This window comes from Rhizobium sp. SSA_523, from assembly GCF_030435705.1.
Taxonomy (GTDB): domain Bacteria; phylum Pseudomonadota; class Alphaproteobacteria; order Rhizobiales; family Rhizobiaceae; genus Neorhizobium.
The window spans coordinates 112,754-338,984 of sequence record NZ_CP129382.1 but is presented as its reverse complement, the minus strand read 5'-3'; the positions used below and the strand labels follow the sequence as shown (position 1 = coordinate 338,984).

General features: G+C 63.8%; 208 protein-coding genes, 2 tRNA genes and 1 pseudogene (2 of these 211 cut by a window edge). 95 read left to right on the top strand and 116 right to left on the bottom strand.

What is annotated here, in order from left to right:
- Positions 1-71, bottom strand: the start of a protein-coding gene (locus tag QTJ18_RS09865; RefSeq protein ID WP_252751587.1) for a DMT family transporter. Its footprint begins 823 nt before the window's first position; 71 of the gene's 894 nt are visible here — the first part of the coding sequence; its start codon is at positions 69-71; its stop codon lies beyond the left edge, outside the window.
- A gap of 161 nt (positions 72-232) precedes the next feature.
- Between QTJ18_RS09865 and QTJ18_RS09860 the strand changes: the two genes are divergently transcribed.
- Positions 233-1,114, top strand: coding sequence for a mechanosensitive ion channel family protein (locus tag QTJ18_RS09860; protein WP_252751588.1), 882 nt, complete (start codon positions 233-235; stop codon positions 1,112-1,114).
- Between the two features lie 43 nt (positions 1,115-1,157).
- On the opposite strand, the gene QTJ18_RS09855 is transcribed toward QTJ18_RS09860, so the two are convergent.
- The 3 genes from QTJ18_RS09855 to QTJ18_RS09845 all read right to left on the bottom strand — a co-directional run bounded on the left by QTJ18_RS09855 (position 1,158) and on the right by QTJ18_RS09845 (position 3,899).
- Positions 1,158-1,949 (bottom strand): ABC transporter permease, encoded by a 792-nt coding sequence (locus tag QTJ18_RS09855; protein WP_489667180.1) that lies wholly within the window; start codon positions 1,947-1,949, stop codon positions 1,158-1,160.
- A 26-nt stretch (positions 1,950-1,975) separates the two neighbouring features.
- Positions 1,976-2,764: an ABC transporter ATP-binding protein gene (locus QTJ18_RS09850; RefSeq protein WP_252751590.1), complete on the bottom strand. Its 789-nt coding sequence runs from the start codon at positions 2,762-2,764 to the stop codon at positions 1,976-1,978.
- Positions 2,765-2,867: 103 nt separating this feature from the next.
- Entirely contained in the window at positions 2,868-3,899 is a 1,032-nt protein-coding gene (locus QTJ18_RS09845) for an ABC transporter substrate-binding protein (RefSeq protein WP_252751591.1), read from the bottom strand.
- 243 nt (positions 3,900-4,142) lie between these two features.
- Here QTJ18_RS09845 and QTJ18_RS09840 point away from each other — a divergent pair, with 243 nt between their 5' ends.
- From QTJ18_RS09840 to QTJ18_RS09815, 6 genes are all read left to right on the top strand, one after another.
- A complete protein-coding gene (locus QTJ18_RS09840) occupies positions 4,143-7,007 on the top strand; it encodes a DUF2339 domain-containing protein (RefSeq protein WP_252751592.1) in 2,865 nt (954 codons plus the stop codon).
- Positions 7,004-7,657: an HD domain-containing protein gene (locus QTJ18_RS09835; RefSeq protein ID WP_252751593.1), complete on the top strand. Its 654-nt coding sequence runs from the start codon at positions 7,004-7,006 to the stop codon at positions 7,655-7,657. Before QTJ18_RS09840 ends, QTJ18_RS09835 begins: the two co-directional genes overlap by 4 nt.
- A gap of 7 nt (positions 7,658-7,664) precedes the next feature.
- Positions 7,665-8,507 carry an MOSC domain-containing protein gene (locus QTJ18_RS09830; RefSeq protein WP_252751594.1) on the top strand — a complete coding sequence of 281 codons (843 nt, stop codon included), beginning with the start codon at positions 7,665-7,667 and terminating at the stop codon, positions 8,505-8,507.
- A 62-nt stretch (positions 8,508-8,569) separates the two neighbouring features.
- Complete coding sequence (locus QTJ18_RS09825) at positions 8,570-9,445, top strand: DMT family transporter (RefSeq protein ID WP_252751595.1); 876 nt, start codon at positions 8,570-8,572, stop codon at positions 9,443-9,445.
- Between the two features lie 159 nt (positions 9,446-9,604).
- On the top strand, positions 9,605-10,576 hold the full coding sequence (locus QTJ18_RS09820) for a flagellin N-terminal helical domain-containing protein (protein WP_252751596.1): 972 nt from the start codon (positions 9,605-9,607) through the stop codon (positions 10,574-10,576).
- Between the two features lie 185 nt (positions 10,577-10,761).
- Positions 10,762-11,985: an MFS transporter gene (locus tag QTJ18_RS09815; protein WP_252751597.1), complete on the top strand. Its 1,224-nt coding sequence runs from the start codon at positions 10,762-10,764 to the stop codon at positions 11,983-11,985.
- Here the strand turns inward: QTJ18_RS09815 and recO are convergent.
- Positions 11,966-12,787, bottom strand: a complete 822-nt coding sequence (gene recO, locus QTJ18_RS09810; protein ID WP_252751598.1) for a DNA repair protein RecO — start codon at positions 12,785-12,787, stop codon at positions 11,966-11,968. The genes QTJ18_RS09815 and recO overlap by 20 nt on opposite strands.
- A gap of 276 nt (positions 12,788-13,063) precedes the next feature.
- Between recO and QTJ18_RS09805 the strand changes: the two genes are divergently transcribed.
- Positions 13,064-13,453 (top strand): hypothetical protein, encoded by a 390-nt coding sequence (locus QTJ18_RS09805; RefSeq protein ID WP_252751599.1) that lies wholly within the window; start codon positions 13,064-13,066, stop codon positions 13,451-13,453.
- Between the two features lie 77 nt (positions 13,454-13,530).
- Here the strand turns inward: QTJ18_RS09805 and era are convergent, their stop codons facing one another.
- From era to rpoZ, 7 genes are all read right to left on the bottom strand, one after another.
- The gene (gene era, locus QTJ18_RS09800) at positions 13,531-14,469 is read right to left on the bottom strand and encodes a GTPase Era (protein WP_252751600.1); all 939 of its coding nucleotides are present in this window, start codon (positions 14,467-14,469) and stop codon (positions 13,531-13,533) included.
- Between the two features lies 1 nt (position 14,470).
- Entirely contained in the window at positions 14,471-15,193 is a 723-nt protein-coding gene (gene rnc, locus QTJ18_RS09795; protein WP_252751601.1) for a ribonuclease III, read from the bottom strand.
- Complete coding sequence (lepB, locus tag QTJ18_RS09790; protein WP_252751899.1) at positions 15,193-15,939, bottom strand: signal peptidase I; 747 nt, start codon at positions 15,937-15,939, stop codon at positions 15,193-15,195. Before lepB ends, rnc begins: the two co-directional genes overlap by 1 nt.
- Before the next feature lie 227 nt (positions 15,940-16,166).
- Positions 16,167-16,571: a holo-ACP synthase gene (gene acpS, locus QTJ18_RS09785; protein ID WP_252751602.1), complete on the bottom strand. Its 405-nt coding sequence runs from the start codon at positions 16,569-16,571 to the stop codon at positions 16,167-16,169.
- Between the two features lie 435 nt (positions 16,572-17,006).
- Entirely contained in the window at positions 17,007-17,159 is a 153-nt protein-coding gene (locus QTJ18_RS09780) for a DUF3563 family protein (RefSeq protein ID WP_252751603.1), read from the bottom strand.
- Between the two features lie 139 nt (positions 17,160-17,298).
- Positions 17,299-19,536 (bottom strand): RelA/SpoT family protein, encoded by a 2,238-nt coding sequence (locus QTJ18_RS09775; protein ID WP_252751604.1) that lies wholly within the window; start codon positions 19,534-19,536, stop codon positions 17,299-17,301.
- A gap of 119 nt (positions 19,537-19,655) precedes the next feature.
- Complete coding sequence (rpoZ, locus tag QTJ18_RS09770; RefSeq protein ID WP_252751605.1) at positions 19,656-20,069, bottom strand: DNA-directed RNA polymerase subunit omega; 414 nt, start codon at positions 20,067-20,069, stop codon at positions 19,656-19,658.
- Between the two features lie 408 nt (positions 20,070-20,477).
- Here rpoZ and QTJ18_RS09765 point away from each other — a divergent pair, with 408 nt between their 5' ends.
- The 3 genes from QTJ18_RS09765 (at position 20,478) to QTJ18_RS09755 (ending at position 22,714) form a co-directional block, all read left to right on the top strand.
- A complete protein-coding gene (locus tag QTJ18_RS09765) occupies positions 20,478-21,056 on the top strand; it encodes a LabA-like NYN domain-containing protein (RefSeq protein ID WP_252751606.1) in 579 nt (192 codons plus the stop codon).
- 111 nt (positions 21,057-21,167) lie between these two features.
- On the top strand, positions 21,168-22,247 hold the full coding sequence (locus QTJ18_RS09760; protein ID WP_252751607.1) for a bifunctional transcriptional activator/DNA repair enzyme AdaA: 1,080 nt from the start codon (positions 21,168-21,170) through the stop codon (positions 22,245-22,247).
- A 179-nt stretch (positions 22,248-22,426) separates the two neighbouring features.
- Entirely contained in the window at positions 22,427-22,714 is a 288-nt protein-coding gene (locus tag QTJ18_RS09755) for a hypothetical protein (RefSeq protein ID WP_252751608.1), read from the top strand.
- Positions 22,715-22,912: 198 nt separating this feature from the next.
- On the opposite strand, the gene smpB is transcribed toward QTJ18_RS09755, so the two are convergent.
- Positions 22,913-23,389, bottom strand: a complete 477-nt coding sequence (gene smpB, locus QTJ18_RS09750; protein ID WP_252751609.1) for an SsrA-binding protein SmpB — start codon at positions 23,387-23,389, stop codon at positions 22,913-22,915.
- A 405-nt stretch (positions 23,390-23,794) separates the two neighbouring features.
- Positions 23,795-24,679 carry a 4-hydroxy-tetrahydrodipicolinate synthase gene (gene dapA, locus QTJ18_RS09745; RefSeq protein ID WP_252751610.1) on the bottom strand — a complete coding sequence of 295 codons (885 nt, stop codon included), beginning with the start codon at positions 24,677-24,679 and terminating at the stop codon, positions 23,795-23,797.
- 230 nt (positions 24,680-24,909) lie between these two features.
- Here dapA and QTJ18_RS09740 point away from each other — a divergent pair, with 230 nt between their 5' ends.
- Together QTJ18_RS09740 and QTJ18_RS09735 are read left to right on the top strand one after the other, a co-directional pair.
- A complete protein-coding gene (locus QTJ18_RS09740; RefSeq protein WP_252751611.1) occupies positions 24,910-26,985 on the top strand; it encodes a lytic transglycosylase domain-containing protein in 2,076 nt (691 codons plus the stop codon).
- Between the two features lie 509 nt (positions 26,986-27,494).
- On the top strand, positions 27,495-28,523 hold the full coding sequence (locus QTJ18_RS09735) for an alpha/beta fold hydrolase (protein ID WP_252751612.1): 1,029 nt from the start codon (positions 27,495-27,497) through the stop codon (positions 28,521-28,523).
- A gap of 301 nt (positions 28,524-28,824) precedes the next feature.
- Here the strand turns inward: QTJ18_RS09735 and QTJ18_RS09730 are convergent, their stop codons facing one another.
- The 5 genes from QTJ18_RS09730 to QTJ18_RS09710 form a co-directional block, all read right to left on the bottom strand.
- Positions 28,825-29,838 (bottom strand): porin, encoded by a 1,014-nt coding sequence (locus QTJ18_RS09730; protein WP_252751613.1) that lies wholly within the window; start codon positions 29,836-29,838, stop codon positions 28,825-28,827.
- A 432-nt stretch (positions 29,839-30,270) separates the two neighbouring features.
- Positions 30,271-31,287 (bottom strand): porin, encoded by a 1,017-nt coding sequence (locus QTJ18_RS09725; protein ID WP_252751614.1) that lies wholly within the window; start codon positions 31,285-31,287, stop codon positions 30,271-30,273.
- Between the two features lie 717 nt (positions 31,288-32,004).
- A complete protein-coding gene (locus QTJ18_RS09720; protein ID WP_252751615.1) occupies positions 32,005-33,021 on the bottom strand; it encodes a porin in 1,017 nt (338 codons plus the stop codon).
- Between the two features lie 737 nt (positions 33,022-33,758).
- Complete coding sequence (locus QTJ18_RS09715; RefSeq protein ID WP_252751616.1) at positions 33,759-34,757, bottom strand: porin; 999 nt, start codon at positions 34,755-34,757, stop codon at positions 33,759-33,761.
- Between the two features lie 527 nt (positions 34,758-35,284).
- Entirely contained in the window at positions 35,285-36,226 is a 942-nt protein-coding gene (locus tag QTJ18_RS09710; protein WP_354669052.1) for a LysR family transcriptional regulator, read from the bottom strand.
- Between the two features lie 187 nt (positions 36,227-36,413).
- Between QTJ18_RS09710 and QTJ18_RS09705 the strand changes: the two genes are divergently transcribed.
- From QTJ18_RS09705 to QTJ18_RS09695, 3 genes are all read left to right on the top strand, one after another.
- Positions 36,414-37,541, top strand: coding sequence for an MFS transporter (locus QTJ18_RS09705; RefSeq protein ID WP_252751901.1), 1,128 nt, complete (start codon positions 36,414-36,416; stop codon positions 37,539-37,541).
- Positions 37,542-37,839: 298 nt separating this feature from the next.
- A complete protein-coding gene (locus QTJ18_RS09700) occupies positions 37,840-38,127 on the top strand; it encodes a XapX domain-containing protein (protein ID WP_252751617.1) in 288 nt (95 codons plus the stop codon).
- Positions 38,127-40,109: an amidohydrolase gene (locus QTJ18_RS09695; protein ID WP_252751618.1), complete on the top strand. Its 1,983-nt coding sequence runs from the start codon at positions 38,127-38,129 to the stop codon at positions 40,107-40,109. The genes QTJ18_RS09700 and QTJ18_RS09695 overlap by 1 nt, the downstream gene beginning before the upstream one ends.
- Before the next feature lie 51 nt (positions 40,110-40,160).
- On the opposite strand, the gene QTJ18_RS09690 is transcribed toward QTJ18_RS09695, so the two are convergent.
- On the bottom strand, positions 40,161-40,862 hold the full coding sequence (locus QTJ18_RS09690) for a pirin family protein (protein ID WP_252751619.1): 702 nt from the start codon (positions 40,860-40,862) through the stop codon (positions 40,161-40,163).
- Between the two features lie 331 nt (positions 40,863-41,193).
- Between QTJ18_RS09690 and QTJ18_RS09685 the strand changes: the two genes are divergently transcribed.
- Together QTJ18_RS09685 and QTJ18_RS09680 are read left to right on the top strand one after the other, a co-directional pair.
- Entirely contained in the window at positions 41,194-41,484 is a 291-nt protein-coding gene (locus QTJ18_RS09685; protein WP_252751620.1) for a type II toxin-antitoxin system TacA family antitoxin, read from the top strand.
- 23 nt (positions 41,485-41,507) lie between these two features.
- A complete protein-coding gene (locus QTJ18_RS09680) occupies positions 41,508-41,996 on the top strand; it encodes a GNAT family N-acetyltransferase (RefSeq protein WP_252751621.1) in 489 nt (162 codons plus the stop codon).
- Positions 41,997-42,170: 174 nt separating this feature from the next.
- Here QTJ18_RS09680 and QTJ18_RS09675 read toward each other — a convergent pair.
- Together QTJ18_RS09675 and QTJ18_RS09670 are read right to left on the bottom strand one after the other, a co-directional pair.
- Positions 42,171-42,261 (bottom strand) — tRNA-Ser (locus tag QTJ18_RS09675).
- Positions 42,262-42,435: 174 nt separating this feature from the next.
- Entirely contained in the window at positions 42,436-43,668 is a 1,233-nt protein-coding gene (locus QTJ18_RS09670; RefSeq protein ID WP_252751622.1) for an NAD(P)/FAD-dependent oxidoreductase, read from the bottom strand.
- A gap of 241 nt (positions 43,669-43,909) precedes the next feature.
- Here QTJ18_RS09670 and QTJ18_RS09665 point away from each other — a divergent pair, with 241 nt between their 5' ends.
- On the top strand, positions 43,910-44,233 hold the full coding sequence (locus tag QTJ18_RS09665) for a hypothetical protein (protein ID WP_252751623.1): 324 nt from the start codon (positions 43,910-43,912) through the stop codon (positions 44,231-44,233).
- A gap of 132 nt (positions 44,234-44,365) precedes the next feature.
- Positions 44,366-45,484: a pyridoxal phosphate-dependent aminotransferase gene (locus tag QTJ18_RS09660; RefSeq protein WP_252751624.1), complete on the top strand. Its 1,119-nt coding sequence runs from the start codon at positions 44,366-44,368 to the stop codon at positions 45,482-45,484.
- 104 nt (positions 45,485-45,588) lie between these two features.
- Here QTJ18_RS09660 and QTJ18_RS09655 read toward each other — a convergent pair whose 3' ends face one another.
- Positions 45,589-45,855, bottom strand: a complete 267-nt coding sequence (locus tag QTJ18_RS09655) for a sel1 repeat family protein (protein WP_252751625.1) — start codon at positions 45,853-45,855, stop codon at positions 45,589-45,591.
- 505 nt (positions 45,856-46,360) lie between these two features.
- Here QTJ18_RS09655 and QTJ18_RS09650 point away from each other — a divergent pair.
- From QTJ18_RS09650 to amn, 3 genes are all read left to right on the top strand, one after another.
- Positions 46,361-46,702: a DUF2147 domain-containing protein gene (locus QTJ18_RS09650; protein ID WP_252751626.1), complete on the top strand. Its 342-nt coding sequence runs from the start codon at positions 46,361-46,363 to the stop codon at positions 46,700-46,702.
- 198 nt (positions 46,703-46,900) lie between these two features.
- On the top strand, positions 46,901-47,068 hold the full coding sequence (locus tag QTJ18_RS09645) for a hypothetical protein (protein ID WP_252751627.1): 168 nt from the start codon (positions 46,901-46,903) through the stop codon (positions 47,066-47,068).
- 92 nt (positions 47,069-47,160) lie between these two features.
- On the top strand, positions 47,161-48,660 hold the full coding sequence (amn, locus tag QTJ18_RS09640) for an AMP nucleosidase (protein ID WP_252751628.1): 1,500 nt from the start codon (positions 47,161-47,163) through the stop codon (positions 48,658-48,660).
- A 139-nt stretch (positions 48,661-48,799) separates the two neighbouring features.
- Here the strand turns inward: amn and QTJ18_RS09635 are convergent, their stop codons facing one another.
- Positions 48,800-49,762: a lysylphosphatidylglycerol synthase domain-containing protein gene (locus tag QTJ18_RS09635; protein ID WP_252751629.1), complete on the bottom strand. Its 963-nt coding sequence runs from the start codon at positions 49,760-49,762 to the stop codon at positions 48,800-48,802.
- 89 nt (positions 49,763-49,851) lie between these two features.
- Between QTJ18_RS09635 and QTJ18_RS09630 the strand changes: the two genes are divergently transcribed.
- On the top strand, positions 49,852-50,871 hold the full coding sequence (locus tag QTJ18_RS09630) for a glycosyltransferase family 2 protein (RefSeq protein WP_252751630.1): 1,020 nt from the start codon (positions 49,852-49,854) through the stop codon (positions 50,869-50,871).
- Positions 50,852-52,366: an ArnT family glycosyltransferase gene (locus QTJ18_RS09625; RefSeq protein ID WP_252751631.1), complete on the top strand. Its 1,515-nt coding sequence runs from the start codon at positions 50,852-50,854 to the stop codon at positions 52,364-52,366. The genes QTJ18_RS09630 and QTJ18_RS09625 overlap by 20 nt, the downstream gene beginning before the upstream one ends.
- Here QTJ18_RS09625 and QTJ18_RS09620 read toward each other — a convergent pair whose 3' ends face one another.
- A complete protein-coding gene (locus QTJ18_RS09620) occupies positions 52,367-53,734 on the bottom strand; it encodes an aspartate aminotransferase family protein (RefSeq protein WP_252751632.1) in 1,368 nt (455 codons plus the stop codon).
- A 267-nt stretch (positions 53,735-54,001) separates the two neighbouring features.
- On the opposite strand from QTJ18_RS09620, the gene QTJ18_RS09615 reads away from it, so the two are divergent.
- On the top strand, positions 54,002-55,285 hold the full coding sequence (locus tag QTJ18_RS09615; protein WP_252751902.1) for a glutamine synthetase family protein: 1,284 nt from the start codon (positions 54,002-54,004) through the stop codon (positions 55,283-55,285).
- Between the two features lie 118 nt (positions 55,286-55,403).
- On the opposite strand, the gene QTJ18_RS09610 is transcribed toward QTJ18_RS09615, so the two are convergent.
- A complete protein-coding gene (locus tag QTJ18_RS09610; RefSeq protein ID WP_252751633.1) occupies positions 55,404-56,363 on the bottom strand; it encodes a diacylglycerol/lipid kinase family protein in 960 nt (319 codons plus the stop codon).
- Between the two features lie 290 nt (positions 56,364-56,653).
- On the opposite strand from QTJ18_RS09610, the gene QTJ18_RS09605 reads away from it, so the two are divergent.
- Entirely contained in the window at positions 56,654-57,892 is a 1,239-nt protein-coding gene (locus QTJ18_RS09605) for an MFS transporter (RefSeq protein ID WP_252751634.1), read from the top strand.
- Between the two features lie 119 nt (positions 57,893-58,011).
- Positions 58,012-58,425, top strand: a complete 414-nt coding sequence (locus QTJ18_RS09600) for a DoxX family protein (RefSeq protein WP_489667175.1) — start codon at positions 58,012-58,014, stop codon at positions 58,423-58,425.
- Between the two features lie 66 nt (positions 58,426-58,491).
- Here QTJ18_RS09600 and QTJ18_RS09595 read toward each other — a convergent pair whose 3' ends face one another.
- The 4 genes from QTJ18_RS09595 to QTJ18_RS09580 form a co-directional block, all read right to left on the bottom strand.
- Complete coding sequence (locus tag QTJ18_RS09595) at positions 58,492-59,121, bottom strand: L,D-transpeptidase (RefSeq protein WP_252751635.1); 630 nt, start codon at positions 59,119-59,121, stop codon at positions 58,492-58,494.
- A 180-nt stretch (positions 59,122-59,301) separates the two neighbouring features.
- Positions 59,302-60,072 (bottom strand): pentapeptide repeat-containing protein, encoded by a 771-nt coding sequence (locus QTJ18_RS09590; protein WP_489667181.1) that lies wholly within the window; start codon positions 60,070-60,072, stop codon positions 59,302-59,304.
- Positions 60,073-60,176: 104 nt separating this feature from the next.
- Positions 60,177-61,838, bottom strand: coding sequence for an electron transfer flavoprotein-ubiquinone oxidoreductase (locus QTJ18_RS09585; RefSeq protein WP_252751637.1), 1,662 nt, complete (start codon positions 61,836-61,838; stop codon positions 60,177-60,179).
- A 188-nt stretch (positions 61,839-62,026) separates the two neighbouring features.
- Positions 62,027-62,548 (bottom strand): DUF4334 domain-containing protein, encoded by a 522-nt coding sequence (locus QTJ18_RS09580; RefSeq protein ID WP_252751638.1) that lies wholly within the window; start codon positions 62,546-62,548, stop codon positions 62,027-62,029.
- A 188-nt stretch (positions 62,549-62,736) separates the two neighbouring features.
- On the opposite strand from QTJ18_RS09580, the gene QTJ18_RS09575 reads away from it, so the two are divergent.
- The 8 genes from QTJ18_RS09575 to QTJ18_RS09540 all read left to right on the top strand — a co-directional run bounded on the left by QTJ18_RS09575 (position 62,737) and on the right by QTJ18_RS09540 (position 71,399).
- Positions 62,737-63,525: an SDR family oxidoreductase gene (locus tag QTJ18_RS09575; protein ID WP_252751639.1), complete on the top strand. Its 789-nt coding sequence runs from the start codon at positions 62,737-62,739 to the stop codon at positions 63,523-63,525.
- Between the two features lie 400 nt (positions 63,526-63,925).
- Positions 63,926-64,501 (top strand): efflux RND transporter periplasmic adaptor subunit, encoded by a 576-nt coding sequence (locus QTJ18_RS09570; protein ID WP_252751640.1) that lies wholly within the window; start codon positions 63,926-63,928, stop codon positions 64,499-64,501.
- Positions 64,477-65,262, top strand: coding sequence for an efflux RND transporter periplasmic adaptor subunit (locus QTJ18_RS09565; protein ID WP_367318037.1), 786 nt, complete (start codon positions 64,477-64,479; stop codon positions 65,260-65,262). Before QTJ18_RS09570 ends, QTJ18_RS09565 begins: the two co-directional genes overlap by 25 nt.
- A complete protein-coding gene (locus QTJ18_RS09560; protein ID WP_252751641.1) occupies positions 65,259-68,432 on the top strand; it encodes an efflux RND transporter permease subunit in 3,174 nt (1,057 codons plus the stop codon). Before QTJ18_RS09565 ends, QTJ18_RS09560 begins: the two co-directional genes overlap by 4 nt.
- 172 nt (positions 68,433-68,604) lie before the next feature.
- Entirely contained in the window at positions 68,605-69,900 is a 1,296-nt protein-coding gene (locus tag QTJ18_RS09555; protein ID WP_252751642.1) for an Hsp70 family protein, read from the top strand.
- 43 nt (positions 69,901-69,943) lie between these two features.
- Positions 69,944-70,912, top strand: a complete 969-nt coding sequence (locus QTJ18_RS09550) for a uracil-DNA glycosylase (RefSeq protein WP_252751643.1) — start codon at positions 69,944-69,946, stop codon at positions 70,910-70,912.
- Positions 70,913-71,047: 135 nt separating this feature from the next.
- Positions 71,048-71,239 carry a hypothetical protein gene (locus QTJ18_RS09545; protein WP_252751644.1) on the top strand — a complete coding sequence of 64 codons (192 nt, stop codon included), beginning with the start codon at positions 71,048-71,050 and terminating at the stop codon, positions 71,237-71,239.
- A gap of 10 nt (positions 71,240-71,249) precedes the next feature.
- Positions 71,250-71,399: a hypothetical protein gene (locus tag QTJ18_RS09540; protein ID WP_252751645.1), complete on the top strand. Its 150-nt coding sequence runs from the start codon at positions 71,250-71,252 to the stop codon at positions 71,397-71,399.
- A 164-nt stretch (positions 71,400-71,563) separates the two neighbouring features.
- Here the strand turns inward: QTJ18_RS09540 and QTJ18_RS09535 are convergent, their stop codons facing one another.
- Positions 71,564-72,502, bottom strand: a complete 939-nt coding sequence (locus tag QTJ18_RS09535; protein ID WP_252751646.1) for a DMT family transporter — start codon at positions 72,500-72,502, stop codon at positions 71,564-71,566.
- Positions 72,503-72,895: 393 nt separating this feature from the next.
- Between QTJ18_RS09535 and pepN the strand changes: the two genes are divergently transcribed.
- Positions 72,896-75,544 carry an aminopeptidase N gene (pepN, locus tag QTJ18_RS09530; protein WP_252751647.1) on the top strand — a complete coding sequence of 883 codons (2,649 nt, stop codon included), beginning with the start codon at positions 72,896-72,898 and terminating at the stop codon, positions 75,542-75,544.
- Positions 75,545-75,723: 179 nt separating this feature from the next.
- On the top strand, positions 75,724-78,090 hold the full coding sequence (locus QTJ18_RS09525; protein ID WP_252751648.1) for a PAS domain-containing sensor histidine kinase: 2,367 nt from the start codon (positions 75,724-75,726) through the stop codon (positions 78,088-78,090).
- On the opposite strand, the gene QTJ18_RS09520 is transcribed toward QTJ18_RS09525, so the two are convergent.
- The 29 genes from QTJ18_RS09520 to QTJ18_RS09380 form a co-directional block, all read right to left on the bottom strand.
- A complete protein-coding gene (locus QTJ18_RS09520) occupies positions 78,014-80,989 on the bottom strand; it encodes a bifunctional [glutamine synthetase] adenylyltransferase/[glutamine synthetase]-adenylyl-L-tyrosine phosphorylase (protein ID WP_252751649.1) in 2,976 nt (991 codons plus the stop codon). The two genes, QTJ18_RS09525 and QTJ18_RS09520, sit on opposite strands and share 77 nt — an antisense overlap.
- Positions 80,990-81,078: 89 nt before the next feature.
- On the bottom strand, positions 81,079-82,488 hold the full coding sequence (locus tag QTJ18_RS09515) for a sensor histidine kinase (protein ID WP_252751650.1): 1,410 nt from the start codon (positions 82,486-82,488) through the stop codon (positions 81,079-81,081).
- A gap of 280 nt (positions 82,489-82,768) precedes the next feature.
- A complete protein-coding gene (locus QTJ18_RS09510; RefSeq protein WP_252751651.1) occupies positions 82,769-83,527 on the bottom strand; it encodes a response regulator transcription factor in 759 nt (252 codons plus the stop codon).
- 95 nt (positions 83,528-83,622) lie between these two features.
- Complete coding sequence (locus QTJ18_RS09505) at positions 83,623-85,185, bottom strand: Do family serine endopeptidase (RefSeq protein WP_252751652.1); 1,563 nt, start codon at positions 85,183-85,185, stop codon at positions 83,623-83,625.
- A 161-nt stretch (positions 85,186-85,346) separates the two neighbouring features.
- The gene (locus QTJ18_RS09500) at positions 85,347-85,910 is read right to left on the bottom strand and encodes a cytochrome c-type biogenesis protein (RefSeq protein WP_252751653.1); all 564 of its coding nucleotides are present in this window, start codon (positions 85,908-85,910) and stop codon (positions 85,347-85,349) included.
- Positions 85,907-87,898, bottom strand: coding sequence for a heme lyase CcmF/NrfE family subunit (locus tag QTJ18_RS09495; protein ID WP_252751654.1), 1,992 nt, complete (start codon positions 87,896-87,898; stop codon positions 85,907-85,909). The genes QTJ18_RS09500 and QTJ18_RS09495 overlap by 4 nt, the downstream gene beginning before the upstream one ends.
- On the bottom strand, positions 87,895-88,344 hold the full coding sequence (ccmE, locus tag QTJ18_RS09490; protein WP_252751655.1) for a cytochrome c maturation protein CcmE: 450 nt from the start codon (positions 88,342-88,344) through the stop codon (positions 87,895-87,897). The genes QTJ18_RS09495 and ccmE overlap by 4 nt, the downstream gene beginning before the upstream one ends.
- Positions 88,341-89,612, bottom strand: a complete 1,272-nt coding sequence (ccmI, locus tag QTJ18_RS09485) for a c-type cytochrome biogenesis protein CcmI (protein WP_289851977.1) — start codon at positions 89,610-89,612, stop codon at positions 88,341-88,343. The genes ccmE and ccmI overlap by 4 nt, the downstream gene beginning before the upstream one ends.
- A gap of 156 nt (positions 89,613-89,768) precedes the next feature.
- Complete coding sequence (locus tag QTJ18_RS09480; RefSeq protein ID WP_252751657.1) at positions 89,769-90,194, bottom strand: RT0821/Lpp0805 family surface protein; 426 nt, start codon at positions 90,192-90,194, stop codon at positions 89,769-89,771.
- Between the two features lie 297 nt (positions 90,195-90,491).
- Positions 90,492-91,889: a sensor histidine kinase gene (locus QTJ18_RS09475; protein ID WP_252751658.1), complete on the bottom strand. Its 1,398-nt coding sequence runs from the start codon at positions 91,887-91,889 to the stop codon at positions 90,492-90,494.
- On the bottom strand, positions 91,879-92,550 hold the full coding sequence (locus tag QTJ18_RS09470) for a response regulator transcription factor (protein ID WP_252751905.1): 672 nt from the start codon (positions 92,548-92,550) through the stop codon (positions 91,879-91,881). The genes QTJ18_RS09475 and QTJ18_RS09470 overlap by 11 nt, the downstream gene beginning before the upstream one ends.
- Before the next feature lie 298 nt (positions 92,551-92,848).
- Positions 92,849-93,103: a hypothetical protein gene (locus QTJ18_RS09465; protein ID WP_252751659.1), complete on the bottom strand. Its 255-nt coding sequence runs from the start codon at positions 93,101-93,103 to the stop codon at positions 92,849-92,851.
- A 129-nt stretch (positions 93,104-93,232) separates the two neighbouring features.
- Positions 93,233-93,448, bottom strand: coding sequence for a hypothetical protein (locus QTJ18_RS09460; protein ID WP_252751660.1), 216 nt, complete (start codon positions 93,446-93,448; stop codon positions 93,233-93,235).
- Positions 93,445-97,263, bottom strand: a complete 3,819-nt coding sequence (locus QTJ18_RS09455; RefSeq protein ID WP_252751661.1) for a baseplate multidomain protein megatron — start codon at positions 97,261-97,263, stop codon at positions 93,445-93,447. Before QTJ18_RS09455 ends, QTJ18_RS09460 begins: the two co-directional genes overlap by 4 nt.
- Positions 97,264-97,320: 57 nt before the next feature.
- Positions 97,321-97,800, bottom strand: a complete 480-nt coding sequence (locus tag QTJ18_RS09450) for an NlpC/P60 family protein (protein ID WP_252751906.1) — start codon at positions 97,798-97,800, stop codon at positions 97,321-97,323.
- A gap of 41 nt (positions 97,801-97,841) precedes the next feature.
- Complete coding sequence (locus QTJ18_RS09445; RefSeq protein WP_252751662.1) at positions 97,842-98,714, bottom strand: DUF2163 domain-containing protein; 873 nt, start codon at positions 98,712-98,714, stop codon at positions 97,842-97,844.
- Entirely contained in the window at positions 98,711-99,349 is a 639-nt protein-coding gene (locus QTJ18_RS09440; RefSeq protein ID WP_252751663.1) for a DUF2460 domain-containing protein, read from the bottom strand. The genes QTJ18_RS09445 and QTJ18_RS09440 overlap by 4 nt, the downstream gene beginning before the upstream one ends.
- 150 nt (positions 99,350-99,499) lie before the next feature.
- Positions 99,500-100,066 (bottom strand): phage tail tape measure protein, encoded by a 567-nt coding sequence (locus QTJ18_RS09435; RefSeq protein ID WP_252751664.1) that lies wholly within the window; start codon positions 100,064-100,066, stop codon positions 99,500-99,502.
- A 14-nt stretch (positions 100,067-100,080) separates the two neighbouring features.
- The gene (locus QTJ18_RS09430; protein ID WP_252751907.1) at positions 100,081-100,299 is read right to left on the bottom strand and encodes a rcc01693 family protein; all 219 of its coding nucleotides are present in this window, start codon (positions 100,297-100,299) and stop codon (positions 100,081-100,083) included.
- Positions 100,299-100,733 carry a gene transfer agent family protein gene (locus tag QTJ18_RS09425; RefSeq protein ID WP_252751665.1) on the bottom strand — a complete coding sequence of 145 codons (435 nt, stop codon included), beginning with the start codon at positions 100,731-100,733 and terminating at the stop codon, positions 100,299-100,301. Before QTJ18_RS09425 ends, QTJ18_RS09430 begins: the two co-directional genes overlap by 1 nt.
- Entirely contained in the window at positions 100,733-101,140 is a 408-nt protein-coding gene (locus QTJ18_RS09420; protein WP_252751666.1) for a phage major tail protein, TP901-1 family, read from the bottom strand. Before QTJ18_RS09420 ends, QTJ18_RS09425 begins: the two co-directional genes overlap by 1 nt.
- A 103-nt stretch (positions 101,141-101,243) precedes the next feature.
- Entirely contained in the window at positions 101,244-101,642 is a 399-nt protein-coding gene (locus QTJ18_RS09415) for a DUF3168 domain-containing protein (RefSeq protein WP_252751667.1), read from the bottom strand.
- Positions 101,642-101,977 carry a phage head closure protein gene (locus tag QTJ18_RS09410; RefSeq protein ID WP_252751668.1) on the bottom strand — a complete coding sequence of 112 codons (336 nt, stop codon included), beginning with the start codon at positions 101,975-101,977 and terminating at the stop codon, positions 101,642-101,644. Before QTJ18_RS09410 ends, QTJ18_RS09415 begins: the two co-directional genes overlap by 1 nt.
- A gap of 1 nt (position 101,978) precedes the next feature.
- Positions 101,979-102,548, bottom strand: a complete 570-nt coding sequence (locus tag QTJ18_RS09405) for a head-tail connector protein (protein WP_252751669.1) — start codon at positions 102,546-102,548, stop codon at positions 101,979-101,981.
- Positions 102,549-102,920: 372 nt separating this feature from the next.
- Positions 102,921-104,216 (bottom strand): phage major capsid protein, encoded by a 1,296-nt coding sequence (locus QTJ18_RS09400; RefSeq protein WP_252751670.1) that lies wholly within the window; start codon positions 104,214-104,216, stop codon positions 102,921-102,923.
- Between the two features lie 4 nt (positions 104,217-104,220).
- Positions 104,221-104,793 (bottom strand): HK97 family phage prohead protease, encoded by a 573-nt coding sequence (locus tag QTJ18_RS09395; protein WP_252751671.1) that lies wholly within the window; start codon positions 104,791-104,793, stop codon positions 104,221-104,223.
- Between the two features lie 79 nt (positions 104,794-104,872).
- Positions 104,873-105,199, bottom strand: coding sequence for a DUF6107 family protein (locus QTJ18_RS09390; protein WP_252751672.1), 327 nt, complete (start codon positions 105,197-105,199; stop codon positions 104,873-104,875).
- 286 nt (positions 105,200-105,485) lie between these two features.
- A complete protein-coding gene (locus tag QTJ18_RS09385) occupies positions 105,486-106,673 on the bottom strand; it encodes a phage portal protein (protein ID WP_252751673.1) in 1,188 nt (395 codons plus the stop codon).
- A gap of 53 nt (positions 106,674-106,726) precedes the next feature.
- A complete protein-coding gene (locus tag QTJ18_RS09380) occupies positions 106,727-107,467 on the bottom strand; it encodes a hypothetical protein (protein WP_252751674.1) in 741 nt (246 codons plus the stop codon).
- A 290-nt stretch (positions 107,468-107,757) separates the two neighbouring features.
- On the opposite strand from QTJ18_RS09380, the gene QTJ18_RS09375 reads away from it, so the two are divergent.
- Entirely contained in the window at positions 107,758-107,898 is a 141-nt protein-coding gene (locus tag QTJ18_RS09375) for a hypothetical protein (protein WP_252751675.1), read from the top strand.
- A gap of 168 nt (positions 107,899-108,066) precedes the next feature.
- On the opposite strand, the gene QTJ18_RS09370 is transcribed toward QTJ18_RS09375, so the two are convergent.
- A complete protein-coding gene (locus tag QTJ18_RS09370; protein ID WP_489667182.1) occupies positions 108,067-109,524 on the bottom strand; it encodes a DNA-packaging protein in 1,458 nt (485 codons plus the stop codon).
- A 323-nt stretch (positions 109,525-109,847) separates the two neighbouring features.
- Positions 109,848-110,423: a hypothetical protein gene (locus tag QTJ18_RS09365; RefSeq protein WP_252751676.1), complete on the bottom strand. Its 576-nt coding sequence runs from the start codon at positions 110,421-110,423 to the stop codon at positions 109,848-109,850.
- 827 nt (positions 110,424-111,250) lie between these two features.
- Here QTJ18_RS09365 and QTJ18_RS09360 point away from each other — a divergent pair.
- From QTJ18_RS09360 to QTJ18_RS09335, 6 genes and pseudogenes are all read left to right on the top strand, one after another.
- Entirely contained in the window at positions 111,251-112,021 is a 771-nt protein-coding gene (locus tag QTJ18_RS09360) for a DUF1828 domain-containing protein (RefSeq protein ID WP_252751677.1), read from the top strand.
- A 142-nt stretch (positions 112,022-112,163) separates the two neighbouring features.
- Positions 112,164-112,616 carry a GFA family protein gene (locus QTJ18_RS09355; RefSeq protein WP_252751678.1) on the top strand — a complete coding sequence of 151 codons (453 nt, stop codon included), beginning with the start codon at positions 112,164-112,166 and terminating at the stop codon, positions 112,614-112,616.
- A gap of 199 nt (positions 112,617-112,815) precedes the next feature.
- A pseudogene (locus QTJ18_RS09350) lies at positions 112,816-113,322 on the top strand ((2Fe-2S)-binding protein); the annotation flags it as partial.
- A gap of 131 nt (positions 113,323-113,453) precedes the next feature.
- Complete coding sequence (locus QTJ18_RS09345) at positions 113,454-114,470, top strand: FAD binding domain-containing protein (protein ID WP_252751679.1); 1,017 nt, start codon at positions 113,454-113,456, stop codon at positions 114,468-114,470.
- 11 nt (positions 114,471-114,481) lie between these two features.
- Entirely contained in the window at positions 114,482-116,749 is a 2,268-nt protein-coding gene (locus QTJ18_RS09340) for a xanthine dehydrogenase family protein molybdopterin-binding subunit (protein ID WP_252751680.1), read from the top strand.
- Positions 116,746-117,894: a catalase family protein gene (locus QTJ18_RS09335; RefSeq protein ID WP_252751681.1), complete on the top strand. Its 1,149-nt coding sequence runs from the start codon at positions 116,746-116,748 to the stop codon at positions 117,892-117,894. The genes QTJ18_RS09340 and QTJ18_RS09335 overlap by 4 nt, the downstream gene beginning before the upstream one ends.
- 592 nt (positions 117,895-118,486) lie before the next feature.
- Here QTJ18_RS09335 and QTJ18_RS09330 read toward each other — a convergent pair.
- The 4 genes from QTJ18_RS09330 to QTJ18_RS09315 all read right to left on the bottom strand — a co-directional run bounded on the left by QTJ18_RS09330 (position 118,487) and on the right by QTJ18_RS09315 (position 121,648).
- Positions 118,487-119,401 carry a c-type cytochrome gene (locus QTJ18_RS09330; RefSeq protein ID WP_252751682.1) on the bottom strand — a complete coding sequence of 305 codons (915 nt, stop codon included), beginning with the start codon at positions 119,399-119,401 and terminating at the stop codon, positions 118,487-118,489.
- A 121-nt stretch (positions 119,402-119,522) separates the two neighbouring features.
- Positions 119,523-119,966, bottom strand: coding sequence for a c-type cytochrome (locus QTJ18_RS09325; RefSeq protein ID WP_252751683.1), 444 nt, complete (start codon positions 119,964-119,966; stop codon positions 119,523-119,525).
- A 147-nt stretch (positions 119,967-120,113) separates the two neighbouring features.
- On the bottom strand, positions 120,114-120,956 hold the full coding sequence (locus QTJ18_RS09320) for a metallophosphoesterase (protein ID WP_252751684.1): 843 nt from the start codon (positions 120,954-120,956) through the stop codon (positions 120,114-120,116).
- Between the two features lie 56 nt (positions 120,957-121,012).
- Positions 121,013-121,648: a LysE family translocator gene (locus tag QTJ18_RS09315; RefSeq protein ID WP_252751685.1), complete on the bottom strand. Its 636-nt coding sequence runs from the start codon at positions 121,646-121,648 to the stop codon at positions 121,013-121,015.
- A gap of 120 nt (positions 121,649-121,768) precedes the next feature.
- On the opposite strand from QTJ18_RS09315, the gene QTJ18_RS09310 reads away from it, so the two are divergent.
- Positions 121,769-122,467 (top strand): helix-turn-helix transcriptional regulator, encoded by a 699-nt coding sequence (locus tag QTJ18_RS09310; protein ID WP_252751686.1) that lies wholly within the window; start codon positions 121,769-121,771, stop codon positions 122,465-122,467.
- Positions 122,468-122,522: 55 nt separating this feature from the next.
- Here QTJ18_RS09310 and QTJ18_RS09305 read toward each other — a convergent pair whose 3' ends face one another.
- The 3 genes from QTJ18_RS09305 to QTJ18_RS09295 all read right to left on the bottom strand — a co-directional run bounded on the left by QTJ18_RS09305 (position 122,523) and on the right by QTJ18_RS09295 (position 124,412).
- Positions 122,523-123,125, bottom strand: coding sequence for a superoxide dismutase (locus QTJ18_RS09305; protein ID WP_252751687.1), 603 nt, complete (start codon positions 123,123-123,125; stop codon positions 122,523-122,525).
- A gap of 322 nt (positions 123,126-123,447) precedes the next feature.
- Positions 123,448-124,035: a PIN domain-containing protein gene (locus QTJ18_RS09300; protein WP_252751688.1), complete on the bottom strand. Its 588-nt coding sequence runs from the start codon at positions 124,033-124,035 to the stop codon at positions 123,448-123,450.
- A gap of 20 nt (positions 124,036-124,055) precedes the next feature.
- Positions 124,056-124,412 (bottom strand): hypothetical protein, encoded by a 357-nt coding sequence (locus tag QTJ18_RS09295; RefSeq protein WP_252751689.1) that lies wholly within the window; start codon positions 124,410-124,412, stop codon positions 124,056-124,058.
- Between the two features lie 396 nt (positions 124,413-124,808).
- On the opposite strand from QTJ18_RS09295, the gene QTJ18_RS09290 reads away from it, so the two are divergent.
- Positions 124,809-125,099: a hypothetical protein gene (locus QTJ18_RS09290; RefSeq protein WP_252751690.1), complete on the top strand. Its 291-nt coding sequence runs from the start codon at positions 124,809-124,811 to the stop codon at positions 125,097-125,099.
- 66 nt (positions 125,100-125,165) lie between these two features.
- The gene (locus QTJ18_RS09285) at positions 125,166-125,723 is read left to right on the top strand and encodes a hypothetical protein (RefSeq protein ID WP_252751691.1); all 558 of its coding nucleotides are present in this window, start codon (positions 125,166-125,168) and stop codon (positions 125,721-125,723) included.
- A 186-nt stretch (positions 125,724-125,909) separates the two neighbouring features.
- Here the strand turns inward: QTJ18_RS09285 and QTJ18_RS09280 are convergent, their stop codons facing one another.
- Positions 125,910-126,797 carry a branched-chain amino acid aminotransferase gene (locus tag QTJ18_RS09280; protein WP_252751692.1) on the bottom strand — a complete coding sequence of 296 codons (888 nt, stop codon included), beginning with the start codon at positions 126,795-126,797 and terminating at the stop codon, positions 125,910-125,912.
- A 334-nt stretch (positions 126,798-127,131) separates the two neighbouring features.
- Here QTJ18_RS09280 and QTJ18_RS09275 point away from each other — a divergent pair, with 334 nt between their 5' ends.
- Positions 127,132-128,607, top strand: coding sequence for a phospholipase D-like domain-containing protein (locus QTJ18_RS09275; protein WP_252751693.1), 1,476 nt, complete (start codon positions 127,132-127,134; stop codon positions 128,605-128,607).
- A gap of 140 nt (positions 128,608-128,747) precedes the next feature.
- Positions 128,748-129,392, top strand: coding sequence for an exopolysaccharide biosynthesis protein (locus QTJ18_RS09270; protein WP_252751694.1), 645 nt, complete (start codon positions 128,748-128,750; stop codon positions 129,390-129,392).
- Positions 129,393-129,482: 90 nt separating this feature from the next.
- Here QTJ18_RS09270 and QTJ18_RS09265 read toward each other — a convergent pair whose 3' ends face one another.
- Complete coding sequence (locus QTJ18_RS09265) at positions 129,483-130,388, bottom strand: LysR family transcriptional regulator (RefSeq protein WP_252751695.1); 906 nt, start codon at positions 130,386-130,388, stop codon at positions 129,483-129,485.
- Positions 130,389-130,494: 106 nt separating this feature from the next.
- On the opposite strand from QTJ18_RS09265, the gene QTJ18_RS09260 reads away from it, so the two are divergent.
- The 3 genes from QTJ18_RS09260 to QTJ18_RS09250 all read left to right on the top strand — a co-directional run bounded on the left by QTJ18_RS09260 (position 130,495) and on the right by QTJ18_RS09250 (position 133,867).
- Positions 130,495-131,691: an MFS transporter gene (locus tag QTJ18_RS09260; RefSeq protein ID WP_252751696.1), complete on the top strand. Its 1,197-nt coding sequence runs from the start codon at positions 130,495-130,497 to the stop codon at positions 131,689-131,691.
- A gap of 75 nt (positions 131,692-131,766) precedes the next feature.
- Positions 131,767-132,804, top strand: coding sequence for an aldo/keto reductase (locus QTJ18_RS09255; protein WP_252751697.1), 1,038 nt, complete (start codon positions 131,767-131,769; stop codon positions 132,802-132,804).
- Positions 132,805-133,039: 235 nt separating this feature from the next.
- Entirely contained in the window at positions 133,040-133,867 is an 828-nt protein-coding gene (locus QTJ18_RS09250) for an aldo/keto reductase (protein WP_252751698.1), read from the top strand.
- Positions 133,868-133,909: 42 nt separating this feature from the next.
- Here QTJ18_RS09250 and QTJ18_RS09245 read toward each other — a convergent pair whose 3' ends face one another.
- The gene (locus QTJ18_RS09245; protein WP_252751699.1) at positions 133,910-135,490 is read right to left on the bottom strand and encodes a protein adenylyltransferase SelO; all 1,581 of its coding nucleotides are present in this window, start codon (positions 135,488-135,490) and stop codon (positions 133,910-133,912) included.
- 256 nt (positions 135,491-135,746) lie between these two features.
- On the opposite strand from QTJ18_RS09245, the gene QTJ18_RS09240 reads away from it, so the two are divergent.
- Complete coding sequence (locus QTJ18_RS09240; RefSeq protein WP_252751700.1) at positions 135,747-136,391, top strand: outer membrane protein; 645 nt, start codon at positions 135,747-135,749, stop codon at positions 136,389-136,391.
- Between the two features lie 121 nt (positions 136,392-136,512).
- Here the strand turns inward: QTJ18_RS09240 and QTJ18_RS09235 are convergent, their stop codons facing one another.
- The 7 genes from QTJ18_RS09235 to QTJ18_RS09205 form a co-directional block, all read right to left on the bottom strand.
- Positions 136,513-136,719, bottom strand: coding sequence for a heavy-metal-associated domain-containing protein (locus QTJ18_RS09235; protein WP_252751701.1), 207 nt, complete (start codon positions 136,717-136,719; stop codon positions 136,513-136,515).
- A gap of 23 nt (positions 136,720-136,742) precedes the next feature.
- Positions 136,743-137,177 (bottom strand): Cu(I)-responsive transcriptional regulator, encoded by a 435-nt coding sequence (gene cueR, locus QTJ18_RS09230; protein WP_252751909.1) that lies wholly within the window; start codon positions 137,175-137,177, stop codon positions 136,743-136,745.
- Positions 137,178-137,235: 58 nt separating this feature from the next.
- A complete protein-coding gene (locus QTJ18_RS09225; protein ID WP_252751702.1) occupies positions 137,236-139,740 on the bottom strand; it encodes a heavy metal translocating P-type ATPase in 2,505 nt (834 codons plus the stop codon).
- Between the two features lie 276 nt (positions 139,741-140,016).
- Positions 140,017-140,319 (bottom strand): helix-turn-helix domain-containing protein, encoded by a 303-nt coding sequence (locus tag QTJ18_RS09220; RefSeq protein ID WP_252751703.1) that lies wholly within the window; start codon positions 140,317-140,319, stop codon positions 140,017-140,019.
- Positions 140,282-140,692: a type II toxin-antitoxin system RelE/ParE family toxin gene (locus QTJ18_RS09215; protein WP_252751704.1), complete on the bottom strand. Its 411-nt coding sequence runs from the start codon at positions 140,690-140,692 to the stop codon at positions 140,282-140,284. The genes QTJ18_RS09220 and QTJ18_RS09215 overlap by 38 nt, the downstream gene beginning before the upstream one ends.
- Before the next feature lie 255 nt (positions 140,693-140,947).
- Positions 140,948-141,850 carry an NAD-dependent epimerase/dehydratase family protein gene (locus QTJ18_RS09210; protein WP_252751705.1) on the bottom strand — a complete coding sequence of 301 codons (903 nt, stop codon included), beginning with the start codon at positions 141,848-141,850 and terminating at the stop codon, positions 140,948-140,950.
- Between the two features lie 184 nt (positions 141,851-142,034).
- Positions 142,035-142,493, bottom strand: a complete 459-nt coding sequence (locus QTJ18_RS09205; RefSeq protein WP_252751706.1) for a YcgN family cysteine cluster protein — start codon at positions 142,491-142,493, stop codon at positions 142,035-142,037.
- 252 nt (positions 142,494-142,745) lie between these two features.
- On the opposite strand from QTJ18_RS09205, the gene QTJ18_RS09200 reads away from it, so the two are divergent.
- From QTJ18_RS09200 to QTJ18_RS09190, 3 genes are all read left to right on the top strand, one after another.
- Entirely contained in the window at positions 142,746-144,971 is a 2,226-nt protein-coding gene (locus QTJ18_RS09200; protein WP_252751910.1) for a transglycosylase domain-containing protein, read from the top strand.
- Positions 144,972-145,293: 322 nt separating this feature from the next.
- The gene (locus QTJ18_RS09195; RefSeq protein WP_252751707.1) at positions 145,294-145,878 is read left to right on the top strand and encodes a DUF1214 domain-containing protein; all 585 of its coding nucleotides are present in this window, start codon (positions 145,294-145,296) and stop codon (positions 145,876-145,878) included.
- Positions 145,871-146,419: a DUF1254 domain-containing protein gene (locus tag QTJ18_RS09190; RefSeq protein ID WP_252751911.1), complete on the top strand. Its 549-nt coding sequence runs from the start codon at positions 145,871-145,873 to the stop codon at positions 146,417-146,419. The genes QTJ18_RS09195 and QTJ18_RS09190 overlap by 8 nt, the downstream gene beginning before the upstream one ends.
- Positions 146,420-146,472: 53 nt before the next feature.
- Here the strand turns inward: QTJ18_RS09190 and QTJ18_RS09185 are convergent, their stop codons facing one another.
- A complete protein-coding gene (locus QTJ18_RS09185) occupies positions 146,473-146,661 on the bottom strand; it encodes a hypothetical protein (protein ID WP_252751708.1) in 189 nt (62 codons plus the stop codon).
- A 939-nt stretch (positions 146,662-147,600) separates the two neighbouring features.
- Here QTJ18_RS09185 and QTJ18_RS09180 point away from each other — a divergent pair.
- Positions 147,601-148,551, top strand: a complete 951-nt coding sequence (locus QTJ18_RS09180; RefSeq protein ID WP_252751709.1) for a DUF2336 domain-containing protein — start codon at positions 147,601-147,603, stop codon at positions 148,549-148,551.
- 486 nt (positions 148,552-149,037) lie between these two features.
- On the opposite strand, the gene QTJ18_RS09175 is transcribed toward QTJ18_RS09180, so the two are convergent.
- A complete protein-coding gene (locus QTJ18_RS09175; RefSeq protein ID WP_252751710.1) occupies positions 149,038-149,379 on the bottom strand; it encodes a DUF1491 family protein in 342 nt (113 codons plus the stop codon).
- A gap of 187 nt (positions 149,380-149,566) precedes the next feature.
- On the opposite strand from QTJ18_RS09175, the gene QTJ18_RS09170 reads away from it, so the two are divergent.
- Positions 149,567-149,800, top strand: a complete 234-nt coding sequence (locus QTJ18_RS09170) for a TraR/DksA C4-type zinc finger protein (RefSeq protein ID WP_252751711.1) — start codon at positions 149,567-149,569, stop codon at positions 149,798-149,800.
- Between the two features lie 84 nt (positions 149,801-149,884).
- Here the strand turns inward: QTJ18_RS09170 and QTJ18_RS09165 are convergent, their stop codons facing one another.
- Both QTJ18_RS09165 and QTJ18_RS09160 read right to left on the bottom strand, forming a co-directional pair.
- Positions 149,885-150,919 carry a peptidoglycan-binding domain-containing protein gene (locus QTJ18_RS09165; protein ID WP_252751712.1) on the bottom strand — a complete coding sequence of 345 codons (1,035 nt, stop codon included), beginning with the start codon at positions 150,917-150,919 and terminating at the stop codon, positions 149,885-149,887.
- Entirely contained in the window at positions 150,891-152,429 is a 1,539-nt protein-coding gene (locus tag QTJ18_RS09160; protein WP_252751713.1) for a sensor histidine kinase, read from the bottom strand. The genes QTJ18_RS09165 and QTJ18_RS09160 overlap by 29 nt, the downstream gene beginning before the upstream one ends.
- A 502-nt stretch (positions 152,430-152,931) precedes the next feature.
- On the opposite strand from QTJ18_RS09160, the gene QTJ18_RS09155 reads away from it, so the two are divergent.
- Entirely contained in the window at positions 152,932-153,462 is a 531-nt protein-coding gene (locus QTJ18_RS09155; RefSeq protein WP_252751714.1) for a DUF5330 domain-containing protein, read from the top strand.
- 214 nt (positions 153,463-153,676) lie between these two features.
- A complete protein-coding gene (locus QTJ18_RS09150) occupies positions 153,677-154,108 on the top strand; it encodes a SufE family protein (RefSeq protein WP_252751715.1) in 432 nt (143 codons plus the stop codon).
- A gap of 48 nt (positions 154,109-154,156) precedes the next feature.
- Here QTJ18_RS09150 and QTJ18_RS09145 read toward each other — a convergent pair whose 3' ends face one another.
- Positions 154,157-155,827, bottom strand: a complete 1,671-nt coding sequence (locus QTJ18_RS09145) for a helicase HerA-like C-terminal domain-containing protein (RefSeq protein WP_252751716.1) — start codon at positions 155,825-155,827, stop codon at positions 154,157-154,159.
- A gap of 122 nt (positions 155,828-155,949) precedes the next feature.
- Here QTJ18_RS09145 and QTJ18_RS09140 point away from each other — a divergent pair, with 122 nt between their 5' ends.
- On the top strand, positions 155,950-156,918 hold the full coding sequence (locus QTJ18_RS09140) for a YihY/virulence factor BrkB family protein (RefSeq protein ID WP_252751717.1): 969 nt from the start codon (positions 155,950-155,952) through the stop codon (positions 156,916-156,918).
- A 211-nt stretch (positions 156,919-157,129) separates the two neighbouring features.
- The gene (locus QTJ18_RS09135) at positions 157,130-157,519 is read left to right on the top strand and encodes a hypothetical protein (RefSeq protein WP_252751718.1); all 390 of its coding nucleotides are present in this window, start codon (positions 157,130-157,132) and stop codon (positions 157,517-157,519) included.
- A gap of 209 nt (positions 157,520-157,728) precedes the next feature.
- Here the strand turns inward: QTJ18_RS09135 and QTJ18_RS09130 are convergent, their stop codons facing one another.
- Both QTJ18_RS09130 and QTJ18_RS09125 read right to left on the bottom strand, forming a co-directional pair.
- On the bottom strand, positions 157,729-158,295 hold the full coding sequence (locus QTJ18_RS09130; RefSeq protein ID WP_252751719.1) for an RES family NAD+ phosphorylase: 567 nt from the start codon (positions 158,293-158,295) through the stop codon (positions 157,729-157,731).
- 3 nt (positions 158,296-158,298) lie between these two features.
- Positions 158,299-158,640, bottom strand: coding sequence for an antitoxin Xre/MbcA/ParS toxin-binding domain-containing protein (locus QTJ18_RS09125; protein ID WP_252751720.1), 342 nt, complete (start codon positions 158,638-158,640; stop codon positions 158,299-158,301).
- 303 nt (positions 158,641-158,943) lie between these two features.
- Between QTJ18_RS09125 and QTJ18_RS09120 the strand changes: the two genes are divergently transcribed.
- Positions 158,944-160,362, top strand: a complete 1,419-nt coding sequence (locus tag QTJ18_RS09120) for a serine hydrolase (RefSeq protein ID WP_252751912.1) — start codon at positions 158,944-158,946, stop codon at positions 160,360-160,362.
- 412 nt (positions 160,363-160,774) lie between these two features.
- Here QTJ18_RS09120 and QTJ18_RS09115 read toward each other — a convergent pair whose 3' ends face one another.
- The 6 genes from QTJ18_RS09115 to QTJ18_RS09090 form a co-directional block, all read right to left on the bottom strand.
- Positions 160,775-161,494, bottom strand: a complete 720-nt coding sequence (locus QTJ18_RS09115) for a L,D-transpeptidase (protein WP_252751721.1) — start codon at positions 161,492-161,494, stop codon at positions 160,775-160,777.
- Between the two features lie 211 nt (positions 161,495-161,705).
- Positions 161,706-162,542, bottom strand: a complete 837-nt coding sequence (locus QTJ18_RS09110; protein WP_252751722.1) for a L,D-transpeptidase — start codon at positions 162,540-162,542, stop codon at positions 161,706-161,708.
- Between the two features lie 73 nt (positions 162,543-162,615).
- Positions 162,616-163,542, bottom strand: a complete 927-nt coding sequence (locus QTJ18_RS09105; RefSeq protein ID WP_252751723.1) for an alpha/beta hydrolase family protein — start codon at positions 163,540-163,542, stop codon at positions 162,616-162,618.
- Between the two features lie 322 nt (positions 163,543-163,864).
- Positions 163,865-165,487, bottom strand: coding sequence for a cisplatin damage response ATP-dependent DNA ligase (locus QTJ18_RS09100; RefSeq protein WP_252751724.1), 1,623 nt, complete (start codon positions 165,485-165,487; stop codon positions 163,865-163,867).
- Between the two features lie 31 nt (positions 165,488-165,518).
- On the bottom strand, positions 165,519-166,529 hold the full coding sequence (locus QTJ18_RS09095) for a ligase-associated DNA damage response exonuclease (protein ID WP_252751725.1): 1,011 nt from the start codon (positions 166,527-166,529) through the stop codon (positions 165,519-165,521).
- A 42-nt stretch (positions 166,530-166,571) separates the two neighbouring features.
- On the bottom strand, positions 166,572-168,077 hold the full coding sequence (locus QTJ18_RS09090) for an MDR family MFS transporter (protein ID WP_252751726.1): 1,506 nt from the start codon (positions 168,075-168,077) through the stop codon (positions 166,572-166,574).
- A gap of 133 nt (positions 168,078-168,210) precedes the next feature.
- Here QTJ18_RS09090 and QTJ18_RS09085 point away from each other — a divergent pair, with 133 nt between their 5' ends.
- Positions 168,211-168,870, top strand: coding sequence for a MarR family winged helix-turn-helix transcriptional regulator (locus tag QTJ18_RS09085; protein ID WP_252751727.1), 660 nt, complete (start codon positions 168,211-168,213; stop codon positions 168,868-168,870).
- A 125-nt stretch (positions 168,871-168,995) separates the two neighbouring features.
- On the opposite strand, the gene QTJ18_RS09080 is transcribed toward QTJ18_RS09085, so the two are convergent.
- On the bottom strand, positions 168,996-170,591 hold the full coding sequence (locus QTJ18_RS09080) for a diguanylate cyclase (RefSeq protein ID WP_252751728.1): 1,596 nt from the start codon (positions 170,589-170,591) through the stop codon (positions 168,996-168,998).
- 253 nt (positions 170,592-170,844) lie between these two features.
- Here QTJ18_RS09080 and QTJ18_RS09075 point away from each other — a divergent pair, with 253 nt between their 5' ends.
- Together QTJ18_RS09075 and QTJ18_RS09070 are read left to right on the top strand one after the other, a co-directional pair.
- Positions 170,845-172,224: a TIGR03808 family TAT-translocated repetitive protein gene (locus QTJ18_RS09075; RefSeq protein WP_252751729.1), complete on the top strand. Its 1,380-nt coding sequence runs from the start codon at positions 170,845-170,847 to the stop codon at positions 172,222-172,224.
- 258 nt (positions 172,225-172,482) lie between these two features.
- The gene (locus tag QTJ18_RS09070) at positions 172,483-173,148 is read left to right on the top strand and encodes a glutathione S-transferase family protein (protein ID WP_252751730.1); all 666 of its coding nucleotides are present in this window, start codon (positions 172,483-172,485) and stop codon (positions 173,146-173,148) included.
- Between the two features lie 145 nt (positions 173,149-173,293).
- Here the strand turns inward: QTJ18_RS09070 and QTJ18_RS09065 are convergent, their stop codons facing one another.
- Positions 173,294-173,938 (bottom strand): DUF2087 domain-containing protein, encoded by a 645-nt coding sequence (locus QTJ18_RS09065; protein ID WP_252751731.1) that lies wholly within the window; start codon positions 173,936-173,938, stop codon positions 173,294-173,296.
- A gap of 169 nt (positions 173,939-174,107) precedes the next feature.
- The gene (locus tag QTJ18_RS09060; protein ID WP_252751732.1) at positions 174,108-175,031 is read right to left on the bottom strand and encodes a LysR substrate-binding domain-containing protein; all 924 of its coding nucleotides are present in this window, start codon (positions 175,029-175,031) and stop codon (positions 174,108-174,110) included.
- Between the two features lie 99 nt (positions 175,032-175,130).
- On the opposite strand from QTJ18_RS09060, the gene QTJ18_RS09055 reads away from it, so the two are divergent.
- A complete protein-coding gene (locus QTJ18_RS09055; protein WP_252751733.1) occupies positions 175,131-175,349 on the top strand; it encodes a hypothetical protein in 219 nt (72 codons plus the stop codon).
- 21 nt (positions 175,350-175,370) lie between these two features.
- On the opposite strand, the gene QTJ18_RS09050 is transcribed toward QTJ18_RS09055, so the two are convergent.
- Together QTJ18_RS09050 and QTJ18_RS09045 are read right to left on the bottom strand one after the other, a co-directional pair.
- Positions 175,371-175,994, bottom strand: coding sequence for a glutathione S-transferase family protein (locus tag QTJ18_RS09050; protein WP_252751734.1), 624 nt, complete (start codon positions 175,992-175,994; stop codon positions 175,371-175,373).
- 201 nt (positions 175,995-176,195) lie between these two features.
- Entirely contained in the window at positions 176,196-177,203 is a 1,008-nt protein-coding gene (locus QTJ18_RS09045) for an asparaginase (protein ID WP_252751735.1), read from the bottom strand.
- 136 nt (positions 177,204-177,339) lie between these two features.
- Here QTJ18_RS09045 and QTJ18_RS09040 point away from each other — a divergent pair, with 136 nt between their 5' ends.
- The gene (locus tag QTJ18_RS09040) at positions 177,340-178,080 is read left to right on the top strand and encodes a DUF3750 domain-containing protein (RefSeq protein WP_252751736.1); all 741 of its coding nucleotides are present in this window, start codon (positions 177,340-177,342) and stop codon (positions 178,078-178,080) included.
- Between the two features lie 469 nt (positions 178,081-178,549).
- Here the strand turns inward: QTJ18_RS09040 and QTJ18_RS09035 are convergent, their stop codons facing one another.
- The 3 genes from QTJ18_RS09035 to QTJ18_RS09025 form a co-directional block, all read right to left on the bottom strand.
- Positions 178,550-179,536, bottom strand: coding sequence for an NAD(P)H-quinone oxidoreductase (locus QTJ18_RS09035; RefSeq protein ID WP_252751913.1), 987 nt, complete (start codon positions 179,534-179,536; stop codon positions 178,550-178,552).
- Positions 179,537-179,818: 282 nt separating this feature from the next.
- Positions 179,819-181,624, bottom strand: a complete 1,806-nt coding sequence (locus QTJ18_RS09030) for a bifunctional diguanylate cyclase/phosphodiesterase (RefSeq protein WP_252751737.1) — start codon at positions 181,622-181,624, stop codon at positions 179,819-179,821.
- A gap of 118 nt (positions 181,625-181,742) precedes the next feature.
- Positions 181,743-182,297: an HdeD family acid-resistance protein gene (locus tag QTJ18_RS09025; protein ID WP_252751738.1), complete on the bottom strand. Its 555-nt coding sequence runs from the start codon at positions 182,295-182,297 to the stop codon at positions 181,743-181,745.
- Between the two features lie 222 nt (positions 182,298-182,519).
- Between QTJ18_RS09025 and betI the strand changes: the two genes are divergently transcribed.
- Together betI and betB are read left to right on the top strand one after the other, a co-directional pair.
- Entirely contained in the window at positions 182,520-183,155 is a 636-nt protein-coding gene (gene betI, locus QTJ18_RS09020; protein WP_252751914.1) for a transcriptional regulator BetI, read from the top strand.
- The gene (gene betB / locus QTJ18_RS09015) at positions 183,152-184,615 is read left to right on the top strand and encodes a betaine-aldehyde dehydrogenase (RefSeq protein ID WP_252751739.1); all 1,464 of its coding nucleotides are present in this window, start codon (positions 183,152-183,154) and stop codon (positions 184,613-184,615) included. The genes betI and betB overlap by 4 nt, the downstream gene beginning before the upstream one ends.
- A 275-nt stretch (positions 184,616-184,890) precedes the next feature.
- On the opposite strand, the gene QTJ18_RS09010 is transcribed toward betB, so the two are convergent.
- Together QTJ18_RS09010 and QTJ18_RS09005 are read right to left on the bottom strand one after the other, a co-directional pair.
- A complete protein-coding gene (locus QTJ18_RS09010) occupies positions 184,891-185,241 on the bottom strand; it encodes a helix-turn-helix domain-containing protein (protein WP_252751740.1) in 351 nt (116 codons plus the stop codon).
- A 6-nt stretch (positions 185,242-185,247) separates the two neighbouring features.
- Complete coding sequence (locus QTJ18_RS09005; RefSeq protein WP_252751741.1) at positions 185,248-185,532, bottom strand: type II toxin-antitoxin system RelE family toxin; 285 nt, start codon at positions 185,530-185,532, stop codon at positions 185,248-185,250.
- Between the two features lie 57 nt (positions 185,533-185,589).
- Here QTJ18_RS09005 and betA point away from each other — a divergent pair, with 57 nt between their 5' ends.
- The 12 genes from betA to QTJ18_RS08945 all read left to right on the top strand — a co-directional run bounded on the left by betA (position 185,590) and on the right by QTJ18_RS08945 (position 197,840).
- Positions 185,590-187,245 (top strand): choline dehydrogenase, encoded by a 1,656-nt coding sequence (betA, locus tag QTJ18_RS09000; protein WP_252751742.1) that lies wholly within the window; start codon positions 185,590-185,592, stop codon positions 187,243-187,245.
- Between the two features lie 104 nt (positions 187,246-187,349).
- A complete protein-coding gene (locus tag QTJ18_RS08995; protein ID WP_252751743.1) occupies positions 187,350-187,805 on the top strand; it encodes a helix-turn-helix domain-containing protein in 456 nt (151 codons plus the stop codon).
- A complete protein-coding gene (locus QTJ18_RS08990) occupies positions 187,802-188,380 on the top strand; it encodes a PIN domain-containing protein (protein WP_252751744.1) in 579 nt (192 codons plus the stop codon). Before QTJ18_RS08995 ends, QTJ18_RS08990 begins: the two co-directional genes overlap by 4 nt.
- An 85-nt stretch (positions 188,381-188,465) precedes the next feature.
- Entirely contained in the window at positions 188,466-189,035 is a 570-nt protein-coding gene (locus tag QTJ18_RS08985) for an RNA polymerase sigma factor (protein WP_252751915.1), read from the top strand.
- Positions 189,028-189,501, top strand: coding sequence for a hypothetical protein (locus tag QTJ18_RS08980; RefSeq protein ID WP_252751745.1), 474 nt, complete (start codon positions 189,028-189,030; stop codon positions 189,499-189,501). Before QTJ18_RS08985 ends, QTJ18_RS08980 begins: the two co-directional genes overlap by 8 nt.
- Entirely contained in the window at positions 189,498-189,950 is a 453-nt protein-coding gene (locus QTJ18_RS08975) for a periplasmic heavy metal sensor (RefSeq protein WP_252751746.1), read from the top strand. The genes QTJ18_RS08980 and QTJ18_RS08975 overlap by 4 nt, the downstream gene beginning before the upstream one ends.
- Before the next feature lie 78 nt (positions 189,951-190,028).
- Entirely contained in the window at positions 190,029-191,612 is a 1,584-nt protein-coding gene (locus tag QTJ18_RS08970) for a DUF1800 domain-containing protein (protein WP_252751747.1), read from the top strand.
- 3 nt (positions 191,613-191,615) lie between these two features.
- The gene (locus QTJ18_RS08965) at positions 191,616-192,842 is read left to right on the top strand and encodes a DUF1501 domain-containing protein (RefSeq protein ID WP_252751748.1); all 1,227 of its coding nucleotides are present in this window, start codon (positions 191,616-191,618) and stop codon (positions 192,840-192,842) included.
- Between the two features lie 160 nt (positions 192,843-193,002).
- Positions 193,003-194,364: a chloride channel protein gene (locus QTJ18_RS08960; RefSeq protein WP_252751749.1), complete on the top strand. Its 1,362-nt coding sequence runs from the start codon at positions 193,003-193,005 to the stop codon at positions 194,362-194,364.
- 512 nt (positions 194,365-194,876) lie between these two features.
- Positions 194,877-195,911: a TRAP transporter substrate-binding protein gene (locus tag QTJ18_RS08955; RefSeq protein ID WP_252751750.1), complete on the top strand. Its 1,035-nt coding sequence runs from the start codon at positions 194,877-194,879 to the stop codon at positions 195,909-195,911.
- Positions 195,912-195,990: 79 nt separating this feature from the next.
- Positions 195,991-196,530, top strand: coding sequence for a TRAP transporter small permease (locus QTJ18_RS08950; RefSeq protein ID WP_252751751.1), 540 nt, complete (start codon positions 195,991-195,993; stop codon positions 196,528-196,530).
- Positions 196,530-197,840: a TRAP transporter large permease gene (locus QTJ18_RS08945; protein WP_252751752.1), complete on the top strand. Its 1,311-nt coding sequence runs from the start codon at positions 196,530-196,532 to the stop codon at positions 197,838-197,840. Before QTJ18_RS08950 ends, QTJ18_RS08945 begins: the two co-directional genes overlap by 1 nt.
- A 36-nt stretch (positions 197,841-197,876) precedes the next feature.
- Here QTJ18_RS08945 and QTJ18_RS08940 read toward each other — a convergent pair whose 3' ends face one another.
- Entirely contained in the window at positions 197,877-199,211 is a 1,335-nt protein-coding gene (locus QTJ18_RS08940; RefSeq protein ID WP_252751753.1) for a phosphatidylglycerol lysyltransferase domain-containing protein, read from the bottom strand.
- A 353-nt stretch (positions 199,212-199,564) separates the two neighbouring features.
- Between QTJ18_RS08940 and QTJ18_RS08935 the strand changes: the two genes are divergently transcribed.
- From QTJ18_RS08935 to cysN, 3 genes are all read left to right on the top strand, one after another.
- Entirely contained in the window at positions 199,565-200,311 is a 747-nt protein-coding gene (locus QTJ18_RS08935; RefSeq protein WP_252751754.1) for a phosphoadenylyl-sulfate reductase, read from the top strand.
- Between the two features lie 155 nt (positions 200,312-200,466).
- Positions 200,467-201,417 (top strand): sulfate adenylyltransferase subunit CysD, encoded by a 951-nt coding sequence (cysD, locus tag QTJ18_RS08930; protein WP_252751755.1) that lies wholly within the window; start codon positions 200,467-200,469, stop codon positions 201,415-201,417.
- Positions 201,418-201,473: 56 nt separating this feature from the next.
- Positions 201,474-202,946: a sulfate adenylyltransferase subunit CysN gene (cysN, locus tag QTJ18_RS08925; protein ID WP_252751756.1), complete on the top strand. Its 1,473-nt coding sequence runs from the start codon at positions 201,474-201,476 to the stop codon at positions 202,944-202,946.
- 42 nt (positions 202,947-202,988) lie between these two features.
- Here the strand turns inward: cysN and QTJ18_RS08920 are convergent, their stop codons facing one another.
- Positions 202,989-204,020: a LacI family DNA-binding transcriptional regulator gene (locus QTJ18_RS08920; protein ID WP_252751757.1), complete on the bottom strand. Its 1,032-nt coding sequence runs from the start codon at positions 204,018-204,020 to the stop codon at positions 202,989-202,991.
- A gap of 408 nt (positions 204,021-204,428) precedes the next feature.
- Here QTJ18_RS08920 and QTJ18_RS08915 point away from each other — a divergent pair, with 408 nt between their 5' ends.
- A complete protein-coding gene (locus tag QTJ18_RS08915) occupies positions 204,429-204,782 on the top strand; it encodes a hypothetical protein (RefSeq protein WP_252751758.1) in 354 nt (117 codons plus the stop codon).
- A 320-nt stretch (positions 204,783-205,102) separates the two neighbouring features.
- Here the strand turns inward: QTJ18_RS08915 and QTJ18_RS08910 are convergent.
- A tRNA-Gln gene (locus QTJ18_RS08910) sits at positions 205,103-205,177 on the bottom strand.
- Between the two features lie 376 nt (positions 205,178-205,553).
- Between QTJ18_RS08910 and QTJ18_RS08905 the strand changes: the two genes are divergently transcribed.
- Positions 205,554-205,853, top strand: coding sequence for a cupin domain-containing protein (locus QTJ18_RS08905; RefSeq protein WP_252751759.1), 300 nt, complete (start codon positions 205,554-205,556; stop codon positions 205,851-205,853).
- A gap of 13 nt (positions 205,854-205,866) precedes the next feature.
- The gene (locus QTJ18_RS08900; RefSeq protein ID WP_252751760.1) at positions 205,867-206,787 is read left to right on the top strand and encodes an MBL fold metallo-hydrolase; all 921 of its coding nucleotides are present in this window, start codon (positions 205,867-205,869) and stop codon (positions 206,785-206,787) included.
- A gap of 48 nt (positions 206,788-206,835) precedes the next feature.
- Here the strand turns inward: QTJ18_RS08900 and QTJ18_RS08895 are convergent, their stop codons facing one another.
- Positions 206,836-207,801, bottom strand: a complete 966-nt coding sequence (locus QTJ18_RS08895; protein ID WP_252751761.1) for a DUF1499 domain-containing protein — start codon at positions 207,799-207,801, stop codon at positions 206,836-206,838.
- Positions 207,802-208,221: 420 nt separating this feature from the next.
- On the opposite strand from QTJ18_RS08895, the gene QTJ18_RS25590 reads away from it, so the two are divergent.
- Both QTJ18_RS25590 and QTJ18_RS08885 read left to right on the top strand, forming a co-directional pair.
- A complete protein-coding gene (locus QTJ18_RS25590) occupies positions 208,222-208,425 on the top strand; it encodes a hypothetical protein (protein ID WP_252751916.1) in 204 nt (67 codons plus the stop codon).
- 31 nt (positions 208,426-208,456) lie between these two features.
- Positions 208,457-209,548 carry a glycosyltransferase family 4 protein gene (locus QTJ18_RS08885; protein WP_252751762.1) on the top strand — a complete coding sequence of 364 codons (1,092 nt, stop codon included), beginning with the start codon at positions 208,457-208,459 and terminating at the stop codon, positions 209,546-209,548.
- 448 nt (positions 209,549-209,996) lie between these two features.
- Here the strand turns inward: QTJ18_RS08885 and ppdK are convergent, their stop codons facing one another.
- The 7 genes from ppdK to QTJ18_RS08850 all read right to left on the bottom strand — a co-directional run bounded on the left by ppdK (position 209,997) and on the right by QTJ18_RS08850 (position 221,520).
- Positions 209,997-212,678, bottom strand: a complete 2,682-nt coding sequence (gene ppdK, locus QTJ18_RS08880) for a pyruvate, phosphate dikinase (RefSeq protein ID WP_252751763.1) — start codon at positions 212,676-212,678, stop codon at positions 209,997-209,999.
- A 503-nt stretch (positions 212,679-213,181) separates the two neighbouring features.
- The gene (locus tag QTJ18_RS08875; RefSeq protein WP_252751764.1) at positions 213,182-213,730 is read right to left on the bottom strand and encodes an Ivy family c-type lysozyme inhibitor; all 549 of its coding nucleotides are present in this window, start codon (positions 213,728-213,730) and stop codon (positions 213,182-213,184) included.
- A 246-nt stretch (positions 213,731-213,976) separates the two neighbouring features.
- Positions 213,977-217,438, bottom strand: coding sequence for a chromosome segregation protein SMC (smc, locus tag QTJ18_RS08870; RefSeq protein ID WP_252751765.1), 3,462 nt, complete (start codon positions 217,436-217,438; stop codon positions 213,977-213,979).
- A gap of 81 nt (positions 217,439-217,519) precedes the next feature.
- On the bottom strand, positions 217,520-218,224 hold the full coding sequence (locus QTJ18_RS08865) for a DsbA family protein (protein ID WP_252751766.1): 705 nt from the start codon (positions 218,222-218,224) through the stop codon (positions 217,520-217,522).
- Positions 218,225-218,553: 329 nt separating this feature from the next.
- Positions 218,554-219,063 carry a DUF721 domain-containing protein gene (locus QTJ18_RS08860; protein WP_252751767.1) on the bottom strand — a complete coding sequence of 170 codons (510 nt, stop codon included), beginning with the start codon at positions 219,061-219,063 and terminating at the stop codon, positions 218,554-218,556.
- A 72-nt stretch (positions 219,064-219,135) separates the two neighbouring features.
- A complete protein-coding gene (locus QTJ18_RS08855; RefSeq protein WP_252751768.1) occupies positions 219,136-220,344 on the bottom strand; it encodes an O-antigen ligase family protein in 1,209 nt (402 codons plus the stop codon).
- A gap of 405 nt (positions 220,345-220,749) precedes the next feature.
- On the bottom strand, positions 220,750-221,520 hold the full coding sequence (locus tag QTJ18_RS08850; RefSeq protein ID WP_301557801.1) for a glycosyltransferase family 25 protein: 771 nt from the start codon (positions 221,518-221,520) through the stop codon (positions 220,750-220,752).
- Between the two features lie 45 nt (positions 221,521-221,565).
- On the opposite strand from QTJ18_RS08850, the gene mutY reads away from it, so the two are divergent.
- Positions 221,566-222,657, top strand: coding sequence for an A/G-specific adenine glycosylase (mutY, locus tag QTJ18_RS08845; protein ID WP_252751770.1), 1,092 nt, complete (start codon positions 221,566-221,568; stop codon positions 222,655-222,657).
- 43 nt (positions 222,658-222,700) lie between these two features.
- Positions 222,701-223,315, top strand: a complete 615-nt coding sequence (locus QTJ18_RS08840; RefSeq protein ID WP_252751771.1) for an HAD family hydrolase — start codon at positions 222,701-222,703, stop codon at positions 223,313-223,315.
- 546 nt (positions 223,316-223,861) lie between these two features.
- On the opposite strand, the gene QTJ18_RS08835 is transcribed toward QTJ18_RS08840, so the two are convergent.
- Positions 223,862-225,004 carry a site-specific DNA-methyltransferase gene (locus QTJ18_RS08835; protein WP_252751772.1) on the bottom strand — a complete coding sequence of 381 codons (1,143 nt, stop codon included), beginning with the start codon at positions 225,002-225,004 and terminating at the stop codon, positions 223,862-223,864.
- A 143-nt stretch (positions 225,005-225,147) separates the two neighbouring features.
- Between QTJ18_RS08835 and QTJ18_RS08830 the strand changes: the two genes are divergently transcribed.
- Both QTJ18_RS08830 and QTJ18_RS08825 read left to right on the top strand, forming a co-directional pair.
- Entirely contained in the window at positions 225,148-225,444 is a 297-nt protein-coding gene (locus tag QTJ18_RS08830; protein WP_252751773.1) for a nucleotidyltransferase family protein, read from the top strand.
- Positions 225,444-225,791, top strand: a complete 348-nt coding sequence (locus QTJ18_RS08825; protein ID WP_252751774.1) for a HepT-like ribonuclease domain-containing protein — start codon at positions 225,444-225,446, stop codon at positions 225,789-225,791. The genes QTJ18_RS08830 and QTJ18_RS08825 overlap by 1 nt, the downstream gene beginning before the upstream one ends.
- Here QTJ18_RS08825 and QTJ18_RS08820 read toward each other — a convergent pair.
- Together QTJ18_RS08820 and QTJ18_RS08815 are read right to left on the bottom strand one after the other, a co-directional pair.
- Positions 225,788-226,138, bottom strand: a complete 351-nt coding sequence (locus QTJ18_RS08820; RefSeq protein WP_252751775.1) for an antibiotic biosynthesis monooxygenase family protein — start codon at positions 226,136-226,138, stop codon at positions 225,788-225,790. The two genes, QTJ18_RS08825 and QTJ18_RS08820, sit on opposite strands and share 4 nt — an antisense overlap.
- On the bottom strand, positions 226,135-226,231 hold the 3' portion of the coding sequence (locus tag QTJ18_RS08815) for an NIPSNAP family protein (RefSeq protein WP_252751776.1). The gene runs 233 nt beyond the window's last position; only the last 97 of its 330 coding nucleotides appear in the window; its start codon lies off the right edge, out of view — the gene reads right to left on this strand; its stop codon occupies positions 226,135-226,137. Before QTJ18_RS08815 ends, QTJ18_RS08820 begins: the two co-directional genes overlap by 4 nt.

Below are 226,231 nucleotides of genomic sequence, written 5' to 3'. Positions count from 1 at the left end.
GCAACGCCTGCGATCATCAGCACGATGCCGGCGGTGGCGTGCTGCGGCTTGGTCTTTTGCAGCTCGTGCATCCGCGTTTCCTAAGATTTCTCCTCCTCACCTACAGCCCTTCTGCGCAAGATCAAGGAAAAAGCGTGAGGACCGCCGCGGGTTGCAGAAGACGATCAGGCTTGACCGCATGGCCTGCCGCACCAGTTAGACCGATCAAAAGACGAACAGGAGTTTCTCCGGCATGGAAGATCAGGCATCCGAATTTGTGGTTGCGACGCAGGCAGCCCTCGCCCAGTTGACGGCCCTGGCCGTGCAATATTCCTTTTCCGTTCTCGGCGCAGTGATCCTGCTGGCCGTCGGCTGGTTCGCCTCCGGTCTGTTCGGCCGCTGGGCCAAGCAGGGCCTCGGGCGCATTCACGGCATCGATGCGACGCTGGCGCAGTTCTTTTCCAACATCATCCGCTATGCGGTGCTGGTCATCGTCATCGTGATGGTCCTCGGCCAGTTCGGCGTGCAGACGGCCTCGATCCTCGCCGCCCTGGGCGCCATCGGCCTGGCCATTGGCCTGGCGCTGCAGGGCACGCTGCAGAATATCGCCGCCGGCATCATGCTGCTGGTGCTGCGGCCGTTCCGGGTCGGGGAATATATCGATACCGGCAGCGTCAACGGGATCGTCCAGGAGATCGGCCTGTTCGCCACCGAATTGAAGACCTATGACGGTCTGTACCGGCTGGCCCCCAATTCGCTGCTGTGGAACGTGCCGGTGACCAATTACAGCCGCCTGTCCACCCGCATGCATGATTTCAAGGTCGGCATCGCCTATGAGGACGATATCGAGAAGGCGATCGCCATCCTGCTCGAGCTTGCCAACAAGGACGAGCGGGTGCTGCAGGATCCGCCCCCCGCCGCTTTCGTCATGGATCTGGGAGACAGCGCCGTCATCCTGGCGCTGCGCTACTGGGCAAACAGCAATGTCTGGTGGATGACCTCCCGCGATATGACCAAGCGCACCAAGGAGGCTTTCGATGCGGCGGGCATTTCCATCCCCTTCCCGCAGGTGACCTACCACAACAGCGAGAAGGTCGCACCGCCAGAGGACAAGCCGACGCTCGAACTGGTCTAGACCATTCGCGTGGCCCCGATCCGACGACCGGGGCCGCTGCCCGCTATTGGGCCATGGTGGAGCGGTGCGCCCAGCCGGTCATCCGTCTTTCCAGCCAAGCCATCAGCGCATACATGGCAATTCCCTCCACGGCGAGCATCAGGAGCCCGGCGAAGACGAGCGGCACGTTGAACTGACTCTGCGCCGAGCTCATCATATTGCCCAAACCGTAATTGGAGGCCACCGTCTCGGACACCACAGAGCCGACAAAGGCGAGCGTGATGGCGATCTTCAGCGAGCCGAAAAAATACGGCATGGAGCGGGGAATGCCGACCTTCAGCATGATATCCATCTTGCGCGCGCCGAGCGCCCGCAGGACATCCTCCGTTTCCGGCTCGATCGTTGCAAGCCCTGTCGCGACATTGACGACGATCGGGAAAAAGGAAATCAGAAAGGCCGTCAGCACCGCCGGCACGGTTCCGATGCCGAACCAGATGACGAGGATCGGCACCAGCGCGACCTTGGGGATGGCGTTGAACCCGATCATCAGCGGATAGAGCCCGGCATAGATCGTCTTGGACCAGCCGATGAACAGGCCGAGGCCGAGCCCCGCCATGACCGCGATCGCAAAGCCGAGCGTCGTCGTATAGAGGGTCTGGATGGAATTCTTCCAGATCGGCGACCAGTATTTGACGATCGCTGCGAAGACGTCGCTGGGCGCCGGCAGGATTGTCGGCGGCATGTCCAGCGCGATGACCAGAAGTTCCCAGAACAGGAACAGCGCGATGGTATAGAGCCAGGGTGCTGCGGCAATCCAGTTCATCCGGGCCAGCATCGGCCTCCTGGCGGGTGTCATGCCGGCGGGATTGTCGGAAACGATGCTCATGCCGTCACCCTTGCGCTGGCGATTTCCCCGTGCAGTTCATGCACCATGTCGTTGAACTGCTTCTCATACATGACATCCAGCGCGCGCGGCCGCGCAAAAGGTACGGGGTGCTCCTTCAGAATGCGTCCGGGCCTTGCGCTCATGACGAAGATCTTGTCGGCCAGGAACACCGCCTCCCGCAGATCGTGGGTCACGAGGATGATCGTCACGCCCTGGGCAGCGTGCAGGTCGCGGATCACGCACCACAATTCCTCGCGGGTGAAAGCGTCGAGCGCGCCGAAGGGCTCGTCCAGCATCAGGAGATCCGGTTCGTGAATGAGCGCGCGGCAAAGATTGGCGCGCTGCTGCATGCCACCTGACAATTGCCAGGGGAATTTCGACCCGAAACCCTTCAGCCCGACCGTCTCCAGAAGAAATTCGGCCTTTTCGACATATTCCCGCTTGTTGGCGCGCAGGCGATGACGATGCCGTTCGACGATTTCGAGCGGCAGGAGGATGTTGTCGAGCGTGGTTCGCCAGGGCAGCATGGTCGGGTTCTGGAAGGCCATGCCGACAATGGAGACCGGCTTGGTCACCTGCTGACCGCCGACGATCACGACGCCCGTCTGAGGAATATGCAGGCCGGTGACGAGCTTCATCAGGGTTGACTTGCCGCAGCCGGACGGGCCGACGACCGCCGCGAAATCGCCCTTGTCGACCCGCATGGTCAGGCCGGCCACGGCCAGCGTGCCGGCGGCGCCGCCATAGCGCATATCGACATTATCGATGGACACGAGGTGGGCCATCCGTTCTCCTTCCGTGATCATGCAAGGGCAGACGCCCCTCACCCGGCTGCCGCCACCCCCTTTCCGCAGGCGGAGAGAGGCTTGGGGTAAGGGGCAGAGCCAATTACGGCAGCATGCGCTCCGCCTTGGCCGGCAGATAGCTCGGATCGAAGACCTGCTCCGCCTTGACATTGCCCTTCAGCCCCATCGAAATCTTCAACGTGTCGATGGAAGCGCCAAGGCGCCCCATGTCGACGCCGCCGAAGCCGTTTTCGATCACATAAGGCGTCTTGATGTTCATGGCATTGGCCATGTTGAGGCGCTCAAGCTCGATATCGCTGTCCAGCGTCTCATTGCGCTTCAGAACGGCTTCGACACCCTCTTGCGGCTTGGCCACCGCATCGGCAAAGCCCTTCGACAGGGCCTTGAGAGCGCCCTTGACGGCGTCCGGGTTCTTTTCCGCGAAGTCGGTATTTACCAGAACGGCATTGCCGTAGAGGTTCAATCCGTGTTCCGCCATCAGGATGGTGGCGATGTCCTCATCCTTGATCCCCTGTTTCTTGAGGTTCAGGATCACCGAAAAGGCAAAGCCGAAGACGCCGTCGACATCGCCCTTGGCCAGCATGGGCTCGCGAACCGGGAAGCCGATGCTCTCGATCGTGATCTTGCTGTCGTCGATCTTGGCCGCCTGCTTGAAGGCCTTCCACTGCGCAAAGGCACCATCCGGCGGCGGGGCGCCCAGCTTCTTGCCTTCCAGGGATTTCGGATCATCCGTCACGCCGAGCGACTTGCGGCCGACAACCGCAAACGTGGGGCGCTCATACACCATCATCACGGCCTTGATCTTCTGGCTGGAATCTTCATCCAGGAACTTGATCAGCGAATTGATGTCGCCGAACCCCATCTGGTAGGCGCCGGTGGCGACCCGCGGAATGGCCTCGACCGAGCCATTGCCCGTATCGATCGTGACATCAAGGCCTTCCGCCTTGAAGTAGCCCTTGTCGAGCGCCAGCAGGAAGCCGGCGGCGGGGCCTTCGAATTTCCAGTCGAGCGTGAATTTGACGGGCGTTTCGGCAAGCGCCGGCGCGGCCAGTCCGGCGGTCAGAGCGAGAGCGGCAAAAGCCGGAAGCTTGGCAAAAAGGCGACGGGTCAGCATGTCCTGTGTTTCCCCCTGGATTTCATGAGACTGGGTCGCATCAAAGCCAATCTGCGGAGGTGACGCAAGCGGAATTTGCACATATTATAATCATTTGTTTGTAACGGCTATGATTTCATCAATTGCTTTTTTCGGCGCCGGACAATGCCTGCCATTTAACCAGAATCGGCATTCGTCAGCAGCTCTTTCCATTCCGGCTCCGGAGCCGATATAACGGGCGGGACTGTCAATGCGGGACATGCAATGCTCGAACTTCTTCTGCTGGTCTTTGTGTTCGCCTTGCTCGTCTGGCACCGGAAGCTGTCGACACGCCTCCAGGCTCTGGAACTCACGGTTGCGGAACTGCGAGGCCGACTCGAGGACGTGCCTGTTGCGGCGGCCGCAGCGGCCGAGCCGCGCGATGCGACGGAGGCTCTTGACGGGACCCTTGCCCAGACCCCGGCCGGAGGAACAGAGGCAGGCGCGCTGGGTCCCGGAGACGGGCCATCCGCAGAACCCGCCCTGGACGATCCGGCCAAGCCGCAGGCCGCGGACGAGCCCCCTCTCCCTGAGCAAAGAGCGGCCCGCGAGAGCTTCGAAAGCCGGTTCGGCGCCCGCTGGAGTGTCTGGGTAGGTGGACTTGCGCTGGCGCTGGGCGGCATATTCCTCGTGCGCTATTCGATCGATGCCGGACTTCTGGGGCCGGCCGCACGGCTTACTCTTGCCGCCCTCTTCGGGATTGTGCTCGCTTCGTGCGGCGAAATCCTGCGGCGCGGCGCCATGCCCCGCCTGCCAAAGGCCTATTCCGGCGCGATGATCCCCGGCATCCTCACCGCCGCCGCCAGCGTCACGCTGATGGCCACGATCTTCACGGCCTATGGCGTTTACGGCTTCATCGGCCCGACCACCGCTTTTCTGGGGCTGGCCGGTATCGCGCTTGCCACGCTGCTGCTCTCCCTGCTGCACGGCCAGGGCCTTGCAGGGCTGGGACTTGCCGCTTCGCTTCTGACGCCGGCACTTGTCGCCACGGACGCGCCCGATATTGCTTTCCTGTTCGGCTATCTTTCCCTGGTCTGGCTTGCCGCGGCGGCGGCGGCACGCATCCGCCGCTGGCATGTGCTGCCGGTGCTGGCCAATATCGGCCTGACCCTCTGGGTCATCGCCTATGCCGTCAATACGCCATTTCTCGATCCGGTACCGCCGGGCGTCGCGTTGATGGTGCTGGTGGCCGGCACCGCCTTTCTCTGGCCTGGACGCGCCTTCGAGACGGCGGAGGGCACGCGTCTCGAGACCGTGCCGCTTGACCCCACAAAGGCACCGTCTGCCGAAGATCTGGTGCAGGCGGCCGGAACGTCTGCCGATCTCCCTTCCGAGCCCCCTTCCGAACCCCCTGCCGAACCCTCTGCGGCCGCGCCGAGCGGCTGGCGACGCCTGCGGTCTCTCTTGACCCGCCGGCCGCGCGCCATCGTCTGGTCGGCCTCGGCCTGCGTCTTCTTCGGCCTGCTTTGCCTGGTCGTGCTCGCAACACCCGGCCCGACGCATCCGGTCATGATGCTCACGGCGGTCACGGGAACGCTGGCCGCGCTCGGCGCCGGACGCCGCGCCGGAGCCATTCCCGCCGTCACCTCTGCCGTCACCGCCATTCTCGGGATCGGCATCATCCTTCTCATCCAGCCGATCGCCCTTTCGACACCGCCGGTCTCGGAGGCTGGGTCCGGCTCCTTCCTGGCTGTCTCGCCAAGCGTGCTCGGCGCCCTCACCCTCGGGGCCATCTTTACGGTCTGCGGCCTGATCTTCCTGCGCCGCAAAGGGCCGGAGGATCCCGATCTTGCGGCGCTCTGGGCGCTTCTGGCCGCCCTTGTTCCGGTCACCCTGGCGGCCCTCACCTTCCTGACCGAAGGCAAGCTCGGCCGCGACTGGCTGCACGGGCTCTACGGGCTGGCGATCGGCTCAGCGCTGATCCTCTCGGTCGAACTGGCAAGCCGCAAAGGGCGGTTGCCGGCCCTTGCCGGCGACCTCCTGATTGCCGGCTCCTTTGCGGCCTTCACCTTCAGCCTCCATGCCCTCACCCATGGGCTGACAACGACGCTCGCCGTGGCAGCGCTCGGCTTTGCCTATGTTCTGGCCGCCTCGATCCGGTCCTGGCGCGGCCTCCCCTTCGCCATGGTCCTTGCCGCCGTGGTGGTCGGCGCCCGCATTGCCTGGGAACCGACGATCGTCGGGCCGGAGGCGCTCGCCAAGACGCCGGTGTTCAATGCGCTTCTCGCCGGTTACGGCATTCCGGCTGCGCTTCTCATCCTGTCCTGCTGGCTGCTGCGCCACTGGCCGGGCCGGCGCGCCCTCAATGCGCTGCAGGGGCTGGCGGCTCTGTCCGGCCTGCTCACCCTCTCGATCCTCGTCCGCCACGCCATGAATGGCGGCGTCCTGACGGAGCATGTTCCGACGCTCGGGGAGCAATCGATCCATACCTTGCTGCTGGTCGGTGCCTCCGGCCTGCTGATGACGCTGGATCTGAAGAGCCCGAGCATGACGTTCCGCTATGGATCGATGCTGGCCGGCGTGATTGCGACCATCAATATCCTCTTCGTGCATCTGTTCATGCTCAACCCCTTCTTTACCAATGAGCCGATCGGCACCTGGCCGCTGGTCAATCTTCTTTTGCCCGGCTATCTGCTGCCGGCGCTCGGCTTTGCTGGGCTTGCCCTCTATGCCCGCGACAAGCGGCCCCAGCTTTATGTCGTGATGCTTGCCCTTTCCGGCGCTGTCCTGGCCTTTGCCTGGGCGACGCTATCGGTACGCTGGTTCTGGCATGGCTCGATGATCGGGGATTGGAAAGGCTTCCTGCAGGGCGAGACCTATACCTATTCGGTCGTCTGGCTGCTGATCGGCGTCGGCCTGCTTGCGCTCGGCTCGCGACTCGATGCAAGAACCTTGCGTCTTGCCTCGGCGGGACTCGTGCTGATCTCCGTCTGCAAGGTCTTTCTGATCGACATGTCGAACCTGGAAGGCATATTGCGCGCCTTGTCCTTCATCGGACTGGGCGGCGTGCTGATCGGCATCGGCATGTTCTACCAGCGCATTCTGGCGCGCTCCAACCGGGTGTCTCCGCCCGCCGGTGATACAGCATGAACGACGAGGTTTCCCGCTTCGGCTTCACGCCCTTCGACGGGCTGGCCGAAACGCTTCTGCCACAGGCCGTGGAGGCCGGCGACGGCGCGCATGACGTGGCGCATCTGCTGCGCGTCTTTCACAATGCCATGCGCATTCAGGCGGAGGAAGGTGGCGACGCAGAGGTGATCGCCGCTGCCGTCCTGCTGCATGATTGCGTCTCGCTGCCGAAAAATCATCCCGACCGCGCCATATCCTCACGGCTTGCCGCGGAGAAGGCCGCCGGCATCCTGTCCGGCCTAGGCTGGGAGAAAGACCGGGTCGAGGCGGTCGCGCATGCCATTCTCACGCATAGTTTTTCGGCTGGCCTCACGCCCGAGACGCGGGAGGCGAAAATCCTGCAGGATGCCGACCGGCTGGACTCGCTGGGCGCCATGGGGATCGCGCGGACTTTCTACACCGCCGCGCGGATGGGATCGAAACTTTATCATCCCGGCGATCCGCAAGCCGCCTCGCGTGACCTTGACGACCGGGCCTATGCCATCGATCACTTCGAGACGAAACTGCTGAAGCTCGCCGAGGGCTTCCAGACCGGGGCCGGCCGCCGGCTCGCCGGAGAGAGACACCGGCGGCTTGTGGCATTCCGCGACATGTTTTTTGACGAGTTATGAGGATCTCATGCGCATTTCGGCCCTGAACATCTTTCCCATGAAGAGCGCGCGCGGCATCGCGCTTGAGGAAAGCCCGATCGATGCCATGGGGCTGGCCGGCGACCGCCGCTGGATGCTGACCGATGAGACCGGTTATTTCATCACCCAGCGCGACATGCCGAAGCTGGCACGCCTCATCGCCCTGCCGACGCAGAGCGGGCTGACGCTCGGGCTTGACGAGGAACGGCTCGACATCGCCATTCCGTCTCCCGACCGGCGCATGGAGGTGGTGATCTGGAAGTCCTCGGTCTCCGCCGCGCTTGCAGATGACAGGGTCAATGCGAGGCTGTCGCACTGGCTGGAACGGGAGGTGCGGCTTGTCTTCTTCGACGACAGGGCAAGGCGCGTGGCCAGCCCGGAATGGGCGGGAAGCGAGGCTCCGGTCGCCTTCGGCGACGGCTACCAGGTTCTCGTCACCACCACCGGCTCCCTGGCGGCGCTCAATGCCGACATGGCGGCCCATGGCGAGGAAACGGTCGGCATGGATCGCTTCCGCGCCAATATCGTTCTGGAGCATGACGAGGCCTGGGCGGAAGACGGCTGGTCCGCCATCGCCATCGGCGATGTGGTGCTCGATCTCGTAAAGCCCTGTGCGCGTTGCATCATGACGACGCAGGACCAGCAAACCGGTTCGCGCGAGGGCGCATCGCCCATGCCGGCCATGGGCCGTATCCGAATGTCCGGCGACCGGCGTGTTCCGGGGCCGCTCTTCGGCTGGAATGCCGTGCCGCGATCGAGCGGCCATCTGAAACTGGGCGATCGCGCGCGGGTCATCGACACCCGCGAGGCCTGGTCCATCAAGCGCCGCTGATCGGCGGACGAAGGAGTGCGGTGTCCGCGTCCCCAAGGACAAAGGCCCTGCGAGATCATGCCATGACCGGAAAAACCCGCGGGCTCGTCTTTGCCCTTGCAGCCGTAACCATATTTGCCGGACAGGATGCCATTTCCAAGCATCTCGCCACCCATTATCCGCCCATCTTCATCACCATGATCCGCTACTGGGTCTTCGGCATCTTCGTCATCCTGCTCAGCGCCCGCTCCAAGGGCGGCATTGCCGGGGCGGCCAGGAGCGCAAGGCCGCTGCTGCAGATCCTGCGCGGCCTTATCCTGGTGACGCAGATCGTCATGGCCATCACCTCCTTCGCGCTGGTCGGCCTGTCGCATACGCAATCAATCTTTGCCGCCACGCCGCTGTTTGTCGCCGCCCTCTCGGTTCCCCTGCTCGGCGAACGGGTGGGATGGCGGCGATGGACGGCGATCGCGCTCGGTCTGTTCGGCGTCCTGCTGATCATCAATCCGACCACAGCGAGCCTCGACATCAAACTGCTGCTTCCGGTTGCAGGCTCGGCCGTATTCGCCCTCTATGCCATTACCACCCGGCTGGCCGGACGCACCGACAGTTCAGAAACCAGCTTCTTCTATACGGGCGTTGCCGGCGCCATCGCGATCAGTTTTGTCGGGCCCTTCTTCTGGACGAGCCTTGCGGCCCAGGACTGGATCTGGATGGCGGCGCTCTGCTGCACCGGCATCAGCGGCCATTATCTCTTGATCCGGGCCTATGATCTCGTCGATGCCGTCACCGTCCAGCAGATCGGCTATGTGCAGGTCGTGCTGGTCTGCATCCTCGGCGTTGCGATCTATGGGGAACTAATCACCGCAAACATGGTGGTGGGCGCGCTGCTTGTCATTGGAGCGGGCCTCTTCACCATCTGGCGGGAGAGCCGATCATCGCGTAGGCAACAGCTTTAAGTAGAAAACGCACCAGGACCCGGCGTGAATTAAGCCGACATTAAGGTTAGCGGTGCTTAAATTTGACCCGGGACATGACGGTTGGCGCTAACCATGTTTGTTCGGTTGGCGCGTCGGTCCTGCGTGTGTGTGTAGCGTATTTTCGGGTCATTGCGTATCATGACGAGTATCAGGACGAATGTGGGCGCCATGGTGGCGCTTTCCACCTTGCGGAGCATTTCCGAAGACCGCGAAATCGCCGAGGGGCGAATGTCGACCGGCCAGCGGGTGGGGAAATCGTCGCAGAACGCCGCCTACTGGTCCATCGCTGCGACGATGCGCTCCGACGACAAGGCTCTTGCCGCCGTGCAGGATGCGCTCAATCTCGGCGCCGCCACCATGGATGTGGCCTATCGGGGCCTGTCCTTCGCCATCGGCGTGGTCGACGAGATCAAGGCCAAGCTGGTGGCCGCCAGCGAGCCGGGCATGGACCGGCTGAAGGTGAACACCGAAATCGACCAGTTGAAGGGGCAATTGCAGGCCATTGCCGATTCGGCCAGCTTCAACGGCGTCAACTGGCTGCAGATCCGCGACGGCTCCGACACGACCGCCAAGGTGGCCGCATCCTTCTACCGCGACCTGAACGGCGGCGTCTTCATGGAGACGATCGAGACGAAGCTCTGGGATGCCAATGGATCGATCACCTCCCTGATCGACGGCCGCTCCACGGGAACGCAAGGCGAAGCCGGGATTTTGACCAGTACGCGCTTTGCCGGCATGGCGGGATCGACGACTGGCTATGTTCTCGTGGTCAACGACAGCAACCGGGGCAGCGCAAGCGAGATCGAGCTGACGGCCGCAACCACCACCGACCAGCTGAACGACATGATCAAGACGGTGGACGGCATGCTGCAGATGATGGCCGATTCCGGCGCGACCTTCGGCGCCATGCAATCACGCGTGGCAATCCAGACCGAATTCATGAGCAAACTGCGTGACTGGATGGCCGATGGCATCGGCACGCTGGTGGATGCCGACATGAACGAGGAGGCGACCCGGATCAAGGCGCTGGATGCCCAGGAGCAGCTGGCGCTGCAGGCCCTGTCGATCGCCAACAACCAGCCGCAGTCGATCCTGTCGCTCTTCCGCTAAAGCAGATTGCGGTTTTGTCAGATCGGCGCTCCAGCAAAGGGTTTGCTGGTTGTGCGGCGTTCGGGCGGGGAGCTGAGCGGTCCCAGCCGCGCGATCTATCAAACTCAGTGATGGAATGGTCCAATAAAATATGATTGGCTTCCTGGCAGGCAGGGGTATTCTCCGGCGACATCGGGAATCGCGCCATGACTGAGACACCATCCCCCCGCCTGCCCTGGACCATCATCGTCTGCGGCTCGCTCATCGTTCTTCTGGTCTTCGGGCCGCGTTCCGCCATGGGCTTCTTCCAGCTGCCAATGCTGACGGAAACCGGCTGGGACCGCTCCACCTTCGGGCTGGCAATGGCGCTGCAGAACCTCTTCTGGGGCATGAGCCAGCCCTTTTTCGGCGCGGCGGCGGATAAATACGGCACCGGCCGCGTGCTGGTCATGTCCGGCCTGCTCTATGCGGCGGGGCTTTGCGTCATGGCCTTTGCGGCAGCGCCTCTATGGCTGCATATCGGCGGCGGCATCCTTGTCGGCATGGGGATCGGCGCCGGTTCCTTCAGTGTCGTCCTGTCGGCCTTTGCCCGCCATGTGACGCCGCAGCAGCGCTCCATGGCTTTCGGCATCGGCACCGCAGCCGGATCGGCGGGCATGTTCCTGTTTGCGCCGGTCAGCCAGGCTCTGATCAACCTCTATGGCTGGTCCGACAGCCTGGTGATCATGGGCGTGATGATGCTGGCCGTGCCGCTTCTCGCCCTGCCCTTGCGCGGCAATTCCACCTCCGGCACGCAGCCGGGCGTCGCCTTCCAGCAGACGGCGGCAGAGGCCCTGCGCGAAGCCTTCAGCCATCGCAGCTACGTGCTTCTGGTGACCGGCTTCTTCGTCTGCGGCTATCAAGTGGCTTTCATCACCGCGCATTTTCCCGCCTATCTCGGAGATATCGGCATTGATGCCCGCTATGCGGTGATCGCCATGGCCTGTATCGGCTTCTTCAACATCATCGGCTCGCTGGCCGCCGGTGTCATCGGCCAACGCTATTCGAAGCCCTATTTCCTGGCGCTGATCTATATTGCCCGTTCGGTCGTCGTCACCGCTTTCCTGCTTCTGCCGCAGACGCCTGCATCGGTGGTGATCTTCGCCGTGGTCATGGGACTGCTCTGGCTGTCCACCGTTCCGCCGACCAACGGTCTGGTGGCCATCATGTTCGGCACGCGCCATCTCGGCCTTTTGGGCGGCATGGTCTTCCTCACCCACCAGATCGGCTCCTTCCTCGGTGTCTGGATGGGCGGCTATCTCTACGACCGGTTCGGCTCTTACGATCCCGTCTGGTGGCTGGGCGTGGTGCTCGGTCTCTTTGCGGCTGCCGTGCATTGGCCGATCGTCGAAAAGCCCGTCGAACGGCCGCTCATTCCCGCGGCGGCATAAGATCCTCGGCCGGAGGCGCAAGCACCGGCTCACCGGCCCGGCCTGTCTCGGCCGGTGAGCCTGGCGCTTCGAGACGCGCCATCACCTTCAACGCCGCCTGGACGAAACCCTCGCGGGCGGCGTTCTGCTGGATCCCGCGCGGCTCGTAGACATGGCGATGCAGAAAGAAGCCGCTCAGCCTGAAGGCCTCCACCAGGCTCTTGCTCGTCGCGCCGACCGAGGCATCAGGCGCTAGAAATGGCGGCAGGGCCAGCAGACGATCCGCATAAGGTGCTCCCGCCTCCCGCGATACGGCGCGGCCGCTTTTCGGCGAGACATAGATCAGATCCTCGCGCCGGCCCGTCGCAGCGCATTCCGTCAGATCGAGACCGAAGCCGAGATCGTTGAGCACGGCGAGTTCGAAGCGCACGAAAAGCTCCCCCGCGCCGGCCGGATCATCCATATGATCCAGGATGATATTCAGCGCCTCGTAAAGGTGCGGATGCGGATCGCGCTCCGGCAGGAGGCGCAGGAGCGCGCCCATGGCCTGAACGCCATAGACGGCCGTGGCCTGCTCCATCAGCCGCGCGGCACGCAATTGCACCGGCTCCAGCCGATAATCGCCAAGATGTTCGTCCAGCCTGGCCCGCCACACGGCATCAACCCGGTTGCCCGGCTGCAGCACCGGCTGCATGCTCCGGGAGCGGCCGCCGCGCACGAGGCCGAGATGGCGACCGCGCGCGCGGGTCATCAGCTCCGCCACGACGCTGGTCTCGCCATGCCGGCGAACCCCGATCACGATGCCCTCATCCTGCCATTGCATAAAGCCTGCCGATCTCCTGCCTCGCCATCATCTTACATCAAATGCACGGCGCGGACATCCGTTGCGCGGGAAACAGCAGGTCCCGAGCAGCCCGGGAGCCGCCATGGGCGGCCCGGGAGCAGCGACAGGGGCAGCGCTGCGGAGCCTTTGCGCACGCCGGGCAGGTCCTGATCCCAGATGTCGCATGCTCACGGCCTCCGCTTTCCCCCCGAAACGCCCGCATGGAACCAAAACCGGTTTTGCGTGTTCCCCGCGCACAGAAACCGGGAAAACACCATGCGCCATCTTCTCATCGCCGCCAGCGTCACCTTCAGCCTCGCCCCTGCCCTCTTCACCGGATCGGCCCTGGCGCAGTCTCCCGGGCTTGAACAGGCTTGCGTCGCGGTTGCGAAGACCTTCCTTTTGACGCCGGTGCTGAAGACGGGCGTGGTCCAGTCCTTCCCGGAACTGACGCCGCCCGGTGCAAGGCTCACCTATTCGACTCGCGAAAACCCCGAGGCGACCGATTTCCAGGATACGATCGAATGCGAATTCAAGCAGAGCCAGGCACCCTTCGGCCTGACCCGCTTCTGCATTTCCAATACATGCTACGCGCCGAACGAGGATGATCCGGAGCGCCAGCGCCGCTTTGCCGAGGTGAAGGCGCTGATGGACCGGCAGAAATAGGCGAATCGGCCGCTTCGTCCATCGTCTTCACCGAGATTCCGGTCGGAAAACCGTGGGACGGGCTTCGCGGAGCCTGCTTAGCCTCTCGGGAATTCCAGGCCCATTTCGCGGAAACGTTCGGGATCGTCACCCCAGTTTTCCCTCACCTTGACGAAGAGGAAAAGGTGCACGGGCTGGTCGAGGATTTCGGCCAGTTCCTTGCGGGACGCGGTGGAAATCGCCTTGATGGCTTCGCCGCCCTTGCCGAGGGCGATCTTCTTCTGGCTCTCGCGCTCGACATAGATCACCTGCTCGATCCTGACAGAACCGTCCTTGCGCTCTTCCCACTTCTCGGTTTCGACATGGGAGGAATAGGGCAATTCCTGATGCAGGCGCAAAAACAGCTTCTCGCGCGTGATTTCCGCGGCCAGCTGCCGCATGGGAAGGTCCGAAATCTGATCTTCCGGATAATACCAGGGGCCTTCCGGCAGCCGCTTGGCCAGATGGTCCATCAGGTCGTCGCAGCCGGAACCGGTGGTGGCGGAAATCATGAACGTGTCGTCGAAGGCGACGGCGGCATTGGCCTCGGAGGCGAGCTTCAGCAGATCCTCGCGCTTGACCTGGTCGATCTTGTTGAGGACCAGGATCTTCGGCTGGCGAACCTCCTTCAGTCCCTCCAGAATGGCTTCGGCATCGCCGCGCAGACCGCGCTCGCTGTCGATCAGCAACATGATCACGTCGGCATCCTTGGCACCGCCCCAGGCCGAGGTCACCATGGCGCGATCCAGCCGACGGCGCGGCTTGAAGATGCCGGGCGTATCCATGAAGACGATCTGCGCAGTGTCGTGAATGGCAATGCCGCGCACGATCGCCCGCGTCGTCTGCACCTTGTGGCTGACGATCGACACCTTGGCGCCGACAAGGCGGTTCACCAGCGTCGACTTGCCGGCATTGGTGGCGCCGATCAGCGCGACGAAGCCGGATCGGGTGGCAGGCGCCGCCTCTTCAGGGCCATCCATGGTGTTGTCTTCGGTCATCTTATCCTTCAGTCTGCGATGGCGGGGTTTGCCATACGCCTTCCCGTTCCAGCATTTTCGTAGCGGCGACCTGTTCTGCCGCGCGCTTGGAGCGTTCAACGCCCGTCTCCGGCTCCACGCCCTTGACCTCCACCGTCACGGTGAAGCGCGGATCATGGTCCGGACCGGACCGGTCGTCGACGCGGTAGACAGGCGTCAGGCCGAACTTGGCATGCGCCCATTCCTGCAATTCCGTCTTGGCGTCGCGGCGGGCGGCCAATTCGCTGGTCGCGCGCTTTTGCCAATGGCGCAGAATGAAGCGGCGCGCCGGCTCCATCCCTCCATCGAGATAGAGCGCGGCGATCAGGCTTTCCACCACATCCGCCCGCACATTCATCATGCGCTTGCCGGTCAGCTTCTTCACATCCGAACCGGTCTTGATGAACTGGTGCAGTCCGAGCTCATCGGCGATCTCCGCGCAGCTTTCGGCACTTACCAGCTGGTTCAGACGCACGGACAGCTCACCTTCGGTCGCCGCGTGGAAGGTGTTGAACAGCAGTTCGGCGACGCAAAGTCCAAGAACGCGGTCGCCCAGAAATTCGAGCCGCTCGTAATTGCCGCTCTTGGCCGTCCCGGTGCTGGCATGGGTCAGCGCCCGGTCCAGCCATTGCTTGTCCGTGAAAGCGTGCCCGATCACCGCTTCGAGCTTCGCACGCTGATCCGCGGACAATTGCGCCGCCCTCATCAATCCACCACCTTGAACAACCGATCCCAGCGCATATTGGCAGGCCATTTCCAGATTTCGCGGAACGAGGTGTCGTTGCCGAGCGAGAAGAAGATCACGCTTGCCCGGCCGACAAGGTTTTCCGCCGGCACGTAACCGACGTCGAAGCGGCTATCGAGCGAATTGTCGCGATTGTCGCCCATGAAGAAATAGTGGCCCTCGGGCACGACGAATTCGCGGGTATTGTCGCCGCGCGAATTCGGGCTCTGATCCAGAGTGTCGAAGCTCTTGCCATTGTCGAGGGTCTCGCGGAACACCGGAACGTCGGAACCGGGATCCAGGCGGTAATCGGAGGTGAAGGTACCGTCCGGCTGCTTGGGAACCGGCTCGCCATTGACCTGCAGAACGCCGTCGATCATCTGCACCCGATCACCCGGCAGGCCGATCAGACGCTTGATGTAATCGACATCGGGATCCGTCGGCAGGCGGAAAACGATCACGTCGCCGCGCTTCGGCTCAGAGAATTGCAGGATCCGGCCGGAAAAGAGATCGGGCGAGAACGGCAGCGAATAGCGCGAAAAGCCGTAGGCAAACTTGTTGACGAAAATATAGTCACCCACCAGCAGTGTCGGCATCATCGAGCCGGAGGGTATAGTGAAGGGCTGAAACAGGACGGTTCGGATCACCATGGCAAGCAGGAGCGCCTGGATGATGACCTTGATGTTTTCCCAGAGGGCGTTCTGCTTCGTTTCGACTTTTTGAGACACGGTGACGTCTTTCGTTTTCAGCAATGTGCGCTTCTCTAACCCCTTCGCAAAACCGGGGCAATGGCACCCGCGGGCTCTAGGGTCAAAACTCAATCAGGTTCCGGGTTATGCCACGTCGCGAAGCCTTGAAAGGGGCTGGCCCTTCCTGCGGCTTCGCGCCTCGAACTGAACGATTTTCTCTCATACCAAGCGCCAAATCCTGACTAAGTTTTGACCCCTAGACCTCTTCAGCCCGCCCGAGGCCTCGCCTCGATGACGACAAAGGCCTGGGCATAGGGGAATTCATCGGTGATAGTGAGATGAATGACGGCATCATGGCCATCCGGCAGCAGCGCCTCCAGGCGTTCCGCCGCGCCGCCGGTCAACTGCATCGTGGGCTTGCCGCCCGGCAGGTTGACGACGCCCATATCCTTCCAGAAGACGCCCTGCGCCAGACCGGTGCCAAGCGCCTTGGAACAGGCCTCCTTGGCGGCAAAACGCTTGGCATAGGATGCCGCGCGCATGCGCCGGCCATCGGACTTGCGTCTTTCGATTTCGGTGAAACAGCGATGGGTGAAGCGCTCGCCGAAGCGCTCGATGGATTTCTCGACCCGTCTGATGTCGATCAGGTCGCTGCCCATGCCAATGATCATGCGGGATCCTTTTCGCCTTCCCCTCGCCAATCCTTGTCAGATAAGACTTCGCCTGTCGACGGCCAAGGGTTCAGCGTCCTTTGATGGAGGCCGAAATGCCCGACATCATGCGATACCGGATGTCATGGCGATATCGCAGCGGCGGGGCAGATACAACAGGCGCGCATTCCACATTCTTGCCAGGGACGGCGCGTGTTCGCTGAAGAATAGGATCTGTTGCCGGCAAGAACTGACCTGGACGAGAGAAAGTCAGCGTCGCTATGGGAAGCGCCTTTCCGCCCCTTGATCGACCGGTGCGCGATAAAAAAGGGCCGCCTTCGCATGGCCATGCGCGAAAAGCATGGCGGCAAAGGGCAAATCTCAAGTGCGTCGCCGGACCGGCGCCGCCGCGTCGGCGACCAGGATCGCCGAGACAAATGGTGCGGTGCAGCGAACTCAGTAGTTCTTGCGGAACATGCCACGATCGATCTGGCGGATGCGGTATTCCAGTTCGATAGCGTCGCTCGACTCGTTCAGATAGGCCATTTCGCGGTCATGAGCGGTGGGAGCGCGAAGGGCGCGGGCGATTTTCTTGAGAGGCTTGAACATGATCGTCTTCCTTATGTTGCTGTGCACAATATAAGGATTACCGGCTCTTATCACCAACGCCGGCTTGCCGCGGCAGCCATGCGCTAAACGCATGCCCCCGCGGCCTTAGTGAAGCGGACATGCCCTCGCAGAGGGCAGATCAGTCATAGACGCGCTTGACCGTCGATACGCAGTCCAGATCCTTCAACTGACTGATCAGCTGGTTCAGTTGGCGCAGATCCCAGACCTCCAGTTCGAGCGACAATTCGGAGAAGTCGATTGCCACGCGGCCCATCGTCATCAGGCGGATATTGATATCCAGCCGGGCGATGACCTGCGCCACCGTTGCAAGCGTTCCGGGTTCGTTCAGTGCATTGATGGTGATGCGGGCGGGGAAACGCGACTTGTTGGCTTCATCGAGGTCCCAGCGCACATCGATCCAGCGCTCCGGCTGGTCGTCGAATTTCTGAAGCGCCGAGGCCTGGATGGGGTAGATGGTGATTCCCTCGCCCTCTTCCATGATCCCGACGATCCGGTCTCCCGGCACGGCACCTGCCGGCGAGAAGCGGACCTCAACATTGCCGGCAAGCCCGCGGATCGGCAGCGGATCCATGCCCTCGACCGGTTTGGCGGCTTCCGTCGCCTCCTTGGCCGTGCGTTCCTGACCCGGCAAGCGGAACATCATGCCGCTGGCGCTCTGCATGTTGAACCAACCCTGATCGACCGCCGGCTTGATCGTCGTGCGCTCGTCCTTGTAATCCGGGAAGACCGCCTTGAAAACGTCGAGCGACGACAATTCGCCGCGGCCGACGGCGGCGATGGCATCCTCGACATCCTTCTGGCCGAGGCGGAAGAGCGCCGGCTTCAGCACCTCGCGCGAGAACTGCTTGCCCGCGCGTTCGAAGGTGCGCTCGAGAATGCGATGCCCCAGTCCCGCATATTGCTTGCGGATGGCCATGCGCGTTGCCCGGCGAATGGCGGCGCGCGCCTTGCCGGTTACGACGATCTCTTCCCAGGCCGCAGGCGGAACCTGCACGCCGGAGCGGATGATCTCGACCTCGTCGCCATTGCTCAACCTCGTCACCAGCGGCATGATCCGGCCATTGATCTTGGCGCCCACGGTCGTGTCGCCGATATTGGTATGCACCGCATAGGCAAAATCGATCGGCGTCGCGCCACGCGGCAGAGCGATCAGCTTGCCCTTCGGGGTGAAGCAGAAGACCTGGTCCTGGAACAGTTCAAGCTTGGTATGCTCGAGGAATTCTTCCGGGCTATCGCCTTCCGCCAGAGCTTCGATCGTGTGGCGCAGCCAGGAATAGGCATTGCTTTCCTTTGACAGCAGGTCACCGCCCTCACCGATCTCGCCATCCTTGTAGAGGCTATGCGCGGCAATGCCGTATTCGGCGATTTCATGCATGCGCTTGGTGCGGATCTGCAGTTCGATCCGCTGCCGCGACGGTCCGACGATGGTCGTGTGAATGGAGCGGTAATCATTCTGCTTGGGCGTCGAAATATAGTCCTTGAACCGCCCGGGCACCACGCGCCAGCGGGTGTGGACAATGCCCAGCGCGCGGTAGCATGCCGGCACGTCATCGACGATGAGCCGGAAACCATAGACATCCGAGAGCTGTTCGAAGGAAAGCGATTTCGACTGCATCTTGCGGAAGACGGAATAGGGTTTCTTCTGGCGGCCCTTCACCGTGGCATTCTGCAGCCCATTGGCAACCAGAAGCTCGCGCAGCTCGTCTTCGATCTTGGTGATCAGATTTTCATTGCGCGCGGAAAGCTCGGCCAGCCGCTTGGTAACGGTCTCATAGGCTTCCGGATTGAGGTGGCGGAAGGAAAGATCCTCCAGCTCCTCGCGCATGTCCTGCATGCCCATGCGGCCGGCGAGCGGCGCATAGATTTCCATCGTCTCTTCGGAAATGCGGGCGCGCTTTTCCTGCGACATATGCTCCAGCGTGCGCATATTGTGCAGGCGGTCGGCCAGCTTGACGAGCAGGACCCGCACGTCATCGGAAATCGCCAAGAGCAGCTTGCGCAGATTTTCCGCCTGCTTGGCCTTTTTCGTCACGAGGTCGAGGCGCTTCAGCTTTGTCAGCCCCTCGACGAGCCGGCCGATCCCTTCGCCGAACAATTCGTCGATCTCGGCCCTTGTCGCCGTGGTATCCTCGATCGTGTCGTGCAGCAGCGCGACGGCAATGGTCGACTCATCCAGATGCATGTCGGTCAGGATGGCGGCGACTTCGAGCGGATGCGAAATATAGGGATCGCCGCTGGCGCGCTTTTGCTGCCCATGCTTTTGCATGGCGTAGACATAGGCCTTGTTGAGCAGAGCTTCGTTAGCGTCGGGCTTGTATTTCTGAACCCTCTCGACGAGCTCGTATTGCCGCATCATGCTTGCGAAAACCTTCAACCGTCACAAAAAGAAAAGGCGCGCCAGTCACAGACTGGCGCAGCCGATTGATATTAGTCAAGCTTCAGACGATTATGCCAATGAGAAATGCAGAGGCGGCGTCAGTAGTCGTCGCTCTTTTCCGGCGGCACGAGACCTTCGATGCCGGCCAGGAGCTCCTCTTCCGACATCTGGTCGAAGGTGACCGTTTCCGGCAGATCGTCCTCGTCCAGGCCCTTGTCGGCCGTGGTCACGGCGCCGGCATTGGCAGACAGGAGGCTGGACGGATCGGGCTCGGGCTCGTCCACTTCCACATGCTTCTGCAGCGAATGGATCAGATCTTCCTTCAGATCGTCGGGCGACAGAGTCTCATCGGCAATTTCGCGCAGCGCGACGACCGGGTTCTTGTCGTTGTCGCGATCGATCGTGATCGCAGCGCCCTGCGAGATCTGACGGGCGCGGTGGCTGGCGAGCAGCACCAGCTCAAAGCGGTTGTCGACTTTGTCGATGCAATCTTCTACTGTGACACGGGCCATTGCCTGTCCTTTGCGATCGGTATTTCAGGGATTGGCATGGCGATACAGGGATTGGCGACAGAATTCAAGTTTTTCCTGTCACACCCTATACTGGCCAAAGACCGCTGCCGAGAGACGCCGTCATTGATCCGATCACGAGCCGATGAGGCACACGATCATTATCCCGGGCATGAACCCGGGAACGGATGCCGATTTCCGACGCCTGCCAGGCGGCCGCGCGGCGCGGCCAGGGACGCGGCTGCGATCTCCTTCAATTAGAAATTGCTTGGATGAATTTGAATCATAGCTTAACATTCAATGGGATGAAAACATCATAATAGACACTCGTTTTCACGAGCGCGATGGGCCGGTCTTCTGCTCCGGAAACATGATGATGCTACAAAAATAATTTGAGGAGGACCACGCTTAATGTTCGACCCCAGGGAAAAGATCGCACTCTTTATCGATGGCGCGAATTTGTACGCTGCCTCGAAAAGTCTCGGCTTTGACATCGACTACCGCAAACTCCTGAAGGCGTTCCAGAAGCGTGGCTATCTGCTGCGGGCCTATTACTACACGGCGCTCATTGAAGACCAGGAATATTCCTCCATCCGGCCGCTGATCGACTGGCTGGATTACAATGGCTACAAGGTCGTCACCAAGCCGGCAAAGGAATTCACTGATTCCATGGGTCGCCGGAAGGTGAAGGGCAATATGGACATCGAGTTGGCGATCGACGCGATGGAGCAATCCGAAACGGTCGATCATCTCGTGCTCTTCTCCGGCGATGGCGATTTCACCACGCTGGTGGAGGCGCTGCAGCGCAAGGGACGCAAGGTTTCCGTCGTCTCGACGCTCGCCACCCAGCCGCCGATGATCGCCGACGATCTGCGCCGGCAGTCCGACCATTTCATCGATCTGATCTCGCTGAAGGCGGAGATTGGCCGCGATCCGTCGGAGCGTGTCCAGCGCCATGTCGAGCCGGTGGCCGAGCCGGCCGACGAATAAGGGCGACCTCCCCCCAAGGCTTCGCATGTCTCCGCTGCCCCCGACCGCTTCGGCGAAATAGCTGCCCGTTTTTCGGCGTCGTCCGGAAGCCGGGCTGGTATAGTCGACGGCATGTTGACCTTACGCCCCACTGACGATCTGCTTTATCAGGCCCTGCTCAAGCGGGACGCAGCCTATGAAGGCTTTGCCTATGTCTGCGTCACCTCAACCCGGATCTTCTGCCGCCTGACCTGCCCGGCGCGAAAGCCGCTTCGGGAGAATTGCCGATTCGAGGCCAGGATCGCCGATTGCCTCGAGGCCGGCTATCGACCCTGCAAGCGCTGCACACCGCTGCAGCATTACGGCATGATGGAACCCTCGGTCAGCGCGCTGCTGCACATGCTGGAGGAGAGGCCGGATCGCCGCTGGAGCGAGCAGGACGTGGTGCGGCTGGGCCATGATCCCTCCACCATCCGCCGCCTGTTCAAGCGACGGTTCGGCATGAGCTTTCTGGAGCTTGCCCGGAGGCGGCGGCTGAGCGAAGCGGCGGCGACGCTCGGCAAGGGCGGCTCGGTGATCGAAGCGCAGCTCGATGCAGGCTTCGAATCCGGCAGCGGCTTTCGAAGCGCGATCAACCAGTTGCTTGGAGAGGCGCCACAAAAGCTGAAAACCCGCGAGGGCTTTCTCAGGGCCTGCTGGATCGAGACGCCGATCGGTCCCATGCTGTGCGTCACCTGCGACCATGCCCTGCATCTGCTGGAATTTGCCGACCGCCCGGCGCTCCCCGCGGAGCTGCGCCACCTGCAGGAAAGGTCGAGATCCGCCGTGATCTTCGGCCGGACCGCCACCACCGATCAGGTAGAGGCGGAGCTGGAGCGCTATTTCGCCGGCGGATCTCTTGGCTTTTCGGTGCGGATAGGCGGCCATGGCACGCCCTTCGAGCGTCAGGTCTGGGAGGCGCTGCGCGAGATCCAGCCCGGGGCGACCCGCAGCTATTCCGCCATTGCCGGTCAGATCGGCCGGCCGACAGCGATACGCGCCGTGGCACGGGCAAACGGCGCGAACCGGATCGCCATCATCATTCCCTGTCACCGGGTAATCGGCGCCGATGGAAGCCTCACCGGCTATGGCGGCGGGCTCTGGCGCAAGCAATGGCTGCTGCGGCACGAGGCGAAGATGCGCGCAAGCCGTGCGTATCATCAATCCGCCTGATTGAAATCATTCGAAACATTCACTGGACGAATGGGCTGATCTGCGACAGTTTGCCGCCCGCAGCCCTAGGGCCCAGCGCCGCACTCACCCTTCACCGAAGCTCCAAACCTCCACCGTTTCTTCGCGTCCATGCGGCCGCGGAGCGACCCTTCTTCGTGCCTCTTCGAAAGGACAGGACCATGCGCACGATCGATCGAGTTCAAGACCCCGTCTCCGCCTATTCCGCGCCCCGCCCGCTGTCGCGCGCGGCAACGGTGCTGCGACGCCTCGTATCGATCCTGCAGAACCGGATCACCCGACGCCGCAACCGGACCTGCGACCTTGATCGCCACCAGTTGCGCGATATCGGGCTTGAGGCCGGGCTAGAGGGAGGCCTTGCGGTCGATCGCGCCGCCCGGCAGGACGCGCTTCTCCGGGAGGCGCAGGCCAAGGCCATTCTGCTGTCGCGCAATATCGGCGGCCGCTAGCGGTTCCATTGCGACATTTGCACCCGTTCGCAGCATCCAGCAGCAACTACATGTTCCTGATGGATTTTCAGAGTTTTGCATCTGCTCTGTGAGCGAGCGGCAGCCAGGATCAACCGTGAAATCATCCCACGGAGATCGACGAAAAAAGGGACCGGCGGCTTGAGCGGCCGGTCCCTTTGCTGATCTGCATTGAACGGGTCAGCCGGCTTTCAACAGCCGGCTCTTCTGGCGGTTCCAGTCGCGTTCCTTCTCCGTCTCGCGCTTGTCGTGCAGCTTCTTGCCCTTGGCCAGCGCCAGCTCCAGCTTGGCGCGACCCTTTTCGTTGAAATAGATCTTCAACGGGACAAGCGTCATGCCTTCGCGATTGATACCGGCGCGCAGGCGATTGATCTCCCGCTTGTTCAGGAGAAGCTTGCGCCGCCGCCGCGGCTCGTGATTGAAGCGGTTCGCCTGCAGATATTCCGGCAGATGCGAATTGATCAGCCAGATCTCGTCGCCCTCGTCGGAGGCATAGGATTCGGCGATATTGGCCTTGCCGTCGCGCAGCGATTTCACCTCCGTCCCGGTCAGGACGATGCCGGCCTCGTAGGTATCGAGGATCTCGTAGTTGAATCGCGCCTTGCGGTTTTCCGCGACGATCTTGTTGACGATGCGCTGGCTGCCTTTGGGTGCCATGGGAACTACATACTCCGCCCGTGAAGAGGGTCTTCTTGGTCATTGCGCCGCAGAGCGCGGCCTTGCGGAAGGAATGTAGTGCATCCCGATGCGCATGAGAAGGGTGGCCCCGGCGCCACCCTTGCGCCGGCGCCGGATTAGGGTCTGTTGACATTCAGGGTTTGGAACGTGGTTTGCGAGAAGACGGCCCAGTTTCAGAAGCGAAGCCGCAGGAAGGGCCAACCCCTTTCAAGGCTTCGCGACGTCAAAATGGGCCGTTCTTCTCCAAATCCTGCGGACGCGTCGGATTTGCCCGCTGAATGCGTTGAAAATGCTCGTGATACATTGGGTATCCCTTGCGCTTTTCGCCTGTTCAGCAACCAAATCCGACACGCGCCACGTCCGAAACCTGATTGTCAACAGACCCTAGTTCAGCAGGCCGGCGTGGCGCAGCGCCGCATCGATGGCGGCTTCGGTTGCCGGTTCCAGGCTGGACATGAGCGGCGAGCGGGCAAACCGGCTGGTGCCGCGCACGCGCGACAGGCCATACTTCGCGCCACAGACCCCCGGCTCCAGAAAGATTGCCTTGTGCAGCGGCATCAGCCGATCCTGATAGTCCAGCGCCTTGGCGTAATCGCCCGACAGCGTCGCCTGCTGGAATTCGGCGCATAGGCGCGGCGCCACATTGGCAGTGACGGAGATACAGCCGACGCCGCCATGGGCGTTGAAACCAAGGGCCGTGGCATCCTCGCCCGAAAGCTGGATGAAATCCTTGCCGCAGCTCATGCGCTGTTCGGACACGCGCTCCAGCTTGCCGGTCGCATCCTTGACGCCGACAATGTTCTTGTGGGCCTTGGCAAGCGCGCCCATGGTGTCCGGCAGCATGTCGATCACCGAGCGGGGCGGAATATTGTAGATGATGATCGGCAGGCTGACGGCCTCGGCAATGGCCCCGAAATGCGCGATCAGCCCCTTCTGGGTCGGCTTGTTGTAATAGGGCGTCACCACCAATATGCCGTCGGCGCCGGCCTTTTCGGCATGCTGCGCCAGTTCGATCGCCTCGCGGGTATTGTTGGAGCCGGCGCCGGCAATGACCGGAACACGCTTATTGGCCACCTCGATGCACAATTCGATGACCCGCTTGTGTTCCGCATGGGAGAGGGTCGGCGATTCTCCGGTGGTCCCGACCGGGACGAGGCCGGTTGATCCTTCCGTGATCTGCCACTCCACGTGGGCAGCGAAGGCCGCCTCATCCACCGCGCCCGCATCTGTGAAGGGTGTGACAAGTGCGGGCATGGAACCCTTGAACATGCGAATACTCCCGATCGACCGATTTCATCCTTCGGCCGCAAACTCTCGATATAGGGTGCGCACCATAGATCGGCGTGGATGCCCCGACAAGCGTGCTTATGACGGATTTGCAACGGAACGTGATGGCAAAAAACAGGTCAATCGGACAAAATGGTAAGGAAGCGTTAAGCCAAATGGACGCTCACTATGCCTATCGACACGCGTCTCGATGTGCGAGGCTGGGCACTGCCATGACGAAAACGCTTCTGACTGCTGTCCTTGCCTCGGCCTTTTGTTTGTCCGGGGCTCTTGCATCCTCGCTTCCCGAACGCGCCATCCCCCTGCCGTTCGCGCGGCCCGACAATCCCGCAGCGCGGGCATTTCCTCCTTCCATGATCACCGGCGCCATTCCGCGCCCCGCTCTTCCCGATGCACCGCAATCGCTTCTGAAAACCGGACTGGACGCGCTCTCCGAACGCAATGCGGCGGCCGCCCTTGCGGCACGCGATGGCCTGGCGCCCGGAAGTCTCGACCGGCACCTCTTGACCTGGGCGATCGTGACCTCCGGCCTTGGCGCCGTCCCCTCCTATGAGATCGCAGCGGCGCAAGGCGAATTGAAGGGCTGGCCCGGCCTGTCGCAGCTGCGCGCCACTTCGGAACGGGCGCTGTGGCGCGAAAACCCGACGCCGCAACAGGTGCTGACGGCCTTTGGCGCAACCCGGCCGGAGACGGTTCAGGGAGCGATGATCCTGGCGCGTGCGCTGCTTGCCTCCAATCAGGAGGGCAAGGCGGCGTCCAAGGCGGCTGACGCCCTGCGTCCCTTCTGGATCGGCTATCCGCTCGACAAGGGCACGGAAGACCGCATCCTGTCGGAATTCGGGCCGCTCTTGCGCGCCGCCGATCACAAAGCGCGTATGGACTATCTGATGTATCGCGGCCGGGTGAGCCAGGCCAAGCGCTTTGCAACCCTCGGCAATGCCCAATCGCTCTATGCGGCCTGGTCTGCCGTGGCCTCCAAGGCCAAAAATGCCGGCGCTTTGCTGGACGCCGTGGATCGCTCGCTGACGCAGGATCCCGCCTATCTCTTTGTCCGCATCGAATATCTGCGCCATCAGGATCAGTATGAGGCGGCGGCGCGGCTTCTGGAGCGGTCGCCGCGTGACGCCGCCGACAAGATCAACACGACCGAATGGTGGAACGAGCGGCGGATCGTGGCGCGCGGCCTTGCCGATCAGGGTGATTTCAGACAGGCCTACAAGATCGCCGCCGCGCATTCGGCGCGCCAGGCCACCGATATCGTCGATGCGGAATTCCATGCCGGCTGGTATGCCCTGCGCGGGCTGAACGACGCAAACAGCGCTGCCGCCCATTTCGAGCGCATTCTGAAAACCTCCTCGCGCCCCCTCTCCGCCTCCCGCGCGCTTTACTGGCTGGGCCGTGCGGCGGAGGCAGGCGGCCCCGGGACGGCGCAGGATTATTATGAGAAGGCGTCCCGCTATACGGCGACCTTTTACGGCCAGCTGGCCGCTGCGAAGCTGAAGAAGCGCCAGATCAACCTGGCTTACCCCGCGCCCGCCGAGGCGGACCGGCACAGTTTCGAAGCGCGCGAGCCGGTGCGCGCCATCAAGCGGCTGGAAGAGGTTGGCCATGGCGATCGCGCCGAGGCGCTCTACCGGGCGCTGGGCGAGGAGCTCGCCAATCCGGCGGAGCTGGCGATCCTTGCCGCCCGCGCCGAGACCTATCACAGCCACGCTCTGTCGCTGTCGATCGGCAAATCCGCCTTCAACCGCGGCATCGATGTAGCGGCATTGGCCTTCCCGATCGGCGTCATTCCGGCCAATGCCGATATTGCAGGCTCCGGCAAGGCGCTGGCCTATGCCATTGCCCGGCAGGAAAGCGCCTTCAACCCGGCGGCGGTGTCGCCCGCCAATGCGCGCGGCCTTTTGCAGCTGCTTCCGGGAACCGCCAAGGGCGTGGCCGGCCGCCACGGCATGACCTTCACGCCGGCACGGCTGACCAGCGATGCGGGCTATAATGCCACGCTCGGCGCCCATTACCTCGGCGAGCAGATCGATGCCTTTGGCGGATCCTATATCCTCACTTTCATCGCCTATAATGCCGGCCCGCGCCGCGTGCCCGAATGGATCGAGCGATATGGCGATCCCCGCGGACAGTCGATCGATGCCGTGATCGACTGGATCGAACGCATCCCCTTTCCCGAAACCCGCAACTACGTGCAGCGGGTGATGGAGAATTATCAGGTCTACAAGATGCGGCTCGGCCAGGAAGCCGATATCGAGGACGATCTGCGCTTCGGCCGGCGCTGACACTCTGTGGTCAATACGGGACGAAGTGAACAGCCCTCTCCGCTATCACCTGCCGCAAGCCGGCTGCGGTCTCGCCCGTCAATGTTCGGCGAGGATGCGGGAGACCCGGTTCGGCGAGAGGTTTGGCAAGCCCGATCTTCGCCAGACATCTTCGCAAGCCATCTTCGCCTTTCGGCCGGCGCCTGCAGCCTGCGATCAAGGACGGAGAGTGTCGCCGTTGTTGCGTTCGTTGTCACTTTTGCCGTTGTCTCGATCGTCGGAAGGTTCAGCGCCTCATATGCGAGCGCCCGGTCTGCGGCGCATGCCTTCCTCTCGCCAGCCCCTCACTCTCGCGAGCCCCTCCCGTGTTGACCGATCCGCTGCGGCCTGAAATGCTGCTCAGGCTGACGGCCCATGGCCATTGCAAGGCGAGCGTTGCAGCGCGGGACCAGTGCTGCGGGACACTCGCAAAGGGACGATCGCAGCGGGCCAATTGCGGCCGGACGAGTGCAGCAAAAGGGAGGGATGCGGTGACGATTTTTACGCAGCATAGGCTGATGGCCCAGGATGGCGTGCCGCTTGGCTACAGGCTCTATGGCAGCCAGCGGCACGGCCTGCCGGTGGTCTGCCTGCCGGGTCTGACCCGCAATGCCCGGGATTTCGACGCGCTCGCCACATTCCTCGCCTCTCCGGATGGCGGTTCTCACTGGGTCATCTGCCCGGATTATCGCGGCCGCGGCACGTCCGGACGTGCCCATGATGCCGGGACGTACACGATTGCGATGGAGTGCCAGGACCTGATCCTCCTGCTGGACCAACTCGGCATCCAGCAGGCGGGCTTTATCGGAACGTCGCGCGGCGGCCTGATCCTGCATATCCTCACGAGCCTGCAGCCGCAGCGCGTGGCGGCACTGGTTCTGAACGATGTGGGCCCCGTGCTGGAGCTGCAGGGTCTGCGCGACATACAGGCCTATCTGAAGGACCCGCCCCTGCTGAACAGCTGGGACGCGGCGGCGGCGCATCTGAAAAAGGCTCACGGGCCGGCCTTTCCGCGGCTCGGCGACCAGGACTGGCAGGATTGGGCCCAGGCCGTCTATGTCCAGATCGCCAGTGACCAGGATGCCGATGCTCAGGCCGTCAATATCCGGGCTGGCAATCCCGAGGCTGTCAATGTCCGGGCCGTCAATGCCGAGGCCGTCAATGCTGAGGCCGTCGATGCAGAGGCCGTCGATGCAGAGGCCGTCGATATTCGGGCTGGCGGCGCCATCATTGCCGACTGCGACCCGGCGATCGCGACGGCATTTGCCGCGGCGCCGCTCGATACGCCGCTGCCCGACCTCTGGGCGCAATTCGACCTTTTCGCCGATATCCCGATTCTCGTGGTCCGGGGCGAGAACTCCAGCCTGCTCAGTCCGGCAACCATTGCCGCCATGCAGGCCAGGCGGCCGGGCCTGCAGAGCCTCACTGCGCAGGGTCAGGGCCATGCGCCGCTCCTGCATCTCGACGGACTGGACAAGGCGATCGCTGCAACACTGGCGCAGGCCACACCCGCGGCATAAGTCAGGCGCTGCGCTCTGGCCCGGTTGCAGCCCGCACGCATCCACGCACATACGAGCACAGCCCGCACACATCCAAGCGCCCCGAGCGCAGCCCGCATGTATCCGAGCCTACCAAGCGCCGCCCGCTCGCCTTCGACCGTACCGAGCGCCGCCCGCACAGGTGTGAACACATCGCCCGCCTGCCGGCGCGGTTTCCCGCCATCCCGGCATCCGACAGACAAACAAGCAGGCGGAGAACCCGCGGGGCGGGTTCTCCTTGATCACTCGCCGTCAGCCCGACGGCGCGAGCCCAGTGACGCGCTCAGAACGAGCGCTGCAGGCGGAAGAAGCCGCTCCAATACTCGCTGCGGCGCTCTTCGTCGGTGTATTGCGCAGAGACCTTGGCAGCCAGATCCTTAGTGATGGCGTAATCCAGCGTGACGCCGCCGCTCCATTTGTTGCGGCTGCCGGAGAAATCGCCGTTCGCCAGGTCGATCTTGTCCCAATACTGGAAGCCGGGCGTCACCTTGACCTTGTCGGTCACCTTCAGCTCATATGAGCCGGCAATGGTCCATTCCGCCTGGTTGAAATAGGCATTGTCGCCGGAGGCATAGATCGCCGCGAGGCTGAGGGTGCCGGGACCGATCGGGGCCGTTGCAATGAGGCGGACCGCGCCGTTTTCCTTATCGACATCGTAGCCGCCGAGCAGGGCAAAGGTGAAGGCGCTGAGTTCTGCGGAAATCTGACCTTCGATGCCGAAGGTGTCGTTATTGGTGCTGGTCGTATTGTTGAGCTCATCCAGGAAAAGGCCGGCCTTGAAATTGCCGAAGGAGCCCTGGTAACCGATCTGGTTGATGTGGTTGGAGCCGAGATCATCGGTTTCACCGACAATGTCTTCATCCCAGTAATTATAGCCATAGCCGGCGCGGAAGCCGCCGAGCGTGAGATAGGCGTCGTCGAGTTCGATCGTCCCGGTCGCGGAGCTGTCTCCCCAGGAGCGGAGCGTAATGGTGCCGCCTAGCGGGCCATATTCAGTGTCGGACCGCGACTCGAAGGTCACCAGGCCGCGGGTCCTGGCATTCCAGTTGCCGCCGGAATTGACTGTGGTATCCGTGCCCAGACGCTCATCGGCATTGACCTGGAAACGAACATAACCGGTGATCTTCAAGCAGGTCTCGGTGCCCGGAATGTAGAAATAGCCGGTGCCGAATGCGTCGCAAACGCGGACATATTCCATCGGCTCCGGTTCGGCGGCAATGATGGCATCGGCAGAATGGGCAACCGAGCCAAAGGACAAAGCGGCAACCGAACTGAGAATAAGAGCTTTCATAGTCATAGGCTTCCCTCGGGAATGAGATAAATCGTCAGATCAACGACTCCGTGATGACCTGAACCAGAACTAAACCACCGAAAGAAGCACGGGTAAAACATAGACCTCATAAGATTGCGAGATGTGATACTCTATTTATGACTTTTGTGACTTGCTTGCCACTTATTATTACTTGATTTTATTCACACATTGCCCGAACTTGGCCGGGTCGTTTTGGTCATCATGGTTCGTCCAGCCTCGACGACGGCGCGGTCCGTCCGCTTGGGCAGAGGCCGCGATCGAAGCGGCCTGCCCTCACCTCGTGCCGGAGCGGGTTGCCGACGCGCTGCGCCGGCCAAAACCTCCCGAACCTCCCAATGCGCCGGCTCTCCCTCACCGGCTTGATGTCAGACGCATGAAAGCCCGGCCAATACCGGACTTTCGCGCTGCGGGAACCGTCTAGAACGAGCGCTGCAGACGGAAGTACCCGTTCCAGTAGCCATCGCCCTTCAGCTGCTGATCGTCGCGGTCCGTATATTGAACCGAGACCTTGGCGGCGAGACCCTGGGTGATGGCATAGTCGAAGGCGACACCGGCTTTCCAGCCGTCCTTCTTGTTGTTCCAGCCGATATTGTCCCAGTACTGGAAGCCGGGGGTGATCTTGAACTTGTCGGTGATCTTGGCTTCGTAAGCGACGGCATAGGTCCATTCGGAGGCATCGAAGTAAGCGTTCTTGCCTGATGAATAGACCACGCCACCTTCCAGCTTTCCCGTGCCAATGGCGGCACTGACGATGCCGCGCACGGCACCTTCTTCGGCATCGACGTCATAGCCGCCGATCAGCGTGGCTGTGACGCTGCCGAACTTGTAACCGAGCTTGCCTTCGACGCCCCAGCTATCGTTGTTGCTGGCAGAGGTGTTCGTCAATTCATCCAGAAAGGCGCCCGCCGTTAAGGCGCCAGCGGTGAAGTCGTAACCGATCTGGTTGATCTGGTTGGAGCCGAGATCGGTCGTCGTTCCAACGAGGCCATCATCCCAGTAGTTATAGCCGTAACCGGCACGGAAGCCGCCGAGCGTGAAGAAGGCCGTATCGAGGGCCAGGCTATCGCCACCACCGGACTGATTGCCCCAGGCCAGAACAGTAATTTCGCTGCCGAGCGCACCCAGTTCCGTCTCCGATTTGGCCTCAAACATCAGCAGCCCGCGCGTACGGGCGTTCCAGCTGCCATTGGTGCCGGACCGGCCGGCTTCACCACCCATGCGCTCATCGATATCGAACTGAAAGCGAACGCTACCGCTGATCTTGAGGCAGGTTTCCGTGCCCGGAATATAGAAATAGCCGGCACCGAAAGCATCGCAGACGCGAACATATTCCATGGGCTCCGGCTCGGCGGCAACGATGGCATCAGCCGAATGCGCAACGGTACCGAACACCAGCGCTGCCGCAGAGCCGAAAATGATAGCTCTCATAGTCATTGTTTCCCTCATCTCGCCATTATTGATTCCAGGTCGCCCCAAAGATCCAACCTGATGAATGAGATGAATATAAATTTATTTGCAGCGTCTATTCGTAGATTTACAGGGTATAAATCCGGATAGTTTACAAGCCTATGTTCACCGATAGATAATAAAGATATTTTTCTACTATATAAATCGCCGATATATTTATATCCGAAAACACAAATGCCACATTCGCCTTGTCACGAGCGGATGCGCTGAAAGGACTGAGGCCAGATAACAACAGAGGATCGGATGGCGCAGGATTGATGGGCTTCACCAGAGCACCGAAGACAGGACGCGATAAGTCAGGCGCGAAACCCGCAGGACGCAAATCTGACTGGGCGCGAGCCTGACTGGACGCGAGCCTGACTGGACGCGAACCTGGCTGGGCGCGAACCCGGCTGGGCGCGATAAGCCAGGCGCGAAACCGGCATGGCGAGAAACCGGCATGGCGAGAAACCGGCATGGCGAGAAACCCGCAGGGCGCGAACCTGGCAGGACGCAGAACACACATGAGGCAAAACCGCCAGGAGGGCTTTGCTTCTGCATCGGCCCAAACTTTGCGAGAAAGACGGCGATGGTCAGGCCGACGGGACATCCGGCTTACGACTTATCCGCAAGCTCGCTTTGCGAGACTTCTCGTATAAGAAAGCCCGGCCGATGCCGGGCTTTCGAACTGCGGGAAATGTCTGCTTAGAACGAGCGCTGCAGACGGAAGAAGCCCGACCAGTAGCCGTCACCCTTCAGCTGCTGATCGTCGCGGTCCGTATACTGAGCCGAGACCTTGGCGGCGAGACCCTGGGTAATGGTGTAATCCAGGGCTACACCGGCTTTCCAGCCATCCTTCTTGTTGTTCCAGGCCAGGTTATCCCAGTACTGGAAGCCGGGCGTGATCTTGAGCTTGTCAGAGATCTTGGCTTCGTATGCCACGGCATAGGCCCATTCGGACGTGCCGTAATAGGCGTTCTTGCCCGATGAATAGACCACGCCACCTTCCAAGGTGCCCGGGCCGATGGCGGCGCTGACGATGCCACGTACGGCACCTTCCTCGGCATCGACGTCGTAGCCGCCGATCAGCGTGGCCGTGACGCTGCCGATCTTGTAAGACAGCTTGCCTTCAACGCCAAAGGTGTCGTTGTTGGTGGCCGTCGTGTTCTTCAGTTCGTCCAGGAAGATACCGGCCTTCAGGGCGCCGGCGGTGAAGTCGTAACCGATCTGGTTGATCTGGTTGCCGCCGAGCGAATCCGTCTCGCCGACAATGCCAGTATCCCAGTAGTTGAAGCCGTAACCGGCGCGGAAGCCGCCAAGCGTGAAGAAGGCCGTATCGATGGCGAGGCTGTCGCCGCCGCCGGACTGATCGCCCCAGGCCAGCACGTTAATTTCGCTGCCGAGCGGACCGAACTCGGTGTCCGACTTGGCTTCGAACTTCAGCTGACCGCGCGTACGGGCGTTCCAGCTGCCATTGGTACCAGACCGGCCGGCCTCGCCGCCCAGACGCTCGTCGATATCGATCTGGAAGCGGACGCTGCCGCTGATCTTGAGGCAGGTTTCCGTGCCCGGGATGTAGAAATAGCCGGCGCCGAAGGAATCGCAGACGCGAACATATTCCATGGGCTCCGGCTCGGCGGCAACGATGGCATCAGCCGAATGAGCAACGGTGCCGAACGACACCGCCGCTACCGAGCTGAAGATGAAATCTCTGATTTTCATGTGTTTCCCCGATGAAAAGAAATGACACTCTAAGTCAACGAGTCGCCGTCGTCTTGAGTAAGCATAAAGAAGCATCACCGATGGATATCGTAAATTACAAACCGTCTAGATTCGTCAAAACCAACACTTCTATGCGGAACTATGTTGCCAAACAGAAACATTTAAGACGTTTATACATTAGTACAATCTCTTATGCACCACTTTAAATGATCTCTTTCGCTCTACATAATGTCCTTATATTATAAAATACATTTTATACTTAAGGCGCGTTAACAGCGGATATGCTGCGAGCCAGCATCCCCTCACGCGGATTGGGCACGGCAAAACGGCCGCCCGGGGGGAGTCAGCGCGCAGGAGCGCAAGCAGCGAGAGGAGGTCGCGGCGGTCGGAAAACGAGCAGAGGTGGGGAGGAGAAAGACCGGCGCGAGGCAGCCGCAACCACAGAGGCGCCACACGAGGCCCGGAACTGGTCCGGCGCCGGCAAACGCGTCTGCGCAAGGCAGTCCGGGCGCTGCCAAAAGCCTTGCCGATGTGATGTGCGGCGGATGGGCGACGCGAGAGCCCGCGGCTATCCGTCCGGCTAAAGATGCGCCTTCACCCCGTCCAGCGCAGCGCTAACGACCGGATCCGGCAAACGGGAGCGGCAAAGGGGAAGAGAGACGGGGGACGAAAGAGAGGGCGACAAACGAAAAAAGCCCGGCAATGCCGGGCTTTCTCCAACCAATCCTAAGATACGATTAGAACGAACGCTGCAGACGGAAGAAGCCCGACCAGTAATCGTCAACCTGATCGTCGCGGTCCGTGTACTGAGCCGAGATCTTCGCAGCCAGGCCAGAGGTGATTGCGTAATCGAGCGTCAGACCAGCCTTCCAGCCGTCACGATCGTCGTTCCAGCCGAGGTTGTCCCAGTACTGGAAGCCCGGGGTCACCTTGAACTTGTCGGTGATCTTGGCTTCGTATGCTACAGCATATGCCCACTCGGAGGTGTTGAAGTAGGCGTTGCTGCCGGACGAGTAGACGACTGCGCCTTCGAGCTTGCCCGGGCCGATAGCGGCGCTCAGGATACCACGAACGGCACCTTCTTCACGATCGATGTCGTAACCGCCAAGCAGGGCAGCCTGAACCGGACCGAATGCGCCAGAGATCTGGCCTTCGACGCCGAGCGTGTCGTTGTTGGTGAAGGTCGGGCTGTTCAGCTCGTCGAGGAAGATGCCGGCCTTGAAGGCGCCAGCAGTGAACTCGTAACCGATCTGGTTGATGCGGTTGGAGCCGAGTTCGTCGGTTTCGCCAACGAGGCCCGTATCCCAGTAGTTGTAGCCGTAACCAGCGCGGAAGCCACCGAGCGTCAGGAAGGCTTCGTCGATTTCGACCTGGCCGTCGTTAGCGTTCAGGTTGTTGCTGGAGTCGTCAGCCCATGCACGGATGGTGATGGTGCCGCCGAGCGGGCCGTATTCGGTGTCGGACTTCGAAGCAAAGCTTACCAGACCACGCGTACGAGCGTTCCAGTTAGCAGAGGAGTCACGCTCATCGGCATCAACCTGGAAGCGGATGTAACCGCTGATCTTGAGGCAGGTTTCGGTGCCGGGGATGTAGAAGTAGCCCGTGCCGAAAGCATCGCACACGCGAACGTATTCCATCGGCTCCGGCTCAGCGGCAACGATAGCGTCGGCAGCCTGAGCGCCGGATACTGCTGCAAGTGCAGCAGCGGAGCCGAGAAGAAGGCTCTTGATGTTCATAATGACCTCCAGTCAAGTTTCGTATGGGTCTGGGTTCTTTGGCTGAAGGACAGCGTTCCCTGCCCCATCCCCGTCGATTTAGAAGACGGACGATCCACCGCCTCGCTTCTGAATGTGAACATACAAGGAGATTATCACGGTGCAATCGTGAAGTGCCGCGGGCGCATCCGCTTCCATTAGCTTCGCTTCATGCTGTTGCTCAGAAGACACAAAAGCGCCTCCCGAGGTGTTTCAATTTTTACCTTTCGTTAAGAAAATCCTTGTGGGACAGATATTTAGGCGCCTGGCAGCGATGCGCGACACGCTGGGGATAAGCCGGGTTCCCTGCGAATCTCGTCGATTTCGGCGGCTTTCGCCGCAAGCGCGCCTGCCGCGACCTGTTCTTGCGGGCGGTGGTGGACCTTGTCCCGTCGCGGCACACTCACCAAGGCGGGGCGAATCCTTGCGGTGGCGGATGAGAATCGCGAGCCAGGGCAGAGAGTGATTCTGTCGCCCGCCCAAGCAGGCTCGTCGCTGACCCGCTCGCGTCACGGCTTGCGCCGGTCGCCATTCGCCTCTGACGCCCCCGGCCCGGCCGTGACCAGGATCCCGGCCTGCAGCATTGCGCGGCGCAGGGCGGCGATGAACACATGCACCTTGGGTAGCACGAGCTGGTTGGTCGGATAGACAGCCCAGATGCTGATCTGCTCCGGCCGGGCATCGGCCAGATTGATCTCGACAAGGCGGCCAGCGGCCAGATCCTCATCCACATACCAGCTGGAGAGCAGGGCAATGCCGCCACCGCAGAGGGCGGCGCTCCGGCATCCGGCAATGCTGCTGCAGGAAAGCCGCGTATTGATGCGGATGGAGCGCTCCCCTTGCGCGGCGGCAAAGCTCCAATGCGTGGCGCTGCCCAGCACGATACAGGCATGCGCCGCGAGGTCCTCCACGGAGGCCGGCATGCCGTGGCGGTCAATATAGTCTTTGCTGGCCGCCAGGATGCGCGGATTATCCGCCAGCTTCTGCGCAATCAGGCTGCTGTCGCGCAGGCGCGCAATGCGAATGGCAAGATCCGTTCCTGTCGAAACAAGATCCGGCAGGCTGTCGCTCAGGTCCACGGCAATGCGCAGGTCCGGATTGGCATCGAGCAGAGCCGGGACGAAAGGCATGATGAATTTCAAGCCGAAGGAGATCGGCACGGAAACGCGCAGCAGACCCGAGGCACCGATGCTGTCGGCGCGCAATCTCGCCAGGGCTTCCGCTTCATTCTCCACCAGCGCCCGGGCAAAGGGCAGAAAGGTCTCGCCTTCCGGCGTCAGAGCCAGGGATCGGGTCGTGCGATGCAGCAGGCGGACGCCGAGCTGCGCCTCGAGGCTGGCAAGGCTGCGGCTGGCATTCATCGCCGACACCCCCAGGTGCCGGGCGGCCCCGGCCAGGCTGCCGGCCGCGACGGCTGCCGTGAAGACCTGAACGTCCTTCGTCTCCATCATAACCTCTTTCGTTATACAGGCACATCATTATTACCGACTAAATCGAATTTCGAAAGAGAGCTAGATAAGGTCATCCAAATTCAGCTGAAAGGCGATCCTCATGACCTCCACCCTTCTTCGCAAGCCGGCTTTGCAGCCGCGACATGCGCAGGCGCAAAAGGAGCTCGGCACCGGCTCCCTTCTCGCAATGGCCGCAGCCAGCGGCATTGCCGTTGCCAATATCTATTACAACCAGCCCATGCTGGGGCTGATCGAAGCCGAATTCCCGCACCAGCCGGCCATCGGCCTGATCCCAACGGCGACGCAGCTCGGCTATGCGCTGGGTCTGTTCTTTCTTCTGCCGCTCGGCGACATGGTCCATCGACGCAAGCTGATCATCGGCCAGTTCATCGTGCTGGCCTTGGCCCTGGCTCTGACAGCGCTGGCGCCGACCGCCTGGACGCTTGTGATCGCCTCCCTGCTGGTCGGAGCGAGTTCGACGGTGGCGCAGCAGATCGTACCCTTCGCCGCCTCGCTGACCAGTCCCGCCCGGCGCGGCGCCACCATCGGCACCGTCATGGCCGGCGTGCTGTCCGGCATTCTGCTGAGCCGTACGCTGTCGGGTTTCGTCGGCGCCAATGCGGGCTTTCGCGACATGTTCTGGCTGGGCGTGCCGCTGGCGCTGGCGGCGGCAGGCCTGATGGCGGCCACTTTGCCGCATCATCGGCCGGTCTCGCCTCTGTCCTACAGCTCCGCGCTCGGCTCGCTCGTCCATCTCTGGAAGCGTGAACCGCGGCTGCGCACGGCGGCCCTGATGCAGGCGGCGCTGTTTGCCTCCTTCACCGCCTTCTGGACCGTTCTGGCCCTCTACCTCGCCTCGCCACAATTCGGCCTCGGCGCCGATATTGCGGGCCTGTTCGGCATTATCGGCGCCGCCGGCATCTTTGCCGCTCCGCTGGCCGGCCGCGTCGCCGATCGTCACGGACCGCATCTGGTCGTCTGGCTCGGCGCGCTCCTGGTCATGGCCGCCTGGATGATCTTCGGCCTGTGGACCTCGCTGGCGGCGCTCGTCATCGGCGTCATCGTTCTGGATTTCGGCGTGCAGAGCGCGCTCATTTCCAACCAGCACATTGTCTATGCGCTGGATCCCGCAGCCCGCAGCCGCATCAATACCGTCTTCATGACCTCCATGTTCCTTGGCGGCGCCGCGGGCGCGGCGCTCTCCACCTTCCTCTGGTCGCATGGCGGATGGGGCGGTGTGGCGCTCATGGGCGCGGCGCTTGCCATAGTGGCGCTGGGCATTCGCGCGGTCTCGCCGGACAGGACGAAAGGGTGAGCCTGAGGCGGAGCGCCACGAGACGCTGTCTCTGGTCTTTCTCCTTCTCTTACTCTCTCTTCTCTCCCTTACTCTCTCTTCTCTCCCTTCTCTCTCTTCTCTCCCTTCTCTCTCTTACTCTCTCCGTGCCTTTGTCGCAGCCGTGTCAGCGTGCCGCGGCAAAGGCCGGTCGGAGCCTTGCAATCCCTTCACAAGCGAAACGTCCAAAATTCTGCAGCATGGACAAGCGGCCGCCCCTGACGTGGATTAGATTTGACTATTCGCATGCCCAGGGCTTTCGAAGGACGGGAACTGAACCATGAAAATCTACCTGATGTCGCTCGGCGCCGGCCTTCTCGTCGGCATTGTCTATAGCCTGCTGAATGTCCGCTCGCCGGCCCCGCCGGTCATCGCGCTGGTGGGCCTCTTCGGAATCCTTCTCGGCGAGCAGGTCATTCCGCTTGCCAGGACATTGCTGAAGAGCGAGCCCGCGGCCCTTTCCTGGCTGCAGCAGATCAAGCCGCATATGTTCGGCCACCTTCCGAAAGGGGGCGAACACGGCCAGATTGCACATCATCATGGGACGTCTATAGAGGAGCAGAGCTGATGACGACGCGTCGCACTTTCCTGGGAGGAGCGTCGAGCCTGGCCTTCTCGAACCTCATTGCACCGGCAAACGCCGCCGATCGCAAGCAGACCGGAGTAGATGACATGCATCCCGACCTGATCCTTCACAATGGCCGCTTCACGACGCTCGACCGCACCAGGCCGGCGGCGTCTGCCGTCGCCATCAAGGATGGCCTGTTCCTGGCCGTGGGAGAGGATCGCGACATCATGGCCCTTGCCGCATCCGGCACGCGGATCGTCGATCTGAAGGGCCGGCGCGTCCTGCCCGGCCTGATCGACAACCACACCCATGTCGTGCGCGGCGGCCTCAATTATAATATGGAGCTGCGCTGGGACGGCGTCCGCTCGCTGGCCGATGCCATGGACATGTTGAAGCGGCAGGTGGCGATCACGCCGGCGCCGCAATGGGTGCGGGTCGTCGGCGGCTTCACCGAGCATCAGTTCGTCGAAAAGCGCCTGCCGACGATCGAGGAAATCAATGCCGTCGCTCCGGACACGCCGGTCTTCCTGCTGCACCTTTACGACCGGGCACTGCTCAACGCGGCCGCCCTGCGCGCCGTCGGCTATACCAGCGACACGCCCGACCCGCCGGGCGGCGAGATCACCCGCGATGCCAAGGGCAATCCGACGGGCCTGCTGCTTGCCAAGCCGAATGCCGGCATTCTTTATTCGACGCTTGCCAAGGGGCCGAAGCTCCCGCTCGACTACCAGGTGAATTCGACGCGGCATTTCATGCGCGAACTGAACCGGCTTGGCGTGACGGGCGTCATCGATGCCGGCGGCGGCTTCCAGAACTATCCGGACGATTACCAGGTGATCCAGAAGCTCTCGGACGAGAACCAGATGACGGTGCGGCTGGCCTACAATCTCTTCACCCAGAAGCCCAAGCAGGAAAAGGAGGATTTCCTGAACTGGACGGCCAATGTCAAATACAAGCAGGGCAATGACTACTTCCGCCACAATGGCGCGGGCGAAATGCTGGTCTTCTCTGCGGCCGATTTCGAGGATTTCCGCCAGCCGCGCCCGGAAATGGCACCGGAAATGGAAGGCGAGCTGGAAGAGGTTGTGCGGGTGCTTGCCGAGAACCGCTGGCCCTGGCGCCTGCACGCCACCTATGACGAGACGATCTCGCGCGCCCTCGATGTGTTCGAGAAGGTCGACAAGGATATTCCGCTCGACGGCTTGAACTGGTTCTTCGACCATGCGGAGACGATTTCCGAACGGTCCATCGACCGGATCGCAGCGCTTGGCGGCGGCATCGCCACCCAGCATCGCATGGCCTATCAGGGCGAGTATTTCGTCGAACGCTACGGCCATGGCGTGGCCGAAGCCACGCCGCCGATCAAGCGCATGCTCGACAAGGGCGTGAATGTCTCCGCCGGCACCGATGCCACCCGCGTTGCCTCCTATAATCCCTGGGTCTCGCTGTCCTGGATGGTGACCGGCAAGACGGTGGGCGGCATGCAGCTCTATCCGCGCGCCAATTGCCTGGATCGCGAGACGGCGCTTCGCATGTGGACGGAGAAGGTTACCTGGTTCTCCAATGAAGAAGGCAAGAAGGGCCGCATTGAAAAAGGGCAGTTCGCCGACCTCATCGTGCCCGACAAGGATTTCTTCGCCTGCGCCGAGGACGAGATCTCCTTCTTGACCTCGGACCTGACCATGGTCGGTGGCAAGATCGTCTATGGCGCGGGCGCGTTCAAGGCACTCGACGAAAGCGATGTCCCGCCTGCCATGCCGGACTGGTCGCCGGTGCGCACATTCGGCGGTTACGCGGCCTGGGGCGAACCGGACGGTGCCGGCGCCCGCTCCTTGCGCCGCACCGCAATCTCCACCTGCGGCTGCGCCAGCACCTGCGGCGTGCACGGCCATGACCATGCCGGCGCCTGGACATCGAAGCTTCCAATCGCGGATCTCAAGGGCTTCTTCGGCGCGCTCGGCTGCTCGTGCTGGGCCGTGTGAGGCTTGTCGATCGCATTGAGACGCCGGGCCTGAACGCCCGGCGTTCTTGTGTCAGCGGCGCATATCGAAGAGCAGCGCCCGGCCATCCGTGATCCAATGCAGGTCCGGAATACCATCGGGCCCGATCTGGATCCCGTCGCCGCCGGCCAGCCTTTCATCATCCATCATGGCCAGGCCTTCCACGATGTGGAGATAGGTCAGACGGCCCTGCGGCGCCGGCACGCTCAGCCGGTCGCCGTCGCGCGGATGGGCGAGGAAGAGCTGCGTATCGCCATGCAATTCCAGCGGCGCCCCCTCGCCCCGCCCGGCGGCGATGCGCGTGAAGCCACGGCTTGCCTCTGGATCCGGCAGAGCCACCTGCTGGTAGCGCGGCGCTTCACCCGTCGCATCCGGGATCAGCCAGATCTGCAGAAAATGCGCCGATTCGTCTGGGGAAGCATTCATTTCCGAATGGCGAACCCCGCTTCCGGCATACATCATCTGTGCCTCGCCGGTCCTGATGGTGACGCTATTGCCGAGCGTATCCTTGTGGCGAAGGGCGCCTGACAGAACGATGGTCAGAATGTCCATATCCGAATGACCATGTTCGGAGAAACCGGAGCCCGGCGCAATGCGATCCTCGTTGATGACGCGCAGGGCGCCAAAGCCCATGCGGGTCGGGTCCTGAAAGCCGCCGAAGGAAAAGGTGTGGTAGCTGTTCAGCCAGCCGGTATCGGTATGGCCGCGCGACATGTTTTCGTGAATGAGGGTCATCTTGAACACTCCTGGCGCTTCTGACGCTCCAACGCGTTTGACGGTGCCCTTGCGGCGCCGTGTCTGAGGCGAATGTAAGCGATCCATCGTTCAACGATAGACGGGTTATCGTCGCCAGATTGTTCGTAAAATGTTGACAGTGAACGTGCCGGATTGTAGCGGATCGCTGCGCGCCTGGCTCTTCGTCAGCCGCGAAGGCAGATCACGGCCGCGCGTCCATACTGGCCGGGAAAGGCAAACTCGCGCCAGCCGTAGACCACGCTTGCAGGTGCCTCTCGACCTTGATGCTACCGGCATTTTGCCGTATATTACAGTCCAAAGGAGCTATCCGATGCCAAGACCCGCTGGTGAAATCGAAACCGCTCGTCTCGAAGCGCGCGTTCCCGTCGCTGTTTACGAGCAGATGCAGCGTGCCGCCCGTCTTCGCGGCATGACGCTTACGGGATTTTTGCTTGCAACTGCGGGCGAGGATGCCCGCCGTACGGTTGAGGAAGCCGATGTGTTGCGTCTCGCTGCCGAAGATCAGCTTCGCTTTGCCAAGGCATTGATCGATCCGCCGGCACCCAATGCCAAGCTCGAACGTGCCGCCAAACGTCACGCCGAGCTCATTGCGCCCCGGTGAATGCGCGTTTTGCAATAGAGGCTTTGGCCAAAAGCCATCGACGCAAGACGTTTTCCTGCGGAAACGGCAGGATCGATCAATACTTTCGCGAGACCGTCACGCAAGACATCAAACGTCGATATGCGACGTGCTTTGTTGCCCGCGACCTTGGAAGCGATCGGATTGCGGGTTTTTATACCCTCTCCTCCAGCAACGTCCCGTTGACCGCAGTTCCCGAGCCCTTAAAGAGCCGCCTGCCGCGCTATCCGACTGTGCCGGCTGTGCTGATTGGTCGGCTCGGTCGCGATCAGTCCTATGCCGGTTTGGGGCTTGGCGAAGCTCTGCTGTTCGACGCGATCAAAACGGTCTCCGAGGCTCCGATTGGCGCGCACGCAATTTTCGCCGATGCCATCGACGACAGGGCCGCCGCCTTTTATGCAGGCTTCGGATTTACGCCGCTGGCTGATCGACGAAACACCCTCTATCTGCCTGTTGCGACAGCGCGGAGCCTTTTGACGAGAGGCACGCCATAACCCCGCACCCCCGCGCGATGGAAATGAAGCCACCTCTGCGTCGCCCTGGCGCAGGGCGTCGACGTGAGTGACAGCCATATCGCGTCGCAGGGCCGAAGACAAAACTCGTACGGATGCTGGTTGATGCAACAGGGGGGAATTGGGGGGATCAACGTGCCCGCTCAGGCACTGGAATGGCGGAGAGGAAGGGATTCGAACCCTCGATACGCTTTTGACGTATACTCCCTTAGCAGGGGAGCGCCTTCGACCACTCGGCCACCTCTCCGGTGCGGACGTGCTTATTGCGGTCGGCATGCGATTGCAAGGCATTTTGCGAATGGCCGCCGATTTTCCCTTCAAAAATTCGGCGGTCATGCCTGTTGCGATTGCCGGGCCCCGGCCCGACGGCCTCGCCGGATGACGAAGCGGAAGACCGATTTCCGCTTCTTTGCCCAATGCTCTACGCAAGAAGCAGTTTCAGGTCCATTTGCGGGTCTAACAGCACGGCGCGGTCCAGATCCCGCCCCATCTCCACCCGTCCCATGTCCAGAAGCTTCTTGCCGGTCACATAGGCCTTGCCGTCATTGATGGCATCGACGGCGACGAAGCGATCCTGCCGGAAATACCAGATGGAAACCGCGCCTTCCCGCGCGCCCGCGCGCACGATCGTTTCGTCATAGCCGAGATTGAGGCCGGCGATCTGCAGCTTCACATCATACTGGTCCGACCAGAACCAGGGTTTGGCATCATAGGCTGTCGGCGTTCCGGCCAGCGTGGCGGCAACGGCCTCGGCCTGGTCCACCGCATTCTGCACTGATTCGAGGCGCACCCTTTCCCCTTGCCACGGCAGTTCGGCGCAATCGCCCACCGCGAAGATCGCCGGATCGCTCGTCCTGGCATGATCATCCACGACAATGCCATTGCCCACCTCCAGGCCCGCCAGTTCGGCAAGCTCGGTATTGGCCGTGACGCCGATGCCGACGATCACCAGATCCGCAGGGATGACCGAGCCATCCGAGAGCTCGGCCGAAACGACATGGTCGTTTTCGCCAGTCAACCGGGTCAGGCCCGTCCCTTCGCGGATGGTGACCCCATGGCCCTGGTGGACGGCCCGCATGATATCGGCCGTTTCGCTGGACGCCACCCGTTTCAGGATCCGGTCCGCCATTTCGATGACGGTCACCCGCATGCCCTTGTGGCAGGCAACCGCCGCAGCCTCGAGGCCGATATAGCCGCCGCCGATGATCAGCGCGTGCCGCCCCGCCTGCATGGCGCCGGCAAGGCGATCGGCATCGCGCTTGTCGCGCATGACGCAGACGCCCTGAAGCTCCCCGCCCACGGCCGGCGGCAAGCGACGCGGCGCGGCACCGGTGGCCAGAACCAGCTGCCCATAGTCGACGAAACTGCCATCCTGCAGGCGCACGCGGCGCTTGTCGCGATCGATCTCTTCGACGAAAACCGCAAGCCACAGGTCGACATCGTTTTCCGCGTACCAGGCCTGCGGCCGGAACAGGAGGCGCGAGAATTCCATGTCGCCCAGAAGGTATTTCTTCGACAGCGGCGGCCGCTGATAGGGAGGCACGTCTTCGGCGCTGAGAATGGTGATGGGACGCGTGTCCTTCAGCAATCGAAGCCTGGAGGCCAGCGCGAATGCCGCCTGGCCGCCCCCGATAATGACCAGCCTGTCTGTCATCTGCGCTTCAGCTCCTGCTGTTAAAAACATACGTGATGGCCAAGGGGTAGCGCCGCCGAAGGCGTGGCGTCAACGCGAAAAGAAGACAAGAGCGCCCGACCGACATGGCACAAAACAGGCAGATCGATCGGATTTGACGCGGCGTTTTCAGCAGACATCAAGAAAGATGGCCTAGATTGAACCAGTGAGGACCAATATGGGAGGGTTTGCGATGCCCTTGGACATTCGCAGAGATACGCGCATGACAGCAAAGCAGGACGACGGTTTCGAGAAATTCCAGATCGACCGCCCAGGCAAGATCATTTTCGTCGAGCGGCATCTGAGCACGAAGACGCAGGTGCGCTGCCTGATCCGCCGCGTCTCGCGCTCCGGCGCGGAGCTGGATATTGCGCCAAGCCTCACCGTGCCGAAGAACTTCTTTCTCGAAATCCTCGGCATTCGCGGCGAAATTGGCGCGACCCTGACGACGCGCGAAGAGGAAAAGGTCAAGATTTCCTTCAACATGCTGCTGGATCCGGATTTCCTGCATCATGTGCTGCGCGTCTGTTTCCAGACGCTGCACTGATCTCCGGGCGCGCCTTGGCACAGCTGAGGCAGAACCGGCCGAGATCCTGTTATTGCCGCGAGGAACGGCTTTTCGTCGCGCCGAAACATGCCTATGGTGCGGCGGCTTTTGCTAAAACCGGATCTCCTTCGCATGACAGGCTTCGCGCGTTTCACCCCTCTTCTGTCCAGCCTTCCCGCCACCGTGCCCTTTGTTGGGCCGGAGGCGATCGAGCGCAACCGCCATTTGAAGGTGCAAGCCCGGATCGGCGCCAATGAAAGCGGCTTCGGCCCTGCCCCCTCGGTGCTCGAGGCGATCGCGCAGGCGGCCCGGGAGACCTGGAAATATGCCGATCCGGAAAATTTCGAGCTGAAGCAGGCCCTGGCGGCCCATCTCGGGTGCCGGCCGGAGAACCTGGCGATCGGCGAGGGAATTGATTCGCTGCTGGGCCACATCGTGCGCATGGTGATCGAGCCCGGAATGACCGTCGCCACCTCGCTCGGCGCCTATCCCACCTTCAACTTTCATGTGGCGGGCTATGGCGGGCGCCTGGTGACGACGCCTTACCGCAATGATCGGGAGGATCTCGACGGTCTTCTGGATCTCGTCCGGCGCGAAAATGCCGCCCTCGTCTACCTTGCCAATCCGGATAACCCGATGGGCAGCTGGTGGGATGCGGAGCGGGTCGTGGAATTTGCGAAGGCGGTGCCGGAAACTTGCCTGCTGATACTCGACGAGGCTTATTGCGAAACGGCGCCGGACGGAACGACGCCCCCTATTGCCGCGCTGATCGACCGGCCCAATGTGATGCGCACGCGCACCTTTTCCAAGGCCTATGGCCTGGCGGGCGCCCGCATCGGCTATGTGATCAGCACTTTCGAGAATGCGCAGGCTTTCGACAAGATCCGCCACCATTTCGGCATGCCGCGGATCAGCATTGCGGCCGCACTTGCCGCCTTGCAGGATCAGGCCTATCTCGGCGAAGCGATCGCCGCCATCAAAGGCTCACGGGAACGGATCGCCGCTATTGCCCGGCAGAACGGCCTCACCCCCCTTGCCTCCGCAACGAATTTCGTGGCGATCGACTGCGGCCGCGATGGCGCCTATGCTCGTGCCATCGTCGATGGCCTGATGGAGCACGGTGTCTTCATCCGCATGCCGGGGGTCGCGCCGCTCAACCGCTGCATCCGCGTGAGTGCCGGGATCGATGCGGACATGGCGCTTCTGGAAGAGGCCTTGCCGCAGGTGCTGCGCGCGCTCGATCGGCCATGATGCGCCGGCCGCCTGATTCCCGCCTGTCTGATCCCCGCCTGTCTGATCCCCGCCTGCCCGATCTGGCCTGAACTGGCCTGATCTGGCCTGATCTGGCCTGCAGATCAGTGCATGGTCATCCATTCGCGGGCGGCGCGCAAGGCGGCGGCCAGCTGCATCTTCGTCATGGTCTGGGCCAGATCGCAGCGCAATTCGGCGGCGCGGTCGGAGCCCTTGATGGCGGCGATGTTCAGCCACTTGTGAGCGGCGATGAGATCGACGTCGCAACCCCGACCCGTTGCATACATGAGACCCATGTCGCAGAAGGTTTCGGCGCGGGCTTCGCCGGCCATCGGAGCCATTTCGGAAGCATTCATGTCAAAGCGTGCCATTGGTCAGATCCCTGTTTAACCTGTTCTCGTCGAAGTCCCTGTCTTGCCTTTGCCACTCTGGGCAGAACCGTCCGGATCACCCTCTTGCAGGGGCTTTTGCGATCCGTCCGGCCGGCAGGTTTTCCCTGCTCGTTTGATGGCTCCACTATGCCCGCCGGCTTTCAAAATTCGCCTAAAATGCATGATTAATTTGATGAAAACAAAGTCCAAAGACTTGGTAAACTTGAGTTTTCGTTAAACATCAGAGGCCTTGCAGGACAGGCGATTGCGGCATCTGGAAAGCTTTGATTCAGCATCGCCGCCTTAACCCGGCCTTCACCATGAACCGCCAATCTGATGTCAGTCCGCAGCGCAGCGACAAAGAATCGACCTCCAAAATACGCCGCGCAGAAGACAGTTTACCTTTACGTGCGCGTAAGTTATTTTGATCTTGATCGATGCCCGTCGATTGCGAGGAGGCACGCGGGCAGTCGAGAACGGGATTTTCGCCAGGAGGAATGACTCGATGATCCGACGCACTGCATGGGTGGCCGCTATTTTATTCTCCAGCATCGCATCGGCCTCGGCAGCCGAACCGATCGTCGGCAGCTGGAAGACCGCCAGCGGCGAGACAGCCACCATCGCCGCCTGCGGCTCTGCCTATTGCGTCACGCTGAAGACCGGCAAATATGCCGGCAAGCAGATCGGCAAGATGAGCGGCACCGGCGGCAGCTACAAGGGCGAGATCACCGACCCGGCGGCCGACAAGACCTATAGCGGGTCGGGCTCCGTCACCGGCAATGCGCTGAAGATGAAGGGCTGCGTGATGTCCGTCTTCTGCAAGACGCAGACCTGGACCCGTCTTTGATCGCCGCTTGACACAGGCTTGCCGGCGCCGGCATGGCACGGGAGATTCAGCCGCGCTCTCCCGCGCTCCCCCACGTTCTGGCCGGCGCGGGAGCCGCAAGGATCTTCATATATTTGAACATGAGGTGAATGGCGGTCTCAGCCAATGTTCAGTCGCCGCCCTGCACAGTGTTTTTCATTGCAGAGCGGGAGAAGAGCAATGTTCAAGATTGCGCGGCGGTTCACCATCATCACCCTGGCCATGGCGGTTTTCGCGGTCTCTCTCTCGGCCTTTGTCGAGGCGCAACGCCGCGAGCCGCGCCTGCAGGCCGGGCAGATCGCTCTGTGCGACCCGTTGAGCGGCAATGCCTGCAGCGGCACGCTTTAAGGATCGCCTCGCAATACATGGGCTCATGTAGATTCTGTCGGAAGCCGACGCAACGTAATTGGCTTGTCAAGAAGAGCGCCCTATAATGCGCCATGAGCAAACGAATCTTCCCACTCTCTTCTCCCAACATCATCAGTCCGGATGCCTATGAGCCTCAGGTCTTCAGTGACGCCGACAAAGCGGTCGACGCGCTGATTGCCCTTTATGAGCGCAATACTGGTTTTCTGATCGAGGCCTTCGGCCATCTGGCCAAGGGCGCGCCGGCTGCCGGCCGTTTCCGCGCCTGCTATCCGCAGGTGACGATCGAGACGATGAGCTTCGGCCATATCGATTCCCGCCTGTCCTATGGCCATGTCACGTCGCCGGGCGTCTATACGACCACCGTGACGCGACCGCGGCTCTTTCGCGACTATCTGCGCGAGCAGCTCGAACTGTTGATGCGCAATCATCATGTTCCGGTGACGATTTCCGAATCGGAGACGCCCATCCCGCTGCATTTCGCCTTTGGCGAGGGCGCCCATGTGGAGGCTTCCGCCTCCAGCGTGATTTCCGACATGTCCCTGCGCGACCTCTTCGACACGCCGGATCTCAACATCACCGACGACCTGATCGCCAATGGCGAGTATGACCAGGTCCAGGGCGAGCCGGCACCGCTGGCACCCTTCACGGCCCAGCGCATCGACTATTCGCTGGCGCGCCTCAGCCATTACACGGCAACCGGCGCGGAGCATTTCCAGAATTTCGTGCTCTTCACCAATTACCAGTTCTATATCGATGAATTCGCCGCCTGGGCGCGCGAGCTGATGGCCAGTGGCGGAGAGGGCTACAGCGAATTCGTCGAACCCGGCAATATCGTCACCCGCGCCGGCTCTACAAAGCCGGTCGATGGAGTGGTGCGCCTGCCGCAAATGCCGGCCTATCACCTGAAGAAGGACGGGCATGCGGGGATTACGCTGGTCAATATCGGCGTCGGCCCTTCGAATGCCAAGACCATCACCGATCACATCGCCGTCCTGCGGCCGCATGCCTGGCTGATGGTCGGGCACTGCGCCGGTCTGCGCAACAGCCAGCGGCTGGGCGATTATGTTCTCGCACATGCCTATATGCGGGAAGACCACGTGCTGGACGACGATCTGCCGGTATGGGTGCCGATCCCGGCGCTGGCCGAGGTGCAGAAGGCGCTGGAGGATGCCGTCGAGGAAATCACCGGGCTCGAAGGCTTCGAACTGAAGCGGATCATGCGCACCGGCACGGTCGCCACCATCGACAACCGCAATTGGGAACTGCGCGACCAGCGCGGGCCGGTCAAGCGGCTCTCCCAGGCGCGCGCCATCGCGCTCGATATGGAATCGGCGACGATCGCGGCCAATGGTTTCCGCTTCCGCGTCCCCTATGGCACGCTGCTCTGCGTGTCGGACAAGCCGCTGCATGGTGAATTGAAGCTGCCGGGCATGGCGACGGAATTCTACCGCACGCAGGTGCGCCAGCATCTGAAGATCGGCATTCGCGCCGTCCAGAAACTTGCCGAAATGCCGACGGAAACGCTCCACTCGCGCAAGCTGCGCAGCTTCTACGAGACGGCTTTCCAGTGACATCGCATGCCGGACGATCGCTGGCGTAAGGCGACCCTTATAGCGTCGGGCGAACCATCGGAGACGGCCCGACGCTACAGAGCTTTCTTCGGCGCAGCGGCTCTATGAAAAACCGGATTCCCCGTTTTGTCCTGATGCTCTAATGCTCCGCCCTGCGTCCGGCGACCAGCATGGCGAGCAGGGTGCCGACCACGGAACTGACGATTACCAGAAGATGGGCATTGACCGCCGCCTTGGCGAGACGGGCAATGGCGGCTTCGGTGTGATCGGCACCGAGGCCGAGCGCACCGGCTGTGATGCCGGCGGGATAGGTGCCGACACCGCCCGGCGCATGCACCGGCAGGACAGAGGAGAGTTCGCCGCCCAGCGCGCCGCCAAAGGCCGGCCCGAGCTTCAGATCGGCGAGCAGGACCAGCACCCAGGCAAGAACCGCCACCTTGACCGCCCAGTTGAGAAGAGTCGCGCCCCAGGCCCTGAGAAAGGCCGGAAGGCTTGCCGGCAGCCCCGCCTCGACCTCGTCCAGGATGGTCTGCAACCTGCCCCCAAGCCCGGCGCGCAGCAAACGAAGGAGCGGACGCCGCAGCAGGAAGCCCGGCCCGGGCGCCAGCGCGAAAAGCAGCCAGAGCAGCCAGGCCGTCGCGGATCGTTCTGCAAGAGCGAGGCCGAAGCCGGCAGCGGCCAGAAGCGCGTGAAGATCGAGCAGGCGCATGACGACCAGCGCCGAACTGGCCCTTGTGAAGGAAACGCCGAACTCCTTCTTCATCAGGAGCGGGAAACTGACTTCGCCGCTGCGAAACGGCATCATGATGTTGAGGAGATTGTGGACCTGGACGAGCCGCAGCAGCAGGCGGAAGCGGCCGCCCGTTTCCAGGGGGAAATAGTCGTGGATTCGCCAGGTTCGCAGCACGTAGGTTGACAGCAGGAGCAGCATTGCCAGGGCCAGGACCGTCCATCCCGCCTCCTGCCAGCGGGAGAGGATTTCACCCCAGCCGAAGAACCACTGGATGAAGGCGAGATAGGCCGCAACCGAGATCAGGGTCACAAGCGCGGTGGCGTTGCGAATCAGCCACGGTTTTCGACTGGCAAGCCTGTCAATCTTCATATAGAGGACGCTTTCGATAGTACGGGCCGTGCGGGAGAGAAGACCTCCACCCCATCTGCGGACGCTGTGAGCTTTAGGAGAAAGATCAGGTGGCGACAACAGCAGAAACGATCGGGACCGCTCCCATATCGACCGACGCTCTGGAGCTGTCGCTTGTCGTTCCCGTCTATAATGAAGAGGAAAGCGTCGGGCCGCTGATCGCCCGCATTCAGGATGCCATGGCCGGTTATCCGGCGCGCTGGGAGCTGATCCTCGTCGATGACGGCAGCACCGATGCGACGCTCGTCAATGCCCGCTCGGCCATTGGACGCGTTGGCCTCGACCTGCATGTGATCGCCCTGCAGCGCAATTTCGGACAGACCGCTGCCATGCAGGCGGGGATCACCCAGGCCCGCGGCCGGCTGATCGCCACGCTGGACGGCGACCTGCAGAACGATCCGCGCGACATTCCCACAATGGTCCAGGAACTGGAGCGGCGCGAACTGGATCTTCTGGTCGGTTGGCGCAAGAACCGGCAGGACGGGCTCTTCCTGCGCAAGGTGCCGTCCTGGATCGCCAATCGCCTGATCGGCCGCATCACCGGCGTGCGCCTGCATGATTACGGCTGCAGCCTGAAGATCTATCGCGCCTCGGTCATCAAGCAGGTGAAGCTGATGGGCGAAATGCACCGCTTCATTCCGGCCTGGGTCGCCGGCGTGGTGCCCAGTTCCCGGATCGGCGAAATGCCGGTCACCCATCACGCGCGCCAGCACGGCGTCTCGAAATACGGGATCTCGCGCACCTTCCGCGTCATCCTCGATCTTCTTTCGGTCATGTTCTTCATGCGCTTCAAGGCGCGGCCGGGGCATTTCTTCGGCTCGCTGGGCCTTGGTCTCGGCGCGCTTTCGGGTCTGATCCTGGCCTATCTGTTCATCGACAAATTCGTTCTCGGCAACGATATCGGCACGCGGCCGCTGTTCATGATCGGCGTCATGCTGTTCCTGTCGGCCGTGCAGCTGATCACCACCGGCATCCTGGCCGAAATGCTGGCCCGCACCTATTACCGGGACGATAGTTCCGTCAGCTACATTGTGAGAGACGTCTACAGCGGTGAGCACCCGAATCCATAACCTCCTCGTTCGCCGCCCGGACATCGTCTTCTGGCTTGTCCTCGGCTATTTCGCGCTATCCGTCATCCTGCGGATCCTGCGCTCCGACAGCCTGCAGAATGACGAGGCGGAACAGCTGTTCCAGTCGCAATTCCTGCTTCTGGGCTATGGCGGCCAGCCGCCTTTCTACAATTGGCTGCAGATCGGCACCTTCAAGCTCTTCGGCCTGTCGGTCGCCAGCGTTTCGCTTCTGAAGAACATCCTGCTGTTCCTCTGCTGCATCTTCTACTGGCGGGCGGCCTCCATGCTCATCGACGACCGGCGGCTGCCGCTGGTGGCCATGCTCGGCGTTCTGGCCATTCCCTCGGTGACCGTGCTGGCGCAGCGCGACCTGACCCATGCCGTGGCCAATCTGTGCCTCGTTTCGATCTTCCTGTGCGTTTTCATCCGGACGATCAAAAGCCCCAGCCTGACGCATTATGTCCTGCTTGGCATCTGCGTGGGGATCGGCGCCATCACCAAGTATAACTTCGTGATCATTCCCCTGGCCGCCGCTCTTGCGGTTCTGCCGGAGGATGCCTTCCGCAAGCGCCTGTTCGACTGGCGCATCCTGGTTGCCGGTGCGGTGGCGGCGGCGATCACGCTGCCGCATTTCATCTGGGTGCTGATGCATCTGGACGCCGCAACGACCGGTACGGTGGAGGCCATGCGCGCCGGCTCGTCCGGCGATCCGGTCCGCGATACGATCCGCGGGCAGATCTCCATCCTGCTGTCGGCACTGAAGGCCGGGGCGCCCGTGATCCTCCTCTTCGCCCTGGTCTTCCGGCGCAGCCTTGGCACCGCCTGGCGCACGCAGACGCCGTGGACCCGCGTCATCGGCCGGATGATCATCGCCTGCCTGGTGCTGGTGGCCCTGATCGGCATCGGCTTCGGTGCGTCCAGCATACGCGAGAAATGGCTGTCGCCCTTCATGCTGCTCTTGCCGCTCTACCTGACCCTGAAACTGGCCGCCGCCGAGATAGACAGCCGCGACAGCATTGCCCGCATGGCGCCGCCGCTGCTCGGCATCATCACAGGCTTCGTCGTCTATCTGGCGATCAGCAATATCGTTGCACCCTATTTCGGCAAATACGGCAAGGAACATGTTCCCTACCGGACCATGCTGGAAGAGGTGATCTCCAAGCGCAGCGAGCGCCCCGCCTATATCATCAGCAGCGATCTGATGACCGCCGGCAATATTCGTCTGCAGCGCCCGGACATCCCGGTCCTCATGCCGGATTTCGTCGAGCCCATACCGCTGTCATCGGCCCAGAAGCGGGGGCCCGGCCTTCTGATCTGGCCCGCCGACGGGGATACGATGCCGGGATCGCTCTCGACGCTTCTGGAAAGCCACGGCATATCGCCGCAATCCCTGCCGGTTGAAACGATCAACGTGCCCTTCAACTTCGCCCAGGACGGGGATGTCATGCGCTTCGGCTATCTCTGGCTGGAACAGGCGCCGCAGGCACAGCGATAATCAGGCAAGTCCCGCATCGCGCAGATGATCGAGCCCCTTGCGCAGGATGCCGATCATCTCGTCCACTTCGCTGCGGGAGATTACGAGCGCCGGCGAGGCCAGCATCCTGTCGCTTGTCGCGCGCATGACCAGGCCGTTTTGCAGGCAGTGATTGCGAACCGCGACGCCCGCATCGTCGGGTTTCTGGAAGCGGCGGCGGGTCGCTTTGTCGGCGGCAAGCTGGATACCGGCGATCAGGCCGACGGCATCCACCTGTCCGACGACCTCGTGATCCTCCAGCGTCTTCAGTGCTGCCGCGAAATAGGGGCCGATATCGTCGCGGACGCGCTCGACCAGCCCCTCCTCCTCGATGATGCGCAGATTTTCCAGAGCCGCCGCCGCGCAGACCGGGTGACCGGAATAGGTGTAGCCGTGATTGAAATCGCCGACCTCCTCGATCATCACCCGCGCCACCCGGTCGCCGACCAGCACGGCGCCGATCGGAAGATAGCCGGAGGACAAGCCTTTGGCGACAGGAGCAAGATCCGGCACGAAGCCGAAATGCTGATGGCCGAACCAGGTGCCGAGACGGCCGAAACCGCAGATCACCTCGTCAGCGACGAGAAGGATGTTGCGCTTTTTGCAGATACGCGCGATTTCAGGCCAGTAGCTGTCCGGCGGCACGATCACGCCGCCCGCGCCCTGCACCGGTTCGGCGACGAAGGCCGCGACATTCTCCTCGCCCAGTTCGTCGATCTTCGCCTCAAGTTCGCGCGCCATTTTCAGGCCGAATTCGGAGGGCGTCAGATCGCCGCCCTCGGCATACCAATAGGGCTGGCCGATATGCGATATTCCCTCGATCGGCAGATTGCCCTGCTCGTGCATATGGCGCATGCCGCCAAGCGAGGCACCGGCAACCGTCGAGCCGTGATAGCCGTTGCGCCGGGCGATCACCTGCGTCTTCGTCGGATGGCCCAGCGCCTTCCAGTAGACGCGCGCCATGCGAAACCAGGTATCCGTCGCCTCGGAGCCGGAATTGGTGAAGAAGACATGGTTCAAGACACCGCCGCCATGCGCGGTGATCTTCTGCGCCAGCAGCGCGGTCGGCGGCGTCGTGGTGCCGAAAAACGTATTGTAGTACGGCAGTTCATTCATCTGCCTTTGCACCGCCTCGGCGATTTCGCGCCGGCCGTAGCCGATATTCACGCACCAGAGGCCGGCAAAGCCGTCGAGATATTTCTTGCCGGCGGCATCGAAAATATAGACCCCTTCGCCCCGCGTGATGATGCGGGTGCCGGTGGCATTCAACTGCTTCATATCGGAGAATGGATGCAGGTGATGGGCGGCATCGATGGCGCCGAGATTGGAATGAGACGTCGATGAAGTCACGCAAGTTTCCCCGCAGGATTTGAACCGCCGGTGGCGGCTTGCCCTGGCTGATTGTAAGGCGGTTTCCGATCGGCTACGAACATGGACCATGGGGAACGGGTTTGGCAAGCAGTCGCAGGTTTTCGCGGTTCCAACGCGACAGGACGGGCATTCATGACGGACGACATCAGCGGGCAAAGAGAGCGCAGACTGGAGAGCCGGACGGGCAGCGGCTCGGGCGAAAAAGCGCCGCCGACAGCGCCGCGCATCGAGGTCCTGCTGGTCGGCATGAATGGCGACCTGCGCGGCAAGATGATCCCGCTCAGCGCCGAGGACAAGCTGTGGAAAGGCCAGGTGCGCCTGCCCTCCTCCACCCAGTCCCTCGATATCTGGGGCGACGACAATGACGATATTACCGGGATTTCGCTGACGCTTGGCGATCCGGACGGCGTTTGCGTGGCCGACAGGCGGTCTCTGACCGCCCTGCCCTGGGGGCCGGACGGATCGAAGCAGGTCCTGGCCAGCATGCACCGGCTGACCGGCGAGCCGCATTTCATCTGCCCGCGGGGGATCCTTGCGGCTGTTCTCCAGCGCTACGCGGCGCGGGGACTGACGCCGGTCGTCGCCACCGAACTGGAATTCTACGTGATGGAGCCGGATTTCCGCGCCACCGGCAGGCCCATGCCGCCAAAGGCGCTGGTGATGAACGGCGAAGTGGAAGGCTTCCAGCTCTACGATATGCGCGCAACCGCGGCCATGGAGGACTATCTCGAGACGATACGTCGCTATTGCGATGCCATGGCGCTGCCGGCCGATGCGACCACGGCCGAATTCGGCCCCGGCCAGTTCGAGGTCAACCTGCTGCACCGGCCCGATGCCATGGCGGCGGCCGATGACTGCATCTATCTGAAGCGGGTCGCCGATTTCGCCGCGCGGCGGCATGGATTGAAGGCCACATGCATGGCCAAGCCCTATACCGAGCATGCCGGCTCCGGGCTGCATGTGCATGCGAGCATCATCGACAGCGATGGCAGGAATATTCTCGATTCGCGCGGCGGCGATCCCACCCGGCTGAAATCGGTGACCGCCGGCCTGTTGAAGACCATGCAGGAGGCGCAGCTGATCTTCGCGCCCTTCGCCAATTCCTATCGCCGCTTCCAGCCCGGTTCCTTCGCCCCCGACAAGGTCGACTGGGGCTTTGGTCATCGCGGCACGGCGGTGCGCATTCCCGAGAGCGAGGGTCCCGGCGCCCGGGTGGAACACCGCGTGGCCGGCGCCGACGCCAATCCGCACCTGCTGCTTGCCGCCATTCTCGGCGGAATGCTGCTCGGTCTCGACGAGGATCTCGATCCCGGCCCGGTGACAGCGCCGGAGAGCGCGCCGATGGCGCCGGATCTGTTGACGCATGATTTCCTGACCGCCGTGGACCGCTTCCGCTCCTCGCCCTTCATTTCCGAAACCTTCGGCGCCGATTATCAGCGCATCTATGGCGATACGAAACGCAAGGAGGCGATCACCGCTTTGCGCAGCGTCTCCAGTTTCGACTACCAGACCTATCTGCCGCGGATTTGAGCGGGTTCCGGAAGACTGTCCCACAGTTTTCCGACCGGAACCTGCGTCGAAACAATCAACGAAGCGTTGGCAGGCCAACGCAAGTCTGCTTAGGCGGTCGGCCTTTCAAGGCCTGCAATCAGAGCGCCGCCGGCTTGTCCGGCATGCCTTCCTGCGCCTGCACCTGGGCTATCGGCTGTTGCGGATTGCGCACCAGAACCTTCAGCTCGCCGGCATGGATCTTCAGGCTGACATCGCGATCCATGGGCAGCAATTCGCCATCGATGACGCAGCGAATATCCCTGCGCTTGTGAGGGAAATGCAGATCCACCTCGGTCGCCGTCATGGCGCTGACCGCCTCGTTCTCCTTCAATCGCCCGCGCAGGATATCGACGGCGAGCGAGGCGACGCCCGGCGGCTTCAGCGCATCGGCAATGTAAAAACCCAGATGCCCGCCGGTGGCGGTATCGGCGTAAAGCAGGCCGTCATTGCCGAACTCGTTGTTGGAGACCGATATGGCGGAGACCCGGCGCAATTCCTTGCGCCCGTCGACGCTGAACTCCACCTCGAAGGCCGGCGGGTTCAGCATGACGCCGAAAGCGGCACGGGTGCTGGCCCTGATCTTGCCAAGCCGCGAGGCGAAACTCATCTGGTTCCGGTAGCGCACCATGCGGGCATGCAGGCCGGCCGAGAACTGGTGCACGAAGCTGCGGCCATTGGCGCTGGCAATGTCGGCGTGCTGAACCTCTGCCTTGGCCAGCACATCCAGCACCTGCCAGATATCGAGGGGAAGCTTCAGCGTGCGGGCGAAGAGGTTCATCGTGCCCGCCGGTACGATGCCAAGCGCAAGGCCGCTCTTCCAGGCGATCGCGCCTGCGGCGGAAATGGTGCCGTCGCCGCCGCCGGCGATCAGGCCCTCGACGCCGCTTGTGGCGGCAACCTTTTCCATGGCATCGACGACATCCTCGCCGGCCACCACGCGGCACTCGATCTCATGGCCCTCGGCCCGGAAGACCTGCTCGGCCCTGCGGCAATATTCATCCATATCCGTCGTCTTGAAGGTGCCGCCGTCGCGGTTGAAAATGGCGATGAGGTTCATGGGGTCTGTTCCAGACAAGGGGGTGCGGCAGGAAACGATTGAACCCCATAAATGGTTGCTCCGGCTGCTGCCGGCAAGGAAGAAGCCGATGAAAGGCGTGCAGCAGGCTCCAGGCGCGACGTGACGGGATTGCGGGGCTCGCCTGCTTTTGGCTCTCCCGCAGCGCAATATAATATGATAGCCTTACTAATATCACACTCCTGACAGAGACGATCACGCTCCTCACAGAGACAGTCCAAAGCCTCGGCCCATGCCATTCCGGCACTGCGCCGCATTCATCCTGAAGTGCCATGACCGATATGACCGCCCCCATTGATGTGGCCCGCCGCGACAGCGAGGCCTTGACCCTGTCTCCCCTGTCTGTGGGCCTGATCGAACTGGCGCTTGCCGTTGGCGGCTTCGGCATCGGCACCGGCGAATTCGCGATAATGGGCCTTCTGCCGGAGGTCGCGGCGACCTATGGCGTCAGCATTCCCCAGGCGGGTCACGTGATCAGCGCCTATGCCATCGGCGTGGTGATCGGCGCGCCGATCATCGCGGCGCTGGCCGCGAAACTGCCGCGCAAGACCCTGCTTCTCATGTTGATGTCGCTCTTTGCGATCGGCAATGCGCTGAGTGCGCTGGCGCCGGAGTTCCAGAGCTTTACCGTCCTGCGATTCGTGACCGGCCTGCCGCATGGCGCCTATTTCGGCGTTGCTGCCCTGGTGGCGGCTTCCATGGCGCCGCCGCACCGGCGTGCGCGTGCCGTCGGGCGCGTCATGCTTGGCCTGACGCTGGCGACGCTTCTCGGCACGCCGCTGGCGACCTTTCTCGGCCAGATCATGAGCTGGCGGGTGGCTTTCCTGCTGGTGGCAGGCGTTGCGGCGGTGAGCGTGCTCCTCATCGCCATCTATCTGCCGAAGGACAAGGTGGCCGAGGGCGCCAGCATCCGCCGCGAGCTCAGCGCCTTCACACGCCTGCAGGTCTGGCTGTCCTTTGCCGTGGCGGCCATCGGGTTTGGCGGCATGTTCGCGATCTTCAGCTATATTGCCAAGACCACCACCGACACGGCCGGCCTTCCGGTGAGCGCCGTGGCGCTGGTGCTGACGCTGTTCGGCATCGGCATGAATGTCGGCAATGTACTCGGATCGCGAATGGCGGATTATTCGCTGAAGGGCACAATCGGCGGCATGCTGGCATTCAATGTAGTGATGATGACCGTCTTTTCGCTGACCGCCGAAAACCCTGTCATGCTGTGCGTCTGTGTGTTCCTCACCGGATGCGGCTTTGCCGCCTGCCCCGCCGTGCAGACGCGGCTGATGGATGTCGCGGCCGATGCCCAGACGCTGGCCGCCGCGACCAATCACTCCGCCTTCAACATTGCCAATGCGCTGGGCGCCTGGCTGGGCGGGCTCGTCATTGCCGCCGGCTACGGCTATGGCGCGACCGGCTATGTCGGGGCCGTTACCTCGGCGCTCGGCCTTCTGGTCTTCCTCGTTTCGCTGGCCATCGAAAAGCGGGATGCTGCGGCGCGTGCCGGCAGCCGCTAGCCTGCGACGCGCCCGCTGTGGCGGGCCGCTCACTCAGCCTTGGGGGGCTTACCGAGACCTCGAGAATTAGCTAATAAAGCTTAGGGTCAAACCTCAGTCAAAGCGCGCGGGGGAACATCATGGCAATGACCGATCAGGGACGCGCGGCGTCCCTTACCGATATATTCGCAACACGGTGGTTCGGCTATCTGGCCCGCACCGTCCTGACCTTCATGTTCTGGGGAAGCGGGCTTTCCAAACTCCTCGATTTCCAGGCGGGCATGGCGGAGATGAGCCATTTCGGGCTTGAGCCGGCGGCGCTGTTCAATACCGCTGTGATCATCACCCAGCTCGGCGGCTCGATCCTGATCATCCTCAACCGCTATGCCTGGCTCGGCGCCGGCGCCTTGGCGGTCTTTACCCTGCTGACAATTCCCATCGCCCATAGTTTCTGGGCCATGCAGGAGCCAATGAAGACCCTGGAATTCTACGTGGTGGTCGAGCATATCAGCATTGTCGGCGCGCTGATGCTGGTGGCCTGGAAAAGCCGCTGACCGCAAGACCGCTTAAGGTTCCGGTGTCGAGGCCAATCCGGTTTCGGTCGCGGCATGCGTCTGCGTTCAGACGCGCGCCGTCTCCTGGATGACCACCACCCGATCGCCGACCTTGACGCGACTATAGAGGTCGATCACGTCATGGTTCATCATGCGGACGCAACCGCTCGACATGGCATGGCCGATCGATTGCGGCTGGTTGGTGCCATGAATGCGGAAATGCGTGTCATTGCCGCCGCGATAGAGATACATGGCGCGCGCGCCGAGCGGATTGTTCGGACCGCCGGGCATGCCACCGGCATATTTGAGGTTCTTGTGCGGCTCGCGGCGGATCATGTTCGCCGTCGGCGTCCAGCTCGGCCACTCGGCCTTGCGGCCGACATAGGCGCTGCCGGCAAAGGCCAGCCCTGCCCGGCCGACGCCGACGCCATAGCGCATGGCCCTGCCGTTTTCCATGACGTAATAGAGGCGCCGCGCCGGCGTGTCGACAACCACCGTGCCCGGTTTGTGGCTCGTCTCATAGGCCACTTCCGTGCGGCGCAGCTCCGGCTTGATCCTGTCGATCGGCACCTGTTTCAGCGGGAATTTCTCATCCGGAACGGCGGCGTAATCGGCCTGCGGATTCATGCCGGTGGCAGAACAACCGGCGAGGAACAGCGGAAGGCCAAAGATCAGCCCGCGGCGCGAGATCGACATGATTGTGTCCTTATTGCGGTCAATGTGTGATGACCGCAACTTAAGGAACTTATGGTTAATGAAGCGCTAAGGTACTGCCCGCATTTTCAGTTTCGTGCAAACAGGCAGGCAGGGAGCGGATCTGCGCGGCGCGCGCGCCTCAGCCAAGTGAGGGATTGGACGGGGGCCGAAGCTGACGCGTCAATCGCTGGGGCAAGGCCAGTTTAGAGGCCGCGTCAGGCCCTGCGGCAGAACCGTTCTATCGTCGCCGCAGGAGAGATCGAGCTGTTCCTGGCTGAGGCCGATGGCCTGCGACAGATCGGCGCCTTCGATGCGCGTCAGAAACAGGAAGGCATTGGTGAAGTCGAGCGGGCCTTCGATCTTGGCTCCGCCGAAATTGGCGCGCGACAGATTGGCCGTGACGAAGGCCGTGGGCCCCAAAGCCGCCTCGTTGAAATTGGCGCGGCCCAGCTCGGCCTTGGTGAAATTGGCGTTCTGCAACTGGGCGCCGGCGAAATTGGAGCGCTGAAGCTCGGCATTGACGAAGCTCGCGCCCTGGCCGTTCAGGCCCTGCATCTCGCCGCGATAGCCTTCCACCTTGTCGAAATTGGCGCCCTGGGCATTGGCCTTGGCCAGTGAGGTGCGCAACAGCACGGCCTTGCGCAGATCGGCGCGGGTGAGGTTGCTGCGGCTCAGATCCGTCCGGCTGAGATCGGTGCCGGCGAGGTTTCCGGCTTCCAGATTGCTGCCTTCGAGCATCAGCATGCGCTTGTGGCATTCGCTCCAGTCGATTCCGGGACCCGCATCGGCGCGGCAGCGGCCGACGACCGTTGTCTGCGTCTGGCTGACGATGAACAGCAGGGCTCCGGCCACGGCGATGACGAGGATCAGCAGGCGGCTTCGGCTCGTGAGGATGCGCCGCCAGGCGGACGGCTGGATGTCGCGTTCTTTCCGGTGTCCGGCATATTTCATCGACGTCCTGTCCTGCAGATGCCTTGCCATCCCTCTCTACTCCCTTTCCGGCGCCGCGGGAAGGCCTGCGGGATATCCGCCGGCCCTCCTCCCAACCGCGGCCGCTACATGCTTGGATAGACCGGTCCCTCGCCGCCCTGGGGCGGAACCCAGTTGATGTTCTGGTTCGGATCCTTGATGTCGCACGTCTTGCAGTGCACGCAGTTCTGCGCGTTGATCACATAGACGTCTTCGCCCTCTTTCTCGACCCATTCATACACTCCGGCGGGACAGTAGCGGGCCGAAGGTCCGCCATAGACTCCAAGCTCCGAACGGCGCTGGAGTTCCATATCTTTTACCTGGAGATGGACCGGCTGGTCCTCTTCATGATTGGTATTGGACAGAAAGACCGAGGAGAGCCGGTCGAATGTGAGCACGCCATCCGGCTTCGGATAGTCGATCTTGCGGTGCTTGGCGGCGGGCTCCAGCGCGGCCGCATCCGTCTTGCCGTGCTTCAAGGTGAAGGGCGAAGAGCCGAAGATCTGATTGGTCCACATGTCGAGCGCGCCGAGCGCCACGCCGAATGCGGTGCCGAATTTCGACCAGAGCGGTTTGACGTTGCGGACCCGCTTCAGATCCTTGCCGATGGCGGTGGAGCGCCATTCGTTCTCGATCTCGACCGGCTCGTCATTGGCACGGCCAGCCCCGATCACCGCGGCGATCTTTTCCGCCGCCAGCATGCCGGACAAGACGGCGTTGTGACTGCCCTTGATGCGCGGCACGTTGACGAAGCCGGCCGAACAGCCGATCAGCGCGCCGCCGGGGAAGGAGAGCTTGGGCACCGACTGGTAGCCGCCTTCGGTAATGGCGCGCGCGCCGTAGGAAATGCGCTTGGCACCCTCGAATGTGTCGCGGATCGCCGGATGGGTCTTGAAGAGCTGGAATTCCTCGAAAGGATAGAGCCACGGGTTCTTGTAGTTGAGGTGGATGACGAAGCCCACCGCGACAAGATTGTCATGCAGGTGATAGAGGAAGGAGCCCCCGCCGGTCTTCATGTCCAGCGGCCAGCCGAAGGAATGCTGAACCAGGCCGGGCTTGTGGTTCTGCGGCTTGATTTCCCACAATTCCTTGAAGCCGATGCCGTATTTCTGCGGCTCGCGGCCCTCGTCCAGTTTGAAGCGGGCAATCAGCTGCTTGGCCAGCGAGCCGCGGACGCCTTCGCCGATCAGCACATATTTGCCGAGCAGCGCCATGCCGCGGGTGAAATTGGGACCCGGCTCGCCGTTCTTCTCGATGCCCATATCGCCGGTCGCAATGCCGATGACATTACCGCTCTCGTCATAGAGAACTTCCGTTCCGGCAAAACCCGGATAGATGTCGACACCCAGCGCCTCCGCCTTTTCCGCCAGCCAGCGGCAGACAAGGCCGAGCGAGACGACGTAATTGCCGTGATTGTTCATCAGAGGCGGCATGAAAACGTTCGGCAGGCGTACAGAGCCGGCAGGCCCGAGAAACAGGAACTGGTCGTCGGTGACCGGCGTGGTGAAGGGATGGCCCTCCTCCTCGCGCCAGCCGGGCAGGAGGCGATCAATGCCGATCGGATCGACAACGGCGCCGGAGAGAATATGCGCGCCGACTTCCGCGCCCTTTTCGAGCACCACGACCGACAGGTCCGGATTGACCTGTTTCAGCCGGATTGCGGCCGAAAGGCCTGCTGGGCCGGCACCGACGATCACCACGTCGAATTCCATGCTTTCGCGTTCCGGCAGTTCCATCTGTTCGCTCATCCACTCTCTCCCGCTCGGACTGTCCCGTTATCACCCTCCTCCTTGACAAAAGCCTCTCGCCTTGTCGAGCCACGGAGAAGGGCATCATGCTGTGAAATTTCAGGAACGCCCGTTGACCTGCAAGAATATATTACGTGCACGTAAACGTCAACGACAGGCAGTCTCCGGCCCCGGCCCGCCGGTCATGGTCAGCCTGTCCGCTCCAGTTCGAAAAAGAAGGTTCGCGCCTCGCCTTCCACCGCCATGGCGCCCATGATCCGGTCCTCATCAAGCCGCCGGAAATGGTCGGTGATCGGCTTGCGATCATAGACCATTGCAAGGCTTTGCACGCCGCGATAGCGCTCCAGCCGAAGCGAGGCGACGGGACCGTAAGCCCTCAATCGCCGCACGAGATGGGAGAAGAGGTTCTGCGCGGCGCGGCTGCGGCCGAAGCGTGGCGCATGGAGGGCCAGCACAAGCGGGATCCTGGCGGGATCGACCGGCACCAGCCGGTCCTCTCCCCAGCGAAACAGCAGGGCATCGGCGCGACGGTCAGCGTGAAAGCGCTTGCCGTACCATCCGAGATTTTCCAGCACGCCATCCAGCGGGTGATGGCTCGGAAGGCTCCGCCCCTGCCAGAGGCCGGTCACTTGCGAAGGCAGGAGCGGCGGCAGGCTGTCGAACACGGCAAAGGCGGCGGTTTCGTCGTCAAAGGAGGTCAGATCGCTCATGTCCTCAAGATAGGGCCCGGCCCCGGCTTTCGACAGAGGCGCAGGCGGCCTTTCGCCCTGCCGACGGGGCTTGGTTCTGGGTCAAAACGCCTGTCAAGCCATTTGCAGCAGGCCGCAGCCTTTTCCCGACCGGCCAGCCGCGTTAAGTTCACCTCTCAAACCCATGATTGCATCAGGAAGGAAGACCCATGGATTTCGGCATTTCCGGCAAGCGCGCCCTCGTGCTCGCCTCCTCTCGCGGACTTGGCCTCGGCATTGCCAGGGCGCTTGCTGCAGAAGGCGCGCATGTTCTCTTGTGCGGGCGCAGCGGTGATACGCTGGCGCAGAATTGCGAGGCCATCAATGCGGCGGGCAAGGGCAAGGCGGAATGGGTCTGGGCGGATCTCGGCGAGGACGATGCCGTCGTCAATCTGCAGAAGGCGGTACAGGAAAAGCTCGGCGGCCTCGATATTCTGGTCAACAATACCGGCGGCCCGACGCCCGGCACGTCCGAGGACATGAGCGTGGAAAAACTGGAAAGCTTCTTCCAGACCATGGTGCTGCGGGTCATCGCCCTGACCAATGCCTTCCTGCCGGCCATGAAGGAACAGGGTTTTGGCCGCATTCTCACCGTTGCCTCTTCCGGCGTGGTGGAGCCCATCCCCAACCTTGCTTTGTCCAATACGCTGCGCGGCGCGCTTGTCGGCTGGAACAAGACCCTGGCAACCGAAGTCGCCTCCTTCGGCATCACGGCCAATATGATCCTGCCCGGCCGCATCCACACCGACCGGATCGACGAACTGGACGGCGCCAATGCCAAGCGGCAGGGCAAGAGCCTCGACGAGGTGCGGGCCGCCTCGATCAAGAGCATCCCGGCCGGCCGTCTGGGCACCACCGAGGAATTCGGCGCCGTGGGTGCCTTCCTCTGCTCCGTGCCGGCCGCCTATGTGACCGGCAGCATGATCCGCGTCGACGGCGGGGCTGCCAAATCGCTCTGACCTCCTGCCGATGATCCTGGCGCCCATCCTTCAGGGTCGAAACTCAATCAGGATTTGGCGCATGGCAGGATTTGGCGCATGGCAGGATTTGGCGCATGGTATGAGAGAAACTCGTTCAGTTCGAGGAGCGAAGCCGCCGGTGGATCCGACAGGCATCGAGGCTTCGCGACGCGGAATAGAACGATTTTCGCCATATCCCTACGGGACGCGAGAATGCCCCGGCCGGGCCTCAGCACGGCCGGGCCGGATGCCCGAACTGGATAATCGGAGCCGGACGACCGGAGCTGCCGATCGACATTACCGAAGTTTAAGATGATTTTTCGCCCGTTCAGGCGTTCCCTGACCCTGCGGATTGCCGCAGTGCAGCAGATACCACTCCCTGACGCTTTCGGGCTCCTCCATGAAAAAAACCTGGATCTTCCTCGGCATTTTAGCCTTCGGCGCCGGTGGCGCCTGGTGTCTTCGCGATCGCCTTCCCGCCCTTCTGGAGAGCCCGTTTCACCTTCTGGCCGCGCAATCGCCCTCTTCCTCCGCCTCTTCCTCCACTTTGCCTTCCGCAATGCCAGCGGATGGCGCCAGCCATGTCTCTGGCGATGGCAGGAGCGGCACAAATGGAGAGGCAGGCGGCCGGTCGGGGCAGTCCGGCCATGCGGGCGATCCGGCACAGGGGCGCCGCAGCGGCGGGCCGCTGACGGTGCGCACCGAGGCGGTGACCCTTGGCCGGCTGGCGCTCGACGTGCCGGCCAACGGCTTTGCCCAGGCGGCCGATACGACGGTGATCTCGGCCGTGCAGCCGGGCCTGCTCGTTGAAGTCGTCGCGCGCGACGGCGAGGAGGTGGCGGCGGGCGCGCTGATTGCGCGGCTGGAGGACCGCACCGCCCAGGCCAGCATAGCCAAGGATCAGGCCAATCTTGCAGCGACGGCGCAAGCCTTGCCGGGGCCGAGGCGGCGCTGCAGAGGGCCAATACGCTGCTGAAGCAGAATGTTCAGTCAGAGCAGGGATATGAACAGGCAAAGGCGGCGCGCGATATCGCCGCGGCGAAGCTTGCGGCAGACCAGGCAATGCTGTCCGCCGACCAGGTGGCGCTGGAGCATACCGAAATCCGCGCGCCCTATGCCGGCCGTCTCGGCGATATCACCGTCAGTCCCGGCGCCTATCTCAGCGCCGGCGCCAGCCTTGTCACCATCACGCGCTACAACCCGATCTCGATCGCCTTCCGGCTGCCGCAGCGCTACCTGCCGGACCTGCGTCGCGGCCTCGACGACAGGGCTAAGGTGGATGCCGATCCGGCCGCGACGGGCGGCAGCGCCGATCGCGGTGTGCTCTCCTTCTTCGACAACAGCATTGATGAAACGTCCGGCACCGTGCTTGCCAAGGCCGAGTTCGAAAACGCCAAGGGCACGCTCTGGCCCGGCCAGAACGTCAACGTGACCGTTCATTTCCGGCCGGACGAACAGGAGATCCTGGTGCCGAGCGTTTCGGTGCGTCAGGGTGCGGAAGGCTCCTTCGTCTATACGGTCGATGAGAGCGGTCGCATCCGCGCCAAAAGCGTCACGGTCGGGCGTTCCAATGACGGTCGGACCTCCATCCTCTCCGGCCTTGCGCAGGGCTGGCATGTGGTGGTCGAGGGACAGGTGCAGCTTGCCGATGGGCAGCATGTGATCGAGCAATTTGCCGGCGATCCGCCGCTGCCGGTCGCCAATGCCGCGGCACTGAGCGGGGTGGCGCAGCCATGATCCCGCAATTTTGCATCAACCGGCCGGTCGCAACCATCCTCCTGGCCCTCGGACTGGTGCTGGCGGGCCTTGCCGGCTATCGGCAATTGCCCGTCGCCGCTTTGCCCAAGGTGGATTTTCCGACCATCAATGTCTCGGCCTCGCTGTCCGGCGCATCGCCGGAAACCATGGCGACCTCGGTCGCGACGCCGCTGATCAAGAAATTCGAGACCATCCCCGGCATAACCGAGATCAGCGCGACGAACGCCCTGGGCAGCACCTCGATCGTTCTGCAATTTGACCTGGACCGCAATATCGATTCCGCCGCAGCCGATGTACAGGCGGCCATTTCCCAGGCGACCCGGCAACTGCCGAGCAATATGACGACGGCACCAAGTTACCGCAAGACCAATCCGGCCGATGCGCCGATCCTGCTGCTGACGATCGATTCGGGGGAAATGCCGCGATCCAAGGTGGACGAGATCGCGCAGAACGTGGTGTCGCCGCTGCTCTCCACCTTGCCGGGCGTGGCCGAGGTGGGGATTTACGGCTCCCAGACCTATGCCGTGCGGATCGGGCTGGATCCGGGCGCCCTGCAGGCCCGCGGGCTGGGGGTCGACAGCGTCACGAGCGCGATCGCCGGCGCCAACAACCAGGCGCCGGTCGGCACGCTGCAGACGGCGGATCAGCGGCTGACCATCGACGCGCGGACGCAGCGTATCGATGCGGACGAGTTCCGCTCGCTGGTAATCGCCACCAGGAACGGCGCGCCGATCCATCTCGGCGATGTGGCCCGTGTCGAGGATAGCGTCGCCAATCTCGATGCCGGCAGCTGGTTCGACGGCAAGCGATCGATCATCCTGGCCGTGCAGCGCCAGCCCGATGCCAATACGGTCGAGGTCGTCAAGGCGATCAAGGCGAAGTTGCCGGCGCTTGCGGAGCAACTTCCGCCTTCGGTGCATCTCACTGTGATGAACGATGCCTCGCTGGCCATCGACGAGGCGATCAAGGATGTGCAATTCACCCTGTTCCTGACGATCGGTCTCGTCATCCTGGTGATCTACCTGTTCACAGGCCATCTGGCCGCCACGATCATTCCGGGACTTGCCGTGCCGCTTTCGCTGATCGCCACCTTCGGCGCCATGCATGTGCTCGGCTACAGCATCGACAATATCTCCCTGCTCGGGCTGACGCTGTCGGTCGGGCTTGTGGTGGACGATGCGATCGTGATGCTGGAAAACATCCTGCGCCTGCATGAGGAAGGGCTGCCGATGCGCGCGGCGGCCCTGCAGGGTGCGGCAGAGGTCAGCTCCACCATCCTGTCCATGTCCGTTTCACTGGTGGCCGTCTTCATTCCCATCCTGCTGATGGGCGGCGTCGTGGGCCGGCTGTTCAACGAATTCGGCATGGTTGTGACGCTCGCCATCATGGCCTCGGCGCTGGTTTCGCTGACCGTGACGCCGATGCTCGCTGCCAGGCTGTCATCGCACCGCTCCCGCCCGCCCATGCTCATCCGCTGGTTCGATCGCGGGTTTGACTGGACGCTCAAGGGCTATGAACGCTCGGTCTTCTGGTGTCTCAGGCACCGCTCGCTGGTGATGCTGTGCTTTCTCGCCACGGTCGCGGCCTCGGCCTGGCTGTTCGTCGCCCTGCCCTCCAGCTTCTTTCCGCAGGAGGACACGGGACGCCTGTCGATCTCCACCCGGGCGCGCGAAGACATATCCTATACGGCCATGCAGGACCTGCAGGCACAGGTTGCCGCGATCGTCCGGGCCAATCCCGCCGTCGCGCATGTCACCTCGATTGTCGGCGGCAATGCCCGCAGCCCGCTCAACAACGGCACCATGTTCGTCGAGCTGAAGCCCAAGGCGGAGCGGCCGCCTCTGGTGCAGACGATTGACGCCCTGCGCAAGGCGACCTCTGCGGTGGCGGGCATGCGAACCTACATCAACCCGCAACAAAGCCTTCGCTTCGGCGGCCGCAGCACCGCCAGCCAATATCAGCTGGTAATTCAGGCGCTGAATGCCACCACCACCAGCCAGTGGGCCGACACGATGCAGGCGGCAATGCGCCGCGATCCGCTGTTTGCCGACGTGACCTCCGATGCACAGAACAGCGCGATCTCCGCCGATATCAGACTGGACATGGACAAGGCCGCGGCCTTCGGCATCACCAATGACCAGCTGCGAAAGACGCTGGAGATGGCCTTTGGCGGCTACACGGCGGCGCAGATCCAGTCGACCGGCGACAGTTACGACGTCATCGTCGAATTCGACCGGTCGCGGCCCGTCGACGATCAGCTGCTGCGCGATATCAATATCCTGTCGTCACGGACGGGTGCGCTGGTGCCGCTGTCCAGCTTCGCCACGGTGACGCGCAGGCCGGCCCCGGTCACCATCAACCAGACGGGCCAGCTGGTATCGACCACCGTATCCTTCAACCTGCCGGACGGCGTATCGCTCAGCGATGCCACGGCACGAATCGATGCCATCAGGCAGCAGGTGAACATGCCGAGCGACGTGTTCATCTCCTATGGCGGCAATGCCGCCGTCTTCAAGCAGAGCCAGGGCAATACGCCGCTGCTGATCCTGGCAGCGGTGATCACCATCTATGTCGTGCTCGGCGTCCTGTACGAGAGCTTCATCCATCCGCTGACCATCCTGTCCGGCCTGCCGGCAGCAGCCTTCGGAGCCCTGGTCGCCCTCAAGGTGATGGATTTCGATCTCTCGGTCATCGCCCTGATCGGTCTCCTGATGCTGATCGGCATCGTCAAGAAGAATGCGATCATGATGATCGATGTGGCGGTGGAGCTGATGCGGGACAAGGCCATGCCGCCCGCCGAAGCCATTGCCGAGGCCTCGGTGCGACGCTTCCGGCCGATCATGATGACGACCTTCTGCGCCCTGCTCGGGGCGCTGCCCATCGCTCTCGGCTCCGGCGCAAGCTCGGAGCTGCGCCAGCCGCTGGGCGTCGCCGTGGTGGGCGGGCTGGTCGTCTCGCAAATGCTCACCCTGTTCATCACGCCGGTGATCTTCCTGCAGATGGACCGCCTCGGCACCTTTCTGCAGCGCCTTGTCTCGAAGATCGTCCGGCGGGCTGAGCCGCAGTCTAATGGCTCTGGCGCCTCGCCGCCGCCCGCTCAAGCTCGCGGTTCCGGTGTGGCGGTCTCGCCTGCCGCGGCCGCCGAATAGGATCGCGGCGGCCGGCGCGCGGGGCACGCGCTTTGTCTTGAAATCTTCATCCTGACATGCGATCAGCGCCCCTCACCTGTGTCGGAAGGGCGCTGACCGCTCTTCTATCATAATCCGGGTCGCGGCAATGCCGGGCCCGTCTCACACCATTTTCGTCAGGAAGGATCTCGCCATGGCACGCGCGCTCGGGCTCGATTTCGGCACGACCAATACCGTCTTGGCGCTCGCCGATGCCGGCGGATCCACCACGCATTCCGTGCCCTTCCACAGCAGCGCCGGCGATAGCGACAGCATGCGCACGGCGCTGTCCTTCATGAAGGACAGAGGGCTCGGGGCGGAAGCCCTGAAAGTGGAGGCCGGACAGGCGGCGATCCGCATGTTCATCGACAATCCCGGCGATTGCCGCTTCCTGCAGTCGATCAAGACCTTTGCGGCCAGCGCCGCTTTTCAGGCCACACTGGTCTTTGCACGGCGGCAGGCCTTCGAGGATCTCATGGAGATCTTCCTGCGTCGCCTGAAAGCCTATGCCGGAGAGGACTGGCCCACCGAGATTTCGAGGCTGGTGGTGGGACGTCCGGTGCGCTTTGCCGGCGCCAATCCGGATGAGGCGCTTGCCATGCAGCGCTACCAGGCAGCGCTCGAGCGGTTCGGCCTGCCCCAGATCCATTACGTCTACGAACCGGTGGCGGCGGCCTATTATTTCGCCCAGTCGCTGACGCAGGATGCCAATGTGCTGGTGGCGGATTTCGGCGGCGGCACCACCGACTATTCACTGATCCGCTTCGAACGCCAGGCCGGCATCTTGCGCGCCATCCCCATCGGCCATTCGGGCGTCGGCATTGCCGGCGATCACTTCGATTTCCGGCTGATCGACAACCTGGTCTCGCCCGAAATTGGAAAGGGCAGCCATTTCAAGAGCTTCGGCAAGGTTCTGGATGTTCCGGCCGGCTATTACGCGAATTTCGGCCGCTGGAACCAGCTGTCGATCTTCAAGACGACGCGCGAATTCGCCGATCTGCAATCGCTCGTCCGCTCGGCCACCGAACCGGAAAAGCTGGAGCTCTTCATCGACCTGATCGAACATGATGAGGGATACCCGCTCTATCAGGCGATCTCCGCCATCAAAATGGCGCTGTCGGAGCAGGAGGAGGCGGAGTTTCACTTCGCGCCGCTCGGCAGGGCCGGCCGCAAGACCGTCAGGCGGCGCGATTTCGAGAGCTGGATCGCCGACGATCTGACACGAATCGAGGATGCGCTGGACGAGGTGCTGACGAAGACCCGCACGCCGGCGGACGAGATCGACAAGGTCTTCCTCACCGGCGGTTCGTCTTTCGTGCCGGCCGTGCGCGACATCTTCAGGCGCCGCTTCGACGACCGGCGGATCGAAAGCGGCGGCGAATTGTTGTCGATCGCCCATGGTCTGGCGCTGATCGGCGAAAGCGGTGATGTTGGACAGTGGGTGGCGTGATCGGCGCTTTATCCTTGCGCCTCCTTCCGGTAAGCTCAGCCCCATGACCCCTGCCAGCGAACTCTCTTTGCCGCAATTGAAGGCGCTTTTGCAGTATTACGCCGATAGCGGCGTCGACTGGCTGCTGGAAGAGACGCCGGTCGACCGCATTGCCGAATTCGATGCGCAAAAGGCGGCGCGGGCGGCGGACATCCGGACGCGACCGGCGGTGAAGCCCGAAGCGGCCCCTGCAAGCCAGCCCTATGCGGCCGAAGCCTATGCAAACGACACCCGCTCGAACGAAACTTATGCGAGCGAGGCAGGCGCCGCAGCATCTGCCGCCTCCGAGCGGAGCCGGCCGGGCAAGGAGCGGATACAGGCCGCGGGGCGCGCCACCACAGCGGCAATGCCGACGGTTGCCGTTCCCGATGCAGAAGCCGTGGCTGCCGCAAAGGCGGCTGCGACGGCCGCCCGGACGCTTGGCGAGCTGAAGGACGCAATCGAGGGCTTTTCCGGCTGCAACCTGAAGGCCGGTGCCCGCTCCACCGTCTTTGCCAGCGGCAGTCCCACATCCGGTATCATGGTGATCGGCCCCATGCCCTCGGCAGATGACGATCGCGACGGCATGCCCTTTGCCGGGCGTCTCGGGCAGATGCTCGACCGGATGCTGTCGGCCATCGGCCTGTCTCGGGAGACGGTGCTTCTCACCAATGTGCTGCCCTGGCGACCGCCCGGCAACCGGCAGCCCTCGCCGGCGGAAATCGACATCTGCCGCCCCTTCATCGAAAGGCAGGTGGCGCTGGCGGAGCCGACCCATCTGCTGCTGCTAGGCAATTTTCCCGCCCGCTTCTTCCTCGACGCCGACAGCACGATCTTCTCGCTGCGTGGCGCCTGGCATGAGGTGCGCCTTGCGGGGCTCACCATGCAGGCCATGGCCAGCCTGCATCCGCAGGATCTGATCACCGCGCCCGCCAACAAGGCGCTGGCCTGGCAGGATCTGCTGCTTTTTCGCCAGGGCCTGCCCAAGCTTTGATCAACCTTAACGTTTTATGAAACGTGCCATGCAAAATGCGCATGGCAGCGCCGCTTCCGGCGAGCTTGTCGAATCTATGTTGCGCTGCAATATTACCGGAGTGTCTTGGGAGGAACAGATTTAGGAACCAAGGCCATGACCACGCGCATCCGCCCTATCCATTCCGGTTTCGAGACCCTGCGTCTTGCCGGCCTGTCGCCCCGCTCCACGCCGGGCTACCACAATTTCGGCTCCATCACCAACGAGCAGATCTCTGCCCGCGCCTATGTGCGCAGGACAGGTGCCGTCCGCCCGGCGGCGATCTTCACCGATTTCCGTGAACGGTGAGGTGATGCCCATGCTAAGCGCCCTGCACGCCTTGAGCCATGCGGTCGGGTCCATTGGAACGGCCGTGCGCGCCAGTTCGGAATATAGCGCCGCTGCCTCGCACTCCACCGCCAAGCAGCGTGATCCTCGCTCGGGTGATCTGCGCGCCATTCCGCTCTAAGGCTTTTCCGGAGCCGGTACGGAGCCGATGTGGACCCGATGTGGAGCCTGTCCGGCCCTGATCCGGACCTGACCCCAGCCTCGTCCGGATCTTGTCCGGTCTTGCAAGCGGTTCTGCCGGCCTGTTGCGCCAGCCTCTCCGAGGCCGCTCTTGACCCCTTTCGGTCACGCCGGCGGTGACGAGGCCTTTCGGGCCGCCTTGCGTTCCAGTCCCAGCTGATGCTCGCGATAGATGATGAAAATCCCGGCCGAGACGGTGATGCTCGTTCCCAGAAGCATCTGCCATGTCGGGACGTCGCCGAACAGGAAATAGGCGATGACAATGCCGAGGATGATTGACGAATAGTCGAAGGGCGCGACCGTCGACACATCGGCATGGCGATAGCTCTCGGTCAGGAAAATCTGCCCCAGCCCGCCGCAAAACCCCGCTCCCACAAGAAACAGCTTGTCGTCGAGCCCCAGTTCGGCCCAACCGAAGGGATAGCTGATCAATGACAGGACCGAGGCCGTCAGCGAGAAGAAGACGACGATCGTCGCCGTCTTTTCCGTGGTGACCAGCTGGCGCGTCTGCACCATGGCAAGCCCGCCGATCACGGCCGACAGGAGCACCGCCAGCGCACCGCTTGCCTGGCTGGCAGCCATGCCACCCTGCTCGAACATGGACAGTTTGGGCCAGGAAATGATGAGGACGCCGAAAATTCCGAGTGCGACGGCGGTCCAGCGATAGATACGCACCCTTTCCTTGAGGATCAGCGCCGCGAAGATGACCGCCATCAGCGGCGAGGCATAGCCGATGGCAATTGCGTCCGGCAGCGGCAGCTGGATCAATCCGTAAAAGCCGCAGGCCATGGCCATGACGCCGAGAAGGCCGCGCTTGAGATGCCCGAACGGGCTCTGCGTGCGAAAGGCGGTGTTGAGTTCACGCCGCACGGCGAGATAGCCGAAGATCGGCACCAGCGCAAAGGCGGAACGGTAGAAGGTGATCTGGCCGGCCGGAATGCCCTCCCCTGCGGATTTGATGCAGGTCTGCATGGCAAGGAAAACAATGACCGAAATGACTTTCATCGCGATCCCCCGCAGGGGATTTTGCGCTTCGAACGGCATGCGGCAGGCTCACGGCAGGAGGCAACAGGACGGGCGGCAGAAACGGTGGCAGAAAAGGTGGCAGAGCGGACGGACGAAATGATGGCGGAAAAGATGGCGGAAAGACGGGTCGAAAGAAGGGCAGACAGCGAGGCGGAAGGGGCGGCAAAGCCCTTTGCAGGCGGTGCGTCGCGACTACAGTAATAGCAAGCAGGGGTTGTCTGTCATCACGACTTGTGATCAATCCATCAAAATTTCTGCAGGACCTGAACCATCGGCTGCGGCCGGCCGGATCAAGTGTTATTTTTCGGCACAGCTTTAGCAATCGTTCAGTTTTTGGATGCAATAGTGCCAAGAAACTGTCGTGTTACATCGACGCCAAAACAACCTGCAAGTCCAGCACCCGGGAACAACATGCGAACAGATACGGGCCAGATCATTCATCTGGCGGACTACCGCCCCACTGATTTCGTACTGGAACGCGTGGATCTCACTTTCGAACTGGACCCGACAGCGACACGGGTGGAATCGCGCCTGATCTTCCACCGGCGCGACGGCGTGGATGCCGGCCTGCCTCTGGTCCTCGACGGCGACGATCTCTCGATGACCGAGCTGCGGCTAGACCAGATCGAGCTGCCGGCTTCGCAATTCGACGCGCGCGCCGATCAGCTGATCATCCGCGACCTGCCGCAGAGCGCGCCTTTCGAGGTGACGGTCGTGACCGTGCTCAATCCTGAGGCCAACACGCAGCTGATGGGCCTTTACCGCACCAACGGCGTCTATTGCACCCAGTGCGAGGCGGAGGGCTTCCGCCGCATCACCTATTTCCCCGACCGCCCGGATGTGCTGGCGCCCTACACGGTGACGATTATTGCCGACAAGGCCACCAATCCGGTGCTTCTGTCGAACGGCAATTTCCTCGGCGGCGGCAATTACGACGAGGGCCGGCATTTCGCCGCCTGGTTCGACCCTTTCCCGAAGCCGAGCTATCTGTTTGCGCTTGTCGCCGGCGATCTGGGCGTCGTTGAGGACAGTTTCACCACCCAGTCGGGCCGGGATGTCGCGCTGAAGATCTATGTGGAGCACGGCAAGGAGCCGCGCGCCGCCTATGCCATGGACGCGCTCAAGCGCTCGATGAAATGGGACGAGGAGCGCTTCGGCCGCGAATACGACCTCGACATCTTCATGATCGTCGCCGTCTCCGATTTCAACATGGGGGCGATGGAAAACAAGGGCCTGAACGTCTTCAACGACAAATATGTTCTCGCCGATCCAGAGACCGCCACCGATCAGGATTATGCCAATATCGAAGCGATCATTGCGCATGAATATTTCCACAACTGGACCGGCAATCGCATCACCTGCCGCGATTGGTTCCAGCTGTGCCTGAAGGAAGGGCTGACGGTCTATCGCGACCACGAATTCTCGGCCGATATGCGCTCGCGCGCGGTCAAGCGCATTGCCGAAGTACGGCATCTGAAGGCGGAGCAGTTTCCCGAAGATGCCGGTCCGCTCGCCCATCCGGTGCGCCCGACGACCTATCGCGAGATCAACAATTTCTACACGACGACCGTGTATGAAAAGGGCTCCGAAGTCACCCGCATGATCGCGACGCTTCTGGGCCGCGACGGTTTCAAGAAGGGGATGGACCTCTATTTCGAACGCCATGACGGCGAGGCCGCCACGGTGGAGGATTTCGTCCGCTGCTTTGCCGATGTGAGCGGGCGCGATCTCAGCCAGTTCTCGCGCTGGTATCACCAGGCCGGCACGCCGCTCGTCACGGCCTCCGGGGACTATGATGCGGCCCGGCAGATCTTCACGCTGTCCCTGCAGCAGATGGTGCCGGCAACGCCCGGCCAGCCGGTGAAGGAGGCCATGCATATTCCGCTGTCCTTCGCGCTGATCCTCGACAACGGCACCACGGCGGAACCGAGCGCCGTCGATGGCGGCGAGGTGACCGGCGATGTGCTGCACCTGACGGAGCGCGCGCAGACCTTCACCTTCTCCGGCATTGCCTCGCGTCCGGTCCTGTCGCTCAATCGCGGCTTCTCGGCGCCGATCAACCTGGAATTCAAGCAGACGCCAGCAGATCTGGTGCATATTGCCCGCCATGACACCGACCAGTTCTCCCGCTGGCAGGCGCTGACGGATCTGGCTCTGCCCAACCTCCTGCAGGCCGCCCGCGACATCCGCAGCGGCAAGGAGATCAGCTGCGATCCGGCCTTCATCTCTGCCCTTCTGGAAGCGGCAGCCGACGAGAGCCTGGAGCCGGCCTTCCGGGCTCAAGCGCTTGCTCTGCCGAGCGAGTCCGACATGGCGCGCGAACTGGGCGGCAATAATGATCCGGATGCGATCCACGCCGCCCGGCACGGCATTATCGAACGCATTGCCAAGGCCGGCCGGCCGGTCTTCGAAACGCTGTTGTCCCAGATGCGGATCGAGGGTCCCTTCACGCCGGATGCCGATGGCGCCGGCAAGCGGGCGCTGCGCAACAGCGCGCTCTCCTACCTCTCCTATGTCGAGGGGGGCGCCGCACGCGCGACGGACGCCTTCAACACCGCCGACAACATGACGGATATGGTGCAGGCCCTTACCATTCTCGCACATCGCTTCCCGGATGCGACGGAAACGGCCGAGGCGCTTTCCGCTTTCCTCCAGCGCTTCGAGGAAAATCCGCTTGTGCTCGACAAATGGTTCGCCATCCAGGCGACCATACCGGGCCGGGATGCGCTTGCACGGGTCAAGGCGCTGCTCCAGGATGCCCGCTATGTCGCAAGCAATCCCAATCGCGTCCGGTCGCTGGTCGGCGCCTTTGCCTTCTCCAACCCCACCGGCTTCAACCGCGCCGATGGCGAAGGCTACCGTTTCCTGGCGGAGCAGATCCTGATGATCGATCCCCGCAACCCGCAATTGGCGGCGCGGATCCTCACCTCCATGCGCTCCTGGCGCTCGCTGGAATCGGTGCGCGCCGATCAGGCCCGCACCGTCCTGGCCGAGATCCAGCGCCATTCGGGACTGTCGACGGATGTGCGTGATATCGTCGAGCGCATGCTGACGGCCTGATGCAAGGGCGCGATGATCTTGAGGAGAGGCGGCCAATCGGCCGCCTTTTTTGTGCAAACCGTCGGGCGATGTCTTAAAATTTTATTACAGCGGCTCTGGACAAGGCGAATCCTCGATGATTCACTGTCCTCAGATCGCAAGCGGCATTGCGAATCACTGACGAGGGATCATCCGGAATTATGGCGGACGTGCAACGGGAAACCGCGGCCGAAGGACGGTTGCGTTCGAAATTTCCGGATCAGTTGTCGTTTGGCAGTCTGTTTCACAAGGGTTTTTCGACATCGCTGCGGCGGCAGCTGAGCCGGTTTCCGACGACGGAGATCTGGCTGAAACGATCGATTCCGATCCTCATCATCGCCTTTCTGGCGGTCGTCGCGGCCTCGCGCATGATGGGCCTCCTGTCGGAGCGCACGCGCATGGAGGAATCCGCGCGCCAGACGGTGGCGCTCCTGGTTTCGGCAAGCTCCGCTGCCTTTGCCGAGCATGAGACCTACCTCGCCTCCGCCAATCGCGCCGGCGCCGAACAGCGCCTGGCACTTTTCCTGCCGCAGGCGCAGATGGATCCCGCCGCCATGGTGCTGCTGGTCGATTCGACCGGCCGGATCTTCGGCGGATCGCCGAATGCCGCGGCCTATACGGGCCTGCGCTTCTCCTCCATCCTGCCGGAAATGGTGGCGCGCCAGCGCTTCGGCGGCGCGGACGGCGTGATCGAGACCGCGTTCAACGACATGCCGCATTATGCGGCCATGCGCAGCCTTGGCGGCGGATTGGTGGTTGCCTCCTATTCTCTGGAGACGATCGAGCTATTCTGGCGCCAGCAGGTGTCGCTGAACGTCACGCTGTTCACCGGCATTTCGTCCGTCCTGCTGGTCATCCTCTATGCCTATTACCTGCAGGTGAAGCGGGCGCGGGATGCCGACGAGATCTTCATGGAATCCAATGTGCGGGTGGAAACCGCCTTGGCGCGCGGCCGATGCGGGCTTTGGGATTTCGACCTCACCAATCGCCGCCTCTTCTGGTCGCGCTCCATGTATGACATGCTCGGCCTGCCGCCGGGCGAGAATGTCATGTCGTTCAGCGAGGCGGCGCGGATGATGCATCCGGCCGACGGCAATCTCTTTGCGCTTGCCCGCGCGGTCGGACGCGGCAATGCCCGCCAGATCGACCAGGTTTTTCGCATGCGCCATGCGAGCGGCCATTATGTCTGGATGCGGGCGCGCGCGCAGGTCATGCATACGGCGCCCGGCCGGGCGCATGTGATCGGCATCGCCATGGACGTGACCGAACAGCACCGGCTGGCCCAGCGCTATGCCGAGGCCGATCAGCGGCTTGCCGATGCCATCGAATGCACCTCGGAAGCCTTCGTTCTCTGGGATAAGAATGACCGGCTGGTCATGTGCAATACCCATTACCAGCAGGCCTATGGCTTGCCGGACAATGTGCTGGTGCCCGGCACCGAGCGCGGCGCGCTGATGGCCGCGGCCGCTCGCCCTGTCATCGAGCGGCGCATTGCCGATCCCGATATCAGCGGCTTTTCGCGCACCACGGAAGTTCAGCTCGCCGATGAACGCTGGCTGCAGATCAATGAGCGCCGCACCCGCGATGGCGGCATGGTCTCGGTCGGCACCGATATCTCGCTTCTGAAGCGCAACCAGGAGCGCCTGCGCGAATCCGAACGGCGCCTGATGGCCACCATCAACGATCTCTCGGCCTCGCAGCGCAAGCTTGAGCGGCAAAAGGCCGAGCTTTCGGTGGCCAATGCCAATTATCAGGCTGAGAAGGAGCGCGCAGAGGCCGCCAACAAGGCGAAATCGGAATTCTTGGCCAATATGAGCCACGAATTGCGCACGCCGCTGAACGCCATTCTCGGTTTTTCCGAAATCCTGCTCGCCGGCATGTTCGGGCCGGTGGGCTCGCCGAAATACAGCGAATATGCGCGCGATATTCACGAGAGCGGCAAGCATCTCCTGAACGTCATCAACGATATCCTCGACATGTCGAAGATCGAGGCCGGCCACATGGTCATCCACCGCGAAAGCATCGACCTTGCGCCGCTGATCGAGGAGAGCGTTCGCCTGACCTCCATACAGGCGCAGGAGAAATCGGTGGCCGTCACCCAGCGCGTGGATGCCGGCCTGAGCATGCTGGGCGACAGGCGCGCCATGAAGCAGATCTTCCTCAACCTGCTTTCCAATGCGGTGAAATTCAACAATGAAGGCGGCCGGGTGGAGCTGCGCGCCCGCAAGAGCGAGGCCGGTCTCTGGCTGGTGATTGCCGATACCGGCATCGGCATTCCGAAATCGGCCCTCGGCAAGATCGGCCATCCGTTCGAACAGGTGCAGAGCCAATATGCCAAGAGCAAAGGCGGCTCGGGACTGGGCCTCGCCATCTCCCGCTCGCTCGTCTCGCTGCATGGCGGCACCATGCGCATCCGCTCGCGGGTGAACAAGGGCACCGTCGTCGCCCTGTTCATTCCTCAGTCGGCCGAACCTTGCCGGAGAGACATGCCTGAAACACGGAGCGAACGGCTTTTGACCTCCGCTTGATTTCCGCTTCCACAAGCTTCAGGGTCGGCTGATCGGCCGCCGTGCAGAGGCGCTCGATCAGGCCGGCTGGCGCATCCTTCTCATCGAAATCATTGCCCACGCACAGGCGGATGATCTGCGACAATTCGGTATAGAAGGACAGCGCGGAGACGCAGGTGTCCAGATCGTCGGCGCTCAACAGGGCCTGGCCATGGCGGCGAAGGGCCGTGGCCGTACCGCTTTCGGGCTGGGATCCCGGCGTCGGATCATTCGCATCCGGCGCGACAAGCCGCGCATATTGCGCCAGAAACTCGATATCGATCAGGCCGCCGGGGATGAGTTTCATGTCCCAGCCGCTTCCCGGCGGCTTCTCCTTTTCGATGAGCGCGCGCATGTCCGCGACATCGGCGGCGATTTTTGCCCGGTCGCGCGGCGCTGCCAGGGTCTCGGCGATCACCGCCTCGGCCTCCTGCACCAGACTTGGCTCGCCGCACACCATGCGGGCACGGCTGAGGGCCATATGCTCCCAGGTCCAGGCCTCTTCCTGCTGATATTTGCGAAAGGCATTGATGCGCGTCGCGACCGGCCCCTTATTGCCGGACGGCCGCAGCCGCAGATCCACTTCGAAAACGATGCCTTCGGCGGTCGGGGCCGAGAGGGCGGCGATCAGGCGCTGGGTCACCCGCGTGAAGTAGCGCGAGGCATCGATCGGCTTGGCGCCGTCGGAGCCCTGCGCCCCCTCCTCGTAATCATAGAGCAGAATGAGATCGACATCCGATCCAGCCGTCAGCTCGTAACTGCCGAGCTTGCCCATGCCCATGATCGCCACGCGCCCGCCCGGGTAATCGCCATGCGCCTGCGCCATCTCGTCCAGCACGGCCGCAAGCGCCTGCTCGATGACGAGATCGGCGAGATCGGTAAAGGCGCGGCCGGCCTGTGTGCCGCTGATGGCACCCGTCAGAAGCCGGATGCCGATCAGGAAGCGCTGCTCGGCCGTGAAGATCCGCAGGCGGTCGAGACTGTCCTCATAATGCCGGGCGCCGCCGACAAAGGTCTCCAGGCGCTCGGCCAGGTAATAGCGCGTCGGGATCTCCGCCATCAGGCCGGGGTCCAGCATGCCGTCGAAGACATGCGGCCGGGCGGCGATGATATCGGCCAGCCGCGGCGCCGCCGCCATGATCATCACCATCAGCGACAAAAGGCCTGGATTGTTGCCGAGGAGCGAAAAGAGCTGGATGCCGGCCGGCAGGGCCTTCAGGAAGCCGTCAAAGCGCAGCAGCGCATCATCGGCGCGCTTGCTGCGACCGAAGGCGGTGAGAAGATCCGGCATGAGTTCAGTCAGCCGCTCGCGCGCTTCCACCGACTGGGTGGCGCGATAGCGGCCGTTATGCCAGGTGCGGATGACGCGCGACATGTCGGCCGGGCGTTCGAAGCCGAGCCTGGACAAAGTGTTCAGCGTCTCCGGATCGTCGTTCTGGCCGGTGAAGACGAGATTGCCCTCGCCGGCGGAGAGCTTGGCCTCCTGCTCGAAGAGCTCCGCATAGCGCCGCTCGACGAGACGCAGCACCTCGACCAGCCGGTCGCTGAACTGCGCCGTATCGGCGAAGCCCAGCATATAGGCGATGCGTTTCAGCTCGGTCTCGGTTTCCGGCAGCCGGTGCGACTGCTCGTCCCGGACCATCTGGATGCGATGCTCCACGTCGCGCAGGAACCAGTAGGCCTTTGTCAGCTCGCTGGCGATGTCGGGGCGGATCCAGCTTGCCTCGGCCAAAGCGGCAAGCGCCTTCTCCGTCTGGCGCTGGCGCAGATCCGGCATCCGCCCGCCAGCGATCAGCTGCTGCGTCTGAGCGAAGAATTCGATCTCGCGGATCCCGCCCCGGCCGAGCTTGACGTCATGGCCCTTGACTGCGATCGCGCCATGGCCCTTATGCGCATGGATCTGCCGCTTGATCGAATGAATGTCGGCAATGGCCGCATAGTCCAGATATTTGCGATAGACGAAGGGCACCAGCTGGCGCAGGAAGGCCTCGCCCGCGTCGAGATCGCCCGCCATGGGCCGCGCCTTGATATAGGCGGCGCGCTCCCAGTTCTGCCCCCGCCCCTCGTAATAGATCAGCGCCGCTTCCATCGGCACCGCAAGCGGGGTGGAGCCGGGATCCGGCCGCAGGCGCAGGTCCGTCCGGAAGACATAGCCGTCTCCGGTGCGCTCCTGCAGGATGCGGATCAGCCGCCGCATCATCCGGCCAAAGAATTCCGTCGCCTCCAGCTTGTCGGCAACGATACCGGCCTCGGGATCGAAGAAGATGACGATATCGATATCGGAGGAATAATTGAGCTCGCAGGCGCCGAGCTTGCCCATGCCGAGCACGATCAGGCCGGAGCCTTTCGAGGGTTGCGCCGGGTCGTGCAGGGACAGCTTGCCGGCCTGATGCTGGGCGAGCAGAAGATGGTCGATGGCCGCGGCGACCGCGGCATCGGCAAGCCGTGTCAGCCAGCCAGTCGTCTCGCTGGCCTTGAACAGCCCCGCCAGATCCGCCAGAGCGAGAAGGAAACTGACGCGCGCCTTGGCGCGTCGAAGCGCCGCCATGACCTCGCTCTCGCCGGGAAGACTCCCATCGCCTGAGGGCCTCCAGCAGTCGCGGGCTGTCGTCACCGCCCTTTCCAGCAAGGTCTCGAAAGGCTCTGCCAGAACATCGGCGACCATGGCCGGCCGCAGGCTGGCAAGCTCCCTGAGATAGGGAGAGAGCGACAAGGCGGCGCAGAGAAAGTCCCGCATCACGCCGGCTTCGGCCAGCATCTCGGCCACCGGCGGCTGATCCGCGGCAATCTCCCGAAGCGTTGCGAGTGCCGCCTTCGCCTCCGTCTGATTGAACGGCTTCAACCGGTTCTCGCGCAGATCCGCCAGGCGTCGCAGCGACATTTCGTGCCTCCTCTCCAAACTCCCTGCCCAGACTCCCTGGCCAGACTCCCTGCACAGACTCCCTGAGAGTCTGTCGACCCCGAACCCATTTAGGACCTTTGGGCGGGAAAGACCATGCTTGCCGTCAGGCCCGGCTGTGGCGCCGCATCGCCATGGGTGGAGGAAAGCTCCAGGCGACCGCCATGCAACTCCATCACCGCCTCCACCAGGGCCAGGCCGAGGCCCGTGCCGGGCTTGGAGCGGCTTTCGTCGAGGCGGACGAAACGCTTGACCACTTCGGCGCGCTTATCGGCGGGAATGCCGGGGCCGCTGTCGCAGACGGCAAGCCGCAATCCGTCTTTCGTCGCCTCAAGCCTCACCTCGATCGGCTTGTCGCTGCCGCTGTCGGCGGCGTATTTGATCGCATTGTCGAGGAGGTTGAAGATTGCCTGGCCGATAAGCTCGCGATTGCCCTGCACCGACAGGCCCGGTTCGATGCGCGTCGTCAGGGAAAGGCCCGCCTCTTCGGCCACCGGCTCGTAGAGTTCGGCACTGTCGGCGGAAATGGCGGAGAGATCGATCGTCGTCATCTCGGCGGCGATGGAGCCGGCCTCGACGCGCGAAATCATCAAAAGCGCGTTGAAGGTGCGGATCAGCTGGTCGGATTCGGCGATAATGCCCTCCAGCGCCATGCGCCTTGCATCCGGCCCCTCCTCGGCCAGGGCGTCGGCGGCCTTGTTGCGCAGCCGGGTCAGGGGCGTCTTGAGATCATGGGCGATATTGTCGGAGACCTGGCGCAGGCCTTCGTTCAGCCGTTCGATGCGCTCCAGCATGGAATTGAGGGATTCCGACAGCCGGTCGAACTCGTCGCCGGAGACCCCCACCGGCAGGCGTTGCGACAGGTCGCCGGCAATGATCTTCGTGCTGGCCGCCGACATGCGATCGATGCGTTTGAGCGCATTGCGGCCGATGCCGAACCAGATGATCACGGCGCCGAGACCCATGATGGCCAGCGCCACCATCAGCGCCCGGCGCACGATGCCGCGGAAGCGGCCCGGCTCGCCGAGATCCCGGCCGACCATGACGCGCAGGCCATTGTCGAGAAAGAAGACGTTGGCGGTGGCCATATGGGGGCGCGGCGGGCCGGTTTCGGTGAAGGGGTCGTAATGGAAGGGTCGTGCCGTCCACCCCTCCCGTGCCAGAACGCCGGGCTCGACGGTCGCGACATTGCCCGCCAGCATTTCGCCGGTCGGGCTGGCAATGACGTAGAGATTGGCGCCCGGCTGGCGCGCGCGCCGTTCCATGGTGCGCAGCAGAAGATTGATGCCGCCGCGCTCATAGGCGGCCCGGACCTCCGAGCTTTCCTGCATCACGCCCTCGCGCACCTGCTGCGCCAGAAGCCGCTCCGACATGGCCGTGACATAGACGACGAGGAAGGCGGCGCAGAGCGCGAACAACAGGATGTAAAGCGCCGACAGGCGAACTGTCGTCGAGCGCAGCACGATGCGGATGCGGCTCATTCTCGGCCTATCCCAAATCTCGATGACAGGAACCTGTTGCGTGGGACCGGAGGCCTTCATCCGACGTGGGCCGCATACCGCAGAGCGATGCTCCCGCATCAGTCGAGGATTGCAACAAAGTCGGTGAAGGAAATCCGGCCCATCCGGAGGACCGGGCGCTCTTGGCCTCCGGGCGTCGTCGAAAATCCGCGCCGGACCGATGGGTCCGACTGTGGTTTTCTCCTCGCCGCAAACCAAAAATCGCTCCGGCGCAATCGGTTTCCATCATCGACATTCGGTATTATCCCTCGTCCTTGATCATATAGCCGGCACCGCGAATGGTCTTGAGGAGCGGCTTGTCGAACTCCTTCTCGATCTTGGAGCGCAGCCGCGACACATGGACGTCGATGACATTGGTCTGCGGATCGAAGTGATAATCCCAGACATTTTCAAGGAGCATGGTCCGCGTCACCACCTGCCCGGCATTCTTCATCAGATATTCGAGAAGCCGGAATTCGCGCGGCTGCAGCAGGACCTCCTTGCCCCCGCGGCGCACTTCGTGCGACAGCCGGTCGAGTTCGAGATCGCCGACGCGATAGACCATTTCCTGCTCGGGCGTGCCCTTGCGCCTGCCCAGAACCTCGACGCGGGCCAGAAGCTCGCTGAAGGCGTAGGGTTTGGGCAGGTAATCGTCGCCGCCGGCGCGAAGCCCGGTCACCCGGTCGTCCACCTGGCCAAGCGCCGAGAGGATCAGGACCGGCGTGTTGACGCCGCGCTTGCGCAATTCGCTGATCACCGCAAGCCCGTCACGACGCGGCAGCATGCGATCGATGACCATCACGTCATAGGCATTTTCCGACCCCATGAACAGGCCGCTATCGCCATCGCTCGCATGGTCGGCAACGATGCCCGCCTCGCGAAAGGCTTTCGTCATATAGGCCGCAGCTTCGAGATCGTCTTCAATCACCAGAATCTTCATATGCGGGAGAATAGACTCGGCCTGAGCCTGATTGAAGCTGGAATCGTCGGCTGTGTGGATTTGGGGTGCATCCGTCTGCATGTCTGGAAGCTCCTGATCATTAGAGCGGAGGACGATCTGAAAAAGGCGCCGGGCCAAGCCCGGCCCGACGCCCTTTGACTGTTCAGACGCGGCAATCAGCCTTCATTGATCGGCAGGGCCATGAAGCGGCTGCCGCTCTGCGATTCGACCTGGAACAAAGCGCGGGTGCGGCCATCCTTGCGGGCAGCCTCCAGCGCCTTGCTGATATCGGCGGCGGAAGTGACCTGCTGGTTGTTCACCGAGGTGATCTTCTCGCCTTCGCGCAGGCCCTTGGCAGCGGCTTCCGAGGACGGATCGACATCGGTCACGGACACGCCGGTGCCGTCATCGGCGGGCGCAACGGTGATGCCGAGATCGGCCAGGGCCTTTTCACTGGCCGGCTCGTTATCCGGCTGGGCTTCGGTGGTTTCCGCCTTGGTTGCCTCGTCGCTGGCCAGGTTGCCGAGCATGACGGGAACGGATTCGGACTTGCCATTGCGCCAGACCGACACATCGATCTTCTTGTTCGGGCCGATGGCGGCCACCTTCTTGGCCAGATCGCGGGCATCCTTGATCGGATCGCCATTGACGGCGGTGATCACGTCGCCCTGCTTGATGCCGGCCTTGGCGCCCGGGGAGTTCTCCTGCGGGGCAACGACGAGCGCGCCCTTGGCTTCCGCAAGGCCGAGCGATTCGGCGATATCCTGGGTGACCGGCTGGATCTGTACGCCGAGCCAGCCGCGCTCCACCTTGCCGTCCTTCATCAGGTCGGCGATCACATCCTTGGCGGTCGAGGCGGGAATGGCAAACGCAATGCCCACATTGCCGCCCGAGGGCGAGAAGATGGCGGTGTTGATGCCGACGACCTCGCCTTCCAGGTTGAAGGTCGGGCCACCGGAATTGCCGCGGTTGACGGCCGCATCCACCTGGATGAAATCGTCATAGGGGCCGGAGCCGATATCGCGCCCGCGGGCCGAGACGATGCCGGCGGTCACCGTGCCGCCGAGGCCGAAGGGATTGCCGACGGCCACGACCCAGTCGCCGACGCGGGTCTTGGCGTCATCGGCGAATTTGACATAGGTGAAGGTCCGCTTGGCATCGACCTTCAGCAGCGCAAGATCGGTGCGGCTGTCGCGGCCGACGAGCTTGGCATCCAGTTCCGTTCCGTCGTTCATCACGACCGTATAGGCCGAGCCGTCGGACACGACGTGGTTGTTGGTGACCACATAACCGTCCTCGGAGATGAAGAAGCCGGAGCCCTGGGCGACCGGACGCATGAAATGCGGACGGTTGGGATCGCGCTGGGCGCGGTTCCGGCCCTCACCCTGATCGCGATTGCCGGGCATCTGGCCGCCGAATTCGCGGAAGAAGCGCTTCAGCGGATGATCGTCCGGAAGGTCATCGAAGCCGCGGCCGCCGAAATTGAACGAGAAGCCGTTGCCGTTCTCGTCGGAGACCGGCGTCGCGTCGGACTTGACGCGCACGGAGACAACGGCGGGCGAGACGGCGCCGACGACATCGGCAAAGCTTGGGACCTGCGGTGCTGCAACCGTTACCGGATCGGCAAAGGATTCGTAGACCTGGGCGGGGATGCCGGTCGAAAGCATCACAGCCGCGAGGCCGGCGACGGTCGTTCCCTTCAACACGGTTTTCAGAGAGGGGCGTCCGATCTTGCTCATGGATCAATACCTTCTTTTCATCACGTTCAGACTGGAGGGCCGGTTCGTCTGGACTGGCCGGCGGCGGTGGATGACGCAAGATATAGGGAGCGCCACCTTAACTGCACGTGTCTGGGTGGTGAAAACTTCGTAATGTTCGCAAAGACCGGAGGGGATGGGCCTTATTCCTCGAGCAGCCGGTCCAGCCTTGCCTGCTCTTCCGGCGTCAGCAATTGCTCCGGTCCGCGCCGCGTGCGCCGCTTCCGGATCATTACCAGCACGGTGCCGGCGCCGATCACCAGCAGGAAGGCGGGTGCGGCCCACAGCACCAGCGTCCTTCCGCTCAGCCGCGGCTTCAGCAGCACGAATTCGCCATAGCGCGAGACGACATAGTCGATGACCTCGCCATCCGTATCGCCATCGACGATGCGTTCGCGCACCAGCAGCCGCAGATCCTTGGCAAGCTCGGCATTGGAATCGTCGATCGACTGGTTCTGGCACACCATGCAGCGCAGCTGCGCCGACAGATTGCGCGCCCTCTCCTCAAGGACCGGGTCCTTCAGCACCTCGTCCGGATTGACGGCGAGCGCCGGCAGCGGGGTGAGCAAAAGGCCAAGGGTGAGGATTGCCGAAGAGATCCCCCGTCTGGCCTGCGGGCCATCGCCTCCACGAGGGGGGCGACAATCAAAGGCATCCGCAACCTCCCTTTCATGGGGAGGGGTCGGGGAGAAAAATCGTCTCGTCATTCCGCCGGCTCCATCGTCGATGCCTTGACCGGCTTCGCGCGCCTGGCCGGCGCACCCACCCTCAGGCGGCGGTCGGAGAGCGAAACCATGCCGCCCACCGTCATCACCAGCGCGCCGCCCCAGATGCACAGGATCCAGGGCTTCCACCAGATGCGCACCACGATGCCGCCATCGGCCATCGGGTCGCCTAGCGAGACATAGAGCTGGCTCAGGCCGAAAGTCAGGATCCCGGCTTCGGTGGTCGGCATGCGGCGCGCGGTATAGATGCGCTTGGAGGACCAGACATCGGCAACGGCGACGCCGGCGCGGCTGACGGTGAAATGGCCGCGTTCCTCGCTGAAATTGGGGCCGACAGCCTTGCGCATGCCGTCAAAGACCAGGCTGTATCCGCCCGCTTCGACCGTCTCGCCCTGCCGCATCTCGACGACCGTCTCGCTCTCGAACGTCGTCACGGCGACGATGCCGAGCAGGGTCAGGCCGAGCCCGAAATGCGCGAGCGCCGTGCCGAAGGCGGAGCGCGGCAGGCCCGAAAAGCGCGCCCAGGCGGTTTTGAAGGCCAGTTTGCCGAAGCCGGCGCGGTACCACAGATCCGTCAGCGCCCCGAGCATCAGGAAAAAGGCGAGCGCCAGGCCCAGCCCCGCCAGCACCGGTCCGCCGTTTTCGGCATAATAGAGGCCGAAACCAGCCAGCAGCGACAGGCCCGCGGCGCCATACAGCCGCTGCAGGGCGCCGAGCAGATCGCCGCGCTTCCAGGCGAGCAGCGGCCCGAAGGGCACCGCCAGCAGAAGCGGCAGCATCAACAGGCCGAAGGAGAGGTTGAAGAAGGGCGCGCCGACCGAGATCTTCTCGCCCGTCAGCGTTTCCAGCACCAGCGGATAGAGCGTGCCGATCAGGACGGTCGCCGTCGAGACCGTGAGGATGAGATTGTTGAGAACGAGAGCGCCCTCGCGCGAAATGGGGGCAAACAGGCCGCCGCTCTTCAGCTCCGGCGCTCGCCAGGCAAACAGGGCGAAAGCCCCGCCGACGAAGAGGCTGAGAATGGCGAGAATGAAGGTGCCGCGCGTCGGATCGGTGGCGAAGGCGTGAACCGAGGTGAGCACGCCGGAGCGCACCAGGAACGTGCCGAGCAGCGAAAGTGAGAAGGTCAGGATGGCGAGCAGCACGGTCCAGATCTTCAAGGCCTCGCGCTTTTCCATCACCAGCGCCGAATGCAGGAGCGCCGTGCCGGCGAGCCACGGCATGAAGGAGGCATTCTCCACCGGATCCCAGAACCACCAGCCGCCCCAGCCGAGCTCGTAATAGGCCCAGTAGGAGCCCATTGCGATGCCGGCCGTCAGGAAGGTCCAGGCGGCCAGCGTCCAGGGCCGCACCCAGCGCGCCCAGGCCGCGTCGATCCGGCCCTCGATGAGGGCGGCGATGGCAAAGGAGAAGCAGACGGAAAAACCGACATAGCCAAGATAGAGAAGCGGCGGATGCACGGCGAGCCCGGGATCCTGCAGGACCGGGTTCAGGTCCTGGCCCTCGGCCGGCGCCGGCGAGAGGCGGGAGAAGGGATTGGAGGTCAGGAGGATGAACAGCAGGAAGGCCGAGGCGATCCAGGCCTGGACGGAAAGGACGGTCGCCCGCAGACTGTCCGGCAGGTTGCGCCCGAACACCGCCACCATGGCGCTGAACAGGACGAGGATCAGGAGCCAGAGCATCATGGAGCCTTCGTGATTGCCCCAGACGCCGGAAAGCTTGTAGACCATCGGCATCAACGAATGCGAATTCTCCCAGACATTGCGCACCGAGAAATCCGACACGGCATAGGCCCAGGTCAGGGCGGCAAAGGAGAGGCCGACGAGACAGAGCATGGTGAGGGCGCCCACCGGCGCCAGCGCCATCAGTGCTGCATCCTTTCGGCGCGCGCCCACAAGCGGCAGGACGGCGAGCAGCAGAGCGGTCGCCAGCGAGAGGACCAGGGCATAATGTCCGATCTCGATGATCATCGGCCCGCCTCCTGCGGATCCTTCCAGACGCCCTTTTCCTTCAGGCGGTCGGCCACGTCCTTCGGCATGTAATTCTCGTCATGCTTGGCAAGCACGCTGTCGGCGACAAAGGCATGGGCGGCGGTGAACTGGCCTTCGGTGACCACGCCCTGCCCTTCGCGGAAGAGATCCGGCAGAATGCCGGTATAGCTCACCGGCACGCTGTCGCTGCCATCGGTAACGCGGAAACTGACTTTCGAGCCCTCGTCGCGTCTGACCGATCCCTCCTCCACCAGACCGCCCAGGCGGATACGGGTGCCGGGCGCGATCTCGGCCTTGGCGAGGTCGCCGGGCATATAGAAATAGGCGATCGACTGGCTGAAGGCGAACATGACGATCAGCACCGCGGCCAGGATGAAGCTTATGCCGCCGGCAATCACGGCAAGCCGTTTCTGTTTGCGCGTCATTGTCCCGTTCCCTCCCGCACCTGGCCGGGCGCCCCGTCCGGTCCGGCATCCGCCGCTCCGCCTTGCGCATTCCCCATATCGATCCGCATCTCGCGGGCCAGTTCCGTCAGCCGCGCCCGCTCGGGCCCATCGGCGCCGAAGGTCTTCAGGCCTCGCTCCAGGGCGGCTTGCGCCTCCGCCTTGCGGCCGAGAACGGCATAGGAGCGGACGAGCTGCAGCCAGCCGTCGATATTGGCCGGTTCGTCCTTCAGCCGCGCGGCAAGGCTTGCGACCATGCCGTCGATCATCTGCCGGCGATCGGCCGGCGAGAGCGCAGAGGCATTGGCCAGCGCTTCGGCATCCGGACCGGCCAGAGGCTTCTCTCCGGTTCCGCCGGAGGACGGCGCAGTGCCGCCATTGCTGAGAATGTGTTCCTCCACCAGATCCGCCCAGGCCGCACCCGGCGGCGAATCCGCGGCGATCGACCGGAAGGCGGCAAGCGCTTCCGGCTTGCGCCCGCTCTGCTCGAGTGCCAGCGCGACATAGAAGCGGGCCCGCATATTGCCGGGGTCGAGCGATGCGGCCTTTTCGAACAGGCTCTGCGCCTCGTCGATCACGACGCCGTCGCGGCCGGCCACCAGGGTCTCGCCAAGACCGGCCAGGCGCTCGGGCGTCTCGCCCAGAAGCGCGATCGCCCTGCGATAGGCCATTTCGGCATCGCCGAGCCGCATGCTGCGGAAATAGATGGGCGCCAGGAGATCCCAGCCGGCGCCGTCTTCCGGGTTCTGCGCCAGATGCCGTTCGGCCTTGGCGACCAGCAGCGCCATATTGCTGCCGGGGTTTTCCAGCCGTGCCGCCAGCGGCTGGTCCGGCAGGCCGGGCTGGCCGAGCATGAGGTACAGACAGAGGCCGACGGCCGGCAGCACGACAACGATGGCCGCGAAAGCGCGGGGATGGCGGCGGCTCTGGCTTGCGGCGGCGGGCGCCTCGCCGGCAGACCCATCCGGCATGGCAGCGGCACTGGCAGCTGCAGAGGCAGAGGCAGCGGGACCGGAATCGGCGCTGACGGCCAGCAGCCGGCGGCCGATCTCGGCCCGGGCATAATCGGCTTCCTGTGCGCCGATCAGGCCGAGCTCGCGGTCGCGGCCGATCTCGCGCAACTGGTCGCGATAGACGGCAGCCTCATCGGCCGCCCCCGCGGCGACGGGATCTCGCGCCTTCATCAGCGGCGCCAGCAGCACTGCAGCCACGGCAGCGGTCAAAACAGCGAGAGCGATCCATAAAATCATGCAGGCCAAATACTTCAAGCGGGCTCGCATTCCAATCGGAAGCGGAGCGATGACACGAAATTGAGGCGTTTCGCCGCAAGTTTCCGGTCCCTTTCTCGCCGCTTGCCAAGGTCCCGGCCTTGATTTGCGTCAATTGCAGGGGATCGGCCCGATCCGTCAGGTCAAGGGAGTCCAGGAACCGTCGTCGTTGCGGCAGCCCGCGCCGCGCAGCTTGGTCTCGCGCCCGCCAACCGTCAGCGTATGGGTATATTGCCGGCAGTTCTGCGAACCGACCTGATAGGGCGCGGCGGCAACCACCTGGCCCGTCACGCCGCTGCCTGCCCAGGGAACCGGCTGGCCGACACCGGCACTTTCCAGCGCCCGATATTCAGCCTCCAGCGCCCGCTGCCGGTCGCTGTCGCTGAGCTTGAGGCCGGAGCGGCCGACCATTCCGCCCTGCAGCGCCGCGATATATTTGGAAGATGGCGAGGCCGCGCGGGAGAACAGGCCGCCGCCGCTGTTTGCGCCGCCCGTGGTGCAACCGGACAGCAGGGCTGCGGCAAGCATCGTCACCAGAACAAAGCTATGAGGGCGAATGCGCATTCTTCTCCAACCGTCTCAAGACAAATGACGGGCCCCTCCCGCAAGGGTTCCCGGTCTAGCTGCGTCCACCCCCCCTTTTAACGGTTTGGCCGCAAAGGTCGAGGCCGAAAGAGCGCCTGCCAACAAGAACTCATCGTGATCTGGCGCGAGCTCGGCGTGATGCAGGAAGGCCTTCCAAGATCCGGCTGCCGGTTCTCCGGATCGGGCACCGATCCCGATACCGCTCGCGCTCCCGCTCCCGCTTCCGATCAAGCGAGGCGTGCCTACACCGACGCCCAAATGCGCTGGCCGGATGCGCTAGCCATTGTCCATGGCAATGCCCGGAAGCGTCAACAGCGCCTTCAGGCCGCCGCGTTCGCCGCGCGTCAGTTCGAAGCGGCCCTGATATTCGCGCGTCACCTCGCCGACGATGGACAGGCCGAGCCCGGTTCCCGGCTTGCTTTCGTCCAGCCGGCGACCACGCTTCAGCGCCTCCTTGATCTCCGCCGGCGTCAGGCCCGGGCCATCATCCTCGACGGTGATCTCCACCCAGTGGCGGCGCGGCCCCTCGGCGCCTTCCGGTGCCGGCGCGGCCGAAACGCTCAGCCAGACCACCGAGGCGGAATGGCGCGCGGCATTTTCCAGGAGATTGCCGACCGTCTCTTCCACATCCTGCTGTTCCATGGCGAGCGCCAGGCCGGCGCTGGCGGCATGCAGCTGGAATTCCTTTTCCGGATTGAGACGGCGCATCACGCGGATCAACCGCTCGATCACCGGCTCCACCTCGGTGCGGGCCAGAAGCGATTCGCGCTGGGCGGCGATGCGGGCGCGGTTGAGATAGGATTGCACCTGGGCCTGCATGGCCTCCGCCTGGCTGCGCACCACATCGGCCTGCGGCTTTTCCAGAAGCCGCGCCTCGTTCAACAGCACGGCAATCGGCGTCTTCAGCGAATGGGCGAGATTGCCGACCTGCATGCGCGCCCGCTCGACAATGCGCCGGTTGCTGTCGATGAGGGCGTTCATTTCCACGGTCAGCGATTGCACCTCGCGCGGAAACTCGCCCTCCAGCCGCTCCATCTCGCCGCGCCGCACCCGTTCGAGGGCGCGGCGGGCATCGGCCAGCGGGCGCAGGCCGAAGAGGATGGCAAGACCGTTGACGACGAGGCTGAGCAGGCCGAACACCACCAGCGCGATATAGAGGCTGCGGGTGAAGGCCTGGATATCGCCGTCGACGATGTTGAGATTGCCGGACACGCGGAACCGCGCCGCGCGGCCTTCGCTGTCCAGAACCACTTCGGTCTCGGCCACCAGAACATGGTTTCCGAAGGCGTCATAGGTGGGATAGAAGCGTTCGTAGCGGTTGTTGAAGGGAACGGTGAGGATGGACGGCACGGCGATGTTGGAAACGCCGAGCGACGAGGAGGAGAGCGGCGTCGCGGCGAAGGTGCCGAGAGGCTCGACGATCCAGTACCAGCCGGTCTCGGGCTGCGAGAAGCGCAGGTCGCCCAGCTGCGGATTGCCGTTCAGGCTGTTGTCGTCGCCGATGGTGATCGAGTTGATGACGTTGTAGAGCTGCGCGCGCAAAAGATCGGTAAAGGCGCGCTCGGCGGATTTGGCATAGAGCGCCGAGATGACCAGCGCGATCACCACGAGGGCGACGGCCGACCAGAGGGTTGCCAGCAGGAGAACGCGGGCAGTGACCGATCTAATGACCATCGGCAGGCGCTTGCATGCGATAGCCGAGACCGCGCACCGTCTCGATCAGGTCGACGCCGATCTTCTTGCGCAAGCGTCCGACAAAGACCTCGATCGTGTTGGAATCGCGGTCGAAGTCCTGATCATACATGTGTTCGATCAATTCGGTACGCGACACCACCTGGCCCATATGGTGCATCAGATAGGATAGCAGGCGGAACTCATGCGATGTGAGTTTCAGCGTAACCGAATTCACCGTCGCCTTGGACGCCTTGGTATCGAGGCGCACCGGCCCGCAGACGAGCTCGGAAGAGGCGTGGCCGGCGGCCCTGCGAATGAGCGCCCGCACGCGCGCCAGCACTTCCTCGACATGGAAGGGCTTTGCCACATAGTCATCGGCGCCGGCATCGATCCCGGCCACCTTGTCGCTCCAGCGATCGCGTGCCGTCAGCATCAGCACCGGCATGACTTTGCCGCCTTCGCGCCATTTCTCGACGACCGTAATGCCGTCCATTTCCGGCAGGCCGATATCGAGGATCACTGCGTCATAGGGTTCGGTATCGCCGAGGAAATGCCCTTCCTCGCCGTCAAAGGCCTGATCGACCACATAGCCGGCCTCTTTCAGGGCATCGGCCAGCTGGCGGTTCAGGTTCTCATCATCTTCAACGACCAGTATGCGCATCATATCCTCAGAAAACAGCGGGTTTTGCGAAAGCGTCAGGGTAAAATCGTCGGGGTAAAACCGTCAGGGTGAAAGCATTAGACGAAAAGCGTTAATGTCAAAGCATCGGGGAAAAGCCATCAGGAAAAAGGCATCAGGAGCAAGGCGTCCGGTGCGACTCGATCAGCGGGCTTCTGGGCCCAGGAACTGAGGATGCGAGCGCCGCCCGGCCTCACGGCGGCTCGAGCCTTCATCCTTCTGCACGCCCCGCTCACCAGCTCCCTGCTCAACACGCCTGCTCCCGGCTCAACGCTATTGCTTACATGGGTACCCGCATCGTCACCTTGCGCGGCCGCTCGCCACTGCCCTGCACCAGGACCGTGACGATGCAGCTGCGTCCGTCGTTTGTCGGCTCTGCCGAAAGCAGGTATCCGCCCGTTTCCTTCACCACTTTGGAGGCAGCATCTCCGCAATCACCGGATACGAGAACCAGATAATCGAGGGCAAGGCTCTGGCTGCTCGAGAGGCTGATTATCGCCGCAGCGACGATCGCGATCATCCAGTTTGATGCCATAATTTCCCATTCCACTGACGGTGACAAGCCGGTGATTTGCACCGCATCGATGCTGCCCTTTGTAACCGAAGGCGGCTGAATGGTAAATGAATGTGGCATTCACAGGCCCGCCACCTCACGCGTCTGTCATCAGCCGGGAGCGATCGTTCCGCGGGCGCTGAGCCGTCCGTAAATCGCCAGGATCCCGCCGATCGCGCCCGACAGATTGATGATCGCATCGGCGATCCCATTCTGGTCCGAAAGCGAAAGATCCGCGCCCGAGGCTTTCATCACGGCCGCTGCCACGGCGATCAGCCCGCCCCAGATCGTCTTGGATTGCCACCAGGTCTTGGTCATGTCCATCATGCATCTCCTTCTTGTTTGACGGGGATATCGACATAAAGCGCAATCCCCAGGGGAACGGCCCGGCCCAGTTGCCGCAGCCGAAGCGTCAGGCGCGTCTGCGCCGTGCCGAAATCGTGAACTTCGTCGGCGAGAGCGTAGTCGAAGCGCGACGCGCCGACCTCCACCTGCCGCACGACGGTCTGCGCCTGCAGGATCTCCAGCCGGTAGGCCTCCTGCGGCTCGTCGAGCGCGATTTCGCTGGCATTCCAGTCATCGGCATCGATGCGGCTGCGCCTGATCCAGGTGATCGCGATAGCCTGGCCGATGCGCCGTGCTCTGGCATGCACCGGGGCAAGCGGCGTCTCGGCGCGCATTGCGCCGGCAAAGGCGACGGGACCGGCCCGACGCCCGCCCCCGCCCACCGGCTCGACGATCCAGTTCAGCAGGATGCCACGCTCATCCGGCGAGAGCCCCATCGGCACCACGGCCTCGTCCAGAAGCACCACGGGCGCGCCCGCGGCATGGCCGGCGGCCATCGCATCCTCGGTTCCTGCCATGCCGCGCAACAGGCAGGACAGGCGGAAACGGCCGGGCGCCACCTCGCTTGCGGTGGTAAATCCCAGCACTTCCCAGGCGCCGCTGGCGCTGAGGACGGCAAGCCGGTTGGTGCCCGCCAGCACCGCCACAGGCGGCGCGGAGGACAGTTCGCCGAAAGCGAGATCGACCTCCAGGCTGCCCGGACGATCGAAACGGCCGATCACGCCGAAGCCGGCATCGAGCGGGCGGCTCAAACGCCCGATGATGGCGGGCCGATCGATATTGGCACGGGCGCGAAAGGCCTCGCTGGTCGTCGAGGCGGACAGGAGCATGCGCCGGAAGGGCTTGCAAAAGGCCGCCACGCGGGCAAAGCCGGACGGGTCTGATCCGTCGAGGCGCGGCAGGTCGAGATACTGGATGGCGGGCGAAAAGGCCGCCGAACCGGTGACCGGCGCCGCCCTCTGCTCGCCTGTGTCGCGGGTGACGACGGCATTGGCCGGCGCGTGCCGCCGCGCCTCGATCCGCCGCACGGTGCCGTCCTCGATCCGGGTGACGAGATAGACCCCCTCCGGCCCCTCGGCGATGCGGATCGGATCTCCCGGCATCACGTCGATGCGCGAGGGCGGAAGCGAAAACCGGACCATGCGCCGGGACAGCTGGTTGTCGCGCAAGAGGGCATCGGCCGCGCTCTGCACCGCGGCCTCGTAAAGAACGCCTTCGAGATCGGCCCTCAGGATCCGGTGGCTGGCGGCGGAAACCATGTGCCGCGAGCGCAGGCTCGCCGACTGGTAATCGAGCGCCGGATTGCTAAAGCCCATCACCACTTCGGCGGGAAAATCGCTGGCATGCCCGCGCGTCTCCTGCCAGGCCGCCTCCTTGTCCTGCTCGGCCAGCACGTCGATCACCTGCGGCGCAAGGCTCGCCTTCATGCGGGAGCGGATGACGAGCCGCCCCGCCTCCTCGATCACATCCAGCAGGAAGATCCGCGCCAGAGGCTCGATCAGGGCGCGTGCGGAGGTCACCTCCGCCTGGACGAAACCCAGGAGATCGCCGGTGACATCGGAGACGTCGAAGGCGGTAAAGCCGTGATCGGTGAGCACCGCGGCAAGCACATCGGCAAGCGTCGTGGCGCCCATGCGTCCATTGAGCCAGTGCCCGGTGCGCCAGTTGTCGCCGTCCGACCAGGTTTCAAGGGCGTCGGGAAAGGCCGGATAGGGCCTGGCATCCCAGGTCCAGACGAAGATGTGGCGTGGGTCGACCATGCCCTTCGGCGGACCCGGGCCCTGCCACCAGGCGTGATGCGCCTCCAGAAACCGCCGCTGCATGCTGTCGGAGCGCTGCGCGCTGGAAAAATAGGGCGCAAAGCTCTCGGAGGATTTCGGATCGAGGAAGACATTCGGCTGGTTGGCGCCCTTGTCGATGGCCGGGCAGCCGAGTTCGGTAAACCAGATCGGCTTTGACCGCGGCTGCCAGGGGCTTGGGGTCGCAAGCTCCCGGCCGCCGCGCCGTTCGTAATGCGGCTTGGTCCACCAGCTTTCGAGATCCTTCACCCGGAACACCCAGGGCTTGTCGGCCGCGCCATCGGTAATGGGGCGGCGGTTGCGGGCCTGCCGGTCGGCCTCGCCTTCGTAATACCAGTCGAAGCCCTCGCCGCCGGCAATGGCTGCCGTCATCGCCGCTTTGTCTTCGGGCGTGCGCATGCCGTCCGGATTGGCCTGGCCGAGATCCTCCTCGCGCCAGTCCGAGAGCGGCATGTAATTGTCGATGCCGACGGCCGTGATGGCGGGGCAGGCCCAGAGCGGATCGAGATGGTAGAAGACGTCGCCGGAGCCATCCGCCGGATGATAGCCGAAATATTCCGTCCAGTCGGCGCCATAGGTCAGGGCGGTCGCAGGCCCGAGGATGGCGCGCAGATCCGTCGCCAGCCGCACGAGTTCGCCGACGAAAGGAAAATCGCCGGCCGCGCCGCGCAACTGTGTGAGGCCGCGAAATTCCGACCCGATGATGAAGCCGTCCACCCCGCCCGCCTCCCGGACGAGCGCCGCATAATGCAGGATCATCCGGCGATAGCCCTCCGCGCGGTTGACGAAGGCTGCCACCTCGCCTGCGGCCGAAGCGGTCCCGTCCGGCGATCCCGGCCGGCCCGGCGCCGGATGGCAGGTGATGCGGCCGCGCCAGGGATACGGCGCCTGCCGTGCGGCGCCATGCGGATCGGGCAGGGCGTTCTCCGCCGGCACATCCATCATGACGAAGGGATAGAGGAAGACGCGCAGCCCCCGCGCTTTCAGATCGGCCAGCGCCTGGCGCACGCTTGCATCGCTCGGGGTGCCGCCATAGGCCGGCGAGGCGCCGTTGCGGCTGACCAGATAGGCATCCTTGCGCTCTATGCCCGCCACCGACCAGGCCGCACTTTCCCGGCCCCGCTCCAGGCTCTCGACGCCCGGCAGGATGCGGCATTCGCCGGCGCGCAGATCGGTGCCGAACCAGCTGACAACCAGCGCCACGCTTTCGACATGCGGGCAGACGGCCTGCAATTCGTTCAGCGCCGCCTCGAAATCCGTGCCCGCCGTCAGCGTGTGGCGGTTGACGATCCGCGCACTGCCCTCGCCGGTTTCCTCGGTCACCTGTGCCGTGGCATAGCCATGCTCGCTCGAGCCGGGTATCAGGGTAACAGCCCGCAATTGCCGCTCCAGCTGGCCGACCGGCCGCACCACCTCGAACTGGAACAGCGGAATGCGATTGCCGAAATCATTGATCGGCAGATGGTCGAAAACCGCATAAGCGAGGCCGCGATAGGCCGGCGCCCGGCCGGTCCCCTGCTTGGCTTCGATCAGCGGATCCGGCGGCTGGTCCTCGGTGCCGCGATACAGGCGCATCTCGATCTGGGTCAGGTCGAGTTCGCGGCCATCGGCCCAGACCCGGCGCACCATGGCGATCTCGCCTTCGCAGATGCCGATGGCAAGGTTGGCGAAATAGCTGAAGGTCTCGACCCGCTTGCGGCTGGATCCCTTGCCGCCGCGCCGCTCGCGCGTCACCTCCTCCGCAAAGCGCGTCGCCCAGATCAGCGTCCCGCCGATCCGCACCGTCCCGTAGACGCGGGTGATCGGCGTTCCCTCGTCGGCGCCGGGAATGCGGGCATTGGCAAGCCGCGGGCCGGCAATGGTGCGCCTGTCGCCGATCAGCGCATGATCGATGGCGGCGCCTGCCATTCCGCCGGCGGCCCGCCCGATAATCGCGCCGAGCGGGCCGAAGACCGAGCCGAGGGCGGCGCCCGCCGCCTGAAACAGGATAGTCGCCATGGCGTGCTCGCAAAGGCTGACCAGACCGGATGCAGACCGGATGCGGACCGGAGGCGATCAGGCCTTGATCGGAGGTTGAGGGGGAAAGCGGTGCACAGCCGCAAGCTTTCTGCACCAGGCGGGCACCAAAGCGGAGCGGATCACCGCCGCCTGTTCGTAAGCGTGGATGAAGCAGTCAGCTCCGCTTAGAATGCCGGCATGCTTGGCGGCACAATCCTGGCGCCAGCGGAAGATCAGGAGATCGCCGGGCTTTCTCTCGCAGAGCGGCAGGGGCTCGCCGAACAGGCGGTGGGCGGCGGCAAGCAGGCGCTCCTCGCCGCTGCGTTCCGCCCAGTCCGGCGCATAGGGCGGCACGTTCAGGGGCAGAGCACCATAGAGCTCGCGCCAGATGCCGATGACAAGGCCGATGCAATCGCAGCCCAATCCCTTCGTCGAGCCCTGGTGACGATAGGGCGTGCCGATCCAGCCTTCGGCCAGCGCCACCACCCTCAGGCCCAAGCCTTCTCCTGCTTGCGCAGTCCTGCCCGGACCGCGCATGTCGCGGGGTCTTGTCTCTTGATGACCGGCCGCGTCCAGGCTCATGGCACGATCGGACGGCCGTCATGCAGCCGCTGCCCATCACTGTAGGAATAGCTGAAATCCGTGCCCGGCACATGCGGGAAGCCCCGGAAGTTCAGCCCGTTGCGGAACCGGTCGCGGCAGGTGGAAAAGCGCTTGTCGCAGCCGGCCACGATGGTGACCGGCGTGCCGGTTTCCGGAATGCTGTCCAGCGGCAGCCAGAGGCTCACTTGCGCCGTCCCGTCCGCCTGCAGCAGGTGCGAATCGACGGCGTGGCGCGTGTCGCCTATGGTCAGCATGCCATGGTCGAACGTGCCGCCGGCAAAGCCCGCAATGCCGCTGAGGAGCAGATGGCTTCGGTCGCGGAACCCCGCCATGCTGGCCGTGGCGCTGAAGCCCTCCAGCCTGACGCCGCAGCGCCGGTCGCCGAATTCGGCATCGCAGCGGCGGCTGTAGATCCGCCCCTGCGGCTGATCGAGACGATGAGCCATGCTGCGCAGTTCCGCCGAAAAGCGCTGGCCGGCGCGGACCACCTCGCCGATCTCGCGCACCGCCAGCAGCGCCTTTTGCCAGGGCTTTTCCCAGTTGACGAGGAAGAGCTCGACCCGCGCGCCGTCGAAGCGGCCTTCCGCAAGGTCCTGTTCGGTGATCGCCTGGCTGGAAAAGCCGCCGGCCACTTCGCCGCTTGCCGCGGCAAGCCCCTCGCCGCTCTCTTCCTCCAGGGCCGCAAAGCCGCTGGCGGCCAGGCACAGAATATCGTCCACCAGAAGATCCTGGTCGTGATCGGTAAAACCGAAGCGTTTTCCGTCGCGGCGGGTCACGCGCCAGACCTGGCACACAGTGGTGGCCTCGCCGGCCAGATGTTCGGCAAGCGTCTTCGAAATCTGTCTCACGGCAGGATCTCCGTAATGGGAATGGCAGGGATGCTGCCCGCCTGGAAAGCGGACAGGTTGACCGCTATGCGATCGGTATCGAAGCGCACCGGCACATCGAATTCGAAGCCGGCGCTCACCGCCGTCCCGGCCTTGGGGATAGCACCCGGCCGGAAGGTGATCAGGCCGCGGACGCAATCGACCTCAAAGCTGTCGCCGGTCAGGATCTCGCCGTCCAGCGCCACCCGTACCGTGCCTTCCACCGGCTTTGCAATGCGGCGAACGACGCCGCCGGCGGCATCCGCATAGGTCTTCGACAGTTCGAAACTGGCGCTTTTGCCATCGCCGGTGCCGATCCGCTGGTCGCTGGCCTGGGGCACCGAGAGCGGCGGGCAGGATTTCCAGTCCACCGGATCGCGGAAGCGGAAGCCGTGCAGCTGGCCGCGCCGGGCCTCGAAAAAGGCCAGCACCTCATAGAGATCGCTGACCGAGCGTATGCCCGAACCGGCATCATAGCTGCGCCTGGCGGAGCGCCAGCGGGCATTGCGGTTTTCGCGGCCGTTCGACAGATTGACGATATCGGTGCGGCGAACCGGGCCGCCGGTCACGCCAAGCGCCAGCCGCAGCGGGAAGCGGACCTCGTGGAACGCACTCATGCCGATCCTTTCCAGCCTTTTGCGACCCTTGCCAAGCCTCGATCTTTTCTGAACCCCGGCCCTTCCAAGACCCTGGCACTTCATGGCCCCTGGCGCTTCCGAGACCCGGACCCTTCCCGGTCGTCGTGCGAGCGGGAAGGGTCGCCGGTCTCACAGGCCGCGCCGGCCGCGCGCCACGCTGCGGGCCAGCATGGCGCTGATCTGTCCCTCGCTCTTGCGGAAACTGTCGGCATCGGCGGTGGTGACGTTGAAGACGATCGGCGGGCCCGCGGCCTGCCCGCCTCCCCCCGTGGCGACGCCGAGCGATCCGTCCGCGCCGCGTTTCAGCGGCAGGATGGCCTCCGGCCCCGCTTCGCCCATCACCCCCACACCGCCGCCGCCCATGGCAAAGCCCGTCGGCGATTGCACGACGCCGCCCTTGGCAAAGGCAGTGACCGAACCAAGCGAGCCAGCCAGCGATTGCGCCGCCTGCGAGACGAGGCCCTCCAGCGGCTTCATGGCGGCGGAAAGCGCCATATCGGTGAGCCGCCGGCCCAGGCCCTGCAGAATATCGTCCAGCCCCTTGCCGTGCACGGCCGCCGCTTGCAGCGCATCGCTGAGGGCCGCGCCGAACCGCGCCGAGCGGGCCTCGAGCGCGTCCATGGTCCCGGACAGCGCCTCGCCCTCGGCGCGAAACTGCGAGAACGCCTCGGGCGCGGAGCTTTTTCGGTCGGTCATGCCTCGAAGCCTTTTCAATCATCGGGAAAACGCGCCATCAGCGCCTGCAGATCGCGCCGTTCGAGCCGCGCGAGCCGGGAGGGCGAGAGCGCCAGACCTCCCGCCATGGCCATCACCTCGCCGGGCGTCAGTTGCCAGAAGGCGGCCGGCGGCAGCCGCAGCAGGCAGAGGCCGAGATGCTGGATGGCCGGCCAGAAGCCATCCGCATCCGTCCCGCCGCCTGCTGCGGACATCAAGGGGAAGCGGCCGTCTCCCCGGCCGGACTTTCGCACGGGCCGCCCCGCGGCTGCGGCCCGGCTGCGGTTTCCGGCGGCCGCGCAGGAAGCGGCGTGCCGAAGGCCAGTTCCAGGAGATCGCCGACCAGAGCGGCGCAGGCCGCCACACCGCCCTCCACATAGGCATCGGCGAGATCCTCGTCGGCAAAGAGATTGCCGCCGCCGCGCAGGCCCGCGCCCATCACCTTCACGAGATCGCCGGAGCGCAGCCGCCCTGCCGACAGATGCGCCGCAAGCGCGCCGAGATCGGAGACGCCGAAGGCGGTTTCCAGTTCCGAAAGCGCGCCGAGCGTCAAGCACAGGATGCGCCGTTCGCCGTTGATCACCGCCTCCACCTCGCCGCGCCGCCGATTGGCCCGACCCTGCCCTGCCAATTTGTCCCTCTGCGTCATCACACTGCTCCAAAGGTCAGGCTGCCGGCCGATTCGAGCGCAATCTCGAAGCGGACTTCGCCGTTGTGATCGCCGGAATATTCCAGCGCGGTGATCTGGAAAGGCCCGGTGACAATGCCGAAATCGGGGATCAGCACCTGGAAGGAAAGGATCGTCGAGGCAAAGAAGGTGGCGCGCACCAAAGCATCCGAGGCCTGGTCCTTGAACAGGCCCGCACCGCTAATCGAGGCGCGCTGCACGCCGGCGCCCCCCAGAAGCTCGCGCCAGCGTCCGGCACTTTCCGCATCCGTCACGTCGACCACCTCCGCATTGAAGGCAAGCCTGCGCGAGCGCAGCCCCGCGACCGTCACCCAGCCGCCGCCGCTTGATAGTTTCAACAGAAGATCCTTGCCTGCCTGCGCCACCATCTGCCTGTCTCCCTTTCGATCATCGTTTCCGATGATGCCGTCCGATGACTGTCTTCGATGCCCCTGGCCGATGACCCGTTCGACGACCTCGTCGACGATCCGCCTATTCCGTCACCGCCCTGAAGGTCAGATCGACCACGAAGAGCTTCGCGCTCTCCTCCGGCCGGCTGGTCATGGCCTCGCAGGTCAGGAGAACGAGGTGGAAGCCCTCGAGCGAAAGCGCCGCATGGTGCAGCGCGAGGCGGGTCGCCCTTGCAATGGCCTGGGCGAGGGCCCGGCCCTCGCCATCGCTGAAGACGCTGAGGGTAAGGCTGTGCTCCTCGCCGGGCTCGGTCGCGGTGGAATGATCGCGGCTCTCGATCCGACCATAGATCAGGCAGGGCAGCCGCCGGCGCGCGCGAAGGTGATCGCGGATCTCGTCTTTGCCGACCAGCCGGCCCAGATCCGGATCGGCAATTAGCCGTGCGTGAATGGCCCGCATCAGGGCTTGCTGCGCGCTCATCAGATCTCCTCTTCGCAATCGCAGATCCAGAACCGTGCCGTCTCGTCGGGATCGCGCACCGCCTTGACGGCAAAGCGGCGCAGACCCTTGACCAGCCGCTCGCCGGGCGAAGGCGGGTTTTTCGCCGCAATCCAGATCCGATGCGTCACCGTCACCCGTTCCGCAGCCGCCGCAATCAGGTCGGCGCGATGGGCGACGGGGTCGATCCGGGCCCAGAACCGCCCCGCCGCGACGAAACGGCGCGTTACGCCGCCCTGGCCGTCCGGCTCATCCACCTGGACCTCGCGCACCAGCCTGGCATTCAGCGCCCCCACGTCAAAGCTTGCCGTCTCCATCTTACAGCCTCCGCAGCCGGTGGCTGGCGATCAGCCGCTCATAACCCTCCGGCACGGCTGCCGGCTGCTGGTCGAGCGGAATCGTGCCGCGCATGGCATGCATGGCGGCGATATGCAGCAGGAGAGCGCGGATCAGCGGTCGCGGCACAGCCGCGCCCGTCTCGCCGAAGCCGGCGGAAACGTCGATCTCGATACCGTTGATCGCCTGGCCGGGCGCCGGCACATCCCGCAGCCAGAGACGCGCCGGCCGGCTTTCGCCATCCAGCAGATGGCCTGCCGTCGATACCGGAACCGGCCTGCCCGCCTCGTCGTAAACCGTCACCGCATCAAGGCTTTGCAGCGGTCCCCTGACAATCGTGATCACGCCGTTCTGCGGCCATCGGTCGAGATAGAGCCGCAGCCGCTGCCGCATCAGGCAAAGCCCGGTCTCGGCTTCGAGAAAGTGCCGGGCCACCGTGATGAGGTCGGTCAGCAGCCCATCCTCGTCCGGATAATCGATCCGCAGATGCGCCTTTGCCTCGGCCAGCGAAAGCGGCTCGACGGCAGGCGCCGCAATGACGGCGTAAGTCATGGAAAGATCCTTGCGATGGGGGAGGAGGCAGGAGGCAGGAGGCAATTGGCAGTAGGCAGTAGGCAATCGGCAGTAGGCAGTAGGCAGTAGGCAGTGAGGAGTGGCTTCGGCGATTGGGAGGACGGCAGTAAGGGGTGGGATTGGGAGTTCGGAAGCAGGCGTTGGGGGAGTGGGGAAACGGCAGCAGGCCCAGCCCTTCTATTGGCTATGCCCTATTCGCTACTCACCCCTATTCCCTATTCCCTACTTGCTATTCGCTATTCGCTATTCGCCCCTATTGCCTATTGCCCACTGCCTATTGCCTACCCGCTACTGCCTATTGCCTACCCCCTATTGCCTACCCGCTACTGCCTACGCCCTACCCCCCGGCCCTCAATTGGCCGCGAACTTCACCAGCTTGATGGCCTCGAAATTCTGCACGCCGCCGCCGACGCGCTTGGTGGTGTAGAACAGCACATAGGGCTTGGCCGAATAGGGATCGCGCAGGATGCGCAGACCCAGCCGGTCGACGACGAGATAGCCGGAGCGGAAATCGCCGACGGCAATCGCATTGGCATTGGCGGCGATATCCGGCATCTCCTCCGCCTCGGCCAGCCGATAACCCATCAGCGTTGCGGGCTCGCCGGCGCTTTGCGGCGGACGCCAGAGGTAATTGCCGTCGGCATCCTTGAATTTGCGGATCTCGCTTTGCGTCTTGCGGTTCATCATGAAGCTCGCCGCCTGGCGATGGCCGGATTTCAGCGCGTAGAGGGCATTGATCAGGACATCGGAGGGGCTGGTCGTGGCGAAGGCGCCGGCGGCCCCGGTGGCGATATGGCCGAGATTGCCCCAGCTCCAATTGCCGTCCGCAATGCTCGGATAGGCCAGGAAACCCTTCGGTTTGTTGATCCCGTCGCCGCGAATGAAGGCATCACCCTCCTGCTCGGCAAAGACGATATCCACCTCGCCCGCCAGCCAGTCCTCGATATCGACGGCGGCATCATCGAGCAGCGCCTGCGTCGCGGCCGGCATGGCGTAGAGTTCCATGGTCGGGAAGGTAAGCTCGGTGAGAACCGGCGAAGCGGTCTGCGGCCGCTGGGCGGTTTCCGACACCCAGCCCGTCGCAAGGCCGGCGGTGGAAAACGGCTTCTTCAAGGTCCCGGAGGAGACGGTGCGAATGCTCGACAGGGCGCGCATGGGCGAGACCATGCTCAGGCGCCGGCCGATTTCGCTGTCGGTTTCGGGCGGCACCAGATAGCCGCCATCGGTGGCGGAGCCGGCGCTCATCGCCTTGGCCTCCAGGTCGCGCAGGCCCGCCTCCTCGCCGCGGCGCAGATAGGCCTCGAAGGCCGCCTTGTGCTCGAGGCTTTTCGCATCCGCCTCGCCGCGGCCGGACAGGGCCGGACGCTGCCGCTTCAGGACGAGCTGGTCCAGCACCGCCTTCTGCTCGTCAATCGCGCTATTGATGCGCTCCACCTTGTCGCGCGTCACCACATCGGCGGTCAGCTTGTGCTCGATTTCGCCAAGCCTCCGGTCATTGGTTTCCTTGAAGGTCTCGAAAGCCTCCATCAGGTCGTGGAAGGCCGCGTCCAGAACGTCAGGCACGGCCTTCGCTTCGGGCGCCACCCGTCTTGCCGGCGGCCGGCCCTCGTGTGCGGCCAGTGCCGGCTGCTGTGCGTGTGTGGTCATCTGGTCATCCTTTGAAACGGGTTGCGAGAAGGGTTCTGGCGGCCCGCCGCATGGCGCGGAGCCGTTCGGTTTCCCGGTCGCGGTAGAACCGGGCATGTTTGACATTGGAGACCCGCGCCGAGGGCAGCATGGGAAAGGTCACCACGGAAATCTCCCACAGATCGGCCTCCAGGATCCGGCGAATGCCGCTTTTCGGCTCGCTGCGGGCCTTGACGGTGCGAAAGCCGATGGAGAGCCCGTCCAGCGCGCCGCTCTTCATCAGCGCGTGCACTTCGCGGGCGCGGGCGACGCCGCCCGACAGCAGGCCTTCGACGTAAAGACCGCGCCTGTCCTCGCGAAGCACGGTCCAGGCGCCGATCGGCTCATGCGGATCGTGCTGGTAGAGCATGCGCACGCCGGCAGCCCCGCGCTCCTGCAGGCAGGTGCGGAAGGCGCCGCGTTCGATCACGTCCTTGCCGAGATCCACCTCGCCGAAGACGCTGGCATAGCCGGCAAAGCTGCCATCGCCGCCGAGATCCGAGAGCTGAAGGCTTGCAAATTTGCGCGCGGTCGGGCGCGGCCCGCGATAGGCGTGCATGGTACGTTTCTCCTGCGGTTGGAGCATCGGAAGCCGGGCTGGCAGAATCCTGCCGGTGGCGAAAAGCGAAAAGCGACCCTTACGGCGGTGGCTCGACTTTCGTGCCGTAGCGATTGGCAAAGCGGGTGAGGATGCCGAGAACCCACCAGGCCGAGAGGCTGGCGGCGGCGGCACCCGTCAGCGTCGTTTCCACCGGCGAGAGCTGGCCGGCCAGTCCCAGCCGCGCCGTCAGCCAGAGCCCCGCCGGGCCGCCGAACATCACGCCGCAGGAGACGCCGGTCATGAACCGGCTGGCCGCCTCGCGCGCGCTTCTCGGCACGAGATAGACCAGCGAGACCCAGGCGCCGGCCACCGAACCGACGGCCTTTGCGGCCAGGAGGCCGCCATCCTGACCGAGATCAGCCATTTCCTTTTCTCCAAAATCTTTACCTTGTCGTGCCATGGTGGTTGCCTGGATGCGGGTGCACCTGTCTGCACCCGTCTTCGCCGGCGCGAGCGAAAGGCCTGCGCGGCATTTCGTGAATCCCCTGAATCGCTTGGCAGCGGGCGTTGAGAGAGTGAATCCGGTTCTTCATGTTCCGGTTGAACGACTTAAAGCACCCTCCCGGCCACTCCCCTTCGGCCACTGCCCTTCGGCCACTCCCCTCCCGGCCTCTCCCCTTCCGCCCTCTCCCCTTCCGCCCTCTCCGGCTTCAGTCGCCGCCCGAGCGCCATGGACGATCGCCATAGCCGACCGCCTCCCGCTTCTCCGCATCGCTGAGGAAGTCGGCGCGGCCGATGCGGTCCCACAGGCCATCGCGTTCCGCCGCAAGACCTGCGACCTGATCGAGATCGGCCTCCAGCCGCAGGGGCTCGCCATAGGCCGCGCCGAGCCAGGCCGAAAAGCTTGCCGCCGTGCGCGCCAGCAGCGGCACCACAGTCAACCGGTAGAAGGCGCGGTTGGCCTCCTGGTAATTCGCATAGGTATTGTCGCCTGGAATGCCGAGCAGCATGGGCGGAACGCCGAGCGCCAGGGCGATATCGCGCGCGCTGGCATGCCTTGCCTCGATGAAATCCATATCCTTCGGCGAAAATCCCATGGCCTTCCAGTCCAGCCCGCCCTCCAGCAGCAGCGGGCGGCCGGCATTGACGGCGCCGGCATAGCCCTGTTCCAGTTCGGCGCGCAGCCGGTCATACTGATCCGGCGAGAGATTGCCGCCATCGCGCGGCTGGTAGACCAGGGCGCCGGATGGGCGCGCCGAATTGTCGAGCAGGCCCTTGTTCCAGCGCGTCGCCGCATTGTGGAGATCGAGCGCCGTTACCGCGGCGCCGAGCGGCGGATAGCCCAGCTGGTCGTCGAGCGGGTGAAACAGTTTCAGATGCAGAAGGCCGGGCCCTGCCGCATCGCCCTCGGCGCCAATGCGGCGAACCCGTCCGCCGACCCGGTAATCGTAAGCGAGCGGCCAGCCATCGGCGCCTGCCACGAGGGTGACGCGATCCGGCCGCAGCAGGTGCAGTTCCCGCGGCTTTGCCTCCAGCGACAGCGCCTCCACATAGGCATTGCCAGAGAGCATCAGGTGGCCATACAGGGTTTCGAAGAAATCCGGGCCGCTCTGGCGCGGATTGGGCCGGGCCAGAAGCGACAGGATCGGATGATCCGGCCTTTCGCGCGCGCCGCGATAGCAGAGCCAGGGCACGCAGGCGCAGGACTGCGCCAGCATGGTGACCGCGCGATGCGCGACGGGATTGCGCATGAAACCGGTCTGGGCAAGCGCAGCATAGGACCGGCCGCTCCAGCCCCCGCCGGCGCTGCCCGCCAGCACCGAGAGGCCGGCGGAGACGGCGCCTGGCCCGCCGCCCAGGCCCCTTGCCGCGCGCTTTGCCGCTTCCGCCTTGCGCATAAGCGCGTCGTCACTCCGCCCTCTGCCGCCAAAGGACCTCGGAAAGGGAAACCTCATGCGCGCGCTCCCGGCTCTCTTCCCTCAGACAGTCCTGCTTCTTCCGCGCTTTCTCCTTTTACCGAAGTTTCCGGCCGTCCCGGCTCCGGCAAATCGCCGGCCGAGAGCGCCAGCACATAGAGCCGTGCATAGCGGGCAAGATCGGCGGCGCGATCGTTACCGTTGACGATGCGGCGGGCGCCGAGCCAGTCGGCGCGGCTGCCCGCGAAATAATCGGCGAGACGATGTCCGGTAAAGCTTCCGCGAACCATGCCATGGATCAGGATCATCACGGCCCGCTCCGGCTCCAGCGCCGCCTCCGGCCGGTCCTCTATGCCGAAAGCGCGGTAGTTGACGCGTCCGGTGATCTGCACGAGGCCGCGGCCGCGAAACCGGTAGCCATCGCCGCTGGCGGAATCGCCATTGCCCATGCGGCTGGCATAGATGCGGTTGGCCAGCTTTTCCGGATGGCCGGCGAGTTCTTCCGGCTCGTTCCAGTAGAGCATGGTGCGGAAGGTCCGCCGCAGGCCCGCAACCGAATAATGGAGGTTTTCCTCCATCGGCTGCATCCGGCCGCCTGTTTCATGAAAGGCGGTGGCCAGCACATAGGCCAGCTTGCGCCGGTCGGTGCTGAGCCGCAGCCTGTCCCAGGCGCTGAGAATGGTCTCATGCCCGTCCACCGCCTCCTTCGTCAGGTAACCGGGATAAAGGCTCTGTCGAACGCGGTCGTAAAAGCCCTTGCGATCGGGGATGATCATCGCTTGCCTCCTGAAATGGGATGGGCGCCCGCGCCGGTTCGCCTCTCGCGCCGGACGGGTTTCTGCCGGCGGCGGCTGTCACAAACAGCCTTCGATCGGGCCCCCTCCGGGCCGTGCACGAGATTCAATCGATTTGCAAAAATACTAATCGGTTTAGGCTCTTAGCCCCTACTTTACTTTTGGGTAACGCTATGGAACCAAGCCGTCACATTGCGAGTTGTAGGCCCGATCTTTGCAGACCCGGTCCTTGCAGGCCGCTTGCCAAAGAAGCCATTCAAGAGAAGGAGATCATGATGATGCAGCAGGAAGCCCCCGTGTCCCAGACCTCGCCCGCGACCAAGCAGCAGATCCCGCTTCATCTCGTTGAACGCCTGGAGCTGGAGTGGAAGCAGATGCGCGACAGCGCTCCGGTGCCGGTCAAGGCCCGCTGACCAGACCATACAAAGACAGTGACATAGACAGAGGCTGCGGGCCGGCACGATCCGGCCGGCAGCCCTTAATTCTGACGAGCAGCGCGCCGCCGCCCGCGCCTTTCTCTCCCGATAGCCAGCGCTGAGCCATTCGGCGAGCCAGCCCTGTCCGGATCGTTCCGTGGTCCATCACAGGCCGCGTACGCGCGGTTCGCCGCCTCCCTCCAGCAGCAGCGCCGTCAAGGCCCAGACCAGCGCATCCAGCCGGTCCGGCGAGCGGCCGCCGGAGAGACCGTCCGGGCCGAAATCGCACATCTGGTCCTCCAGTGCCGGAAAGCGGCCGGCATGCACCACCCGCCCCTGCTCATAGAGCGCCGCCACCGGCTCGGCCCGCAGAAATTTGCCGCGGGTGGCGCGGACGCAGGTCAGGGGAAGGGTCTCATCAATACCCTTCAGCACCGCGGCCACCATCTCGCCTCCCTGATTGATCTCGGCCACCACGCGATCGGCCGAGAAGCGGCGGAAGGCCTTGACCACTTCGCCGGCCCAGCCGGCCGGGCTTTTGCCCTCCACCGAACAATCCGCCAGCACCACGGCCCGGCCGCTTTCCTCCAGCCCCGCCACGACGATGCCGCAGCAGGAGGTGGCGCCCTGGCCCGCCGGCGGATCGACGCCGACGACGATGCGGCGCAGCGGACCGGCCATGCGGATGAGGACCGCCTCCAGCAAACCGCGCTTCCACAGGCTGTCGTCGCGATCCTCGATCCATTCGCCGTCGAGCTCCTGCCGGCCAAGGCGGGTGCCGCCATAGCGGCTCTGCAGCGCGGCAATGAAATTGGGCGCCAGATTGCCGGCATTGTCTCGGGTCGACATGCGCACCAGTTTCGTGCCCGGATCGCCGATCAGCCGTTTGACGATCGGCACCGGACGCGGCGTCGTGGTGACCAGCTGGCGGGGATCCAGGCCAAGGCGAAGGCCGAATTGCAGCATGTCGAACGTATCCTCGGCATGTTTCCATTTCGCCAGCTCGTCGCACCAGGCATAGTGGAATTGCGGTCCGCGCAGGCTTTCGGGATCTTCGGACGAGAAGAGCTGCGCCACCGCGCCGCTTGGCCAGACCAGCCGCCGCCGGGAAATCTCGAAATCCGGCGCCTGTCGCCCGCCGATGCGGCAGATGCCGGAGACGCCGTCGATCATCACCTCGCGGGCATCGCCCAGCGTTTCCGCCACCAGCGCAATGCGCAGCCCCTTGCCAAACGGGCCGGTGGCAAGCGCCTGCACCCATTCGGCACCGGCGCGCGTCTTGCCGGAGCCGCGGCCGCCCATCAAAAGCCAGGTTCGCCAATCGCCCTTGGGCGGCTGCTGCTCCAGCCGCCCGCAGAGCCGCCAGACGCGGCTGAGCCGCAGCGCATGCTCCCTCACCCCTTGCGGCAGGGCCGGTGAAGCGTCGATGTCGGTCTTTCCGGCAGCACCGGCGAAAACATCGGCAGTGCCGGCAGAACCATCGGCAGTGCCGGCAAGATCCCCGGCCGTGCCGGCAAGCAGCGGAGCGGCAAGCGGCGTGCCTGCGGCTTCTGCGGCGTCTGCCAGGGTCGGGTACAGGTGGGTCAGCCTCGTCGCGCCCTTCTCGCAGCCGCGGCCGAGCATGCTGGCCTCGGCGGCAACGTCCAAAGCAAGATCCGCAAGGGCCGCCGAGCCGCGGCGCACCGCCGAGGCAAGATCAAGCGCGGTAGGGGCCGTTCGAACGCGCCCTTTGGAGCGCCATCTGCCCTGTTTCACCCGGCGGCGTTTCATGCGCTAAAAACCTGCAGGAATGAAACCAGGGATGGCCAAATCGCTCCCGCAGACATGACCTGAGGGATCCGCGACAAAAACAGAGACTGTTGCGTCGCAGGGTGAGCGAGGCCTTCCCGCCCTCCTCCGATCGAGCCGGCCAAAAGATCCGGGTTTGCGATTTGACAGGATGCGGATCAAAGAGAGCGAGATTCCGCCTCGCGCAGATCCTGTCGCTCCGTTTCCGGCCCATCGCGCGCCCGCTTTTCCACGGCGGGAGCCGGTTCTTCCTCCTGCCTGTGCCGGGAAAGCTCCGCCGCCCGCGCCTCGATCAATTGCTCGAGATCGCCGAGCGCCCGCAGGAAACCCTCTTCGTCCGTCTGGCGCGCCGCCTCATCCGCCAGATCGCGGGAAAGCTGGCGCTGCAGGCTGTCGACCTTTTCCAGCGTGCGCACGATGAGGCTCATGGCATCGGTGGCCGCCTTCAAATCGGCGCGCGCCAGCTTTTGCGCCGCCTCATCGCCCCCCGCCGCCATATGTTCCGCCGCGGCGCGGAGTTCCCGGAAGGCGACGAACTGGGCGCGCATTTCCTGCGTCATCTCGTTGAGAAGCAGGCGAAGTGCCGCGGCATCACAGGCGGCAGTCGCGCTCGCCTCGGCGCTTTTCAGCTCCAGCCGGACCTGCTGGCCTGCAGGCGGGTCCTCGAATGTGCCGAACAGCCTGAGATCGATCTCAGGCATGCCGGTCTCCAAGGTCTGGATCGGATCGATCATGAAACTCTCTCCTGAAGCGGAACGGCAAGCGGCCAGGAACCCGGGACCGGGCCCGACGGACACGAAAACAGCCCCGAAGAGGCTCATCCGGGGCCGTAGCTGTTCCTGCTTCTGCCGGTGTGCATGTGAATGCCGATGCCGATGCCGATGCCGATGCCGATGCCGATGCCGATGCCGATGAACGGTTGCGAGCCTTCTACCGGCCGCCGGATACAGATCTTCGACTGTGCCTGAACCCTAGCAAACCACCGTCACGCCGTCAAGGATTTTTTTCCTAGGTGGCGACTTGATGAAGCCTGCGGGATTCGCTATTGCTTCCTTATCGGAGAGCTCGCGATGAGATTAAAAGCATTAATTTCTGCGGAAAAAGTGTCGATCAAGATCTGGGACTGGAAGCAAGGGGAAATCCCTCGCTCGCTTTGGCCGTCTCGTCGTGCTAAGCCCAAGTTTTACAAATGGGGGCCGCTATATAAATGGCGGGTTATTTCTTTTTTTGCTCTCGATACGGATTGCCGAGTCCTAATCTTGTTTAACGAGACAAAGCAGATCTTTCGGGCTTCGTTCGGGATCACGGAAGGCGGTGAAACCAGGGTCTTGTGCGATTACGAATTTCACGCCTCTGAACCTGGTTGGCACTGCCATGCTCGATGCGATGATGTGGCGACACTTTCACCCGGCACCAATCGCTTTGGCAGCGTCAGGCTTCCAAGGTACAATCGTCCGCACAGGCGGACTGAGTTTAAGTTCGGAAAAAGCGAACTTTCCGAAGCTTCAGCATTTCAATGCGCAGTGACTGTCTACGGCCTTGACAAGAGGGATAGCTGGCTATGAAAGCTGATCTGTGCCACGCATTCTGCAACAACATCATCGTTACGCCGGTACCCGCCGGGGTGGCTGTGAGCACTGTCTTCAGGCGCGATGATGGGGACCGGATCGCCTTTTACGTTATTGAAGAGGAAAACGGGCTTATCCGTCTGGAGGACGATGGCGGCACAGTCCAGATGCTGGAAGGAGCCGGCGTCGATTTCGAAACCGACACGCGCTGCCGCGCTTTCGAGACGCTTTTGTGCTCTGCGCACGCGACCTTCGATGGCGCGGACGCGACGATCAGGACAGCGCCATTTCCGCGTGAAGAGCTAGCTGCGCAAGCCCTCGATTTTGTTGCCGTTCTGCTTAGGATGAACGACTTCCTCCTCCTAACGCAGGAAAAAATTGCATCCACTTTCCGAGACGATGCTGCAAATGCCATTCGCGCCGGAATTGGAGGACGCGCCAATATTCGAGAAGGCGAGGCAGTGAACTCCCGCCTCTCGGAGGTGATGCCGGATTTGGTGGTTGAGACAATCGGCAGACCACCCGTTGCCATCTTCTTTGGGAACACTGAGAGCCGTGTTCACGATGCGATCTTTCTGCATCAAACGGCAGCATATGAGGTGAAAGAAGATCTGTCCGTTATCGCTCTTCTGGAGCAGGATAATTCCATATCCACGTCGCTGAGACGACGAGCAACCAATCGCCTGACCACCGTACCTGTATTCCGTCAGGATGAAGAAGCCGCAGTGTCTCGCATCGTTCGCGAGGCGATCGGTAACCTTTAGGACTGTTTCGGGAAAACACGGTTGTAAGGCTTCCACCAGCGCTCGACACGCCCCGGCAACTGGCGCAAACCTCCTGCCGCGCTAAGTGGTTTCGGGTGGCCCTGCGGCCATGGCGTTTCGTCCCCGGATCAGGAGTGCGGTCATGGAAAACCCGAAAACCCCAGCCCCGAAAACCCCAGCAAGGCCAGAGGCCGCCGAGGGTCAGGATCTCGTCGAAGGCGGGTGCCTGTGCGGCGCCGTGCGGTTCCGTGCGGTCGGAAAACCCTATCGCATCGGCCTCTGCCATTGTCTGGATTGCCGCAAGCATCACGGCGCCCTGTTTCACGCCTCGGCCATCTATCCGCAATCCGCCGTCGCGGTCGAAGGGGAGACGGGTCAGTATCGCGGCCGGCATTTCTGCCCCGCCTGCGGATCGCCGGTGTTCGGCCGCTCGGAGGACGAGGTGGAGGTGCATCTCGGCTCGCTCGATCAGCCAAGCCTCATGCAGCCGACCTACGAGCTGTGGACCATTCGCCGCGAAAGCTTCCTGCCGCCCTTCGAGGATCTGCGGCATTATGAGCGCGACCGGCCCTCGGGCAGCCGTTCCGAGGATTGACCACCCTCCCCGCAGAGCCCGCCGCGATTTCACCCCGGCGCACTTTCTACCGCGAGCCTGGCGCGCGACTCCGGCGCTTCTGCCGCGCTCCTCCTGCGCTCCCGGCCCCCGCAGTCTCGGGCTGCGGAACAATTCTTCCTCTCCCCGGGTTCTTCCCGCAAGCCGTTCGGGCTTCACGCTTCAAGCAAAGGAAGATGCCATGCCTCAAGGCCCCCTGCGCCCCACCTCGCACACTGCCTCGCCCACTGCCTCGCCCACTGTGCCGGTCACGCTGACGATCAACGGAACGCCCCGGGCGCTCGATATCTATCCTTTCGTCACCCTTCTCGATCTCCTGCGCGGCCCGCTTGACCTGACCGGCACGAAAAAGGGCTGCGATCATGGCCAGTGCGGCGCCTGCACGGTGCTGATCGATGGCCAGCGCATCAATTCCTGCCTGAAGCTGGCCGTCAGCCTGGATGGCGCCGAGATCACCACGATCGAAGGGCTCGGCACGCCTGACAACATGCATCCGCTGCAGCGGGCCTTTGTCGAACATGACGCCTATCAGTGCGGCTATTGCACGCCCGGCCAGATCTGTTCCGCCGCCGGCCTTCTTTCCGAAGGCCATGCCCATAGCCGCGAGGAGATCCGCGAATTGATGAGCGGCAATCTCTGTCGCTGCGGCGCCTATACCAATATTGCCGATGCCATCGAGGATGTCATGGATCACAGCCGCGAATTCGGCCTGGATGAGGACGGAAGCCCTGGTCGGGGGAATGGTCGGGGGGATGGCCCGGGCAACGGCTCGGACGGACGATCCGGCACCCGCAGGACGACGCATCGGGAGGCTGCCGAATGAGACCCTTTTCCTATCATCGCCCCACCGAAATTTCCGATGCCGTGAAGGCGCTTGCCGCCGATCCCGGCGCCAGGCTTCTGGCCGGCGGCACCAATCTCGTCGACCTCATGAAATATGATGTCGCCCATCCGACCGCGGTGATCGATATCAACGCCCTGCCGCTGAAAGCGATCGAGCTTTCCGATAACGGCACGTTCCGCATCGGCGCGCTCGCCACCAATGCGCAGGTTGCCTATGATGCCCGCATTGCCGAAGCGCTGCCGCTGCTCTCCTCTGCCATTCTGGCCGGCGCCTCGCCGCAATTGCGCAATGCCGCAACCACCGGCGGCAACCTCCTGCAGCGCACGCGCTGCTATTATTTCTATGATCCGGCCATGGCCTGCAACAAGCGCAAGCCCGGCAGCGGCTGCTCGGCGATCGGCGGGGTGAACCGCATCCACGCCATTCTCGGCGCCTCGGACCAGTGCATCGCCACCCATCCCTCCGATATGTGCGTGGCTCTGGCAGCGCTTGATGCGGTGGTGGAAGTGGTGGGGCCGGATGGCCATCGCGACATTCCCTTCACCGCCTTCCACCGGCTGCCGGGCGAGCATCCGGAGCGGGACAATACGCTTCTAGACGGCGAAATGGTCGTCGCGGTGCGGGTCGAAAGCGGCCGTTTCGGCCGGCATCATTCCTATCTGAAACTGCGCGACCGGCTCTCTTACGCCTTTGCGCTGGTCTCGGTGGCGGCCGCGCTCGATATCGAGGATGGCCGCATTCTCGACCTCCGGGTGGCGCTCGGCGGCGTGGCGCACAAGCCCTGGCGCGATAGCCTGGCGGAGGCGGAATTCGCCGGGGAAGCGCCGGAGCGGCGCACCTTCGAGGCGGTGGCCGACCGGCTTCTGGCCGGCGCCAGGGGCCAGGGCGACAATGATTTCAAGATCCCCCTGGCCCGCAAGGCGATCGTCCGGGCACTGGTCCAGGCGGCCGAGGCAAGGCCGCAGATCCAGGCCGAAAAGCGCGTGCGCTGAAGGAGTTGACCATGAGACGAGAAGAGCTCGAGACCGGCCGCGTGATCGGCTTTCCGCTGTCGCGCATCGATGGGCCGAAGAAGGTAACGGGCACGGCGCCCTATGCCATGGAGCATCCGGCAAAGGATTGTCTCTACGGTTTCGTCGCAACGGCCACGATCGGCGCCGGGCGCATCTCCCGGATCGATCTGGCGGATGCGGCGGCCATGCCGGGCGTGGTCAAGATCTACACGCATGAGAACCGGCCGCGCACCGCCTGGTGGGATCGCGCCTGGAAGGATGAAGTGGCCCTGCCCGGCCATCCGTTCCGGCCGCTCGAGAATGACCGCGTGCTGTTTGACGGGCAGCCGGTGGCGCTGGTGATTGCTAAGACCTTCGAGGCGGCGCGCGATGCCGCATCGCTGATCCGTGTCTCCTATGTCGCCGAACCGGCCCGCACCGATCTGACGGCCGAGCGCGACAGGGCCTATGTGCCGAAGGAAAAGCGCAGCGGCATCTCTCCGCCGCCGGCGCCGCGCGGCGATGCCGAAGGGTCTTATGAGGCCGCGCCGTACAAGATCGCCGCCGAATACGTTCTGGAAGGCGAATATCACAATCCGATGGAGCTTTACGGCTCCACCGTCATCTATGAGGGCGACGGCAAGCTGACCATTCACGACAAGACGCAGGGCTCGCAGAATGTGCAGAACTACATCTGCGGCATTTTCGAATTGCAGCCGGAAAACGTCCAGGTCTTCAACCATTTCGTCGGCGGCGCCTTCGGCTCGGGCCTTCGCCCCGGCCATCAGGTCTTCCTCGCCACCATGGCGGCGCTGGACCTGAAGCGGTCGGTGAAGCTGGAATTGTCGCGCCAGGAAATGTTCTACCTGCGCTGGCGGCCCTCCACCATCCAGACGGTGCGCATGGCGGCGGATGCGCAGGGGCAGCTGCAGGCGATCCTGCACCATGCGGTGGCCGCCACCTCGGTCTACGAGGATTACCAGGAAACCGTCGTCAACTGGTCCGGCCTCGCCTATAAATGCGACAATGTGAAACTCACCTATGAACTGGCCTCCATGCATGTCTCGACACCCGGCGACATGCGGGCGCCGGGTGCGGCAACCGGCTTTGTCGCCCTGGAATGCGGCATTGACGAACTGGCCTATGCGGTAGGCATTGATCCGCTGGAGATGCGCCAGCGCAATTTCATCCATCTCGACCAGAACCAGGGCCTGCAGCTGACCTCCAAGGCACTGCATGCCTGCTACCGGGAGGGCGCCAAGCGGTTCGGCTGGGACAGCCGCTCGCAGGTGCCGCGCTCCATGCGCGACGGGCATGACCTGATCGGCTGGGGCGTGGCGACCGGCATATGGGAAGCAACCCTTACCAATGCCAGCGCGCGGGCCCGCCTGGACAAAGGCGGCAAGGTTACCGTCTCCGCCGCCGCCTCCGATATCGGCACCGGCACCTGGACCATTCTTGCCCAGGTGGCCGCCGAGGCCTTCGGCCTGTCGCCGGACGAGGTGACGGTGAAGATCGGCGATTCCTCGCTGCCGCAAACCTCGGTCGAGGGCGGTTCCTGGACCGCCGCCTCCACCGGTTCGGCCGTCGATGCGGCGGCCACCGCCGTGCGTGCGACGCTTCTGTCGCGGGCGCAGGCCATGCCGGGCTCGCCCTTTGAGGCCATCGGCGTGGAGCAGACGGCCATTCGCGCCGGCCGGCTGGTGCTGGACGTCAACGATCAGGTGGGCGTCGCGCTGGACGATATTTTCGAGGCGTCCGGCCTCTCCTTCATCGAGGAAGAGGCGCAGGTCGCGCCGGACCAGAAACAGGCGCAGCGCTTTGTCAGCTACACTCATTCCGGGGTCTTCGTGGAGGTTCGGATCGATGAGGAACTGGGCGTGATCCGGGTGACCCGCGTGGTCATCGCGGTGGCCGCCGGGCGCATCCTCAACCCGAAGACGGCGCGCAGCCAGATCCTCGGCGGCGTCGTCATGGGCATCGGCATGGCCCTGCATGAGGAGGGCATGACCGACCACCGCCACGGCCGCATCATGAACCATAATCTGGCGGAATATCACATTCCGTCGCATGCCGATATCGCCGATATCGACGTGATCTTCGTCGAGGAACATGACGGCATGGCCAGCCCGCTCGGCGTGAAGGGTCTCGGCGAAATCGGCATTGTCGGCGTCGCAGCCGCCGTTGCCAATGCCATTTTCCATGCCACCGGCACCCGGATCCGGCATCTGCCGATCACCATCGACAAGATCTTTTTTGCCAAGGAGGCAGCCGAATGACCCGTCTTGCCAACACGCCTCTGCGCTATCATCCGGATGTCGAAGAGATCTCGCCGGACGAGCCGCAGCTTGCCCAGGCGCTCAGCGATACCATGCTGTCCATCTCCTACAAGACCTATGCCGACAGCGCCCATGCCATCCGGTCCGTGCACGCCAAGAGCCATGCGCTGCTGGGCGCCGAGGTGGAGGTGCACGACAATCTTCCGCCGGAACTGGCGCAGGGCCTGTTTGCCCGGCCGGCCAGCTATGAGGCGGTCATCCGCCTCTCCACCACGCCCGGCGATATTCTGCATGACAGTGTCTCGGCGCCCCGCGGCATGGCGCTGAAAATCCTGGACGTGGCGGGCGAGCGGCTGCCGGGTTCGGAGCAATCCACCTCCCAGGATTTCGTGATGGTCAACGGCAAGGTGTTCAACTCCCCGAGCGGAGAGGCCTTTCTCGGCAGTCTGAAACTGCTTGCCGCCACGACGGACAAGGCGGAGGGCGTCAAGAAGATCCTGTCGAAAGTCCTGCGCGGGGTGGAAAGCGCGGCGGAAGCGCTGGGCAAGGAATTGACGCCGGTAAAGGTGATGGGCGGCCAGCCCATGACGCATATGCTGGGCGAAAGCTTCTATACCCAGGTGCCGCTGCGCTTCGGCTCCTATATCGCCAAGCTCGGGGTGGTGCCGGCCTCGGACAATCTGAAAGCCCTGATCGACCGCTCGGTCCGTGTCGATGGCGATGCCGACAGCCACCGGCACCTGATCGAGGAATTTTTCGAGAGCGAAACCGCCGTCTGGCATCTGAAGGCGCAGCTCTGCACCTCGCTCGAAGACATGCCGGTGGAAGACCCCATGGCCCTGTGGGACGAGGAGAAGAGCCCCTACCTGACGCTTGCCACCATCACCGCCTCGCCGCAAACCGCGTGGAGCGCGGCGCGGTCCGAACAGGTGGATGACGGGATGAAGTTCTCTCCGTGGAACGGCATTGCCGCGCATCAGCCGCTCGGCCAGATCATGCGGCTGCGCAAGCTCGCCTATGAACGCTCCGCCGCCTTCCGGTCCGAACGCAATGCCGTGCCGGTGACGGAACCGCTGCGCTGCCCCTTCGCGCATGGCCAAGCGGGAGCAGACAATGGGCAATGGGCGGTAGGCAGTAGGGGGTAGGCAGTGGGCAGTAGGCAGTAGGCAGTGGGCAGTAGGCAGTAGGCAGTGGGCAGTAGGCAACAAGATGCAGTGGGATTGGCCCCCTCATCCGCCCTTCGGGCACCTTCTCCCCAAGGGGAGAAGGGATCTGCCGCAGCGCCTGCGGTCTACCTCTACGTAAAGCGGGATTTGCCGCAGCGCCTGCGGTCTACCTCTACTTAAAGCGGGATTTGCCGCAGCGCCTGCGGTCTACCTCTACTTAAAGCGGGATTTGCCGCAGCGCCTGCGGTCTACCTCTACCTAAAGCGGGATCTGCCGCAGCGCCTGCGGTCCACCTCTACCTAAAGCGGGATCTGCCGCAGCGCCCGCTGCTCCCCTCTCCCCTTGGGGAGAGGTTCCGCCGAGCTTTAGCGGAGGCGGGGTGAGGGGGAACTATTCTGTTGTCACTAACGCCCAGACCCTGCGAAACTACTCCCTACTCCCTACTCCCTACTCCCTACTCCCTACTCCCTACTCCCTACTCCCTACTCCCTATTGCCTACTGCCTACTGCCTATTGCCTATTCGCTATTCGCTATTCGATGCCTACTGCCACTCCCTCCTCCCCACAGCTCTCAGCGGGCCGGGACGGCCTTCAGATAGGCGGCGATGGCCAGGAGATCCTCCTTCGGCAGATGGCTCAGATTCTGCTGGACCTCGACCATGGAGCCGCCGACACTGTCGAAATCGGGGGTAAAGCCGGTTTCCAGGTAGTTGGCGATATCCTCTTCGCTCCAGGCGCCGATCGAGTCCGAGCCGGGCGTGATATCAGGGATACGCCCCTCGCCTTCCGGGTTGGGGCCGCCTGCCAGCCACTGGCCGGTCTGGAAGCCGCCCATCACATTGCGCGGCGTATGGCATTCGCCGCAATGGCCGGGGCCCTCCACCAGATATTGGCCACGCCTGACGGCATCGGAAGCATTTGCGAGATCGACGCGCGGGGCATCGGTGAAATAGAGAAGCTTCCAGCCGCCCACGGCCAGGCGCAGGTTGAAGGGGAAGTTCAAGGCATGTGCCGGGGCAATATCGGGGCTGGCCGGCAGGCTCTTGAGGTAACCGAAGAGATCGTTGACATCCTCCCGGCTCATGCGCGCATAGGAGCCATAGGGGAAGGAGGGGTAGAGATGTTCGCCGCGCGGCCCGACGCCGCGGGTCATGGCATCGCCGAATTGCGCCAGTGTCCAGCTGCCGATCCCGGCTTTCGGATCGGAGGATATGTTCGGCACGTTGAAGGTGCCGAAGGCGGTGGGCAGCGCGCGGCCGCCCGACAGGAGCTTGACCGCCTCGCCCTGCGCATCCTTGGCCGCATGGCAGCTGGCGCAGCCGCCGGCCCAGAACAGGGTCTCGCCATGCGCAAGGTCCGGCTGGCCAAGGCCCGCCCAATAGTCGGCCGGATGCGGATCGGGTCTGGTCAGCGCATAGGCGACGCCGGCGCCGAGCGCGAGGGCTGCCAGCCCGGCCAGCGCGATTTTGGCTGCAATCGAGGCCATCGGTCTTTCCTTTCCGCCAGAAATCCAAGCGGACAGCCGTCCGCCGCCGCCGCCATGGCATGTCAGGAGCGGCGGAAATCGACGATCCCGCCCGCCCGCGACGGCAGCGCGCTGCCGGTGATCAGCGCTTCAGACGATAGGTCTGGTGGCAGGCGCCGCATTCGGCGCCGAGCGTCTGCATGGCCTGGCCGACAGCGGCCTGATCGGCCGGCATGGAGGCCAGAACCGTGTCGGCATCGGTGGAGAGCTTCATGGCCTTGGCCTTGAAATCATCCATGTTCTGCCAGATGGCCGGGGCGGCTTCGCTGTCCATGCCGGTTTCCGATCCGGCCGGGAAGTGATTGGGGAAATCCTTCGCCGATTCGGAAATCGTCGTCAGCGCCGTCTTCACGGTGGCCGCGTCATAGGGCTTCTGGCCCTTGGCGATGGCGCCGAGCGCCCCCATGGAACCGCCGATCTTCTTCATCAGATCCTGGCGCACGACCTGCGGCTCGCCCGCGGCGTAAACGGCGCCGGCACCAAGACAGAGCGCCACGACCCCGGCTGTCAGCATCTTGAACTTCATCGATGAACTCCCCTGATTTTTGGCCCGGGAATGGCTCCCGCACGCCGTTCGACGAGACAATGCTTACATGCTAGGTTTAGGAAAAACATGACGTTTTCCGCGCGGACACAGAGATGTGATTGTGCCGGAACGGGACCCTTTCTCCTTTCACGCGAGAGGCAGGATGCGGCTGTCTTCGCGGCCGAAGCCGGCGATCTCCAGCCGGTCCGGATAGAGGCTGGCAATGGCGAAGGCGTTTTCGCCCGGCGTATCGACCATGCCCTTGATGTTGACGAACCAGGAGGACCCGGCCCGGGCCTGGCCGCCCGGATGGTGATGGCCGCAGAAATAGGCCAGAACATTGGGCGAGCCCGCCAGAAGATCGGCCAGCGCCTCTGCCTCCCAGAGATTGTGATCGCTTGGCGGATAAAGCGGGTAATGCCCCATCACGATCACCCGCTGGCCGCTAGCGCTTGCAAGGTCCAGCTGGCCGGAAATCCAGTCCAGCTGCCGGGGCGACATGCCGGCGTTCCAGGCTTTCGCATTGAGGGCGCCACGCGCCTCCAGCCGCGCCAGCCGGGCCTGCGCACGGGCATGCTCCTGCGTGCCGGGGGCGCTCGCAAACAGGCTCTCCTCGCAGCCGTCGATCACCAGGAAGCGGATGCCGGCGCGGGTAAAACCGTAATAGGGCGCCGGCATTCCAAGCCTGTCATGCACATGGGAAAGGCGGTCCGGCTCGACGAGGAAATCATGGTTACCCGGCAGGAAAAGGCATTCGTGGCGCGACTGGCGGTAGATGGAAAGCGCCGGATCGAAACTCTCCCAGCCGCGGTCGATCAGGTCGCCGAGCGTCATCACAAAGGACAGATCCTCCCCCTCGAAGGTCGCAATCGCTTCCGAAAGCTTGCCGAGTGAGGCGCGGTAATGGCGGTCGAGGGCAAGATTGGGCGAAAGATCGGCATATTGCGGATCGGCAATGAGGCCAAAGCGGAGAAGCGGTTCCTGGGTCATGACAGGCGGGATAGGCGCGGTTCAAGACAGGAACGTGACAGTGCCCGGCGGACCGCCTATGCGCCGGCAAAACCCCGCCAGAGCGTGATGAGGGAGATGACGATCAAGAGCAGTCCGGCGGCGCGGCCGATGAGGCGCGTGCCGGCGGGATGGCCCACCAGGAGGTCGCGTCCCTTGGCGGCGAGAATGGCCAGCCCGCCATAGACCACGAACTGGATCGCCCAGATCACCAGGAGCATGACCAGGGCCTGCCGCCAGAGCGGGCCGAATTCCGGACGCAGGAATTGCGGATAGACGGCGAGCATGAAGAGATAGGCTTTCGGGTTCATGAGGCTGGTCAGCGCCCCCTGGCGAAAGCGCAGGCCGAGGCTGCGGCGCTGCAGCGGCTGCGGCGCGCCAACCACGATCGCGCTGCGCAAGAGCTGCCAGCCGATCACCGCCACATAGGCGGCGCCGAGGAACAGCAGGACATCGAACAGGGCCGGCGCCAGGGCGAGCAGAACGCCGACGCCGAGCGCGGCATAGAGCGAGTGGATGAGCCCGCCGGCCATGATGCCGGCCGTGGCCGAGAGGCCGGCCCTGCGGCCATCCGACAGGGAACTGGCCAGGACGAAGATCATATCCATGCCCGGCACGATGACGATGCCGGAAACGAGAAGAAAGAAGAGCCAGAGATTATCCGCGTAAGTCATGTCAGTTGCCACCCCGCCGCGAACGCGCCGCGGCCCCATGCCGCCTTGCGTTTCAATCGCTTGCGGCATGGTGTACAAGGCACCAACTGACAGGGTTGTGTCAGTTGTGAGGGGAGCTCCATGCGCAAGGCGTCACGGCTTTTCGAGATTATCCAGATCTTGCGGATCGCCCGCCGGCCGGTGACCGCGGCGCAGATTGCCGAGCGGCTGGAGGTGACGGTGCGCTCCATCTATCGCGACATTGCCGCGCTTCAGGCGATGCGCGTGCCGATCGATGGCGAGCGCGGCATCGGCTATCTGCTGCGACCGGGTTTCCACCTGCCGCCGCTGATGTTTTCGATCGAGGAAACGGAGGCCATCGTTCTGGCTTTGGGGCTCCTCGAAAGGCTGGGCGATCCGCAGCTGACGGATGCGGCAAGCCGGCTTTCCGACAAGATCGCCAATGCCATGCCGGCGCCGCTGCGGCAGCCGCTGGTGGCCGGTGCCCTGCATGCCTGGGGCTCCGCCATGCCACAGCCGGAGAGCATTGCGCTGTCGGCGGTACGCCGCGCCATTCGCGAGGAGGAAAAGCTTGCCATCGGCTATCGCGACGAACAGGGGCGCGAGACCGAGCGGATCATCCGGCCGATCGCGCTCATCTATTATTCGCAGGCCGCGACGATCGTCGCCTGGTGCGAATTGCGGGAGGGCATTCGCAGTTTCCGTGCCGACCGCGTCACGCAGTGCAGCGAAACGGCGCGGTTTTTCCGTGGCGAAGGCGACAGGCTCAGGCAGATCTGGACATCCGGCTGGCAGACGCCGGCCGCTGCCGCGACATGAGAACGCCCGGCCAGAGATCCGGCCGGGCGCGTCGAACGTGATCCTGCCGGATCGCTTACTTGGTTGCGGCTTCGTAGCGCTCCAGGACGTAGTCCCAGTTGATCAGGTTGTCGACGAAGGCCTCGAGATATTTCGGGCGGGCATTGCGATAGTCGATATAGTAGGAATGTTCCCAGACATCGACGCCGAGGATCGGGGTGGCGCCATGCACCAGCGGGTTTTCGCCGTTCGGGGTCTTCGAGACGATCAGCTTGCCGTCCTTGACGGAGAGCCAGGCCCAGCCGGAGCCGAACTGGGTCGCGCCGGCGGCGAGGAAATCGGACTTGAACTTCTCGTAGCCGCCCAGATCGCTGTCGATGGCCGTCTGCAGCTTGCCCGGCAGCTTGGTGCCGCCGCCATCCTTCTTCATCCAGTTCCAGAAGTGGATGTGGTTGTAATGCTGGCCGGCATTGTTGAAGAGACCGGGATTGGTGCCATAGGACTTCTTCACGACCTCTTCGAGCGACAGATCGGCCATGCCGGCTTCGGCGGCCAGCTTGTTGCCGTTATCGACATAGGCCTTGTGGTGCTTGTCGTGGTGATATTCCAGCGTCTCCGCCGACATATAGGGCGCGAGTGCGTCGTAAGCATAGGGGAGCTCGGGAAGTTCAAAAGCCATGATCTTACTCCTTTTCGGCAGAACACCTGAAATGATGTTGAGGCGGAACATAGGTTCCAGAGCGCTGCGTGGCAACGGGGAACAGGGGAAAATTAGGCCCCTCGCCGGCTGTCCGCGAGGTGCGGCAATGGCGAGTGGCGAGGAGGCAGTTGGCAGTAGGCAGTAGGCAATGGGCAGTAGGCAGTAGGCAGTAGGCAGTAGGCAGTAGGCAGTAGGCAATAGGCAATAGGCAATAGGCAGTAGGCAGTAGGCAGTAGGCAGTAGCGAGTAGTTTGCAGGGAATAGGCAGTTGGCAATAGGGGGTAGTGAATAGCGATCAGTTTTAATGGCCGCGGTTCTGAATGGCCTTCCACAGCATGTCAGGTGTGAAATCGTGGCCCAGGCGCATCCACTGCACCACATCGAACGGATGCGCGACGACCAGATCCGCACTCCCGACCTGATATCGGAAAGCTTGAAGCGATCGCTGGCCCGACCCGGTGGAGTTCACCACTTGCGTGTCGAGGACAGACGCATCCTTGGTGGCGAAATCCCGCAGATTATCCGTGACAAGGATATCGGCCTTCGCGCCGAAGGCCGTCGCCAGCACGCCTGCATCCTCCATATCCGCCGTCGCGAAGCGTTCTTCTCCCCCAAGGATGAGATAGGGATCCAGTGAGTCTGGCCCGTATTTCATGATGTCGATGATGGAGCTGGTATAGGCAGCTATGCGGTCTTCCATGAACTGCAACCGCCTCAGGACATTTTCGAGCGTTTCGATCATCTCCAAAGAAATGACGAGCTGCGCCCTGTCTTTGATGCCCCACTTCTGGCTGCTCACCATGGACACCAGGGTCTGAGTTGCAGTCCCTTCGTGACCGCGATCATAAGCCATGATGTTGCCGACGAAGATGTTGACGTCGAGCAGCACACGGACAGGACGATCCATGGCTATTTTCGAAGCGCCGCGGCACGCGTGAGGGACGTCGCCTCCTCCAGCATGTCGATCTCGCCGGATGCCCGGTCCGGACCTCCGAAGCGATGCTCGTCCGCCAAGTCGCCGGTTGCCTTTTCAAGCCGGACCCGCGCTGCCGCTGCCATCATTTCGCGACCAAGCCTGGAGATCGTTTCCTGATCGTTTTGGGCATTGAGTTCGAGCAGAAAGTCTCGGACACCCTTGGGAAGTCCGATGAACACCGTGATTGCGCTCGACACGGCGCTCGAAACGGACCTGTTTTCCATCGAAGCCACCAGCTTCAACTTCGTGGCCGTTCTACCATCGACATGAGCCGAAACTGTAGAAGACATCGCAAACTCCTATAGAAACGCCTTATTTCTATATGTCCGGCCACTATATCCGGGAAAGCAGAGCTGGACAAGGCGAGCCATCGATTACCAAAAGCGCGGCAGTGTTCAGCAGGCAGGAGACGGAAGACAGGAGGCAACGAGCACCAGAGCGCCCTCACGCCGCCGCAAATGCCCGGCGAGCCTCTCCTCGAGAGGAACAAGGGTGATCGTCCTTGCTGCGGCACCGGCCGCCACTCCTGCCCCCTACTTGCTACTCGCTAATGCCTATTGCCTACTGCCTATTGCCTTTTGCCTATTGCCCATTGCCTACTGCCTATTGCCTACTGCCTATTCCTACCGTTTCCGGCATAACTTTCTTATTGATTTTTACGAAGATTTTCGTATATTGAGGATGAGATGGCTTTCAAGGGCGTCACCTATCGCGTCATCAAGGCATTGAGGCAGGGGACTTATCAGCACGCGGCTCGCGGGAGCATTGAGGACAAGAACGCCTTGATGACCGGAGATATTTCTCCCGAGGCCCTGATAAAGATCATCGAACGGTGCAATGGCACGCATCACGAGAGTTCCGAACACCATGAATCCAAGGGCGTTGAAGTACACATACTCAAGCGAGATGGCTGGTATATAAAGTTCTATTTCGTTGACCCTGACACGGTCTTCATAAGTGTACATCCATCAAGGTAGGCAAGCATGAGAATCTGGTATGCTGGAGACAAGAGCAAGGCGCTCTGCGAAAAGTGCCGGAAACTCGTGACAACGACTTTCGACTATCATGATGTGCCTTTCGAAAGCGGGATCGGCGTCGCGAAGCAGATCATGGCGGCCACCTGCGACGAGTGCGGCACCGTCGTGGCTATTCCGCCGCAGTCGACGCCAGCAATCCGGATTGCTCGCGAGATTGCCTCCAGACCCCTGGAAGTGGTCATGGCTGCGCCTTTCATGGACACGTTGGACCTGGCGTCCTATCGGATCGATCCTTCTGCCGGCGTGATCCTTCGAAAGGCACTGATCGCGTATTTCGTGCACAGGTCCGTCAACGACGATTGCCTCGTGGAGAGGCTCCGCAGAAATGCGGAGGTCCATCGCGAGATGTGGAAAAGCTGGCAGGATACGCCGTCGAAGCGTCTTTCGATAAAAGTGACCCCACGCGTGGGCGACGAGTTCGACGAACTCGTCAAGAAGAGCGCGCTGAACAAGACAACATTGGTCAAGTCCATTGTCATGGATATTGCCTTAGAAATTGTTGAACCTGAAGAGCCGCGGATGATGCCCGAGTTGCGCAGGATGGCTGCGGCGCTTGCTGCGTAGAGTGGCCCTCACGCCGCCGCAAATGCTCGGCGAGCCTCTCCTCAAGGGGACCAAGGGGGGATCGTCCTTGCTGCGGCGCCGGCCGCCACTCCTGCCCCCCTACTCGCTATTCGCTACTCGCTATTGCCTATTGCCTACTGCCTATTGCCTATTGCCTATTGCCTACTGCCTGAGTGCCCACTGCCCTCACGCCGCGGCCTTGACGCTGGCGCGGGCCCAGTCGAGATAGAGCTGCAGCGCCTTGGCCGCCATCGGCCCTTCCTGGAAATTGTGGTCGTCCAGCCGGTTGACCGGCACGATCTTGGAATAGTTTCCGGAGGTGAAGATCTCATCCGCAGTGTGGAAATCCTCCACCGTCAGCGTGCATTCGCGCACCTCGACCCCGGCGCCGCGCAGCAGGTTGATGACGCGGGCGCGTGTGATGCCGGCGAGGAAGGTGCCGTTCGGCACGGGCGTCATGACCACCCCGTCCTTGACCAGGAAAATGTTGGAGGCGGCGGTTTCGGCCACATTGCCGTTCATGTCGCGCATCAGCGCATTGTCGAAGCCGCGATTGCGCGCCTCGATGATGGCGCGGCCGCTATTGGGATAGAGGCTGCCGGTCTTGGCATGCGTCATGGCCACTTCCGGGCTTGGCCGGCGGAAGGGCGAGACGGTGATGGAGGAGGGCTTGGCGGTGTGCATGGGCGCTTCAAAGAGGCAGAGCGCAAAGCGCGTCGAATCCGGATCGGCGGCGACCACCGAGCTCGGCATGCCGTGTTCGGCCCAGTACATCGGCTTGATGTAGATCGCCGTCTTGCCGTCGAACTTCTTGACGCCTTCGAGCGCCAGCGCCTCGATTTCCTGCGCAGTCATCACCGGCTTCAGCCCCAGATTGGTGGCGGAGCGGTTGACGCGCTGGCAATGCAGATCGAGGTCGGGCGAAATGCCGTCGAACCAGCGGGCGCCGTCAAAGACGGTCGAGCCGAGCCACATGGCATGCGAGGTGGGCCCGATCAGCGGCGGATTACCGGCCACCCAGTCCCCGTCGACAAAGGTGAAGGTGGTGCTGCGGGGGGTGGTGTCGACAGGCATGGTCTGCTCCTCAGGTCATCGTGATCACGGGAAGTGAAGGCCCCTCACATCCCAAGGTCAAGATGTTTTTGCCCCCCGCCCCGCCTTCGACAGAAAGTTGCGCTGCCGGTCGCGCTCCTTGAAATGCCTTGTCCCGATAGACCACGCTTCGTCATCGGTTCATCAGGCAAAGTGATGGATCGGGCGTCACGCCGCGCCGCCCGGAGACCGCCGCCGCCGCCGCCGCCGGCATCGCCCCGGAGGATTTCGAAATCAATCTGGAACAAAGCGCCGCCGCCCCGCGTCTTTGCGAGTGTGTTCAAGACCGGACCATCGGGAAGCAGACGGAAGATCCATGACATCCATTCTTGCAGAGGGCGAAACCTGCTGGCGCATGGCAGAGGCCGACCGCTTCTCGGTGATCGTGGATGCCGGCGGCTTCTTCCGCCAGGCACGCAGAGCGATGCTGAAGGCAAAGCGCTCCATCATCCTGATCGGCTGGGATTTCGATACGCGCATCCGCCTGTCGCCGGACGAGCCCGATGACGGCGTGCCCGACAAGCTCGGGCGCTTCCTCGAACATCTGGCCAAGCGCGACAAGGATTTGCAGATCCGCATTCTCAAATGGGATGTCGGCCTCCTCTCCTCCATCACGCGGGGCGAGACGCCCTTCCACATGCTGCGCTGGATGCTGTCCAAGCAGATCCACCTGAAGCTCGACCGGGCACATCCGCCGCTTGCCGCCCACCATATGAAGCTCCTGGTGATCGACGACGCGCTCGCCTTTTGCGGCGGGATCGACATGACCGTCGGCCGCTGGGACACGCGCGAGCATGCCGAGAACGACCCGAACCGGCTGTCGCCCTTCGGCCGGCCGGAGCCGCCCTGGCATGACGCGACGACCTGCACCTCCGGTGCGGCGGCCCGGGCGCTCGGCGATCTGGCGCGCGACCGCTGGCGCATGGCAACCGGCGAAACGCTGGCGCCCGTCGATCCCGACGAGGCCGACAGCGATTACTGGCCGCAGGACCTGCCGACGGATTTTCGCCATGTGACGATCGGCATTGCCCGGACCTCGCCGAAATACGAGGACAGGCGCGAAGTGGTGGAGATCGAGACCGCGACCCTTGCGATGATCGCAGCCGCCCGTGACAGCCTTTATGTGGAGAGCCAGTATTTCGCCTCCCGCCGCATCGCAGAGGCCATGGCCAAGCGGCTCGAGGAGCCGAACGGGCCGGAAATCGTCATCATCAATCCCAAGAGCGCCAGCGGCTGGCTGGAGGAAAAGACGATGGATACGGCGCGGGCGAAACTCATGCGCCTGCTGAAATCGCGCGATCGCTTCGGCCGCTTCCGCATTTTCTATCCCGTCAATGCGCAGGAAACGCCGATCTATGTGCATGCCAAGATCATGATCGCCGACGACCGGATCCTGAAGCTCGGCTCGGCCAATCTCAACAACCGGTCCATGGGCTATGACACGGAGAGCGATGTCATTCTCGAAGTCGGCGAAGAGGATGAAGGCCTGCGCAAGACCATCCGGGCGCGGCGCGACGATCTCCTGGCCGAGCATCTCGGCGAAACGGTGGAGGCGGTGACCGCCGCCATCGACCGCGCCGACGGCTCGCTGATCAGCGCCATTGCGGCCCTGTCGCGGCCCGATGGCCGCGGCCTGCGGCCGGTCGGCGAGCGCAAGCTGCGCGCCGATGACGAACTCGTGGCCGAATCCGATCTGGTCGATCCGGAACGGCCGGCGGGCGTGCGCTACCGGACCTCGCGCTTCCTGCGCAACAAATTCGGCCGGCGGATGTTCGCCAGCCATCAGGGATGATCGCGGCGCCCGCTCGCGAGACCGGTCACGGAGAGCATCGGGACCGTTTTTGCAAAGACACGCAACCAGGACACTCAACCAGGCCACTCAACCAGGCCACTCAACCAGGCCACTCAACCAGACGGGCCAGCAGGTGCGAAATGGCAAGCATGGATCAGCCGATGCAGCAGGACGGGACGGCCAGACAGCAGGCCAATGGCGGCGAGGACAATCTGACCGGCGTGATCACCACGATCGGATCGCTGGGGCAGAGCAAGGACCAGGTAACGATCCATGACGTTCGCGAGGCGATCGGCGAACGGTCCTTCGGCCCATTCCTGCTGGTGCCGGCGCTCATCGAATTGTCGCCGATCGGCGGCATTCCCGGCCTGCCGACGGTGATCGCCCTGATCATCAGCCTGTTTGCGGTCCAGATCCTGTTCGGCCGCAAGCATTTGTGGCTGCCGCAATTTCTCGAACAGCGCCAGGTCGAGGGAAAGAAGCTCACCGCAGCGATGGACAAGATGAAGCCGGCGGCCGGCTTTGTCGACCGGTTGCTGGCACCGCGCCTGAAATGGCTGACCAAGGCGCCCTGGCTGCAGGTGGCGGCGCTGATCGCCGTGCTCTTGTGCTTCACGGTGCCGCCGCTGGAGCTCATTCCCTTTGCCAGCAGCGCACCCATGGGCGCGATCGCGCTGTTCGGCCTTTCACTGACGGCGCGCGATGGGCTGATGGCGGTGCTGGCAGGCCTCGTTTCGCTCAGCGCGGTCTATCTCGTCTATACGGTGATTACCGGCGCCGCATGATCCAAGGAGCGATCCGAGGGACGATCCCGGACGTTTCCAGCAACGGTTCCAGCAACGGTTCCGGAAACGATCATGCGCTTTGCCCGCGGCCTATCCGACCCGGCCGCGCCCGGCAAGGAAATCCAGCAGCGCCCGCACCCGCGAGGGCAAGGGACCGCCCTGCCCGACATAGACGGCATAGAAGGGTTCCCGGTCGCCGGGATTGAAGTCCTCCAGAAGCGGCACCAGCCGTCCGGCGGCAAGATCGTCGCCGAGCGCGAACGTTCCCATCCGGACGATCCCTACGCCTGCGAGCGCCAGCTGGCGCATGCCCTCGCCGTCATTCACCTGCACGGCGCCGGACGGCATGATCGACACCGTCTCCTCCCCCTGCCGGAAGGGCCATTCGCGAATGCTGCGGGTGTAGGAGAAGGAGAGGAGATTATGTGCGGCAAGATCCGCCGGGTTTTTCGGCCGCCCGAAGCGTTGAAGATATGCGGGGCTGGCCGCCACCACCATCTCCGTCTCGCCGAGCTTGCGCGCCAGCAGGCTGGAACTCTTCATCGGCCCGGCGCGAATCGCCACATCGGTATGATCGGCCACCAGGTCGATCACCTGGTCGGTCTGGGCGATATCGAGCGTCACCCCCGGATAGAGGGATAGGAAATCCGGCAGAAGCGGGTTCAGCACATGCGTGCAATAGACCGAACTGCTGTTCAGCCGGATACGCCCTACAGCTTTCACCGCCGCCCCGGCGGCCCGTTCGGCATCCTCGATACTGGCAATGATGGCGCTTGCCCGCTCGAAGAAGTCGCGGCCCTCCGGCGTCAGCCGGATCTGCCGCGTCGAGCGGCTGACCAGACGGGCGTCCAGCCGCCTTTCCAGCCGCGCGACAAGCTTGCTCACCGCCGATGGCGTCATGGCCAGCCGGCGCGCGGCGGCGGAAAAGCTTCCTGCCTCGACCACGGCGATGAACACTTCCATCTCGCCCGAGCGGTTGATGTCCTGGCGCGCCATCTTGTCCTTCTATTCACAAGTGCTGTTCTTTTACGCAAGCTAGTTCACAGGCAGGCGCAGGTCTATCTCCCGTCTCACGCCACGGCCCTTTTTCAGGAGATCCTCCATGCCGCTTGCTCTTTATGCCTTGACGATCGCGGCCTATGCGATCGGCACGACGGAATTCGTCATTGTCGGCCTTTTGCCGACGGTGGCCGAAGACCTTTCCATCACTTTGCCCCTCGCCGGGCTGATCGTCTCGATCTATGCGCTCGGCGTCACCTTCGGCGCGCCGGTTCTGACGGCGCTGTCCGGCCGCCTGCCGCGCAAGGCGCTCCTGCTCGGCCTGATGGGTCTCTTCATCCTGGGCAATCTGACCGCGGCGACAGCCCCCTCCTATGAGATGCTGCTGGTCGGCCGGGTGCTGTCGGCCTTTGCCCATGGCGTCTTCTTCTCCGTCGGCGCGACCATCGCCGCCGATCTCGTGCCGGAGAACCGCCGTGCCTCGGCCATCGCGCTGATGTTCATGGGGCTGACGGTGGCAATCGTCACGGGTGTGCCGCTCGGCACGCTGATCGGCCAGAGCTTCGGCTGGCGCGCAACCTTCCTCGCCGTCTCCGCTCTCGGCCTTGTCGCCTTCTTCGGCATCCTCGCCCTTCTGCCGGCCCGGCTGTCCAAGGCCGAACCGGCCGGCCTGATGCAGCAGGTCCGGGTGCTGGGGTCCGGCCGCCTGCTCCTGGTTTTCGCCATGACCGCCTTCGGCTATGGCGGCACCTTCGTCACCTTCACCTATCTGGCGTCGATGCTGCAGGATATCACCGGATTCTCGGAAGGCAGCGTCAGCCTGGTTCTGGTGCTCTACGGCCTCGCCATTGCCTTCGGCAATCTGGCCGGCGGGCGCGTGGCCGACCGGGATCCGCTCAAGGCCCTGACCATCCTCTTTGCGCTGCAGGCGCTGGTTCTGGTGATCCTCGCCTTCACCGCCCCCTATCCCGTCGCCGCACTGATAACGCTGGCCGCCCTCGGCTTCCTCTCCTTCGCCAATGTGCCGGGCCTGCAGCTTTACGTGGTGCAGCTGGCCAAACGCTTTCGCCCCGGCGCCGTCGATGTCGCCTCGGCGCTGAATATCGCCGCCTTCAATCTCGGCATTGCCGGCGGCGCCTTCATCGGCGGCCTGGTGGTGGAATCGCCACTCGGCCTTGCCGCCACGCCGCTGTTCGGCGCCGCTCTGGTTGCCGTCGCGCTTGGCCTGACGCTGGTGAGCAAGGCGCTAGACCGTTCCGCCACGCGGCCGCTCGGGGTCGAGACATCCCCCCAGTCCTGAACCCGGCACCGCCCTTCCCCCAAATGACCGCCGCTGGCCGATGCCAGGGCTTGGCAAATCGAAAGGAACAGCATCATGGAGTATCGCAATCTCGGCCGATCCGGCCTGAAAGTGCCCGTTCTCAGCTTCGGCGCCGGAACCTTCGGCGGCTCCGGCCCGCTGTTCGGCGCCTGGGGCACGACCGATGTCGAGGAGGCGAAACGGCTTGTCGCCATCTGCCTCGATGCCGGCGTCAATCTCTTCGATACGGCCGATGTCTATTCCGACGGCGCTTCGGAGGAGGTTCTGGGCCAGGCGATCAAGGGCCGGCGGGAAGAGGTACTGATTTCCACCAAGGCCGGCCTGCCGACAGGCCCCGGTCCGAACGATTGGGGAAGCGCGCGGAGCCGGCTGATCGCCTCCGTCGACGCGGCCCTCAGGCGGCTTGGCACCGATCGTATCGATATTTTCCAGCTGCATGCCTTCGATGCGTCGACGCCCGTGGAGGAGGTCGTGTCAACGCTCGATCGGCTTGTCCAGGCAGGCAAGCTCCGCTATGTCGGCGTCTCGAATTTTTCCGGCTGGCAGGTGATGAAATCGCTTGCCGCCGCCGACCGCCACGGTCTTACGCGCTATGTCGCCCATCAGGTCTATTATTCGCTTCTGGGACGGGATTACGAGTGGGACCTGATGCCGCTTGCGGCGGATCAGGGGCTCGGCGCACTGGTCTGGAGCCCGCTCGGCTGGGGACGGCTGACCGGCAAGATCAGCCGTTTAAAACCCATTCCTCCGGAAAGCCGCCTGCACCAGACGGCGGAATTCGGTCCACCCGTCGAGGAGGCGCATCTTTATAAAGTGGTCGATGCGCTGGAGGAGGTCGCCGGCGAGCTCGGCAAAAGCGTGCCGCAGGTGGCGATCAACTGGTTGACCCGGCGTCCGACGGTCGCCTCTGTCATCATCGGTGCGCGCAATGAGGAGCAGCTGCGCCAGAATCTCGGCGCGATCGGCTGGAGCCTGACGCAGGAGCAGATTGCAAGGCTCGATGCGGCCAGCGCCGTCACCGCGCCCTATCCGCACTTTCCCTATCGCCGCCAGGAAGGCTTTGCAAAGCTCGATCCGCCGCTCGCCGGCTGAGGGGCGCTGCCGCGCCAGCAGGGCTGGCGGGAGGCCGGCCCCGAAAATCGCCCGTACCTTCCCTCGAAAGGACCCTTAGAAAGAGGGACGATGGCCCGGGCCGCGCTCATGGCGCAGACCGTTCCGGTTGATCCTGCGGCCCGGCGGCCCATCTTATACCAATGTCCCCGGCATTCTGGTTGTCGGCCGCTGCGCCGCCGGCCCCTTGATCGTCAAAACCTCCACAGGAGATATCATGCATAAAGTCAACGCCAATGGCGCCCAGATTCCCGCTCTCGGTTTCGGCACGTTCCGCATGCCTGGCGCGGATGTGATGCGGGTCCTGCCGAAGGCACTCGAGCTCGGTTTCCGCCATGTCGACACGGCGCAGATCTACGGCAACGAAGCGGAGGTCGGCGCCGCGATCGCGCAATCCGGCATTCCCCGCGACGAGATCTTCCTCACCACCAAGGTCTGGGTCGACAAGTTCGCCCACAAGGATTTCATCGCTTCGGTGGATGAGAGCCTGAAGAAACTGAAGACAGATCATGTCGACCTGCTGCTGCTGCACTGGCCGCAAAGCGATGTGCCGCTGGCCGAGCGCATGGGCAGCCTGAACGAGGTGAAGCGAGCCGGCAAGGTCCGCAATATCGGCATTTCCAACTTCAACATCGACATGATGAAGGAGGCCGCCGCGGCCTCGGAGGCGCCGATCGCGACGAACCAGGTGGAATATCATCCCTATCTCGACCAGTCGAAGCTGCTGGCGGCGGCACGGAGCGAGGGCATTTCCCTCACCGCCTATTATCTGATGGCGGATGGACGCGTTCCCAAGGATCCCGTTCTGCAGGAGATCGGCAGCCGGCACGGCAAGACGGCCGCCCAGGTCGTGCTGCGCTGGGCCGTGCAGCAGGACGGCGTGATCGCGCTGTCGAAGACGGCGACGGAGAGCCGGCTGAAGGAGAATTACGACGTCTTCGATTTCGAGCTTTCCGACGCGGACATGCAGGCGATCCACGGCCTTGCCAGGGCCGATGGGCGGATCGTCAATCCCGCCCATCTGCGCCCGCCGCATTGGGATTGACCGGCAGGCCGGGCCCTTGCGGCGCCGTTTCCCACCCCGCAATCAGGTGCCGCAGAAGGTTCTCAGCACGCGCTCCTCATCCCGCGGCGCCTCGGTGAATTCGGCATGATCGGGCCGGTCGCCATAGGGATCCGACACCGCCTCCAGGAGACGGTTGAAGGGGGCAAGATCACCCTCGGAGGCGGCGACAATCGCCGCCTCGATCCGATGATTGCGGGGAATGATGGCCGGATTTGTCCTTCGCATCCGCGCCGCCCGTTCAACGGCGCCATCTTCTCCCGAAAACCGCGCCCGCCAGAGCGGCAGCCAGGCTTCCGCCTTCTGCCAGGGGGCAAAGCCTTCCAGGAAGGCGGCTTCGGCTTCGAGCCGCCGCCTGTCATCCGGCTGGTCAGCCGGCGTCTCGTCCGGCCTTTCATCGCCAGTGCGCGTGGTCGCATCCTGCCGCCCCGCCTGGCCGCCGCCCGCCCGGGCTGCGGCGGCATCGGCGGCTGCCAGATCACACAGGCGCCGGAAGGTGAGCGTGAAATCCGCCCGCCCATCCTGCATGGCCGACAGCAGGGCCTGAACCAGCTCGGCATCCTCCGGCTCTTCCGTTTCCAGCCCGAGCTTTTCGCGGAATGTGGCGATCCAGGCCGCCTGGAAGGTCTCGCCAAAGCCCTTCAGCACGCCATTGGCCGCCTCCACCGCCTTCTGCTCGTCCTCGTCCAGAAGCGGCAGCAGGCATTCGGCCAGCCTTGCGATGTTCCATTGGCCGATGCCCGGCTGGTTGCGATAGGCATAGCGCCCCTGCTGGTCTATCGAGGAAAACACCTTCATCTGGTCGTATTCGTCGAGAAAGGCGCAGGGACCGAAATCGATGGTCTCGCCCGAAATCGTCATATTGTCCGTGTTCATCACCCCGTGGATGAAGCCGACGCCGAGCCAGCGGGCGATCAGTTGCGCCTGACGCCCGGCAACCCGGTTGAGCAGCGCCAGATAGGGCGCCTCGCTTCCGGCGAGATCCGGATCATGCCGGGAGATCACGTAATCGGCGAGGCTTCTGAGGCCCTCCACATCGCCGCGCGCGGCAAAATACTGGAACGTGCCGACGCGGACATGGCTCGCCGCGACGCGGGTGAAGATCGCGCCCGGCTGCACGGTCTCGCGATAGACCGGATCGCCCGAGAGCACCGCCGCCAGCGCCCTGGTGGCCGGAATGCCGAGCGCGGCAAAGGCTTCCGACACGATATATTCGCGCAGCACCGGTCCCAGAGCCGCGCGTCCATCGCCCCGGCGGGAAAACGGCGTCGGCCCCGCGCCCTTCAGCTGGATGTCCCGGCGGATCCCCGCCTCGTCCACCACTTCGCCTAGAAGGATGGCCCGCCCATCGCCGAGCTGCGGGACGAACTGGCCGAACTGATGGCCGGCATAGGCCATGGCTAGCGGGGATGCGCCAGGCGGCAAGGTGTTGCCCGAAAAAATTTCGGCCAGGCGCTGCGGGTCGGTCTCGTCAAGGTTCAGGCGCAGATTTTCTGCAAGCGCCCGGTTGAAGGCAATCAGCACCGGCGCCGAAACCGGCTCCGGATAGACGGACGAGAAAAACCGGTCGGGCAGACGGGAATAGGAATTATCGAACGGAAACAATGGCTTTCTCCTTCGGCACGGCGGCTTTCGGCAAGCGGTGCGTGGGCTTTTCAGGCTTTGGATATGGGGCTCTGCCGGTCAAGCGCAAGCGCTGCATGGCCCTCTTCGAGGTGACGTCAAGGGGGCGATGGAGCCGGTTTCGACAGGGCCAAGAGGGCCTGGCCTCTCAATCATGATCCTGTGTTGTATATTAGCTACAGCCAAAACAGTCTGGCGCCCTACATCCAGTTCAGTCTCGTTAAAAGGGAATGACACCATGAAGAAAATCCTCCTCCTTGCCACTGGCGTTGCTCTCATCAGCTCCTCCGCCGCCTTCGCCGCCGATGCGGTTTACGAAGTTCCGGAAGCTCCTGTCGCACAGGAAGTTGTCGTACCCACCTTCTCCTGGACAGGTGGTTATGTCGGTATCCACGGCGGCTACGGCTGGGCCGATGGCGACTTCTCGACGGCAGCAACGGGCACGCTTTCCGACGATTTCGACGGCGGTCGCCTCGGTGGCTTCGTCGGCTATAACTGGCAGCTGTCTGGCGGCTTCCTCGTCGGTATCGAAGGCGATGTGAACTACGACTGGAACGACAACGACTACTTCGGCGGCTACAATGTCGACACCGGCTTCTCCGGCTCCGTCCGTGGTCGCGTCGGCTACGCCATGGACCGCGCCCTGCTGTTCGCAGCCGGCGGTTGGACGGCAACCAATGCTTCCATCGAAGGCCCGGGCATCGACTCCAGCGAGACGATGCATGGCTGGACCGTTGGCGGTGGCGTTGATTGGGCCTTCACCGACAAGGTCTTCGGCCGCGTCGAATATCGCTACAACGATTACGGTGACAAGAACATCGGCCCGGTCAATGCCGAGTTCGACCAGCATGTCGTCAATGTCGGCGTTGCTGTAAAGTTCTGATCCAGCCGCTGGCCGGATCATCCGGTCACAGCATGATCGACAGGAGGCCGGCACCCAAGGGTGCCGGCCTTTTTTTCGTGCCATTCCGAGGTGCGGAATGGACGGCGCACAGAGCCGCGGTTCAGGCGAGGCCTGTCCGCTCCGGCGAATAGCCGGCATCGCGAATGGCCTTTTCCGCGCGTGCCGCATCGCCGCCATCCAGGGTGACGCGGTGATTGGCAAGATCGACGGCTACCGGCACGCCGGGCAGCGCACTGTCGAGCGCCTGTTTCACAGTCTGCTCGCAATGGCCGCAGGTCATGTCGGGAACGAGAAAAGTGGTGGTCATGGGTTTCTCCTTGTTATGGGATGTTATTCGGTCCGCTTTGCCTTGCCCGCTCCGCCCATGGGCGGGTCAGCATGGCCGGCGAGATCTTCGAGAATGGGGCAATCGGGTCGGCCATCGCCGCCGCAGCAATGGGCGAGATGTTTGAGCGTGTTCACCATGCCCTGCATCTCGGCGATGCGGCGCTCCAGATCGGCAATGTGATCGACCGCCACCGCCTTGACCGCCGCGCTTTCCCGGTCGCGATCCTGCCAGAGCGCCAAAAGCCGCTCCGTCTCCTCCAGCGAAAAGCCGAGCGAGCGCGCCCGCTTGATGAAGCGCAGCACATGCACCTCGTCAGAGCGGTAGGTGCGGTAGTTATTGCCGGTCCGCACGGAGGGCCGGATCAGGCCGATCCCCTCATAATAGCGGATCATCTTGGCCGAGACGCCGGAGGCCTGCGAGGCCTGGCCGATGGTCATGACCGGATCCTGAGCCTCCGTCATCACTTTTCCCTCCTGCATCACTGGGACTCCTGCTTCACTGGGATTCCTTCAGGTTGACGGTCTTCAACCGCAGCGCATTGGCCAGCACGAAAACGCTGGAAAGCGCCATGGCGCCGGCACCGAGCATCGGCGAAAGCTGGATGCCGAAAGCCGGATACAGGGCACCGGCCGCCAGCGGGATCAGCACGATATTGTATCCGAAGGCCCAGAACAGGTTCTCGCGGATATTGCGCATGGTGGCGCGGCTGACCGCAATCGCATCGACGGCCGCCGTCAGGCTGCCGCCGGACAGGACGACATCGGCGCTTTCGATCGCCACATCCGTTCCCGTCCCGATCGCCAGGCCGATATCGGCCTCGGCCAGCGCCGGCGCATCGTTGATCCCGTCGCCGACGAAGGCGATGCGGCCTTCGCCTTGCCTCGATTGGGCTTTCAGCCGCCGCAGGGCCTCCACCTTGCCGGCCGGCAGGACCTCGGCGACGACTTCGTCGATCCCGACCTTCGCAGCCACCGCCTCGGCCGTGCGGCGGTTGTCGCCGGTCACCATGGCTACAGTGAGGCCCATGGCCTTCAGGCGCCGGATGGCGTCGCGGCTGTCCGGCTTCACAGGATCGGCAATGGCGAGGATCGCCGCGAGCCGGCCGTCGATGGCGGCGTAGATGGGTGTCTTGCCGTCATCGGCGAGCCCTTCGGCCTCGGCCTTGAAGGCCTCCACCGAAAGGCCAAGCCTCTGCATGAAGCGATCGGCGCCCACGCATATCCGCTGGCCGGCCACGCGTGCCTCGATCCCGTAGCCGGCGGCGGCCTGGACATCTTCAGCCGCAGGCACGGCAAGGCCGCGCGCCCTGACCGATGCGACAATGGCCTCGGCCAGCGGATGTTCGGAGCGCGCCTCCACGGCCGCGATGGCAGACAGCACAGCCTCCTCCTCAAACCCCTCGCTCAGACGGATATCGGTGAGTTCCGGCCTGCCCCTGGTGACGGTTCCGGTCTTGTCCAGCACTACATGGGTGACAGCCTGCAGGTCCTGCAGCGCATCGCCCTTGCGGAAGAGGACGCCCAGATCTGCGGCGCGGCCGGTGCCGACCATGATCGAGGTTGGCGTTGCGAGACCCATGGCGCAGGGGCAGGCGATGATCAGGACCGCGACGGCCGCCACCAGCGCATGCGGCACCACCGGCTCCGGCCCGACCAGCAGCCAGACGAGGAAAGTCAGCGCGGCCACCGCCATGACCGCCGGAACGAACCAGGCGGTGATGCGGTCGACCATGGCCTGGATCGGCAGCTTGGCGCCCTGAGCCTGCTCCACGAGGCGGATCACCTGTGCCAGCATGGTGTCCGCACCGACTTTTTCGGCGCGAAACCGAAAGCTGCCGGTGCCGTTGATCGTGCCGCCGGTCACGGATGCGCCGGCGGTCTTTTCCACCGGCAGCGGCTCGCCGGACATCATGGATTCATCGACATTCGAGGCGCCGTCGATCACCTGGCCATCGACGGCGATGCGCTCGCCCGGCCGGACGATCAGGATATCGCCCACCTCCACCGCATCCGCCGGGATATCGACGGTCTCGCCATCGCGCTCCACCCGTGCGGTCTTGGCCTGCAGGCCGACCAGCCGCTGAATGGCCGCGCCGGTGCGGCCGCGGGCGCGTGCTTCCAGGAGCCGCCCGGTGAGGATGAGCGTGACGATGACGGTGGCCGCCTCGAAATAGACGAAGCGCGAAGCCACCGGCAGAAGATGCGGCGCAAAGGTGGTGACGGTGGAATAGAGATAGGCCGCCAGCACGCCGATCGCCACCAGCGCATTCATTTCCGGCGCGCCGCGCAGAAGCGCCGGAATGCCGCTTTTGAGGAAGCGGAAACCGGGGCCGAAAATCACGGCCGTGGCCAGCACGAAATAGGTGTAATGAAGCCATTGCGGATCGATCACCGTCATCAGCCAGTGATGGAAGGGCGGATAGAGATGGCCGCCCATTTCGCCGATGAAGAGGGGAAGGGTGAGGACCGCGGCAATCACGAGATCGCGCTTCAGCCGGCCCGCATCCTCATCGTGATGGCTGTGGCCGTGATTCTGGCCGGCAGACTCTGGAGCCACCGCCTTTGGCCGCTCCAGAAGAAAGCCTGATTGGCGCAGGGCCTTGGCGGCCGCCTGCCGGCTATCGCGGCCGAAGGCTTCCACCGTAACCGCAGCCGAACCCGGCGCCGCACTCACCGAGACGAGACCGGAAAGACCGCCAAGGGCGGCCTTTACCTGATCCGGCCCTTCGGCGCCAAGCGGTTCTTCAAGCGTGAGCGTGACGCTCTCGGCCTTGGGCTGATAGCCGGCCTTGCGAATCGCATCGGCCAGGGCCGGGGCGGAAAATCCCTCGCCCGGCTCCACCGTCAGGCTTTCGCTGGCGAAATTCACCGAACTCCTGGCAACGCCCGGCACTTTCGCGGCAGCATTTTCGACGCGCCTGACGCAGGAGGCGCAGCTCATGCCCTCCACTTCGATGGTCAGCGGATGGGCGGCTTGAATGCGGACGGCAGTGTCACTCATGGCATGGAATCCTTCACGTTCCATGCTCAGATAGGGCTTCCCATCATGGGAAGGTCAAGGCCGCGGCGGAAGAAAATGCGGGCAGTGGGCGGTAGGCAATGGGCAGTGGGGAGCGAATAGCGAATAGGGAGTAGGGAGTAGGGAGTAGGGAGTAGGGAGTAGGGAATGGGGTTAGCGGTCAGGGAAAGCCAGCTTCAGTTCTCGCGGTACGCGGCACACGCCCCTCACCCGGCTGGAATCGATCGCCGGTTGACCACAAGTTTCGGCTGCACGTCCCTAGCGAAGGATATCCAGCCCTTTACGCTCAACGAGATCGAGAATCTTGACAGCGGTGCTACTCGGCTTCTTGGTTCCCTGTTCCCACGCTGCAACGGTGATCTTCTTCACGTTGATGAAGCTTGCAAATACAGCCTGGCTTGCTTTCGTTCCGGCCCTGATCCGCTTGATGTCCTCAGGGGAATAATCACGCAAAGGAGGGAGGCAGAGCGCGTCGAATTCCCGCATCGTGACATCATCGACGAAACCGGCATGCCGCAATCGCTCAGCAGACGTGTGGACGTTCTTCAGTATGCGGCTCATGGCAGTCAATCTCCAGTATCGCGTTCTTCCCAATCATCTCGGCAAGCGTCTTGTTATCGGCAAGCATATAGATGTCACACAACTTGCGAAGCGCGAGCTTTTCACTCTTGCTGATGTTGTCGGCCTCGTTCTTGGCAAATCCATGCACGAAAATCAGCCGATCAGCCTGTCTGTGGCCGACAAGCGTGCGGTAGCTTCCCGACTTTCCCCGACCGGGCGCAGCAACCCGCTTTTTCAGCAGGAAGCCGCCGAGCCTGGCATCAATCAGGCCGTTTTCGATCTCTCTTGCGGCGACACAGAGCGTCGCATCCGTCACGTCGTATGCGACCGCCCAGTTGTGGAATTCCACATCCTTCAAAACCCTGACTGACAATTTATATATCACTCCGTGATACAGAAAGCAAGAGAGGCATTTAATGTTCTGTCAGTATTCCAAGGTACGTTGCTGTTAAAATCCGCGGCTATTCTTTAACTCCAAATCACTCGACGGCCCAAGACAGTAAATCTGACATAATGCCGATCGCGCGCCTCTCCTTTTCGAGCCACTGCCTGCAAACTACTCGCTATTCGCTACCCACTGCCTATTGCCTATTGCCTATTGCCTATTGCCTATTGCCTACCCCCTTCTCTACCCCCTGCCCTCCGACACGTAGTTGCGCCAGTCGTGCTCCTCCCGGAAGCCGAGCATGCTGCGGATCTTGGCATTGCTGATCGGCGCCTGATATCCGTCGAGATCGCCGCTGATCGGCGTCTTCGGCGCCCATTTGGCCAGGAAGTCGCGCGTCGGTTCGGAGGCGGTGATGGTGTCGTTGACGGCGTTGAACACCTGGAATCCCAGCCCGTCCTTTTCCACGCACAGATGCACGATCTGGCCGAGATCGCGGGCATCGATATAGCTCCAGGCATTGCGCTTGCGCATCGGCGGATTGGCGAGATAGGCGGGAAATTGCGCGTAATCCTCCGGCGCGACGACATTGCCGATCCGCAGCGCGTAGATATCGGCCGAAAAGCGCATGGCAAAGGCGCGGGCCGTCTTCTCGTTCACCACCTTCGACAGGCCGTAGCTGTCCATCGGATCGACATCGTAATCCTCGGTCAGCGGAAAGGCGTGGTAATCCTTGTCGCCTTCGGCAAAGCAGACGCCATAGGTCGTCTCGCTGGAGGCGATGATCACCTTGGCGATGCCAAGCTTCATCGCCGCCTCGATGACATTGTAGGTGGAGGTGACGTTTTCGGCGAAGGTGACATTGTCCGGCCGGATGAGAATGCGCGGAATGGCGGCGAAATGCACCACCGCATCCACCCGGGCCGGGCCATCGCCGCTTTCCAGGCCGGCAAAGCCGAAATGCTGCGACAGCGCGTTGAAGACTTCGCCCGACTGGGTGAGATCGGTGATCAGCGTCTGCACCGCGCCGCCCGGAAACGGGTTTCGGTCGAGATTGATCACCTCATGCCCGCGTTCGATGAGAGAGGGAATGACGTGACGCCCGGCCTTGCCGCTGCCGCCGGTAAAGATGATCCGCTTGCCCATAAAGGCTCCTCCGCTGACGTAATGCCTGGCGCAGAGATAGGGGAGCCAAGGAGAAATGGGAATGGGGCCGGCACTCGGCTGGCTCGCTCCAAAGCCCGCCCGTCACAAACCCTGCCCGTCACAAGGCCCACCCGCCGCAAGGCCTCTGCCAGGCCCGCGCGCGCGCGCCCCAAGGCTTTGAGCCCTAGCCCTTTTCTCCGACATGCAGCGGCCAGTCGACGAGATAATCCTCGAAATCCTCGACATCCACCTCCTCTTCCGAAATGGTGCGGCCCCTGGCGGAAATGCCCGCCTGGTGCACCGTATCCGGATCGCCGGAGACGAGCGGATGCCACCAGTAGAGATCCTCGCCCTCGCGAAACAGCCGATAGCCGCAGGTGGGCGGCAGCCATCCGATGTCGCGCACCGCCTCCGGCGTCAGCTGGATGCAATCGGGCACGGTTGCCTGCCGGTTCTCGTAATCCTTGCAGCGGCATGACGTGCCGTCCAGCAGGCGACAGGCGACCGAGGTGAAGGCCACCTCGCCCGTCTCCCAATCCTCCAGCTTGTTGAGGCAACAGAGCCCGCAGCCGTCGCAGAGGCTTTCCCACTCCGCCGGCGTTAACTCTTCAAGGCTTTTCGTCTTCCAGAACGGATTTTGCATCTTGTTTTTTTCAGCACTGCCTGACCATATTCCAGAAGGGCGGCACCGTGCCAAACCGACACGCGCCTGTGGATAGCCAAGGCCTGTCAACCTATTGTCAGCCATTGCGCCTCTATGGTGCGCCTCGACAGGGATAGTGCGATGGCTTTTCGTCTTTCGTAAGGAAGCCGTCAAGCGGCGTGGCGAAAACCGCCCGTATGGCAAGTGAAGGAAGATCAGAACGTGCAGGACGATCCCGATCGCGGCTCGGAGATGCGACCGAAACGGCGCCACCTTTTGCTGCGCCTCGACAGCTGGATTGATTCGACCGTTTGGAACCTCGGCTTCAAGCTGGGCGAGATCTGGGAAGAAGTCACGATCTTCTCGCGCAAGTTCCGCGTCCGCGGCACCAAGCGGGTGCTTGTCGAACTGGCGGATGAGGGATTGACCTTCGGCACCGCCGGCTTCGTGCTGCTTCTGGCGCTCGCCATTCCCGCCTTCGAGGAAACCAAGGAAGATTGGCGCTCGCGCGGCGATTTTGCCGTCACCTTTCTCGACCGCTATGGCAGCGTGGTCGGCCATCGCGGCATCATCCACGAAGACAGCGTGCCGATCGACCACCTGCCCGACCATCTGGTCAAGGCGGTGCTGGCCACCGAGGACCGCCGCTTCTTCGACCATTTCGGCATTGATTTCTTCGGCCTCCTGCGCGCGATGAGCGAGAATGCCCGCGCCGGCGGCGTCGTGCAGGGTGGCTCCACCATCACCCAGCAGCTGGCGAAGAACCTTTTCCTCACCAATGAACGCTCGCTCGAGCGCAAGATCAAGGAAGCCTTCCTGGCGCTCTGGCTGGAGGCCAATCTCTCCAAGAAGGAGATCCTGCGGCTCTATCTCGATCGCGCCTATATGGGCGCCGGCACGTTCGGTGCCGCGGCGGCGGCGCAATTTTACTTCGGCAAGCCGATCACCGACGTCAATCTGGCGGAGGCCGCCATGCTGGCCGGCCTGTTCAAGGCGCCGGCCAAATATGCCCCGCATGTGAACCTGCCGGCGGCGCGCGGCCGCGCCAATGAAGTGCTGACCAATCTCGTCCAGAGCGGCCTGATGACCGAGGGCCAGGTGGTTGCCGCAAGGCGCAATCCGGCCAGCGTCGTGGACCGGGCCGACAAGGTGGCGCCCGATTATTTCCTCGACTGGGCCTTCGAGGAGGTGCAGAGGCTGGCCGCCCAGGGCAAATTGAAGAAACATTCGGTGGTGGTGCGCACCACGATCGACATGGGCCTGCAGCAGGCCGCCGAAGAAGCGACCGAATCCTCGCTGCGCGAATTCGGCGAGGCCTACAAGGTCAAGCAGGGCGCGCTGGTGATGATCGAGCATGGCGGCGCCGTGCGGGCCATGGTCGGCGGGCGCGATTATGGCGAGAGCCAGTTCAACCGCGCCACCAAGGCGCTGCGCCAGCCGGGCTCCTCCTTCAAGCTCTATACCTATACCGCGGCCATGGAGAAGGGATTCACGCCGGAATCGGTCGTCTCGGATGCGCCGATCACCTGGCGCGGCTGGTCGCCGCAGAATTACGGCCGCTCCTACAAAGGGCGCGTCTCGCTGCTCTCGGCCATGGCACAATCGCTGAACACGGTGCCGGTGCGGCTGGCCAAGGATGAGCTCGGCATCGACGTCATCGTCGAGACCGCCCGCAAGATGGGGGTGGAGACGCCGCTGCGCTCGGACAAGACGATCCCGCTCGGCACTTCGGAAGTGACGGTGCTCGACCAGGCCAGCGGCTATGCGGTGATGCCGGCCGGCGGCCTTCAGGCGCAGCGACACGGCATCCAGCAGATCAGCGATTACGAGGGCGAGGTGCTTTATGATTTCGCCCGCGACGAGCCTGCGCCCGCGCGCGTGGTGTCGGAGCAGGCGCTGTCTTCGATGAACCGCATCCTGACCCAGATCCCGGTCATCGGCACCGCCAAGCGCGCAGCCCTCGATGGCGGCATCGTGACCGCCGGCAAGACCGGCACCTCGCAAAGCTACCGCGATGCCTGGTTCATCGGCTATACCGGCAATTACACGACCGCCGTCTGGTTCGGCAATGACGATTTCACCTCGACGAAGAACATGACGGGCGGATCGCTTCCGGCCATGACCTTCAAGAAGCTGATGGATTACGCGCATCAGGGGATCGAGCTGCGCGCCATTCCCGGCATCGACAATCCGCTGCCGAACGGCAATCGCGGCCCGGGCCCGACGCTTGCAGCGGCCGATGGGAAAGCGCCGGCCGGCCAGGCTCGGCAGGCGGGCCAGGCGGCAGCAGGCGGCCAGGGAGGCCAGGCGGGTCTTTCCGCGCTCATCCGGCCAAGATCGCTCTCGGCGGAGAGCACGCGGGTGCTGCGCGGCATTGCCGGCGCGCTCTCCACGGCCGAGCCGCTGACACAGCCGGTGCGGCAAGTGGCCGAGGTCACCGTGCGCGGCAGCCTCGACCCGGCCAAGGCAAAGCCTTGACCGCACGGTCCGGCAGATGTTGGATTTTGGCACAGCGGGGATTTTCTTGCACCACCGTGCTGGAGAATTGGGGAAACTCGCCCATTTTGCCAAAGCGGCAGGATGATCTTGGCTTTGTCCGGGTCTAAGGTCTCCATCATGATCGAAACCCGGCCGGAGGAGCGGGATAGTCGGCGAAAACCACTGCCATATGCTCGCCATCCCGCTCTAGACGTTGACGGGCCCGGCCGCCTGCGGCATCGCTTTCGATAACGGAACCATTGTCACGCCCGCAACCGCGTCTCACACCCCGAATGTCAACAGCCCCTAGGTCCATTGCCGCTTGTTTCGCCTCCCCCTCCTCGTTGCGCTGAGCCTTGCCATCGCCTTTGGCGCCGGCATCTGGTCCACCCTTGTCGCGCTGGACGCGACGGTGGGCTTCGGCGCCATCCGGCTTGGCGCCTGGGAAGCCTTTCCGCAGGCGCAGACCGAGGCGGCCGATCCTTACGCCAAGGCGCACCGCGCCAATGCCGGGCGCCTCTTGCTCGGCAGTGCCGAGGGCTTGCGCTTTACCGCACGGGTGGATGACAGCAATCGCCAGCTCTCCGGCCAATGCCGCTACCGGCTGGCGGGAGAGACGCCGCCGACACGGCTGTGGACGCTTTACGCGGAAATCGACGGTCGTCCGCCGCTTGCCGATAGCGCGAAGCCTCTGGCGCTGAATTCGCGCAGCGTGATGCGCCAGCCCGATGGCCGTTTCGAGGTCACGATTGCGGCCCTTGCCGCACCCGGCAACTGGATCGCCGTGGAGCGGGACAAGCCCTTCCGCCTGGTGCTGACCTTGCTGGACACGCCGACCGCCGGCAGTTCCGGCCTCATCGACCTGACAATGCCGGCGCTGCAACGCATCGGGTGCGATGATGCTTAGAATTTTGCTGGCCATACTCACCGGACTTGTGGGCGCAGCGCTCCTGCACCTCACCATCATCCTTGCCCTGCCCGGCTTCAGCGAACGCGACGCCTATTCCAAGGTGGTCGGCCAGGGCCAGCCCTTCCAGTTCCATGCGCTCGGCAGCAGGCCGGATCCCGACAGCCTGTCGAAGGATGATCCCTTTCTCGACGTGGCCGTCTGCGCTTTCGACCTGACGGAGGCCCCGGTCCGCCTCTCGGGCGGCAGCGGCGTTCCCTTCTGGTCCCTGGCCACCTTCGACGCGGCCTCCAACGAAACCTTCAGCATCAATGACCGAACCTCCTCGGGCGGCGGTCTCGACGTCATCGTCGCGACGCCGGTGCAGGCGGTGGCCCTGCGCAAGGCCATGCCGGCCAGCCTGATGCAGCCGATCATCGTGGAAGCGCGCGAGGCGCAGGGTTATGCGGTGCTGCGGGCGGCGGCGCCGCGCAAGAGCTTCCGCAAGATGGCCAGCGAATTTCTGGCCGAGGCCGATTGCAGCCCGGTCACCTGGCAGTGAGGCAAGATCCGCCGGCCTGCCGGCGGCGATGATTTAGGGTCCCTTATCCCAGATCAGTGCGTCTTGCCGCTGTCGGCGCGCAGCGACAGGTCGTCCATCGTGCGGTGTGTGACATCTTCGATGCGCTCGTAGCGCACGCCGGTGAACAGCACCACATCGGCACCCTCGCGGCGGTCAAGCCGCAGGAAGCCGCGCTCGGGATGCATGTCGCGCCATTTCTTCAATACAACGATCTCTGCCATGCACGTCTCCTCAAGGGGATTCGAGACGGATGAAGGACGGACCGATTTCACCCTGCCCGCATCTAGGCGGGCTGACGCATCCTTGAATCCAAGGCAGTTTGCGCCTTTCTCGGAGAACCTCGGTTCCGGCGGAACCAAATGGCTCAGCGATACTTTCAACGCACAAGTTGCCCCGGAGTTCACGCCCTTTGGAAGAGAAACCGCAACCGGGTTCGAACCGGCCGACCATCTTGCAAGAGCTGACGCGAAAACCCTGCGTTAACCCGAATTGAACCCCACGCTCCTTAATAAAATGCTAATACTCATCTTCCGTTTTTGACATTTCGCGCAAGTTTGTCGCAGCTCGTCACAAATGCCACACTCACATCACCGCCTGGCCTGTCTTGACCCTGACCCAGCCGTCAGAACGGTTGGGACTTGGAACGACAGGCATGCCGGACCGGCCACAGCTCTCCAGTTTTCCTCCGAAGCTTGCGCCAGGCTTGCCTTGCGCAGGGTTTCAAGGGTTGGCGGAGCAATTATATTAGCCATTGATGATATAACTGTCACACCGCGGCACAAAGCCGGATGTTCCGGGCCCTGAAGTGTGGCCTGTTCCGGCGCAAAAGCCGGCGATCTTCACCAGCGATTAACCCTGTCCTGCCTACAGTCACCTGACGCGGGACATGCCTTGCGGCACGCTGAACGGCAGCGGCAGGGCCGGCAAAGCAGGGGGACTTTCCGGGGCTGGCCGCATGGCACAAGACTTTGGCGAGAGGTCTGCCGGCATGACTTGTCGCGGACAGGCTCTGCCGGCGGCTGGATCGCCGGCGGATTGGGTCGCCCGCGAATTGGGTTCGAGTGTCTATCATTTTTGTATGTGCGTTGGTGGATGAGTGCGTGGACCGGTATCGTGATCTTGAGAGGCCGCAGGCGATGCGTAGAAAGGATGTGGTCCTGATGGCCACGGTATCGAGTTTCGAGGACCTCGAGCATCCCAGCAAACCCGAGCTCCGGCAATTTGCCGAATTGTTCTCGCCGCTCTTCGACGCCTCCAGCCCGGAGGCGCGCCGCCAGGCCGTTGCGGCACTGGCGCGCTCGCGCCATGTGCCCTCGGCCGTCGCCTTCTTCATCGGCTGTCAGCCGATCGCGATTTCCGCCGCCTTCCTCTCACAATCCCCCAGCCTCTCCGACGAGGCTCTGATCACCATTGCCCGCACGCAGGGTGCCGATCATGCCCGCGCCATCGTGCGCCGCGATCAGCTGTCACCGGCCGTGATCGACGCGCTGGTCGGGTTGCGCCAGAGCCGCGATCTTTCCCGGCCGCCGCGCCCGGTTGCGGAGGAGGCCGGCGTGGCCGAGGCGAGCAGCGACGCCCTTGCGATGCCCCAAAACGCACCGGACCTCACTGAGCAAGCCCGGTTCCACAGCGATGCGCGATTGTCCCGCGAGGAGGCGCTGCGCAATACCATCAAGCAGATGGCGCAGAGCCAATCCGCCCATACGGCCGAGCGCCTCGGCCTGCGCACCGTGACGCCGGTTCAGGAGGCGCTGCTGACGCGCTTTGCCCGTGCCCGCGAGGCCGATGCCTTTGCCACCACGCTATCCGACACGCTGTCGGCGAGCCGCTGGCTTTCCGAGCGGATCATGCTGGATATTTCCGGCCACCAGCTCGCCACCACGCTGAAGGGCATCGGGATGGAGCAGACGGATTCGCTGGCGATCCTGGAACAGCTTTACGGCCACCTGCGCGAAAAGGTTGGCGGCGTGACCCGCAGCGCGATCCTGTGGGATCAGCTGGACGAGAATGAGTGCGGCCGGCGGGTCGAGGCCTGGCGGCGCGCCGATCGCTACACCTATGCCGACCAAACAGCCGCGACGCCGGCTGCTCGCCCTGCCCGCTCGGCCTAGAGCGCGGCCAGGAAAAGTGGGAACCGGTTTTCCGTCCGGGCGCGCGGGAAAAAAGCGCGGCCAGGAAAAGTGAAACCCGGTTTTCCGTCCGGACGCGCGGGGAAAAAGCGCGGCCAGGAAAAGTGGGAACCGGTTTTCCGTCCGGGCGCGCGGGAAACAAGCGCGGCCAGGAAAAGTGGGAACCGGCTTTCCGTCCGGACCCGCGGGGAAAAAGCGCGGCCAGGAAAAGTGGGAACCGGTTTTCCGTCCGGACCCGCGGGAAACAAGCGCGGCCAGGAAAAGTGGGAGCCGGTTTTCCGTCCAGACGCGCGGGAAACAAGCGCGGCCAGGAAAAGTGGAACCCGGTTTTCCGTCCGGACGCGCGGGGAAAAAGCGCGGCCAGGAAAAGTGGGAACCGGTTTTCCGTCCGGGCGCGCGGGGGAAAAAGCCAAGCAGACAGAGTTTTCGCAGCGTCCCGTTCTGACCGAACGGTGCAAGAGCGGCGGCTCACGGCTGCCCGTCGGTCACCTCGATCAGATCGCCGATATCGTCGATCTCCAGCTCGACCAGCCAAAGATCCGGATCGAAGCGGCGCTCCTTCTCCATCAGCGCGGCGACCGCGTCCGGCTCGGCGCGGGTGAGACGCCGTTCGAAACGACGCGCACCGCCCTCATCCGCCAGGATCTGCGGCGCCGGGCCGAAAAGATCCTCCAGGCCGTCGCGGTGGCGCTGGCGGATGAAGATGGCGCCCGCCTCGTCGGCGCCGCGATGGTCTACGGCGGCAAATCCCCCCATGGAGAAGACCCGCCGGATCAGGGCGGAGACGACGAGATCGCTTCTAAGTCGCATATATCCTGTTCCTGCTCCTATGGAGTTGCGGCCAAAGCCGGTTGGGGCACGGCACTGTGGCGCCCGCCTCCGCCCGGCGCAAGCTTGACGTGGTAGCGGTCGGCCGCATCGTCTGTATCGAGACATCGGTCGCGAGAGAAACCCGCAACCAGAACGGTTCTTGCCCTTTGCAGCATCTGGAGGCCCCATGGCGAAATACAAATATCCGCACCATCTCGTCCAAAGCGATGTCAGCGCCTTTGACAAGGACTGGCTGCCGGGGCAGATCACGCTGAATGCCGGCATTTATCGCTGCAAGACCTGCGGCGACGAGATCGTCGTCGGCCGGCGCCAGCCGATCCCCACCGCTCATCACGAGCATCCGGTCCTGGGACCGGTGGTTTGGCAATTGCTGGTCTTCGCCCAGGAGCATCCGCGCTGAGGTTTTCCAAGCGGCACGCGGCTTGAAAGGCTCCGTGGCGGGTCCGGCGGAGAGCGTCCGGACGCCGCCTTGCTAAACCTTGCTTTACAGGGCTCCGATGGATTTCAGCTTCTTCAGCACGGCATCGGAAGGTTCGCCCGTTTCGGCCAGGCGATAATGTTTCTGGAAATGGCGGATGGCGGCACGCGTCTGGGCGCCGGCCACGCCATCCACCTGCACATCGGTATAGGCGATATTGGCGAGGCCGCGCTGGATCTGCATCACCAGATCGACATCAGCCAGCGGAAGCCCGTTGCTGGCGGCATTGGTGATCTGCGCCGCGACCTGGTCCTCCTGCCTGGCGCTGGCGGACTGCGCCACCTCGCGCGGGGGCTGCGGAGCGGCCGAGGGCGGCTTTGGCGGGGCTGCGGCCGGCCGGCGTTCGGCCGCCCGGATTGCCACGGCCACCGGATCTTCCGCCTTGAGGTCTCCGGCAGGACGCTGCAGGGGCACCACGACGCGGTTGGGCGGCACGTCTGCACCGGGCGCCGGTGTTTGCGGCGCGGCGGTTTGCAGCGAGGCCTGACCCGGGTTCTGCACCGGGTTGTGCGCCGGGTCTTTTGTCAGGTCGGGGGTCGAGAGGGCCGGCATGGTTGCCGCCTGCCGGGTGACCAGCGGATCCTCGAACGGGGCCGACCGGCTGCCGGTCGCAGCCGTGGCCTCCGGCAGGTCGACCGGCACGGGACGGGCCGACGGGCCGCCCTCCGGCTGGTTCGCGGGCCGCTCGGCCAGGTCCTGGCGTTCGATATGAAATGTCGTGACGTCTCCCGCCGGTTCGCGCGGCGCCGGCCGGTAGCCGGCAATGGCATCGGGATGTTCGGCATCGCGGGTCCGCAGGAAAGGGTGCGGATGGCCGCCCGGCTGGTACCAGAGCGCATTGGCCATGACGAAACTGCCGGCCACCGCCACGCAAAGACTGCCGCCCACGCCGCGCGGATGGCGCAGGGCATAGCGGCAGGCTGAAGACAGCAGGCCCGGCAGCAGGCGTTTCAGCACGCTGCCCAGCACGCCGGGTTCCCGGCCAAAGTCCTTCACCGGCTTCTTGCGTCGGTCAGGCGCTTTTCGCTTTCGCGCGGTCATGCGCAAATCCCTGTTCTTGCGTTGCCGCCACGTCCTGCGTCTTTCGCAGGCGTGGCGGAAATTCCACCGCCCCGTCCTCCTCGCATGCGATGCTCGAACTCTGCGGCCCCTCCAGCGGCAGCGTGACGGTTACCACGGTTCCTTCCCCCAGGCGACTTTCGATCGCGAATTGTCCACCATGCAGCGAGACCAGTCCCTTGACCAGCGACAGGCCGAGCCCCGTGCCTTCATAGGCGCGGTTGTAATCGCCCTGCACCTGCGTGAAGGGCTGGCCCAGCCGGTCCATCTTGTCGGCGGCGATGCCGATGCCGGTATCGCTGACGACAATGACGAGAGTGCGGCCGCGTTCCTCGGCATCGATGGACACGACGCCGCCCGCCGGCGTGAACTTCACCGCATTGCCGGTGAGGTTGATGAGGATCTGCTGGACGGCCCGCCGATCGGCCACGACATCGCCCAGACCGCGGGCGATCCGCGTTGTGAGGGTGACGCCCTTGTTGCGGGCCTGCAGATCCAGCATGGCGCGGCAGGTTTCCACCGCCTCCGCAATGCGGAAGGGCTCGGTGATCAGCTCGTAGCGCCCCGCCTCGATACGGCTCATATCCAGCATGGTGTTGACGACGGAGAGAAGATGGCCGCCCGACTGCCGGATCAGCGAGACATATTCGCGCTGACGCTCATTCTGCAGGGCGCCGAAATATTCGCCGGCCAGCACGTCGGAAAAGCCGAGAATGGCGTTCAGCGGCGTTCTGAGCTCGTGGCTGACGGCAGCCAGGAAGCGGGATTTCGTTTCATGGGCAGAGGCGGCTTCGGCCGTGCATTCGACGATCTCCTCGCGCAGGCCGGCCTCGATCGAGGCATCGCGCATCTGGACGAGCACCGGGTGGAGACCGGGTTCGCCGCCTGCCATGGCCGACAGATCGAGCCGCACCGGCAGGAACTGGCGCCCGCCCTGCGGATCGAACCCCTGTTCGACACGCGCATCCACCGAGACGCTGCGCTGGCCGAGACGCAGCGCGTCCAGCGCCTGGGCAACGGCGATGCGATCTGAAACATGCACGAGTTCGGCAAGCGCCAGGCCGCGCGGATCTCGCCGGCCGGCCGGCAACATGGCCTGCTCGCGGCCGCCGATCCTGGAGATGACGCCCTGCGCATCGCACAGGAGCATCACGCCCGGGCAGGCGTCGAAGATGGCGTCCGCCGCATCGGCAGCCGGCGTTTCGAGAGCATCCTGGGGCCGCAGCAGGAAGAGGCCGGCGGCGGAAAAGGAGAGAAGAGTTGCCAGCATCAGCGCCGCGCCGACCGGAGCGCCGAGCGCCGGGCCAAGCGCCAGACCGGCGGCGAAAGGCAGCATGATGAGGCAGGCGCCGCACAGCACGGCCAGACGGCGCAGGTTCGCCACATCGCCGAGGCGCATGGTGTCGCCCCTGCCGAGCTGCTTCATCCAGCCGAGCACGAGACGGTCAGTCCCGCCGGCCAGCTTTCCGCCGATGTCTTCGAATACGCGCAACGCAATTACCTAATACCGCGAATCTTGATGGCACGACCATAGGCGTCAGCGACTTAAGGAAACTATAAAAGAAGAGGTCCGGAAGGGGGTGGGAAGGCCGGAAACAGGCCCTCTGCCTGTGCCGGAACGAAGCAATTCCGCTTGTGGTTAACAGGGCGTAAGCAGCGGATTTTCTTCAATTTTCGGCAATTCGTTAAGGATTGGGGCAAAGCCTGTGCAAGAAAAGGCGGCAACCGCTGACGCACTGCCGCATTTATGCTTAACGGCGAATGCTAAAAAGCTCCGGAAAGGGCTGTTTCGGAGAGGATGCGGCGGGTTCGATAAAATTCGAGACAAATTTGCGTCAAATCGCAGCTTTTACCGCAAGGGGACGTTTCGAATGGGCCGCTAGGGTGGTTTCACGTCAAGACCGGCAGACGGAAACTGACGCAGACATAGACGCAGAGACAAGGGCGCCGAAGACAGGCGCTCAAGAGAAGTCGACCGGGACAGGTGAACGAAGATGTGGTTCCTGATCAAGACGACACTGGTATTTGGAGCAGGCCTTGTTGCGCTGTCCTATTTCAGCCAGGCGCCGCAGGCGACCGCGGAGGGAGAGGCACATCCGCTGCAGCTGACCGACGCGCTGTCGGCCGCGGCCGGAGCCTATTCCTATGTCAGCGGTCTGTGCGCCGAAAAGCCGGATGTCTGTGAGACCGGAGCCGAAACCTTCACCGCACTTGCCATCCGGGCCAGGGAAGGCGCACGCGTCGCCTATGACTTCCTCGACACGCAGTTTCCTTCCTCGGCAACCTCCTCTGGGGCCGCCTCTGAAAATGGTGCGGCCAGACAGCCGGCGCCCGCCGCTTCGCTTGCACAAGACCGGATGGCCGTGCCGAAGATCACCGTCGTCAGCGCGGCCGATGCACCCGCCACCCTTCAACCCTTTCCGCCCAAGCCGTCCCAGGCTCGCGTGACCGGCGCCATTGCAGCCGCCGACGGCGTGGTGACCGGCACCGTTCCTTTGCCCAGCCCCCGGCCGGACACCCGCTGAAACTGCGCAAGCCCGCTGAAACTGCGAATCTCGCAAGGCCAGCTGGAAGACCTTCCCTTTCGTTGACACCCCACTTGCGCCGAGATCCCTCGACGCCTGATCTGCCCAACTCAATCAGCGCCTGCTGACGCCGCGTGACCCTGTCATGCGGCGTTTTTTTTCGTTTTCGCCGCGGCCGGAGGTGCCTATATAGAGCGGAGACAAAGGATAAGACATGAGCAGCATCGACCAGATCATCGACGATTTCGCCTTCCTGGACGACTGGGAGGACCGCTACCGCTATGTGATCGAGCTGGGCAAGGCGCTACCGGAGCTGGCGGCGGATAAGCGCACGGCGGAAAACAAGGTGAATGGCTGCGCCAGCCAGGTCTGGCTGGTCTCCCATCGGCAGGCGGGCGGCGATGGCGCGGATCCGGTGCTGACCTTCGAGGGCGATTCCGATGCGCATATCGTGCGCGGCCTGGTGGCGATCGTCCTGGCGGCGGTGTCCGGCAAGCATGCCTCCGACATTGCCGATATGGACATTATCGGCATTTTCGACCGGATCGGACTGGTGGAAAACCTCTCCTCGCAGCGCGCCAACGGCCTTCGCTCAATGATCAAGCGCATCCGCGAAGAGGCCGCGACGATCGCCACGGCATCCTGACGCGGAATCGCATGGACGGATCCCCATGATCAGGGGTCCCGCCCCGCATCAGCGCTTCAGGCTGCCCAATATCCCGCGCACCAAAGCACGGCCGATCTGGTTGGCGACCGAGCTTGCGACGGAGCGGGCCGCGCTTTTCATGGCCGCCTCGATCACCGTTTCCCGCTGATAGCCGGATGCCCGGCCGCCGGAGGTGGAGCGCCGCTTCGGCCGGTCGGTGCCGAGCGCCTCCTCCACCGCATCGCCGAAACCCGGCAGCGACCAGCGCCCGGCCGCGCTGTCGCGGGTCTCGTCTTCCCCGCTCTCTCCCTGCCGGTTGCCGCCCTCCGGGCGGCCGTCATTTCCGGCGTTCCGCCCATCCGGGGGCGAGGCGGGATCGAGCCGCGCCCGCTCCGGCACGGGCGCCCCGGCGGCCTTTTCGGCGCGCGCGGTCAGGATCTCGAAGGCCGATTCGCGGTCGAGATCCTTGTCATATTGTCCTGCCACCGGGCTCTCTGCGATGATCTGGCGGCGTTCCTCGTCGCTCAGCGGCCCTATGCGCGCCGAAGGCGGCCGGATCAGCGTACGCTCGACCATGGATGGCGCACCCTTGCCCTCCAGCGTGGAGACGAGCGCCTCGCCGGTGCCGAGCTGGGTGATCACCTCGTCCGTCTTGAAATCCGGATTGGGGCGGAAAGTATCGGCCGCCGTCTTCACCGCCTTCTGCTCGCGCGGGGTATAGGCGCGCAGGGCATGCTGCACGCGATTGCCGAGCTGCGCGAGCACCGTTTCCGGCACGTCGAGCGGGTTCTGGGTGATGAAATAGACACCGACGCCCTTGGAGCGGATCAGCCGCACCACCTGTTCCACCCGTTCCAAAAGCACTTTCGGCGCTTCCGAGAAGAGCAGATGCGCCTCGTCGAAGAAGAAGACCAGCCGCGGCTTTTCCGGATCGCCCACTTCCGGCAATTCCTCGAAAAGTTCCGACAGCAGCCAGAGCAGGAATGTGGCGTAGAGCCTGGGATTCATCATCAGCCGGTCGGCAGCCAGAACCGATACGACGCCGCGTCCGTCCTGGGTGGTGCGCATGATATCGGTGATTCTCAGCGCCGGCTCGCCGAAGAAATGCTCGGCGCCCTGCTGTTCCAGCACCAGCAGACCCCGCTGCAGCGACCCGATGGAAGCCTTGGAGACAAAGCCGTAGCGCTTGGAAATCTCGCCGGCATGATCGGCCATATAGGTCAGCAGCGCCTGCAGGTCCTTCAGGTCGAGCAGGGCCAGCCCGCCCTCGTCGGCAATCTTGAAGGCGATGTTGAGGACGCCTTCCTGCGCATCCGTGGCATCCATCAGCCGCGCCAGGAGAAGCGGGCCCATTTCGGCGATGGTGGAGCGGACGCGATGGCCTTTTTCGCCATAGAGATCCCAGAAGATGGTGGGGAAGGCGGCATTGTCATAATCGGCGAATTCGATCTGCTCCGCCCGCTTCAGCAGGAAATCCTTGGGCTCGCCCAGGGCGGCAATGCCTGAGAGGTCGCCCTTGATATCGGAACAGAAGACCGGCACGCCGGCCTGCGAAAATCCCTCCGCCAGGATCTGCAAAGTGACGGTCTTGCCGGTGCCGGTGGCGCCGGTGATGAGGCCATGGCGATTGCCGAATTTCAGCGTGAGGAATTCGGCCTTCTTCAGCCTGTCGTCCGGATGACGGCTGCCGCCGATGAAGAGTTTTCCCGCCTCGTCCATGCAACCGCCCTTCCCTCAATTCGTTTGTCCCTTGCGCATGTATAGGTCGAGGCCAAGGGAACGGCAACACGCATCGCATCCATCGACCGGGTAGACGATTTTCAGGCACAGGAGTGACATGCATGGCTGAGGTGGGGGACAAGACGGATGACGAGCGCGGCCGCAATGCCGAAAATCCGCGCGAGATTCCGTTCACCGGCCTCAAGGATGTCTTCTGGCGTGTCTTCGCCGCCGTGCAGGAGGATCGCGTGATGCTGGTCGCGGCCGGCGTGACCTTCTATTTGCTGCTTGCCGTCTTTCCCGCCATGACCGCCCTGGTCTCGCTCTACGGCATGATCGCCGATCCGGCGACGCTGACCGAAAGGCTCGGCTTTCTTAACAGCATCATGCCGCCGGAAGGGCTGCAGATCTTCTTCTCGCAATTGCAGGCGCTGGCCGGCGAGGCCAAGAATACGCTGAATGTCGGCCTGATCGTCGGTCTGGCGATTGCGCTGTGGAGCGCCAATAACGGCGTGAAAGCCCTGTTCGAGGCGATGAATGTGGCCTATGCCGAGGAGGAGAAGCGCAGCTTCATCCGCCTCAACCTCGTCGCCTTCACCTTCACCCTCGGCCTGATCTTCGGGGTGATCGTCATCGTCATCGGTCTCGGCGTCATCCCGGCCGTGATGACCTTCATCCATTTGGGCAGCGTTGCCGAACTGCTGATCAATGTGCTGCGCTGGCCGGTGCTTCTGGTGATCGTCGCCTTCGGCATCACGCTTCTCTATCGCTACGGACCAAGCCGGGAGATCGCCCGCCTGGCCTGGGTGACCTGGGGTGCGGGCTTTGCGGCGCTGTTCTGGCTGCTGGGCTCGCTCGGCGTCTCCTTCTACCTCTCCAATATTGCCGATTACAATGCGACCTATGGCACGCTCGGTGCGCTGGTTGGCTTCCTGTTCTGGACCTGGATCTCCGTCATCATCGTGATCCTGGGCGCCGAGATCAATGCCGAGCTGGAGCACCAGACGGCGCGGGACAGCACGACCGGCCCGGAAGAGCCGATGGGCAAGCGCGGCGCCTATATGGCCGATACGCTGGGCAAACCCTCCTGAAGGTTCCACCAGCCCCTTCTGTGCCGCCGCCGCCCCGTTTCATGTTCATCCGCCGCGCCACGCGGTCCGTGGCCAAGGCAGCGAGGGAAAGCCTGAAAGGACAGACCGCATGCGCGTTGACTTGTCAGAGCCGACGCGGGAAGACCGCTTGCATGCGGCGGCGGAATTATTTACGTTGACGTGAACGTCAATTAGCTTTGAGGAGAGTTTGATGAACGAGCTGGTGACCCGCGTCGCCGACAATGTCGGCATTACCCCGGATGTGGCCGAAAAGGCCGTTGGCATGATGCTGGGCTTTCTCCAGCGCGAGGCCGATGACGGCGCCGTGGCGCGGATGATCGCGGCCATTCCCGGCGCAGCCGAACTGGTGGCGAAGTTCAACGGCGAAGGCGCCGGCGGCGGCGGCCTGCTGGGCGGCCTGATGTCGAGCTTCGGCGGCGGCGTGATGGCGCTTGGCCAGCAGCTGATGGCGCAAGGCCTCGGCATGGGCGAGATCACCGCTCTGGCGCGCGAGACGATTGCCGTTGCCCGCGAACATGCCGGCTCCGAAACGGTGGATGAAGTGGTCAATTCCGTTCCGGGCCTGAGCCAGTTCGTGTGATGTGACCGCCTTGGGGCCTGCAGCCCGCCGGTCCTTGGAAGATCAGGCTGGGCCCTTTGAGGGTCCGGCCCATCATCGGCATCCCTCGGATGGCCGACACGCGCAGCGCCCGTTTTCTCTCCCCCAACTGTCACCCACTGCAGGCATTTCGTCTTGCCAGATCAATGCTCGCAAAGTGCCGGGACAAGGCGGGCATGGAGACAATCAGGCTATCCGTGCACCGGCTTGCCAACCATTGCCCAGTCGATCAACCCATGATCATTGACGATCTCGATCGCGTCCGGCCTCGACCGATCGCAGAACACGACAAGGTTTGAACACGCGCGCCGGGCGCTCGGAACCATAAGACCGTCTATATCCAGAAAATGCGCCACCTCGGCAATCTCTTGGGAGCGTGGATACTCTGCCACTCGCTCCTCGTATGACAACTGCTTATACCGGGCAGGATCAAGCCCCAGAGCAGTCAGATCATCGAGGGATCCAAGATCCAGCACCTGCGAAAGCTCCACATGAAGCTCATAGAGCTTGAAGCGCACCTTGGAGGGAAACACCGGCTGTCCGCGAAGAAGGTGAAAATACATTTCGGCCAGCGCACCTTCTTTCTCAAGAGAGGTGTAAAGGACATCGAACGTCTTGTCGTCCCAACGACCACCGGAAGCGCTACACTGACACGGGTCACGGGTCTCGCTCGCAACGCGCCACACTGTCCCGCTGAACGAGCGTGGCGGCAGGGCGTCCAAAGCGTCGATCAGGGCACTGTCTCGCAGGTGCACCATGAATTACAGGTACGCTCCGGCATCAAGCCGATCAAGCACGCTCAGCACGTCGATCGATTTGCCATCGTGGATAAGATCAATCGCACGCTGGCCGTCGAGCTGCGGGTGTCGAGCGTAAAGCCAGAGACGGATTTCATCTCCTGAATAATAGTCGGAGAGCCGGCCGACGATATAATACAGATCGCTCAATATCAGTTCGATGCGGGGATGCGGCTTCATCGTTCCTGCCTTCCAGCGGGAAACCGTCGCCTTAGACACATCCGTAATGTTTGCGATGTCGGTGCCCTTCAGGCCCCCGACCTCCTGCAATTCTCCCAGATAGCGAGAGACGGCGCCTTGCTGCATGATGCGGCTTTCTTAACAGATGGGAGCGGCTATTACGTTTGGATTTCACAAGATCAATATATGCAACAAAAACGCAAAGGGCAATCATGCCCCTTTATGGCGCCTTTGCGCGGCATAAAACTGCTGCCGCCAGGGTCACGGATCCCCAGGTTCTTCGGTAAGTGTCCATTAACCACAATTTTAAATATTAAAACTGTAACTTATTTTCCGCCGCTTTCGCGCATTATCTTCGTCTCTTGACCGGATTTCAGGGGTGTGGGGATGACAAAGACGAGGCGCGGATATGGCCGCAATGCTGCGGCCATGATGCTGATGATCGGCGCGATTCTGTTTGGAGCCGAAGCCAGGGCCGGCTATGCCGATTTCATTCTGGACGTTAATTCCGGCAAGGTGCTGCAATCGACCAATGCCGATGAGTTGAACCATCCCGCCTCGCTGACCAAGATGATGACGCTCTACATGGTGTTCGAGGCGCTGCGCGACGGCCGCCTGAGCTGGGACCAGAAGATCGTCATGTCGGCCAATGGCGCCCGCACCATTCCCACCAAGCTCGGCATCCGGGCCGGCCAGACCTATACGGTGCGCGAGGCTGTCTACGGCATGATCGTCCGCTCCGCCAATGATGTGGCCGAAGGGATCGGCGATCATCTTTACGGCTCGGAGGAAGGCTTCGGCCGGGCGATGACGGCGAAGGCCCGCCAGCTCGGCATGAGCCGCACGGTGTTTCGCAACGGCTCCGGCCTGCCCGACAGCCGGCAGGTGACGACGGCCCGCGACATGGCCCGGCTGGGTCTGGCGCTGATGCGCGATTATCCCAAGGAATATGCCCTGTTCTCCACGGCAACCTTCAAGTTCCGCGGCAGGACGCTGCGCGGCCACAACAATCTGATGTATCGCTACAAGGGCATGGACGGCATCAAGACCGGCTTTACCAATGCCAGCGGCTTCAACCTCGTCAGCGCCGTCAACGACAATGGCCGGCGCGTCATCGGCGTCGTCCTGGGCGGCAAGACCGCCCGCAGCCGCGATGCCCGCATGGCCGAGCTTCTGGATGCGGCCATGCCCAAGGCCGCCACGCGCGGCGGCACGCTGATGGCAGCGCTGCGCCCCGGCAAGGCCGCCGAATTCACGCCGCCGCCGGCTGCCGCCGTGCCCGTGCCGGTCATGCCGCGGGCTGCCGAAACCGCCGACCTGTCGAAATTCCCGGCCCGTCCCGCCGCGCCGGCGCAGGCTGTCGCGCCGCTGCCGCCGCTTCCCCGGGCGGAAGCCGCAGCCCCAGCGCGCGAAAAGCTGCCGGCACAAGCCCTTGTTGCGGATCGCTATGCAACAGCGGCGCGCCCGCCCGTTGCCCGCGCGCCTACCGTCACCCGTGCGGCTCCTCCCGCCGAACTGGCCTTTGCCGACCAGGCGACAAGCCTTTCGGACGCCGCGCCATCGCAGGCCGCCCTCCCCTTCCAGGTGGTCAGCGCGGCCGGCTGGCGCGTCCAGCTCGGCACTGCCGGAAGCGAGACCGAGGCCATCACCCTCCTGTCGCGCGCCATGCCCATGCTTGACGGCCGCTTTGGCGGTCTGACGCCTTATACCGATTCCGTGCATGGTGCCGCGGGCGCCCGCTACCGCGCCCGCTTCTCCGGCTTTGCCGACCAGTCGACGGCCTTGTCGGCCTGCAAGACCCTGAAGCAGAACAGCCTCGCCTGCGAGGTGGTGCCGGCAGGCGGCTAAAATCCGGCCTTCGGTATTGCTGCCGGGATGGCCCTTGGGGGTCTGGGGAGTCTGGGGTGTCTGGGGAGTCTGGGGTGACTGTCGGATTGACTGGCGGGATGGACTGGCGGTTTCGGTCAAACCGGCATCTGCCCGCAAGCCTGCCGGGCCACGGTGATGGGCCAGGGGGATGGGCCAAGCTTATCGGCCCCGGGGATTGGCCAAAATGCTTGGCCAGGGGGATGGGCCAAGGATTGCTGACATAGGGTGCTCAGCCAGGATTCTGGGATTGGTCGCGCATGCCGAAGGCCGGCGAGATCCCGCCCTTGAGCCGGCGCTTACGCAGCGCCGGGCGCCTTTTCCGTCATGCCAGATTTTTGCTGGCAGATCTTTACTTGCAGATCCTGACTGGCAGATCCTGACAGGCAGGCCTTTACTGCCAGACGATGATCCGTGCCTTGTTCGGCACGCGCTCGTAAAGGTCGATAATGTCCTGGTTCATCAGCCGCACGCAACCGGAGGATACGGCCTTGCCGATGGAGTTCCATTCCGGGCTGCCATGCAGGCGATAAAGCGTGTCCTGGCCGTTCTGGAAAATATAAAGCGCGCGCGCACCCAGCGGGTTCATCAGGCCCGGCGGCATGCCGCCATTGGCTGCGGAATATTTCACCAGTTCGGGCTGGCGCGCGATCATTTCTGCCGGCGGGGTCCATTTCGGCCATTTCTGGCGCCACTGGATCACGCCCTCACCCTGCCAGGCAAAGCCTTCGCGACCGATGCCGACGCCGTAGCGCATGGCAGTCTCGCCGCCCGGCTCGACCAGGTAGAGGAAGCGCGCATTGGTATCGACCACGACGGTGCCGGGGCGCTCGCCGGTGGAGTTCACCACCCGCTGGCGGTAGAATTGCGAGGGGATCTTCCAATAGGGAATCGCAGGGATGACATAGCCGCCATCGACCATCTGGCCATAGGTGGCGTCGAGTTCCGGCGAACGGCCCGTCGGCGGCGGCGGCAGGCCGGCAGGGCCGAGCGCAACGGTGCGGAGCGGCAGATTGCCGCCGGGACCGGAAGAGGCGCAGCCCGCAAGTGTGGAAGCGGTACCGACTGCGAGCAGGCTCAGGAGACGGCGGCGGCTGATGGTATCACGTGTCATTTTTACGGGAGATACTCTTCACTGATGGGGCGAACGAACGCACGATAACGGGTGGACCTGACTTTGGTTCCGCAATTGTGGCGAGAAGAAGTATAGACCGCCTTAATCCCCTGACCAGAGCGGCACGCCGCACTCTATCGTGACCCGACTGTGATCGGATCACCACAATATCTGGCTTGAATCGCTTCCGGAAGCGCCGTGATCTCCCCGCTCAGAGCACCACGATCGGCGTCGAGGACGGTACGCGTTCGTAAAGATCGATGACGTCCTGATTGAGCAGGCGGACGCAACCGGACGATGTGGCCTTGCCGATGGACTGCCAGTCCGGCGTGCCATGCACGCGGTAGAGCGTATCCTTGCCGCCCTTGAAGATATAGAGCGCCCGGGCACCGAGCGGATTGTTGAGCCCCGGCAGGGCGCCGCCCTCGGCAGCGGAGAATCTCGCCAGTTCCGGCTGGCGCGCCACCATGTCTGCCGGCGGCGTCCAGCGCGGCCATTTGGCCTTCCACTGGATGACGCCGCGCCCCGACCAGGCAAAGCCGTCGCGTCCGATGCCGATGCCGTAGCGGATCGCCTTGCCGTTCGGCTGCACCAGATACAGAAAGCGCTGCCTCGTATCGACGACCAGCGTGCCCGGCGCCTCGCTGGTGCGGTAATCAACCTCCTGGCGCAGGTAACGGGCATCGATCCGCGAATAGGGAATGGCCGGCAGCGTGTGCCCGTCATCGCGCACGCTCTGGTAATAGATGCGATGCACCGGATTGGCGACCGGAATGCCGTAGGTCTGGTGGAACTGGGTCTGGTAGAGCTCGCGCTTCTGCGGAATGGCCTCGCGCTGCGGCACAGGCTGCGGCTGCACGGCAAGCTGCGTCGCATAGACCGGGTTCAGGAAGACGGGCGAGGTTTCCCGCACGAAGACATCCGGGTTCATCCGGCTCGTATCGGTCACCAGAATGCAGCCGGACAGGGTGCCGATGGCCGAAAACAGGGCGGCAAGACTGCAGCGTCTGACCAGAGCTGGCGTGAAAATCGAGGCGGCAAACGGCATGGGGCGCTTTCTTCCGGCAGATGGCGTCGAGCCGACCTTGCCACGTGCGGCTGGCGCGAGGCTTTCGCGACGCTCACGCGCCGTAATGGCGGAAGAAGCGAATGCTCTCCTCGACGGCGGCCGGCACGACGCCATTATGGGTGCCAGGCAAAAGCCGGTGATCGATCGTCTGGCCGGCGCTGCGCGCGCGCGTGATCAGCAATTGATGATTATCGTCGAAGGGCCGCTCCTCCGTTCCGCGCAAAAGCAGGGTGGGACATTTGAGGCTCGCGCCGAAACAGACCGAGGAGCGCATGACGAGCTCGCTCGGATCCTTTGGATCGAAGGGGATTTCCTTGCGGTAGCGGCCGAAATAGCGCCAGGCGCTGACGCCGGCGGAGATCGGCACGGCGGCGCGGAAGGGCCGTGTCATGCCAGCCAGCAGCGAAAGCGTGCCGCCATTGCTGTGGCCGGCCAGATAGATCCGGCTGCGGTCGATGCCTGGCAGGTTTTCGAGAAAATCGGCGGCGGCCAGCGCATCGCTCGTTTCGTCGTAAAAGCCGGAATAATTGCCGGCCTGGCCGTTCTCGCCGCGAAACGAGGGCAGCATGACGACAAAGCCGGCTTTGGCATAGGGCATGACGAGTTCCCAATGCCCGTCGCCGGTGGCATTCCCGCCATGCAGGAACAGGACCGCCGGCTTCAGCTTCACCGAGGGCTCGTACTGCGAAACCCAGGCGATCAGCTTCAGCGTGCCATCCGGACCGCCGGGATAGAAGACCCGGCGCGCGCCGGGCGGCTCGCCCAGCGGACCGGACTGTTCCGGCGAAGGCCCTTGCCGCAGGAGATTGGTCCGGAAGGACTGGCGCGCCTGTGCATAATCGCGCGTGTCGAGCGGCGGCACGGCCGGAACCGGAAAGGGCGGTGGCGAATCCTGCGCGAAAGCGTGGCGCATCGGCAGGGCCGGCAAAAGGCTTGCGGCAGTGAGCGAGGACAGGATCTGGCGACGGGATAGCGGCATCGAAACACCATTTCAAAGGTGGATATCGGACTGGAACACTTAAAAATGGAACGGTCCGGGTGGAACAGTCAAAGCGGATGGATCAGGCGAATGACGGGCGAACTCGGGCAGGCTGACGGGCGGAAGAAGATCGGCGGGCAAGGGTGGCGGCATGATGCAGTGGCTTCTGTCCGACGAAGTCTAGCACTGCGCCCTTTTCCGGCAAGCGGCTGAGGCATCACGCTTTCTCGATTATGCTTGGCCAATATGTGCTTGGCCGCACGTGCTTGTCCAATCGTGCTTGCCCAATCGTGCCTTGACCAGATGGCGGGGCCCTGCCCCCTTAAGCCTTCGCCTCCACCATGGCCATCAATGTCGAGAGGCGATCGGCATCGCGCGGCAGCTTGTCGGCGCGCAGGCGGGCGATCCGCGGGAAGCGCATGGCAACGCCGGATTTATGGCGGGTGGAGCGGTTGATCCCCTCGAAGGCGACTTCCAGCACGAAGCCGAAATCCGGTTCGGCCCGCACGGCCCTGACCGGCCCGAAGCGCTCCACGGTATTGTCGCGCACGAATTTGTCGAGGATTTCCAGCTCGGCATCGGTGAAGCCGAAATAGGCCTTGCCGACAGGCACGAGATGCTCCGCCTCCGGGCCCTGCGCCCAGACGCCGAAGGTGAAATCGGAGTAATAGCTGGATCTTTTGCCATGGCCGCGCTGCGCATACATCATCACCGCATCGATATTGAAGGGATCGCGCTTCCATTTGAACCAGGGGCCCTTGAGCCGGCCGGCCTGGTAGGGGCTGTCCTTCCTCTTCAGCATGACGCCTTCGATCACCGGATCCGGCGGCGACAGGCGCAGGGCGTTCAGCGCGTCCCAGCTGTCGAAACCGACCAGCGGCGACAGGTCGAACCGGTCATGCGGGGCATCCTCGATCAGCGAGGCGAGACGCGCCCGGCGGTCGAGATAGGATCTGGCCCGAATGTCCTCGTCGCGCTCGAAAAGCAGGTCATAGGCGCGCACGAAGGCCGGATAATCCTGCGCGAGTTTCGGCGTGACGGTCTTGCGGTTCAGCCGCTGCTGCAGGTCGGAAAAGGTGCGGGTGGCGCTGTTGGAGCGCGCCGTGCCGCCGACCAGCAATTCGCCATCCACCACGCCCTCGAAATTGATCGCCGCAATCACGTCGGGAAAGGCGCCGGAGACATCGTCGCCGGATCGCGAATAGAGCTTGCGGGTGCCGCCGAAGGAGGAGATCTGCACGCGGATCCCGTCCCATTTCCATTCCGCCGCATAATCGTCCGGGTCCAGCCGGTTCAGATCGCCATCCTCGACCGGATTGGCCAGCATCACCGAATGGAAGATGGCAGGCGTTGCCAGGACCGGTTTGTCCGCCTTGCCTTCCAGCCAGGCAAACAGCGCCTCGTAAGGCGGGGCCAGACCGTGCCACAGCGTCTCGATCTCCGTGACGTCGCGCCCGCCCATGTCCGACAGCGCCTGCTTGGCAAGCCTTGCGGACACTCCGATGCGCAACGAACCCGTGGCAAGCTTGAGGAAGGCGAAGCGGCTGGAGTGATCGAGATGATCGAGCAGGTCGCGCACGGCCGGGCGCACCTCGGTTCGTCCCAGCGCATTCATCCTGTGGACGACCTCCGAGAGCCGCGGCTGGTGATCGGCCGGCACCCTTTCCTTGGCGCCGCCATCCCAAATCAGCGCGATGGTCTCCGCCAGATCGCCGACATAATCGTAGGAATATTGGAAGAGGACCGGATCCAGCCTTTCCAGCGCCAGTTCCTTCAGAAGCGCCGGCTTCACCCCCTTCAGATCCAGCGTGCCGGCCAGCGCCGCCAGGCCATAGCCGCGATCGGGATCGGGCGTGGTGCGGAAATAGTCTGCGAGCAGCCGCAGCTTGGCATTGCGGGAGGGTGTCAGCACCAGGCGATCGAGCAGGGTGGAGAAGGCCTTCATGGGCGCCTCCGCATCGGCACGTTCGTCATCCTCAATCTCCCTCGTCCTCGTAGCCGACGAGATGCAGCGGGCGGGCGGCAATGCCGGACAGTTCGCACCAGCGCACCAGCGCTTCCTCGCGGCCATGGGTCACCCAGACCTCCGCGGGGGCGATCTCGCTGATCGTTTCCAGAAGCTCCGGCCAGTCGCAATGGTCGGAAATCACCAGCGGCAGTTCGACGCCGCCCTGCCGGGCGCGCTGGCGCACCATCATCCAGCCGGAGGCAAAGGCGATCAGCGGCTCCTGAAAGCGCCGCGCCCAGCGGTCCTGGAAGGCGGAGGGTGGCCCCAGCACGACAGCCCCGTGAAAGGCTCCGGGGTCCTTCTTTTCCTGCGTAGCCGGCCGCAGCTCGCCCAGATCGATCCCCTGCCCGGCATAATAATCGCAGAGCTTGGCGAGCGCGCCGTGGATGAAGATCGGCCGGTCATAGCCGCAATCGCGGATCAGGCGGATGACCCGCTGCGCCTTTCCCAGGGCATAGGCGCCGACCAGATGCGTGCGTTCGGGAAATTGTTCGAGAGAGGCCAGCAGCTTGCGGGTCTCGGCCTTCGGATCCGGATGGTGGAAGACGGGCAGGCCGAAGGTCGCCTCGGTGATGAAGACATCGCAGGCGACCGGCTCGAAGGGCGCGCAGGTGGGATCGACGCCGCGCTTGTAATCGCCGGAGACGACGATGCGCATGCCCTTGTGCTCGACGGCGATCTGCGCCGATCCGAGGACATGGCCGGCCGGATGGAACCGCACCGAGACGCCGGAGACATCGGTTACCGCGCCGAACTCGGCCGCCTGGGTGGTCTCGGCAAAATCCGCACCATAGCGCAGCGCCATGATTTCCAGCGTCTGGCGCGTGGCCATGACATGGGTATGGCCGGCCCTGGCGTGATCGGCATGGCCGTGGGTGATGAGCGCCCGCTCGACCGGACGCACGGGATCGATATGGAAGTTTCCGGGCGGGCAAAACAGCCCCGCCGGGGTGGGACACAGCAAGGCTTCGGCTTTCATGACGAGGAAGATAGGCCGGCGCCGCGCTTTTGAAAGAGTGGCCTATTGCTTCTTCAGCGTTGCCGTCGGCAGGCGCACGGGCTTGAGCATCAGCGCCGCCATCAGGCCGACAAATGCGAAGCCGGCAGCGGTGAGGAACATGGGTTCGAAGGCACCGGCATAGGCCTCGGCAATGGCAAGCCTGGCCGCATCGGGCAGTTTCGACAGCTGATCCGGCGTCAGCGTCGTCACGGTCTCGACACCCGCCACCTGCACGCCCTGCATGACGGCGGCAATCACCGCGCCATAGACCGAAATGGCGATGGCCGCTCCTCCCATGCGCGTCAAGGTGACGGCGCCGGTGGCCGAGCCGACATCCGCCCGCGGCACGGCATTCTGCACGCCGATGATCGGGCCCTGCTGGCCAAGGCCGATCGACAGGCCCTGCATCAGCATGACCACCGCGACAAGGATGAGCGAACTGCCGGCATGCAATTGCGAGAAGATCAGCAGGGTCACGACGTTGAGGATAAGGCCGGCGACCACGAAGGGCTTGTAGCGCCCGGTGATGGAAATCAGCCGGCCGGCCGACAGCGAGCCGATGACGATGCCGCCGGTGACGGCAATGAAGAACAGGCCGGCCTGCGTCGGGCTCAGCCCGGTCGTCGTCTGCAGGAAGAGCGCGAAATAATTGACCATGCCGATGGCGACGCCGCCCGTCATCAGCGAGACGACGAGAAACAGCGAGAAGGTCGAATCCTTGAACAGGCGCAGCGGGATGATCGGCTCCGGCGCGCGCCGTTCCACCGCAATCCAGAACAGCACTGCGGCAAGGCCGATGAGGAGGACGAGCCCGCTCTGCCAGGAGAACAGCGCGCCGAACAGCGACAGGCCATCGGTCAGAAGAACGACAGAGGTGCTGGCCAGCGCCAGGAGAACAGCGCCCAGATAATCGATCTTCGGCTGGCGCGCCGGCCGGCGGTTCGGCAGGAGGTAGATCAGGCCGGCCAGCACGACAAGGCCGATCGGCAGGTTGACGAGGAAGATCGACCGCCAGCCGAAGAGATCGCTCAGCGTGCCGCCGATCGTCGGTCCGACCGTGCCGGAGGCCATGATCACAAGGCTGGAATAGCTCTGGTAGCGTGCCCGCTCGCGCGGCTCGAACAGATCGGCATTGATGGAGAAGATCGACACCATGATGCCGCCGCCGCCAAGGCCCTGGAAGACGCGGGCGGCAATCAGGCTGTTCATCGACCAGGCGAGACCGCACAAGAGCGAGCCGATGGTGAAGATGGTGACGGCGGCAATCATCACATATTTGCGGCCGAACAGATCGCCGAGCTTGCCATAGACCGGCATGACGGCGCTGGTGGCCAGAAGATAGGCCGAGCCGACCCAGCCGAAGCGCTCGAAGGCGCCGAATTCGCCGACGATCGTCGGAAGCGCCGTCGAGACGATCTGGTTGTCGAGCGTTGCCATGAACATGGCCGTCAGGAGAAAGAGGAAAACAGTCAGCCGGAGACGAGGCTCGCTGATTAGCGGCTGAAACTGTGTTTGCGACATGTCCATGGGGCGATCCTGATGCTGGAGCGTTTTTATGTGCCTTTAGCATATAATTGTCAATCGCAACTTCTTGCGCTATGCAGAGACCCGAAGACAGCAGCGCGACCGCAAGGCGCAGATCACAAGGACCATGTTCAGCGTGCGCACCAAGACACAGCATCCGGACCCTGCCCCTTCCGGCACGGCGAGCGAGACGGAAGGCCTGACCGCTGCCGGCCCGCCGGAGGCCGCTCATGAGGGCTTGAAAGCCATTCAGGGAGGCTCGGAGGCCATTCACGATGCGCCGGGCGACGCGCCGGATGCCGGAACCGATGCGCCGGGCGATGCCGTGCTGCTGATCGGCGAAAGCATGACGCGGATGCGCGTGATGATGGGGCGGCGGGTCATCAGCAAGATGGCGATCGCCCGGGCGGCGCCGAGCCTCGACCTGTCCCAGCTCGATGTTCTGGATGTGGTGCGCCGGATCGGCGCCGAGGGCGGCGAGGCAAGCGTTGGCGCCGTTGCCGAGGCGATGCGGCTCGATCCCTCGCGCGGCAGCCGCATGGTGGCGGAGCTGGTGAGCCTTAAACTCCTGCGCCGCCAGGCCTGCCAGGGCGACGGACGTCGCTCCATTCTGCGCCTGACGGCCGAGGGCGACCATCTGATGGGCGAGATCCGCGCCATCAAGCACGGGCTGATCGCCTCGGCCACCGAGGATTGGTCGCAGGAGGAGCGGCTGGCCTTCAGCGCCCTCTTCTCCCGCTTTCTCGACGGCCTGGCGCAAAGCTATCCACCGCCCTCGGACAGCGCCGCGGGCTAAAGCGCCCCCCGGTTTTCCGACCAGAACCTGCGTCAAAACAATGAACGAAGCGGACGAAGACTTGGCAGGCCAATGCACCTCTGCTTGGGGTCGCTGATCCTGCGGCCGGTCCCGGTCCTTGCGCTCTATTCCCCCGCAACCGCGAAGCGGCTGGGCGGCGGCGCCACTTCCATCGTGTCGCGCCCCTGCGCCTTGGCCTGGTACATGAAGCGATCGGCGCAAGCGAGGAGTTCCTCCGGCGTCGCGCCGTCCTGCGGGAAGAAGGCAATGCCCATGCTGCTCGTGGGGCGCAGGATCTCGCCCTCCACCTCCATCGCCTCGCCCAGATGGCTGCGGATATCGCCCAGCCGGCGCAGGACGCCTGCATGTTCATGGGCCGGATTGCTGAAGACGATGGCGAATTCGTCTCCCCCCAGCCGCACCAGAAGATCGCTTGACCTGACGGAGCGCTGCAGCCTGGACGACAGGATCTTCAGCACCTCGTCACCGGCGGCATGGCCGAAGCCATCATTGATCTGCTTGAAATTATCGAGATCGATATAGGCGACGGTGACATTGCGCCCTTCGCGGCGGGCCTCGTTCAGCATGCGGCTGAACTGTGGCCAGAACAGCGCCCGGTTCGGCAGGCCCGTCAGCGGGTCGTGATGCGCCATATGGCGGATCCGGTCCTCGTTGCGCGTGCGTTCGATGGCGATGGCGGCAAGATCGGTCGCCATCAGCGCCAGCTCCATCTCCCGGTCGGTCGGCTCGCGCACGGTGGCGGAATAAAGGGCGAGCGTGCCGAGGACCTCGCGCTCGCTGCTGAGCACGGGGGTCGACCAGCAGGAGCGCAGGCCGAAGATCAGGGCAATGTCGCGGAAGTTTGCCCAGAGCGGATCCGTTTCGATATCGCGGACGATGACGGTGCTGCGCCGCCAGGCGGCCGTGCCGCAGGAGCCGGCCCGCGGCCCGATCTCCACCCCGTCGACGAGGCGCGTATAGGCCAGCGGCAGATCCGGCGCCTCGCCGTGATGAAGGCGCGCGCCCTCCTCGTCGGCCAGCAGGAAGGATGCCCGGATATCGTTCAGCTGCCGCTGGACCAGCCGGCAAATCCCTTCCAGGATCTGCGTCAGCGGCTTGCCGCGCGCCACCATTTCCAGAACGGCGGCCTGGTCCTTGCGCAAGCCCTCCTCCCGCTTGCGTTCAGTGATCTCGCGCGACATCACGATGAGCCCGGCCACCCGGCCCTCTCTGTCGCGCAGGGGCGTGCGCGTCGTCCAGAGCCAGACCTCCTGGCCGTCCGGCAGCCGCGCCAGTTCTTCCTGCTCATGCGTTTCGCCGAGCGACATCAGCTGCTGTTCGAGCAGGAAGCGTTCCTCCGCCCGCTCTTCGCCGAGAATGTCGAAGACCGTCTTGCCGAAAATGTCGGACAGTGCGCTGGCGCCGGCCTTGGCCAGAACGGCGGCATTGGCAAAGACGAGACGGCCGCGCCGATCCTTCAGCGTCAGCCATTCCGGGAACTGGTCCATCAGAGCGATGGTATCCAGAGACTGGATCATGCGGGTGCTTTCGCCGTCATCGATATCATGGGCGGTGGCAATGCGCAGGAGACGATGGCGGACCCGCTCCAGCGGATCGATCTCCGCAGCCGCCATCACGCTGCCCGTGGTCGTTCCGGCCGTGGTGGTTCCGGCCGTGATCGCGCCCTCGGTCATTGCTCCATAGATCATGGCATCCGTCATTGAGCCTCTCTTCTTGCCGGTCTCGCAAAAGGCGTATCAGCCGGCACACACGCCCTCTTCTCTGTCCCCTTCTGCGGGAAAGACTAAGGGCGAGCCCCATCTGCACAAGGCCGGCGCGATCACAATGCTGAAGCTTCGCTCAGAAACCCTTATCGCTTCGTTAGTTCGGCCGCCGGAAGCCCCGTAAGCCGCCAAAGCCTGTGCCGGATCGGCACAGTTTACGGCTGGCACGCTTCCTGCATCGGCGCAGGGTATGAGCACAGATGGTTCCATTTCGCGACGACAGCTGCTGATTCTCTCCGGCCTTGCCGCCGCCCACGCCCCGCAGGCGCTTGCCGCACCGCGCGGCACGGTGGCGGAGGCGGATCTGCGCGGCTCGTTCCAGGCGGCGCAATTTGCCGTCACGCCCAAAGCGGAGGATATGGGCAGCGCCAAGTTCCGCGCCATTCTCGCGCGCGCGGCTTCCGAGAACAAGCCGGTCTTCCTGCCCCCCGGAACCTATCCGATTTCCGGCCTCGACCTGCCGGACAATACGCGGCTGACCGGTGTCGCCGGCGCCTCCCGCCTCGTCTATACCGGCGATGGATCGATGCTGCGGGCAGAGGGGCTGCGGCGCCTCGAACTCTCCAATATCATCATAGACGGCGCCAATCGCTGGCTCTCCGACCAGACCGGCAGCCTGGTGGACGTGCGCGACGTGGACGAATTCATCCTCGACAATTGCGAGATCATCGGCTCGTCAAAGACGGCGCTGCATCTCGAGCGCTGCGCGGCGCGCATCACGGGCAATCGCCTGTCCGGCGCGGCCGATTACGCGATCTACGCCGTGGATGGCCGCGACACGCTCATCGCCGACAATGAGATCGGCACCTGCGGCAATGGCGGCATCCTCGTCCATCGCTTCACCAAGGGTGCCGACGGTACCAAGCTTACCGGCAACCGGCTGACCTCGATCGGCGCGCGCAATGGCGGCACCGGACCTTTCGGCAATGCCATCAACCTGTTTCGCGCCGACGACGTCATGGTGGCGGACAATTTCATCCGCGGCGCGGCCTTTTCCGCCATACGCGCCAATGCCGCGTCCAATACGATGATCGCCAACAATCAGTGCCTTGGAAGCGGCGAAACCGCCATCTATGCCGAATTCGGCTTCGAAGGCGCGCTGGTGACCGGCAATCTCGTCGATGGCGCGGCCAACGGCATCTCCGTCGTCAATTTCGACAGCGGCGGCCGGCTGGCGACGATCGCCAACAACATCGTGCGCAATATCTCCGACAAGGGCCCCTATGTGCACGACAATGTCGGCTTCGGCTTCGGCATCAGCGTGGAAGCCGATGCGGCCGTCAGCGGCAATGTCATGGAAAACATTGCCCGATTCGGCATTCTGGCCGGCTGGGGGCCCTATCTGCGCAACCTCGCCGTGACCGGCAATGTCGTGCGGCGGGCGGCGACCGGCATGGCGGTCTCCGTGGCCCCCGATGCCGGGGCCGCCGTGATCGCCAACAATCTCTTTGCCGAGACGCCGAAGGGCGCCATTATCGGCTATCGCTGGCATGATGCGGCAAGCGGCGATCTGGTCGATGGATCGAGCGATTACCCGCACCTGATGCTCTCCGGCAACCGCCGCTCCTGAGCCTTCGCACCGGAAGCAAACAGCGGCGCCTAAACCCCGCCCGCCCCCGGACGTCCCTGCTCGCCCTCGGTCAACTCCTGGAGCCGTAAGGGGTCGAAAAAAACCGCGACTTTCCGTTGACGCGCCGCTTTGTCAAAGCGCTTGGGGCCATGCTATAGCGTCGGGCGAATGATCGGAAACGGCCCGACGGAACGGGTCCCTTCAGGCCGAGCCTGCGTGCTCGGGTTTCGCGGACACTTCATGGGGAGACAAACTGACATGCTGACCATCTACGGCGCCTATCGTTCGCGCGCGACCCGCAATCTCTGGCTTGCGGGCGAACTGGACCTGCCATTCACCCATGTGCCGGTGCTGCAGGCCAGGCGCCTCGACGATCCGCTCGCACCCGATGCGCCGATCAACACGCTGTCGCCCGCCTTTCTCGCCATCAATCCCATGGGCACCATTCCCTCGATCGATGATGACGGCGTGATCCTGCACGAATCGCTCGCCATCAATCTCTATCTCGCCAAGAAATATGGCGGCCTCCTCGGCCCGCAGGACCTCGAAGAGGATGCGGCCATGCTGCAATGGACGCTGTTTGCGGCAACCGAGATCGAGGCCACGGCCTTGAAGATCTCGATGGCGGCGCTGGGGCCCGAAACCGAGGAGACGAAGGCCACGATCGCCGTTTCGGCGCGCAGCCTGAAACGCCCCTTCGACGTGCTGGAGACGCAGTTGACCGGCAAGACCTATCTTGTCGGCGACCGGTTCACCGTCGCCGACATCAATCTGGCCGAGATCGTCCGCTACGCGCAAGCCGAGGCGGAGCTGTTTTCCAGCCGCAAGGCGCTGAAAGCCTGGCTGGACCGGCTGCAGACGCGCCCCGCCTTCAAGGCGATGTGGGAGAAGCGGCTGGCGGAGCCCGCAACCGGGCCGGTCTAGGGTCAAAACTCAATCAGGATTTGGCGCGTGGTATGAGAGAAAATCGTTCAGTTTAAGGAGCGAAGCCGCAGGAAGGGCCAACCCCTTTCAAGGCTTTGCGACGCCAAAATGGGCGATTTTCGCCATATCCCTGCGGGACGCGACGTCAAGCCCTTGCCTCGTCCACTGGACGTCCGACTGGAGGCCCGTTGGACGGCTTCGGCCTGTTGGACGGGCGGGCCGAGACGGGCGGCGGCACTGCAGCGCGCAGACGCGCCTGCAGATGGCGGATCAGCTCGCCTGCATCGGCCGGCGGCTGCTGCTCGATGCGCCGGTAGATCCGGCAGTCCTGCGAGCGGGACATCATGCCCCAGTCGATCAGCTCGCGGCGGATCAGCACGTGATCGCCAAACCCGTTCAGCGACTTCAGGATCTCGTTGACCCTCGTCTCCGGCAGGTCCTGGCGGGCGGGGATCTGCGCCCAGCACCACCAGAGCGCCAGCTTCTGCTGCGAGGTCTTCTTCGGCCAGCGCGCCATCACGGCCTGCGCATCAAAGCAGCGCAGAACCTGCTCGATCCGCCGATGATCGACGGGCTCCGGCCGGGCCGCGGCCTCAAGCGCCTGCAGCCTTGCGGCGGCATTGTCCGAGGCCTTCAGGTGCTGGAAGTTGCGAAAACCGGCGCCCCGCGCCAGTAGGTTCAAGAGCTCCAGATGGCTGGGCCTTGCATCCCGCGCCTCAAGCGCCCGGCGCAGGCTCCGGGCAAGCGCGGAAATATCGGGAACGGTCAGTGCATGCACGTCTCTCGACATGGTTTCATCCTCTAAAATCGCGCCGATCGTTTAGCCGGTGGCCACCGTCTTCCGACCCGGCACGATGGAAGATCCAGTCGTGTGTGCGGGATGAGATTGCAGGTTTAGCTCCCGGTCGATGACCGGGCGGTGGCGCCTGGGTGAACTGCTGACCCTTGCGCATCAAGGGTTAGCGCCCCAATGCCGTTTCGTCAAGCAGTGCCCATTCGGCCATGGCCTCCGCCAGTTCCTGCCTCAGCCAGGCCTCGAACATCTTGACCTTCGCCGGGCGCCTTGCCCCGGCGCGGGTGACGCAATAATGCCCCATGCCGGTCGAGGCCTCGATGGCAAAGGGAACGACGAGGCAATTCTGGCGCAGCGCCGAATGCGCCAGAAGCTTCCAGGCGAGCATGACGCCCTGGCCGGCAATGGCTGCCTCCAGCGCAAGGGAGGCTTCGCTGAAGACGTGGCGCGGCCGGATGCTGCGCCCCGCAAGGCCTGCCTCGGCAAGCCAGATATCCCAGGAAAACATCGCCTGGCCATCCAGAAGGATCGGCAGGGACAGAAGATCCTCCGGCGCGCGCAGATCCCGGGCCAAGGCCGGCGCGCAGACCGGAAACACGGTCTGCGGCAAAAGAAGATCGGCCGTCACGCCCGGCCAGTCGCCATGGCCGATCCGGATGGCGACATCCACATCGTCGCGGGCGAAATCGACGAGCCTTGCGGTTGCGTCGAGTCTCAGGCGCAGATGCGGATGACGGGCGGTGAAACGGTCAATGCGCGGCAGGATGAAGCGCGAGGCAAAGACCGGCGCGACCGAGACGGTCAGCAGCGTATCATCCGGCGCCCGCGCCAGCGCCACCGCCTCCGACAGGGCCTGGAAACCCTGGCCGAGCCGTGCGGTCAGGGCCGCCGCTCCCTCGACCGGCACCAGGCCCTTCGATGTGCGGGCAAAGACCGGGCGGCCAAGCTGTGCCTCCGCCTTGATGACCTGCTGGCTGACGGCGCCGACAGTCACGCCAAGCTCTTGCGCCGCCGCCTGGAGAGAGCCGAGACGGGCGACGCTTTCCAGGGCACGAAGGCCGTTGAGGTGGACGCGGTTCAGGTTCTGCATATAGATTTTCTACAGCATCTCCCTGATTTCCTCAATTGCGGGCAGAAGCGATCTTGACGATGAAGAAGCCGCAAATTCTTCTATTTGCGAGGTTCTCCAATGGCCATAACCAGCCTGTTCTATCGATGCTTGCTCGACTGGGCGAGGCGCGAGGAGCCGCCCTGCCCCGATGATCCTCTGCAGCATCCCGACATCCGGCAGATGAGCGCAAGGGCACTGGCCGACCTGCCGATCGGCCCCGATGTCGGCCTCAAGGCCCCGGACGAAGCACCGCCCGGGCCGACCGTACCCATGTCTCCGCCGCGCCGCTGCGCCTGAAGGAAAGCTTCAGGCGGGCGGTCAGGCCGCGGCTTCGGCGGCCAGCGCCTTCTGCACGGCCGGGCGCGCCTTCATGCGCTCGAAATGCGCCTGGACGCGCGGGAATTCGGCAATGTCCACCCCGTCGCTACGCAGCCAGCTGGACATGACATAGAGATAGGAATCGGCGACGGAAAATTCCTCGCCCAGCACGTAGGGCCCGACGAGGAGACCGTCTTCGATCAACTGAAACGCATCGCGCATGGTGGCCGGCACCTTGCGCTTCATGTCCTCGATCGAGGTCGGCTCGTCGGCCCAGCGCGTGGCGCGGCGGCCATGGGCGTGGTTGACGTGCACCGTCGTGGCGAGAAAGCTGTTGAAGCCCTGCATGCGGGCCAAGGCGAAGGGATCATCGAGCGGCGCAAGCTTCTTTTCGGGCGCCATCTGGGCGATGTAGAGAAGAATGGCCGAGGTCTCCGTCAGGGTGCCCTGCTCGGTCACCAGCGCCGGCACGCGGCCCTTCGGATTCAGCGCGAGATAATCCTGCGACTGCTGCTCATTCTTGCCGAAATTGAGGATCCGCAGCGAAAACGGCAGGCCGGCCTCGTGAATGGCGATATGGGCGGCGAGCGAGCAGGCGCCGGGCGAGACGTATAGGGTATGCATGTCGATCCTCCAGTCTTCGGGCGCGCCTTGGCCTCCTGCCGTTTCGGGCGCCCCTTGCAGATTCGGTGTCACCTTACAGTGTGTTACAGCCAAGTGGTGTGATTTTGACATCTCGGACGAGAGATCGGGTCATTCGGCTGCGGCAGGCTCACGCTTCAGCCGCCCGCCGCCCGTGCCAGGCAAGACCAGATGCCCTTACCGTCACCGCATCAGCGCCTGCGTGACGCGAATATCGCCGACATGCAGGCCGGTCCAATTGTGCATGGGGCGATTGGCCATGGCCATCAGGGCAGTGCGGATCTCGCTGTCGCGGTCGAAACAGGTCGCAGTGACGGCATAGATCATGGCTTCGGCGGCGCGAGTCGCGCCGTCCTCGCATTTGACGGCAATGGCCAGGCCCTGCTCCGGCAAGGCCGCAACGAAGACGCCCTCGGCGCCGGTCTTGGCGAAGATCTTGCCCGGCGCCAGCTGCATCAGGCGGGTGCAGGCGCGTTTCGTGCCGGCCACGTGGAAGGGCTCGGCCATGCAGGCCTCCATCAGGCGGCGGGACGCCGCGGCGCGCGCCGGCGAAATCCGCTCACCCGTCAGCATTTTCGCAAAGCCCTCCGCCAGCGCCCTCAGCGGCACGGCATAAGTGGGGATGGAACAGCCATCAATGCCGCAGCGATCGACATCCAGGGCAATGCCGGTCAGATCTTCCATGACGCTGCGGATCTCCGCCTGCAGGGGATGATCATAACCGACATAGCCTTTCGGATCAAAGCCCGACTGGACGCAGGTGCAGATGAATCCGGCATGCTTGCCCGAACAGTTATTGTGCAGCGTGCAGGGCCTGTCGATCGTCCGCGCCTGATGGATCAGCACATCCTGATGCGACGACCAGTGGGCGCCGCATTCCAGCGCCGTGTGATCGTGGCCGGCCTTGGCCAGCATGCCGGCCGCCGTGCGGACATGCTCATCCTCGCCGGAATGGGAGGAGCAGGCAAGCGCCAGCTCCTGCCGGGTCAGACCGAAGCGATCGGCAGCGCCGCTTTCGATCAGCGGCAGCGCCTGCATGGCCTTGCAGGCCGAGCGCGGAAAGACGCCCGCCTCCACATCGCCCACGGAGAAGAGGGTCCGGCCCTGGCCATCGACGATGATGGCGGCGCCGCGATGCCGGCTTTCGACACGATTGCCGCGGGTGACTTCAACGGTAACGGGATTTTGCATTGGGGCGCCCTGATGATGCTGCTTTGCTGTGGTGATAGCGCGTTGGCCATAAAGCATTGGTCATAGCGCGTTACGGCGAAAAGCAAAACGGTCGGCGCGCCGGGCAAGCGAGCGCAAAGGAGCCACGGGGTCAAAGGTGACGAGATTTCTGAAACGGCTGGTGATCGCCTTCACCATCATCTATCTGCTGCCGGCCTTTGCATCGGCGGGCTGGTGGGCATTGCAGGATCATCCCGCCCGCTGGAGCGAGGCCAATTGGGGCTCTGCCGGCCTGCTGCCCAAGCCGGCCGACAGCCGGGATGCCGCCATCTACATCTTCTCCGCCAAGACAGGCGGCTTGAAGGGCGCCGTTGCGAGCCATGCCTGGATCGTGACGAAGGACAAGGGTGCTTCAAGCTATACGCGCTATGACAAGGTCGGCTGGGGTTCGCCGATCCGCCGCAACCACCGGCCCGCGGATGCCTTCTGGTATTCCAATGCGCCGGAACTCGTGACCGCAGTGACCGGCGTCGAGGCCGAACTGCTGATCCCCAAGGTGGAAGGCGCGATCGCCGCCTATCCCTATGCCGAGCCCGGCGGCTATACGATCTGGCCCGGGCCGAATTCCAACACCTTCGTCGCCTTCGTGCTGCGCAACGTGCCCGAACTCGGCGCCGTGCTGCCGCCGCATGCCGTGGGCCGCGATTACCTTCCGGATGGCGATTTCCTGCATGTGGATGCCGATGGGCGCGATGTGCATCTGACCATTCGCGGCCTGATCGGGATATCGGCAGGCCTGCGCAGCGGCTTCGAGCTGCATTGCCTGGGCCTCGTGGCAGGGCTGGATTTCGCCCGCCCCGGCATCAAGATCCCAGCGGTCGGCCGGATCGGGATCTGACGAACCGGGATCTGGCAAAACGGTATCTGGCAGTTCGGGACGTGAGGGGAAGCGGCCCGGCGCATCGGGTCTCCCCTCCTTCGCGAGACCCTGCTTTTTGAAGGACCCTGCGCTTCGAAGTATCCTGCCTTTCGAAGAACCCTGCGCTTCAACAGAAAAAGGGTCGCTTTCGCGACCCTTTCCATGAGTTTCGGTTCTGAAGGCGAACCGGGACCCCTAAAGAGACCCCATCGGGAGGTGTGGTCAGGCCGAGGGCTGCCCCGTCAAAACCAAAACCTTTCCCATGTCCGCGTTGCAAACCGCAATCTCACTCGACATCGGATCACCTCCTTTCGTTTCGTTGAACATGGACACAAGGTAGGGGCGACCGGGCAAAAGCGCAAGGCACGTTTTATGACGAAGTTCGAACTATCGTTATCGGACCACGGGATCGAAGCGCGTCACACTGGGCGTTTACCGGGCCCTGCCCTCATTTCAGCGTCATGATGATCTTGCCGATATGGCTGCTCGTCTCCATCAGCCGATGCGCCTCCACCACCTGATCGAAGGGGAGAACCTCGTGGATCACCGGCGCGATGGTGCCCGCTTCCAGCAGCGGCCAGACCTGCGTCAGCAATTCGTCGCGAATGGCGCGCTTCTCTTCCGCCGTGCGCGGCCGCATGGTGGAGCCGGTCACCGTCAGGCGCTTGACCATGATCGGCCTGAGGTCGACCTTTTCGGCGATGGTGCCGCCGAGAAAGGCGATGATCGACAGGCAGCCATCCTTGGCGAGCACCGAGAGGTTCTTCTCGAAATAGGCGGCGCCGATCATGTCGAGCACCACATCCACGCCCTTGCCCTGCGTGGCCTGCTTGACCACCGCGGCGAAATCCTCCGACCGGTAATTGATGCCGCGCGCCGCGCCGAGATCCTCGCAGGCCTTGCACTTCTCCGCGGTGCCGGCCGTTGCATAGACCGTGGCGCCGAAGGCCTTGGCCAATTGGATCGCCGTCGTGCCGATCCCGGAGGTGCCGCCATGGATCAGCACGCTTTCGCCCTCCGTCAGCCCGGCCATCTGGAAGAGATTGGCCCAGACGGTGAAGAAGGTTTCCGGCAGAGCGGCGGCCTTCACCGCATCATAGCCTTTCGGGATGGGCAGGGTCTGGCCGGCCGGCAGCAGGCAATATTCCGCATAGCCGCCGCCATTGGCGAGGCCGCACACCGTTTCGCCCACGGCAAAATCATCGGTCCCTTCGCCCAGCATCACCACTTCGCCGGCCACTTCGAGCCCGAGAACCGGGCTTGCATCCTTGGGCGGCGGATAGATCCCCTGCCGCTGCGCCACATCCGGCCGGTTGACGCCTGCCGCAAGGACGCGCACCAGAACTTCGCCCGGGCCTGGCCGAGGCAGCGGCGACCGGGCGAAGGTCATCACCTCCGGCGCGCCGAAACCGGGCAGGTCCACATGGCGCATCATGTCGGGAAGGGTCTTATCGGCAAGGCTCTTATCGGCAAGGCTCTTGTCGGCAAGGGTCGTATCGGGAAGGGTCATGGGTGGGCGTCCTCCTATTGCGAGTACCGATGTAGGACAGGAGCCTGCGGTTGGAAAGGCGGCGCGCTGACGCGGCGCGTCATCCTGCCTAACGGCGAGCACATTCTCGACGTCTCTTCCATAAGCTTGCGGAGACCGACAGCGGCCTCTTCTCCTATCCGCACACGAAACCTGCTGCGAACGGTCTCAAAGGTCGGACCTAAACCACTAGCGATCCTCGTTGAAGGCCCGGAACACCAGACCGTGCTCGCTCTCCTTGGCCTCGGCCTTGACCGAGGCAATGGCGGTGCTGATCCCTCCGACATCATCCAAAAGCAGGCCTTCCGGCAGTTCCAGAACGCCGATCGAGCAGCGCAGCAGGGGAAAGTCGCGCTCGGCGCCGCTGCGGTCATGACCGCGTATGCGCCCGGCGGCGCGATCCTCGGCGGAATAGAGTTCCAGGACGTCGTCATGGAAATCGGAGAGCAGGCGTTCCAGGATTTCCGACACTTCTTCCGGCGTCCAGTCCGTCAGGCCGATGAAGAAATCATCGCCGCCGACATGACCGAGAAACACGCCGTCGGAGAAGAAATAGCGGCGCATCAGGGCGGCGAACAAGGTGATGGCGTGATCGCCGAGCTGGAAACCGTAATGATCGTTGAACGGCTTGAAATTGTCGAAATCGCAATAGCAGAAGAAGCGCGTCCCGTCATCGTCGCGGCCGGCCTCCTGCATGAAATCGCGGATGGCGCGATTGCCCGGCAGACCGGTGAGCGGATTCTGGTCCTGCGCCACCTTGAGCTGCTTCTCATTGATGACCTTGATCAGCGAGGCGGCGGAGACCACGCCGGCATAGCGCATGTTCTCGGTCAGGATCACGCAGTCGCTGCCGTCCATATTGGCGAAGATGTTCATCAGCCGTTCGGCATTGGCGTCCAGGCCGACGATCGGCGCGCCTTCGACGAAATGCGAGATGGAGCGCTCGTAGATCTTGTTCTTCAACAGGTCGCGGCCGAAGGGACGGTAGATATATTCCTTCAGGTGATATTCGCTGATGATGCCGCGCGGCTCGCCATTGGCGTTGAGAACCGGAAAGAAGGACTGGCGCGGATTGCTGCGGAAGAGTTCGAAGACATTGTCGACGCTCTCATGTTCGAAAACGGTCGGCAGCTTTTCGATCTGCTTGCGGATCAGGATCTCGTCGAGCGACTGGCTGGAGCGGCGGCTGCGGCCAAGATCGGCCAGATGCGGGAAGCCGGATTGCAATTCGCTGGTGAAGGTGGTGGGGCGGGCAATGAACCAGCCCTGCACCATATCGACGCCGAATTCGCGGCAGGCGAGGAATTCGGCCTCCGTCTCCACCCCTTCGGCGATCACCCGGATCCCCAGCACATGGGCGATGTTGACGAGATTGCGCACCAGGTGCCGCTTGCGCGCATTGTCCTCGATGCCGGAAATGAAATGCCGGTCGATCTTCAGGTAGTCGAGCGGGAAATCGCACAGGAGCTTCATTTCGCCATGGCCGACGCCGAAATCGTCGATGGCGATCTTGAACCCCTCGCGGCGCATGCGAGCGATCAGCGGGGAAAAGGCCGGATCGCGGGTATTGTCGAACCGCTCCGACAATTCGAAGCAGACCGAGGAAGGGGGGATCCTTGCCTTGTGCAGGTGCTGCACCAGCTTGTCGAGCACGAAATTACCGTGCGGGATCAACCGGTTGTCCAGGTTGATGAACAAGGTGCTGTGGGCGAAGTCGGGCAGTGTGGAGAACTTGGCCAGTGCCCGGCTTGCCGTCATCTGCTCGAGCCCGAGCAGCTCGCCTGCCTCGGCGGCCGTATCCAGGAGCTCGACGGGCGAATCGAAGCCCAGCCGCTCATGGCCGCGCATCAGCGTTTCGTAGCCGAAGACCTTGCCCGTCGCGACCTCTGCAATGGGCTGGAAGGCCGCCTCCAGAACCAGCTTTGACAGCGGTAACAACTGGTCCTTGGCATATCGCCGGAACAGTCCGTTTTCGAGCGCCACCGTGGCCGACATCTTGTCCTCGCCGCATGTCCAAAAATCAAATTATGCGACAGAGGCTCACACGCCAACCCTCAAGGAATCGTTGCCCGAATATGAAAGTTTGATGAAAGATTGGAAGGCGACGCCGCGCCTATCCCATCCGGCGCGCGGCAAGCGCCACGGCGACCAGCGCCCAGCCCTGGAAGATCAGGTCGATGGCGAGAAACAGGCCCAGCACCCAGACGCTGTTGACCGGCCAGCCGGTCGCGATCACCAGGCCGGCCAACGCGGTTATGGCGCCGCCCACCATGACCCAGCCGGCACCCGGCATGGGGCGCAGCCGGTTGCCCGCCCATAGCCGCACAAGACCGGCAATAATCAGCGCAATGGCCATGATGAGGGTGAAGACGGCTGCCGTAAGACCTGGATTGGTGAAGGCCAGGAAGCCGGCCAACGTGTAGAGCGCGCCGCTGACAGCCCAGAAGAGCCAGTCCTGCCACGCCTTGACCTGGAAAGCATGCACGAGATGCATGAGGCCGGCGACCAGCATCAGGGCGCCCAGATAGAAGACCGAGGCCGCGGTTGCGACCATGAGATTGGCGAAAGCCAGCGTGCCGGCCACCAGCGCGAACAGGCCGAAGGCGAGAAACCAGCCCCACTTGCGCTGCAGCTGATGCGGGTCGGGTCTGGCGAACGGATCGGTCATGGTCTTCTTCCTCGTGGACGCAGATGATGGGCAAAGCCTAAGCTGAAGACGAGGGCCCGCCATTGATCCCCGTCAAGCGGAGACGGCATTGCGGCTCCCCCTCTCCGGAAGAGGCGGCAGGAGTGGCGCGGAAGCGGCAGGGAAGCGGGTCAGCAGACAGCGGGATTTTTATTGATTGACCAGTCAATCAAGTTTATCCTGGCATGACTGCAGGAGAACATGATGCCGAAGATCGGAATGGAGCCGGTGCGTCGCAAGGCGCTTGTCGCGGCGGCGCTGAAGACCATTGGCGCGCAGGGTTCGCTCGACGTCACCATGTCGGAGATCGCCCGCGAGGCCGGTGTCTCGCCGGCCCTTGCCCATCATTATTTCGGCAGCAAGCAGCACCTTCTTCTGGCGGCAATCGCGAGTCTCCTGAATGCCTTGCGGGCGGATGCCGTTACCGCGCTGCAAGCCGCTCACACGCCGCGCGAACGCGTCTCGGCGCTCATCCGCGTCTCGCTCGAGGCCGACCAGTTCACGCCCGAGACCGTGGCTGCCTGGCTTGCCTTCTATGTCGAGGCGCAGCGATCGGAGGAGATGCGCCGCCTGCTGGTGATCTATGCCCGGCGCCTGCATTCCAACCTCACCCATGCGCTGAAGGCATTTGCCCCGCCTCCGGTCGCCGGCCGGCTGGCCGAGGGCACCGCGGCGATGATCGACGGCCTCTATATCCGCCAGTCGCTGCGCGCCGCCCCTTTGTCCCTGAAGGCCTCCGTCGCGCTGGTCGAGGATTATGTGACGGGCCAGCTCGCCGCCCTACCTCCCGTCCAATCTCCTGCCCATTCCCCTGCCCCCGCCTCCGGAGACCGCTCATGAAAGCCCAACCGCAAGCCTCTCATTTCATTGACGGCGCCTATATCGAGGATGACGCCGGCCGGGTGATCGAAAGCATCTATCCCGCCACCGGCGAGGTGATCGCGCGTCTTCATGCGGCAACGCCGGCGATCCTTGATCACGCCGTGGCATCGGCCAGGCGAGCGCAGGGCGAATGGGCCGCGATGAGCCCTTCGGCCCGCGGGCGGGTGTTGAAGCGCGCCGCCGACATCATGCGCGAGCGCAATCGCGCGCTGTCGGAGCTGGAGACGCTCGATACCGGCAAGCCGATCCAGGAAACCCTCGTTGCCGATCCGACATCCGGTGCCGACAGCCTGGAATTCTTCGGCGGCATCATCGCCTCGGCGCTGAATGGCAGCCATATTCCGCTGGGCCGGGACTTTGCCTATACGAGCCGGGTGCCGCTCGGCGTGGTGGCGGGGATCGGCGCCTGGAACTATCCGCAGCAGATCGCCTGCTGGAAGGCGGCACCGGCGCTGGCGGCCGGCAATGCCATGGTCTTCAAACCCTCCGAACTCACTCCGCTCGGCGCGCTGAAGATCGCCGAGATCCTGGTGGAGGCCGGCCTGCCGAAGGGCGTGTTCAACGTGATCCAGGGCGACCGCGAGACCGGTCCTTTGCTGGTCGGGCATCCGGACATTGCCAAGGTTTCGCTGACCGGATCGGTGCCGACCGGCCGCAAGGTGGCAGGCGCGGCCGCCGGCCAGCTGAAGCATGTGACGATGGAACTGGGCGGCAAATCGCCAATCCTCGTCTTCGAGGATGCCGATCTGGAAAGCGCCGTTTCCGGCGCCATGCTCGGCAATTTCTATTCCGCCGGCCAGGTCTGCTCCAACGGCACCCGCGTCTTCGTTCACCGCAGCCTGAAGGAGCGCTTCCTCGCAAGGCTGAAAGCGCGCACCGAGGCGATTGTGCTCGGCAATCCGCAGGACGAGGCGACCCATATGGGTCCGCTGGTCTCGAATGCCCAGCGCGACAGGGTGCTGGCCTATATCGAGACGGGCAAGGCCGAGGGCGCAAGGCTTGTGACCGGCGGCGGCATTCCCAACAGCGTGACCGGCGAAGGCTATTTCGTGCAGCCGACCGTTTTCGCCGATGTGACCGACGGCATGACCATTGCGCGGGAGGAAATCTTTGGCCCCGTCATGTGCGTTCTGGATTTCGAGACGGAGGAGGAGGCGATCGCCCGCGCCAATGCCAGCGAATTCGGGCTTGCGGCGGGCGTCTTCACCGCCGACCTGACGCGCGGCCACCGCGTTGCGGCGCGGCTGGAAGCCGGCACGCTGTGGATCAACAGCTATAATCTCTGCCCGGTGGAAATTCCCTTCGGCGGCTCGAAGCAGTCGGGATTCGGCCGGGAGAATTCCGCCGCGGCACTGGATCACTACAGCCAGTTGAAGACGGTCTATGTCGGCATGGGCCCCTGCGAGGCACCGTATTGAGATACCGTATTGAGATGAGGAGTGCTGTCGCGCAAGCTCACCCCCCTCTGCCCTTCCGGGCATCTCCCCCACAAGAAGGGAGAAAGGCAAGAGGTGCCGGCGCCGCTCGCCCCGCAACGTCCAAAAGGAGCAAAAGCGTCGCTCCGTCCGATCTCCCCCCCTGTGGGGAAGATGGCCGGCAGGCCAGAGGGGGGGCGGCCAAGCGGGCGCCGGTCAGAGGGGCGCCGGCCAGAGGGGCGCAGGCATGGCGAGGGCGTCAATCGGCCTGTCGCATGTCACACGACGATGTCGTCCAGATCGACATTCAGCGCCCGGGCAATGCGTTTCAGCACCTCCACCGATCCGGTCTTCTTGCCGCTCTCGATCTCCGAGAGATAAGGCTGGGAGATACCGGCGGCCTCTGCAAGCTCGGAAACGGACATCTTGCGGTAGGTGCGGTAGGTGCGGATGCGGCTGTCGGTCTCCCAAAGCTCGTAGACGAGCGCCGCCGGCCAGGTTTCTTCCCCCGCCCGCACACGGGCCATGATCGCCTCCGCTCGCAACCCGTCCACCAGATCCTCGAAATCCTCCTCGCTCAGCAGGACATACGCCTTGCCATCGATCGTCAGTTTCTGAATTTCGCCCATTTCAACCTAACCCTTGTAAATGCCGCCGCGCGGACCTGCGTCAATCACCATGACGACCTGTCCTTGATCGTCGATAATCACCCGGTCCTGGCCAACTCGGATGCGGTAGTAAGGATAGCCCTTCATTTTTTTGATATCGACCGGCTCCCCGCGAGCGTAGGCGTCGGGTTTCGCATAAATGGCAGCACGCCGCCTCGGTTGCATCCGGCTGAGGCTGTATCCGGCTTCGCGCGGGACAACGATCTCCTTCATCGCCCCACCGTCGCCCATAGCGATATCGACACGGTCCATTATAGCGTATCGCGATACGCCTGTCACGCTCTCAACTAACATCACTGGATCTCTTCCATGACGCACCAGGCAGATTTCGTCATCATCGGTTCCGGTTCGGCCGGCTCGGCGCTCGCCTATCGCCTGTCGGAGGACGGCCGCCACAGGGTCATCGTTCTGGAATTCGGGGGCTCGGATCTTGGCCCCTTCGTGCAGATGCCGGCGGCACTTGCCTATCCGATGAGCATGGATCGCTACAACTGGGGCTATCTGTCGGAGCCGGAGCCGCATCTGAACAATCGGCGGATGATTGCGCCGCGCGGCAAGGTGATCGGCGGCTCCTCGTCGATCAACGGCATGGTCTATGTCCGCGGCCATGCGGAAGACTTCAACCGCTGGCAGGACATGGGGGCGACCGGCTGGGGCTTTGCCGATGTGCTTCCCTATTTCAAGCGCATGGAGCACGCCCATGGCGGCGAAGAGGGATGGCGCGGCACGGATGGTCCTCTGCATGTGCGGCGCGGCAAGGCGAAGAACCCGCTCTACCACGCCTTCATCGAGGCCGGCCGTCAGGCGGGCTTTCCGGTAACGCCGGATTATAACGGTTGCCAGCAGGAAGGCTTCGGCCTGATGGAGCAGACGAGCTGGCAGGGTCGCCGCTGGTCTGCGGCCAATGCCTATCTGAAGCCGGCGCTGAAGCGAGATAATTGCCGGCTCATCCGCTGCTTTGCGCGCAAGATCGTGCTGGAGGGCCGCCGTGCCGTCGGCGTCGAAGTGGAGATCGGCGGCCGGATCGAGGTCATCCGCGCGAACCGCGAGGTCATTCTGGCGGCGTCGGCCTTCAACTCGCCGAAAATCCTGATGCTGTCCGGCATCGGACCGGCCGCCCATCTTTCGGAAATGGGCATAGACGTGGTGGCAAACCGGCCGGGCGTCGGCCAGAACCTGCAGGATCATCTGGAATATTATCATCAGTTCACATCGAAACTGCCGATCACCCTGCATGCGAAGAACAACTGGTTCTGGAAGGGCGTGGTGGGCGCCCAGTGGCTGTTCTTCAAGACCGGCCTCGGCACGTCGAACCAGTTCGAGGCTGCCGCCTTCATCCGTTCCGCGGCGGGGGTGAAATGGCCGGACATCCAGTATCATTTCCTGCCCATCGCAGTATCCTATGACGGCCGGTCGGCGGCGGCGGGCCATGGCTTTCAGGCGCATGTGGGCTACAACATGTCGAAATCGCGCGGCAGCGTCACCCTGCGATCGCCGGATGCCGGCGAGGCTCCGGTCCTGCGCTTCAACTATATGAGCGACCCTGACGACTGGGTAAAATTCCGCCATGCCGTGCGCGTCACCCGCGAGATCTTCGCAAAGCCCGCCTTCGCCCCTTATGTCGAGGCGGAACTCCAGCCGGGCCAGGCGGTGCGCACGGATGAGGAGATCGATGCCTTCCTGCGCCAGCATCTGGAGGGCGCCTACCATCCCTGCGGCACGTGCAAGATGGGCCGCGCGGACGATCTGATGGCGGTGGTGGACCCCGCCTGCCGGGTGATCGGCGTGGAGGGGCTGCGGGTGGCGGACTCGTCCATCTTCCCGCATATCACCTATGGCAATCTGAACGCCCCCTCGATCATGACCGGCGAGAAGGCGGCCGATCACATTCTCGGCCGCGACCCCCTGCCGCGCTCCAATCAGGAACCCTGGATCAATCCGCGCTGGCAGGTCAGCGACCGGTAGGACGGGTCAAGCGAAACTTTCGTTTTCTGCGTTCGTTTCGTTTATTGCGTTTAGCCCACAATTGGTGTACTTGGAACGCGCAGCCGTTTTTGAGAGGATCAATCATGTTGAAACGTCTCGATCAGACTGGTGAGCCTGTAACAGCCACTGAAACGGAAGCTGTAATCGCGCGCAGAGCTGCCGAACGCCTGCAACCCGTTGCAGAGGCTCAACAAGACATTACAATTCATATCGAAGGTTCCAGAGTGGTCGTGCCGCTGCCAGCTCGTGCCGTGGAGTTGATGTTCACCGTGCTGTCGGCGATGGCCAATGGACAACCCATATCCGTCATTCCCCAACAGGCAGAGTTATCGACCAAGCAGGCGGCGGACTTTCTGAATGTGTCTCGTCCTTTTGTCGTCAAGCTGATCGACGAAGGGAGGCTTCCTGCACGAAAGGTAAACCGCCACCGTAGGATCAAATTTGCCGATCTGGTCGCATTCGAGAAGGCGTCTCAGAGCGAGAGAATGAACGCATTGGCTGAAATGGCACGAGAGACGAGAGACCTGGAGCTTGAATGACTTCGACGTTCACCGTCTTCATCGATGCTAACGTCTTCTTTGGAGCGAGGCTGCGAAGCCTCGTTCTTTTTCTGGCCCAGTCTAAAATGTTCCGCGCACGGTGGACTGACAAGGTCCACGAAGAGTGGATGCGCAATGTCGCAGAGAAGCGGAACATTGACATTTTGCGGCTCGAAAAAATCAGAACCCTGATCGACCGCTCCGTATTGAACTGTCTCGTCACCGGCTACGAAGGCATCGAGGCAAGCTTGGATCTGCCGGATCCGGATGACCGGCATATCCTGGCCGCCGCCGTGAAAACGCGCGCCGATATGATCCTCACCTTCAACGACCGTGATTTCCCCGCACATATCGTCGAGCCGCTCGGCATCGAGATCTGCCACCCCGACGACTTCCTGCTGGATCAGTTCGGCATCTCGGAGGAGCTTTTCATTGCCTATGTCCGTGCGGATTTCCAGCACTACAAGGCGCCCGCCATGAGCTTCGAAAATTATGTCGAGGATCTGTGCAAAGCCGGCGTGCCGAAGACGGCGCAGGTCATCAACGAGTTGCGCGTGCTGATCGAACCGGACTGAGTTTGTAACCGACGGATTTGCATCCTCGCCGCGTTCAAGCTTCAATCAAGACCTGAACTGCGTGCACCGCCGGGAGAAGATCCGCCTGTATCCTGTTGAATATGAGTCTCATTCCGATCCTGATGCGGTCCTGCTTCGGCGCGTGGCGAAGGGGGATGAGGCGGCGATGCGCGCATTGGTGGATGCAAAGCTGCCACGGCTTCTGGCGCTGGCCCAGCGCATGCTGGGCGATCGGGCGGAGGCGGAGGACGTGGCGCAGGAGACCTTTCTGCGCATCTGGAAACAGGCCGGGCACTGGCAGCCGGGGCGCGCAAAGTTCGAAACCTGGATCCACCGGGTTGCGCTGAACCTCTGTTACGACCGCCTGCGGCGGCGGCGCGAGGTGGCGGGCGAAGGCGTGCCCGAAGGCATCGATCCGGCCCCCCTGCCCGATGCCGGCCTCGATGCCGCCGATGATGGACAGCGTGTGGAGCGCGCGCTGCAAAGGCTTGCGCCGCGGCAGCGCGAGGCCATCATTCTGGTGTACTACCAGGACCTGTCCAATCGCGATGCCGCCGCGGTGATGTCGATCAGCGTGGAGGCCCTCGAAAGCCTTTTGTCGCGCGGCCGCCGCATGTTGCAGACCCTCTTGCTGGGAGATGGCGAAAATGAGTGAGACGAATAGCAGCGTTGGAGGTGACGGAACCGGTGGCGCCGGCGAGGCTGCCCTGCGGTCCCTGCTCGGTCGCCACAGGATCGACCCGCCGGGCGGCGCGCTGGCCGGCCGCATCCTGGCTGATGGAATGAGGATGACAGGTGCCGCAAGCGCCAGGCGAAGAGGTCTCAGGCGCTGGCTGGCGGGTGCCGGGCTGGTCGGCATATCGCTGGCCGGCGCCGTGTCCGGCGCCACGGCGGTGATGGTGCTGTCGCCCGCCGCGGTTGGCCGGATGCCTGTGGAGCGCTTCGAGACCGCATTCGGCGCGCTGGCGCCAGAGAGTCAGCCAGAGGATGGGGCAGAGGACGGGCCAGAGGATGGATCAGAGGGTGGGCCAGAGGGCCAGCCTGAAAGCCAGCTTGGGAGCCAGCCAGAGGGTGGGTTCGATGGGAATGGTCAGATGGACGAGAGCGGGGAGGTTCAATGACGGAGACCGGTTATCGCAGGCTCGTGCTCGGCCTGCTGGTTTTGAACACCTTCCTGATGGGCGCCCTGGCCGGCGGAGGCCTGTTCTACCTTTCCGGCACGGCGCGACAGACGGGCCAGCGACTGCCGCTGGCGGGCGAACAATTGCCGGCGGCAGAGCGACAGGCGCTGCAGAAGGCGCTGTCGGAAACCCGGCGGGCGCTTCGCTCCACCCAGCTCGAGGCGCGACAGGCCCGGGTGGAGGCCGCCGGGCTGATGGGCAAGCCCGATTTCGATCAGGCCGCGCTTTTGGACGCGCTTTCCAGAGCGCGGCGGGCCGAGAGTGCCGTGCGCGCCGCCGTGGAAGCGCGCGCCCTGCAATTTGCCGCGGGGCTTTCGGTCGACGAGCGGCGCAGGCTGGCCGACGGGCTGATCGAGAGGGAGGCGCCGCGGATGCCTGCCCCGAAATGATCACAATCTCGAAGCGACGGATCTGCCGGGTGTGACGCGTTGAAGGGCCGTTGACGATGAACGGAGTCTCGCACGGCCATGGCAAACCCGAAGGATCTCGATGCGGCTCTGGCGCTCTGGCGTTTCGGCCTCGGCGCCAAAGCCGGCAGCATTGGCGCCATCAAGCCCTATCCGCGTGATCTTCTGCAGCAGGAAATCACAGAAAAAGCGGTGCCGCGACCGGTCGGCGCGGGCCTTCTGTCGTCGCGCGACCTTCTTCTTGCCTTTTATGACTATCAAGATCAGGTGAAAGCGGAGCGCGAGCGCCCGCTTCCGGCCGCCCTGGAGCCCACCTCCGCTCCGGCGGCGGCCGGTCCCGGTTCCGGTTCCGGTTCCGGGCCCAACTCCCGGCGCGACTCTCGTTCCAATTCCCAAACTTCCTCCCCTGGCCCGCAGGATGCTCAGGCAGCCGATGGGCCAGCATCGCCCGGAGAGCCGATGGCCGGCGCGACCCGGCCGGTGCCGGAGCGCGGCCGCAAAGGGGCCGACAGCCAGGGCGGCAAGCGGCCCTTCCTGCCGCAGCAGATCCTGCTGCAGGAGGCGGATGCCCGCTTCAACGGCACGATCCACGAACCGCTGATCGGCTTTGGCGAAAGGCTGGCCATGTTCTTTGCCAACCATTTCGCCATCGCCGCCGGCAAGAGCGGCGAGGTGCGCGTGCTGGCAGGCTGCTTCGAAAGGGAGGCGATCCGCCCCCATCTCTTCGGCCGTTTCGAGGACCTGCTGGTGGCGGTGGAAACCCATCCCGCCATGCTGATCTTCCTCGACAACCGCCAGTCGATCGGTCCGCGGTCGCCGGCCAACCGGAACGGCAAGCGGGGCTTGAACGAAAATCTGGCCCGCGAGATCCTGGAACTGCATACGCTTGGCGTGGACGGCGGCTACAGCCAGGCCGATGTGACCGCCTTTGCGCGGATCATCACCGGCTGGACCGTCAACCGCAATGAAAAGCGGCCGGGGCCGCTCGGCGTCTTCTCCTTCAATGAAAGGGCTCATGAGCCGGGCGACCATGCCGTGCTCGGCACCACCTATGCCGAAGGCGGTTTCAACCAGGGCCGCGCGGTGCTGCGCGATCTCGCGCGCCATCCCGCCACCGCCCGTCACCTTGCCTACAAGCTCGCGCGGCATTTCGTGGCCGACCAGCCGCCGCCGTCGCTGGTCGCGGCCATGACGGCCGCCTATACCAAGACGGAAGGCGACCTTTCGGCCGTCTACACCGCCATGATCTCAGCCGAGGAGGCCTGGGAGCCAAGGCTGACGAAAATGCGCCCGCCGCTGCAATATGTCACGGCGGTGCTGCGGGCCAGCGGCATCCGTCCCAAGCCGCGGCAGATCGTCTCCACCCTCAAGGCGCTCGGCCAGCCACTCTGGAACCCCGCCGGGCCGAACGGCTTTCCGGATGTCACCGATGGCTGGGCCTCGCCGGAAGGGCTCGCCACCCGCATCGAGACGGCCAATCTCTTTGCCCATCAGGTGCAAGGCAAGATCGATCCGCGGACCTTTGCCGGCGACCGTTTCGGGCCGCTTCTCTCGGACGAGACGCTGCAGGCCATTTCCCGGGCCGAGACCCGGGCGCAGGGCTTGTCGCTCGCCTTTCTTTCTCCCGAATGCGTTAGGAGCTGAACCATGTCCTGCGATTGTCTCAATCCGTCCCGCCGGGCCGTGCTCGGCGCATCCGGGGCGCTCTTCGCCTGGGCCTTCATGCCGAAATTCGCTCATGCGGCACAGGGGCGCGATGCGCGTTTCGTCACCATCATCCTGCGCGGCGCGCTGGACGGGCTGACCGCCGTGCCGCCGGTGGGCGATCCCGCCTATCAGGACCTGCGCCGGTCCATCGCCCTGGAGACCGGCGGCGAGCGAGCGGCGCTGCCGCTGGATGGCTTCTTCGCGCTGCATCCCGCCATGCCGAACTTCCACCGGCTCTATCGCGCCGGACAGGCGGCGGTGATCCATGCCTGCGCCACCCCCTATCGCGAGCGCTCGCATTTCGATGGCCAGGACGTGCTGGAAAGCGGCCATTCCGCGCCAGGCTATGTGGATAACGGCTGGCTGAACCGGTTGCTGCAGGGCCTGCCGGCCGGCGCGCAGATCCCGCCCGGCAGAACGCAGCCGCGCGTGCGCGGCCTTTCCGTCGGATCGACCGCGCCGCTCGTCATCCGCGGCGAGGCTCCCCTGCTCGGCTGGGCGCCCTCGGTGCTGAAGGCGGCGGATGGCGACCTGCCGCCGCGGCTGATGGACCTGTACGGCAAGACCGACCCTTTGCTGGCGCAACTGCTGAAGGAAGGGATCGAGACCGGGAGGATTGCGAGCGGGCTCGACGTGAAGGCCAAGGGCGGGGCGGGCGATCCGGACGGCATGGAACAGATGGCGCGCGGCGCCGCGCGGCTGCTTGCCGAGGAGGAAGGACCGCGCATCGCGGCGCTTGCCTTCGAGGGCTGGGACACGCATGCCCGCGAGACGGAGCGGCTGGCCAGGCTGCTCTCCGGTCTCGACCGCGCCTTCGCCGCCTTCCAGGCGGAGATGGGTCCCGCCTGGACCGATACGGTGGTGCTGGTGGCGACCGAATTCGGCCGCACCGCCCGCATCAACGGAACGGACGGGACCGATCATGGCACCGCCACCACGGCCTTCCTCGCCGGCGGCGCCGTGCGCGGCGGGCGGGTGATTGCCGATTGGCCGGGGCTGAAGGACAGCCAGCTTCACGAGGGACGCGACCTTGCCGCCACGACGGATCTGCGCGCCGTGGTGAAGGGCATTGCGACCGACCTGCTCGGCGCCGATGCCGGACATCTGGCCGAGGCGGTGTTTCCAGGCTCGGGCGCGGTTGCGCCGATGAAAGGCCTGGTGACGTGAAATGTCATTGAAGGGATGGACACCCCGACCAGCCGCCTATGCGCCTTAAAGACGGCCATCCGCAAAGGCGCCGGTCAAGAAAATGGCATTGAGGGTTGAAGCGGCGGTGCAAAAGGCGTTTAGAGAGGCCTTCCCCGCGTCGCCAACGGAAAAGCGTTCAATGCCCTTCTTCTATCGCCGGTCCAAGGTCTTTCGTCGGTCCCGCGTGATGCGCGGCTCCTGGCAGGTCTGGAAACCGCGCATCGTCTTCTGGATCGGCGCGATTGCCATCGGCATGGTCAGCGTCGGCTTTGCGGCCTTGGCCGACAAGGCACAGCATCTGTTCCAGACGCTGAGGACCGCCGGCGAATTCGGCTATCTGGCCCCGCTTCTCCTGACGCCCGCCGGCTTTGCGCTCTGCGCCTTCCTCGCCATCCGCTTCTTTCCCAATTCGCAGGGCAGCGGCATTCCGCAGGCGATTGCCGCGCGCCATCTGCATGACGAGAGCTCGCGCTTCTATCTCCTGTCGTTGAGGATCGCCGTCGGCAAGATCCTCCTGACGATCATCGGCCTGTTCTGCGGCGCCTCGATCGGCCGCGAGGGTCCGACCGTCCAGGTGGGGGCGGCGATCATGCTGGCCAGCGGGCGGATCGGCGGCATGGCGCAGGCGCGCGGCCTCATCCTTGCCGGCTCCGCCGCCGGCATCGCCGCCGCCTTCAACACGCCGCTGGCAGGCATCGTCTTCGCAATCGAAGAGATGAGCCGCACCTTCGAATCCCGCTCCAACGGGCTTGTCCTGACCGCCGTCATCCTCTCCGGCCTTGCCGCGCTCGGCCTTGTCGGCAGCTATACCTATTTCGGCGAGACCGGCGTCTCGGCCACCACCGGCGCAGACTGGCTGCTGGTCCTGGCCTGCGGCCTGGCCGGCGGCGGGCTGGGCGCCATGTTCAGCGCCGGTGCGCTGAGCGTGGCGCGGCGCGTGCGGCGCTGGGCCCAGCCGGCACCGCTTCGGCGCATGGTGGGCCTCGCCACCGCCTGCGGCCTGGCCGCGGCCCTGATCGGCATCGTCTCCGGCGGCGAAAGCTTCGGGACCGGCTACGAGCAGTCGCGCGCCATCCTCGAGGGCGCCTCGCCCGATCCGCTGTTCTTCGTCGAGAAATTCGTCTCCACCTTCCTCTCCATGGCGTCCGGCATCCCCGGCGGCATCTTCGCCCCCTCGCTCACCGTGGGCGTCAGCCTGGGCGGCACGCTCGGCAGCCTGATCGGCGGCAATATCGCGCTCGGCGCCGTGCTGGGAATGGCCGGCTATTTCGCCGGCGTGGTGCAGGCTCCCATGACGGCCTTCGTCATCATCATCGAAATGACCGGCAATCAGGGCGCCGTGATCCCGATCATGGCTGCATCCATGATCGGTTATGTGACCTCGCGCATGCTCTCGCCCGAGCCGCTCTATCACGGATTGTCGCGTCCCTTCCTGGCGCAGGCCATTCGCGCCAAGCGCAACGAGGAGGGCCAGAAGGGCCAGGCGCCGGCGACACGCTAGGCTTAGCCCCCGCTTGCCCCCCCGCTTGACCCCCCGCCGCCGCTTCCCTGCCCCTTGTCCCACGCCTGCCGGGTCTTGCACCCCCGGTCTGCTGCCGCTTGCGCAAGGGCTGCTGGATCGGTTTTGCGCCGAACCGGCCGGGCCTGCCGGACGCCCGTCCCCGGCGCCTTGAGGCGGCGGCGGGCTGTGATCATCTCGCAATAATGCATATCCTTTCGGTTATATGTTCCTTGACTCTTTTTATTTGCCGCCCGCTGTGGCTTCTGTAAGCATAACCAGCATGGGAGATGGCGCGTCATACGGGTGAGCGGCATTCCGGGACATATCGGCAAGGGCCAGCGGCCTGTGCCTGTCATGTCCCGGTCAAAGCGAGCCGAACCCGACCGTTCGCGGGTCTTTGCAATGTCGCTTGCGGCAGGCAGAATGGCCTTTGAGCGCGGGCGGAAAGCGGGAAAGCCGGCAAGGCCGGGCGCGATCTCCTGAAGTCACTGCTGGCGCGATTGGAGGAGAAGATGTTGCGCAAATTGATGATCGCCGGACTATCCGGTGCCGCTCTCATGATGTCGGGAGCGTCCGCTTTCGCAGCCGATGTCGTCCTGAAGCTTCACCAGTTCCTGCCGCCCCAGGCCACGATCCCGGCCAAGGTGCTGCAGCCCTGGGCCGACAAGATCAAGGCCGATTCGAACGGCCGCATCGAAGTGGAAATGTATCCGGCCATGCAGCTTGGCGGCAAGCCCGCCGATCTTTACGACCAGGCCAAGGATGGTGTGGTCGACATCATCTGGACGCTGGTCGGCTATACGCCCGGCCGCTTCCCGAAATCCGAGGCCTTTGAACTGCCCTTCATGGTGACGACCGGCGAGGCGACCTCGCAGGCCTTTTACGATTATTACGAAAAGCACCTGACGGACGAGTTCAAGGATGTGCATGTGCTGACCGTGCATACGCATGGGCCGGGCCTCTTGCACACGATCCCCGCAAAGCCGATCAAGTCGCTGGACGACATGAAGGGCCTGAAGCTGCGCGGCACGTCCAAGGTCGTCAACCAGATGCTGGAAGCCATGGGTGCCGCGGCCATCGGCATGCCGGTGACGGCCGTGCCGGAATCGCTTTCCAAGAGCGTCATCGACGGCACCGTCGTGCCGTGGGAAGTGACGCCGTCGATCAAGATCGCCGAGCTTGCCCCCAACCATACCGGCTTTGCCGGCAAGACCGGGCTTTACACGGCAGCCTTCGTCTTTGCGATGAACAAGGACAGCTATGACGCCCTGCCGGACGATCTGAAGAAGGTGATCGACGCCAATGCCGGCAAGGATCTTGCCGCCAAGTTCGGCGCGGCCATGGATGCCGGCGACGTGCGCGGCAAGGAGATCGCCGACAAGGCCGGCAATAGCACGATCATGCTGGACGAGACCGAAACCGCGCGCTGGAAGGCGCAGGGCGAAGCGGTCACCAAGGCCTGGATCGCCGATATGGACAAGAAGGGCATGGACGGAACCGCCCTTCACAAGGACGCCATCGACCTGATCGGCCAATATACCAAGTAATACCAAAGATCCGGCTCCAGGCGTCGCACGAGATGGCGGCGCCTGGATTTTTCTTTGCGATGTTTGAAGGATGTGCCGCATGGCAACTCATCGTTTCACTGGTCTCGATCGTTTCGGGCGCTTGACGGAGGCCATGGCCACCGGTCTCGTCGCGCTGGGCGGCCTTTGCCTCGTCGGCGCCAGCGTGCTCACCGGCTTTTCGATCTTCGGTTCCTTTGCGCTGCGGCCCATCCCCGGCGAGATCGAGATCGTCGAGGCCTTGTGCGGCCTTGCCGTCTTCGCCTTTCTTCCCTTCTGCCAGCTGAAGCGCGGCCATGTCGGCGTCGACATGCTGATCGAGGCCTTCGGCCGGAAGGCCATGAACATCACCCAGCTGGCCGGCGACGTGATCATTGCGCTCCTGATCGGCCTCCTGAGCTGGCGCCACGCCATCGGCCTGATGGACAAGTTCGGCAATGGCGAGACGACGCCGCTTTTGCTTCTGCCGATCTGGTGGGGCTATGCCATCGCCATGGTGCTGCTGATCGCCAATCTCGTCACCTGCCTCTACGTCATTCTGGCGGATCTGCGCGATCTTCGCGACGGCCGCGCCATCGCCACCTCGGTCGGAGCTCATTGATGACCAGCATCGAAATCGGGCTGTGGTCCTTCCCGGTCCTCATCCTTCTGATCTTCCTGCGCGTGCCGATCGCCGCCGCCATGCTCGGGGTCGGCACTGTCGGCATCTATCTGGTGCTCGGCCGCTGGACGCCGATCCTGGCCCAGATGAAGACGGTGACCTGGACCACCTATGCCAATTATTCCCTCTCCATCGTGCCGCTCTTCCTGCTGATGGGCCAGTTTGCCGCCCGCGGCGGCATGAGCCAGGCGCTGTTCAATGCCGCCGCCGCCTTTGTCGGCCATCGCAAGGGTGGCGTCGCCATGGCCGCGATCGGCGCCAGCGCCGGTTTCGGCTCGATCTGCGGCTCTTCGCTCGCCACGGCGGCGACCATGGCGCAGGTGGCGCTGCCGGAACTCAAGCGCCACGGCTATGCCGGCGGCCTCTCCACCGCCACGCTTGCGGCCGGCGGCACGCTCGGCATCCTGATCCCGCCTTCGGTGGTGCTCGTCATCTATGCCATCCTGACCGAACAGAATATCGCCAAGCTGTTCCTCGCCGCCTTCGTTCCGGGCATTATCGCGGCGCTCTCCTATCTCGCCGTCATCGCCATCTATGTCCGGCTGAAGCCGGAGGCGGCGGGCCAGGCGCCCCGCATGCCCTGGAAGGACAGGCTGCCGGCCGTCATCGCCGTCTGGCCGGTGGCGCTGATCTTCTTCCTCGTCGTCGGCGGCATTTACTTCGGCTGGTTCACGCCCACCCAGGCCGCCGCCGTCGGCGCGCTCGGCACGGGTCTGGTCGCCTTCAAGAATGGCGGGCTCGACCGCAGCTCGATGATGGCCTGCTTCAAGGAAACCGCCGTCTCCACCGGCATGATCTTCTTCATCGTGCTCGGCGCCTCGGTGTTCAACTCCTTCATCGCCTTTTCGCGATTGCCGCAGGTGGGCGCCGAATGGGTGACGGCGCAGGGCTTCGCCCCGATGACCGTGCTGATCATCATCCTGGTGCTCTACATCATCTTCGGCTGCATCATGGACTCGCTGTCGATGATCGTGCTGACGGTGCCGATCTTCTTCCCGATCGTCACGGCCATGGATTTCGGCCTGACGCCGGAGCAGTTCGCCATCTGGTTCGGTATTCTGGTGCTGATGGTGGCGGAGATCGGCATGATCACCCCGCCGGTGGGGCTGAACCTCTTCATCATATCGGCCATGTCGCGCGAGGTGCCGGTGCGCGACACCTATCGCGGCATCGTGCCCTTCGTGACGGCCGACCTGTTGCGGATCGCCATCCTCACCGCCTTTCCGATCATCTCGATCTTCCTGATCTGAGAGCCGGTCCGGAAGACGGGCGGCCGCGAAGTTTATTCAGGCGCGCGCCCGGCGAAACAATCCGCCAAGACCGCCGCCGATCAGCATGGTGACGTCGAGCAGCGACCCGAGCGGCAGGCCGGCACCGGCCACCGCAAGGTAGCGTGGCTCCCAGCGCGGATCGAACTTCGCCTTGAAGGCCTGCAGGCCCTTGAAGTTGTAGTAGCGCTCGCCGTGTTCGAAGACGTGCCGGCCAATATGGTTCCAGACCGGCGCGGCCGCATGGGTGGGCAGGCCGGCAAGCGGCGCCATGCCCATGTTCAGCGTCTCAAAGCCCTTGGCCTTCAGGCTTTCCATCAGCCGGGCAAAGAGCAGATCCATCATGCCGCGATGCGTGCCGGGAATATGGCGCATCAGGTCGATGAAGGCATCCTGCTGGTCGGCGGTCGTCATGATCGAGGCGAAGGCGACGATGCGGCCGTGATCGCGGATGACGGCGAGTGACTGCTGCGCCAGATAGGCTTCGCAGAAGGTGCCGAGCGAAAAACCCTTTTCCGCCGCCTGATGGCCGGACAGCCAGGAATCGGACACCGCTTTCAGGTCCTGAAGGATCGCCGGCAGATCCGCCGGCTCGATATAGGAGAATTCCAGCCCGTCGCGCTCGGCGCGATTGATCGAGCGGCGCAGTTTCAGCCAGTCGCCGCCGGCCAGGCTGAAGCTTTGCAGATCGACGATCGCCTGCTCGCCGAGCTTCAGGGGCGAGAGACCCGCCTCCACCGCCAGCGGCAGAAATTGCGGCGATACCTGGTAGAAGACGGGCCGCAGGCCGTTCTGGCGGGCATGGCGCACGAATGCGACCACCAGTTCATGCCAGGCCTCCTTCGGCCCCACCGGATCGAAAAGCGCGATCTGCGAGCGTCCCTTGACGCCATACATGATGAAGGCATCGCCAGCGCTCGAAAACATCACCTGCTTGTCGCCCAGCCGGACGAGACCGGCACTGGCATTCGGCTGCTGGTGGAGGATGGCAAGGGCACGCTGCAGATCGGCCGGCGCAGGTGCGCGCCTGCGCCTTGTCATGGGCCGTACGACATGGCGGCCGGCAACGGCGCCGGCGACAAGGGTCAAGGACAGCGTGACGCTGGTGCCGCCCGGCAGCGAGGACAGGGCCCAGAGCTGCAGGACCCAGAGTTGCAGGGCCAGGAGCATCTCTTCCATGAAAAGATAGACGAACAGGAAGGCACAGAGCCCTACAAGCCCGGCAAAGCCGAACATGCCGCCGCTCGGCGACAGGCGCTCCGCCGTGGCGCGCAGCGCCAGCCATTTCGGGAAACGCTCGCCTCTTGCGGCGCGCGGGGCAATGAAATCGGAAGGGGCAGATAGGATGTCCATGGTTCGTCTCGGCTTGGCTCGCGGCCTCCATACAGGCGCTGCATGGGATGAAGCTTATCTCACGCTTCCGTGAAAGAAGCGGTAAGCGTCAGGGTTTCGAAAGCGTGAAATCCGGCAAGATCGCGCGAAAAGCCGCAGACGCGGCGCTTTTGCCACAGCCTGGCCGCAAGCCCGGCCGGCGATGGCGGTCGCAAGGGCGTCTTAGAGCGGCCGGAGTGGGCGTTTTTCGCTCGATCCGGCTTTTCTAGAGATATTTGCTCTTCAACGAGGCCTGCAGAAACCGCTGTTTCTGGCCGGATCCTTGGGAAGGTGGGATAAACGAAGACCACTGGCAGAAGGGATCTGACCATATCATGACCCAGCATGAGACGCCGCAGCACCTGGCTTCGCTCGACCAGCAGATGGCCGGCCTTGACCTTGAGGGTCGCCTGTCCCTGGCGGCAAGCCTCGGGCGCGCCGTCTTCACCACCTCGCTCGGCATCGAGGACCAGGTGATCACCGCGGCGATCGGAACGCATCGGCTGCCGATTGCGGTGGCGACGCTGGAGACCGGCCGGCTGTTTGCCGAGACCATCGCCCTCATCGATACCACCGAGCAGCGCTACGGGCTTTCCATCCGCCGGTACCGGCCGCAGCCGCAGGATGTCGAGGCCTATGCCGCGCAATATGGCCTGAACGGTTTCTACGAAAGCGTCGAAGCCCGCCATGCCTGCTGTCATGTGCGCAAGCTGAAGCCTCTGGCCGAGGCTCTGGCCGGCGCGGAAATCTGGATCACCGGGCTGCGTCGGGGCCAATCCGGCAATCGCGCGGCTATTCCCTTCGTCGAATATGACGCGGACCGCAATCTCCTGAAGGTCAATCCGCTGGCCGATTGGGAGATCGACGCGATCAGGACGCATGTTGCGGAGGAGGAGATCCCGGTCAGCCCCCTGCATGCCCGCGGCTATCCGTCAATCGGCTGCGAGCCCTGCACCCGGGCGATCAAGCCCGGCGAACCGGAACGCGCCGGACGCTGGTGGTGGGAAAACGACGAGAAGCGGGAATGCGGCCTGCATGTGCCGGAGGCGACGCCGATCGGCGGGGCACGGGTCGGCGCCTGAGGAAGCCTCCCTCCCCAACCCTCTCCTCAAGAGAGAGCGCATCGCCTCTTTCGATCTCCCCCTGCTGAGGGAGATGGCGGCAGCCAGAGGGGGTCTTGCCTCTCAACATTGGAATTGACGGTATCACGGGCCGAAAGCCCCTAAGGAAAAGAAGAATGCAGATTTCCGAATTTGACGCGCATATCCAGGAGAAGCAGGCCAAGCCGCCCCTCGATCCGCATCTGAAGGCGCTGGAAAACGAAGCCATCCACATCTTCCGCGAAGTGGCGGCGGAGTTCGAAAACCCGGTCATGCTGTATTCGATCGGCAAGGATTCCTCCGTGCTCCTGCATCTGGCGCGCAAGGCCTTCTATCCGGGCCGCGTGCCCTTTCCGCTGCTGCATATCGATACAGGCTGGAAATTTCCCGAGATGATCGCCTTCCGCGACGAGATGGCGGAGCGCTTCGGGCTGGATCTGGTCGTCTACACCAATCCGCGCGGGAGGCAGGAGAATATCTCGCCCTTCACCCACGGCTCAGCCTATCATACCGATGTGATGAAGACGGAGGCGCTGCGCCAGGCGCTCGATGCCGGGAAATACGATGCGGCCTTCGGCGGCGCCCGGCGCGACGAAGAGGCAAGCCGCGCAAAGGAGCGCATCTATTCCTTCCGCACCCCGGACCATAGATGGGATCCGCGCAACCAGCGGCCGGAATTGTGGAACCTCTATAACGGCATGATCCGTCGCGGCGAGAGCGTGCGCGCCTTCCCGCTCTCCAATTGGACCGAGGTCGATATCTGGCGCTACATCCAGGCGGAAAACATTCCGCTGCCGCCGCTCTATTTCGCCCGCACCCGCAAATTCGTGGAACGCGACGGCATGCTGATGTGGGCGGAGGACCCGCGCTTTGCGCCGCTGCCCGGCGAACAGGTTCAGGAAGGCTCGCTGCGCTTTCGCACGCTCGGCTGCTGGCCGCTGACCGGCGGCATTCGATCCACCGCCACAACGCTCGATGCGGTGATCGCCGAACTCGAGATCGCCACCGTATCCGAACGGCAGGGACGGGCGATCGACCGCGACCAGGCCGGATCGATGGAAAAGAAGAAGCGCGAAGGCTATTTCTGACGGTCTGGTGCCCGGCCCGTCCATCCAGCCAAGAATCACGACGAAGGTAAAATGACATGACCGCCACCGCCACCGCCGCCCTTATCGCACCCGCCGCCGAACCGTCCGCCGCCTTGCGCGACAGCCGCCCGCTGCGCCTCATCACCTGCGGCTCCGTGGATGATGGCAAGTCGACGCTGATCGGCCGGCTGCTCTGGGACACCAAGGCGGTGAAGGAAGACCAGGCGGCGGCGATTTCCGGCGAAGGCATGCGTCAGAATGATCTCGGCCTGCCCGATTTCGCCTTGCTGCTCGACGGTCTGCAGGCCGAGCGCGAACAGGGCATCACCATCGATGTCGCCTATCGCTATTTCTCGACCGAGCGGCGCTCCTTCATCGTCGCCGATACGCCCGGCCACGAGCAATATACGCGCAACATGGCCACCGGCGCCTCGACGGCGGATCTCGCCATCCTTCTGGTCGATGCCCGCACCGGGCTTCTGGAACAGACCCGCCGCCATGCCACGATCGCCTCGCTGATGGGGATCCGGCAATTCGTGCTGGCGGTGAACAAGTTCGATCTCGTCGCCTATGACCGCGCCGTCTTCGAGAAGATCTCCCATGATTTCAAAGAGCTGGCGCTGGCCCTCGGCGTCAGGCAGGTCACCGCCATTCCGATGTCGGCACTAAAGGGCGAAAACGTCGTCTATGCCGGCGGCGGCTCCATGCCCTGGTATGACGGTCCGACCCTGGTCGAGACGCTGGAACTGGCAACCACGCGCACGGCCGCCGCCGGCGGCTTCCGGCTGCCGGTCCAGCGCGTTTCCCGCCCCGGCGAAAGTTTCCGCGGCTATCAGGGCACGATTGCCGGCGGCTCGATCAAGCCGGGCGATTCGGTCGCCATCCTGCCGTCGGGCATGGTCGCCAATGTCAGCCGGATCGTCACCTTCGACCTGGTGCGCAATGCCGCCGTCGCCGGCGATGCCGTGACGCTGGTGCTGGACCGCCAGGTGGATGTGGCGCGCGGCGACATGATCGTCTCGCTCGACGCCCAGCCGATGACCGGCCTCTCCTTCGAGGCGCATCTGGTCGCGCTGCAGCCGGGCGGCATAGAGCCGGGCAAGCGCTACTGGCTGAAGGCCGGGGCCCGCCGCCAGCGCGTGAGCGTTCAGCCCGTCTCGCAGCTGGACCTCACCAGCGGCAAGTGGCAGCCGAATGCCGAGGGCATGCCGATGAACGCCATCGGCAAGGTTCGCCTGACCTTCGACGAGCTGGCGATCTTCGATCCCTACGACCAGAACCGCAATACAGGGGCCTTCATCCTGATCGATCCGGATACGCTGAACACGGTGGCGGGCGGCATGATCAGCGCCAAGCGCTCCGATCTCAGCGGCATTCATCGCGACAGCCAGCGGGTGATCCTGTCCGTGCCGGCCGATCTGGCCGACCAGCTGATGGCGAGCGAAGCCTTTGCCGCCCGCAGGGACGAGGTGGACATCCGCCGCGTCAGCACCGAAACGGCGGCCGATCTTCTCTCGACGCTGGATTGAGCCTCGAGCCTTGCGCCGCCATGGCGCGCCGCAGCCGGCGGTTCAGGCCTGCCGCGGCCGTGTCGTCTGCCGCTCGATCAGCTGGAAGCCGAGATCGATCACCTGGTTGGCGAGCGGCCGGCCGGAGGCGGCGCCGATCATCAGATCGGCGGCGCGGTAGCCCATCTCGAAGAGCGGCGTGCGCACCGTCGTCAGCGGCGGCTCCATGACGGCGGCGAAATCCAGATCGTTATAGCCGCAGATCCCGAGATCCTCCGGCACCCGCCGTCCCATGCGCTGCGCCTGGAACAGCGCGCCGAGGGCGATATCGTCGCTCTGGCAGAAGACGGCATCGATATCGGGCGCGGCCTTCAGCGCCCGGGCAAGCAGCCTTGCGCCCATTTGCGTGCTGGCGGAGGCGTTTTCGAAATGCACGAGCGCCGGATCGTACAGGCCGGCTTCTGAAAGGATCGCGGCATAGCCTTCGATCCGCCGCCGGCTGCGCTCGCCCCGCAAGCCGCCCAGAATCGCTATGCGCCGATAGCCGCAATCGAGCAGGTGGCGCGTGGCCGCCGCTGCCGCCTTGAAATGATTGAGGGCAATGGCCGTGGAGCCCGTCTTCAGCTCCACATCGACCACCTGGACGACGGGACAGGAGGCCCGGTCGATCATTTCGGCCACATCCTCATGGGCGCCGACGCCGCCCAGCACGATGCCGGCGGTGTTTTGCGACAGGAGCAGGCGGACCTGCCGCTTCTCCTCCTCCAGGCTGTTATGCGTATTGGCATATTGGATGCGGAAGCTCGTATCGCGCACCCGCTCCTCCACGCCCTGCATGAAGCTCAGGAAGACGCGGCTGGTCAGCGAGGCCGTCAGCACACCGAAGGTGGAATTGTGGCGGCTGGCAAGCGCCTGCGCCGCCTGGTCGGGCACATAATCCATCTCGGTGATGAGATCGAGGATCCGCGCCCGCAGCGCCGGTGAGACCTTTTCCGGCTCGCGCAGCGCCCGCGAGACGGTGATGGCGCTGACGCCCGCTTTGTCCGCCACGTCGTGCAGCGTGGTCCTTTCGCTCCGTCCCCGTCTCAAACGCATTCTATCCTTTGCACCTTTCCGGCCCGCGCCAGCCAAAGCCGGTTTTTCACGACCGGCCGCCAATACTGACAGGGACTGCCGACCGCGATGATCGACGAAAGCATAGACCCGCACCTTCGCAAGTATAGTCAACTTTAGGAGTATATAACCATCTGATTTATGCTTGCGGGGAACACTGCAGGCGGCGACCCGGCCAGAGCGGTGAGAGACAGGCCCGGCCCGGATCGGGGAAGAGCGGGCAAGGCCATGGGTGGCGGCTTGCAAAAATAGTTGCATCGACCGTCTTCAAAAGCGTGCGGCCGGGATGTATCCGATGCTGCGGTGCAGTCTCAGGCGAGGCCTTGCACCCATCGCATTCTCCGGCAGTCATAAGGCTGCCGGCACCACCAGCAAGGGCGTTTGAACACCATGAACTATCGCTTGATTGCGTTGGCGGCCACGGTCGGCCTCGTATCGGGATGCACGACCACGGGCCCGGCATCCAACCCCATTGAAACGCGCTGGATCGGCAAGTCCGCCGGCTCCTTCTTCGCCCGCTATGCGCCGCCCTTCAGCGATGCGCGCAACGGATCGGAGACGGTCTATAACTGGCGCGGCGGCTATAACCGCATCAAGACGAAGGATGGCCGTTCCCTGCGCGTCAGCTGCGCGGCGCAGATCACCACCGATGCCGATTACCGCATCCGCTCCATTCGCGTCGTGACCGACCGCCCCGGCGCCACGGGGCCGAGCTATTGCGAGGAACTTCTGACGGCGGAGTGAGTGGCCCATGCGGGCCAGGCGCTTTCAGAGGCTTGCAGACGCGTTCGGAGGGATGGCAGGGGCTGGCGCGGGCAAGGTCTGCCCGCTCCGGCCTCCCCGGCCAGCACCGGCCTCCCCTGTTTTTTAAGGGCGCGCGGCTGATGGCGAGGGCGCCTGGAAGGCCTTCCATGCCAAAGGCCTTGCATGTGCCGGGCTTGCCGGCAATGCCCAGTCCGGCGAAGATGGGCTGATCATGTTCAAACCGGCAAAATCAGACTGGCAAAATCAGGCTGGCAAATCAGGCCGGCAATGCAGACGATCTTTTGGGAGACAGATTTTCATGGCTGGGGCGCCTGGATTCGAACCAGGGGATGGCGGTACCAAAAACCGCTGCCTTACCGCTTGGCTACGCCCCAACAGGAAAGCCGCGAAGCGTGGTGCCGTGCACCTGCCTTCGGGTTGCGCCAGCGTTTAGCAAAGCATGCAGGCGGCCACAATCTCTAAGTTTTGCCGGATGACAGTTTTTTTTCGCGATCCGGCAGCAACTGCCGCGAACTCGCAGAGGTGGTTCAACGCGTCTTGCCCCTTGCGCCCTTATCCTCATCCCTCGTGGCATCGGCCGCGCGCGCTCATTGTCTGGAAAGGCCTGCTCCCTGCCTGTCGCTTTGCGTCGCCGGCCAGGCACAGCCTTTAGGCGAAAAGAATTGACAGGGGCCGGTGGCATGCCGCAACCTCCCCTCCCGTCTGTCCTTCTGCCGGACCGGCGTGATCCGCAAAGACCCGAGATGTCCCATGCCGCCCTTTCGCGCTCGCCCCCCTGCTTCTTCCATAACGCTGGTCGATGATCCGGTGGTCCGCATCATCCGCTGGGATTTCGAGCCCGGCGCCGATACCGGCGTGCATACCCACGGGCTTGGCTATGTCGTGGTGCCGATGACCGATTGTGATTTCCTGATCGAGGAAGAGAATGGCAGCACGAGGCGCGCGCTGGTGAAGCAGGGCGAGGCCTATCGCCGGGATGCCGGAACGACCCATAATGTCGTCAATGCCGGCGACGCCCCCATGTCCTTCATTGAAATCGAATATAAATGAGTTGCAATCCATCATGAGCGATGCACCCGAATTCGACCTGAGCTTCGAGGCGTCGTATGGCGATGCCGTCTGCGTGGCGGAGGGTGTCTGGCGCGTCACCTGCCACAATCCCTCGCCCTTCACCTTTCGCGGTACCAACAGCTATATTGTCGGGCGCGGCAAGGACGTGGCGGTGATCGATCCCGGCCCGGAGGACGACGCGCATTTCGAGACGCTGATGCGGGCGCTGAAAGGCAGGACGGTGAGCCATATCCTCATCAGCCATACGCATCGGGACCATTCGCCGCTTGCCGCCCGGCTGAAGGCCGAAACCGGGGCCCTGACCGCAGCGGAGGGGCCGCACCGGGCCTCGCGGCCGCTGCATCAGGGGGAGGAGAACCCCTTCGCCGAAAGCTCCGATTACGGCTTCCAGCCCGATATCGTGCTCGCCGACGGTGCTTCGGTGCAAGGCGATGGCTTCACGCTCACGGCCATTCACACGCCGGGCCATGCCGCCAATCATTCAGCCTTCGCGCTTGAGGAGACAGGCATCCTGTTTTCCGCCGATCACGTCATGGCCTGGGCAACGACGATCGTTGCGCCGCCGGACGGTTCCATGGCCGATTTCATGGCCTCGCTCGACAAACTGATCGCCCGCGACGCGATCGACCGCATCTATTTTCCCGGTCATGGCGGTCCGATAAGCGATCCGCCGGCCTTTCTGCGCGGGCTGCGCACCCATCGCCGCATGCGCGAACGCGCCATCTTCGAGCGGGTCCGGGCCGGCGATGCGGCCATTGCCGATATTGTCAGGACGATCTATGCCCGCACCGACAGCCGCCTGCATCCCGCCGCAGCGCTTTCGGTGCTTGCCCATCTGGAGGATCTGGTGGAGCGCGGCGACGTGATCACGGAAGGCCCACCCGGCCTTTCCAGCCGCTACCGGGCCGCCTGATGTCTCATCGCCGCTGCGCGGCCGCACGAAGAGGCCTCTGAAGCCTGGTCATTCGGCCGCGATGCCCAGCATTTCGGCATCGAGCGCGCGCAGGAAACGGTCGGCAATGCCGGCCCCGAAGCCGAGATCATGGGCGCCGTAGCGCGCCGCCACGCGAATATCCACCAGCACCGTCTCCTCCTCCTCGCGCAGGCGCACCAGAACATCGAAAGGCAGGCCGAGAACAAGCGTCCTTGTGGCGCCTTGCAGAACCACGTCGCCCATCGGCTGCGCCGTGGCCAGCACCTCCTGGCTGATCGGCCGCGGCAGGGGCACAGGCACGATCGAGGGAAGCGGCGGTGTCGCCCTCGGCTCGCCGGCGCTTGCCTCGGCAGGCGGGGGATCGGCGCCCTCGCTCGCATTCCCGCCGGCAGTGCGCGCCGGAGCCGGCGCAAGGGACCCGCCCGGGCTTGCCGCGCGTGCCGCGCCATCGGTCTTCAGGCTGATCGCTTCGGCCTTGGCGACCTTCATCACCGCTTCGAAGACGCGATCGGGCGCGCCCTCATAGCGCCGTCCGGTCAGGGCCGGATAGGCGCGCTTCTGCAGGTCGCGATCCTTCGAGGTGACGAACATCGGCCGCGGCAGGAAGATCTGCTCCGCCTCCGGCACGCGCACCCAGACGGGCGGATCGGCCATGTCCGTCGTGAGGTCGAACAGTTTCGGGGCCGTCTCGAAACGCCAGATGCCGAAAGCCAGGATGAGAAGCGAGGGCGTGGCCAAAAGCAGCGCCTGGACGGAGGCTATGCCGCCCCTGGCGCCAATCGACCACAGCCGCATCAGGCCCGTCAGCGCCAGCGGCACGCTCAACAGGGCAATTGCCGCCGACAGCAGCATCACGGCCACGAATTGCGGCGTCTGCAGCGGCCCGAAGCGGTGCGCGAGCATGGCGATCAAAAGCAGCAGGAAGGCGCCGAGCGCCAGCCGCCGCGCGCCATAGGCGGAGGAGGATACCGGTCTTACGAAACGGACGGCCATTCACTCGCACCCATGTCGGTTGTCCCATGTCGGTTGTCCAATGTCGGTTGTCCAATGTCGGTTGTCCCGTTCGGCATTCGCCGCCTTGCCGCAGGGAGGCGCCGGATGGGCCGCTTCCTTCGATTGGCGCCATCTGTCGATTTCCCTTGCCTTGCGGCTGTCCTTTTATGACATGTACCGTGTTTCGTCACCTGATGCCTGCCGGCGCGCACGAAATCTTTTCGAACGGGCTTTCGCCGGCCGGATGGTTTTCGTGGAGAATGACCGATGAGCGCTTTGCCCACCGTTTTGCCAGCCATTTTGCCAGCCGTTTTGCACAGGCCGTTCCTCCGCGCCCGCGCAAGCGCGCCTTCCGCCTGGACCTCGTTGATTTTGGGCCTGACGCTGATATCCGCCCTGCTTCTGTCCTCCTGCCAGTCGATGACGCCGCAGGAGCGTCGCGCGCTCGATGAGCGCACCTGCAGGGGCTATGGCTTCAAGATGAATACCGATGCCATGGCGCAATGCCTGCTGCAGCTGGATCTGGACCGGCGTGCCGACATGCGGGCTTTCCAGGCCCGCAGCAGCCTGATGTGGGACCGGCCGATGATCCTCGAGCGCCGGGTCATCGTAGAGCGCCGGTAAGTTTGCAACAGCCGCAACGGGATACCAGGCCTTGCCCTCTTCGATGCTCTTTCTCGCCAGCGCCGATTATGCGCGGCGCACCGGCGGCTATGTCTATAACAGCCGCCTTCTCGACGAACTGGCGCGGCAGGGCGCGCGGCTGGACCTTCTGACGCTGGAGACCGGCTTTCCGAGCGTCGACGCGAGGGAGCGGCAAGGCCTGGCGCAGACCCTTTCCGGCCTGCCGCCGGACAGCCTGGTCCTGACCGATCACATCTATCTCTGCGATCTCATCGAGGTCTTCTCCGCAAGCCGCATCCGGGTCGCCAGCATCTTCCATCACTCCCTCTTGGAAGAGCATGGCGAAACCGCCGCGATCCCGAATGTCGATATGGGCCGCCATGCCCTGGCGGCGGCGGAACGCCGGGCCGTCTCCCGCTCCAGCGGCGTGCTGGTGAGCTCCCAGGAGACCGGACGCCTGCTCCGGCTCCGCTACGGCCTCGACGCCGCGAGGATCCGCATCGCCATTCCCGGCAATGAGACGGTTGCACGCGTGGCAGCCGGCACCCGGCCGGGCCGCCTGTCGATCCTCTCGGTCGGCGCCGTCATCCCGCGCAAGCGCTATGATTACATGCTGGACGTGGCGGACCGCTTGCGCGGCCTCGACTGGCATTGGCAGGTGGCCGGCGACCCGCATCGCGACCCGGCGCTCTTCGACGCGCTGCAGAAAAGGGTGGATGAGGCCGGCCTGAAAGATCGCTTCACCTTTCTGGGCGATGTGGCGGACAGCGAGCTGCAGGCGCTGTGGCAGACGACCGATCTCTTCGTCGCCACCTCGCGCTATGAAGGCTATGGCATGGCGGTGGCCGAGGCGCTGCGCCATGGCGTGCCCGTGGTCACCACGGCCTCTGGCGCCGTGCTGACCTGGGCGGCCGGCAGTGTTCTCGAAGCGCCGGCCGAGGATGCCGATGGCGCGGCCGCCTGTATCGCGGCGCTCCTGTCCGATCGGCAGCGGCTGCAGGCCCAGGCGGCGGCATCCTGGGCCTTCGGACAAAGCCTTCCCAGCTGGGAGGAGAGTTTCAAGGGCATGCGGGACTGGCTGGACGCAGTGGGGAGTAGGGAGGCAGTTGGCAGTAGGCAATAGGCAGTAGGCAATGGGCAATGGGCAATGGGCAGTAGGGAATAGGGAATAGAGGGAGCGAATAGCGAATAGGGAGGAGGCAATAGGCAATAGGCAATAGGAGACAGGCGGTAGGCGGTGGGTACTCATGTCACCCTCACCCCGCCTCCGCTAACGCTCGGCGACCCTCTCCCCAAGGGGAGAGGGGAACCGCAGCCGCTAACCCTTCTCCCGAGGGAACCGCAGCCGCTAACCCTTCTCCCGAGGGAACCGCGACCGCTATCCCTTCTCCCCTTGGGGAGAAGGTGCCCGAAGGGCGGATGAGGGCTTGCGGCTCAGCAAAGCGGAGGCTTTCCTCTGCCTACCGCCTATTGCCTACTGCCTACCTCCTACTGCCTACTGCCTACTGCCTACTGCCTATTGCCTACTGCCTACCTCCTACTGCCTACTGCCTACTGCCTATTGCCTCTGCCTATTGCCCACTCCCCCGCCGCCTTGCCTCGATGGCGGCCTGGGCGGCGGCGAGCCTTGCGATCGGCACGCGGAAGGGCGAGCAGGACACGTAATCCAGCCCCACCTCCTCGCAGAAGCGGATCGAGGTCGGATCGCCGCCATGTTCGCCGCAGATTCCGAGCTTCAGGCTGGCCTTGGTCTTGCGACCGCGTTCGGCGGCGATGCGGATCAGCTCGCCGACGCCATCGAAATCCAGCGAGATGAAGGGGTCGTGGACGATGATCCCCTTGCGCTGATAGGTGGGAATGAAGCTGGCCGCATCGTCGCGCGAAATGCCGAACGTGGTCTGCGTCAGGTCATTGGTGCCGAAGGAGAAGAAATCCGCCGTTTCGGCAATGACATGGGCGCGGATCGCCGCCCGCGGCAATTCGATCATGGTGCCGGCGAGATAGCCGATCGGCCGGCCGGTTTCCGCCGAGACATCGGCGGCCACCTTGTCAATGCAGGCCTTGACATAATCCAGCTCGGCCCGCAGCCCGACCAGCGGCACCATGATTTCCAGCTCGACGGGAGCGCCCGTTTCGCTCGCGGCGGCAGCGGCGGCCTCGAAAATGGCACGCGCCTGCATTTCGGCGATTTCCGGATAGGAAATGGCCAGCCGGCAGCCGCGATGGCCGAGCATGGGGTTGAACTCGTGCAGCGCCTCCACCCGCCTTGTCAGCTGGCCGGGCTCCATCTCCATGGCCAGCGCCACTTCGAGGATTTCCTCCTGGCTCTTCGGCAGGAATTCGTGCAGCGGCGGATCAAGCAGGCGGATGGTCACCGGCAGGCCGGACATGATGGTGAAGAGCTCGGTGAAATCCGAGCGCTGCATGGGCAAGAGCCGGTCAAGCGCGGCGCGGCGGCCGGCCTCGTCCTCGGCGAGAATCATCTCGCGCATGACCTGGATACGGCCGCCCTCGAAGAACATGTGCTCCGTGCGGCACAGGCCGATCCCCTCGGCGCCGAAGGAGCGCGCGGCGCGGGCATCGGCCGGCGTATCGGCATTGGTGCGCACCGTCATCCGCCGGGCGCGGTCGGCCCATTCCATCAGGCGGCCGAAATCGCCGGACAGTTCCGGCTGGACCATCGGCACCTCGCCCTTCAGCAGATGGCCCGACGAGCCGTCCACGGTGACGATCTCGCCGCGCTTCAAGGTGAAACCCGGCCCGATCAGCATTTCATTGCGCATGTCGACGCGCAGGCCTCCGGCACCGACGACGCAGGGAATGCCCATGCCGCGGGCCACCACCGCCGCATGGCTAGTCATGCCGCCGCGCGTGGTCAGGATGGCTTCCGCCACATGCATGCCGTGAATATCTTCCGGGCTCGTCTCGATGCGGATCAGCACCACCTTGCGGCCTTCGGCCTCGGCGGCAACGGCATCCTCCGCCGTGAAGACGATCTCGCCCGAGGCCGCCCCCGGCGAGGCGGGAAGGCCGGAGCCGATGACGGTGCGCGCAATGCCGGGATCGATCGTCGGGTGCAGCAGCTGGTCGAGCGAAGGCGGCTCGATGCGGCAGATCGCATCCTCCTCGGTGATCACCCCCTCATCCACCAGATCGACGGCAATCTTCAGCGCCGCGCGGGTCGTGCGCTTGCCGGCGCGCGTCTGCAGCATCCACAGCTTGCCGCGCTCGACGGTGAATTCCACATCCTGCATATCGCCGTAATGGGTTTCGAGCGCGGTGCAGATCGCCCTGAACTCGGCAAAGGTCGCCGGCATCAGCTTTTCCAGCGAGGGACGCTCGGAGCCGGCGGCAAGCCGTCCCTCCTCCGTCAGCGATTGCGGCGTGCGGATGCCGGCCACGACATCCTCGCCCTGGGCATTGATCAGAAATTCGCCATAGAGGCTCTTTTCGCCGGTCGAGGGGTTGCGGGTAAAGGCCACGCCGGTTGCCGAGGAGGAGCCGAGATTGCCGAAGACCATGGCCTGGACATTGACCGCCGTTCCCCAGTCATGCGGAATGCGGTGCAGAGTGCGATAGGTTACCGCGCGGGCATTGTTCCAGCTGGAGAAGACCGCGGCAATCGCCCGCCACAGCTGCACATGCGGATCCTGCGGGAAGTCCTCGTCCAGTTCCTCGGCGATCACCTGCTTGTAGAGGGATACAACATGCTGCCATTCGACGGCCGAGAGATCGGTATCATAATCATGGCCGAGCCTGGCCTTTTCGTCCTCCAGAATATCCTCGAAGACCTCGTGGTCGAGCCCCATGACGACATCGCCATACATCTGGATGAAGCGGCGATAGCTGTCCCAGGCAAAGCGCGCATCGCCGGCATCATGGCCCAGCGCCTGCACGGTTTCATCATTCAGGCCGAGATTGAGCACCGTATCCATCATGCCCGGCATGGAGGCACGGGCGCCGGAGCGGACAGACAGCAGCAGCGGATGGGCACTGCCGCCGAAGCTTCGGCCCGTCAGCGCCTCCATTGCGGCGATTCCCTCCAGCACCTCGGCCTGCAAGCCCTCCGGCAGGCATTTGCCGCCGGAAAAATAGCCGAGGCAGGCATCCGTGGTGATCGTCAGGCCCGGCGGAACCGGCAGGCCGAGCGAGGCCATTTCGGCAAGATTGGCACCCTTGCCTCCCAGAAGCGCCAGATCGGCCGCGCGCCCTTCTGCTTGTCCGCCCCCGAAGCGGTAGACCCATTTCGTCATCACTCTCCTCCACCGAGCATGCACTGCTTCTTGTTTTGTCAAGTATTTACAGAACTTGCAGCCAATTGGAAACCGGTCCGGCGGAGAATCATGCTGCATTGCAGCAAAAGTGCGGCACTTCCTGCCGGCCTCCTTGCAGCGCAACTCACCGGCGATCCAAGATTTCGGAGTGGCTGGGGGAGATCAGGCTTTGCGGGGCCGCCTGCTCCGGCCCCGCAAAGCCTTCCGGCAGGCACAGGAAACCCGCCGGGGGGTGGGATGAACCCAAAATTTCGGCTGGTGCGCCGATCAAGTCTGGCTCATAGCACAGCTTCCAGGCCTTCGATAGCGGTCAGAACCCGCGGATGATAAATTGTAGTGCAGCGCGAGACGCTGAAATTGCACCGCTTTTCGTGACGGATGACCTCTGTCCGACCAAAGTCGGGAGATCCGGCAGAGGATCGGACCAGGGTCGGCCCAGGCGCAAGGTTTTCGTCCCTCCACGCCTGCCGTCGCAGGCCCTATCACAGGCCGGCGCGGCGCAACTGCGCAAGCGCTGCCGAACTGGGCTGGCCCAACACAACCTCTCCGAGAGAATGATCGGCGACGCGCAGCGCCAGAGCCTTCCCGTCGCTCAGGAAAAGAAGACGCAGCTGGCTTGCGGCACATTGCCCGGCAAGGCAGGCGGAGAACAGCTCCATGGCCTGCCCGTCGACGGTGACGGCTTGCGAGGCGCCCGACACATAACGGGGATTGGAGAGCATGTTGCGCACCCAGCTTGGCAGGCCGCGGGCGCCGTGCAAGAGCGCGCGCAGGCTCTCCTCATGCGTGGGCGAGGTCTTGAGCACCTGCTGGAGGAAGCGGCCCCCGGCCCCTGTCTCCGCTGTTCCCGCCGCCTGACCGGCAACCGAAAAGCCCGGACCTGAAGCCGGAACAGGAACAGGGACCGGAAACGCGGCCAGACCGATGACGGGAAAGGCAAGGCCAAGCCCGGCGAGGAGACAGGCCGGGCCCCTCCGGACGCGCCGTCCCCGCCACAGCGACAGACACCGCAGCGTCGAAAGCCACGGCATCACACACTGTGGCAGCAGACGCTGTGGCACCAGACACTGCAGCAGCAGATGCTCTGACAACCGGCCGCCGGCCGAAGGGGCTGCCCCCGCGATCTCTGCCGCTCCTGCAATCTCTGGCGCTCCCGCAATCTCTGGCGCTCCCGCAATCTCTGCCGCTTGGCCCTGTCCCGCGCTCGATGTGGACGCTCGCGGAAAGCTCTCATCAGGATGCGGGCTTGGAGCGGATGTACGGGCCATACCAGTCTCTCAGACTGCCTCGGCGAGACGTTCGGCCGCCTGCAGATCCACCGAGACGAGTTGAGACACGCCCTGTTCGGCCATGGTGACGCCGAACAGCCGGTTCATCCTGGCCATGGTGATCGGATTATGGGTGATGATGACGAAGCGCGTATCGGTGGTGGCCGCCATCTCGTCCATCAGATTGCAATAGCGCTCGACATTGTGATCATCCAGCGGCGCGTCCACCTCGTCCAGCACGCAGATCGGCGCCGGATTGGTCAGGAAGACGGCAAAGATCAGCGCCATGGCCGTCAAAGCCTGCTCGCCGCCGGACAGAAGCGTCATGGTCTGCGGCTTCTTGCCCGGCGGCCGCGCCAGGATTTCGAGGCCCGCCTCCAGCGGATCATCGCTTTCGATGAGCTGCAGCTCGGCGGTGCCGCCGTTGAACAAATGGGTGAACAGGCGCTGGAACTGCGTATTGACCACGTCGAAGGCGGCGATCAGCCGCTCGCGCCCCTCGCGGTTGAGCGACTGGATGGCAGAGCGCAATTTGCGGATGGCATCGATGATGTCGTCGCGCTCGCGGATCAGCGAGGCCAGTTTCTCCGACAGCGCCTGCTGCTCCTCATCCGCCCGCAGATTGACGGCGCCGAGCCGTTCCCGCTCGATCTTCAGCCGGTCGAGTTCGCGCTCCACCTGCTGGCTGTCCGGCAGCGCCGCGCCCGGCTGCAGCCCGGCCGAACGGAAGACCTCATGCGGCTCGACTGAAAGGGCCTGGCGAATGGCATTTTCCGCATCATGGCGGCGCTCGGCCGCCGAGACGAGCCGCTCTTCCGCGCGCCCGCGCTTCTCGCGCACCTCCGCCAGTTCCGAAAGCGCCATGGCGGCCAGGCGGTCGGCCTCTCTCTGGCGGGTCTCCGCCTCGGCCAGCCGGTCGCCGGCCTGCCGCCGCGAGGCATCGGCCGTCTGCAGCTGGTTCAGCAGCGCGCGACGCTTGTCCTCGAATTCTTCCGGCGCGAGGTCGAGTTCGGAAATCTCCTCCTGCGCCGCCTCCTGCCGTTCCCGCAGCGTGTCGATATGCTCGCCGGCGCTCGCCGCGCGTGCCGTCCAGCTCGCCTGCTCCTGGGCGATGGCGCTCAGCCGGCGCCGTCTCTGCTCCGTTTCGCGCGAAAGCCCTTCGAACCTTGCCCGCGCCTCGGCCAGGTCAGCGCGATCGGTGGCCACCACCAATTGCTGGGCGGCAAGCCGGCGATCGACGTCGGTCAGATCCGGCGCCTCCTCGCGCTCGGCCAGGAGCAGTTGCGATTGCGCGTCCAGATCCTCCGCCTGCCCCTGCAATTGCTCAAGCGTGCTGTCGATGGCCGCCCGGCGGCGCATCAGATCGCCGGCGGCACGCTCGGCCTCGGCCAGCGCGTCACGGGCATCGGCCAGTTGCCGGCCGAGAATGCGGCTGCGGTCGCGCGCCTGGGCAAGGCCCGCCTCCTCGCGGCGAATGGCCTCGCCGGCCGCAGCCTCCAGGCTTTCGGCTTCCGAGAGAAGGATTTCCGCCTCGTCGATCTCCGCCTCCAGCGCCGAGAGCCGGTTCTTCTGGGCAAGCCGCAGGGCCGCCGCGCTCGGCGCTTCCGAGCCGCTGACATGCCCGTCCCAGCGGTAGACGGCGCCATCCTCCGTGACGAGGCTCTGACCGGGTTTCAGCATCGGCATCAGCCGGGAAGCATCGGCCGCAGCGACAAGGCCGACCTGCCGCAACCGCCGGCCAAGCTCGGGCGGCGCCGTCACATGCTGCGCCAAACGCTGGATGCCGTGTGGCAGAGGGGCATCCTCCTCGCCCTCGCCATTGCCGCTCCAATAAGCGGGCGCTGCCGGATCGAGCGCGCTGTCGAGCGCATCGGAGAGCGCCGCGCCAAGCGCGGCCTCGTAACCGGCATCGACGCGGATCAGCTCGGCCACGGGCGTGAAGGCGCCGCCGGAGGCGCCGCTCGCCAGCATCTTGCGGATGGTTCTGGCCTCCGTCTGCAAGCCGTTGAGGCTGGACCGCGCCGCTTCCACCGGCCGGCGGGCCTCCACCTCCTGCGCCCGCGCCGACGAAAGCCGGTCTTCGATCGCCTCGGCGGATAGTGCTGCCTCTTCCAGCGCCTGCTCGGCCGCTTCGACGATCTCGCGCCGCTCATCCGGATCCGGCAGGCCTGCCAGGCGATCCATCAGCGCCTCCGCCTCCGCCCGGGTATCCGATATCTGGCGATCGAGGCGCAGGCGACGTTCGCCAATCTCGCGGATGCTGCGCTCCAGCTGGGTATGTGCCGCCGCAGCCTCGGCCCGCTCCGCCGTCAGCGCCGCAAACAGGCTCTCGCTCTCGGCCAGCTTTTCGCTTGCATCGTCAAAGGCGAGCCGCAGGCCTTCGGCCTCCTCACCGGAAGAGAGCAGCATGTCGCGCAGCTCCTCCTCCTCTTCGGCAAGCCGTTCCAGGGTCTGCGCATTATCGGCCATCAACTGGTCTTCGCGGCGGATATCCTCCGCCAATTGCGCAAGGCGGCGCATCAATTCGTCGCGCCGGCGCGACAGGCGTTCGGCCTCCTCGTCCAGCTGGCTGCGGGCGATCTGCAGGCGCTGCAGGGCCGCGGCGGCGCGCGCCTCCTCCTCCCGCAATTCCGGCAGTTTCAGGCTGGCAATGGCCTGCGCCTTGGCGGCCTCCATCTGCGCCTGCGCCTTTTCCGCCACCAGCGAGGTGATGGCGTTCAGCGCGGCGGCGGCCTCGTTTTCGGCCTCGCGGGCCGTAGCCCAGCGGATATGCAGAAGAAGCGCCTCGCGCTGCCGGATATCGGCCGACAGCATCTTGAAACGGTTGGCCTGACGCGCCTGGCGCTTAAGGCTTTCGATCTGGCTCTCCAGCTGGCCGGTAATATCCTCGAGACGTTCCAGATTGGTCTCGGCGGCGCGCAGGCGCAGTTCCGCCTCATGCCGGCGCGAATGCAGGCCGGAAATTCCCGCCGCCTCCTCCAGCAGCTGACGCCGGGCCTGCGGCTTGGCCTGGATCAGCTCGCCGATCCGCCCCTGCCCGACCATCGAGGGCGATCGGGCGCCGGTGGAGGCATCCGCAAACAGCAATTGCACATCCTTGGCGCGGCTCTCCTTGCCATTGATGCGATAGACGGAGCCCTGTTCGCGCTCGATGCGGCGCGAAACCTGGATCTCGTCGCTATCGTTGAAGCCTGCCGGTGCGGTGCGGTCGCTATTGTCGAGGAACAGCCCCACCTCCGCCGAATTGCGGGCGGGGCGATTGCCGGAGCCGGAGAAGATCACGTCATCCATGCCGGAGGCGCGCATATTCTTGTAGGAATTCTCGCCCATGACCCAGCGCAGGGCTTCGACCAGGTTGGATTTGCCGCACCCATTCGGCCCCACCACGCCGGTGAGGCCCGGCTCGATGATGAATTCGGTCGGCTCGACGAAGGATTTGAAGCCGATGAGACGCAGTTTGTTGAACTTCACCGGCGCGCTCCGTCCGATCCGCGGCTCCGGTCGCACCGGAGCCGCATGATCCCGATCGGGTCGCCGTCAGGCCGGCCCGGTTTAAAGACTGCTATCGATGAGCGCCGACATGGCTTCAACCGACATGTCTCCAGAATAGCGGTTGCCGTTGACGAGGAAGGTGGGCGTCGAATTGATGCCGAATTCGTCGGCGCCGCGTTTCATCGTGGCGTTCACATCATCGAGAAGCTTCTGGTTCGTCAAGCAGGCGTTGAAGCTCTCCTGTGTAAAACCGGCGAGCTTCGACTGCTGCAGCAGGGCCGCGCGCACATTGCCGTCCGCCGGAGCCGCCCAGGCGCGCTGCTGCTTGAACAGCATGGAGACCATGGCGAAATATTCCTTCGGCTCCGCAAGCTTCTGCGGATCGCCCGGATTGCAGCGCGCCAGCATGAAGGCCGCGGTGGCAACCGGATCGAAGGGGAATTCGCGCAGGATGAAGCGCACCTTGCCGGTATCGATGTATTTTTCCTTGATCGCCTCGAAGGTCTTGGCGTGGAAATTGGCGCAATGCGGGCAGGTCATCGACATATATTCGACGATCGTGACCGGCGCCTTCTCGTCGCCCAGCGCCATTTCCGGCAGAGGCCCGGTCTGCAGGACCTTCCCCATATCCACCTTGCCGGCGGATTCCGGCACGTCCTGCGCCAAGGCTTGCGACATCTGGCCAAGCAGCGTGAGGCTGAAGGCAGAGGCCGCGACGCCGCCGAGAAGCTGGCGCCTGGAGATTGTCAACGCATTGATCGGCATTGGGTCACCCATTATTCATGAAAAGCAGTTGGTTCTTCCGTAATACGCCAGCCGGATCGCGACAAGCGCTCTCAAGGCTGGTTTTCTCAAACAATCGTGACACGCGAAAGCTGAACGCGTCATGACCGGGCCTGCCGCGGCCTATCCTTGCTAAACCCATCCTGTCCCCATCCTGGAGCATTTCCGGCAAAAGCGGGATCACCTGAAACGCTCGATCTCTTTGCTTTTACGCAGTCCGGACGCAAAACCGCTGACGCACTTTTGCTGGACCTGCTCTGGCCCCCCAGGGCCTCCGGTTGACGCTCTCTTTGCGTTGATGCGCCCGAGGCTCACGGCCGCCGGCGGGCGGGCGGCTGCAGCACCGCCGTGCCCAGGCGCTCGACCGCCTTGCGCAGCGCTTCGTTCTCCAGCCCGTCCATCATGTCGTTCAGCCGCTTGGCCGCATCGCCGCGCAAGGGTTGCGGCGGGTGCTTTCGCCGTGCCGCGATCGAGACAGGTTTCTGGACGATCCGCACCTGGCGGATGGCCGGGAAGCCGAAAAAGCCGTTGATCCGGTCGATCAACTCGCCCTGCGCGTGGGCGAGAAACAGCGCGCGGGCGCCCTCGCAGGCAATCGTCAGCACGCCCGGCTGATGACCGCCCGCCCCTTCACTGCCATCGCGGCGCGGCCAGGCGATCTTTTCCGGGCGCGTGCAATCGGCAAAGTCTTCGCCGGCGATCTCGTCCCAGGAGCCGAGCAGGGCGGTATTGATCCCGGCGCGGCGGGCCAGCACGGGATCCATCAGGCCATTGGCGATTTCGGCGATCTGCAGGGGAATGCGGGGGCCAGCGCGGGACATGATTTCTCTTTCTGACGCATCGTCATCTGCGCCTGGCGTCCTTTGCCGGACGCCTGCCGGAAAAGGCCTCTCCTACACTCTTTTGACCGCCGATGCGGTCAAAAGGTTCCAGCGCCGCAGCTGGATCAGGCAAGTGCCGAAAAACAGCATGCTCGTGGACAGACACAGTTCATGATAATACGGATCGTGCAAAAGGCCAAAGGCGGCGACGCTGCCATAGAAATAGAGCGCGACGCGCTTGATGCTCTGGTCGGGCGCATGTTTCCAGATGGCCGCCAGGAACACCGCGGGTATCGACAGCAAAAGCACGAGCCCGACGACGCCATTGGCGAGCAGCTCCTGCAGCACGAAATTATGAACATGCTTGAAGCCGTCGATCAGGCCTGCCTTGTCGCCGGCCACGGTCTTCATCAGGCTGAACATATCCATCAGCCCGACCCCGGTGAAGGGATGCTGGCTGATGACGGTGACGGCCGAGCGCCACATTGTGAGGCGGATATCGCCGGACGCCATGTCGAGGGTTTCGACGCCGCCGACATAGTAATCGTAGACGCTGAGGAAACGGTGGAAGATCATCTGCTGCACGGGCGGTGCCAGCAAAAGAAGGACGAGGCCGAGGATGAGAGCCGCATAGCTGCGATTGCGGATGCGGGGCGGCCAGCGCAGCGACCAGAAGATGAATTCCGCCAGGAAGATCACCGGCACAAGGATGAGGACCGCGCGGGTCTCCGTCAGGAAGATCGGAAAGCTGCTCAGCGCCAGATAATGGACGCCATTGGCCAGGAAGCGGGGCGGACGGTCGATATCGATCGAGGAGACCACGGCGCCCAGGAGGATGAGGATGGCGACGATGGCCGCGTTTCCGCCGCCACTATAGCGGGAGAGATCGTGCCAGTAATAGAGATCGAGGCCGAGTGCCACTGCAAAGGCGAGCAGCGAGCCGATCCTCGTGCCGATCACCAGCATGCGCAGCGGCCGGCGAACGAGGCAGAGGCCCTGGCCGATGAAGGTTGCGCCGAACAGGAGCAGCATGAAGCCGAGCTGGCGATTGCCAAGAGCGATTTCGCCGCGCCAGGCGATCAGGAGCAAGGACCAGGCGCAGTAGATCCAGACGGCGGCATAGGGGGAGACGATCTGGCGGGCCAGGCGCCGGCGGCTGGAAAAGGTGACGTAAACTCCGCACAGCGCAAAGAAAGCGGCAATCGCCACAGGCAACGGGAAATACAGAGGAAAGGCAACGCCCGCCAGGCTGAGAAGAAGCCCGTCCGTGCGGCGGCGCACCAGCATTATTGTCTTGAAAGAAACCATTTCAAAATGAGCTTTCGCTTCGCTGTTCCTGCCCTGCCCCCGGTTCCATCGCTTCTTCCGCAGAGGATCGATGGCTCCGAATGGGTTGCTGCACGTTCCACACGAAAAAGTCAATTTGACAGCGGCAGGAGCCGTCGCTCATCCCCCGCAACCCGCCGCGCGACCACACGCCTTCGGCGGAGAGCAGTTCCGGTAAAAACGGGATCACCTGTGATGCTCTTCCCTCTGTTTGTACGCAGTCCGGACGCAGAGCAAGCGGGCGACGGTGCACCAGGTCTTGAAGCGAATGCTGGAAAAGCGCAGGCGAGCGGCAGGGCGAAAGAGGCGGCATTCATCGCAGGTCGCGATCCCCCCGCAACCCGATCCGATCGGAAAGACTTAGCGCTGGCGGATGCTCTCGGCGAAGCGGCGGGCCGCTTCCTGGATGCGGAAGAGATGAGTGGGCATTTTCTTCCAGCCTCTCAGCTTCTGATCGCGGTAATCGGCGCGGCTGGCAATCAGCGTCTCGCTGCGCAGGGCGCCGAAATCGATCAGGTTGCGCTCGGCGGTCAGCACCGGAACGCCGTGCTGCCAGGAGCGCTCCAGCGCGCTGTCGAGCGGCAGAGATTGCGGCAGCATTGCCTCGATCAGCCGGCGGGCCGCCTTTTCGGTCAGCAGATAGCAGGCGGATGAACCCTGCGGTCCAAATCGTGACACGCCGATGCGGTCGCCCCTGGCGCTGGTGAACCGGTGCTGAAAGGCGACCGTGCGGTGATTGACGAGTTTCACCACGCAATCATCCGGCGCCATGGCGGCGATGGCGGCGGCGCGTTCCATCAGATCCCGGGTGAGCGCCACATCGTCCTCGATGACGAGGGCCGCCTTGCGGCCGCTGTCGATCAGCTGGCGAAAGGCATTGATGTGACTGCGATAGCAGCCGTATTCGCCAGCCATCATCGGCCGGCCGTTGCGGCGGCGGAAGAGATCGAGATCCACATCCTGCCAATCCTCACGGGGAACCAGGCTTCCGTCCACCCCCGCCACCCGCTCCAGGCGGATGCCGAGTTCGGCCGCCTGGCCTTCGATCAAAGCGCGCCGTGCCGCAGCGCGTTCGATATTAATGAGGAGGACCGGCAATTCCATCTCGTGTGCCATTGGCTTCAACGTCATCGCGCTCTATCACTTTGGCCGAACATGACCTGTTGTCCCGATCCGATGCCTGCACAGACACAAGCCCGCCTCTCCGAGACCCTGCTTTCCTGGTACGACCGTCATCGCCGGGAGCTTCCCTGGCGGGTGACGCCGCAGGAGAGAGCGAAAGGCCGGCAGGCAGACCCCTACCATGTCTGGCTCTCGGAAGTGATGCTCCAGCAGACAACCGTGCAGGCGGTCAAGTCCTATTTCGAGAAATTCCGCAGCCGATGGCCGCGCATCCAGGATCTGGCGGCCGCGCCGGTGGAGGATGTCATGGCCGCCTGGGCGGGCCTTGGCTATTATGCCCGTGCCCGCAATCTGAAGAAATGCGCCGAAGCGGTTGCCGAACAGCATGGCGGCGTCTTTCCCGATACGGAGGAGGGCTTGAGGGCCCTGCCCGGCATCGGCGACTATACCGCCGCCGCCGTCGCGGCCATCGCCTTCGACCGGCCGGCCGCGGTGATGGACGGCAATGTCGAGCGGGTGATTTCACGCCTCTATGCCATCGATGCGCCCTTGCCGGGCTCCAAGCCGCAGATGAAGGCGAAGCTGCGCATGATCACGCCCGAGACGCGCCCCGGCGATTTTGCGCAAGCCATGATGGATCTCGGCGCCACGATCTGCACGCCCAAGCGGCCGGCCTGCGCGCTCTGTCCCCTTCGCGACGACTGTCTGGCGCTCCGGCAGGATGATCCGGAGCGGTTTCCCGTCAAGGCGGCAAAAAAGGAAAAGCCGGTGCGCCAGGGCGCGGCTTTCGTGGCGGTAACGGCGGATGGCGAGGTCTTCCTGCGCCGCCGGCCGGATTCCGGCCTGCTCGGCGGCATGACGGAAGTGCCAACCACCGGCTGGACCGCACGGCTGGATGGCGGCAGCACGGCAGACCATGCCCCCTTCCCCGCCGACTGGCAGGCCTGCGGGGTGGTGACCCATGTCTTCACGCATTTCGAGCTGCGGCTGGCCGTGTTCCGCGCGGCCGTGCCTGCAAGACCCGATGCCGCCGAGCAGCCGGAAGGCTTCTGGGCCAAGGTCGAGACCCTGTCCGAGCAGGCTTTGCCGACGGTGATGAAAAAAGTCGTCTCCCAAGCCCTTCCTAACGCATTCAAATCGATTTAAACGAACGAAAAGCCTTATTTTACGAGTGGAAGAGGAAGATATCATGAGCGCGAAGATCGACCACATCGTCTTCGATATCGGCAAGGTTCTGATCCATTACGACCCGACGCTGCCCTTCCGCCGTCTCATCCCCGACGACCAGGAGCGCCAGCAATTCTTCGACACGGTCTGCACGCATGACTGGAACCTGGAGCAGGATCGCGGGCGCGACTGGGCTGAGGCCGAAGCGGAACTGATCAAGACCTTTCCCGGACAGGAGGAGCGCGTTCGTTCCTTCCGCAAGTTCTGGCCCGAAATGGTGCCCTATGCCTATGATGACAGCGTCGCGATCTTCGAGAGCCTGATCGACCAGGGGCTGGATGTGACCATGCTGACCAATTTTGCCGCCGATACATTCGTGCATGCCCGCAAACTCTATCCCTTCCTCAACCGATCGCGCGGCATCACCGTTTCCGGCGAGGTCAAGCTGATCAAGCCGGATGTCGAGATCTACCGGCTGCATGCCAGGACCTTTGGTCTCGAGCCGTCACGCACGCTGTTCATCGACGATACCGCGGCCAATGTCGAAGGCGCCAGGAAGGCCGGCTGGCAGACGGTGCAATTTTTTGATGCGGCGAGGCTTCGGGCCGATTTTGCTGACTACGGCTTTTCCGTCTGAAACGGGCGCAAGGCAGTGATGTTGAAACCGAACATCGATCTGCTATAATGCAGGAGTGGGTCGAGAGGTAGGACTCCCGACCCGTTTCGCTTAGATACGGAATGTCACCCGCACGCTAGTTCGCCAGCTCGTGCGGGTTTTCCATATCGTCAGCGTGATGCTTAATGGTATCCACCACATGCAGTCACTCCTGATCGGGAGCAGAGCCTCTGCCTCGGCCGGTGCGGCTCATTCCCACCGGTGACGCCGGCTGGCGCGGCGTTTGCTGCTTTCCTCCCGATAGGGCCTTCATAGCAGAGGTGCGGGTCTGGCGAAAAGTGACAGCAAGCCGGCCACGCAAGGCAAGGCGGCAAGGCAAGGCAAGGCGGCAAGGCAAGGCAGGGCATAGAACAAGGCAGCGCCCGGCACCTTTCATAAAGGTCCGGGCGCTTCGGCCGTCTCGGGACTGGAGTACATGACCGAAAAGGCCGAATGCTGGCATGGCGGTGGATCGCAAGAGCCAGCCGAAGCCGTTGACAGGGCGTGCCGAAGGCGAAGGACGCCAGCTCAGTCGAGCGCGGCCATGTCCTTCCGGACGAGCGTGCGCAGCGCATCGATCGGCTTCAGGGCGCCTTCATCCTCATAATGCCAGAAGGTCCAGCCATTGCAGGTATCAAAACCCTGAACCTTGGCGCCCACCCGGTGGATCGATCCTGCCTCGCCGCCGCAGACCAGGGTTCCATCGGCACGGATGATGGCACTGACGCGGCGCTTGGCATCGCTCAGCACCTGGCCGGGCTTGACCAGACCGCTTTCGACCAGCGTGTTGAAGGCGACGCGCGGTTCGGCCTTCTTGCCGGAGAGCACGGTCAGTTCAACCTTGCCGAGCGGTTCGACGGCGGCGATGCGGGTGGAGGCGGCGTCGATATAATCCTGCTCGCGTTCGATGCCGACGAAATTGCGGCCAAGCCGTTTGGCAACGGCGCCCGTCGTTCCCGATCCGAAGAAGGGATCCAGAATGACATCGCCCGGCTTGGTGGATGCCATGATGATGCGCGCCAGAAGCGCCTCGGGCTTCTGGGTCGGATGCGCCTTCCTGCCGTCCTCATCCTTCAGCCGCTCATGGCCCGAGCAGATGGGAAACAGCCAGTCGGAGCGCATCTGCACGTCGTCGTTGGAGGCCTTCAGCGCATCGTAATTGAAGGTGTAGGATTTGGCCTTCGCATCGCGGCTCGCCCAGATCAGGGTCTCATGCGCGTTCTGGAAGCGGCGCCCCTTGAAATTGGGCATGGGATTGGTCTTGCGCCAGACGACATCGTTGAGGATCCAGAAGGAGAGATCCTGCAGCACGGAACCGACGCGGAAAATATTGTGATAGGAGCCGATGACCCAGATCGTGCCATTCGGCTTCAGCACGCGGCGGCAGGCCAGAAGCCAGGCCCGGGTGAAGGCGTCATAGGCCTGGAAGCTTTCGAACTGGTCCCAATCGTCGTTGACCGCGTCGACGACCGACTGGTCCGGCCGGTGCAGCATGCCGCCGAGCTGGAGATTATAGGGTGGGTCGGCAAAGATCACGTCGACCGACTGATCAGGAAGCGCGTCGAGGGCGGCAACGCAATCGCCCTTGATGATGGTATTCAGCCAGGTGTCGGGACGAACCTGAGCCTTGGCCTGGGCCTTCAGATCCTTAAGCGGAAGAACGGATGCCATCTGATACTCGCTGAACGCTGACTCTAGTACATTTACAGACTGTTATGGTTACCTAGTTTGGTTACCAAAGGCTGAAGAGCTGGCGAAACCTGTGCGAAATATTCGCGATGGCAAGACGCGCGGCTTTTCGCTAGATTGGCGCCATGCGAAAAGCCGATGCGATCAGACAGCTGACAGAGAGGGCCGACGCCATCCGCGCACTCGGCGCGACTTCGCTTTACCTGTTCGGTTCGGTGGTTCGGGACGAGGCCAAGGAGACGAGCGATCTCGACCTGTTCATCGATTATGATCCGAAGTCACGATTCAATGCGCTCGATCTCGTCGGCATCAAGCTGTTTCTTGAGGAAGAGTTGCGGACGGATGTGGACGTGACGACGCGCGACAGCCTGCATCCCATCCTGAAGGATAAGATCGTCGCCTCCGCCGAGCAGATCTTCTGATGGTCAGAGACATCCGCCATTTCCTGTATGACATAAGCTCTACGATCCGAATGCTCGAAGCGGCGGTTGCGGGGAAGACGTTTGCCGATTATCAGTCCGACTTCCTTCTGAAGATGGGCGCCGAACGCGCCATCGAGATCATCTCCGAAGCCAGCCGGCGGATACCAGAAGATCTGCAGAACCGGCACCCCGACATTCCCTGGTCGAAAATCCGGGGTATCGGCAATATCCTGAGGCACGAATATTACGGCCTGTCCGAGCCGATCATCTGGGGTGTGATCATGGATGAATTGCCGAAACTGGGCGTGGCCATCGCGGCAATCCAGTTGGAAATCGGCGAAGCTTAAGATGCGAGCTCTGCCTCCCCTCCATCCACCGGCGCCTCAGCGCGTTCGAACATGCCGTAATCGCGCAGCACAAGGCCGATACGCAGGCGATAATCGGCGAAGACCTCGCGGCGCCCTTCCCTTTGCGCGGCCCGATGGGCTTCGGCATTGCGCCAGGCCTTCACCGCCTCCTCGTCGCGCCAGAAGGACAGCGACAGGAGCTTGCCGCGCAGGGTGAGGCTTTCGAAGCGTTCGATCGATATGAAGCCGTCGATCGTCTCCAGCTCCCGGCGCAGCTCTCCGGCAAGGTCGAGATAGCGGTGACGCTGGCCCATATAGGGCACGACTTCGAAGATGACGGCGATCATGTCGCCACTCCCGGGCCATGCGGCAGCGATACGTTGCGCAGGAAGATTCGATCCTCCTTCAGGATGAAGCGCTCGCGGCTGGCGAAGGCGTAA

Bases quoted from the DNA above. Each gene is read 5' to 3' on its own strand.
- QTJ18_RS09860 (WP_252751588.1), top strand. From the start codon at position 233: ATGGAAGATCAGGCATCCGAATTTGTGGTTGCGACGCAGGCAGCCCTC.
- QTJ18_RS09855 (WP_489667180.1), bottom strand. From the start codon at position 1,949: ATGACACCCGCCAGGAGGCCGATGCTGGCCCGGATGAACTGGATTGCC.
- QTJ18_RS09850 (WP_252751590.1), bottom strand. From the start codon at position 2,764: ATGGCCCACCTCGTGTCCATCGATAATGTCGATATGCGCTATGGCGGC.
- QTJ18_RS09845 (WP_252751591.1), bottom strand. From the start codon at position 3,899: ATGCTGACCCGTCGCCTTTTTGCCAAGCTTCCGGCTTTTGCCGCTCTC.
- QTJ18_RS09840 (WP_252751592.1), top strand. From the start codon at position 4,143: ATGCTCGAACTTCTTCTGCTGGTCTTTGTGTTCGCCTTGCTCGTCTGG.
- QTJ18_RS09835 (WP_252751593.1), top strand. From the start codon at position 7,004: ATGAACGACGAGGTTTCCCGCTTCGGCTTCACGCCCTTCGACGGGCTG.
- QTJ18_RS09830 (WP_252751594.1), top strand. From the start codon at position 7,665: ATGCGCATTTCGGCCCTGAACATCTTTCCCATGAAGAGCGCGCGCGGC.
- QTJ18_RS09825 (WP_252751595.1), top strand. From the start codon at position 8,570: ATGACCGGAAAAACCCGCGGGCTCGTCTTTGCCCTTGCAGCCGTAACC.
- QTJ18_RS09820 (WP_252751596.1), top strand. From the start codon at position 9,605: ATGACGAGTATCAGGACGAATGTGGGCGCCATGGTGGCGCTTTCCACC.
- QTJ18_RS09815 (WP_252751597.1), top strand. From the start codon at position 10,762: ATGACTGAGACACCATCCCCCCGCCTGCCCTGGACCATCATCGTCTGC.
- recO (WP_252751598.1), bottom strand. From the start codon at position 12,787: ATGCAATGGCAGGATGAGGGCATCGTGATCGGGGTTCGCCGGCATGGC.
- QTJ18_RS09805 (WP_252751599.1), top strand. From the start codon at position 13,064: ATGCGCCATCTTCTCATCGCCGCCAGCGTCACCTTCAGCCTCGCCCCT.
- era (WP_252751600.1), bottom strand. From the start codon at position 14,469: ATGACCGAAGACAACACCATGGATGGCCCTGAAGAGGCGGCGCCTGCC.
- rnc (WP_252751601.1), bottom strand. From the start codon at position 15,193: ATGAGGGCGGCGCAATTGTCCGCGGATCAGCGTGCGAAGCTCGAAGCG.
- acpS (WP_252751602.1), bottom strand. From the start codon at position 16,571: ATGATCATTGGCATGGGCAGCGACCTGATCGACATCAGACGGGTCGAG.
- QTJ18_RS09780 (WP_252751603.1), bottom strand. From the start codon at position 17,159: ATGTTCAAGCCTCTCAAGAAAATCGCCCGCGCCCTTCGCGCTCCCACC.
- QTJ18_RS09775 (WP_252751604.1), bottom strand. From the start codon at position 19,536: ATGATGCGGCAATACGAGCTCGTCGAGAGGGTTCAGAAATACAAGCCC.
- rpoZ (WP_252751605.1), bottom strand. From the start codon at position 20,069: ATGGCCCGTGTCACAGTAGAAGATTGCATCGACAAAGTCGACAACCGC.
- QTJ18_RS09765 (WP_252751606.1), top strand. From the start codon at position 20,478: ATGTTCGACCCCAGGGAAAAGATCGCACTCTTTATCGATGGCGCGAAT.
- QTJ18_RS09760 (WP_252751607.1), top strand. From the start codon at position 21,168: ATGTTGACCTTACGCCCCACTGACGATCTGCTTTATCAGGCCCTGCTC.
- QTJ18_RS09755 (WP_252751608.1), top strand. From the start codon at position 22,427: ATGCGCACGATCGATCGAGTTCAAGACCCCGTCTCCGCCTATTCCGCG.
- smpB (WP_252751609.1), bottom strand. From the start codon at position 23,389: ATGGCACCCAAAGGCAGCCAGCGCATCGTCAACAAGATCGTCGCGGAA.
- dapA (WP_252751610.1), bottom strand. From the start codon at position 24,679: ATGTTCAAGGGTTCCATGCCCGCACTTGTCACACCCTTCACAGATGCG.
- QTJ18_RS09740 (WP_252751611.1), top strand. From the start codon at position 24,910: ATGACGAAAACGCTTCTGACTGCTGTCCTTGCCTCGGCCTTTTGTTTG.
- QTJ18_RS09730 (WP_252751613.1), bottom strand. From the start codon at position 29,838: ATGACTATGAAAGCTCTTATTCTCAGTTCGGTTGCCGCTTTGTCCTTT.
- QTJ18_RS09725 (WP_252751614.1), bottom strand. From the start codon at position 31,287: ATGACTATGAGAGCTATCATTTTCGGCTCTGCGGCAGCGCTGGTGTTC.
- QTJ18_RS09720 (WP_252751615.1), bottom strand. From the start codon at position 33,021: ATGAAAATCAGAGATTTCATCTTCAGCTCGGTAGCGGCGGTGTCGTTC.
- QTJ18_RS09715 (WP_252751616.1), bottom strand. From the start codon at position 34,757: ATGAACATCAAGAGCCTTCTTCTCGGCTCCGCTGCTGCACTTGCAGCA.
- QTJ18_RS09710 (WP_354669052.1), bottom strand. From the start codon at position 36,226: ATGATGGAGACGAAGGACGTTCAGGTCTTCACGGCAGCCGTCGCGGCC.
- QTJ18_RS09705 (WP_252751901.1), top strand. From the start codon at position 36,414: ATGGCCGCAGCCAGCGGCATTGCCGTTGCCAATATCTATTACAACCAG.
- QTJ18_RS09700 (WP_252751617.1), top strand. From the start codon at position 37,840: ATGAAAATCTACCTGATGTCGCTCGGCGCCGGCCTTCTCGTCGGCATT.
- QTJ18_RS09695 (WP_252751618.1), top strand. From the start codon at position 38,127: ATGACGACGCGTCGCACTTTCCTGGGAGGAGCGTCGAGCCTGGCCTTC.
- QTJ18_RS09690 (WP_252751619.1), bottom strand. From the start codon at position 40,862: ATGACCCTCATTCACGAAAACATGTCGCGCGGCCATACCGATACCGGC.
- QTJ18_RS09685 (WP_252751620.1), top strand. From the start codon at position 41,194: ATGCCAAGACCCGCTGGTGAAATCGAAACCGCTCGTCTCGAAGCGCGC.
- QTJ18_RS09670 (WP_252751622.1), bottom strand. From the start codon at position 43,668: ATGACAGACAGGCTGGTCATTATCGGGGGCGGCCAGGCGGCATTCGCG.
- QTJ18_RS09665 (WP_252751623.1), top strand. From the start codon at position 43,910: ATGACAGCAAAGCAGGACGACGGTTTCGAGAAATTCCAGATCGACCGC.
- QTJ18_RS09660 (WP_252751624.1), top strand. From the start codon at position 44,366: ATGACAGGCTTCGCGCGTTTCACCCCTCTTCTGTCCAGCCTTCCCGCC.
- QTJ18_RS09655 (WP_252751625.1), bottom strand. From the start codon at position 45,855: ATGGCACGCTTTGACATGAATGCTTCCGAAATGGCTCCGATGGCCGGC.
- QTJ18_RS09650 (WP_252751626.1), top strand. From the start codon at position 46,361: ATGATCCGACGCACTGCATGGGTGGCCGCTATTTTATTCTCCAGCATC.
- QTJ18_RS09645 (WP_252751627.1), top strand. From the start codon at position 46,901: ATGTTCAAGATTGCGCGGCGGTTCACCATCATCACCCTGGCCATGGCG.
- amn (WP_252751628.1), top strand. From the start codon at position 47,161: ATGAGCAAACGAATCTTCCCACTCTCTTCTCCCAACATCATCAGTCCG.
- QTJ18_RS09635 (WP_252751629.1), bottom strand. From the start codon at position 49,762: ATGAAGATTGACAGGCTTGCCAGTCGAAAACCGTGGCTGATTCGCAAC.
- QTJ18_RS09615 (WP_252751902.1), top strand. From the start codon at position 54,002: ATGAATGGCGACCTGCGCGGCAAGATGATCCCGCTCAGCGCCGAGGAC.
- QTJ18_RS09610 (WP_252751633.1), bottom strand. From the start codon at position 56,363: ATGAACCTCATCGCCATTTTCAACCGCGACGGCGGCACCTTCAAGACG.
- QTJ18_RS09605 (WP_252751634.1), top strand. From the start codon at position 56,654: ATGACCGATATGACCGCCCCCATTGATGTGGCCCGCCGCGACAGCGAG.
- QTJ18_RS09600 (WP_489667175.1), top strand. From the start codon at position 58,012: ATGGCAATGACCGATCAGGGACGCGCGGCGTCCCTTACCGATATATTC.
- QTJ18_RS09595 (WP_252751635.1), bottom strand. From the start codon at position 59,121: ATGTCGATCTCGCGCCGCGGGCTGATCTTTGGCCTTCCGCTGTTCCTC.
- QTJ18_RS09590 (WP_489667181.1), bottom strand. From the start codon at position 60,072: ATGAAATATGCCGGACACCGGAAAGAACGCGACATCCAGCCGTCCGCC.
- QTJ18_RS09585 (WP_252751637.1), bottom strand. From the start codon at position 61,838: ATGAGCGAACAGATGGAACTGCCGGAACGCGAAAGCATGGAATTCGAC.
- QTJ18_RS09580 (WP_252751638.1), bottom strand. From the start codon at position 62,548: ATGAGCGATCTGACCTCCTTTGACGACGAAACCGCCGCCTTTGCCGTG.
- QTJ18_RS09575 (WP_252751639.1), top strand. From the start codon at position 62,737: ATGGATTTCGGCATTTCCGGCAAGCGCGCCCTCGTGCTCGCCTCCTCT.
- QTJ18_RS09570 (WP_252751640.1), top strand. From the start codon at position 63,926: ATGAAAAAAACCTGGATCTTCCTCGGCATTTTAGCCTTCGGCGCCGGT.
- QTJ18_RS09560 (WP_252751641.1), top strand. From the start codon at position 65,259: ATGATCCCGCAATTTTGCATCAACCGGCCGGTCGCAACCATCCTCCTG.
- QTJ18_RS09555 (WP_252751642.1), top strand. From the start codon at position 68,605: ATGGCACGCGCGCTCGGGCTCGATTTCGGCACGACCAATACCGTCTTG.
- QTJ18_RS09550 (WP_252751643.1), top strand. From the start codon at position 69,944: ATGACCCCTGCCAGCGAACTCTCTTTGCCGCAATTGAAGGCGCTTTTG.
- QTJ18_RS09545 (WP_252751644.1), top strand. From the start codon at position 71,048: ATGACCACGCGCATCCGCCCTATCCATTCCGGTTTCGAGACCCTGCGT.
- QTJ18_RS09540 (WP_252751645.1), top strand. From the start codon at position 71,250: ATGCTAAGCGCCCTGCACGCCTTGAGCCATGCGGTCGGGTCCATTGGA.
- QTJ18_RS09535 (WP_252751646.1), bottom strand. From the start codon at position 72,502: ATGCCGTTCGAAGCGCAAAATCCCCTGCGGGGGATCGCGATGAAAGTC.
- pepN (WP_252751647.1), top strand. From the start codon at position 72,896: ATGCGAACAGATACGGGCCAGATCATTCATCTGGCGGACTACCGCCCC.
- QTJ18_RS09525 (WP_252751648.1), top strand. From the start codon at position 75,724: ATGGCGGACGTGCAACGGGAAACCGCGGCCGAAGGACGGTTGCGTTCG.
- QTJ18_RS09520 (WP_252751649.1), bottom strand. From the start codon at position 80,989: ATGTCGCTGCGACGCCTGGCGGATCTGCGCGAGAACCGGTTGAAGCCG.
- QTJ18_RS09515 (WP_252751650.1), bottom strand. From the start codon at position 82,488: ATGAGCCGCATCCGCATCGTGCTGCGCTCGACGACAGTTCGCCTGTCG.
- QTJ18_RS09510 (WP_252751651.1), bottom strand. From the start codon at position 83,527: ATGCAGACGGATGCACCCCAAATCCACACAGCCGACGATTCCAGCTTC.
- QTJ18_RS09505 (WP_252751652.1), bottom strand. From the start codon at position 85,185: ATGAGCAAGATCGGACGCCCCTCTCTGAAAACCGTGTTGAAGGGAACG.
- QTJ18_RS09500 (WP_252751653.1), bottom strand. From the start codon at position 85,910: ATGACGAGACGATTTTTCTCCCCGACCCCTCCCCATGAAAGGGAGGTT.
- QTJ18_RS09495 (WP_252751654.1), bottom strand. From the start codon at position 87,898: ATGATCATCGAGATCGGACATTATGCCCTGGTCCTCTCGCTGGCGACC.
- ccmE (WP_252751655.1), bottom strand. From the start codon at position 88,344: ATGACGCGCAAACAGAAACGGCTTGCCGTGATTGCCGGCGGCATAAGC.
- ccmI (WP_289851977.1), bottom strand. From the start codon at position 89,612: ATGATTTTATGGATCGCTCTCGCTGTTTTGACCGCTGCCGTGGCTGCA.
- QTJ18_RS09480 (WP_252751657.1), bottom strand. From the start codon at position 90,194: ATGCGCATTCGCCCTCATAGCTTTGTTCTGGTGACGATGCTTGCCGCA.
- QTJ18_RS09475 (WP_252751658.1), bottom strand. From the start codon at position 91,889: ATGGTCATTAGATCGGTCACTGCCCGCGTTCTCCTGCTGGCAACCCTC.
- QTJ18_RS09470 (WP_252751905.1), bottom strand. From the start codon at position 92,550: ATGCGCATACTGGTCGTTGAAGATGATGAGAACCTGAACCGCCAGCTG.
- QTJ18_RS09465 (WP_252751659.1), bottom strand. From the start codon at position 93,103: ATGGCATCAAACTGGATGATCGCGATCGTCGCTGCGGCGATAATCAGC.
- QTJ18_RS09460 (WP_252751660.1), bottom strand. From the start codon at position 93,448: ATGATGGACATGACCAAGACCTGGTGGCAATCCAAGACGATCTGGGGC.
- QTJ18_RS09455 (WP_252751661.1), bottom strand. From the start codon at position 97,263: ATGGCGACTATCCTGTTTCAGGCGGCGGGCGCCGCCCTCGGCTCGGTC.
- QTJ18_RS09450 (WP_252751906.1), bottom strand. From the start codon at position 97,800: ATGCGCGGTCCGGGCAGGACTGCGCAAGCAGGAGAAGGCTTGGGCCTG.
- QTJ18_RS09440 (WP_252751663.1), bottom strand. From the start codon at position 99,349: ATGAGTGCGTTCCACGAGGTCCGCTTCCCGCTGCGGCTGGCGCTTGGC.
- QTJ18_RS09435 (WP_252751664.1), bottom strand. From the start codon at position 100,066: ATGACCGACCGAAAAAGCTCCGCGCCCGAGGCGTTCTCGCAGTTTCGC.
- QTJ18_RS09430 (WP_252751907.1), bottom strand. From the start codon at position 100,299: ATGTCCGCAGCAGGCGGCGGGACGGATGCGGATGGCTTCTGGCCGGCC.
- QTJ18_RS09425 (WP_252751665.1), bottom strand. From the start codon at position 100,733: ATGACGCAGAGGGACAAATTGGCAGGGCAGGGTCGGGCCAATCGGCGG.
- QTJ18_RS09420 (WP_252751666.1), bottom strand. From the start codon at position 101,140: ATGGTGGCGCAGGCAGGCAAGGATCTTCTGTTGAAACTATCAAGCGGC.
- QTJ18_RS09415 (WP_252751667.1), bottom strand. From the start codon at position 101,642: ATGAGCGCGCAGCAAGCCCTGATGCGGGCCATTCACGCACGGCTAATT.
- QTJ18_RS09410 (WP_252751668.1), bottom strand. From the start codon at position 101,977: ATGGAGACGGCAAGCTTTGACGTGGGGGCGCTGAATGCCAGGCTGGTG.
- QTJ18_RS09405 (WP_252751669.1), bottom strand. From the start codon at position 102,548: ATGACTTACGCCGTCATTGCGGCGCCTGCCGTCGAGCCGCTTTCGCTG.
- QTJ18_RS09400 (WP_252751670.1), bottom strand. From the start codon at position 104,216: ATGACCACACACGCACAGCAGCCGGCACTGGCCGCACACGAGGGCCGG.
- QTJ18_RS09395 (WP_252751671.1), bottom strand. From the start codon at position 104,793: ATGCACGCCTATCGCGGGCCGCGCCCGACCGCGCGCAAATTTGCAAGC.
- QTJ18_RS09390 (WP_252751672.1), bottom strand. From the start codon at position 105,199: ATGGCTGATCTCGGTCAGGATGGCGGCCTCCTGGCCGCAAAGGCCGTC.
- QTJ18_RS09385 (WP_252751673.1), bottom strand. From the start codon at position 106,673: ATGCGCAAGGCGGAAGCGGCAAAGCGCGCGGCAAGGGGCCTGGGCGGC.
- QTJ18_RS09380 (WP_252751674.1), bottom strand. From the start codon at position 107,467: ATGATCATCCCCGATCGCAAGGGCTTTTACGACCGCGTTCGACAGAGC.
- QTJ18_RS09375 (WP_252751675.1), top strand. From the start codon at position 107,758: ATGATGATGCAGCAGGAAGCCCCCGTGTCCCAGACCTCGCCCGCGACC.
- QTJ18_RS09370 (WP_489667182.1), bottom strand. From the start codon at position 109,524: ATGCTCGGCCGCGGCTGCGAGAAGGGCGCGACGAGGCTGACCCACCTG.
- QTJ18_RS09365 (WP_252751676.1), bottom strand. From the start codon at position 110,423: ATGATCGATCCGATCCAGACCTTGGAGACCGGCATGCCTGAGATCGAT.
- QTJ18_RS09360 (WP_252751677.1), top strand. From the start codon at position 111,251: ATGAAAGCTGATCTGTGCCACGCATTCTGCAACAACATCATCGTTACG.
- QTJ18_RS09355 (WP_252751678.1), top strand. From the start codon at position 112,164: ATGGAAAACCCGAAAACCCCAGCCCCGAAAACCCCAGCAAGGCCAGAG.
- QTJ18_RS09345 (WP_252751679.1), top strand. From the start codon at position 113,454: ATGAGACCCTTTTCCTATCATCGCCCCACCGAAATTTCCGATGCCGTG.
- QTJ18_RS09340 (WP_252751680.1), top strand. From the start codon at position 114,482: ATGAGACGAGAAGAGCTCGAGACCGGCCGCGTGATCGGCTTTCCGCTG.
- QTJ18_RS09335 (WP_252751681.1), top strand. From the start codon at position 116,746: ATGACCCGTCTTGCCAACACGCCTCTGCGCTATCATCCGGATGTCGAA.
- QTJ18_RS09330 (WP_252751682.1), bottom strand. From the start codon at position 119,401: ATGGCCTCGATTGCAGCCAAAATCGCGCTGGCCGGGCTGGCAGCCCTC.
- QTJ18_RS09325 (WP_252751683.1), bottom strand. From the start codon at position 119,966: ATGAAGTTCAAGATGCTGACAGCCGGGGTCGTGGCGCTCTGTCTTGGT.
- QTJ18_RS09320 (WP_252751684.1), bottom strand. From the start codon at position 120,956: ATGACCCAGGAACCGCTTCTCCGCTTTGGCCTCATTGCCGATCCGCAA.
- QTJ18_RS09315 (WP_252751685.1), bottom strand. From the start codon at position 121,648: ATGACTTACGCGGATAATCTCTGGCTCTTCTTTCTTCTCGTTTCCGGC.
- QTJ18_RS09310 (WP_252751686.1), top strand. From the start codon at position 121,769: ATGCGCAAGGCGTCACGGCTTTTCGAGATTATCCAGATCTTGCGGATC.
- QTJ18_RS09305 (WP_252751687.1), bottom strand. From the start codon at position 123,125: ATGGCTTTTGAACTTCCCGAGCTCCCCTATGCTTACGACGCACTCGCG.
- QTJ18_RS09295 (WP_252751689.1), bottom strand. From the start codon at position 124,412: ATGTCTTCTACAGTTTCGGCTCATGTCGATGGTAGAACGGCCACGAAG.
- QTJ18_RS09290 (WP_252751690.1), top strand. From the start codon at position 124,809: ATGGCTTTCAAGGGCGTCACCTATCGCGTCATCAAGGCATTGAGGCAG.
- QTJ18_RS09280 (WP_252751692.1), bottom strand. From the start codon at position 126,797: ATGCCTGTCGACACCACCCCCCGCAGCACCACCTTCACCTTTGTCGAC.
- QTJ18_RS09275 (WP_252751693.1), top strand. From the start codon at position 127,132: ATGACATCCATTCTTGCAGAGGGCGAAACCTGCTGGCGCATGGCAGAG.
- QTJ18_RS09270 (WP_252751694.1), top strand. From the start codon at position 128,748: ATGGCAAGCATGGATCAGCCGATGCAGCAGGACGGGACGGCCAGACAG.
- QTJ18_RS09265 (WP_252751695.1), bottom strand. From the start codon at position 130,388: ATGGCGCGCCAGGACATCAACCGCTCGGGCGAGATGGAAGTGTTCATC.
- QTJ18_RS09260 (WP_252751696.1), top strand. From the start codon at position 130,495: ATGCCGCTTGCTCTTTATGCCTTGACGATCGCGGCCTATGCGATCGGC.
- QTJ18_RS09255 (WP_252751697.1), top strand. From the start codon at position 131,767: ATGGAGTATCGCAATCTCGGCCGATCCGGCCTGAAAGTGCCCGTTCTC.
- QTJ18_RS09250 (WP_252751698.1), top strand. From the start codon at position 133,040: ATGCATAAAGTCAACGCCAATGGCGCCCAGATTCCCGCTCTCGGTTTC.
- QTJ18_RS09240 (WP_252751700.1), top strand. From the start codon at position 135,747: ATGAAGAAAATCCTCCTCCTTGCCACTGGCGTTGCTCTCATCAGCTCC.
- QTJ18_RS09235 (WP_252751701.1), bottom strand. From the start codon at position 136,719: ATGACCACCACTTTTCTCGTTCCCGACATGACCTGCGGCCATTGCGAG.
- cueR (WP_252751909.1), bottom strand. From the start codon at position 137,177: ATGACCATCGGCCAGGCCTCGCAGGCCTCCGGCGTCTCGGCCAAGATG.
- QTJ18_RS09225 (WP_252751702.1), bottom strand. From the start codon at position 139,740: ATGAGTGACACTGCCGTCCGCATTCAAGCCGCCCATCCGCTGACCATC.
- QTJ18_RS09220 (WP_252751703.1), bottom strand. From the start codon at position 140,319: ATGAGCCGCATACTGAAGAACGTCCACACGTCTGCTGAGCGATTGCGG.
- QTJ18_RS09210 (WP_252751705.1), bottom strand. From the start codon at position 141,850: ATGGGCAAGCGGATCATCTTTACCGGCGGCAGCGGCAAGGCCGGGCGT.
- QTJ18_RS09205 (WP_252751706.1), bottom strand. From the start codon at position 142,493: ATGCAAAATCCGTTCTGGAAGACGAAAAGCCTTGAAGAGTTAACGCCG.
- QTJ18_RS09200 (WP_252751910.1), top strand. From the start codon at position 142,746: ATGCGACCGAAACGGCGCCACCTTTTGCTGCGCCTCGACAGCTGGATT.
- QTJ18_RS09190 (WP_252751911.1), top strand. From the start codon at position 145,871: ATGCTTAGAATTTTGCTGGCCATACTCACCGGACTTGTGGGCGCAGCG.
- QTJ18_RS09185 (WP_252751708.1), bottom strand. From the start codon at position 146,661: ATGGCAGAGATCGTTGTATTGAAGAAATGGCGCGACATGCATCCCGAG.
- QTJ18_RS09180 (WP_252751709.1), top strand. From the start codon at position 147,601: ATGGCCACGGTATCGAGTTTCGAGGACCTCGAGCATCCCAGCAAACCC.
- QTJ18_RS09175 (WP_252751710.1), bottom strand. From the start codon at position 149,379: ATGCGACTTAGAAGCGATCTCGTCGTCTCCGCCCTGATCCGGCGGGTC.
- QTJ18_RS09170 (WP_252751711.1), top strand. From the start codon at position 149,567: ATGGCGAAATACAAATATCCGCACCATCTCGTCCAAAGCGATGTCAGC.
- QTJ18_RS09165 (WP_252751712.1), bottom strand. From the start codon at position 150,919: ATGACCGCGCGAAAGCGAAAAGCGCCTGACCGACGCAAGAAGCCGGTG.
- QTJ18_RS09155 (WP_252751714.1), top strand. From the start codon at position 152,932: ATGTGGTTCCTGATCAAGACGACACTGGTATTTGGAGCAGGCCTTGTT.
- QTJ18_RS09150 (WP_252751715.1), top strand. From the start codon at position 153,677: ATGAGCAGCATCGACCAGATCATCGACGATTTCGCCTTCCTGGACGAC.
- QTJ18_RS09145 (WP_252751716.1), bottom strand. From the start codon at position 155,827: ATGGACGAGGCGGGAAAACTCTTCATCGGCGGCAGCCGTCATCCGGAC.
- QTJ18_RS09140 (WP_252751717.1), top strand. From the start codon at position 155,950: ATGGCTGAGGTGGGGGACAAGACGGATGACGAGCGCGGCCGCAATGCC.
- QTJ18_RS09135 (WP_252751718.1), top strand. From the start codon at position 157,130: ATGAACGAGCTGGTGACCCGCGTCGCCGACAATGTCGGCATTACCCCG.
- QTJ18_RS09130 (WP_252751719.1), bottom strand. From the start codon at position 158,295: ATGGTGCACCTGCGAGACAGTGCCCTGATCGACGCTTTGGACGCCCTG.
- QTJ18_RS09125 (WP_252751720.1), bottom strand. From the start codon at position 158,640: ATGCAGCAAGGCGCCGTCTCTCGCTATCTGGGAGAATTGCAGGAGGTC.
- QTJ18_RS09120 (WP_252751912.1), top strand. From the start codon at position 158,944: ATGATGCTGATGATCGGCGCGATTCTGTTTGGAGCCGAAGCCAGGGCC.
- QTJ18_RS09115 (WP_252751721.1), bottom strand. From the start codon at position 161,494: ATGACACGTGATACCATCAGCCGCCGCCGTCTCCTGAGCCTGCTCGCA.
- QTJ18_RS09110 (WP_252751722.1), bottom strand. From the start codon at position 162,542: ATGCCGTTTGCCGCCTCGATTTTCACGCCAGCTCTGGTCAGACGCTGC.
- QTJ18_RS09105 (WP_252751723.1), bottom strand. From the start codon at position 163,542: ATGCCGCTATCCCGTCGCCAGATCCTGTCCTCGCTCACTGCCGCAAGC.
- QTJ18_RS09100 (WP_252751724.1), bottom strand. From the start codon at position 165,487: ATGAAGGCCTTCTCCACCCTGCTCGATCGCCTGGTGCTGACACCCTCC.
- QTJ18_RS09095 (WP_252751725.1), bottom strand. From the start codon at position 166,529: ATGAAAGCCGAAGCCTTGCTGTGTCCCACCCCGGCGGGGCTGTTTTGC.
- QTJ18_RS09090 (WP_252751726.1), bottom strand. From the start codon at position 168,077: ATGGACATGTCGCAAACACAGTTTCAGCCGCTAATCAGCGAGCCTCGT.
- QTJ18_RS09080 (WP_252751728.1), bottom strand. From the start codon at position 170,591: ATGACGGATGCCATGATCTATGGAGCAATGACCGAGGGCGCGATCACG.
- QTJ18_RS09075 (WP_252751729.1), top strand. From the start codon at position 170,845: ATGAGCACAGATGGTTCCATTTCGCGACGACAGCTGCTGATTCTCTCC.
- QTJ18_RS09070 (WP_252751730.1), top strand. From the start codon at position 172,483: ATGCTGACCATCTACGGCGCCTATCGTTCGCGCGCGACCCGCAATCTC.
- QTJ18_RS09065 (WP_252751731.1), bottom strand. From the start codon at position 173,938: ATGTCGAGAGACGTGCATGCACTGACCGTTCCCGATATTTCCGCGCTT.
- QTJ18_RS09060 (WP_252751732.1), bottom strand. From the start codon at position 175,031: ATGCAGAACCTGAACCGCGTCCACCTCAACGGCCTTCGTGCCCTGGAA.
- QTJ18_RS09055 (WP_252751733.1), top strand. From the start codon at position 175,131: ATGGCCATAACCAGCCTGTTCTATCGATGCTTGCTCGACTGGGCGAGG.
- QTJ18_RS09050 (WP_252751734.1), bottom strand. From the start codon at position 175,994: ATGCATACCCTATACGTCTCGCCCGGCGCCTGCTCGCTCGCCGCCCAT.
- QTJ18_RS09045 (WP_252751735.1), bottom strand. From the start codon at position 177,203: ATGCAAAATCCCGTTACCGTTGAAGTCACCCGCGGCAATCGTGTCGAA.
- QTJ18_RS09035 (WP_252751913.1), bottom strand. From the start codon at position 179,536: ATGATGCGCCATGTGGACCTGCCCGGTTTCGGCGCGCCGGAGGTGATG.
- QTJ18_RS09030 (WP_252751737.1), bottom strand. From the start codon at position 181,624: ATGTCGGCCACGGTGGCGCTCGAAAACGGACTGTTCCGGCGATATGCC.
- QTJ18_RS09025 (WP_252751738.1), bottom strand. From the start codon at position 182,297: ATGACCGATCCGTTCGCCAGACCCGACCCGCATCAGCTGCAGCGCAAG.
- betI (WP_252751914.1), top strand. From the start codon at position 182,520: ATGCCGAAGATCGGAATGGAGCCGGTGCGTCGCAAGGCGCTTGTCGCG.
- betB (WP_252751739.1), top strand. From the start codon at position 183,152: ATGAAAGCCCAACCGCAAGCCTCTCATTTCATTGACGGCGCCTATATC.
- QTJ18_RS09010 (WP_252751740.1), bottom strand. From the start codon at position 185,241: ATGGGCGAAATTCAGAAACTGACGATCGATGGCAAGGCGTATGTCCTG.
- QTJ18_RS09005 (WP_252751741.1), bottom strand. From the start codon at position 185,532: ATGGACCGTGTCGATATCGCTATGGGCGACGGTGGGGCGATGAAGGAG.
- betA (WP_252751742.1), top strand. From the start codon at position 185,590: ATGACGCACCAGGCAGATTTCGTCATCATCGGTTCCGGTTCGGCCGGC.
- QTJ18_RS08995 (WP_252751743.1), top strand. From the start codon at position 187,350: ATGTTGAAACGTCTCGATCAGACTGGTGAGCCTGTAACAGCCACTGAA.
- QTJ18_RS08990 (WP_252751744.1), top strand. From the start codon at position 187,802: ATGACTTCGACGTTCACCGTCTTCATCGATGCTAACGTCTTCTTTGGA.
- QTJ18_RS08980 (WP_252751745.1), top strand. From the start codon at position 189,028: ATGAGTGAGACGAATAGCAGCGTTGGAGGTGACGGAACCGGTGGCGCC.
- QTJ18_RS08975 (WP_252751746.1), top strand. From the start codon at position 189,498: ATGACGGAGACCGGTTATCGCAGGCTCGTGCTCGGCCTGCTGGTTTTG.
- QTJ18_RS08970 (WP_252751747.1), top strand. From the start codon at position 190,029: ATGGCAAACCCGAAGGATCTCGATGCGGCTCTGGCGCTCTGGCGTTTC.
- QTJ18_RS08965 (WP_252751748.1), top strand. From the start codon at position 191,616: ATGTCCTGCGATTGTCTCAATCCGTCCCGCCGGGCCGTGCTCGGCGCA.
- QTJ18_RS08960 (WP_252751749.1), top strand. From the start codon at position 193,003: ATGCCCTTCTTCTATCGCCGGTCCAAGGTCTTTCGTCGGTCCCGCGTG.
- QTJ18_RS08955 (WP_252751750.1), top strand. From the start codon at position 194,877: ATGTTGCGCAAATTGATGATCGCCGGACTATCCGGTGCCGCTCTCATG.
- QTJ18_RS08950 (WP_252751751.1), top strand. From the start codon at position 195,991: ATGGCAACTCATCGTTTCACTGGTCTCGATCGTTTCGGGCGCTTGACG.
- QTJ18_RS08945 (WP_252751752.1), top strand. From the start codon at position 196,530: ATGACCAGCATCGAAATCGGGCTGTGGTCCTTCCCGGTCCTCATCCTT.
- QTJ18_RS08940 (WP_252751753.1), bottom strand. From the start codon at position 199,211: ATGGACATCCTATCTGCCCCTTCCGATTTCATTGCCCCGCGCGCCGCA.
- QTJ18_RS08935 (WP_252751754.1), top strand. From the start codon at position 199,565: ATGACCCAGCATGAGACGCCGCAGCACCTGGCTTCGCTCGACCAGCAG.
- cysD (WP_252751755.1), top strand. From the start codon at position 200,467: ATGCAGATTTCCGAATTTGACGCGCATATCCAGGAGAAGCAGGCCAAG.
- cysN (WP_252751756.1), top strand. From the start codon at position 201,474: ATGACCGCCACCGCCACCGCCGCCCTTATCGCACCCGCCGCCGAACCG.
- QTJ18_RS08920 (WP_252751757.1), bottom strand. From the start codon at position 204,020: ATGCGTTTGAGACGGGGACGGAGCGAAAGGACCACGCTGCACGACGTG.
- QTJ18_RS08915 (WP_252751758.1), top strand. From the start codon at position 204,429: ATGAACTATCGCTTGATTGCGTTGGCGGCCACGGTCGGCCTCGTATCG.
- QTJ18_RS08905 (WP_252751759.1), top strand. From the start codon at position 205,554: ATGCCGCCCTTTCGCGCTCGCCCCCCTGCTTCTTCCATAACGCTGGTC.
- QTJ18_RS08900 (WP_252751760.1), top strand. From the start codon at position 205,867: ATGAGCGATGCACCCGAATTCGACCTGAGCTTCGAGGCGTCGTATGGC.
- QTJ18_RS08895 (WP_252751761.1), bottom strand. From the start codon at position 207,801: ATGGCCGTCCGTTTCGTAAGACCGGTATCCTCCTCCGCCTATGGCGCG.
- QTJ18_RS25590 (WP_252751916.1), top strand. From the start codon at position 208,222: ATGACGCCGCAGGAGCGTCGCGCGCTCGATGAGCGCACCTGCAGGGGC.
- ppdK (WP_252751763.1), bottom strand. From the start codon at position 212,678: ATGACGAAATGGGTCTACCGCTTCGGGGGCGGACAAGCAGAAGGGCGC.
- QTJ18_RS08875 (WP_252751764.1), bottom strand. From the start codon at position 213,730: ATGCCGTGGCTTTCGACGCTGCGGTGTCTGTCGCTGTGGCGGGGACGG.
- QTJ18_RS08865 (WP_252751766.1), bottom strand. From the start codon at position 218,224: ATGCCGATCAATGCGTTGACAATCTCCAGGCGCCAGCTTCTCGGCGGC.
- QTJ18_RS08860 (WP_252751767.1), bottom strand. From the start codon at position 219,063: ATGTCCCGCGCTGGCCCCCGCATTCCCCTGCAGATCGCCGAAATCGCC.
- QTJ18_RS08850 (WP_301557801.1), bottom strand. From the start codon at position 221,520: ATGACGTTGAAGCCAATGGCACACGAGATGGAATTGCCGGTCCTCCTC.
- mutY (WP_252751770.1), top strand. From the start codon at position 221,566: ATGCCTGCACAGACACAAGCCCGCCTCTCCGAGACCCTGCTTTCCTGG.
- QTJ18_RS08840 (WP_252751771.1), top strand. From the start codon at position 222,701: ATGAGCGCGAAGATCGACCACATCGTCTTCGATATCGGCAAGGTTCTG.
- QTJ18_RS08835 (WP_252751772.1), bottom strand. From the start codon at position 225,004: ATGGCATCCGTTCTTCCGCTTAAGGATCTGAAGGCCCAGGCCAAGGCT.
- QTJ18_RS08830 (WP_252751773.1), top strand. From the start codon at position 225,148: ATGCGAAAAGCCGATGCGATCAGACAGCTGACAGAGAGGGCCGACGCC.
- QTJ18_RS08825 (WP_252751774.1), top strand. From the start codon at position 225,444: ATGGTCAGAGACATCCGCCATTTCCTGTATGACATAAGCTCTACGATC.
- QTJ18_RS08820 (WP_252751775.1), bottom strand. From the start codon at position 226,138: ATGATCGCCGTCATCTTCGAAGTCGTGCCCTATATGGGCCAGCGTCAC.